At 64.9% G+C, this 227817-nt stretch carries 203 protein-coding genes, 7 pseudogenes and 1 riboswitch (1 of these 211 only partly in view); of the genes and pseudogenes, 88 read left to right on the forward strand and 122 right to left on the reverse strand.

The annotated features are described in order from the left end of the window. Positions 1–13: 13 nt before the first annotated feature. The 20 genes from AC1DIN_RS10700 to AC1DIN_RS10795 all read right to left on the reverse strand — a co-directional run bounded on the left by AC1DIN_RS10700 (position 14) and on the right by AC1DIN_RS10795 (position 23430). Positions 14–559 carry a hypothetical protein gene (locus tag AC1DIN_RS10700; RefSeq protein ID WP_476809756.1) on the reverse strand — a complete coding sequence of 182 codons (546 nt, stop codon included), beginning with the start codon at positions 557–559 and terminating at the stop codon, positions 14–16. A gap of 680 nt (positions 560–1239) precedes the next feature. Then, positions 1240–2013, reverse strand: a complete 774-nt coding sequence (locus tag AC1DIN_RS10705; RefSeq protein ID WP_476809757.1) for an SDR family oxidoreductase — start codon at positions 2011–2013, stop codon at positions 1240–1242. A 169-nt stretch (positions 2014–2182) separates the two neighbouring features. Then, on the reverse strand, positions 2183–3832 hold the full coding sequence (locus AC1DIN_RS10710) for a tetratricopeptide repeat protein (RefSeq protein ID WP_476809758.1): 1650 nt from the start codon (positions 3830–3832) through the stop codon (positions 2183–2185). A gap of 319 nt (positions 3833–4151) precedes the next feature. Further along, on the reverse strand, positions 4152–4484 hold the full coding sequence (locus tag AC1DIN_RS10715; protein ID WP_265055132.1) for a cupin domain-containing protein: 333 nt from the start codon (positions 4482–4484) through the stop codon (positions 4152–4154). Positions 4485–4529: 45 nt separating this feature from the next. Further along, positions 4530–5408, reverse strand: a complete 879-nt coding sequence (locus tag AC1DIN_RS10720; protein WP_441473292.1) for a branched-chain amino acid ABC transporter permease — start codon at positions 5406–5408, stop codon at positions 4530–4532. Beyond that, positions 5401–6204: an ABC transporter ATP-binding protein gene (locus tag AC1DIN_RS10725; protein WP_441473291.1), complete on the reverse strand. Its 804-nt coding sequence runs from the start codon at positions 6202–6204 to the stop codon at positions 5401–5403. Before AC1DIN_RS10725 ends, AC1DIN_RS10720 begins: the two co-directional genes overlap by 8 nt. Then, a complete protein-coding gene (locus AC1DIN_RS10730) occupies positions 6201–7166 on the reverse strand; it encodes a branched-chain amino acid ABC transporter permease (RefSeq protein ID WP_476809759.1) in 966 nt (321 codons plus the stop codon). The genes AC1DIN_RS10725 and AC1DIN_RS10730 overlap by 4 nt, the downstream gene beginning before the upstream one ends. After that, positions 7135–7896 (reverse strand): ABC transporter ATP-binding protein, encoded by a 762-nt coding sequence (locus AC1DIN_RS10735; RefSeq protein WP_476809760.1) that lies wholly within the window; start codon positions 7894–7896, stop codon positions 7135–7137. Before AC1DIN_RS10735 ends, AC1DIN_RS10730 begins: the two co-directional genes overlap by 32 nt. Next, positions 7893–9032, reverse strand: coding sequence for an ABC transporter substrate-binding protein (locus AC1DIN_RS10740; protein ID WP_476809761.1), 1140 nt, complete (start codon positions 9030–9032; stop codon positions 7893–7895). Before AC1DIN_RS10740 ends, AC1DIN_RS10735 begins: the two co-directional genes overlap by 4 nt. A 92-nt stretch (positions 9033–9124) precedes the next feature. Continuing rightward, positions 9125–10675, reverse strand: coding sequence for a hydantoinase B/oxoprolinase family protein (locus AC1DIN_RS10745; protein WP_476809762.1), 1551 nt, complete (start codon positions 10673–10675; stop codon positions 9125–9127). A 23-nt stretch (positions 10676–10698) separates the two neighbouring features. Next, positions 10699–12762, reverse strand: coding sequence for a hydantoinase/oxoprolinase family protein (locus AC1DIN_RS10750; RefSeq protein WP_476809763.1), 2064 nt, complete (start codon positions 12760–12762; stop codon positions 10699–10701). A gap of 4 nt (positions 12763–12766) precedes the next feature. After that, entirely contained in the window at positions 12767–13561 is a 795-nt protein-coding gene (locus AC1DIN_RS10755) for an IclR family transcriptional regulator (RefSeq protein ID WP_441473285.1), read from the reverse strand. A 361-nt stretch (positions 13562–13922) separates the two neighbouring features. Beyond that, complete coding sequence (locus AC1DIN_RS10760; protein ID WP_476809764.1) at positions 13923–15764, reverse strand: putative bifunctional diguanylate cyclase/phosphodiesterase; 1842 nt, start codon at positions 15762–15764, stop codon at positions 13923–13925. A 66-nt stretch (positions 15765–15830) separates the two neighbouring features. After that, positions 15831–16817: a GlxA family transcriptional regulator gene (locus tag AC1DIN_RS10765; protein ID WP_476766670.1), complete on the reverse strand. Its 987-nt coding sequence runs from the start codon at positions 16815–16817 to the stop codon at positions 15831–15833. A gap of 351 nt (positions 16818–17168) precedes the next feature. Then, entirely contained in the window at positions 17169–17636 is a 468-nt protein-coding gene (locus tag AC1DIN_RS10770) for a YHS domain-containing (seleno)protein (RefSeq protein ID WP_476809765.1), read from the reverse strand. A 5-nt stretch (positions 17637–17641) separates the two neighbouring features. Beyond that, positions 17642–18127, reverse strand: coding sequence for a hypothetical protein (locus AC1DIN_RS10775; protein WP_441473281.1), 486 nt, complete (start codon positions 18125–18127; stop codon positions 17642–17644). A gap of 21 nt (positions 18128–18148) precedes the next feature. Beyond that, positions 18149–19546 carry a tetratricopeptide repeat protein gene (locus tag AC1DIN_RS10780; RefSeq protein ID WP_476809766.1) on the reverse strand — a complete coding sequence of 466 codons (1398 nt, stop codon included), beginning with the start codon at positions 19544–19546 and terminating at the stop codon, positions 18149–18151. A gap of 69 nt (positions 19547–19615) precedes the next feature. Next, entirely contained in the window at positions 19616–20812 is a 1197-nt protein-coding gene (locus tag AC1DIN_RS10785; protein ID WP_476809767.1) for an OpgC family protein, read from the reverse strand. Continuing rightward, entirely contained in the window at positions 20812–22464 is a 1653-nt protein-coding gene (locus tag AC1DIN_RS10790; protein ID WP_476809768.1) for a thiamine pyrophosphate-binding protein, read from the reverse strand. The genes AC1DIN_RS10785 and AC1DIN_RS10790 overlap by 1 nt, the downstream gene beginning before the upstream one ends. A 72-nt stretch (positions 22465–22536) precedes the next feature. Then, a complete protein-coding gene (locus AC1DIN_RS10795) occupies positions 22537–23430 on the reverse strand; it encodes a CE1 family esterase (protein ID WP_476809769.1) in 894 nt (297 codons plus the stop codon). A 153-nt stretch (positions 23431–23583) separates the two neighbouring features. On the opposite strand from AC1DIN_RS10795, the gene AC1DIN_RS10800 reads away from it, so the two are divergent. The 3 genes from AC1DIN_RS10800 (at position 23584) to AC1DIN_RS10810 (ending at position 25845) form a co-directional block, all read left to right on the forward strand. Beyond that, a complete protein-coding gene (locus AC1DIN_RS10800; protein ID WP_476809770.1) occupies positions 23584–24156 on the forward strand; it encodes a sigma-70 family RNA polymerase sigma factor in 573 nt (190 codons plus the stop codon). An 84-nt stretch (positions 24157–24240) separates the two neighbouring features. After that, complete coding sequence (locus AC1DIN_RS10805) at positions 24241–24882, forward strand: NrsF family protein (protein ID WP_476809771.1); 642 nt, start codon at positions 24241–24243, stop codon at positions 24880–24882. Positions 24883–25461: 579 nt separating this feature from the next. Continuing rightward, positions 25462–25845 carry a helix-turn-helix domain-containing protein gene (locus AC1DIN_RS10810; protein ID WP_476809772.1) on the forward strand — a complete coding sequence of 128 codons (384 nt, stop codon included), beginning with the start codon at positions 25462–25464 and terminating at the stop codon, positions 25843–25845. A gap of 415 nt (positions 25846–26260) precedes the next feature. On the opposite strand, the gene AC1DIN_RS10815 is transcribed toward AC1DIN_RS10810, so the two are convergent. After that, a complete protein-coding gene (locus tag AC1DIN_RS10815; RefSeq protein WP_476809773.1) occupies positions 26261–27781 on the reverse strand; it encodes a S10 family peptidase in 1521 nt (506 codons plus the stop codon). 363 nt (positions 27782–28144) lie between these two features. Here AC1DIN_RS10815 and AC1DIN_RS10820 point away from each other — a divergent pair, with 363 nt between their 5' ends. Then, positions 28145–28384 carry a hypothetical protein gene (locus AC1DIN_RS10820; protein ID WP_476809774.1) on the forward strand — a complete coding sequence of 80 codons (240 nt, stop codon included), beginning with the start codon at positions 28145–28147 and terminating at the stop codon, positions 28382–28384. A gap of 167 nt (positions 28385–28551) precedes the next feature. Here AC1DIN_RS10820 and AC1DIN_RS10825 read toward each other — a convergent pair whose 3' ends face one another. Next, positions 28552–29184, reverse strand: coding sequence for a TetR/AcrR family transcriptional regulator (locus AC1DIN_RS10825; protein ID WP_476809775.1), 633 nt, complete (start codon positions 29182–29184; stop codon positions 28552–28554). A 127-nt stretch (positions 29185–29311) separates the two neighbouring features. Here AC1DIN_RS10825 and AC1DIN_RS10830 point away from each other — a divergent pair, with 127 nt between their 5' ends. Beyond that, entirely contained in the window at positions 29312–31363 is a 2052-nt protein-coding gene (locus AC1DIN_RS10830) for an oxidoreductase (protein WP_476809776.1), read from the forward strand. Continuing rightward, positions 31323–31778, forward strand: a complete 456-nt coding sequence (locus tag AC1DIN_RS10835) for a hypothetical protein (RefSeq protein WP_476809777.1) — start codon at positions 31323–31325, stop codon at positions 31776–31778. The genes AC1DIN_RS10830 and AC1DIN_RS10835 overlap by 41 nt, the downstream gene beginning before the upstream one ends. 417 nt (positions 31779–32195) lie before the next feature. On the opposite strand, the gene proX is transcribed toward AC1DIN_RS10835, so the two are convergent. The 9 genes from proX to AC1DIN_RS10880 form a co-directional block, all read right to left on the reverse strand. Next, positions 32196–33230, reverse strand: a complete 1035-nt coding sequence (gene proX, locus AC1DIN_RS10840) for a glycine betaine/L-proline ABC transporter substrate-binding protein ProX (protein ID WP_476809778.1) — start codon at positions 33228–33230, stop codon at positions 32196–32198. A gap of 150 nt (positions 33231–33380) precedes the next feature. Beyond that, on the reverse strand, positions 33381–34334 hold the full coding sequence (locus AC1DIN_RS10845) for an ABC transporter permease (RefSeq protein ID WP_476809779.1): 954 nt from the start codon (positions 34332–34334) through the stop codon (positions 33381–33383). Continuing rightward, on the reverse strand, positions 34327–35514 hold the full coding sequence (locus AC1DIN_RS10850) for a quaternary amine ABC transporter ATP-binding protein (protein ID WP_476809780.1): 1188 nt from the start codon (positions 35512–35514) through the stop codon (positions 34327–34329). Before AC1DIN_RS10850 ends, AC1DIN_RS10845 begins: the two co-directional genes overlap by 8 nt. A gap of 157 nt (positions 35515–35671) precedes the next feature. Then, positions 35672–35986: an NIPSNAP family protein gene (locus tag AC1DIN_RS10855; RefSeq protein ID WP_476809781.1), complete on the reverse strand. Its 315-nt coding sequence runs from the start codon at positions 35984–35986 to the stop codon at positions 35672–35674. After that, entirely contained in the window at positions 35983–36834 is an 852-nt protein-coding gene (locus AC1DIN_RS10860; RefSeq protein WP_476809782.1) for an alpha/beta fold hydrolase, read from the reverse strand. Before AC1DIN_RS10860 ends, AC1DIN_RS10855 begins: the two co-directional genes overlap by 4 nt. Positions 36835–36837: 3 nt before the next feature. Continuing rightward, positions 36838–37938: an LLM class flavin-dependent oxidoreductase gene (locus tag AC1DIN_RS10865; RefSeq protein ID WP_476809783.1), complete on the reverse strand. Its 1101-nt coding sequence runs from the start codon at positions 37936–37938 to the stop codon at positions 36838–36840. A gap of 35 nt (positions 37939–37973) precedes the next feature. Further along, the gene (locus AC1DIN_RS10870) at positions 37974–39485 is read right to left on the reverse strand and encodes an aldehyde dehydrogenase (RefSeq protein ID WP_476809784.1); all 1512 of its coding nucleotides are present in this window, start codon (positions 39483–39485) and stop codon (positions 37974–37976) included. A 15-nt stretch (positions 39486–39500) separates the two neighbouring features. Further along, positions 39501–40481 (reverse strand): flavin reductase, encoded by a 981-nt coding sequence (locus AC1DIN_RS10875; protein WP_476766676.1) that lies wholly within the window; start codon positions 40479–40481, stop codon positions 39501–39503. Positions 40482–40608: 127 nt separating this feature from the next. Then, positions 40609–42420, reverse strand: a complete 1812-nt coding sequence (locus tag AC1DIN_RS10880) for a helix-turn-helix domain-containing protein (RefSeq protein WP_476809785.1) — start codon at positions 42418–42420, stop codon at positions 40609–40611. A 146-nt stretch (positions 42421–42566) separates the two neighbouring features. On the opposite strand from AC1DIN_RS10880, the gene AC1DIN_RS10885 reads away from it, so the two are divergent. Beyond that, the gene (locus tag AC1DIN_RS10885; protein ID WP_441473260.1) at positions 42567–43157 is read left to right on the forward strand and encodes an amino acid synthesis family protein; all 591 of its coding nucleotides are present in this window, start codon (positions 42567–42569) and stop codon (positions 43155–43157) included. Positions 43158–43248: 91 nt separating this feature from the next. Here the strand turns inward: AC1DIN_RS10885 and AC1DIN_RS10890 are convergent, their stop codons facing one another. Then, positions 43249–44655: an aminotransferase gene (locus tag AC1DIN_RS10890; RefSeq protein WP_476809786.1), complete on the reverse strand. Its 1407-nt coding sequence runs from the start codon at positions 44653–44655 to the stop codon at positions 43249–43251. Positions 44656–44670: 15 nt separating this feature from the next. Next, positions 44671–46149, reverse strand: a complete 1479-nt coding sequence (locus tag AC1DIN_RS10895) for an NAD-dependent succinate-semialdehyde dehydrogenase (protein WP_476809787.1) — start codon at positions 46147–46149, stop codon at positions 44671–44673. A gap of 126 nt (positions 46150–46275) precedes the next feature. Between AC1DIN_RS10895 and AC1DIN_RS10900 the strand changes: the two genes are divergently transcribed. The 3 genes from AC1DIN_RS10900 (at position 46276) to AC1DIN_RS10910 (ending at position 51626) form a co-directional block, all read left to right on the forward strand. Beyond that, positions 46276–46743: an Lrp/AsnC family transcriptional regulator gene (locus AC1DIN_RS10900; protein WP_476809788.1), complete on the forward strand. Its 468-nt coding sequence runs from the start codon at positions 46276–46278 to the stop codon at positions 46741–46743. Between the two features lie 506 nt (positions 46744–47249). After that, a complete protein-coding gene (locus AC1DIN_RS10905) occupies positions 47250–48485 on the forward strand; it encodes an efflux RND transporter periplasmic adaptor subunit (RefSeq protein ID WP_476809789.1) in 1236 nt (411 codons plus the stop codon). A gap of 3 nt (positions 48486–48488) precedes the next feature. Beyond that, a complete protein-coding gene (locus AC1DIN_RS10910) occupies positions 48489–51626 on the forward strand; it encodes an efflux RND transporter permease subunit (RefSeq protein WP_476809790.1) in 3138 nt (1045 codons plus the stop codon). A gap of 77 nt (positions 51627–51703) precedes the next feature. On the opposite strand, the gene AC1DIN_RS10915 is transcribed toward AC1DIN_RS10910, so the two are convergent. Further along, positions 51704–53065 (reverse strand): hemolysin family protein, encoded by a 1362-nt coding sequence (locus AC1DIN_RS10915; protein ID WP_476810043.1) that lies wholly within the window; start codon positions 53063–53065, stop codon positions 51704–51706. Between the two features lie 218 nt (positions 53066–53283). On the opposite strand from AC1DIN_RS10915, the gene AC1DIN_RS10920 reads away from it, so the two are divergent. The 3 genes from AC1DIN_RS10920 (at position 53284) to AC1DIN_RS10930 (ending at position 55048) form a co-directional block, all read left to right on the forward strand. Next, a complete protein-coding gene (locus tag AC1DIN_RS10920; RefSeq protein WP_476809791.1) occupies positions 53284–53565 on the forward strand; it encodes a hypothetical protein in 282 nt (93 codons plus the stop codon). A gap of 408 nt (positions 53566–53973) precedes the next feature. Further along, positions 53974–54348 carry a VanZ family protein gene (locus tag AC1DIN_RS10925; protein ID WP_476809792.1) on the forward strand — a complete coding sequence of 125 codons (375 nt, stop codon included), beginning with the start codon at positions 53974–53976 and terminating at the stop codon, positions 54346–54348. Between the two features lie 112 nt (positions 54349–54460). After that, positions 54461–55048 (forward strand): histidine phosphatase family protein, encoded by a 588-nt coding sequence (locus AC1DIN_RS10930; RefSeq protein ID WP_476809793.1) that lies wholly within the window; start codon positions 54461–54463, stop codon positions 55046–55048. A gap of 168 nt (positions 55049–55216) precedes the next feature. Here the strand turns inward: AC1DIN_RS10930 and AC1DIN_RS10935 are convergent, their stop codons facing one another. Then, a complete protein-coding gene (locus AC1DIN_RS10935; RefSeq protein ID WP_476810044.1) occupies positions 55217–56152 on the reverse strand; it encodes a carbon-nitrogen hydrolase family protein in 936 nt (311 codons plus the stop codon). A 109-nt stretch (positions 56153–56261) separates the two neighbouring features. Between AC1DIN_RS10935 and AC1DIN_RS10940 the strand changes: the two genes are divergently transcribed. Beyond that, positions 56262–57152: a LysR family transcriptional regulator gene (locus tag AC1DIN_RS10940; protein ID WP_476809794.1), complete on the forward strand. Its 891-nt coding sequence runs from the start codon at positions 56262–56264 to the stop codon at positions 57150–57152. A gap of 86 nt (positions 57153–57238) precedes the next feature. Here AC1DIN_RS10940 and AC1DIN_RS10945 read toward each other — a convergent pair whose 3' ends face one another. The 4 genes from AC1DIN_RS10945 to AC1DIN_RS10960 all read right to left on the reverse strand — a co-directional run bounded on the left by AC1DIN_RS10945 (position 57239) and on the right by AC1DIN_RS10960 (position 62932). Beyond that, on the reverse strand, positions 57239–58969 hold the full coding sequence (locus AC1DIN_RS10945) for an ABC transporter ATP-binding protein/permease (protein ID WP_476809795.1): 1731 nt from the start codon (positions 58967–58969) through the stop codon (positions 57239–57241). After that, positions 58966–59862, reverse strand: coding sequence for a ChaN family lipoprotein (locus AC1DIN_RS10950; RefSeq protein ID WP_476809796.1), 897 nt, complete (start codon positions 59860–59862; stop codon positions 58966–58968). Before AC1DIN_RS10950 ends, AC1DIN_RS10945 begins: the two co-directional genes overlap by 4 nt. Next, on the reverse strand, positions 59846–60598 hold the full coding sequence (locus AC1DIN_RS10955; protein ID WP_476809797.1) for a ChuX/HutX family heme-like substrate-binding protein: 753 nt from the start codon (positions 60596–60598) through the stop codon (positions 59846–59848). Before AC1DIN_RS10955 ends, AC1DIN_RS10950 begins: the two co-directional genes overlap by 17 nt. Before the next feature lie 87 nt (positions 60599–60685). Then, positions 60686–62932, reverse strand: a complete 2247-nt coding sequence (locus AC1DIN_RS10960) for a TonB-dependent hemoglobin/transferrin/lactoferrin family receptor (protein ID WP_476809798.1) — start codon at positions 62930–62932, stop codon at positions 60686–60688. A gap of 444 nt (positions 62933–63376) precedes the next feature. Beyond that, positions 63377–63575, forward strand: a riboswitch (cobalamin riboswitch). Between the two features lie 89 nt (positions 63576–63664). On the opposite strand from AC1DIN_RS10960, the gene AC1DIN_RS10965 reads away from it, so the two are divergent. The 6 genes from AC1DIN_RS10965 to AC1DIN_RS10990 are packed head-to-tail and all read left to right on the forward strand — an operon-like array spanning position 63665 to position 69578. After that, a complete protein-coding gene (locus AC1DIN_RS10965; protein WP_476809799.1) occupies positions 63665–65641 on the forward strand; it encodes a TonB-dependent receptor plug domain-containing protein in 1977 nt (658 codons plus the stop codon). Then, positions 65638–66486 (forward strand): ABC transporter substrate-binding protein, encoded by an 849-nt coding sequence (locus tag AC1DIN_RS10970; protein WP_476809800.1) that lies wholly within the window; start codon positions 65638–65640, stop codon positions 66484–66486. Before AC1DIN_RS10965 ends, AC1DIN_RS10970 begins: the two co-directional genes overlap by 4 nt. Continuing rightward, positions 66483–67487 carry a FecCD family ABC transporter permease gene (locus tag AC1DIN_RS10975; protein WP_476809801.1) on the forward strand — a complete coding sequence of 335 codons (1005 nt, stop codon included), beginning with the start codon at positions 66483–66485 and terminating at the stop codon, positions 67485–67487. Before AC1DIN_RS10970 ends, AC1DIN_RS10975 begins: the two co-directional genes overlap by 4 nt. Continuing rightward, positions 67487–68281, forward strand: a complete 795-nt coding sequence (locus tag AC1DIN_RS10980) for an ABC transporter ATP-binding protein (protein WP_476809802.1) — start codon at positions 67487–67489, stop codon at positions 68279–68281. Before AC1DIN_RS10975 ends, AC1DIN_RS10980 begins: the two co-directional genes overlap by 1 nt. Then, positions 68274–69293, forward strand: coding sequence for a DUF6925 family protein (locus AC1DIN_RS10985; protein ID WP_476809803.1), 1020 nt, complete (start codon positions 68274–68276; stop codon positions 69291–69293). The genes AC1DIN_RS10980 and AC1DIN_RS10985 overlap by 8 nt, the downstream gene beginning before the upstream one ends. A 60-nt stretch (positions 69294–69353) precedes the next feature. Beyond that, a complete protein-coding gene (locus AC1DIN_RS10990; protein ID WP_476809804.1) occupies positions 69354–69578 on the forward strand; it encodes a hypothetical protein in 225 nt (74 codons plus the stop codon). Between the two features lie 10 nt (positions 69579–69588). Here the strand turns inward: AC1DIN_RS10990 and AC1DIN_RS10995 are convergent, their stop codons facing one another. Then, positions 69589–69984, reverse strand: a complete 396-nt coding sequence (locus AC1DIN_RS10995) for a hypothetical protein (protein WP_441473239.1) — start codon at positions 69982–69984, stop codon at positions 69589–69591. A gap of 359 nt (positions 69985–70343) precedes the next feature. Next, the gene (locus AC1DIN_RS11000; RefSeq protein ID WP_476809805.1) at positions 70344–72815 is read right to left on the reverse strand and encodes an arylsulfatase; all 2472 of its coding nucleotides are present in this window, start codon (positions 72813–72815) and stop codon (positions 70344–70346) included. 401 nt (positions 72816–73216) lie between these two features. Here AC1DIN_RS11000 and AC1DIN_RS11005 point away from each other — a divergent pair, with 401 nt between their 5' ends. Further along, on the forward strand, positions 73217–73366 hold the full coding sequence (locus AC1DIN_RS11005) for a hypothetical protein (protein WP_476809806.1): 150 nt from the start codon (positions 73217–73219) through the stop codon (positions 73364–73366). A 99-nt stretch (positions 73367–73465) separates the two neighbouring features. Here the strand turns inward: AC1DIN_RS11005 and AC1DIN_RS11010 are convergent, their stop codons facing one another. The 13 genes from AC1DIN_RS11010 to AC1DIN_RS11070 all read right to left on the reverse strand — a co-directional run bounded on the left by AC1DIN_RS11010 (position 73466) and on the right by AC1DIN_RS11070 (position 86934). Next, positions 73466–73813: an HdeA/HdeB family chaperone gene (locus AC1DIN_RS11010; RefSeq protein ID WP_476809807.1), complete on the reverse strand. Its 348-nt coding sequence runs from the start codon at positions 73811–73813 to the stop codon at positions 73466–73468. 416 nt (positions 73814–74229) lie between these two features. After that, positions 74230–75426 (reverse strand): M14 family metallopeptidase, encoded by a 1197-nt coding sequence (locus tag AC1DIN_RS11015; RefSeq protein WP_476809808.1) that lies wholly within the window; start codon positions 75424–75426, stop codon positions 74230–74232. Between the two features lie 65 nt (positions 75427–75491). Continuing rightward, positions 75492–75758, reverse strand: coding sequence for a hypothetical protein (locus AC1DIN_RS11020; RefSeq protein ID WP_476809809.1), 267 nt, complete (start codon positions 75756–75758; stop codon positions 75492–75494). A 169-nt stretch (positions 75759–75927) separates the two neighbouring features. Beyond that, on the reverse strand, positions 75928–77115 hold the full coding sequence (locus AC1DIN_RS11025; protein ID WP_476809810.1) for a carboxylate-amine ligase: 1188 nt from the start codon (positions 77113–77115) through the stop codon (positions 75928–75930). Beyond that, on the reverse strand, positions 77112–78146 hold the full coding sequence (locus AC1DIN_RS11030; RefSeq protein WP_476809811.1) for an ATP-grasp domain-containing protein: 1035 nt from the start codon (positions 78144–78146) through the stop codon (positions 77112–77114). Before AC1DIN_RS11030 ends, AC1DIN_RS11025 begins: the two co-directional genes overlap by 4 nt. A 36-nt stretch (positions 78147–78182) precedes the next feature. After that, a complete protein-coding gene (locus AC1DIN_RS11035) occupies positions 78183–78998 on the reverse strand; it encodes a thioesterase domain-containing protein (protein WP_476809812.1) in 816 nt (271 codons plus the stop codon). Then, positions 78995–80197, reverse strand: coding sequence for an NAD(P)-binding domain-containing protein (locus AC1DIN_RS11040; protein ID WP_476810045.1), 1203 nt, complete (start codon positions 80195–80197; stop codon positions 78995–78997). The genes AC1DIN_RS11035 and AC1DIN_RS11040 overlap by 4 nt, the downstream gene beginning before the upstream one ends. 2 nt (positions 80198–80199) lie before the next feature. Next, positions 80200–81507, reverse strand: a complete 1308-nt coding sequence (locus tag AC1DIN_RS11045) for an ATP-grasp domain-containing protein (protein WP_476809813.1) — start codon at positions 81505–81507, stop codon at positions 80200–80202. A 793-nt stretch (positions 81508–82300) separates the two neighbouring features. After that, positions 82301–82804: a DsrE family protein gene (locus tag AC1DIN_RS11050; RefSeq protein ID WP_441470048.1), complete on the reverse strand. Its 504-nt coding sequence runs from the start codon at positions 82802–82804 to the stop codon at positions 82301–82303. Positions 82805–82832: 28 nt separating this feature from the next. Next, a complete protein-coding gene (locus AC1DIN_RS11055; RefSeq protein ID WP_476809814.1) occupies positions 82833–83462 on the reverse strand; it encodes a hypothetical protein in 630 nt (209 codons plus the stop codon). Beyond that, positions 83459–84499 carry a TAXI family TRAP transporter solute-binding subunit gene (locus AC1DIN_RS11060; RefSeq protein ID WP_476809815.1) on the reverse strand — a complete coding sequence of 347 codons (1041 nt, stop codon included), beginning with the start codon at positions 84497–84499 and terminating at the stop codon, positions 83459–83461. Before AC1DIN_RS11060 ends, AC1DIN_RS11055 begins: the two co-directional genes overlap by 4 nt. Positions 84500–84566: 67 nt before the next feature. Beyond that, the gene (locus AC1DIN_RS11065; RefSeq protein ID WP_476809816.1) at positions 84567–85811 is read right to left on the reverse strand and encodes a hypothetical protein; all 1245 of its coding nucleotides are present in this window, start codon (positions 85809–85811) and stop codon (positions 84567–84569) included. 217 nt (positions 85812–86028) lie between these two features. After that, the gene (locus AC1DIN_RS11070) at positions 86029–86934 is read right to left on the reverse strand and encodes an alpha/beta hydrolase (protein ID WP_476809817.1); all 906 of its coding nucleotides are present in this window, start codon (positions 86932–86934) and stop codon (positions 86029–86031) included. A gap of 144 nt (positions 86935–87078) precedes the next feature. Here AC1DIN_RS11070 and AC1DIN_RS11075 point away from each other — a divergent pair, with 144 nt between their 5' ends. Next, positions 87079–87492, forward strand: a complete 414-nt coding sequence (locus AC1DIN_RS11075; RefSeq protein WP_476809818.1) for a DUF2177 family protein — start codon at positions 87079–87081, stop codon at positions 87490–87492. 21 nt (positions 87493–87513) lie between these two features. Here AC1DIN_RS11075 and AC1DIN_RS11080 read toward each other — a convergent pair whose 3' ends face one another. The 6 genes from AC1DIN_RS11080 to AC1DIN_RS11105 form a co-directional block, all read right to left on the reverse strand. Continuing rightward, positions 87514–88536, reverse strand: a complete 1023-nt coding sequence (locus AC1DIN_RS11080) for an SAM-dependent methyltransferase (RefSeq protein ID WP_476809819.1) — start codon at positions 88534–88536, stop codon at positions 87514–87516. After that, on the reverse strand, positions 88533–89276 hold the full coding sequence (locus AC1DIN_RS11085; RefSeq protein WP_476809820.1) for a DUF1295 domain-containing protein: 744 nt from the start codon (positions 89274–89276) through the stop codon (positions 88533–88535). Before AC1DIN_RS11085 ends, AC1DIN_RS11080 begins: the two co-directional genes overlap by 4 nt. Before the next feature lie 56 nt (positions 89277–89332). Continuing rightward, positions 89333–89959, reverse strand: coding sequence for a ChrR family anti-sigma-E factor (locus tag AC1DIN_RS11090; RefSeq protein ID WP_476809821.1), 627 nt, complete (start codon positions 89957–89959; stop codon positions 89333–89335). Continuing rightward, complete coding sequence (locus AC1DIN_RS11095) at positions 89956–90498, reverse strand: sigma-70 family RNA polymerase sigma factor (protein WP_476809822.1); 543 nt, start codon at positions 90496–90498, stop codon at positions 89956–89958. The genes AC1DIN_RS11090 and AC1DIN_RS11095 overlap by 4 nt, the downstream gene beginning before the upstream one ends. Before the next feature lie 145 nt (positions 90499–90643). Next, positions 90644–91012 carry a DUF2147 domain-containing protein gene (locus tag AC1DIN_RS11100; RefSeq protein WP_441470057.1) on the reverse strand — a complete coding sequence of 123 codons (369 nt, stop codon included), beginning with the start codon at positions 91010–91012 and terminating at the stop codon, positions 90644–90646. A gap of 30 nt (positions 91013–91042) precedes the next feature. Further along, entirely contained in the window at positions 91043–91636 is a 594-nt protein-coding gene (locus AC1DIN_RS11105; protein WP_476809823.1) for a hypothetical protein, read from the reverse strand. A gap of 159 nt (positions 91637–91795) precedes the next feature. Between AC1DIN_RS11105 and AC1DIN_RS11110 the strand changes: the two genes are divergently transcribed. From AC1DIN_RS11110 to AC1DIN_RS11135, 6 genes and pseudogenes are all read left to right on the forward strand, one after another. Then, positions 91796–93133, forward strand: a complete 1338-nt coding sequence (locus tag AC1DIN_RS11110; RefSeq protein ID WP_476809824.1) for an NAD(P)/FAD-dependent oxidoreductase — start codon at positions 91796–91798, stop codon at positions 93131–93133. Further along, positions 93130–93927: a DUF1365 domain-containing protein gene (locus tag AC1DIN_RS11115; RefSeq protein ID WP_476809825.1), complete on the forward strand. Its 798-nt coding sequence runs from the start codon at positions 93130–93132 to the stop codon at positions 93925–93927. Before AC1DIN_RS11110 ends, AC1DIN_RS11115 begins: the two co-directional genes overlap by 4 nt. A gap of 35 nt (positions 93928–93962) precedes the next feature. Beyond that, positions 93963–95165 (forward strand): class I SAM-dependent methyltransferase, encoded by a 1203-nt coding sequence (locus AC1DIN_RS11120; RefSeq protein WP_476809826.1) that lies wholly within the window; start codon positions 93963–93965, stop codon positions 95163–95165. A 124-nt stretch (positions 95166–95289) separates the two neighbouring features. Next, positions 95290–95406 (forward strand): annotated as a pseudogene (locus AC1DIN_RS11125) (alpha/beta hydrolase); the annotation flags it as partial. Beyond that, positions 95392–95544 (forward strand): annotated as a pseudogene (locus AC1DIN_RS11130) (aldo/keto reductase); the annotation flags it as partial. The pseudogenes AC1DIN_RS11125 and AC1DIN_RS11130, both read left to right, overlap by 15 nt. A 214-nt stretch (positions 95545–95758) precedes the next feature. Beyond that, positions 95759–95909: pseudogene (locus tag AC1DIN_RS11135) on the forward strand (IS5/IS1182 family transposase); the annotation flags it as partial. A gap of 295 nt (positions 95910–96204) precedes the next feature. On the opposite strand, the gene AC1DIN_RS11140 reads toward AC1DIN_RS11135, so the two are convergent. Further along, the gene (locus AC1DIN_RS11140; protein ID WP_476809827.1) at positions 96205–96930 is read right to left on the reverse strand and encodes an outer membrane protein; all 726 of its coding nucleotides are present in this window, start codon (positions 96928–96930) and stop codon (positions 96205–96207) included. Positions 96931–97078: 148 nt separating this feature from the next. Next, entirely contained in the window at positions 97079–97417 is a 339-nt protein-coding gene (locus AC1DIN_RS11145) for an aspartate-alanine antiporter-like transporter (protein WP_476809828.1), read from the reverse strand. Positions 97418–97711: 294 nt separating this feature from the next. Between AC1DIN_RS11145 and AC1DIN_RS11150 the strand changes: the two genes are divergently transcribed. Next, positions 97712–99097: a TAXI family TRAP transporter solute-binding subunit gene (locus tag AC1DIN_RS11150; protein WP_476809829.1), complete on the forward strand. Its 1386-nt coding sequence runs from the start codon at positions 97712–97714 to the stop codon at positions 99095–99097. A gap of 133 nt (positions 99098–99230) precedes the next feature. Here AC1DIN_RS11150 and AC1DIN_RS11155 read toward each other — a convergent pair. Further along, positions 99231–99674: pseudogene (locus tag AC1DIN_RS11155) on the reverse strand (IS3 family transposase); the annotation flags it as partial. Between the two features lie 213 nt (positions 99675–99887). On the opposite strand from AC1DIN_RS11155, the gene AC1DIN_RS11160 reads away from it, so the two are divergent. Then, positions 99888–100334 carry a tripartite tricarboxylate transporter TctB family protein gene (locus tag AC1DIN_RS11160; RefSeq protein ID WP_441470066.1) on the forward strand — a complete coding sequence of 149 codons (447 nt, stop codon included), beginning with the start codon at positions 99888–99890 and terminating at the stop codon, positions 100332–100334. Positions 100335–100350: 16 nt separating this feature from the next. Beyond that, the gene (locus AC1DIN_RS11165; protein ID WP_476809830.1) at positions 100351–101850 is read left to right on the forward strand and encodes a tripartite tricarboxylate transporter permease; all 1500 of its coding nucleotides are present in this window, start codon (positions 100351–100353) and stop codon (positions 101848–101850) included. A 538-nt stretch (positions 101851–102388) separates the two neighbouring features. Here the strand turns inward: AC1DIN_RS11165 and AC1DIN_RS11170 are convergent. Both AC1DIN_RS11170 and AC1DIN_RS11175 read right to left on the reverse strand, forming a co-directional pair. After that, on the reverse strand, positions 102389–102751 hold the full coding sequence (locus AC1DIN_RS11170; protein ID WP_476809831.1) for a hypothetical protein: 363 nt from the start codon (positions 102749–102751) through the stop codon (positions 102389–102391). A gap of 187 nt (positions 102752–102938) precedes the next feature. Then, entirely contained in the window at positions 102939–103868 is a 930-nt protein-coding gene (locus AC1DIN_RS11175; protein WP_476809832.1) for a Bug family tripartite tricarboxylate transporter substrate binding protein, read from the reverse strand. A 175-nt stretch (positions 103869–104043) separates the two neighbouring features. On the opposite strand from AC1DIN_RS11175, the gene AC1DIN_RS11180 reads away from it, so the two are divergent. Beyond that, positions 104044–105012: a D-2-hydroxyacid dehydrogenase gene (locus AC1DIN_RS11180; RefSeq protein ID WP_476809833.1), complete on the forward strand. Its 969-nt coding sequence runs from the start codon at positions 104044–104046 to the stop codon at positions 105010–105012. On the opposite strand, the gene AC1DIN_RS11185 is transcribed toward AC1DIN_RS11180, so the two are convergent. After that, positions 105000–105512, reverse strand: coding sequence for a MarR family winged helix-turn-helix transcriptional regulator (locus tag AC1DIN_RS11185; protein WP_476809834.1), 513 nt, complete (start codon positions 105510–105512; stop codon positions 105000–105002). The genes AC1DIN_RS11180 and AC1DIN_RS11185 overlap by 13 nt on opposite strands. Positions 105513–105690: 178 nt before the next feature. On the opposite strand from AC1DIN_RS11185, the gene AC1DIN_RS11190 reads away from it, so the two are divergent. From AC1DIN_RS11190 to AC1DIN_RS11235, 10 genes are all read left to right on the forward strand, one after another. Beyond that, entirely contained in the window at positions 105691–106191 is a 501-nt protein-coding gene (locus AC1DIN_RS11190; protein WP_476809835.1) for a flavin reductase family protein, read from the forward strand. Then, complete coding sequence (locus AC1DIN_RS11195) at positions 106097–107557, forward strand: LLM class flavin-dependent oxidoreductase (RefSeq protein ID WP_476809836.1); 1461 nt, start codon at positions 106097–106099, stop codon at positions 107555–107557. Before AC1DIN_RS11190 ends, AC1DIN_RS11195 begins: the two co-directional genes overlap by 95 nt. 90 nt (positions 107558–107647) lie before the next feature. Beyond that, positions 107648–108802 carry a M24 family metallopeptidase gene (locus tag AC1DIN_RS11200; protein ID WP_476809837.1) on the forward strand — a complete coding sequence of 385 codons (1155 nt, stop codon included), beginning with the start codon at positions 107648–107650 and terminating at the stop codon, positions 108800–108802. A gap of 29 nt (positions 108803–108831) precedes the next feature. Beyond that, positions 108832–109866, forward strand: coding sequence for an amidohydrolase family protein (locus AC1DIN_RS11205; RefSeq protein WP_476809838.1), 1035 nt, complete (start codon positions 108832–108834; stop codon positions 109864–109866). Positions 109867–109934: 68 nt separating this feature from the next. Beyond that, positions 109935–110183 carry a hypothetical protein gene (locus AC1DIN_RS11210; RefSeq protein ID WP_441470073.1) on the forward strand — a complete coding sequence of 83 codons (249 nt, stop codon included), beginning with the start codon at positions 109935–109937 and terminating at the stop codon, positions 110181–110183. Between the two features lie 37 nt (positions 110184–110220). Beyond that, on the forward strand, positions 110221–110934 hold the full coding sequence (gene trhA, locus AC1DIN_RS11215) for a PAQR family membrane homeostasis protein TrhA (RefSeq protein WP_476809839.1): 714 nt from the start codon (positions 110221–110223) through the stop codon (positions 110932–110934). 367 nt (positions 110935–111301) lie between these two features. Then, positions 111302–111445, forward strand: a complete 144-nt coding sequence (locus AC1DIN_RS11220) for a hypothetical protein (protein WP_476809840.1) — start codon at positions 111302–111304, stop codon at positions 111443–111445. Between the two features lie 164 nt (positions 111446–111609). Next, on the forward strand, positions 111610–112122 hold the full coding sequence (locus AC1DIN_RS11225; protein ID WP_476809841.1) for a YciE/YciF ferroxidase family protein: 513 nt from the start codon (positions 111610–111612) through the stop codon (positions 112120–112122). A 103-nt stretch (positions 112123–112225) separates the two neighbouring features. Further along, positions 112226–112408, forward strand: a complete 183-nt coding sequence (locus tag AC1DIN_RS11230; RefSeq protein ID WP_476809842.1) for a hypothetical protein — start codon at positions 112226–112228, stop codon at positions 112406–112408. Positions 112409–112710: 302 nt separating this feature from the next. Continuing rightward, positions 112711–113745 carry a DUF1254 domain-containing protein gene (locus tag AC1DIN_RS11235; protein ID WP_476809843.1) on the forward strand — a complete coding sequence of 345 codons (1035 nt, stop codon included), beginning with the start codon at positions 112711–112713 and terminating at the stop codon, positions 113743–113745. A gap of 22 nt (positions 113746–113767) precedes the next feature. Here AC1DIN_RS11235 and AC1DIN_RS11240 read toward each other — a convergent pair. From AC1DIN_RS11240 to AC1DIN_RS11250, 3 genes and pseudogenes are all read right to left on the reverse strand, one after another. Then, positions 113768–113953 (reverse strand): annotated as a pseudogene (locus AC1DIN_RS11240) (IS481 family transposase); the annotation flags it as partial. Positions 113954–114024: 71 nt separating this feature from the next. Continuing rightward, the gene (locus AC1DIN_RS11245; RefSeq protein ID WP_476809844.1) at positions 114025–114285 is read right to left on the reverse strand and encodes a hypothetical protein; all 261 of its coding nucleotides are present in this window, start codon (positions 114283–114285) and stop codon (positions 114025–114027) included. Positions 114286–114353: 68 nt separating this feature from the next. Then, the gene (locus AC1DIN_RS11250; protein WP_441470080.1) at positions 114354–114575 is read right to left on the reverse strand and encodes a hypothetical protein; all 222 of its coding nucleotides are present in this window, start codon (positions 114573–114575) and stop codon (positions 114354–114356) included. 596 nt (positions 114576–115171) lie between these two features. Between AC1DIN_RS11250 and AC1DIN_RS11255 the strand changes: the two genes are divergently transcribed. Further along, positions 115172–115555 (forward strand): hypothetical protein, encoded by a 384-nt coding sequence (locus tag AC1DIN_RS11255; protein ID WP_476809845.1) that lies wholly within the window; start codon positions 115172–115174, stop codon positions 115553–115555. 46 nt (positions 115556–115601) lie between these two features. Further along, positions 115602–115913, forward strand: coding sequence for a hypothetical protein (locus AC1DIN_RS11260; RefSeq protein WP_476809846.1), 312 nt, complete (start codon positions 115602–115604; stop codon positions 115911–115913). 40 nt (positions 115914–115953) lie between these two features. Here the strand turns inward: AC1DIN_RS11260 and AC1DIN_RS11265 are convergent, their stop codons facing one another. The 5 genes from AC1DIN_RS11265 to AC1DIN_RS11285 form a co-directional block, all read right to left on the reverse strand. Further along, positions 115954–124503: a GH36-type glycosyl hydrolase domain-containing protein gene (locus AC1DIN_RS11265; protein ID WP_476809847.1), complete on the reverse strand. Its 8550-nt coding sequence runs from the start codon at positions 124501–124503 to the stop codon at positions 115954–115956. Positions 124504–124665: 162 nt separating this feature from the next. Continuing rightward, the gene (locus AC1DIN_RS11270) at positions 124666–124821 is read right to left on the reverse strand and encodes a hypothetical protein (RefSeq protein ID WP_441470084.1); all 156 of its coding nucleotides are present in this window, start codon (positions 124819–124821) and stop codon (positions 124666–124668) included. 334 nt (positions 124822–125155) lie between these two features. Continuing rightward, on the reverse strand, positions 125156–125509 hold the full coding sequence (locus AC1DIN_RS11275; RefSeq protein ID WP_476765707.1) for a hypothetical protein: 354 nt from the start codon (positions 125507–125509) through the stop codon (positions 125156–125158). A gap of 188 nt (positions 125510–125697) precedes the next feature. Beyond that, the gene (locus AC1DIN_RS11280) at positions 125698–125997 is read right to left on the reverse strand and encodes a hypothetical protein (protein ID WP_476765706.1); all 300 of its coding nucleotides are present in this window, start codon (positions 125995–125997) and stop codon (positions 125698–125700) included. Between the two features lie 130 nt (positions 125998–126127). After that, positions 126128–126994, reverse strand: a complete 867-nt coding sequence (locus AC1DIN_RS11285) for a hypothetical protein (protein ID WP_476809848.1) — start codon at positions 126992–126994, stop codon at positions 126128–126130. Positions 126995–127271: 277 nt separating this feature from the next. Between AC1DIN_RS11285 and AC1DIN_RS11290 the strand changes: the two genes are divergently transcribed. Beyond that, a complete protein-coding gene (locus AC1DIN_RS11290) occupies positions 127272–127397 on the forward strand; it encodes a hypothetical protein (RefSeq protein ID WP_441470088.1) in 126 nt (41 codons plus the stop codon). Positions 127398–127638: 241 nt separating this feature from the next. Here the strand turns inward: AC1DIN_RS11290 and AC1DIN_RS11295 are convergent, their stop codons facing one another. The 4 genes from AC1DIN_RS11295 to AC1DIN_RS11310 form a co-directional block, all read right to left on the reverse strand. Beyond that, the gene (locus AC1DIN_RS11295; protein WP_476809849.1) at positions 127639–128421 is read right to left on the reverse strand and encodes an amino acid ABC transporter ATP-binding protein; all 783 of its coding nucleotides are present in this window, start codon (positions 128419–128421) and stop codon (positions 127639–127641) included. Beyond that, complete coding sequence (locus AC1DIN_RS11300) at positions 128406–129074, reverse strand: amino acid ABC transporter permease (RefSeq protein ID WP_476765698.1); 669 nt, start codon at positions 129072–129074, stop codon at positions 128406–128408. The genes AC1DIN_RS11295 and AC1DIN_RS11300 overlap by 16 nt, the downstream gene beginning before the upstream one ends. 70 nt (positions 129075–129144) lie before the next feature. Further along, entirely contained in the window at positions 129145–129957 is an 813-nt protein-coding gene (locus tag AC1DIN_RS11305; RefSeq protein WP_476809850.1) for a transporter substrate-binding domain-containing protein, read from the reverse strand. Between the two features lie 63 nt (positions 129958–130020). Next, positions 130021–131721: a thiamine pyrophosphate-binding protein gene (locus tag AC1DIN_RS11310; protein WP_476809851.1), complete on the reverse strand. Its 1701-nt coding sequence runs from the start codon at positions 131719–131721 to the stop codon at positions 130021–130023. A gap of 104 nt (positions 131722–131825) precedes the next feature. Between AC1DIN_RS11310 and AC1DIN_RS11315 the strand changes: the two genes are divergently transcribed. Further along, a complete protein-coding gene (locus AC1DIN_RS11315) occupies positions 131826–132581 on the forward strand; it encodes an IclR family transcriptional regulator (protein WP_441470102.1) in 756 nt (251 codons plus the stop codon). A 258-nt stretch (positions 132582–132839) separates the two neighbouring features. Here the strand turns inward: AC1DIN_RS11315 and AC1DIN_RS11320 are convergent, their stop codons facing one another. Both AC1DIN_RS11320 and AC1DIN_RS11325 read right to left on the reverse strand, forming a co-directional pair. Then, the gene (locus tag AC1DIN_RS11320) at positions 132840–133229 is read right to left on the reverse strand and encodes a hypothetical protein (protein WP_476765732.1); all 390 of its coding nucleotides are present in this window, start codon (positions 133227–133229) and stop codon (positions 132840–132842) included. 42 nt (positions 133230–133271) lie between these two features. Continuing rightward, a pseudogene (locus AC1DIN_RS11325) lies at positions 133272–133472 on the reverse strand (TetR family transcriptional regulator); the annotation flags it as partial. Between the two features lie 63 nt (positions 133473–133535). On the opposite strand from AC1DIN_RS11325, the gene AC1DIN_RS11330 reads away from it, so the two are divergent. Then, positions 133536–133919, forward strand: coding sequence for a hypothetical protein (locus AC1DIN_RS11330; protein WP_476765694.1), 384 nt, complete (start codon positions 133536–133538; stop codon positions 133917–133919). A gap of 10 nt (positions 133920–133929) precedes the next feature. Continuing rightward, a complete protein-coding gene (locus tag AC1DIN_RS11335) occupies positions 133930–134703 on the forward strand; it encodes an SDR family NAD(P)-dependent oxidoreductase (protein ID WP_476809852.1) in 774 nt (257 codons plus the stop codon). Positions 134704–134888: 185 nt separating this feature from the next. Here the strand turns inward: AC1DIN_RS11335 and AC1DIN_RS11340 are convergent, their stop codons facing one another. The 18 genes and pseudogenes from AC1DIN_RS11340 to AC1DIN_RS11425 all read right to left on the reverse strand — a co-directional run bounded on the left by AC1DIN_RS11340 (position 134889) and on the right by AC1DIN_RS11425 (position 157339). Beyond that, entirely contained in the window at positions 134889–135440 is a 552-nt protein-coding gene (locus AC1DIN_RS11340; protein WP_476809853.1) for a cysteine hydrolase family protein, read from the reverse strand. Between the two features lie 66 nt (positions 135441–135506). Further along, the gene (locus tag AC1DIN_RS11345) at positions 135507–136439 is read right to left on the reverse strand and encodes a pyridoxal-phosphate dependent enzyme (protein ID WP_476809854.1); all 933 of its coding nucleotides are present in this window, start codon (positions 136437–136439) and stop codon (positions 135507–135509) included. 24 nt (positions 136440–136463) lie between these two features. After that, complete coding sequence (locus tag AC1DIN_RS11350; protein WP_476809855.1) at positions 136464–137579, reverse strand: LacI family DNA-binding transcriptional regulator; 1116 nt, start codon at positions 137577–137579, stop codon at positions 136464–136466. Further along, on the reverse strand, positions 137542–138750 hold the full coding sequence (gene alr, locus AC1DIN_RS11355; protein WP_476809856.1) for an alanine racemase: 1209 nt from the start codon (positions 138748–138750) through the stop codon (positions 137542–137544). The genes AC1DIN_RS11350 and alr overlap by 38 nt, the downstream gene beginning before the upstream one ends. Then, entirely contained in the window at positions 138747–140594 is a 1848-nt protein-coding gene (locus tag AC1DIN_RS11360; RefSeq protein ID WP_441470108.1) for a hydantoinase B/oxoprolinase family protein, read from the reverse strand. The genes alr and AC1DIN_RS11360 overlap by 4 nt, the downstream gene beginning before the upstream one ends. Positions 140595–140598: 4 nt before the next feature. Beyond that, positions 140599–142707, reverse strand: a complete 2109-nt coding sequence (locus AC1DIN_RS11365) for a hydantoinase/oxoprolinase family protein (RefSeq protein WP_476809857.1) — start codon at positions 142705–142707, stop codon at positions 140599–140601. Then, positions 142704–143696 carry an ABC transporter ATP-binding protein gene (locus AC1DIN_RS11370; protein WP_476809858.1) on the reverse strand — a complete coding sequence of 331 codons (993 nt, stop codon included), beginning with the start codon at positions 143694–143696 and terminating at the stop codon, positions 142704–142706. The genes AC1DIN_RS11365 and AC1DIN_RS11370 overlap by 4 nt, the downstream gene beginning before the upstream one ends. After that, entirely contained in the window at positions 143693–144553 is an 861-nt protein-coding gene (locus tag AC1DIN_RS11375) for an ABC transporter ATP-binding protein (protein ID WP_476809859.1), read from the reverse strand. The genes AC1DIN_RS11370 and AC1DIN_RS11375 overlap by 4 nt, the downstream gene beginning before the upstream one ends. After that, positions 144550–145479 carry an ABC transporter permease gene (locus AC1DIN_RS11380; protein WP_441470112.1) on the reverse strand — a complete coding sequence of 310 codons (930 nt, stop codon included), beginning with the start codon at positions 145477–145479 and terminating at the stop codon, positions 144550–144552. Before AC1DIN_RS11380 ends, AC1DIN_RS11375 begins: the two co-directional genes overlap by 4 nt. Positions 145480–145507: 28 nt before the next feature. After that, a complete protein-coding gene (locus AC1DIN_RS11385; protein WP_441470113.1) occupies positions 145508–146443 on the reverse strand; it encodes an ABC transporter permease in 936 nt (311 codons plus the stop codon). An 11-nt stretch (positions 146444–146454) separates the two neighbouring features. Then, the gene (locus AC1DIN_RS11390; RefSeq protein ID WP_476809860.1) at positions 146455–147912 is read right to left on the reverse strand and encodes an ABC transporter substrate-binding protein; all 1458 of its coding nucleotides are present in this window, start codon (positions 147910–147912) and stop codon (positions 146455–146457) included. A gap of 155 nt (positions 147913–148067) precedes the next feature. Continuing rightward, a complete protein-coding gene (locus AC1DIN_RS11395) occupies positions 148068–148313 on the reverse strand; it encodes an integrase core domain-containing protein (protein WP_476810046.1) in 246 nt (81 codons plus the stop codon). Between the two features lie 23 nt (positions 148314–148336). Then, positions 148337–148462, reverse strand: a pseudogene (locus tag AC1DIN_RS11400) (IS3 family transposase); the annotation flags it as partial. Between the two features lie 285 nt (positions 148463–148747). After that, positions 148748–150484: a hydantoinase B/oxoprolinase family protein gene (locus tag AC1DIN_RS11405; protein ID WP_476809861.1), complete on the reverse strand. Its 1737-nt coding sequence runs from the start codon at positions 150482–150484 to the stop codon at positions 148748–148750. A gap of 10 nt (positions 150485–150494) precedes the next feature. Beyond that, a complete protein-coding gene (locus AC1DIN_RS11410) occupies positions 150495–152576 on the reverse strand; it encodes a hydantoinase/oxoprolinase family protein (protein ID WP_476809862.1) in 2082 nt (693 codons plus the stop codon). A 36-nt stretch (positions 152577–152612) separates the two neighbouring features. After that, on the reverse strand, positions 152613–154295 hold the full coding sequence (locus AC1DIN_RS11415) for an ATP-binding cassette domain-containing protein (RefSeq protein ID WP_476809863.1): 1683 nt from the start codon (positions 154293–154295) through the stop codon (positions 152613–152615). After that, entirely contained in the window at positions 154295–156169 is a 1875-nt protein-coding gene (locus AC1DIN_RS11420; RefSeq protein WP_476809864.1) for an ABC transporter permease, read from the reverse strand. Before AC1DIN_RS11420 ends, AC1DIN_RS11415 begins: the two co-directional genes overlap by 1 nt. A 39-nt stretch (positions 156170–156208) precedes the next feature. Continuing rightward, positions 156209–157339 carry an ABC transporter substrate-binding protein gene (locus AC1DIN_RS11425; protein WP_476809865.1) on the reverse strand — a complete coding sequence of 377 codons (1131 nt, stop codon included), beginning with the start codon at positions 157337–157339 and terminating at the stop codon, positions 156209–156211. Positions 157340–157658: 319 nt separating this feature from the next. On the opposite strand from AC1DIN_RS11425, the gene AC1DIN_RS11430 reads away from it, so the two are divergent. From AC1DIN_RS11430 to AC1DIN_RS11445, 4 genes are all read left to right on the forward strand, one after another. Further along, positions 157659–158135: a hypothetical protein gene (locus tag AC1DIN_RS11430; protein ID WP_476809866.1), complete on the forward strand. Its 477-nt coding sequence runs from the start codon at positions 157659–157661 to the stop codon at positions 158133–158135. Then, complete coding sequence (locus tag AC1DIN_RS11435; protein WP_441470122.1) at positions 158132–158833, forward strand: DUF1028 domain-containing protein; 702 nt, start codon at positions 158132–158134, stop codon at positions 158831–158833. The genes AC1DIN_RS11430 and AC1DIN_RS11435 overlap by 4 nt, the downstream gene beginning before the upstream one ends. A gap of 20 nt (positions 158834–158853) precedes the next feature. Continuing rightward, a complete protein-coding gene (locus AC1DIN_RS11440) occupies positions 158854–159582 on the forward strand; it encodes a DUF1028 domain-containing protein (protein ID WP_441470123.1) in 729 nt (242 codons plus the stop codon). Positions 159583–159711: 129 nt separating this feature from the next. Continuing rightward, the gene (locus tag AC1DIN_RS11445; RefSeq protein WP_476809867.1) at positions 159712–161445 is read left to right on the forward strand and encodes a dihydroxyacetone kinase family protein; all 1734 of its coding nucleotides are present in this window, start codon (positions 159712–159714) and stop codon (positions 161443–161445) included. Positions 161446–161624: 179 nt separating this feature from the next. On the opposite strand, the gene AC1DIN_RS11450 is transcribed toward AC1DIN_RS11445, so the two are convergent. Beyond that, positions 161625–162518, reverse strand: a complete 894-nt coding sequence (locus AC1DIN_RS11450) for a LysR substrate-binding domain-containing protein (RefSeq protein ID WP_476809868.1) — start codon at positions 162516–162518, stop codon at positions 161625–161627. Between the two features lie 105 nt (positions 162519–162623). Between AC1DIN_RS11450 and AC1DIN_RS11455 the strand changes: the two genes are divergently transcribed. From AC1DIN_RS11455 to AC1DIN_RS11490, 8 genes are all read left to right on the forward strand, one after another. Beyond that, positions 162624–163769, forward strand: a complete 1146-nt coding sequence (locus AC1DIN_RS11455) for a 2-aminoethylphosphonate--pyruvate transaminase (RefSeq protein ID WP_441470126.1) — start codon at positions 162624–162626, stop codon at positions 163767–163769. A gap of 16 nt (positions 163770–163785) precedes the next feature. After that, complete coding sequence (gene phnA, locus AC1DIN_RS11460) at positions 163786–165033, forward strand: phosphonoacetate hydrolase (protein WP_476810047.1); 1248 nt, start codon at positions 163786–163788, stop codon at positions 165031–165033. 1 nt (position 165034) lies between these two features. Beyond that, on the forward strand, positions 165035–166486 hold the full coding sequence (gene phnY / locus AC1DIN_RS11465) for a phosphonoacetaldehyde dehydrogenase (protein WP_476809869.1): 1452 nt from the start codon (positions 165035–165037) through the stop codon (positions 166484–166486). Positions 166487–166595: 109 nt separating this feature from the next. Further along, the gene (locus AC1DIN_RS11470) at positions 166596–167615 is read left to right on the forward strand and encodes a putative 2-aminoethylphosphonate ABC transporter substrate-binding protein (protein WP_441470128.1); all 1020 of its coding nucleotides are present in this window, start codon (positions 166596–166598) and stop codon (positions 167613–167615) included. A gap of 121 nt (positions 167616–167736) precedes the next feature. Beyond that, entirely contained in the window at positions 167737–168828 is a 1092-nt protein-coding gene (locus AC1DIN_RS11475; RefSeq protein ID WP_476809870.1) for a putative 2-aminoethylphosphonate ABC transporter ATP-binding protein, read from the forward strand. Then, complete coding sequence (locus AC1DIN_RS11480) at positions 168825–170540, forward strand: putative 2-aminoethylphosphonate ABC transporter permease subunit (protein ID WP_476809871.1); 1716 nt, start codon at positions 168825–168827, stop codon at positions 170538–170540. The genes AC1DIN_RS11475 and AC1DIN_RS11480 overlap by 4 nt, the downstream gene beginning before the upstream one ends. A gap of 20 nt (positions 170541–170560) precedes the next feature. Continuing rightward, positions 170561–172225: a Na/Pi cotransporter family protein gene (locus AC1DIN_RS11485; RefSeq protein WP_476809872.1), complete on the forward strand. Its 1665-nt coding sequence runs from the start codon at positions 170561–170563 to the stop codon at positions 172223–172225. Positions 172226–172323: 98 nt separating this feature from the next. Then, positions 172324–173061 (forward strand): metallophosphoesterase family protein, encoded by a 738-nt coding sequence (locus AC1DIN_RS11490; protein WP_476809873.1) that lies wholly within the window; start codon positions 172324–172326, stop codon positions 173059–173061. A 10-nt stretch (positions 173062–173071) separates the two neighbouring features. Here the strand turns inward: AC1DIN_RS11490 and purU are convergent, their stop codons facing one another. The 5 genes from purU to pbfA all read right to left on the reverse strand — a co-directional run bounded on the left by purU (position 173072) and on the right by pbfA (position 179936). Beyond that, entirely contained in the window at positions 173072–173944 is an 873-nt protein-coding gene (gene purU, locus AC1DIN_RS11495) for a formyltetrahydrofolate deformylase (protein ID WP_476810048.1), read from the reverse strand. Positions 173945–173970: 26 nt separating this feature from the next. Beyond that, positions 173971–176406, reverse strand: coding sequence for a GcvT family protein (locus tag AC1DIN_RS11500; RefSeq protein WP_476809874.1), 2436 nt, complete (start codon positions 176404–176406; stop codon positions 173971–173973). A gap of 72 nt (positions 176407–176478) precedes the next feature. Then, positions 176479–177249 (reverse strand): DeoR/GlpR family DNA-binding transcription regulator, encoded by a 771-nt coding sequence (locus tag AC1DIN_RS11505; RefSeq protein WP_476809875.1) that lies wholly within the window; start codon positions 177247–177249, stop codon positions 176479–176481. A 278-nt stretch (positions 177250–177527) separates the two neighbouring features. Continuing rightward, positions 177528–178538: a 2-hydroxyacid dehydrogenase gene (locus AC1DIN_RS11510; RefSeq protein ID WP_441470136.1), complete on the reverse strand. Its 1011-nt coding sequence runs from the start codon at positions 178536–178538 to the stop codon at positions 177528–177530. Between the two features lie 36 nt (positions 178539–178574). Next, positions 178575–179936, reverse strand: a complete 1362-nt coding sequence (gene pbfA / locus AC1DIN_RS11515) for a (R)-1-hydroxy-2-aminoethylphosphonate ammonia-lyase (protein ID WP_476809876.1) — start codon at positions 179934–179936, stop codon at positions 178575–178577. A gap of 194 nt (positions 179937–180130) precedes the next feature. Between pbfA and AC1DIN_RS11520 the strand changes: the two genes are divergently transcribed. Continuing rightward, entirely contained in the window at positions 180131–180991 is an 861-nt protein-coding gene (locus tag AC1DIN_RS11520) for a LysR substrate-binding domain-containing protein (protein WP_476809877.1), read from the forward strand. Positions 180992–181191: 200 nt separating this feature from the next. Here AC1DIN_RS11520 and AC1DIN_RS11525 read toward each other — a convergent pair whose 3' ends face one another. Further along, the gene (locus AC1DIN_RS11525) at positions 181192–181902 is read right to left on the reverse strand and encodes a L,D-transpeptidase (RefSeq protein ID WP_441470139.1); all 711 of its coding nucleotides are present in this window, start codon (positions 181900–181902) and stop codon (positions 181192–181194) included. A gap of 418 nt (positions 181903–182320) precedes the next feature. Here AC1DIN_RS11525 and AC1DIN_RS11530 point away from each other — a divergent pair, with 418 nt between their 5' ends. After that, on the forward strand, positions 182321–182866 hold the full coding sequence (locus AC1DIN_RS11530) for an ureidoglycolate lyase (protein WP_476809878.1): 546 nt from the start codon (positions 182321–182323) through the stop codon (positions 182864–182866). 154 nt (positions 182867–183020) lie between these two features. On the opposite strand, the gene AC1DIN_RS11535 is transcribed toward AC1DIN_RS11530, so the two are convergent. The 6 genes from AC1DIN_RS11535 to AC1DIN_RS11560 all read right to left on the reverse strand — a co-directional run bounded on the left by AC1DIN_RS11535 (position 183021) and on the right by AC1DIN_RS11560 (position 186801). Continuing rightward, positions 183021–184037 carry a zinc-dependent alcohol dehydrogenase family protein gene (locus AC1DIN_RS11535; RefSeq protein ID WP_476809879.1) on the reverse strand — a complete coding sequence of 339 codons (1017 nt, stop codon included), beginning with the start codon at positions 184035–184037 and terminating at the stop codon, positions 183021–183023. A gap of 150 nt (positions 184038–184187) precedes the next feature. After that, entirely contained in the window at positions 184188–184448 is a 261-nt protein-coding gene (locus AC1DIN_RS11540; protein WP_476809880.1) for a hypothetical protein, read from the reverse strand. Then, positions 184445–185425 (reverse strand): aldo/keto reductase, encoded by a 981-nt coding sequence (locus AC1DIN_RS11545; protein WP_476809881.1) that lies wholly within the window; start codon positions 185423–185425, stop codon positions 184445–184447. The genes AC1DIN_RS11540 and AC1DIN_RS11545 overlap by 4 nt, the downstream gene beginning before the upstream one ends. After that, positions 185422–185613, reverse strand: coding sequence for an SDR family oxidoreductase (locus AC1DIN_RS11550; RefSeq protein ID WP_476809882.1), 192 nt, complete (start codon positions 185611–185613; stop codon positions 185422–185424). The genes AC1DIN_RS11545 and AC1DIN_RS11550 overlap by 4 nt, the downstream gene beginning before the upstream one ends. After that, positions 185610–186275 carry an SDR family oxidoreductase gene (locus tag AC1DIN_RS11555; RefSeq protein ID WP_476809883.1) on the reverse strand — a complete coding sequence of 222 codons (666 nt, stop codon included), beginning with the start codon at positions 186273–186275 and terminating at the stop codon, positions 185610–185612. The genes AC1DIN_RS11550 and AC1DIN_RS11555 overlap by 4 nt, the downstream gene beginning before the upstream one ends. Next, positions 186268–186801, reverse strand: coding sequence for a cupin domain-containing protein (locus tag AC1DIN_RS11560; protein WP_476809884.1), 534 nt, complete (start codon positions 186799–186801; stop codon positions 186268–186270). Before AC1DIN_RS11560 ends, AC1DIN_RS11555 begins: the two co-directional genes overlap by 8 nt. A gap of 2 nt (positions 186802–186803) precedes the next feature. On the opposite strand from AC1DIN_RS11560, the gene AC1DIN_RS11565 reads away from it, so the two are divergent. Beyond that, complete coding sequence (locus AC1DIN_RS11565) at positions 186804–187697, forward strand: LysR substrate-binding domain-containing protein (protein ID WP_476809885.1); 894 nt, start codon at positions 186804–186806, stop codon at positions 187695–187697. A 300-nt stretch (positions 187698–187997) separates the two neighbouring features. Here AC1DIN_RS11565 and AC1DIN_RS11570 read toward each other — a convergent pair whose 3' ends face one another. Continuing rightward, positions 187998–188927 carry a LysR substrate-binding domain-containing protein gene (locus AC1DIN_RS11570; protein ID WP_441470141.1) on the reverse strand — a complete coding sequence of 310 codons (930 nt, stop codon included), beginning with the start codon at positions 188925–188927 and terminating at the stop codon, positions 187998–188000. 175 nt (positions 188928–189102) lie between these two features. On the opposite strand from AC1DIN_RS11570, the gene AC1DIN_RS11575 reads away from it, so the two are divergent. The 10 genes from AC1DIN_RS11575 to AC1DIN_RS11620 all read left to right on the forward strand — a co-directional run bounded on the left by AC1DIN_RS11575 (position 189103) and on the right by AC1DIN_RS11620 (position 200335). Further along, positions 189103–189936 carry a transporter substrate-binding domain-containing protein gene (locus tag AC1DIN_RS11575; RefSeq protein WP_476809886.1) on the forward strand — a complete coding sequence of 278 codons (834 nt, stop codon included), beginning with the start codon at positions 189103–189105 and terminating at the stop codon, positions 189934–189936. Between the two features lie 63 nt (positions 189937–189999). Continuing rightward, the gene (locus AC1DIN_RS11580; protein ID WP_441470143.1) at positions 190000–190662 is read left to right on the forward strand and encodes an amino acid ABC transporter permease; all 663 of its coding nucleotides are present in this window, start codon (positions 190000–190002) and stop codon (positions 190660–190662) included. Beyond that, entirely contained in the window at positions 190659–191438 is a 780-nt protein-coding gene (locus tag AC1DIN_RS11585) for an amino acid ABC transporter ATP-binding protein (RefSeq protein ID WP_476809887.1), read from the forward strand. The genes AC1DIN_RS11580 and AC1DIN_RS11585 overlap by 4 nt, the downstream gene beginning before the upstream one ends. 24 nt (positions 191439–191462) lie before the next feature. Next, on the forward strand, positions 191463–192584 hold the full coding sequence (locus tag AC1DIN_RS11590) for an enolase C-terminal domain-like protein (protein WP_476809888.1): 1122 nt from the start codon (positions 191463–191465) through the stop codon (positions 192582–192584). Positions 192585–192678: 94 nt separating this feature from the next. After that, positions 192679–193968 (forward strand): NAD(P)/FAD-dependent oxidoreductase, encoded by a 1290-nt coding sequence (locus AC1DIN_RS11595; RefSeq protein ID WP_476809889.1) that lies wholly within the window; start codon positions 192679–192681, stop codon positions 193966–193968. A 146-nt stretch (positions 193969–194114) separates the two neighbouring features. Next, positions 194115–195869 carry a thiamine pyrophosphate-binding protein gene (locus AC1DIN_RS11600; protein WP_476809890.1) on the forward strand — a complete coding sequence of 585 codons (1755 nt, stop codon included), beginning with the start codon at positions 194115–194117 and terminating at the stop codon, positions 195867–195869. Between the two features lie 245 nt (positions 195870–196114). Beyond that, a complete protein-coding gene (locus AC1DIN_RS11605) occupies positions 196115–197056 on the forward strand; it encodes an ABC transporter permease (protein WP_476809891.1) in 942 nt (313 codons plus the stop codon). Continuing rightward, positions 197056–197937 (forward strand): ABC transporter permease, encoded by an 882-nt coding sequence (locus AC1DIN_RS11610; RefSeq protein ID WP_476809892.1) that lies wholly within the window; start codon positions 197056–197058, stop codon positions 197935–197937. Before AC1DIN_RS11605 ends, AC1DIN_RS11610 begins: the two co-directional genes overlap by 1 nt. 2 nt (positions 197938–197939) lie before the next feature. Beyond that, positions 197940–198704 (forward strand): glycerophosphodiester phosphodiesterase, encoded by a 765-nt coding sequence (locus tag AC1DIN_RS11615; RefSeq protein WP_476809893.1) that lies wholly within the window; start codon positions 197940–197942, stop codon positions 198702–198704. A gap of 68 nt (positions 198705–198772) precedes the next feature. After that, positions 198773–200335 carry an ABC transporter substrate-binding protein gene (locus AC1DIN_RS11620; protein ID WP_476809894.1) on the forward strand — a complete coding sequence of 521 codons (1563 nt, stop codon included), beginning with the start codon at positions 198773–198775 and terminating at the stop codon, positions 200333–200335. 152 nt (positions 200336–200487) lie between these two features. Here AC1DIN_RS11620 and AC1DIN_RS11625 read toward each other — a convergent pair whose 3' ends face one another. From AC1DIN_RS11625 to AC1DIN_RS11640, 4 genes are all read right to left on the reverse strand, one after another. Further along, positions 200488–201999, reverse strand: a complete 1512-nt coding sequence (locus tag AC1DIN_RS11625) for an alkaline phosphatase family protein (protein ID WP_476809895.1) — start codon at positions 201997–201999, stop codon at positions 200488–200490. A gap of 31 nt (positions 202000–202030) precedes the next feature. Further along, on the reverse strand, positions 202031–203014 hold the full coding sequence (locus AC1DIN_RS11630; protein WP_476809896.1) for an ABC transporter ATP-binding protein: 984 nt from the start codon (positions 203012–203014) through the stop codon (positions 202031–202033). Continuing rightward, positions 203011–203979: an ABC transporter ATP-binding protein gene (locus AC1DIN_RS11635; protein ID WP_476809897.1), complete on the reverse strand. Its 969-nt coding sequence runs from the start codon at positions 203977–203979 to the stop codon at positions 203011–203013. The genes AC1DIN_RS11630 and AC1DIN_RS11635 overlap by 4 nt, the downstream gene beginning before the upstream one ends. Positions 203980–204283: 304 nt before the next feature. Beyond that, on the reverse strand, positions 204284–205204 hold the full coding sequence (locus tag AC1DIN_RS11640) for a LysR substrate-binding domain-containing protein (RefSeq protein WP_476809898.1): 921 nt from the start codon (positions 205202–205204) through the stop codon (positions 204284–204286). A 93-nt stretch (positions 205205–205297) separates the two neighbouring features. Here AC1DIN_RS11640 and AC1DIN_RS11645 point away from each other — a divergent pair, with 93 nt between their 5' ends. From AC1DIN_RS11645 to AC1DIN_RS11660, 4 genes are read left to right on the forward strand one after another with little or no spacing between them, the layout of a single operon-like run. Next, positions 205298–206263, forward strand: a complete 966-nt coding sequence (locus tag AC1DIN_RS11645; RefSeq protein ID WP_476809899.1) for an extracellular solute-binding protein — start codon at positions 205298–205300, stop codon at positions 206261–206263. 13 nt (positions 206264–206276) lie between these two features. Continuing rightward, the gene (locus tag AC1DIN_RS11650) at positions 206277–207392 is read left to right on the forward strand and encodes an ABC transporter ATP-binding protein (RefSeq protein WP_476809900.1); all 1116 of its coding nucleotides are present in this window, start codon (positions 206277–206279) and stop codon (positions 207390–207392) included. Beyond that, on the forward strand, positions 207389–209506 hold the full coding sequence (locus AC1DIN_RS11655; RefSeq protein WP_476809901.1) for an ABC transporter permease: 2118 nt from the start codon (positions 207389–207391) through the stop codon (positions 209504–209506). Before AC1DIN_RS11650 ends, AC1DIN_RS11655 begins: the two co-directional genes overlap by 4 nt. Then, the gene (locus tag AC1DIN_RS11660; RefSeq protein ID WP_476809902.1) at positions 209507–210754 is read left to right on the forward strand and encodes an aminotransferase class III-fold pyridoxal phosphate-dependent enzyme; all 1248 of its coding nucleotides are present in this window, start codon (positions 209507–209509) and stop codon (positions 210752–210754) included. Positions 210755–210946: 192 nt separating this feature from the next. Here AC1DIN_RS11660 and AC1DIN_RS11665 read toward each other — a convergent pair whose 3' ends face one another. After that, the gene (locus AC1DIN_RS11665) at positions 210947–211855 is read right to left on the reverse strand and encodes a LysR family transcriptional regulator (RefSeq protein WP_476809903.1); all 909 of its coding nucleotides are present in this window, start codon (positions 211853–211855) and stop codon (positions 210947–210949) included. Between the two features lie 135 nt (positions 211856–211990). Here AC1DIN_RS11665 and AC1DIN_RS11670 point away from each other — a divergent pair, with 135 nt between their 5' ends. The 6 genes from AC1DIN_RS11670 to AC1DIN_RS11695 are packed head-to-tail and all read left to right on the forward strand — an operon-like array spanning position 211991 to position 216869. Continuing rightward, positions 211991–212650, forward strand: coding sequence for an RraA family protein (locus AC1DIN_RS11670; RefSeq protein WP_476809904.1), 660 nt, complete (start codon positions 211991–211993; stop codon positions 212648–212650). Beyond that, positions 212647–213867: an aspartate transaminase gene (locus AC1DIN_RS11675; RefSeq protein WP_476809905.1), complete on the forward strand. Its 1221-nt coding sequence runs from the start codon at positions 212647–212649 to the stop codon at positions 213865–213867. The genes AC1DIN_RS11670 and AC1DIN_RS11675 overlap by 4 nt, the downstream gene beginning before the upstream one ends. Positions 213868–213880: 13 nt before the next feature. Beyond that, positions 213881–214693, forward strand: coding sequence for an ABC transporter substrate-binding protein (locus tag AC1DIN_RS11680; RefSeq protein ID WP_441470160.1), 813 nt, complete (start codon positions 213881–213883; stop codon positions 214691–214693). 28 nt (positions 214694–214721) lie between these two features. Next, positions 214722–215420: an amino acid ABC transporter permease gene (locus AC1DIN_RS11685; RefSeq protein ID WP_476809906.1), complete on the forward strand. Its 699-nt coding sequence runs from the start codon at positions 214722–214724 to the stop codon at positions 215418–215420. After that, positions 215420–216130: an amino acid ABC transporter permease gene (locus AC1DIN_RS11690; protein ID WP_476809907.1), complete on the forward strand. Its 711-nt coding sequence runs from the start codon at positions 215420–215422 to the stop codon at positions 216128–216130. The genes AC1DIN_RS11685 and AC1DIN_RS11690 overlap by 1 nt, the downstream gene beginning before the upstream one ends. Positions 216131–216137: 7 nt before the next feature. Continuing rightward, entirely contained in the window at positions 216138–216869 is a 732-nt protein-coding gene (locus AC1DIN_RS11695; protein ID WP_476809908.1) for an amino acid ABC transporter ATP-binding protein, read from the forward strand. A 195-nt stretch (positions 216870–217064) separates the two neighbouring features. Here AC1DIN_RS11695 and phhA read toward each other — a convergent pair whose 3' ends face one another. Together phhA and AC1DIN_RS11705 are read right to left on the reverse strand one after the other, a co-directional pair. Then, complete coding sequence (gene phhA, locus AC1DIN_RS11700; RefSeq protein ID WP_476809909.1) at positions 217065–217940, reverse strand: phenylalanine 4-monooxygenase; 876 nt, start codon at positions 217938–217940, stop codon at positions 217065–217067. A gap of 393 nt (positions 217941–218333) precedes the next feature. Continuing rightward, positions 218334–218540 carry a hypothetical protein gene (locus AC1DIN_RS11705; RefSeq protein WP_441470165.1) on the reverse strand — a complete coding sequence of 69 codons (207 nt, stop codon included), beginning with the start codon at positions 218538–218540 and terminating at the stop codon, positions 218334–218336. Between the two features lie 355 nt (positions 218541–218895). On the opposite strand from AC1DIN_RS11705, the gene AC1DIN_RS11710 reads away from it, so the two are divergent. Beyond that, positions 218896–219552, forward strand: a complete 657-nt coding sequence (locus AC1DIN_RS11710) for an Hsp20/alpha crystallin family protein (RefSeq protein WP_476809910.1) — start codon at positions 218896–218898, stop codon at positions 219550–219552. 422 nt (positions 219553–219974) lie between these two features. On the opposite strand, the gene AC1DIN_RS11715 is transcribed toward AC1DIN_RS11710, so the two are convergent. Further along, the gene (locus AC1DIN_RS11715; RefSeq protein WP_476810049.1) at positions 219975–220448 is read right to left on the reverse strand and encodes an NUDIX hydrolase; all 474 of its coding nucleotides are present in this window, start codon (positions 220446–220448) and stop codon (positions 219975–219977) included. A 113-nt stretch (positions 220449–220561) separates the two neighbouring features. Between AC1DIN_RS11715 and AC1DIN_RS11720 the strand changes: the two genes are divergently transcribed. The 3 genes from AC1DIN_RS11720 to AC1DIN_RS11730 all read left to right on the forward strand — a co-directional run bounded on the left by AC1DIN_RS11720 (position 220562) and on the right by AC1DIN_RS11730 (position 223224). Beyond that, entirely contained in the window at positions 220562–220963 is a 402-nt protein-coding gene (locus AC1DIN_RS11720) for a phasin family protein (protein WP_441470169.1), read from the forward strand. A 249-nt stretch (positions 220964–221212) separates the two neighbouring features. After that, positions 221213–222196, forward strand: a complete 984-nt coding sequence (locus AC1DIN_RS11725; RefSeq protein WP_476809911.1) for a zinc-dependent alcohol dehydrogenase family protein — start codon at positions 221213–221215, stop codon at positions 222194–222196. Further along, positions 222193–223224 carry an ABC transporter ATP-binding protein gene (locus AC1DIN_RS11730; RefSeq protein WP_476809912.1) on the forward strand — a complete coding sequence of 344 codons (1032 nt, stop codon included), beginning with the start codon at positions 222193–222195 and terminating at the stop codon, positions 223222–223224. The genes AC1DIN_RS11725 and AC1DIN_RS11730 overlap by 4 nt, the downstream gene beginning before the upstream one ends. On the opposite strand, the gene mgtA is transcribed toward AC1DIN_RS11730, so the two are convergent. Beyond that, positions 223210–225813 (reverse strand): magnesium-translocating P-type ATPase, encoded by a 2604-nt coding sequence (gene mgtA, locus AC1DIN_RS11735; protein ID WP_476809913.1) that lies wholly within the window; start codon positions 225811–225813, stop codon positions 223210–223212. The two genes, AC1DIN_RS11730 and mgtA, sit on opposite strands and share 15 nt — an antisense overlap. A gap of 94 nt (positions 225814–225907) precedes the next feature. Next, positions 225908–227032 (reverse strand): NAD(P)-dependent alcohol dehydrogenase, encoded by a 1125-nt coding sequence (locus AC1DIN_RS11740; RefSeq protein ID WP_476810050.1) that lies wholly within the window; start codon positions 227030–227032, stop codon positions 225908–225910. A gap of 192 nt (positions 227033–227224) precedes the next feature. Here AC1DIN_RS11740 and AC1DIN_RS11745 point away from each other — a divergent pair, with 192 nt between their 5' ends. Beyond that, a protein-coding gene (locus AC1DIN_RS11745; RefSeq protein ID WP_476809914.1) for a universal stress protein crosses the window boundary here: on the forward strand, positions 227225–227817 show its 5' portion. The gene runs 298 nt beyond the window's last position; 593 of the gene's 891 nt are visible here — the first part of the coding sequence; it begins with the start codon at positions 227225–227227; its stop codon lies off the right edge, out of view.

Consider the following 227817-nt stretch of genomic DNA (forward strand, 5'->3'; position numbering starts at 1 on the left):
GGTTTCAGCAGACCTATCCGAGGAAACGCTTCACGATCTCCCGCAGCAACCGGGGCAATTCATCGAAAGCGTAAGGAGTGTGCACTCGCTCGAGCCTTTGATGAAATTCCCGTCCCCACGGGCCAATGTTCACAACCGGGAAGGACAGGGCATCTTCGCCGACCGCGTCGACAAGCTCGCTGGCCGGGGTATTGGCGGCAATGGAGTCGCTATCGGCGTCGGATGGGCGATGTCCCAAAAAGCTCATGTCCGAAATGCCGGTAAAATACTCACGATACTTGAGCGCTCCTCCACCGGCGCTTTCATGCGCGAGCCGCGCGCTTTCGATCGCGTCGGCAAAGCCGGAGGGATTTGCCGCCCTGGAGAGGTGGGTCGAGGGATATACGAGACTGCTGAAGCCATAGAAGATGGCAGGACCGGTCACGCTGGCTTCCGTAACCATCGCGCTGACGATCGCACGCGTCTGAGCGAGAGGATCGTCGGAGGCGCGCCACTCGAGCTCTACATCGTTCACCCGGGCAACGGCATCGGCTCCGCCGACCTGCTCGACCCGCTTCATCAGTTCTCCGACCGCGATAAGCGACGCGGCTGCCACCGGGCCGCCTGTGGTATTCCCACCATCGCGGAATAGCTGTGCGCACGCTGATTGAACTGCTCGATGGCCGCAGCCGCGGCCGTTCGGACGGCTTGTTCGAAAAGACGCAGAAGCTCAGGGGGCGTCCAGTTGCGCGAGAGCCAGTTGAAGGCGATCCAGACCCGCTCGGGCGTGGTGACCTCACAGCCTCCTCGTAGGTCCTTCGCCTCCAGGCAGATCGGCGGCGGCGAGACCTCACCCCCTGCCCTGTCGGATAGCGCAGGGTTAGGCTCCACGGCTTTCGTGATCTCTGACGCGATCAGTTGGGCACTGACCCCCTCGAACGGATAGCTTGCATGGGAGGAATGGCCGCATCCCGGCGGCACAGAGCAGGGCGGCGATAGCCGTCGAGAGAAGCTGCGGCTGGCGGGAGAAGCCGGAGCCGACATGGCTCCTGATGGTCCGTCTCAGCACGTCTCAGCCCCCGGCGCGATGTCGCTTCGTGTTCGTTCCGTTCCCCGCATAGGCGCATATCCACGCGGAGAATCTTGCTGCAAGCGAATCGACGCTGCCGATTGCATAGGCTGACGTTCAATAGTTAATCGTAATGGCAAGGTGCGGCCTCTCCGGAACGATTTTCGGTTCCAGAGAGCAGCCGGACGATCTCACTTGGTGGTATAGCCACCGTTGACGAGAATGGTCTGTCCGGTCATCCACCAGCCATCCGAGACCAGAAAGCGGATGAAGGGCACGATGTCCTCGATGTCGGTCAGGCCCGTCTTTGTAAACTTAGACAAAGCTGCCGCATTCTTGTGATAAGCTTGAGCGTCGGCGTTTTCGGCAGGGTAGAAGAAGGATGTGTCCATCGGGCCCGGGCCGATCGCGGTCACCGAGATGCCCCGCTCGCCGAACTCTTTCGAAGCTGCGCGAGTGAAGTGCTCGACCGGCGCCTTCGTGCCGGCATAGGCGGCGTAGAAGGGTGTGTAGGCGCCAAGCAGCGAGGTCACGAGCGTGCAGATCTTGCCGTTGTCGTTGACGTGCTTGCCAGCCTCCTTGAGGAAGAAGAAGGCGGATTTCGAGTTTACCGCAGTCATTTCGTCGTACTCGGCCTCGGTGATCTCGACGAAGGATTTCTTCAGAACCTTGCCGACCGTATTGATGGCGATGTCCGGTTTACCGATGGCGGCGACGGTGTCCGCGAAGAGCTTCTCAACCGCGCCGGCCGTGGTCAGGTCCGACTGAAGGGCGATGGCCTTTGCACCGGCGGCCTTGATGGCTGCGACCGTCTCATCCGCCGCGGGTTTGGTCGCGCTCGTGTTGTAGTGGATGGCCACGGCCTTCGCGCCGTGCTCGGCCAGATCACGGGCAAGCAGCCCGCCGAGGTTCTTCGCCCCGCCAGCAATGAGAACCGTCTTACCCTTGATGCCGTGATCGAGCATGTTTCGCCTCCACTGGTCGCGGAAGCCAAAACGCGACCCTCGGCGAAACTGATAACGTTTTGGACGCCTGACCAGAGCAGCGACAGTATCTGCTCCTGACTCCCCTTGACGAGGCGGGCGTTTTGGAGTTTGGCGCCAGTTGCGGAAGATTCGTGGCTTTCCGGCTCTTTCAAGGATCGATGCGAGTATCGGTCAGCGCGAACCCGGCCTTGTCCAGGCCCTCCACGATATGGGCGATGTAATCTTCCTGGAACTTGCGCCCGCGCCAATCGGCATAGAATTCAGCGGTGTAGTTAGGCCTTAAACGGCGCAGGATTTGCAGATGCATCTCTGCTTTGGCTGTGGCGCCGAGCTGCCCGCAGACGGCCGCCAGCATGACATGCATGAAATAATACTTCTCATCGATGCTCAGGTTCGAGGCCAGCTGCAAGGCGCCCTCGTAGTCGCGCTGGCGATATAGCTCCAGGATCGGGACACCGTATGACATCGCCGGATGGTAATGCTCGCGCGCGTTCGCACGCCGCACGAGTTCGACCCCTTCCTCATAGCGACCCATGACATAGAGCCGATTGCCCAGCGTCAATTGATGCTCGCCGGATCCCGGGTTCTGGGTTATGGCCCGCCGCCCGGCCCTTTCGAATTCCTCGAACTTCCCCATGGCGAACAGCACCGTCGAGCGCATGCTGTGAGCCAGAGCCGAGTGCGGCGCGACGCGAATGGCCTCGTCGGCCATGTCCAGAGCTTCCTGCAGGATCCTGCCACCCTCAGCCGGCCGGGCGTAGAGACCTCGAATCTCGTTCATTTGGATATAGGACAGCATGGCCCAAGCGTCCGAATAAAACGGCTCCTCTCTGACCGCGGCCTCAAGGCATTTCCGGATATCCTTCTGCTCTGTGTCGTCGAGGTTCGCCAGGTAAGTGACGGCGTGCACGACACAGCTATAGGCATCCTGGTGCTTGTCCGGGTGGAGTTTGCGCTCATTCACGTTGATGATGCCCCAGCGCTGCCCGATCTGCCTTGCGACGGTTTCGCCGATGGCCTTCTCCGCCGCCATCATCGAGGACGCTCCGGCTGACTCGATTTCCTCGCGCGAAGCCAGAATGAGCCCCGACCGGTGCTCGCTCAGCATCCATTGGCATCGCAGCGTTCGTTCCTCAACGTCGGCGGCGACGTCGAGGACATAGAGGCTGCCGGCCCCGCTGGGACGCAGCGACGCGACGAGCTCCTCAAATGATTTGTGAGGCTCAAGACCGGCGATGCGCAGGCCGTGATAAGGAACGAGAGCAGCAACGACCGAGCGGATCGTGCGAGACGATGCCTCGCTGGAGCCCCCGCCGGCCGCTGCCCTGACCACAATGATCGGGATCTTGTGCTCGGGCCCCCGCTGGCCTTCTTCCGGGCGCGCTTGCGCCGACATAGGCCGAAGCCCCGCCCGAACCAGTGTCTCGTTGCTGTCCGAAATCCCGGCCGCTTTTGCCTGACGATGGTCGAAGCGCGGGACGTATCCTCCAACGGGCAGATGAATCACCACGTTCTCCGCGGCGCCATCAACAGCGTAATAAAGGGCCAGTGCCGAACGCAGGCGGGTTGCCTCGTTGCGAACGACGGCATCCTTGGCGGGGTCGAAGTCGACGCCTCTGCCAAAGACGTCCACAGCGATGGTGTAGGCCTTCAGCTGGGCGCTTTTTCCCGCGAGTGCCTTTTCGACGACATATCGGAGGAAGCGCGCGCCTCGTGCTGAAATCCGCGTGCTCGGCGCATTCAACAGGTTATCGAGCGCCGATGCGATTTCTCTCTCTTCAACGCCACCGATAGGCATAACGCTGCTGGATCCACCCTGCCATGCATCCCACGTGCGGGGAGCCGATTGCCACGGGGCGCAGTAATCTTTGCCTGACTGCGCTTTGCTTCACTGCAGCATAGCGCTCCGCGTTCAACAATTGTCCGCCCCCAAAATTTCTGGATATTTTGCTCACGGTCCCGATGCACTCCAAATGGCGCGAGACAATTTCCGCTTTAAGGCATCCAGCCAACGCCAGCTGACATCGGCTGAGTAGGCACCCAACGCCTGCTTCCGGGCAGCGCTCCGATATCCGCTTTTGGCGCGCTACCGACGGAAAATTATATGAGTATCCAGCTTAAGCGTATTCGGGCCGGCGCGGCGTGAACACATCAAGATTGATCACCGGCTCATCGCCGACGACCTCGCCCCAATGCTCGACATTCGACGGGATCACGACCAGCCCCCCGGGACCGATCAGATGCTCCTCGCCGCCGATGAAGAAGCGGATGGTGCCGCTGACGATATACGCGATCTGCTCATGGGGATGGCTGTGCGGTTTGGGCTCGTGTCCAGGCATCAGCCGGTGCAGCGCCACCGTCGCTGCATTACCGGAGAAGGCCTTGCGGTCTACACCCGGGCGCACCGGTGTCCACGGAATTTGGCTCCAGTCGATCTTGTGAATGTCCATGGCAGCGGCTCCGATCGTCGCTCAGTCAGATAGTCACTTGGGTGGTCATTTGGCGGCGCCGAGGATCCCCGACGGGCGGATGAACAGGAACAGCAGCAACACCGACAGCGCTGCGACATTCTTCAATCCGGCGCCGAAGCCAACGATGGCGAGCGCCTGCAGCAGGCCGAGCAGCAAGCCGCCGAGAAAGGCGCCGAAAGGCCGCCCGAAGCCGCCGGCGATCGCGGCGATGAAACCGCTGATCGCGAAGGGCACTCCGACATTGAAGGCGGTGTATTGCGTCGGCGTGATCAGGATGCCGGCGATTGCGCCCAGCGCGGCGCTCAGCGCGAAGGCCAGCGCCAGCATGCGCGAGATCGGGATGCCCTGCAGCGCCGCGGCCTCGCGATTGATCGAGCAGGCGCGCATCGCCTTGCCGGTCCGGGTCAGCCCGAAGAATGCGGCGAGCGCTGCGACGATCGCGAGCGAGCCGCCGACGATCCAGATCAATTGGTAGCCGATCGCGACCGGGCCGATCATTAGCGGCGGCCGGTCGGTGAAGACGGGCAGGGTCTTGGGCTGGTCGCCGACGGCGATCAGGGTCAGCCGCTCGACCACGATCTGTGCGGCGAGCGTAGCAAGGATCATGACGAACATCGTCGCCTTGCGGTTCCAGAGCGGCCTGACGACGACGCGCTCGATCGCGACGCCGAGGATCGCCACCGCCGCGATCGCGATCAGCGCCGCCAGCGGCAGCGGCACGCCGTTCCGCGCGAACAGCACATGGGTGATCATGCCGCCCAGCATCACGAACGCCCCCTGGGCAAAGTTCACAATGCCGCTGGCGTTGTAGATCACGCAGAAGCCGATGCCGATCAACCCGTAGACGCAGCCGATGCCCAGCCCGCTGACCAAGACCTGGGGGATATAGGACCAGTCAGCCATGGGGCGTCTCCTGCATGGTCGGCTCGCCTGCGGACGATTTTCCGGTGCCCAGATAGGCCGCGATCACGGCCGGGTCGGCGCGGACTTCGGCCGGGGTGCCTTGCGCGATCTTGCGGCCGAAATCGACCACGATGACGCGATCGGCGGTGTTCATCACCAGCGTCATGTCGTGCTCGATCAGGAGCACGCTGGTGCCGTCCTCGGCGATGCGACGGATGATCCGCGACAGCGCCGCGGATTCCTCGGTGTTGAGGCCGGCGGCCGGCTCGTCGAGCAGGATGAGCCGCGGACCTGCGGCCAGGGCGCGTGCGAGCTCCAGCATGCGCTGGCGGCCATAGGGCAGCGCCGAGGCGGGCTCGTCGGCCATCGCCGCCAGCCCGGCGAAGGCCAGGAGTTCGCGCGCGCGCGCCTCGACCGCCGCTTCCTCGCGGCGCGCCGAATCCGGCCGCAGCAGTGCGGCGAACAGGCCGGCCTTGCCCTGCAGATGGCAGCCGACCTTGACGTTGTCGAGCACGCTGAGATCCTCGAACAGCTTGACGAGCTGGAAGGTCCGGACCAGTCCCGCCCTGGCGATGTCGGCCGGCGGGCGGGCGGTGATGTCGTTGCCTTCGAAGATGATGCGGCCGACGCTCGGCGGCAGGAAGCCGGAGATCAGGTTGAACAACGTGGTCTTGCCGGCGCCGTTGGGGCCGATCACCGCGGTGACGCCGTCGGCGGGCACCTCGAACGAGACGTCGTCGACCGCGACCAACCCGCCGAAGCGCCGGGTCACGCCTTCCAGGCGGAGCCGGGTCATGACCGGCCTCGCGGCGCGAACAGGCTGGAAAGGCCGCGCGGCGCATAGATCAGCAGAAGGATCAGCGCCGCGCCATAGGCGAGGTCCTGATACTCCTTGAAGGCGCGGAAGGTCTCGGGCAGCAGGCTGACGATCAGTGCCCCGACAAGGGGGCCAGCGACCGTGCCGATGCCGCCGACATAGAGCATGGTGAAGGTGACGATGACCATGTGCAGGCCGAAGACCTCCGGGCTGACGAAGCCGACGACATGGACGAAGAGCGATCCGGCCAGTGCCGCGAAGCCGGCCGATAGCAGGAAGGCCGCGAGCTTGTAGCGGGAGACGTCGATGCCGAGCGCGGTCGCCGCCTCCTCGCTGCCGGCGACCGCCGAGAGCGCGCGGCCGAAACGGGAGCGGCGGATGCGCGCGGCGGCAAAGGCGCAGGCTGACACGACGAGCGAGAGCAGGATGAGCTGGCCCCTGTCGGAGGTGACCTCCCAGGGGCCGATGCCGAAAGGCGGGATGCCAGAAATGCCCATATAGCCCTGCGTCACCGACTGCCATTCTACCGTGATCTCATAGGTGATCAGGCCGATCGCCAGCGTGCCCATGGCGAGGTAATGGCCCTTCAGCCTGAGCGTGGGATAGCCGATGATGGCGGCGGCGAGCACGGCCGCGACCATGCCGAGCACGGTGGCGGGCAAGGACCCCCAGCCATGGCTCGTCGTCAGCACGGCGGAGAGATAGCCGCCGATCGCGGCGAAGGCGTTCTGGCCGAAGGAGACCTGCGCGGCGAAGCCCATGAACAGGTTCAGCCCGGTGACGAAGACCGCATAGATCAGGGCGAAGGAGACGACGGTTGCCGCGTAGCCGCCGACGACCATGGCATAACCGACCACCACCGCGGCGAAGAGCCAGGGCAGCAGGCCGACCAGCCTGATCGGGCGCCGTTCAGGCGAAGTAATGCTGGGCGAGATCGTCATGGGAGGTGATGTCACGCGGATCGAGTTCGGCGACGATGCGCCCGAGCGAAAGCAGGTAGACGCGGTTGGCGAGTTCGAGCGCCAGCGGCGCCTTCTGCTCGACCAGCACGATCGCCAGACCTTCGCGGTTCAGGAGGCCGAGCGTCTCCAGGATTTCCCCGGTGACGCGCGGCGCGAGGCCGAGCGAGGGCTCGTCCAGCAGCAGGAGCTTGGGCCCCGCCATTAGCGCCCGGCCGAGCGCGAGCATCTGCTGCTCGCCGCCCGACATCGAGCCCGCGGCCTGGCCGAGCCGTTCTTTCAGGCGCGGGAACAGGGCCAGCACGCGCTCGCGCCGGCGGTTGAACTCGGCCTTGTCGCGCAGGCGATAGGCGCCGAGTTCGAGATTGTCGGAAACGCTCATGGGCGAAAACAGCCCGCGTCCTTCCGGAACCAGCACGATGCCGCGCGAAGCGACCGCGACCGCATCGTGCCGGGGTAGCGCCTCGCCCCGGAAGCGGACCTCGCCGCTATTGGCCGACAGTCCCATGATGGCGCGCAGCAGGGTCGACTTGCCGGCGCCATTCGGGCCGAGCACGGCGACGAGCTCGCCTTCGCCGATGCGCAGATCGACCCCGTGCAGCGCGTGGATATGGCCGTAGCGTGCGGCGAGGCCGGTCGCGGCCAGGATCGGCGGAGCCGAGTTCGGCGGAGCTGCGCTCCCCTGTGTGCCGGCCGCGACCGCCGGGATCATTGCACCACCTTGACCTTGCCGCCTTCGATGGTGGCGAGCACGAAGGGGTTCTCGGTGATGCCCTGGTGGAGGTCCGGCCGGAAATTGTAGATGCCGGTCGTGCCCTGGAAGCCGGTCAGCTCCTCATAGGCAGCGCGGACCTTCTCGCCCTCGAAGGACTTCGCCTTCTCGATCGCGGCGACTGTCAGCATGACGCCGTCCCAGCCGCGCGAGGCCCAGTTCGGATCACGATCCCTGAACTTCTCGCGCCAGGGATCGAGGAAGGCCTTGATCCCGGTCTTGAGCGGGCCTTCGGGCAGCGCTTCATAGACCTGCGAGGGCGAGGCGACGAAGAGGAACTTGTCGCCGAGCACCTCGGCAACGGGGCCGAACACGGCGAGATCCTCGAGGCTCGTCAGCAGCAGCATCTCGGCGCCGAGCTGCTTGATGTTCTTGGCGGCGGTGAGCGTCGTGCCACCGAGCCCGATCTTCAGGATCGCGCCCGCGCCGGCCGCACGGGCCTTGCTGATCTGCACGCTAAGATCGGCATCGTCCTGCTTGTACTGATCGACCGAGACGACCTCGAGGCCGTATTTCGCGGCGTTGCGCTCGGCCACGCTCTTCTGGAGATTGGCGTAAGGAGTCGGGTCGTGCAGCACCGCGATCTTGCGGATCTGCGTTTTCTCCTTGAGGTATTCCAGGCGCTTGTCGACCTCGAAGCCAGCGGGCGGCAAGGTGGTGAAGGCCCAGGGCAGATGCTCGGCCTGCGTCGGCAGGATCGAGCACAGCATCATCGGCACCTTGGCGCGCAGCAGCAGGCCAGCGGCCGCGAAATTGCCGGCCGAGACGCAGCCGCTGACGAAGACGTCGACCTTGTCCGAGCTCAGCATCTTCCGGTAGACGGTCACCGCCTCCTGAGGCTCGGAGCGGTTGTCCTCGACGACGACCTGGATCTTGCGGCCCATCACGCCGCCCTTGGCGTTGACCGCGGCGGCCGCGAGTTCGACACCGTCGCGCCAGGCGCGGTCGACGGTCGCGGCATAGCCGGTCAAACCGGCTGAAACGCCGATCTTGTAGGGTTCCTGCGCATAGGCCGGCATCGCGCCGGCCAGCGCGAGGCTTGCGGCAAGGCAGGCCGCCAAAAGGGTCTGCTTCATCATTTCTCCTCCCGTTTTCCCTCGGTTCGGGCTGGTGGCCCCGTTCCGAGGCCCCGCCTTTTTCTTGGCTTTTCAGGCTGGTGGTGTTGCCGTCAGGCCGTCGGCTTGCCGTAGCCGCCGCCGCCGGGCGTCTCCAGCAACACGACGTCGCCGGCTTGCATGGTCAGCTTCTTGGCTTCGCTGACGGATTTGCCGTTGACGAGGAAGCGGCCAGGCGCACCGGACAGGCCGCCATCGATGCCGTCGGGACCGCGTTCGAGCCGGCTCGGCACGGCATTCAGCAGCCAGGGGTGGTCGGTGCGCATATGAAACTGGATGATCTGGCCGTCGCCCCCCTGCATCCGGCCCCTGCCGCCGGAGCCCGGCCGCAATTCCTTGCGATCGAAGACGATCGGCATCGCCGCTTCGAGGATCTCGATCGGCACCGCCGCGACGCCGGTCGGGTAGCAGGTCGCGCTCGGTCCGGGCTTGCCGGCGCGGGCGCCCATGCCGCCGGAATAGTTGAACATCGACGAGGTGAAGGCCTCGCCGCTGGGCTTGCGGCCCTGGATCTGGATCGTCCAGACCGCGCCCGAGCCTTCCGCCAGCACGCGCTCCGGCATGACCTGATGCAGTGCTTTCAGGATCGGCATCGGCACATACATGCCGACGACATGGCGCGCATTCACCGGTGCCGGATAGGCGCAGTTGACGATCGAGCCAACCGGCGCACGCACCTCGATCGGCGCCAGCGAACCCGTGTTGTTCGGCAGGTCCGGATTGAGGCAGGAGCGGATCGCGAAGGTCGAATAGGCGTGGGTGTAGTTCAGGACGACGTTGATGCCGGTCGTCGTCTGCGGCGAGGACCCCTCGAAATCGACGATGATCGAGCCGCTCTCGGCATCGACCGTGACGGCCGTCCTGAGCGTGATGATCTCGCCGCCGGGAACGTCGAAGATCGCCTCGCCGTGATAGGTGCCGGCCTTCAGCTTGCGGATGGCGTTGCGCGTCGCCTCCTCGGAGCGGTCGATGATCTCGTCGGACAGCGCCTCGATGTCCTCGATCCCGTAGCGCTCGCACAAAGTGATCAGATGGTCGGCCGCCGCCTCGCCGGACGAAACCTGCGCCGAGAGATCGCCGAAGACGGCATCGGGCGTGCGGACATTGCGGCGGATAATATCGTGCAGCATTTCGCTGGGCTTGCCGCGCTCATAGAGCTTGAGCGGCGGGATCCAGAGGCCTTCCTCATGCACGTCGCGGGCGCCGGCACCGATGCCGTAGCCGCCGATATCGGTGTGGTGGATGGTCGAGCCGATATAGGCGAGCAGCTTCTCCCCGTCGAAGATCGGCGTCAAAATGGTGATGTCGAAGAAATGCCCGGCCGAGAGCCAGGGATCATTGGTGATCAGCACGTCGCCGGGCTCGCAGCGGTCCTTGAACAGGCGCACCAGATGCGCCCCCGCGAAGGCGAGCGAGTTGATATGGCCGGGTGTGCCGGTATTGGCCTGCACCACCATGCGGCCGCGCTGATCGAACAGCGCGCAGGCGAGGTCGCCGGCCTCGCGCACGATCGGGCTGAAGGCGATGCGCTGCAGCGCCTTGGCCCGCTCGGTGACGATGCCGATCAGGTTCGACCAGAGGATTTCGAGCTCGACTCCGTCCATTGGATGTGACCTTGCCATCGGACTTACCCTTTCGTGGCCACGATGCAGCCGAGCGCGTCGATCGTCGCGCTCCAGCCGGGCGGCAGCGCGGTCGTGGTCTCGCGCTCCTCGATGATGGCGGGGCCGGCGACGGTCTGGCCGATGGCGAGCGCCGAGCGCTCGTAGACGGGGACGGACTGGCCGTCCTCCCAGGCATGGACCGGCCTGTGGCGCTTAGGCGCCCCGGCGGCGATCTGCGACCGGGCCTGGCCGTCGAAATGCGGCAGGGGCCCACGCGCGACGACACGCCAGGTCACGAGTTCGATCGGGACATGCGAGGGGTTGACGCCGTAGAGCGTGCGATAGGCCGCCTCGAATTGCGCGGTGAGCACCTTGCTGTCGCGGCTCTGGCGCGGATCGGCCTCGAAGATGATCGTGACCTCGTGCTGCTGGCCGACATAGCGCATATCGGCGCCGACCAGGATCGTGACATCGGCGGCTGCGCAGCCGGATTCACCCAGTGCCGTCAGCCCTTCCTTCTCGAGGTCGCCGATGACGCGATCGACGCGCTCCCAGTCGAGATGGTCGATCCGCGTCAGGTCGCTGCGCACGAGATCGAGCCGGACGGGAGTGACGAGCGTGCCGAAGGCCGAGAGCACGCTCGACTGCGGCGGTACGATCACGCTGGTGCTCTGCAGCAACTCGGCGACGCCGCAGGCATGCAAGGGGCCGGCGCCGCCGAAGGCGAAGAGCGGTAGGCCGCGATAATCGACGCCGCGATCTGTCGCATGGGTTCGCGCCGCCGAGGCCATGGCTTCCGTAACGATGCGGTAGATGCCACGTGCCGCCTGCGCGGCGTTGAGGCCGAGCGCCTCGCCGAGCCGCGCCATGGCCGCGTCGCAAGCGGCCTTGTCGAGCGACATGTCGCCGCCGAGGAAGTTCTCGGCATCGATCAGGCCGAGCACGAGGTCGGCATCGGTGACGGTCGCGTTCTTGCCGCCGCGGCCATAGCAGGCCGGTCCCGGATTGGAGCCGGCGCTTTCCGGCCCGACCTTGAGCAGGCCGAGATCGTCGACATGGGCGATGCTGCCGCCGCCGGCGCCGATCTCGATCAGGTCGATCGAGGGCACGGTGACGGGCAGGCCGCTGCCCTCGCGGAAGCGGTAGCGCCGGTCAACCTCGAACAGCCCGGTGATCAGCGGCGTGCGGTTTTCGATGAGGCAGGCCTTGGCGGTGGTGCCACCCATGTCGAAGGACATCAGCCGGTCGATGTCGAGCAATTCGGCATAATGGCAGGCCGCGAGCGCGCCGGCAGCCGGGCCGCTCTCGATCATCCGCACGGGGTTGCGACCCGCGGTCTCGGCCCCGACGACTCCGCCGGAGGACAGCATGATCAGCGGGGTGTTGGCGAAGCCCTCGACGCGCAGCCGGTCGCTCAGCCGCTTGAGATAGGGCTGCGAGATCGGCATCGCATAGGCATTCACCGTCGCCGTCGAGGCTCGCTGGTATTCGCGGATCTGTGGCGCGACCTCCGACGAGGTGCAGATGAAGACGTCGTTGAGTTCGCGCGACAGGGCGACTGCGACCAGCGCCTCGTTGTCCGGGTTGGCGAAGCTGTTGAGGAAGCAGATCGCAACGGCACGCACGCCGCTGGCCCGGATATCGGCCGCGAGCTCTGCGATATCCTGCGGACTCGGTGCGAGCGCCACCGTGCCATCAGCCAGGACGCGCTCCTTCAGGCCGAAGGTCAGCTCGCGCGAGACCAGCGGCTCGGGGAACTCGATCTGCGGATCGTACATGTCGTAGCGATGCTCATTGCGGATCGAGAGCACGTCGCTGAAGCCGTCGGTGACGACGAGAGCCGTCGGCAGACCCTTGCGCTCGATCAACGCGTTGGTCACGACGGTCGTGGCATGGACCACAACGCCGTCGACCGCGCCGGCGGCGATGCCGGCCTTGCCGAGCACGGAGTCGACGCCCCGGAAGAAGCCTTCCAGCAGATCGTGATGCGTGGTCAGCGTCTTGTCGACGCTAAGCCCGCCCTGCGGGTCGCGCAGGACTATATCGGTGAAGGTGCCACCGATATCGACGGCCAGCGAGTAGGTCATGCTCTCAGTCTTTCCAGGTCAAGCCACGCGAGATGCGTGCGGCGCTGCCGACGACCTCACGGATCTGTTCGGGATCGGGAACGGGCGGAATGAACTGCGTCGCGCCGACGATGGCGATCGAGCCGACGAGAACCTTGCGGTGGTCGAAGACGGGGGCGGCCACCGTGTTGACGCCGGTGATCACCTCGTCGGGTGCGGTGGCCCATCCGCGTTCGCGAACGGCGTCGACCTCGGCAAGCAGCGCTTGCGTTGAAATGATGGTCGCTGGCGTCCAGGCTTCGAGCGGGCCGTTGGCGATCGCGGCAGTACGCTCCTGCGAGCCGAAAGCGAGCCAGATCTTGCCGTGGGCGCTGGCATGGAAGGCGAGCCGCGTGCCGGGCCGAGTGGAGAATTCGATGAGCGTCCGGCCCTGGATCAGTTCGAGGACGATCAGCTCGTCGTCGATCGCGGCGCAGACGGTGACCGCCTGGCCGGTGTGGTCGCGCAGGGTCATCAGTTCCTCGCGCGCGGCGCTGACGATGTCGAAGCGTTGCCGCAGCGCCTCGCCCAGCACCATCAGCTTGATCCCAGCCTCGTAGCGGCCGGTCTCGACCTCCTGCCGGACGAAGCCGTGGCGCTGCAGCGTTACCAGGTGCCGATAGATCGTCGCCTTCGACGCGGAGAGCGCCTCGGCGATCTGGGCCAGCGAAGCCGGGCGGCTCTGCTGCACCAGATACTCGACCGCGTGAAGTGCGAGATCGAGCGTGCTGGTGCCGGCAGGCGCAGGCTTCCCCGCAGCTTTTGGCAAATCCGTCGACAAGAGCGTTCCTCGTGTTTCATTTCATATAATGAAACGTCATTTTATTATATGATACGCTATGGGTTAACTGAGGCGCCTGTCAAGTGTCGGCCAAGGCTGCGATGTCCGGAGCGGCGAAACATTTGGGTTAGCGCATCGATCGGTCGGCGATGCTGATGAAGCGCGCAGCCTCTGCGAATATCAGCAGCCAAACGAAGCAGCGCTTCCGGCCCGCCCGCTCGAACTATGACGCCAGGCTCAAACGAAGTGGCCCAACCATCACTTAGGTCCGCAAAGGATCGCCAACGGACCGTGCTAATGGACAGACCCCCGAATGTCCGCTGCCGGGCACCCACCCGATGTCCGCAATTGGCGCGTTCCGTCAGGATTTGTCGCCGCATGCGGAATGAAGGGTGCCCAGAGAGCCGAATGACGTCTTGGCTCGAAAGGAGCCATATCTCATTGCGCGCTGTGCGGAGTCGTCGGGAGATGCCTGACGGAGGTTCGCGGCGAAACCTTCGCCGCCCTCAGGGCGACCGAATAAAAAACCTTGGCCTATTGGACATCCCATGCCAGCCAATAGCGCTCGCTGGGCCTCCGTCTCCACCCCCTCCGCAACGACGGTGAGTCCAAGGGCGCGCCCAAGGTCGATGATGGCGCGGACGATGACGGTCTTCGAAGGACTGGCAGTCAATCCCCCGACGAAGCTCCGGTCGATCTTGATTTCCGTAACGGGAAACGCCTCAAGCGAACGGAGGTTTGAATAGCCAGTTCCGAAATCATCTACGGAGAGGCCGACACCGAGATTCCGCAGCCGGCGGAACGCCTCCAGCACGCCGGGCGTGTCAGTGAGAAACATGCCTTCTGTGATTTCGAGTGTCAGCAAGGCTGGTCGAAGACCGGACTGTCGTAAGATGCGGTCCACGATCTCCGCCATGTCCCTGTGCAAAAACTCGGTGGCGGAAACGTTCACGGAAAAGCGCAGCGGTTGTTCCCGGTGTTCGTTGATCGTGCGTGCAACGGCGGCGACAGCGGCTAGACCGCGCTCGCCGAGGTCGAGCAGCACGCCGCTCCGCTCTGCCGCTTCGATGAATCGGCCCGGGGGTACGATACCAAACAGGGGATGATTCCACCGTATCAGTGCTTCCGCACCCACGCACTGGCCTGTCGCAAGGTCGATCTGGGGTTGGAAGTGATGGATGAACTCATCGTTGGCGAGAGAGGCCCTCAACTCGCGGGTCATTTGGACCCGATTGCGCGCCTCCTCTTCATCTGCACGCTGAAACCGGCGAGGCCCACTCAGCGGAGCTGCCTTCGCCGCGTGCAGTGCCGCGCCAGCATTGCGGATCAAGGAGATCAGGTTGCCGTCAGGGGGGCCGAGCGCATAGCCGAAGGCGAAACGCAGGGAAACATTCGCCCCCGGGACTACGAAGTCTGGGGCGAGAGCGGCACAAACCTCGGCCACGATCGGTGGCCCGCTTGCCTCATCCGTCAGTTCGAAGGCCAGGGCGAATTCGTTGGCTCCAATCCGGGCGACCAGAGCGGCCCCGGTCCCGCGCAGCCGGCGGCCGATTTCCATGAGCAGCGCGTCCCCTACATCAAAGCCGTACCCTGCGTTGATGTCGTGGAAGCCGATCGCGTCGAGCTTCACGAACATCACCGGGCCGGCAGTTGTCGCGAAGTGCCGTTCTGCGCCGACGATGAACGATTGACGGTTGAGGCAGCCGGTTGGAACGTCGAGGTTCGCGGCGCGATCGAGTGCAATCTCTGTCTGGCGCGTCGCCGAAACGTCACGAAGAATACCAAGGTACAGCAGTTCGCCACCGACCGTGAAAGGTCTAAGGCTGAGGTTGTTCCAGAAGACTGACCCGTCTTTACGATGATTGCGAAGCGTGACGTCCACCGGTTCGGCGGCCCTGATGGCGTCTCCGATGCGGCCGATTTCCGGTTGCTGGCGTTCATTGCCCTGGAGGTAGCGGCAGTCCTTCCCGAGCACCTCGCGCCGCGTATATCCGGTCAAACGCTCGAAGGCCCTGTTCACGTAGAGAAGTGGCCCATCACCCCCGGAAATCCGGGCGATCGCCACACCGTCGGAGAATTCCTCGACGAGTGGCGGCAGAACCGAGCGGAGCAATGCGTCCGAGCTGAGGTCACCGTTGCCAGCGCAGAGCGCCGGTGCGAACCTCATGAACTCCAACGGCTTCAGTCCCTTGAAATCCTTCATACCCAAGCAATGGCGCTGTTGCCGGTTGCTGGGCAATCGGCGGGTACGGCCGTTTCGAGACAACCGTCAGCCGATTTCGGACATAGTGGGTCTCGACCCGTCTCCAGATGTCCGGAATCGATCGCGGTAGTCCGAGGGCGTCGCTCCGAGATGCTCAAGAAAGGCGCGACGCATCGCCCGGGCAGAACCGAAGCCGCATTTCGCGGCGATCGAATCCATCGATAGCCGGCTGCCTTCGAGCAGAAAGCGCGCGACATCAATCCGCGTGAGATCGACATATTCGGCCGGCGAGATTCCCACCTCCTGCGTGAAGACCCGCGTGAAGTTGCGCGGGCTCATCGCCGCGATGTTCGCCAAGGTGTTGACGGACAGATCAGCATCCGGGTGGCTCAGGATGTACTGCTGGACCTTGTAGAGGCGGCTGTGGTCGACGCCTTGCGCTGCCAGATGCATGCTGAATTGAGACTGGTCCCCCGGCCTTTTCAGAAACACGACCAGACGGCGGGCGACATAAAGCGCCACGTCTCGGCCGAGATCCTCTTCGACCAGCGAAAGGCCGAGATCGATCGCCGCGCTCGATCCGGCAGACGTGACCATGGGGCCATCCCGCACGAAGACCCGGTCGCCGTCCACCTTAGCTTCTGGGAAGCGTTGGGCGAGGAGAGCCGCATACTGCCAGTGCGTCGCCACGTGGCGGCCGCCCAGAAGTCCGGCGTCACCGAGCAGGAAAGCCCCAGTGCAGACCGAGCCGTAACGCCGCGTCTGAGGGGCCGTCCGGGCGAGCCAGTCGATCAAGCCTCGACCCGGTGCATTGGGTATGCCGACGCTACCGGCCACAAGAAGCGTGTCGAGACCCTTCGGACTCAAGAGGTAATCTGAGTCCGGCAAAACTCTCAATCCCGACCCACAGCGGATCGGTCGGTCCTCCTCCGCGACGATGCCGACCTCGTAGAAGGCTTCGGCAACACGCGCGTTCGCTTCGGCAAACACGTCCATCAGGCCGGCGAGTTCCAGCGAGTGAACGTCGGAAGGCGCGAAGATGATGACCCGCACTGGACGGTCCTCGAGAAGCGCTGAGCCGAATATGCCGGTAGGCCAGCCCGCAGCAGTCACTCGGTCTACGTGGTGGCTTCCGGCGCATGCTATGATGGCGCCGGCCATTTCCGGCTAAGCGCGGCTGCTCAAGAAAATCAGAGGGACGCCCCGCGATTGCCCCTCGCGTGCGAAGTTGATCCTCCTCTTGCCGTCATGCTGCCATCCTCTCAGGAATTGGCGCTTTCGGCAAACTTGGAGTGGTTCAAGCCGAACATCCAATGTTCGGTTGTAGGCGCAGTCTCAAGGTCAGTAGTTGGAGCGCAGCCGCAGGGCGTTCTGTCGGATATTTGCGAACCACTTCTGTGCGTTCTACCGAACGCCCTTCGTCGCCAGGCGCGGCCAGTTTCCGTCGGCGCGGGCGATGTAGATCCTCGCCCGCCCGAGCCAGGTCTTCCGCACGTCGAGATCGTAGTTGAGATAGAGATGGCCGTCGACGATCGACCAGGCTTCCGGCTCGATCTTGACGAGATAGCCGCGCGAGGTGCCGTAGGCGCAGAAGCCGCCATAGGCCGGCAGGTAGCGCTCCGGATCGGCCTCGAACAGCGTCTTGTGCTCGGCGCTGGCGAAATGCCAGGTCGCGCCGCCGTGCCGGACCGAGAATTCCGACTTGCCGAGCCGCGGACCTCCGTCGCGAAAATAGGCGACGGGATCGTAGCCGCGGATCGCGAGGCCGTCCGACGAGCCCAGCGTGTTGACCGGGTGCAGCGTCTCCGCTTTGGCCCCGCCCCCCGCCAGCGCTGCGGCGGCAAGGCCGATGAAGATGCGCCGATCGAGCATGGGCCTTACCTCCCGCGCGCTTCCAGCGCCTCGAAGACATAGGCCGCGAGATAGCCGTAGATCGCATGGCCGATGAGGCTCATGAAGGAAAGGCGCGGCACGTCGTTCAGCAGGAAATGTTGCCCGGCCAGCGGCGCGAAGAAGGCGAGCGCGATGAAATAGGTGATCACGCCCCAGATCCAGCCATCGGCCGGCATGCCGAAGCTCTTCACCCAGCGCGTCAGCCCCCAGTAGCCGAGCGGGTAGAACAAGAAGCCGGTGGTGAAGTGCAGGAGCTTGGCGGTCGGCGTCGAGATCGTCAGGCCGAGCTGATGGTAGAAGAGCGATTTCACCAGCTCCGGCGGTTCCAGCGGATATTCGGCAAACCAGGCGGTCGGCACGGCCGAGAACAACTCCCAGAAGCCGAGGCCGGCGAAGCCGCCGAGCGCGAGGTTGATGACGGTGCGGGTCGAGGGCAGCGCGAAGCTGCGGGTCATGGTCGCGGTGGTCATGGCAGCGGTCCTTTCCTGATGTCAGTGAGCGATGGCGAGCGGGGTGGAAGCGATGGCGAGGCCGGCGAGCCGCCCGGCGCCCCGGCCGCGCAACTGCGCCAGCCGGCGGGCGGCGAAGAGATTGGAGCCGCCGCGCCGCCGCACCCGTTCGGCGAGGATCTCGGCGGCGCGTTCATGCTCGCCGGCACGGATCAGGCTCTCGGCATAGGCCTGCTCGAACAGGTCGCGCTGGGCATGGCTGCCGCCGATCGCGATCAAGCCGTTGCGGGCCGAGCCGAGCAGGCGCGCGGCTTCGTCATAGTCTCCCTCGTGGAAGGCGATCAGCCCGAAGGCGGCGAAAGCGCCGGCGCGGGCGGCAGCGCGCCGCTCGATGCTGGGGTGGGCCTTGGCATCCTCGATCAGGCCGCGGGCGATGGCCTCGGCCCCATCGGCATGACCGGCGCCGAGCAGGGACAGGGCATAGTGCAGATCGGCGAAGACGAGACGGCCGTCATGGACGCGCCCCTCGGCCCTGGCGGCGAGCTCTTCCCAGCGATCGCCGACATCGACGCCGGCATAGTCGAGCCGCGCCAGCAGCGAGGCGCCATTGGCGATGTCGCGGTAATCTTCGGTCGGTTCGGCCCTGATCTCCTCGTCATAGAGCCGCAGCACCTCGCCGGTCTCGCCGCGCTCCAGCCGGAACAGCGCGAGGTGCCAGAAGATGTGGAAGCGCAGGTTGTTGGCATGGGCGATGTCGCGCCCGTCACCGAGCCAGGCGATGCCTTCGTCGGCGCGGCCGGTCATCTCCAGTACATGGGCGATGGCATGGCGGCCCCAGGCGTCGCGCGGGCTCAGGTCCACGGCCCGGCGGCCGACACGCTCGGCCTGCGCATAGAAACCGCGCTCCTCCAGCGCGAAGGCATGGCAGCCATGGACGAAGCCGGCGAGCGGATGGCTCTCGCCGAAACCCGGCGCGAAGCGATTGAGCGTCGCGAGCATCTCCGGCTGATCGCCGAGCATGAAGCGCAGGCCGTGCGAGAGCTTGAGCGCCAGAACGTCGAAGGGATGGGCGAGGAGGATCGCCTCCAATCGCTCGGCGGCCCGGCGCGGCTGATCGTCGAGCCAGAGCGCCAAGGCTTCGACGATCATCGCCTCGCGCCGCGTCACCGGCCGCAGCAGCGCGGCCGTGCGCGCTTTGTCGAGGCAATCGCGAGCCGGCGCGACGAGCTCGGCGCGGGCCAGCGAGAGCAGCATCAGGCCCTTGGCGGCATGCGCCAGCGCGAAGTCGGGATCGGCGCCAAGCGCCCGGGCGAGATGCTCGGGCGTCACGGCGGCATGGGCCAGCAGCGCCTCGAGCATCTCATTCCAGGCAAGGCGCGCGGCATCGCTGGAGACGGTGATCGGATCGCCGGAGAGATCGTGATGAACGGCGTAAGACATGGGCTGCTCCATTGCCGCGCCGTGAAGGGCGCTCGTCAGGGAGTTCGCAACGGCTCGATCAAGCGGCGTTCAACTCGCTTCACGGACCCGTGTTGTCAGCGGAGCGCTCGCGGGCGGCGCGCCCTGCCCCGCGCTCGCGGGCTTGCGCCCCGCGCCGGCCCAGGGCGCGCTCTTGAACCAGCCGACCACGCATGCGGTGGCGAGGATCAGCGCGAAGCCGGCGAGATTGAGCAGAGCCACCACGCCCTCGCCGCGCCCGGTCATGTCGGCGATCGTGCCCAGGAGCCGCGCCAGCACGACGCTTGCCAGGAAGCAGGCGAGCGACTGCCGCCCGATCAGGATGAGCAGATGGCCTGCGCCACGATCGAGCCGGTCCCGCCAGGGCTCGATCAGGCTCAGCGCCAGATAGGCGAGCGCCAGGAAGTGCAGAACGCGCAGGATATGCAGGTCGGTCTTCTCGCTGGCGGGGATGACGAGATCGCGGGCCGCCTGCGCCGGAGGCCAGTGCTCCAGGATGCCCCAGAAGGAGAGCGGCACCGAGAGCAGGAGGAAGAGAGCGGCCCCGATCATCAATCGCCGGTCGCCAAGCGCGGGCACCGGCAGCCATTTCATGGCCATGAAGAAGCCGATGAAGAAGATGAACTGCCAGGCGAAGGGATTGAGGAACCAGCCGGCGCCGGTCCACGGATTGCCTGACAGGTTGAGGCCGCTCGCCCAGACCGCCGCATAGAGCGTTGCTGCGATCAGGAAGGGCAAGACGGGATGGAGCCGGCGCGCCAGCATCATCACCGGCACGAGCGCCAGGATGACGAGATACATCGGCAGGATGTCGAGATAGTCGGGCTGCCAGCTCAGCGTGGCCAAGCCGAGCAGCGCGTTCTCGGGATCGGCCAGCAGCGGCTGGAACTGCTGCGCCAGCACGGCGAGGCCGAAGACCCGGTCGAGCGCGGCGGCGAGCGCGATCAGCGCCAGGACGAGGCCGATCTGCGCCCAATAGACCTGCCAGATCCGGTAGGCGATGCGCGCGGTCCCGAGCCACAGCCCGCGACGCGAGAAGACGCTGCCAAAGGCGAGCGCGCTGGCGATGCCGGAGCAGAAGACGAAAAGCTCGGCGCCGGATGAAAAACCGAAGCGCGCGGGAATCCAGGCGTTCCAGCTATTCTCCGGCAGATGCGCCACGAAGATGATCAGCATTGTCAGGCCGCGAAAAAGGTCGAGCCGCTCGTCGCGGGGGCGCTTCGCAGGGGTGGTGGAAGCCGCGTCCATCAGAACGCTCCCTCGTAGCTGTAAGCATCGATGCGGCAGGCGAGCACAGTGAAACCACTCCGCCGAAAGGCCGCTTCCGCCTCGCGCGCCAGCATGTCGCGGTCGGCGATCGTGGCGCCATGCCCGCCCATCGCACGGGCGACCGCGGCAAAATCGGACTCGCCGATATCGACACCGGCGCGGGCCAGACCGAGCTGGCGCTGCTTCAGCGCGATCAGCCCGAGCGCCTGATCCACGAGGACCACGACGATCACCGGCAGGCCGAGATCGCGCAGCGTCGCCAGCTCGCCCAGCACCATTTCGAGGCCGGCATCACCGACGAAACACAAGGTCGGCCGGCTGGAACCAAGTGCCGCGCCCGTCGCAAGCGGCAGGGCGCAGCCCATGGTGCAGAGCCCGCTCGACTGCAGCAGGCGGCGCGGCCCGTCGCAATTCCACATCTGGCTGAGCAGGATGCGATGCGCGCCGGAATCGGCGGTCGCGACCGTGCCGGCCGGCGCAATGCGGCGCAGCGTCTCGAAGACGGCATGCGGCCCCCATGCGCCGGGAGCGGCAAAGGCGGCGTGGAGCGCTTCGCGGACCGCCGCAGGCTCCCCGCCCGGCCAGCCTGTCTTCGTCGCCTGCACTTCCGAGAGCTTCATCAGCGTCATGGCGACATCGCCCTCCAGCACCAGGCTGGAAGAGTGCATGCCGTGCTGGATCGGCTCCGCGACGATGTCGATGACGGGTTTGCCGGCGGGCCAGGGGTTCCGCCAACCCTGGCGCATCTCGATCGGATCGTAACCGGCGAGCACGATCAGGTCGGCCGCCTCGATCAGCGGGCGGACGAGCGCATCGGCCTTGGGCGAGAGGCCGACGACCCCGATCACGCGCGGGTCGCCCTCCGGCACCAACCCCTTGGCCTTGTAGGTGGTGAGCAGCGGCGCACCGGTCCGGATCAGGAACACGTCCAGCGCAGCCGCTCCGCCCTCTTGACCGACGAGGTCGAGCCCCGCGATCACCAGAGGGCGCTGCGCAGAGGCGATCAGCGCTTGCGCGGGCTGGAGATCCGCCGGGATGGAAGGAGCTGCTGGTGGCATGGCGGGCGCAGTACGACGGCCAATGCGGGCTTCGGCGACCGAAATCGGCAGGTCGATATGGACCGGGCCGGGGCGCCCTCGCTGGGCGAGCGCGACGGCCTTGGCGACGACGAGATCCTCGGTGCCAACAGCGGCTCGGAAGCTTGCCTTGACCAGAGGTCGCAGCACGGCCTGATGATCGAAGACCTGATGCGTGTAGCTCTCGGCCAGGGCCTGGTCGACGCAGCCGGTCACGAAGATCAGCGGGACCCGGTCCTGCTGCGCATTGGCGACGACATTGACCGCATTGGCAACGCCGGGGCCGAGCGTCGCGACCAGCACGGGCAGCGCGCCGGTCGCGTGCCACAGGCCTTCCGCCATGAAGCCGGCGGCGTTCTCGTGCCGCGCGAGGTGGAAGCGGATGCCGGCGCGTTCCAGCGCATCGACCAGCGCCAGCACCTCGCCACCGGGGATGCCAAAGGCATGCGTCGCGCCGGCCTCCGCCAACCCAAGCGCCAGGAGATCGGCACCAGTCACGAATCCGGCCGGGCCGGCTCCAGCCGGCTCTGCGTCCGCTATCCGTTCGTTACGCATCGTCTCTCTCCGCTTCGCCGCGGCAGCGGCCTTGCCGGAGAGATCGCGCGGCACCCTGGTTTGGTTACACGATCACGGAGACGTGAGGCCGCCTTGCCCGGCCGCGACGGGTGAACCTACCGGCATGGTCAACCGCCAGGCTCGTTCGACCCAGACCGGATCGGCCTCGTGACCGCCGGCATGCAGGCAGAGCTCCAGCCTGGCAGGACCGTCGCAGCCGGCCGCCATGCGGCAGATCAGTCCGTCCGCGATCGTTTCGGTGCGGGCTGCTCCGGCCCAGCCGGCCGTGCAGCCGCCCGGCGCGAAGATCGCGAGGCTCTTGAAGACATCGCCCTGTCTGGAACCTTGCCGCAGCGTGCGGCCGGCGAGCGGCACCGTCGTATCGCTCGTGCCATGGACATGGATCAAGGGTGGGCGCGGGCCTTCGCAGCTTTCGGGCAGCGGCTCCCAGAAGGCGCCGGCGATCGGGGCGAAGGCGGCAAAACGCTGCGGCATCCCGCAGGCTAGATACCAGACCATCGAGCCGCCCTGCGAGAAGCCGCTCGCTAGGAGGCGGCGGGGATCGATAGGAAAGCGCGCGACGACGTCGTCCAGAACCTGACCGATGAAGGCGAATTCGTCGCGTTGCTTCGCCGGAGAACCGGGAAAGGACCATGAGCGTCCGGCGCCATCAGGTGCGATCAGCGCGACGCCGAGGCGACGCGCGACGGCGGCGAGGCCCGGATCGGCGATCACGTCCTCGGCCGAACCTTGATAGCCATGGAAATACACGATCGCGCCGACCGTCCGCCCTGCTCCGGCCTCCGGCGGTAGCACGATGCGATAGCTGCCGCTCGCCACGCTGCAGCCCGCAGCCTCGGCACAGGCGTCGCCGGGCTTGGAAGGACCGGGAGGCTCCCGAGCAACCGCCGAGCCGGCAACCAGGATGCCGACGAACGCAGCTACGAGCGGCAGCCTTGTCGCCATTTGCTATCTCTCCGCTGCGCCCGTTAAGCCTTGCGCTCCGGCGCGAGCGTAACCGGGCGGCGCACGCGCTTCACCTCGGCATCGCGGGCTTGTGAGCGGGCGTCCGCCATGCAACGGACTGGGTGCAAATCCGCCTTCCGAAAAGCGCAATACGTGTCGCTACAAGAGCTCGAAAACCAGCTCCGACCGGTCTTCCTCGCCGCCCTCGCCGGCGATGCCGCGGCCTATCGCCTGTTCCTCGATACGATCAGCATGCGGCTGCGCGGCTATCTCAGCCAGATGCTGGCGCGTGCGGGCCGGACCGAGGCGAGCGAGGCGGAGGACGTGCTACAGGAAACCTTGCTGGCGCTGCACCTGTCGCGCCATACCTACGATGCCGCGAGCCCGGTGACGGCCTGGGCGCATGCGATCGCCCGCTACAAGCTGGTCGACCATCTGCGCCGCTCCGGCCGCCATGCCGGCGCCCTGCCGCTCGAAGACGAGGCGGACGGGCTCGCCGGCCCGCCGGAGGGCGTCGCGGCCGAGGCGAGGCTCGACCTGGCCCGTGCCATGGCCGCGCTGCCCGAGCGCACGCGCCGTTTGATCGAACAGGTCAAGCTACAGGGCGCCAGCGTCGTCGAAGCGGCCAATGCCGCCGGAATGACGGAGACGGCGGCGAAGGTCGCGATCCATCGCGGCCTGCAAGCCATGGCGAAATTCCTCACGAAACGCGGGGCGAAACACTGATGAAGCCCATGGTCATCGACGCCTCGTAACCTTTCGCCAGCTTCTCGCGAACTCCAATAGACCGCAGAACCACGAAGATCGGACATGCAGACCAACGATTTGATCTCCCTGATGAGTGCGAGCGCCCGGCCGGTCGATACCGGCTGGCTGCGCCGCGCGACGTGGCTCTGTGCCCTCGCTGCACTCTCGATCACGGTTGGGCTCGTGCTGCTCACGCTCGGCACCAGGCCAGATTTCACCAGCGCCTGGACGACGCTGCCGGTCATCGCCAAGGCCGCGTTCGGCGCGAGCGTCGCGGCGATCGCGCTCGTGCTGTTCCAGAACAGCCTGCGGCCGGGCCTGAAGCCGTCGCGGCGCCTGCCACTCATCGCGGCCCCGCTCCTTGTGGCGGCTGGCTGGGCGCTGCTCGCGCTGATGCAGGCGCCGGCCGAGCAATGGAGTGCCTTGATCTTCGGCCGCTACTGGCGAGCCTGCCTGATAGCGGTGCCGCTGTACGCGCTGCTTCCGCTCATCCTGCTGCTGCTGCTGGCGCGCCGCGGCGCACCTGTAGATCGAGTCCTGACAGGGGCCTTTGCCGGCCTCGCCTCGGCTGGCCTTGCTACTGTCGCCTACAGCCTGCATTGCCCGGATGATACGGCGGCCTTTCTAGCAACCTGGTACACTTTAGCGACCGTGATCGTTGCAGCGCTCGGCGCGCTTATCTTTCCACGCCTTCTGCACTGGTGAGATGACGCCGGCGGCCTGGCTTTAAGTAGCGCCGGACTCTGCTGGCCGCTCTGAGAAATCAGCCGCCAACCGATGCGCCGCTCGCAGCGCCTCTATCTTCACGGATCGATCAATCCGCTCCTCTCGCCGGTCCGAGACGATCAGGAGGCGCATGCGCAAGCTTTCTCCGGGGTGCTCAGCACTTGCTTAGACCGCTATATTTTTGAGAACGCAGCCAATCGAGCGCTGTGAACTGGTCGATTGGGCGAAACCACCCTTCTGCCTGCCGACGGCTGAGCCGCATGCATCCTTAGGACGGCGGCAAGTTTGGACGCGTGATCACTAACGGCCCTTAGCTCGGCGTTATGCTCTCCGCCCGAGATCGGATCCTCCTGTGCGTGCCTGTGCCATTCCCTCCCAATCCATTGGAAAATGAATTGGTCCAGCGATGTCGGCCCAGACACGACAGTCCTCGTGGCTGTCCGATTTGTCCGCGCATTTCCGCGGATTATCTCAACGCTCTGACCGTGAAGATTGCACCATCTTTGAAAGGCACGCTGCCAGCGATCTCGATCCGCTTGAGGTCCTCTGGCACTCACCATGAGCTCAAAATTTGATCCGATCGGGTCTTGCCATTCGAAGGCGACATCGAACGTGAGAGGCGCGAAATTCTTCAGAACAGATTTTTTAGTGTGCACGGCGGCGGTAGTCGTAAGAAGTCCTCGCATCGATTTAGATACTATAATGCATGGCGGCGAAATGAACACTCCGCTATGTTCGGCGGCTCCTTGCGAAAATCTGCGAGAATTGCGCGCTGCTGCCGGACTTTCGCAGGAAGAAGTCGCTGTTCGCATGGAAGTCGAGCAGACCTATGTCAGCGGCCTAGAGCGCGGCGTGCGCAACCCAACGCTGACCACCCTTGATCGCACCGCCCGTGCGTTGAACGTCAAAATCGGCGAGTTACTCAGGGAAAGGTCGGACTAAAGGAGGCTAATTCGCGGTGCACGAACCTGAGCGGCTGTTCCCCTAGCCAAGCGACCCCTCCAGACATTGGTGTCAGGCTTTTGCCGCCCCTCGCCCGCAGCGGGGGCAAGCCGCCAATCGACCGGTCATTGGGCCGCCATTATCAGCTTTTGCATTCACGGCTCGGTTAGCCGCCGCCATGCCGCCTCACCTGTCCCACTGAACCAAACTGCTAGGCCGGAACATCTCGGCATACGTGGCACCCATATGCCGACACGCATCGCTCTGATAAATATGGAGAATTATAGAAAGCCATTATTATTACTGGGGTTCTACAACCGGGTGCAGTTGATTATTCCGACTGCGTGGGCCGTTTTGAAAACTCGGGCGACCGATGCTTATAACAACGACCACGGATAGGTGAGCGCAATGGCTACTATTGGGCCGCCTGATAGAGCTCCGCAGTGAGCTCCCGCAAAGCCCGGCGGCCATCCGGCCTCAGATACATCATGTGGCCGCCATCGAGCACGGCGGACCGAACGGGCTTCGCACCGGCGATCGCGCTGATCTGGCTCAATAGGTAGCGGGAGATCATGTAGGGCGTCACGAGATCGGTGTAGCCGTTGACGATCAGGACGCCCATCGCCGGATTCAAGCTTCGCGCTCGCTGGAGATCGCCCATCACCCCGGCGTAGCCCTGACGAGAGGAACTGGTTCCGTAGTCCCAGTTGCGGCCGACCTCCCCGTTCAACAGGCGGTAGGACATGTCCGTCCGAAAGCCCAGTTCGTCGCGGACATAGGCCGTGAAGGCAGAGGTCAGGGCGGAGACGCTGCGATCGAGGATCGGATCCGGGCCTCGATCTCTCGGACTTTGCGGCGCGATGTCGCCGGTCTCGATCAGACCGTCATACGGGCTCAGGACGTTCCCTCGCGCCCGGGCGAACTCCTTGGTGAAGAGACTGGTAGAAATGCGCGCGAAACTGCGCTGCACCAACTCGAGAGGCAGGCCGGTGATCTCGGCGATGCGCTGGCTGGCAGCGCGCCCACCCGAGTCCAGCCCGCTTGCGAGCGCGACGAGATAATCGCCGAGCGCGAAACGTTCGATCTCGGCGAGTTTATCCCGGAAGGCATGCCCGACGAGGCCGTCTCGCTGGAGGCGAACGGCTGCAAGCGAGGGAAGCTCCAGCGCAAAATGAAGGATGTCGAAGTCATCGGGCCGCAAGAGGGCGAATTCCAGGGCGGGAGAGACGAGGACGATGCCGCTCGGGCTGATGCCGATATCCTGCTGAAGCGTTCGGGAGAGCAGCGCAGCCCGGAACCCACCGTAACTCTCGCCCGCCAGAAAAACCGGTGAGCGGGTCCTGCCCGCTTGCGCCAGATACAGACGGACGAACGCTCCCATCGAGGCAGCATCCTGGTTCACGCCCCAGAAGTTCCGCGTCTGCTGGCCGGAGGCCTCACGACTGTAGCCCGTCCCGACCGGATCGACGAACACGAGATCGGTCATGTCGAGCCAGGTGTCCGGGTTGTCGATGAGCTTCTGAGGCGACGGAAGCAGGCTTCCGTCGGTTCCGGTCATCAGTACCCGCGGCCCCATGGCACCGAGATGGAGATAGGCCGCGGCGGCCCCCGGGCCACCGTTGAAGACGAACGTCACCGGCCTTTGCGAGCTCTCGTCCTGGCCCTGCTCAGGCTGAACTGTATAGGCGACGTAGAAGACCTCGGCCGTCGCTTCGGCATTGCTTCCGAGCAGCGATAGCGTGCCTGCCCGAGCCCGATATCGCAGCGTGCGGCCGCGCGCGTCAATCGCATGTTCTGTCGTCTGAGGCTCAGGCAGGAGCGATAAGATCCCCGTCCTAGTCGTGCTGCGCTCCGGGCTTTGCCCGCGGCTGGAATCAGGCGCGGATAGGAACAGCGCCAGAGCGATTGCAATGGCCAGAGGCAGCCTGGGCATCATTCGGACTCCTGATTCTGCGGCTCTTCCCAGGACAACGATGCGACGGTCCGGATATGTCCTCAGATCGTCTCCCGCATCGAACCATGGTCACTCAAAGATAGAACAACGGAAGCAAATTATCCTGAGTTCCCGAGCGGCGTAGCGGTCCGGCCGCGGTTCCATGCTGGCCTTGTCAGAATCCGTGCGCAGTCAGGCATGGCCTGAACACTCTCCATTTCATACTGTGCGGTCACTGGTCGTTGCTACCCGCGCTTGGCGCGATCGGTGGGGAAGTTGTCAAACGCGAACGGCTGAGCGGTCCTCATGGACAGAGGAACTTCGGACCGAGTCTCCCGGTTGTTGTGAAAACCGGAGGACTTTGCCGTGGCAAAACAACCAGAATCTCTCGCCACATTCGCTGCGACCGCGAGAAACGCCGGACAGAAACCCAACAACATTGGATTGACGGCTACGCCCGAAACAAAACCGATTCCGACCGATCCAAAGAAAAAGGCCGATGCGGCCACCAAAGTGCTGCGTGAGGGCGTACTTCACAAGGATCAGGGCGCGGAAAAAGCTGTCGATTCACTGCCAGATCGAACGCGAGACACTCGCAAGTCATGAGGTTGGTCGGACACATCAGGCCGTGAACCCATAAACCGAATGCGGCCGAGATGGACGGCCTTCAGACGTTCGGCCTGGCGACGTGGCTGGGTCGGTTCACCCCGATCGGCAACATCGGTCGTTTCTCCATCATCGGAGATTGCCGTCAGGCGCGAACCGGTACCGACCTAGTCTGAGACAGACCTGCTGATCTTGATGCCCAGGAGGCGTTCCACCGAGCTGAGAGCGATGTCGATCTGAAGAGACTCGTCGATTTCTTCGGCGCTCAAGCACCCTTCCAGCCAAAGCCCATCGATGATCGCGTTCAGGGCGATGCTCAGATGGTGCAGCTTTTCTGCGGAAGCGCGGACACCGTCCGCCTCGAGCACGCCTTGTATGAGGCTCCGACATGCTGCGCGATAGGCCACATATCGCGTTCGATGAATCTCCCTGAAGCGCTCGTTGATGTGCACCTGGCTGATGAACGTCGCCCATAGCGAGAGAATGCGGGGCTCTGCGACGGGACCGCTGATGCTGGCGATAAGGAAGCGCCGCAGCTTGTCGATGGGAGACCCCTCCTCCGCCGCAACCGCCAGCGGTGGCCCGGTGATGATCGCGATGGTCCTGCCATAGGCTTCCGCAATCAGGTTCTCTTTCGACGCGAAGTGATGCCGGATGAGGCCGTTACTGACCCCGGCCTTTGCGGCGACCGCGCGCACGCTCGTGCCCTGGATGCCCAGCTCAACAATGCAATCCATCGTGGCTTCGATCAGGTCCGTGCGCCTGTCGAAGTCGGGGGCTCGCCTGAAGGAAGTCGTCACATTGCCTCGTCCGAATTGCAGCAAAGCCAAACTATGCACTTGCATAGTTGCTATACGATCGCATAGTGACTGACCAACGGCCAGCCCGCTATCGCCTCCGACATTCCCATCACATCAGCGAAACTGCATGCGCGACCCCCGCTACGACATCCTCTTCGAACCGGTCACGATCGGCCCCGTCACCACACGCAATCGCTTCTATCAGGTCCCGCACTGCTCCGGCATGGGGCATCGTTACGCCCGCTCGGATGCTCATATGAGAGCGATGAAGGCCGAAGGCGGCTGGGGAGTGGTTTCGACGCAGGAAACCGAGATCCATCCATCCTCCGACCTGACGCCCTCCAACCAGGGCCGGATCTGGGACAGCGCCGACGTGCGCGTCTTCAGGGAGACGACGGACCTCATCCACGAGCGCGGGAGCCTGGCGGCGGTCCAGCTCGTTCACAATGGCCTGCACACCGCCAATCGGCTCTCGCGCATCGCCCCCTACGCCCCGTCCGATGCCGTCGTCGACACCGATGATCCGGTCCAGGCTCGCGGCATGGACAAGGCGGATATCCGCGAGTTCAGGCGCTGGCACCGCGATGCAGCAATTCGGGCACGCGAGGCGGGTTTCGACATTGTCTACGTCTATGCCGGCCACGACATGACGCTGCTGATGCACTTCCTCCTCGCGCGTCACAACCATCGAACCGATGAGTACGGCGGATCGCTGGAGAATCGTCTGCGGCTCTTTCGCGAAGTGTTGGCCGATACCCGCGATGCCATCGGCGATCGGTGCGCCCTGGCGGTCCGCTTTGCCGTGGATGAACTGATGGGCTCGGCAGGCATCGAGCGCGACGGCGAAGGGCGCGACATCGTGGCGGCGCTCGCCGAGGAACCGGACCTGTGGGATGTGAACCTGTCCGATTGGTCCAATGACAGCCAGTCCGCCCGATTTTCGCAGGAAGGCTATCAGGAGGAATATACCCGCTTCGTGAAACAGGTCACGACCAAGCCGGTCGTCGGCGTGGGCCGGTACACTTCGCCTGACACTATGGCCCGTGTTGTTCGACAGGGCCATCTCGACCTGATCGGCGCCGCCAGGCCGTCCATTGCAGACCCGTTCCTGCCCCTCAAGATCCAGGAGGGCCGCATCGACGACATTCGGGAGTGCATCGGCTGCAACATCTGCGTGGCGGGCGACAACATCGCGGCGCCGATGCGATGCACCCAGAACCCGACGATCGGCGAGGAGTGGCGGAAGGGCTGGCATCCGGAGCGGATTCCGGCGTTGGCTGGCCCTGCGACGACCCTGATCGTCGGCGGTGGGCCTGCCGGGCTTGAGGCCGCCCGCGCATTGTCGCAGCGGGGTGCATCGGTTATCATCGCGGACGCGGGAACCGAATGGGGCGGGCGCGTATCCCGCGAGAGCCGGCTTCCAGGGCTTTCCACCTGGGCCAGAGTGCGAGATTGGCGCCTCGGGCAGCTTCAGGTTGCATCCAATGTCGAAATGTTCCTCTCAAGCCCGCTCACGGCCGATGACATCCTCTCCCATGGGAGCGAGCACGTCGCGATTGCCGTGGGCGCCAGATGGCGGGAGGACGGTGTCGGCCGGGCTCACCGCTTGCCGCTGCCGTTTCTCAGGAATGGCAAGGTCGCCGGGGTAGATTTGCTCTTGGACGAGGGAAGCTCTGCCGCCGGGCAAGGGCCTGTGGTGATTTTTGATGACGATCGATACTACATGGGCAGCGCTTTGGCTGACAAACTGGCTTCGGCAGGTATCGATACGACCTATGTCACCCCGGCGCCACTGGTGGCGGCCTGGACGGTGAACACTCTCGAACAGGCCCGTATTCATCGCCGATTGCTGGAACTGGGCGTGAAAATCAGGGTTCTTTCGGCTCTCGCAGATCGAGCAGCCGACACCTTGTCGATCAGGTGCGTTTACTCGGGTGCAGTCGAGGTCATTCCCTGCGACTTGCTCGTGCCTGTCACCGCGCGTGTCCCCTCAAGCGATCTGTGGACGGCGTTGCAGGCCCGGCAGGAGGAATGGCTGGATAGCGGGCTGACCCGCGTCGACAGGATTGGGGATTGCCTGGCGCCGGGCACGATCGCCGCAGCCAACTACAGCGGTCACCTGTTCGCCAGGAGCATCGGTGCGCTGGAGGAAACCGAGGGCGCTGACGCTTTCCGGTAGCTCCTGGGCCGCCGCGGTTTCTCGGCCAGTTGCCTGCCGTCACGCTGCCGAGCAGGGGGAAATCCTCAATTGGGTTCGCGAGGTCGTTATCAGCGGTAGCACGGAGTATCGCCGTTATCAGTTTGCGGCGGCGAAGCGGAGATACGCCCTGCGCTTCAAGGGCCTGGGGCTGGAACCGACGACGGGCAGGCACGCGCGCAACAGCGCCCTTGTCGACGCACCGCCGCAATTATTGCGCGAGATGAGCGAGATCGTTCGCTTCAACACCTCCCATCTGACGGCAGTCGGCTTACGACGGAACGGCGTCTGGAACGCCGAGACCGCGTCCCAGAAGGTCGAGCACTTCGCGCTGATGTTCGGCGCCCTCGGTTCCGATCCTCAAGGCGACGTCGCCGGTCACGGTGTTTCGCTCTAAGCGATGACACTCGCCATGCTGGTCTTTTCAGCCGTGTGGGATTGGTATCTCGGCTGGCGTGATCGAGGGTCTGCTTTCACACGGGCCCCATAACGTTCGGGACGTCCTTGCAACTCACATACTGAAACAGACCGGCTCGCACGAGCAGCCCAGTTATGCGATCCAGGACACGCCAGCGATGATTGCAAATCACTACGGTCGCTCCCTCCCACAGGACAAGTCTGTCACCGCAGCCAAAATCCTGAATCGTGTCTGGCCGGACGCATAGGCGTCGGTGCCGGAACCCGCAGAAAGAGGCAGGCAGGCCGGATAGTCCAGCTCAGGCTCGATTACGGCGCCGGATGATCGGAACGGCAAAGAAGAAGGCGGGGCCGGTTCCGGCCCCGCCCTTCCAGAGCGATGGGATGTCGTCTCTGCTTACTTCGCTGCGCGCCCGGCCGCGACCCAGCTGTCGAACTGAGTCTTGTGGGCACCGACCCATTCATCGGCCATCTTGGTGATCAAGGCGTTGCTGCCGCCGTTCTTGTTGATGTTGAACTCCCAGTGCGACCAGTCCTCAAGCGGGAACTTGATGTTCTCGATCAGCGCCTTCACGGCCGGGTTGGCGGCGACGAACTTCTTGTTCCCGACGGCGCCCCAGTTCCAGGAGGCCATGGCCATGCGGCAGGGATCGGCGCCGCCGGCGCATCCCTTCACGCCCTTGACCAGCGCCGAGCCCTTGTTCGGGACAGAGGGCGGCAGCGCGTCTTCCGGCGTCGGCAGCCAGACGACATCCTTGCCGGGAACGAGCGCGTTGTTCACCCAGGACGGGCTCCAGGCGTAGAAGAAGGCCGGCTCGCCGCGCTTCACGCGGGCCACGGCTTCAACCATCAGCGCCTCGTACTTGCCGCGAATAGACTTGACGTTGTCCTTCAGGCCGAACTTGTCGAGCTGAAAGTCGACGACGTCGCCACAGCTCCAGCCGGGATCGCAGTTGATCAGGTCGGCCTTGCCGTCTTTGCCGAACAGCGCCGCGATCTTTGGATCCTTCATCTGGATCAGCGAGGTGATGTTGTGGGCATCTGCCGTCTTCTTGTCGATCAGGTAGCCGTTGATGCCGCCACCGACGATCAGGCCGCCGCCGACGATCTCCGCATCCTTCTCTACCGCGCGGAAGCCAGGCTCGCGCTGCGGGAAGTTGACGTCGGTCGCGAGGTCGAGATCGCCCTGCGCCGCCGCCTGGAAGAACAGCGTCGTGTTTACGGTGCTGAGCTTGACGTCGTAGCCGAGCTCCTTCAGCGCCTTCATCACGATCTGCGCGGTGACGTAGTTGGCGCCGAGGCTGTCACTTTGGGCGTAGCGCACGGTCTTGCCTTTGCCGGGCATCTCCTGCGCTTGCGCGGGCGCTGCCGCGAAGGCGAGCGCGCCAGCGGCCATTGCCGCCGTCAACATCTTCAATCTGGTCATGGTCATCGGCTGTTCTCCTCGTCGTCGACCCGTGCCGGTCGTTTTGTTGCTTTCCCCTCCCGCCTTGCGGTGGGGCTTTAAAAGCCGGGACGCTGTGCTGTCCCGGCCATTCCTTGAATGCGAGAGCCTCGTGTGACCTGGAGCTCCGCGAGACGCTCAGAGCGCCGGCTTCGCCGGCATCACGGCCTGGACGGTCTCGTCCGGGCGGCCGCCTTTGAACAGCCGCGCGACGATGCCGAGCAGCGAGGCTCGTGCAGCGGTCCGGCCGCCTGCCTTGGGAGCTGCAAGCTTCTGGGTGATCCGGTCGAGCACCATGGCCAGGAGCACGATGGCGATGCCGCCCACGGCCGCACGGCCGACATCGAGGCGACCAAGGCCCTGCAGAACGACGAGACCGAGGCCCTCCGCGCCGATCATGGCGACGACAACCGACAGCACCATAGCCGTCAGGACGGTCTGGTTCAGGCCGCCGAGAATGGTCGGGATCGCCAGCGGCAGCTGGATCTCGAAGAGGAGCTGGCGCTTGTCGGCACCGAAGGCGAGGCCGGCCTCGACGATCTCGTGCTCGACCATGCGAATGCCGAGATTGGTGAAGCGGATCAGCGGGGGCACCGCGGCCGTCACGACTGCGACCTCGCCCGGTACCGTGCCGACGCCGAACAGCATCACTACCGGCACGAGATAAACGAAGCTCGGCGTAGTCTGCATGATGTCGAGGATCGGGCGCACGACGTTCCAGACCCGATCGCTGCGCGCGCACCAGATGCCGATCGGGACGCCGATGACGGCGCAGAAGACGATCGCGGTCGAGATCAGCGACAGCGTCGTCATCGCCTCGTTCCAGACGCCGAGCACGGCGATGACGATCAGCGAGACGGCGCTGAAGATCGCGATGCCAAGCGTCGAGAGCCGCCAAGCCAGCAGGAAGAAGCCGACGACGAAGACCGGGAACGGAATCGCGTGGAGAATCCAGTCGTTCAGGCTCAGCAGGTTCTCGACCGGCCATTTGATGGCGAGGAAGATCGGACGCAGGTTGAGCGCGACCCAGCTGACGCCCTGCTGGATCCAGGCGTCGATCGGGAAGACGGCAAGATCGTCTGCCTTAAACATGGCGCTCTCCGGCGGATGCGGTCTTGCAGGAGTTGGAGGAGATGCGGGCCAGGATGTCGTCGGCGCCGAGCGAGCCCATGAACTTGCCCTCATCGTCGACGACAGCGATCGGGCGGCCGTCACGATAGCTGCGGGCAACGTCGAGGAGCTTCGCGCCGGGCGGGACGCTGACATAGTCGCCGCTGGGTGCTGCGACCCCGCCGCCCGCGCGGGCCTGCCCGCAAGCCTCGGCGTCGAGCGTGCCGAGTACCTTGCCGTCGCGGTCGAGCATGAAGCCCGGCCCGCCGGCCTCGCCGACCAGCGTGCCCCGCTCCGATTGCAGAATCGGCTCGCCCGCCCGCATCACCGAGCGCGCGTCGAACAGCCGGGCGCGGTCGACCTCGCGGGTGAAGGCGGCGACATAATCACTGCCCGGTTCCAGCACGATCGACTGCGGCGTGCCTTCGCGGACCAGCTCGCCCTCGGACATGATGGCGATGCGGGTGCCGAGCTTCAGCGCCTCCTGGAAATCATGGGTGATGAACAGGATCGTCTTGTTCAGCGTGCGCTGCAGACGCAGCAGCTCATCCTGCATCTCCGAGCGGATCAGCGGGTCGAGCGCACTAAAGGCCTCGTCCATGATCAGGATGTCGGCGTCGGTGGCGAGCGCGCGAGCAAGGCCGACGCGCTGGCGCATGCCGCCGGACAGCTCATGCGGGTAGTGGTAGCCCCAGCGGCCGAGGCCGACGACGGTGAGCACTTCCTCTGCCCGGCGGCGGCGCTCCGCCGGCGCGATGCCGCGCAGTTTCAGGCCGAACTCGACATTTTCGATGACACGCTTGTTGGGCAATAGCGCGAAATGCTGGAAGACCATCGAGATGCGAGTGCGGCGCACCTCGCGCAGCTCCTCCTCACCGAGCGGAACGATGTCGCGCCCGTCGAGCAGGATCTTGCCGGCACTCGGCTCGTTCAGGCGGTTGATGCAGCGCGCCAGCGTCGACTTGCCGGAGCCGGACAGACCCATGACCATGTACATGGCGCCCTGCGGCACGCTCAGCGAGACGTTGTTGAGCCCGACCACCGCGCCGAGCTTCTCGAAGACCTCGTTCTTGTTGCCACCCCGCGCCAGCATCTCCAGCGCCGGGCGGGGCGTGTTGGAAAATATCTTGTACAGATTCTGGATCTGCAGTCGCTCGGTCATATCCGGACCCCTCTTCTCGGCGCCCGATTGATCGGGCTTGTTCGACCTGCCTGCCGACAACCATTAAGTGCCGGCCGGGATGGCGCGTCTTCCTGCGATCCGATGGAGGAACGAGCTCCTCCCTCGTTCCTGCGGAGGAAGATGCGCGTAGCAACCGCTAACGCAGCGGCGAAAAATCCGTCGGCAGCAGGATCCGGTTCTCGGCCTGCTCGATGTTCTCCGAGAGCTTGGGCAGGAAGGCCTGCCAGCGCGGATCGTCCGCGAGCTGCTGACGCCGGCGGGTCCGGTCCTCGAAATCAGCATAGGCCCAGAGATGGGTCACATGACTGAGCGCGCCGATCTCGGTGGTGAAGTAGCCGATGAGATGGCCGAGGATCGGCTGCTGGATCGCCAGCCCCTCCTCGCGCACGAGCTGGAGATAGCGGCCCATGCGGCCGTTGCGGATGCGGTAGATGCGTTCTTCGACGATCATGGCCGTGCGTCCTCCCTGCCATCGCCGAGGAAGMCGCCCATCAGCCCGGCGATCTGCTCGGGTGCCTCGGTCAGGATCGAGTGGCGCAGGCCCGGCAGGATGTGCAGCTTTGACCCGGAAATGCGCTCCTGCATGTAGAGCGCCATGCGCGGGTTGGAACCGGCGTCCTCCTCCCCGGTCGCGATCAGGACGGGGACGCGGATCTGGTCAAGCAGCCCGCCGAAATCTGTCTGCGCCAGAACGCGATAGGCCGCGGCATAGCACTCCGGGTCGTTTTCCGCATTGCGCTGGCGCAGCTTGGCGATGAGTTCCGGATTCCTCGCCTGGAAGTCTTCGGTCAACCAGCGCGACAGCGACGCGTCGTAATGCGCGCCGCGATCACCGGCCTGGAGTGCAGCCAGCCGGGCGGCGACACGCTCACGCTCCTCCTCGGTGCGCCCGGCGACAGTCGAAAGCAGCACGAGGCGACGGATGCGGTCCTGATGGGTCAACGCCAGGCGCTGCGCGATCAACCCGCCGAGCGAGAAGCCGGCGAGGTTGAAGCTCCCGAAGCCGGCACGGTCGGCAAGCGCCAGCACGTCGCCGACGAAATCGTCGATCTCGTAGCGGCCGCGCACCTTGCTCGAGCGGCCATGGCCGCGCAGGTCGAAGGTCAGGATGCGGAAGCGATCGGAGAGACGCGCGACTACGCCCTCCCAGGCCTCCAGGTAGGAGCCGACGCCGTGGATGCAGATCAGCGGCTCGCCCTGCCCATCTATCCGGTATCTCAGCGTCACGCCGCTGATGGTCAGGCTCTGCGGACCCTCCGCCGGCTTGGCGCTCCGGGCAGCCGTTGTCGCAGCGGCCATCGCCTAGTACCCTACCGCGGCCAGGCGCGGGGCCTGCTCCGCCACCTTGGCCTTCTCGCGCTCGCGAGCGGCGAAATGCGGCATCACCTCATCGATGAAGAGACGCAACGTCTTCACCTGCAATTCGAAGGGCAGGTTGAAGGAGAGGCCCAGCGCGAACTGGTCAACGCCGGCATCCTCGTAGACCTGCAGCTTGCGGATGATCTCCTCGGGCGTGCCGAACATCAGATTGTCGCGCACAGCCTGCGGATTGTAGTTGCCGCGGTTGGCGATGGTTTCGAAGGGAATGGCCTCGGGGAAGCCGTTCGTCACCGTGCCGCTGTTCTGCATCAGGTTTTCAAAATAGCCGCCGTAGTCGACCGAGTGCCGCACCGCGAGCTCCCAATCCGCCTGCCCGTCGTAGACGCAGGTGCGCCGCTGCATCATCAGCTTCGGACGCGACCGCTCCGGATGGTCGGCCACCGCCTTGCGGAACTTCTCACCGAGCACGCCGACCTCGGCCGGGGGCGCCGACAACGGCGTCGACAGGATGTTGGCACCGATGCCGACCGCCCAGTCGAAGGTGCCGGGATCGCGCGCCGCGACCCAGATCGCCGGGTGCGGCTGCTGCAAGGGCTTGGGCACCGATGTGGCAAGCGGAAACTTCCAGTAATGACCGTCATGCTCGTAGTCGCCGGCCCAGAGCTTCTGCACGGCCGGGACCAGCTCCTTCATGAAGGCGACGCCTTCCTGCTGCGGGATGCCGCCGGCCATGCGGTCGAACTCGTATTGATAGGCGCCGCGCGCGATGCCGAATTCGAGGCGCCCGCCGGTCAGGTGGTCGCAGAGCGCCGCCTCTCCGGCCAGCCGGATCGGCGACCAGTAGGGCGCCACCAGCGTCGCCGTGCCGAGCCGGATGCGGTCTGTGTGCTGGGCGAGCCAGGTCAGCGTCTGGAAGGGGTTTGGCGAGATCGTGCACTCGATGGTGTGGTGCTCGGCGGTCCAGAGCGTCTCGAAGCCGCCCTCGTCGGCGATCTTCGCCAGCGCGCGGAAGTTGCGGACGGCGTCCTGCATGGATTCCTGCGGCGAGAACCGCTCCATGGAGAGCGAAACGGCGAATTTCATGGCTTTCCTCCGTTCTGGTTTCTGTCGCGGACAGCTCAGCGCAGGCGAATGACGAACGGGTCCTGCATGGCGCCCGAATAGTCGATGAGAACGTTCTTCAGGCGCGAGAACTCGCGCATGACCTCGAAGCCGCCGCGGCGGCCATAGCCGCTGTTCTTCATGCCGCCGTTGGCGGACATGTAAGCGGCGGAGCGGTAGGTGTTGATCCAGACGGTGCCGGCATCGATGTTGCGGGCGAAGCGCATCGCCCGGTCGATGTCCTTGGTCCAGATGCCGGAGGCGAGGCCGTATTCGGTGTCGTTGGCGAGCTCGATCATCTCCTCCTCGGTCTTGAACGGCACGATGCCGACGACCGGTCCGAAGATTTCCTCGCGCATGAAGCGCATGTCGTTGCGCGCCTCGACCAACACGGTCGGCTCGAAATACCAGCCGCGCGCCAACTCGCCGTCCTGTGGCTTGCGGCCGCCGACCGCGACCTTGGCGCCCTCGCGCACGCCAGAGCCGACATAGTCCTCGACCTTGGCGAGCTGAGAGGCCAGCGCGACCGGGCCGATATCGGTGTCCTCGACCTGCGGATGGCCGACCTTGATGCGGCGCGTGCGCTCGACCAGCGCATCGACGAAGCGATCGTAGATCGGCTGCTCGACGAAGCAGCGCGAGCCGGCGACACAGGTCTGGCCGGCGGCGGCGAAGACGCCGGAGACGACGCCGTTCACCGCCCGGTCGATGTCGACATCCGAGAAGATGACATGGGGTGACTTGCCGCCCAGCTCCATCTGGCAGGGCACCAGGTTCTGCGCGGCGTTGCCGGCGATCTTTCGCCCGGTGAAGGTCGAGCCGGTGAAGACGTATTTCGCGATGCCGGGATGGCGCGTCAGCGCCTCGCCCGTGGTGGCGCCATCGCCGGTGACGACGTTGATCACGCCCGGGGGAATGCCGGCCTCGATCGCCAGCTCCGCCAAGGCGAGGCTCGACGCTGTGGCGTGTTCGGAGGGCTTGACGACGATGGTGTTGCCGATCGCGAGGCAGGGCGCGAGCGTGCCGGTCAACATCATCAGCGGCGAGTTCCACGGAATGATCATGCCGATCACGCCGAGCGGCTCGCGCAGGTTGAAGTTCAGCGAGTCGAGCTTGTTGACCGGAATGGTCTCGCCGAGCAGCTTGTCGGCCATGCCGGCGAAATAGAGATAGGAATCGGGAATGGCCCGCATCTGCGCGCGCATTTCCTTGAGCAGCTTGCCGTTGTCGCGGCACTCGATCATCGCCAGCGCGTCGGCATTCGCGAGCACGAGCTCGCCGAGGCGGCGCACCAGCTTGCCGCGCTCGGTCTGCGTCATGCGGCGCCAGGACGGGTTGACGAAGGCGGCCTTCGCCGAGAGCACGGCGGCGTCGACATCGGCCGCGTCGCCCTGGGCGAATTCGTACCAGGGCTCGGCCGTGGTGGGATCGTAGGACGGAACGTAGACGCCGCTTTTCGGAGCGACGAAGGCGCCGTCGATGAACAGGCCCTGGCGCGAACCTTCGAGGGATGTGACGGTCGTCTTCATGATCGCTCTGCCGGCTCAGGATTGCGGAAGGTTGGCCCAGGGCTGCGCGTCGCCGACCATGGCGAGGCGGCCGCCATCATCGGAATCCATGTAGATTCCGAAGCGCTTGCTGGCGCTCTCGCGGGCGTAGCGCCGCAGCATCGAAGAGATCTCCCGGGTCGGAATCTCGTCATAGGGAAGCTGATCGATCGGAAAGAAGCGCAGGCCTGAGGAAAGCTGCTGCGAAGCGGCTTGCTGCGCGAGGCGGGCGCGGTAGATCAGGTAACCCGGGTCGCCGTCGGTCACATCGAAGACGGAGTAGAGGAAGGTATCATCGGGCACGAGCGTCAGTGCGTCGCCGCCGTCGAGCTTGAGCTCGTTGTCAGCGATGCGGCGCTTCGCGCTCGGCAGCACCCAGCCTCCCTTACCATCCGACCGCAGCAGAAGATTCCCTTCCGCTTCAATCAGATAGCCGACAATCATGCCATGCGACTCGAGCCAGCCTGGCGGCAGCGGATCCTTCACATTGGCATAGCGGCCGCGGCAGAAGCCGAGCGGCGCGGTGGGGCTCGTGCCGAAGGCCTGCACCTCGCCGATCAGCACCAGATGATCGCCGGCATCGACGCGGCTATGCACGGTGCAGTCGAACCAGGTCAGGCAATCCGTGAGCACTGGTGCGCCGGTATGGACGCGATCGTGATTGATCGTGTCGAACTTGTTCGCAGCCTTGGAGGCGAAGAGGTTGGAGACGTCGGTCTGCGCCTCGTGCAGAAGATTGACCGCGAAGGCGTCGGAACTGTTGAAGGCCCCGTAGCTATGGGCGCTCTTGCCGACGCAGACCAAAAGCAGCGGCGGGTCGAGCGAGACCGAGGTGAAGGAGTTCGCGGTCATGCCGCGGGGTGCGCCCTCGGCATCGCGCGTGGTGATGACCGTGACTCCAGTCACGAAGGTGCCGAAGGCGCGTCGCAGCGCGACCGGATCGATCGCTGTTGCTGTTTTTTCCGCGGGAGCGAGCATCCGCCTCACCTCGATCAATGCGGGATCGTGATGAGAGGCTAGGCGCCAGCAATGCGCTTCGCTTCCTAGGAATAGCCGGACAAATGCGGGAAATGTTTCATCGAATCGGCGGAGCCGATGGCGCTTCTCACGCCACCGTCACTTCGCTGCTTTCGATGACACCGTGCAGCCGGATGGCAAGCTCGATGGCGAAGCGCTTGTCGGCGGTTTCGGGGTCGATGCCGAACAGATCCTGAATGCGCGAGAGCCGGTAGCGCAGCGTCGTGACATGGAGCCCCATCGCATCGGCACAAGCCTGGGCACGGCAGCCCTCGCGCAGATAGGCGGCGAGCGTCTCCAGATAGGGCGTGTCGTGCTTGCGGTCATGCGCGATCACCGCGCCGATCGCACCATCGACGAAGCTACGCACATCCGCCGATTCGGCGGCGCCGATCAGCATCGGCATCGGTCCGAAATCGAAGGCCGACAGGGTGCCGCTGCGCCCAAAGGAACGCGCGATACGGATCATGCGCCAGCAGCGCTCCCATTCCTTGGGATAGCTTTCAAGGCCATCGCAGATGCCGCCGAGCACGACGATCGGCTCGCGGTTGAAGCTGTGGCGGAGCACCTCGACCATGCGGCGCGGCAAACGTCCGGCGCGCTCCGCCTCCCCGCTCTTCTCCTCCGGAACGAGGCAGACGAGCCCGCCACCGACCGCGATGACGCTGATCGGCAAGTTCATCTGGCGCGCAAGCCGGGTCACGGCATGATGGCAGTCGATGCTGATATCGGCCGGCAGGGACGGGCCGTCGGGAAAATCCACCACGATCATCCGGGCAGGCGCGCCGAGCGCGAGCCCGAGCCGACGACCGCGCTGGACGATGTCGTCGGCGTCGCGCCAGCGACGCTCGACGATTTCGAAGAAAAGCTCGGTCAAGGTGCGCGTCTCGAAGCGGAAGCGGATGACGCTGCGCATCATCTGCACGCTCAGGGCGAATTTCACGCTGTCGAGCAGCAGCCGCTGGAGATCGCCGCCACTCTCCCCGGCCTCCGGAAAGACCACCAGCGCGCCGACCGCCTGCCCGTCGACATCGAGCGCCTCGATCCGCGCCGTGATCTGCAGACGCTCGTTTCCGTCGTCGAGACGCAGACCCAGAGGCTCGGTGCGGCCCGCTGCAACCGCGTCGCKCGCGGCGGCTGTGATCTGCGCCCCGATCGCGCCGTCGAGCCCCCGCTGCCAGGCGGCGTCGTCGAAGCGCAGCGGCGCCGGCGAGCGGCTGGCCGCCAGCGCGTTGCCGGCGAAATCCACCACCAGGATCGCGTCTGGCAAGAGTTCGGCGAGCATCGTCGAGAGCGCCACAGTCGAGCCACCTGACAGGACCGCCTGCAGCAGCATGGTCTGGGTCTGCAGCGCGTTCTGCAATTGCTCGGCCGCCTGGCGCTGCGCGCGCAGGCGGTGCTCGCGCTCGACGGCGATGCCGCCGAGATGGACGATCATGCTCATGAAGGCGAGATCGTCGGCCGAGACGTCTTGGATGTCGCGGGAGACGACGTTCAGCACCATGGCCCGCCCCTGCGCATCGGAGCAACTCATCGGCAGCACCAGCACGGTGCGGTAGTCGCGTTCGAAAGCCTCCCGGCGATAGCCGGGGAATTCCTCGGAGGCGCGTGCGTCCCGTATATAGATGGGCTCATTGCGCTGGAGCGCGATCAAGGCTGGGCTGGTGGCCAATTCCCAGCGATCCTCCAAGCGTCGGCGCAGCAAGGTCGGATCATGGCGGACAACGACATGGGCGTCGCCATGGGGCGCATCGATCGCCATGATCGAACCCAGCGCCCAGCCGCCGTGCTCGCAGGCCGCGCGGATGAGATCGCGGAGCACCGTGTCGAGATCGCCGCCGGAATTGATCCGGCTTGCAACATCACGCAACGAACGCATCTGCGAGGCCTGATCCGCCATGGGTCTCTCCCTACCGACCGCATGCGATCTTACGCCGCATCGCAGGTCGATCCATGAGTTTCTTCCCGCGTTCCGATGGAAGACGATGCGGGAACGGTCTCGCTAGGCTGCTTCACCCATTCACGATCGCAACAGGTGGACACGCCATGGACTACGGCCTTCGCAAGATCTCGACCTTCGTCGAGGAAACCTTCATCGAAGGCGGCAAGGGCGCCGACAAGCCGGTGCGCTTCGTCGTGGTGGCGGCCGTGCTGCACAATCCCTGGGCGGGCCAGGGCTTCGTCGAGAATTTGCGCCCGGAGATCCTGCGCATCGCGCCTGAACTCGGCAAAGAACTGACGAAGCGTCTTGTCGCCGTGATGCCGGCCGAGCAGGTCGAGGCCTATGGCAAGGCTGCCGCCGTCGGCACGAACGGCGAGATCGAGCATGCCTCGGCGCTGATCCACACGCTGCGCTTCGGCAACATGTTCCGTGATGCGGTGAAGGGCACGGCCTTTCTGAGCTTCACCAACACCCGCAATGCGCCGGGCGCGCTCATCTCCCTGCCGATGATCCACAAGAGTGAGACTGGCAAGCGCTCGCATTTCCTCACCGCCCAGTTTCAGATTCCGGACGCTCCGGCCGCCGACGAGGTGCTGGTCGCCATCGGCGCCGCCGACAACAGCCGCGCCCATCCCCGCCTCGCCGATCGCTTTCAGGACATGGAAGAGATGAAGCGAGAGCTGGTGGACGCCTGACGCCACCGGACCGAACAGCTCCCCCAGTCTTGCAGGGCCCGCCCATCCGGCGGGCCCTTTTTTCGTGGCCAGAGAGCGCCGGGCCGCCATCTCAGGCGAGCGCGACCTTGTCACGGGCGAGCTCGTCCATCACCTCCCGCACCGCCTTCTCAGCGATGGCGACGATCTCATCGACCTCGTCGCGAGTCGTGACCAGCGGCGGCGCGAAGCCGAGGATCTCGCCATGCGGCATGGCCCGGGCGATCAACCCGCGATCGCGTGCTGCCTTGGAGATACGGGCGCCGACCTTCAGGCCGGGATCGAAACGCGTCTTGCGCTCGCGGTTGGCGACGAATTCGAGCGCGCCCAGCATGCCGACACCGCGAACCTCGCCGACGATCGGCAGTTGCGCGAAGACCGCCTTCAGTCGCTCCTGGAAATAGCCGCCGACCTCGCGCGCCTTGCCCGCCAGATCCTCCCTCTCGACGATGTCGAGCACGGCGTTCGCTGCGGCGGCGCCGATCGGATGACCGGAATAGGTGTAGCCGTGCGAGAAGGCGCCGACGCGGTCCGCGCCCTCCTCCATCACCTTGTAGACCTTGTCGCCGACGATCGCTGCCGAGAGCGGGAAATAGGCCGAGGTCAGCCCCTTGGCGACGGTGATGAGATCGGGCTCGATGCCATAGAGATGCGAGCCGAAAGGCGTGCCGATGCGGCCGAAACCGGTGACCACCTCGTCGGCGATGAGCAGCACGTCGTATTTGCGCAAGATGGCCTGGATCGCCGTCCAGTAGCCCTCCGGCGGCGGGGTGATGCCGCCCGTGCCGAGCACCGGCTCGCCTATGAACGCGCCGACCGACTCCGGTCCTTCGCGCAGGATCAGCTCTTCCAGCTCGGAGGCGAGGCGCTTCGAGAACTCGGCTTCCGTCTCGCCGGGCTGGGCGCCCCAATAGTGATGTGGCGCGCCGGTGTGGAGGATGCCGGAAAGCGGCAGGTCCATATGGTCGTGGTAGAAGCTCATCCCGGTCATCGAGCCGGAAACGACGCTGCAGCCATGGTAGCCGCGCAGCCGCGAGATGATCTTCTTCTTTCGCGGCTGACCACGCAGGTTGTTGTAGTACCAGACGAGTTTGGCCTGGGTTTCGTTCGCGTCCGAGCCGGACATCCCGTAGAAGACCTTGCTCATCTTGCCTGGCGCCATCCTGACGAGACGATCCGACAGGATGGCGAGCTCATCCGTCGTGTGGGCGGCGTAGGAGTGGTAATAGGCCAGCCGGTAGGCCTGCCGGGAGATCGCCTCGGCGACTTCCGTACGGCCATAGCCGATATTGACGCAGTAGAGCCCGGCGAAGCCGTCGATATAACTGCGGCCTGTCGCGTCCTGGATGCGGATGCCCTTGCCGGTCTCGACGATGGTGGGATCGCCGAGCTTGCCGGCGGCGAAGTCTTTAAGCTGGGTGAAGGGATGCAGGGTACTGGCGCGATCCAGCGCGCCGATCGTCGCGATGTCGATCGTCATAGTCTTGCTCCTTGATTACGCTGCCAGATTGCCGAAGCAGACATATTTCGCTTCGAGATACTCGCTGAGGCCGTGGCGCGAGCCCTCGCGGCCGAGTCCGGACTGCTTCCAGCCGCCGAAGGGAACGGGCGCGCCGGTGAATTTCGGCGTGTTGACCGCGACCATGCCGTATTCGAGCGCATCAGTGAGGCGCATCGCCCGGCGCAGATCTTCGGTATAGAGATAGGCAGCGAGGCCCATCTCGGTCGCATTGGCGCGGGCTGCGACCTCCTCCTCCGTGTCGAAGGGCAGGATCGCGGCTACCGGGCCGAAGGTCTCCTCGCGGGCGATGGTCATGTCATCGGTCACATCGGCCAGCACGGCGGGCTGGACGAAATTGCCGCCGAACGGGCTGTCCTGGCCGCCTGCGACCAGCCGGGCGCCGGCCGCCACCGCCTGCGCGATCTGCAGGCGGCACTTTTCAGCGACCGAGGGCCGCGTCATCGGGCCGATATCGACGCCCTCCTCCAGCCCGTGCCCGACCTTGAGGCGGGCCGTCGCTTCCGCATAAGCCGCGACGAAGCGCCGATAGACGCCGCGCTGGACATAGATGCGGTTGGCGGCGAGGCAATCCTGTCCCGAAGTCGCGAATTTGGCGGCGATGCCGCCGATGACCGCCTGATCCAGCGGAGCGTCGTCGAAGACGATGAAGGGCGCGTGGCCGCCGAGCTCCAGCGAAGTGCGCTTCACCGTCTGTGCCGCCTGGCCGAGCAGGAGACGGCCCACCTCCGTCGAACCGGTGAAGGAGAAGGCGCGGATTTCCGTATGCGCCAACAGACGATGCGCCATCGGCGCGGCCTCGCCGGTCAGCACCTGGAAGACGCCCTTCGGGAAGCCGACCTCCTCTGCCAGCTTCGCCAGCGCCAGCGCCGAGAGCGGGGTTTCGGGAGCGGGCTTCACCACCATCGCGCAGCCGGCGGCCAGCGCCGCGCCGGCCTTGCGGGTGATCATCGCGCTCGGGAAGTTCCAGGGCGTCACGGCAGCGGCGACGCCGATCGGCTGCATCTGCACCGCGAGCCGGCTGCCGGGCATATGGCTCGGGATGGTCTCGCCATAGCTGCGCTCGCCTTCGGCGGCGAACCAATCGAGGAAGGCGGCGGCATAGGCGATCTCGCCATGGGACTCGGCGAGCGGTTTGCCCTGCTCGGCGGTCATGATGACGGCGAGATCGTCGACATTGCGCCGCATCGCCACCGCCCAGTCGCGCAGCAGGCGGCCGCGCGCGATAGGCAGGATATCGCGCCAGAGCTTCTGGGCCGCGACCGCGGCGGCAACCACCTCATCCACGGCTTCCAGCGGCAGCGAAGCGACGCTGGCGATGGTCTCCTGCGTCGCGGGATCGACGACCGCGATATGCTCGGCCGCGTCGCGCCAGCTTCCATCCACGAAAGCCCGGCTCTCCAGCAAGTCGGCACGCTTCAGCTCTTTCAGCGCTTTCGCGGATAAACCCCGCATCGCATCCTCCGCTTCGATGATTGAACGGCGGGGAGGCTAACGTGGAGAATGCCGCCTATGCCGCCGAAACAGGCGATTTCGCGAGGAATTTCGGCTTAGATCGACGGAGCGGCGCAGGGATTCGGCATGCTTGAACTCGACAGCCTGGATCGCAGACTTCTCGATGCGGTACAGCAGAACAATCGATTGACGACGGCCGAGCTCGGCGAGCGCGTCGGCCTCTCGGCAACGGCTTGCCAGCGTCGCCTCAAGCACCTGCGCGATGCCGGCGTGATCGAGGCGGACGTCGCAATCGTTTCGCCGCGCGCCGTCGGGAGGCCGCTCTCGATGCTGGTGCTGGTGACGCTGGAGCGCGAGCGGGCCGACATCGTCGACCGCTTCAAGGCCTCGATCCGGGCGACGAAGGAAGTGATGATCGGCTTCTACGTCACCGGTGACGCCGATTTCGTGCTCCATGTCACAGCGAGGGACATGGAGGATTACGAGCGCTTCACCCGCCGGTTCTTCTACGAAAACCCCGACATCAAGGGCTTCAAGACCATGGTGGTGATGGACCGGGTCAAGGCGAGCTTCGCCCTCCCGATCGATCCGTGACCGGAAGGGCAGCGGCGTGGGCGGACATTTGAGACTCGACCGGATCGACCCCAACATCCTCGCGCAATTGCAGCTGGATGGGGCGCAGACCAATCGGGGCGCAACTTTGCGAGCCGTTTGACATGGATGCCCCCGCCAGAGGATCTGCATTGCTGGTGCTGCAGGGGTTTTGCACTGGCGATCCGATGCTTGCCCGACGCGCACCGCGGCCGCCGCCCGCGTCACAAGATCGAGAGCGAATTCGGCCGGACCAAAGGCCGGCGGCGAATTGCGCGGCGTTGCAGGCGCTGCATTCGCGCCGCTTTTACAGCATTTTCTGACGCTCCGGGTGCTGCTTTCCGGCTCCGCCGGCCAAATCTCTGTCGCGAGCCGCGGTGGATCGGCTCGCAGATTGACGATGTCGTCTCGGAAACCCACCGGCGGCCGCCGCGTTGTTCCCGCACAGTCGTGAGGGGCATCGCTGCGGCGCCACGGGGTGACGCCTTCGTCTTTCGGCGGATGCGAGCATGGTCGAGAATGGGAAGAATGGACGCAAGCACCGCGGCCGCGGTTGGCTGCTTGTCGCCATGCTGGCTGTTGCGATCCTTGGCTATCAGGGCTGGCGCGAATGGGGAGGCCATGCCTCCACCGGCAGCACCGCGACCGGGCCGGCCGCGCCACCGCGAATTCCCGTCGCCTATTCCAATGTCCGCGAAGCTGACTATCCCGTCTATATCCATGGCATTGGCACGGTTTCAGCCTTCAAGACCGTGACGGTCAAAAGCCGCGTCGACGGGGCGATCACCAAGGTACTGTTCAGGCAAGGCCAGATCGTTCGCCAGGGTGACCCGCTGGTCGAAATCGACCGGCGCCCCTATCAGGCTTCTTTCGATCAGGTCGTCGCCAAGAAGGCCCAGGATCAAGCCAATCTGAAGAACAACCAGCTCATTCTCGAGCGCTACCAGTCACTCGCCGCAAAAGACTTCCAGTCGCGCGAGAATCTCGACACGCAGCAAGCGCTGGTCGAACAGCTCAAGGCACAAATCCAAGGCGATCAGGCTGCCATCGATAGCGCCAAGGTCAATCTGGACTATGCGACCATCAGCTCCCCGATCACCGGTCGGGTCGGGTTTCGGCTGATCGATCCCGGCAACATCGTCCATGCGGCCGACTCGACGGGAATCGTCACCATCGCCCAGCTGCAGCCGATCGCGGTCGAATTCACCGCCCCGCAGGATCGTCTCCAGGCGATCGCCAAGGCTTTCGACGGCGGCCAAGTCCCGGTCGACGCGATTTCCTCGGACGGCAGGCGGACGCTGGCGCACGGCCAGCTCGTCGCCATCAACAACACCGTCGATCTCGCCAGCGGCACGATCGGCCTGAAGGCACGCTTCGACAACAACGACAATGCGCTTTGGCCGGGGCTTTCGGTGAGCACGCGAATGCGGATCGATACGCTCAAGCAGGTCATCCTCATTCCCGCGAATGGGGTGATGCACGGCCCCGATGGCCTGTTCACCTATGTTATCGGCGATGACAGCAAGGTGAGCGCCCGGCCGATCCAAGTCGGTGCCAGCGACGATGACCGGGCGGTGGTCCTGTCCGGGCTTGGCGTCGGGCAGAAGGTCGTGGTCGCCGGCCAGTCCCGCCTGCAGGACGGCACTCTGGTCGATGCCAGGCCGATGCTCCCCGATTCCGAAGCGCCAATGGCCTCGAATGCCTCCGCAGAAATAGCCCCGGCCTCGGCGAAGAGGGCGGACTGAGCTATGGCCAGCAAAATCTCCACTCCCTTCATCCGTTTCCCGGTCGCCACTTCGCTGCTGATGGCCGGTCTCCTCCTCGTCGGTGTCGTCGCCTATCCGCAACTGCCGGTCGCGCCATTGCCGGAGGTGGATTTCCCGACGATCCAGGTCTCGGCCAACCTGCCAGGCGCCGATCCCGCCACCATGGCAGCAACCGTCGCGCAACCGCTGGAATCCCAATTCTCACTGATCCCGGGCGTCGCGGAAATGACCTCGTCGAGCCAAGCCAACTCGACCCAGATCACTCTCCAGTTCGATCTCTCGCGCAATATCGACGGCGCTGGCGCGGATGTGCTCGCCGCCATCAATGCGGCCGCCGGCCAACTGCCTAAAAACCTGCCGAGCCCGCCGACCTATCGCAAGGTCAATCCGGCCGACTCGCCGATCCTGCTGCTCAGCGCCACATCCGACAACTTGCCGCTCACTCAGGTCTCCGACGAGGCTCTCACCAAGCTCGCCCAAGCCATCAGCCAGATCGGCGGCGTCGGCCAGGTCAATGTCGGCGGCCAGCAGACGCCTTCGATCCGCGTCCAGGTCGAACCGGCGAAGCTGGCCGCGCGCGGACTATCCCTGGAAGATATACGCACGCCGCTTTCCGTCACCACCGTCAACAGCCCGAAAGGCACCATCAACGGCAGCGCACGTGCCTACACGATCTACGCCAATGACCAGCTCACCGACGCCAGGAGCTGGAACGACGTGATCATCGCCTATCGCGACGGAAACCCCGTGCGCGTGCGCGACATCGGCCAGGCCGTCAGTGCGCCGCTCGACGATACGCAAGCCGGCTGGGCCGACGGCAAGCCCGGCGTGTTCCTGGTGATCTTCAAGCAGCCCGGGGCCAATGTCATCGCCACCGTCGACAAGGTCATGGAGGCTCTGCCGCACCTGACCGCGGGCATCTCGCCCGGCATCAAGATCGGCGTGCTGTCCGACCGGACGCAGACGATCCGCGCGGCGGTCAAGGACGTCCAATTTACGCTGCTGGTGACGATCGCACTGGTCGTTCTGGTGATCTTCGTCTTCCTGCGCAGCCTCTGGGCCACCATCATCCCGTCGTTGACCGTGCCGCTCGCGCTGCTCGGCGCCTGCGCCCTGATGTGGTTCGCCGGCTACAGCCTCGACAATCTCTCGCTGATGGCGCTGACCATCGCTGTCGGCTTCGTCGTCGACGACGCCATCGTCATGCTGGAGAACATCACGCGTCATATCGAGGACGGCGAGGAGCCGATGGCCGCCGCCATCAAGGGCGCGAGCGAGATCGGGTTCACCATCCTGTCGATCTCGATCTCTCTGGTGGCCGTGCTGATCCCGCTGCTGCTGATGGGCGGGATCATCGGCCGGCTGTTCCGCGAATTCTCGGTCACGCTGGCAATGGCCATCCTCGCTTCCGCGGTGATCTCGCTGACCCTGACACCGATGATGGCTTCGCGCTTCATGAAGCCGCTCCGCGAAGTGCATCACGGCCGGATCTATCAGGCCAGCGATAGGCTGTTCCGGGCGCTCGCTGGCGCCTACGAGCGCAGCCTCGATGTGGCGTTGCGCTTCCGCTTCGTCACGCTGATGGTGTTCTTCGCGACGCTCGCGCTGACCGTCTACCTGTTCGTCATCATCCCGAAGGGCTTCTTTCCGCAGCAGGATACAGGCCTGATCACCGGTGTGATCGAGACCGCACAGGACACCTCCATCGGGGCCATGGCCCGGCATATGGAGGATGTCGGCGCGATCGTCCTCAAGGACCCGGCTGTCGATCATATGGCGATGCGCATGGGCGGGACCGGCGGCACCCTCAATGACGGCCTCATGTACATCACGCTGAAGCCGCGGGAGGAACGCACGGCCTCGGCCGACGAGGTGATCCGCCGGCTGCGCGCGCAGACCGGCCGGCTGGAAGGCGCCAGCCTCTACCTTCAGGCGGCGCAGGATGTGCGCGTCGGCGGCCGGCCCTCGCGCACGCAGTTCCAGTTCACCCTTCAGGGCACCGACGTCGCCCAGCTCGACGAATGGGCTCCCAAGCTGCTCGCCAGGATGAAGGCGATGCCGGAGCTGCGCGATGTCGCCTCCGACCAGCAGGCAGCCGGCTCCACTCTGACCCTGACGTTCGATCGCGACCAGGCCGCTCGCTATGGGCTCACGCCGGACGTCATCGACGCCACGCTCTACGACGCCTTCGGGCAGCGCCAGATCGCCAGCTACGCGACACAGCTTTCGACCTACTACGTGGTTCTTGAGGTGCTGCCCTCGCTGCAGCAGAAGATCGCGACGCTCGATCAGATCTATCTGCGTTCCGCGACGACGGGCGGCAACGTACCGCTCGCGGCCATCGCCACATGGAGCACGGTCCCGGCACAGCCGCTGGCGATCAACCATCAGGGCCAGTTCCCGGCGGTGACCATCTCCTTCAACCTGGCGCCGGGCATCGCGCTTGGGCAGGCGACTGCCGCCATCGGCGGCCTGCAAAATGCGATGGATTTGCCCGCGACGATCACGACGTCGTTCCAGGGCACGGCGCAGGCCTTCCAGGACTCGCTCGCCTCGGTGCCGATGCTGATCGCTGCGGCGCTGGTCGTGGTCTATCTGATCCTCGGCATCCTCTACGAGAGCTACATTCACCCGCTCACCATCCTCTCCACCTTGCCTTCGGCCGGTGTCGGCGCGCTTGCGACCTTGCTGCTCTTCGGCTTCGATTTCAGCCTGATCGCACTGATCGGCCTCATCCTGCTGATCGGCATCGTGAAGAAGAACGGCATCATGATGGTCGACTTCGCGATCGCCGCCGAGCGCGAGCAGGGCTTGTCCTCGCTGGAGGCGATCCGCCGCGCCTGCCTGCTGCGCTTCCGCCCGATCCTCATGACCACCATGGCCGCCCTCCTCGGTGGCGTGCCACTGATGCTCGGTCACGGCACGGGCTCGGAGATCCGCCAGCCTCTCGGCTACGCCATGGTCGGTGGCCTCTTCGTCAGCCAGTTGCTGACCCTGTTCACGACGCCGGTGATCTATCTCTATCTGGACGCTTTCTCGAACTGGCTCGTCCCGACGCGCAGCGCGAAAGCTGCCGGGATCGAAGAAGGGCATCGGGCAGTCGCCAATACCGATGCCTGACGGCGGCCGAGCGCAGCCAGCCTGGACGCGTTCGACCAATCGCAGCGGCAAATTTGCTTCGCGACGACGAGCGGAGGCTATTTTGCTGTACCTCCCGGCCCCGCATCAGGTCCGGCCGCTGTCATGGCGTGGCTTGCGAGCAGCTTGTCGATCCGGCGCCCGTCCATATCGACGATCTCGAAACGCCAGCCTTCATAGGTGAAGGAATCTCCGACCTCCGGGAGGCGTTCGAGCTGGGTCAGCGCAAACCCGGCTATGGTGTGAAAATCGCCGTCGACGGCGTCCAGGCGAAGGCCGAGTCGTTCGAAGGCTTGATGGGCAGGCATCATCCCGTCGATTAGCAGCGAGCCATCCTCCCGTTCGATGAGATCGGGCTCCTCGGTATCGGAATGGGGGAGATTCCCTGCCAAGGCCTCCAGAAGGTCGGTCTGCGTAACGATGCCTTCAAGGCCGCCGAACTCGTCGATGACGAGCGCAAGGCGAACGGGTGCCCGCTTGAATTCCTCCAATGCCCGGAAGATGCGTATTCCCTCGTGCAGAACGAGCGGAGAGCGGATGACGGCCGTCGGGTCGATGGACGAGCCGTCGAGCACCTGGTCGAGAAGATCCTTTTTGAGGACCATCCCCAACGGCTCATCGATCCCGCCGCGACCAACCAGCAACTGTTCGTGACGGCACTCACGAAGGATCCTCAGGGTCTCCTCGGGATCGTCATCGAGGTCGATCCAGTCGACATCGCGCCGGGGCGTCATGATGTCAGAGATACGGCGGTCGCCGATGCTCAGGACACGGGCGACGACCTCCTGCTGCTCCAATTCGAGGATGCCCGCTTCCTGGCTGGCTCGAATCAGCAGCTTGAGCTCTTCGGGAGAATGCAGCGCACCCTCCCCGCCTCCCGGTCGAAGGCCGCATAACCGCAGCACCAGATTGCCGAGACCGTTCAGGACCATGATCGCGGGCTTGAGCAGGAACAGGAAGAGGCCGAGCGGCCTCACCACCCAGAGGGCCGTGCCTTCGCTGCGCTGGAGCGCAAGGCTTTTCGGCGCCAGCTCTCCCAGGACGATGTGAAGCGCCGTGATGATGGTGAAGGAGATCACGATGGCGATCGCATGCGAACTCGTCGTCGCAAGAGCGCCCGGCAGCCCCTGAAGCACGGGCTCGATCAGATGAGCCAGGGCCGGCTCGCCGACCCAACCAAGTGCCAGCGAGGAGATGGTGATCCCCAGCTGCGTCGCAGCCAGATTGGCATCGAGGCCGTCTACCGCCCTCTTTAGCGCGATCGCATTCACGCGTCCGGCCGCCACGAGCTCCGTGACACGGCTGCGCCGAACCGAAACGAGGGAAAATTCAGCCGCGACGAAAAAGCCGTTCGCGGCGACGAGAAACAGAACAGCCAATATGCCGAGGATATCGAACATACTGCCACCGGGGCTGGACATGAACTCCCTTCTTGCGGACGGAGCCGCACCATTGCTGATTGGATTCTGCACCCTATAGCACGAGCGGACCGCATCCGCCCTGCGGAGGGTCGCCGGCGAGCCAATCGGGATAGCGTTCGGAGAACTGACCGAAAGCAGCGCCGGCCGCATGGCAAGCCAGACAATTCGTCTCCCTGCCGCTATTCTAGGTTTCGGAACAGGATCGGCCGAGGTGACCTATGTTCGAAGCCGTCAAAGAGAAAATTGAAGCGGAAATCGTCTCGCTGGTGAGCCAGAACGAGCATCTCCTGAAAGACTTCGCGGGACAGAAGGCGTCCGATCTCGTCAACGACGATGCCGCCATGCGCGATCTCGCACTCAGGCTCTACGGCCTGCTGCCGCCCATGCTGAAGTCTATCGTCGGGCAGGATATCTTCATCGCCTTCGTGCTCGATAATCGCCAGCGGCTCATCGAGGCCATCACAGCGGCAACGCAGGAGCCCGGCGGCAAAGGCGCCTGATCTCCTCGATGGAGCGACCTGGACTCGGGCCGATGAGGTCGTGGTGCCGGTTGCCCAAGCCTCTGTGAGCCGGCGTTCCGCCCCGCACCGCGCAGCCAGCATTTCGCATGCCGACCACCTGCCGAATCTCTTGAACAGCAAATTTGCGCCTTGGTCCAACAATGGACCCATTTTCCTTCAGAATTTCATTTGTCAGAACTTGGCCTGGCGGCCGCAGGGGTAGGTCGATCGTGCGGGAAACGACGAAGTTGATGCTCCCAACTGGTAAAGCTGAGCGAGGAGCGCAAAGCCCCCTGCCCCCTGCCAGTGCGAGGAAGTACATTTTCCGTCCGAGGACAGTGGAATTGAGCCTCGGCGAAGCGTTTGCGTTCCCTATCCCGCATTCTGGCTGACTTTCGGGCTTCCGCCTTGCCGCCCTTCCTCGAAAGATTCCGTCAGGCAGCGCTCATCCTGGGCTGGATTGCTCTCGCAGCGATCGTCTTCGCCACGCTGTCCCCGATCGAGCTGCGCCCGCACATCCCCGGACTTCAGCCCGATAGCGAACGCCTTCTGGCGTATTTCGCGGCAAGCACATTATTGATTTTTGCTTATCCGCGAAAGCGCTTGGTCGTTTTGAGCGCCATCGTTCTCATCGCGTTCGGGCTCGAATGGCTTCAAACACTCGAGGCAACCCGCCATGGCCGACCGCATGATGCCATCGTCAAGGCGATTGGCGCGGTGACCGGAGCCTGCTTGGCGATGCTGTGTGAGCGCGCATTGCGCTACTTTGGGTTGCCGTGGTGAACTCCTCGTCGAATGGATACAATCTCGATCGGCCCGATGGGCATCACAGGAGACTTTTATCGCGATGCAACGCAGTAGAGGACATGGCCCGAGATCGGCAACCATCCTGACCGTGCTCGCGTTTGGCGGAGCAGGCGGCGACTACGCTTCTGCGGCGCCTGTGACGCAAACGATCGTGTTGATCCGGCACGGCGAAAAGCCGAAGGGCGGATTGGGCCGGCTTGACTGCCACGGATTGAGCCGCGCGAACGCCCTGCCGCCGGTTCTCGCAAAGCAATTCGGCCGCTTCGACGCGATCTTCGCTCCCGATCCCGAGCGGCAGAAGAAGGACGACGGAGTCAAATATCGATATCTGCGCCCATTGGAGACTGTCGCCCCTCTCTCCAAGACGACCGGGGTGCCGGTCGAGACGCAGTTCGGCTACAAGGAGATCGACAAGCTCGAAAAGGCGCTGCAATCCCCTGACTATGGAAGCGCGACTTTGCTGATCGCGTGGGAACACAAGCAGTTGGTCAAGCTGGCTCGCAACCTCCTTGACCACCACGGCGGCGATCCTCGCCAGGTCGAAAAATGGCCGGGCAACGATTTCGACAGCATCTATGTCGTCCGGATCGTCCGGGATGGCTCCTCGACGCAGGCGCTTTTCAAGCACGGCATTCAGGGCCTGGACGGCGCGAGCGAAGCCTGCACTGGGGGCTAGAGACCGCCTGACCAGCGACATTGGCTGCCAAGAGCATGCGCGTGAAATCGAGCATTTCCATCTGGCAACCCTCGGCTCTTTCGTCCTTCAAAGCCCTCAGTTCTCGTGCGCCCGAATTTCGCCGGTCCGACAGTTTTAGGGTCGCGGCGATGGATTGCGGGGGAAATGTCAGGCGTCCTCGAACGAAACGAGGCTCTGGCGCCGCCGATCGACGACTAGGCGCGTCACATCCGGTCGAGCATAATGCCCCGCCTGATCGAAGTTCTGGCGTTCCCGGCGCACCAGGCGGTTATCGAGCTGCGCCACCAGCAGTTCCTCGCGCCCCGTCACGGGCTCCACCACCCAATCGCCGTCGGGGCCGGCAATGCAGGATCCACCGTCGGCCAGCCAGTCGGGGCAGCCCCGCTCCAGCATCGCGGCCGCCGGACTGTCCGGCGCCACATCCGCTCGCCGCATCAGTCCCGATACGGCCAGCACATAGCTGCGCCCCTCCCGGGCCAGGAAGCGAGTCGTATCCTGTGTGTTGCGGCGACTGCCGGGCCAAAGCGCCACATGCAGGTCCTCGCCCTGCGCATAGAGCGCCGCCCGGGACAGCGGCATCCAGTTCTCGTAGCAGTTCAGCCCTCCGACCGTGAAAGGGCCCACGGGGTGAACGCATAGACCGTGCCCATCGCCGGGCGCCCAGCTCAGCCGCTCCTCATAGGTCGGCATCAGCTTGCGATGGACCGAGGCGACCTTGCCGTCGGCGCCGATGTGAACACGCGAGCAATAGACGCTGTGCCCACCTCTGTCGGCCGGACGCTCGATCGCGCCCAGCATGACGGCGATGCCGAGCCGGGCCGCCGCCGCCCGCACCCCGTCGAGATGTCCCGCTTCGAGCTGCACCGCCTGATCGAGATAGTGCGCGTGGATTTCCTTCTGCAGGGAGGATTCGAAGCGCGCGCCGTCCGTATGCTCGATCCAGAAGGGATAGCCCGGCACCAGGGCCTCGCCGAAGACAACGAAGCCGCAGCCCGCCAGGGCCGCCCGCTCGACCCATTGCTCGATCTTTGCCAAAGTCGCATCGCGATCCAGCCAGATCGGGGCGATCTGCGCCAACCCCACCGTCAACCCGTCTCTGTTCGTCATGATGCCCGTCCGCAGCGTTTCGGTTGCGTCAACTACCGAACCGGATCAACATCAGTCCAATTAATCGTTCTAAAATCCATCTATCATGTTAGCTAATATCACTCTGACGCAGCTCCGCTGCTTTCGCGCCGTTGCCGAGCGGGGCGGCTTCACGGCCGCAGCAAGCCAGCTCTGCCTGTCCCAGTCAGCCGTCAGCCAGGCCGTCGCGGCGCTGGAAAAGAGCCTGGGCGTCCCGCTCCTCGTACGGGGAGGCCGCGATGGCGCAACGCCGACCGCCGCGGGGGTCGAGGCTTTGGCCGAAGCGAGAACCGCACTGGCCGCTCTTGAACGCCTCGCGACCGGCGCGGCGGCTGCCGCTGGTTCTCGAAGCCTGACCGGCATCCTGCGCGTCGGCGTCGTGCAGAGCGCCGCCGTACAACTGCTGCCGGACTGGATGCGGCGCCTGCGCAGCGAGCACCCGGGCATCACCGTGATACTCCATGAAGGCACGGATCCGGAGGTGACGAGCTGGGTCCTGTCCGACGTGGCCGAGATCGGCGTGACCAGCCGGACCCATGCGAGCCTCTCGTCCCGCGCGGTTGTCCAGGACGACTATGTCGTCGTCGTTCCGGACGGCCACGCCTTCGCCAATCGTCGCGAGGTTGCGCTGAAGGAGCTCGACGGGCAACGCATGCTGCTGTCGGGTGGTGGCTGCGAGACGCTGATCCAGGAGCTCCTGGCCTTGGCCGGAAGCAACCCCGAGATCGTCTGTCTCGTACGCGACAACGCGACCCTGGCGAGCATGGTGCGCGGAGGTCTGGGGCTGACGATCATGCCGGAGCTCGCCCTGCCGGCGGACCGCCATGGCATACAGGTTCTCGGCCTGCGGCCGAATGTCCGCCGCACGCTGCATCTGCTGACCAAGCCGCGCGATGCGCTCGGTCCCGTCGCGCTCGCTTTCGCCGATATGGTGGAGCGGACGGAGCGCGCCAGTTGATTACGCCCTGCTTCCGGACGGTCTCGCGCATTCGGTAGCTTTTTGACCGGGCCGATCGGACCAGCTCGCGCGTCCCAGCAGTAGCCTCAGGCCGGTAGCGGCGCGAGCCGGGACATCGGATTGCCGTCCGAAGCAAGGCCGGGCAGTGAGATTCGTTCGATATCGCCGAGGCCCGCCGGCTCACGATGTGCGATCGCGATCACGGTCACGCCCGGCAGCGCCGCGCGGACGGCCACCAGCACCTGCTTCTCGCCGGCCAGATCAAGCGCGCTCGTTGCCTCGTCCAGCACCAGCCAGTCTGGCCGTTGCAGCAAGGCGCGCGCCAGAGCGAAGCGCTGCCGTTCGCCGCCGGAGAACCCGCGCCTGGCATCGGCCCAACCCTGATCGTCAAAGGACCACAGCCCTTCGAGCCCGACGGATCCGAGCGCCTGCCGCAGTGCTTCGTCGCCGATCGCGCCAGGCTGCTGCGGATAGGACAGAGCTGTGCGCAGGTCGCCGAGCGGGAGATAGGGTTGCTGCGGCAGCACGAGGATTCGCCCTTCCGGCCGTTCGATCCGCCCCTCGCCGTGACGCCACAGCCCGGCCATCGCCTTCGCCAGGGTGCTCTTGCCGTGGCCGGAGGGAGCCGAGAGCCAGTAATTGCGCCCCGCTTCCAGCGTCAGCTCCGGCCACGGCGTCAACCGGCGCCCGGCTGGCGTCTCGAGCGCGATGTCCCGAAGCCTCAGCCTCGCATCCGCCGTGGTGTGCAGGCTCGGGCGCAGCGCCGGCGCGGCTTCCGCCTCCGCCACCCTGATGAAATGCGACAGGCGGCTGGCTGCCGCGGCGAGCTCGGTGAGGTCGCGATAGGAGAATACGAACCAGGAGAGCGTTGTCACGACGTTCTGGAAGGCCGAGCCGATCTGCATCAGCCCGCCGAAAGTGACACGCCCGGCCAGGTAAGCCGGCAGCGCCAGGAATAGAGGAATGCGCAGCACGGTCTGGAAATAGGGTCGGGTGAACAGGCCCAGGATCAGGTCGCGATTGGCGAGGCTGCGCCAGTTCTGGACGATCGCGGCGAAGCGCTCGCGCATCAGGCGTCGCTCTGCCGGCTCGCCATCGGCCAGCGCCACCGCCTCGACATGCTCGCGCAGCCTGACCAGCGCGAAGCGGAAATCCGCCTCGCGGCGCTGCTGCTCGACGGAAAGCGCCTTGAGCGGCCGGCCAAGGAGATGGGTGATCCCGCTGGCGATCGCGACATAGAGCGGCGCTGCCCAGACCATATAGCGGGGTATCTCGACGGAGAAGCCGAGAGCGCTGAAGGCAAGCGGGAAGGTCGAAAGCGACCACAGGATCCCGAGATAGGTGACGAGCGCGACGATGTTGGTGGTGAGTTCGAGCCCCTCGCTGGTCAGCTTGTCAACGAAGATGCGGCAATCTTCGGCGATGCGCTGGTCGGGATTGTCGAGCCCGTGGTCGGTGCGCTCGCGCAAATGCCAGAAGGCCTTGCCGGTAAGCCAGCGGTCAAGCGCAGCCTCGGTCAGGGTGCGCCGCCAGCGGATCTGCAGCATCTTGCGCAGATAGGTGCTGCTGAGATGCAGCGCGACGCTGATCGCGATGAGCCCGAAGAAGATTCCCACTTGCCGCAAGGCGCCATCGACATCGAGCTTCTGCAAGGCGTTGTAGAAATCCGCCGTCCACGAGATGAGCCGCACGCCGACCTGCACGCCGGCCAACCCCAGCCCGAAGATCAGCCCGAAATAGAGCGCGCCGACCCTGCCGCCGGGGCCGGCGATGCACAGACGCGTCAGCCAGGCGATCTGGGAAAGGACGGCCCTCATGATGCGGCTCGCGGCAGGGCGCGCCGCGGTTGCGGCGGCTCCGGCATGTCGAGGCGGAACACGGCGTCGGCGATGCCCCGCAGGGCCGCGGCATCGTGCTCGGCCTCGCTCGTCGGCAGCAGCACCGCGACATCCTCGAGGCCGAGATCGCGGAGCTGATGCGGCGTACCATGCCCGTGCTCGAGATGGCCCCGGCCGATGATGCCGATGACCAGCGGATCATCCGTCGCCTCGGCCAGATGATCGGCGATGCGGCAGGCGAAGGCGCGGTCCCAACATTGCTGCGCCCGGACGAAACGGTCGAAGCGTTCCGGCGCCATCGCTTCCGGCCGATCGGACCCGGCGAAGCGGCCGGTGATCGCAGAGAGGTAGTCGCGATAAGCCTCGGTCGCAGGCGCGGCCGGGCTGACGCCGTCGCGCTCCTCGACGGGGATGGCCTCCCAGCCCAGCTGACCGACGCGCGTCACCAGCGGCCGGTGGCAGTTCAGGGCCAGCATCTTCACGCGCTGCTGCCGGCAGAAATGGAAGAGTGGCAGGTAGAGCTCCGGATCGAAACCCCAGACCTGTGTCCATTCGCTGCGCTCGATAAAGGTCGCGGTGTCCATTGCGCCATCGACCCAGGCGTCGAGGATCGGCTGGATGCGCAGCGGAAACATCTCGAAGCCAACGGCGAGCGCCGGCCGCAGCATGTGCAGGAACGCTGTAACATGCAGCTGCCAGCGATGGATCTCGGCGACGTCATGCGTCTCCCCGAGCAGGACGACGCGCTTGCGCGCCATCGCCTGCATCAGTTCGCCCTGCGGCAGCAGCCCGCCCGTTTCCGGACAGAGCCAGCTCGCGCGCGGATGGGCATGACGCCCGCCCCTGCCCTCCCATTCAGCTGCGAGCGGCATGGCTTTCCGGGACCTTGGCGAAGGCGGCGGCGGGCCCCCTCAGGACGAGACCGAAAGGCTTGCCCTCGCTGTCGAGCGCGTGGAGCGTGACGGTTCCGCCGCTTTCGCTGCGCAGCCAGCTCGCGACGGCACCGGCCCTGAGATGCAGGTGAAAGTCGGGCTGCATGATGTTGACGAAGCCCATCGCCGGCTTCGGCTCGGGCAGCACGGCTTCCCAGCGCTGGAACAGGCCGGGCCGCTCGATGTCGATGGAGATGGTCTCGCCGCTGGCGAGGATGGACGCGAAGCTCCGGGCGCCGAGATCGTCCGCGGGTATGTCGGCCGCGCCGCCTGTGCCGGGCGCCTCGCGCATGGCCGGCTCCAGAGGCTCGCCGGCGCCGAAGGCTGCCAGCGCCTTGTCGAACGGCTCCAGCCCGTCGAGGCCGATCAGGCTGAACAGGGTCTCGCCACTGGCATCCTGGCATTCCAGGCGCGGCAGCACGCGCTCGCGCATCTTGCTGGTCCGGTCGGCGACGATGCGCACGACCGCCGTCAGGTCGATGCGGCTGTCGTGGAACGCGCCCGAAAGCCTGGCTTCGTTCCCTTCGATCGCGACCGCCTCGACCTCGCCCATACGCTCATGCGTGGCGCCGCCGGAGCGGGTGCTCAGCATGACCCGCCCCATGGCGGGCAAGCTCTTCAGGATTTCGGACGGCGCGCGCGTGAGCCGTTCGCGTGGATTGGTCTCTTGGGTCATCGTGGTCTCCAAATGAGGCGACGCCCGGGTCTCGCCGGGAGCGCCGCCGATCCGCCGCGCCTTCGGGCGCGGCATCTCAATCGAGGGTCAGAACTCTGCAGACGCGGAGAGCTTGAATATGCGCCCCGGCGCGGTCTGCAGTTCGAGCGGGTTGGCGGCCGCGACGCTCAAGCTTGCGACCTTGTCGTAGTTCAGGACGTCGGCGAAGTAGCGCTTGTCGAAGATGTTCTGGATACCGGCACGAAGCGTCAGGAAGCTGGTCGGCTTCCAGTTCAGATAGGCGTCAAACACCGAATAGCCGCCGGGCTTGAACGTGGTGGGTGCGTCGGCGCGCGTCGCGCCGGCCGCGAAGGTGCCGATCACCTCGGCTTCCAGCCCGTATTCCGGCATCAGGTACTTCAGGCCCGTCACCGCCTTCAGTGGGCTGACATTATAGGGGACTTCGAGCGCGCCCTGCTGCTTCCGCTGCTGGCCGTATTGATAGCTCAGCGCCAGATGGGTGACCCAGCGCTCCTGGAAGCGCCACTCGGCCGAGGCCTCGATGCCGGAGATTTTCACCCGCGCCAGGTTGCGCGAGGTGATGTCGGTCGTGCCGGGCACCTCGTAGAGCTCCTGGATGAAGTCCTTGTAGTCGGCATGGAAGACGCCGATCGAGAACCAGCCATCGGCGAAGCGTCCGCGCACGCCCGCCTCATAGGATGTGACCATCTCAGGCCGCAGATCCGGATTCGGGATCAGGTTCTGCGTGCCGAAGGGCAGCGAGGTGTAGAGCTGCTGCGCCGTCGGCATCTTGAAGCCCTGGGCGTAGCGGGCATAGAGCGAATAGGTCTCGTCGAGCTTGAAGATCGTGCCGACCTGCGGGATGAGCCGGTGCGAGTCGAGCTCGCGCGGCGCTTTTCCGGGCACGATGACATAGCCGGGGCCGACACGCGGATCGATGTTGTAGTTCGCGTAGCGGACGCCGGGCGTGATCGTCCAGCGGCCGTTCAGGAGTTCGATCTCGTCCTGGAGATAGATGTCGGCCCGCGTCGTCGTCGCATTGGCGAAGTTGAAGCCGCCGGCGATCGCGGTCGTCGTCACACCGGTGGTCAGGTTTCTAACATCGTCGCGCCGCTCATAGTCGGTGCGCGTGACGTCGCCCTGGAAGCCGTAGGTCAGGCGGTGGAAGCTCGACCCCAGCGCGAAGCTCGACTTCGCCTGGACGTCGAGCTGCGAGAATTGCTCGGTATAGTCAAGCAGGCCGCGCGTGAAGCGCTGCTGACCATTGGCGAGCGTCTGCAGGTTGTTGGTGATGAAGGTGCGGCTCTGGGGTGTGAAAGAGGCTTGCCAGCGCAGCGAGTCGAGGAAGCTTGCGCCGACATTCCACTCATGCTCGAGCGCCAGGCGCTTGCGCGACTTGATCTGATCGCGAATGTTCGGTCCGTTGCGGATACCCAGGCTCACGACGTTGTAGTTGTAGAGCTGGTTCACAGTGGATTCGCTGTCGAAGTATTCGCCGGTCAACTTGAAGGTGTGATCGGGCGTCGGCTTGAATACGATCTTGCCGAAAGCGTTCCAGACCTCGGTATCGAGCGGGTTGAGCAGATTGCAGCCGAGGAAGCGCAGGGTCGGCACCGGGCAGCCCCAGCGGCCGCCATCGGCGCGGGCATTGCCGAGCTTGGCTTCCTGCGCGTTGCGCTGGCTCACGCCGATGATCGCTTCGAGGGCGGGCGAGAAGCTGTAGGCGGCGATGCCCGTCTTGACGAAGGAGCGGTCCAGGCTGTCGTAGCTGGTGTCGAGCTTCACCGCCCAGGGCTTGTCGGTGCGGCCCTTCAGCAGGTCCTGCGGATCGAGCGTGCGATAGGCGACGATGCCGCCCAGCGCATCGGCGCCCCACAGCACCGTGCCCGGGCCGCGCACGATCTCGACGCTCTTGAGGAAAGGCAGGTCGACGAAGTCGCGGTTGCCGTCGGTGATGCGCTCGATCACGCGCGAACCGTCGACCTGCATCTGCACGCGGTTGCCGCCGACGCCGCGGATGGTGAAGCCGCCATAGTTGCCGAAGGGATCGGTCGCCGTGGTCTGGCGGTTGACGATGACTCCGGGCTCGTAGCGCACGAGATCCTGGGTATCGCGGGTGATCCGCTGCTCCATGTCCTGCCGCGTGATGACGTTGACGGTCCCGGGCACGTCGAGAGCCTGCTTTTCGCTGCGGGTCGCCGTCACGGTGATCTGGTCGAGGGAAATCGGTTCGGCACCGCCCGGAGCAACCGGCGCCGACTGGGCATACGCGCCCGTCAATGCGGTGGAGGACAGGAAATATACAGCAATATATAGCTTAGAATTGTTATTCATAATTTCGTCCCAATTTGAATTGGGGACGATTTATTTCTTAAAGAAAAGATTCGCAACTAACATTTGAACACAAATTTTCGATTATAAATACAATACATTCAGATCTAAATTGATATCTGAGTAATATAATGGGTAAATTGGAATTATAACAATGATTCAGAACCATCTTGATCTCAATTTAATTCGTTATTCGCGCGCAATCGATTGAACCTGACCCATCTCTCCGCCGCAGGCCAATGCGTCCCGCTGAAACGCCCCAAAGCGGGCCATCTGAGCGCCAGAAGCTGGCCAGAAAGCTCAGCGTTCGCCCGGCTGCACGGGCGGGCGAAGCTTGGCTTGGGGTCTTGCGGCCGCCGCCCCTGGAGCACACTCCGAGACCAAGCGTATCCAGCGGTCGCATGAGGCTGCGCGATCGGCGCGGTTTGACGCCGCCACTTTTTCGCCCTAATCCTCGCCGCGACGGTTCCCTCACGGGATCAAAAGGGAACGCGGTGCGGGCGGAGTTTTGCCCCATGCCGCGGCTGCCCCCGCAACTGTAAGCGGCGAGCCTTTCGCCACACGCCACTGGGGCCTCGGACCTGGGAAGGCGGCGCAAAGGCACCGACCCGCGAGCCAGGAGACCTGCCGTCAGCCGTGGTCACACGCGAACACGTTCGGACGGGGTGCGCCGATCGCTGATTTGACTGTTTGCCGCCTCTCGCGCGGCCGATGGGAGATCGCGTTCGCGGTGACGTGCCACTGACGTCAACGCCCGAGGTCTCCATCGTGAACGTCTTCTTCCCGGCCGCAGGACGCGGCCGCCTGCTGCTGTCCGCCTCCCTACTCGCCCTCGCCTGCTCTGTCCCTGCCCTGGCGCAAAGTGACGCCGGCCCTCTCGCCCTCGACGAGATCGTCGTCAGCGCCACCGGCACGCCGACGCCGGCCCGCGAGATCGCAAGCTCGGTCACCGTCATCACGGCGAAGGACATCGAGCAGCAGCAGCGCCGCACCCTGCCGCAGGCGCTCGCCACCGTGCCCGGCCTCAACATCGTGCAGACCGGCGGGCCGGGCGGCCAGACCTCGGTCTTCATGCGCGGCACCAACTCGAACCACGTCAAGGTGCTGATTGACGGCATCGAGGCCAACGACCCCTCGACGCCCAACCGCTCCTTCGATTTCGGCTCGATGCTGACCGACGATATCGAGCGCATCGAGGTGCTGCGCGGCCCGCAGAGCGGCCTCTACGGCGCCAACGCCCTCGGCGGCGTGATCTCGATCACGACAAAGCGCGGCGAGGGTTCACCAAAGGCGACCGCGCGCATCGAAGCCGGCTCCCACGGCACCTTCAACCAGTCGGCCGGCTTCGGCGGCGGCAACGACCGCTTCAACTACGCCTTCAACGTGGCCCACTTCCGCTCGGACTCGACCCCTGTGACGCCGCCGAACCTCGTCCCGCCGGGCCGGCGCATCAACCCCAACGCCTTCGACAACTACAGCTATTCCGGCCGCGTCGGCGTCGCTCTCAGCGACACGCTGACGCTGAACTGGATCGGCCGCTATCAGGACGGGCAGTTGCGATTCACCAGCGACACCGGCTTCCCGAGCCGGCCTGCGCCCTATCGCTCGCTGCAGAACTACGCCCAGTCCTTCACCCGCGGCGAGGTTGTGTGGGATCCGTTCGGCGGGCGCTTCGTCAACACCTTCGGCGTCTCCTACACCAACCAGGACCGGGCGACGCGGACGGCCAACGGCACGACCGGCATTCCCGGCCTGCCCAGCGAGAATCTGGGCGAGCGCACCAAGCTGGACTGGCGCGGCAATCTCGAGATCGCCAAGGGCCACAATCTGCTCATGGGCCTGCAATACGAGCGCGAGCGGCTCGACACCACCAGCCTCGTCGCCTCCAACGGCAACAAGGCCGGCTTCCTCGAGTACCAGGGCAATATCGAGGACCGCTTCTTCCTCGTGGCCAACATCCGCCGCGACGACGACGACAGCTATGGCGGCCACACCACTTACCGCATCGCGCCGGCCGTCATCATTCCCGGCACGGAGACGAAGCTGAAGGCGAGCTACGGCACCGGTTTCAAGGCGCCGACGCTCAACGAGCTCTTCGTCGACTATCGCCCCGGCTTCAATTTCCACGGCAATCCGAACCTGCGGCCGGAAGAGAGCCGCGGCTGGGATGCCGGCTTCGAGCAGCCGCTTTTCGACCGGAAGCTGCAGTTCGGTGCGACGTGGTTCCAGAACGACATCGACAACCTGATCGTTACCAACGCCACCTTCGATTCCTACGCGAATGTCGGAAAGGCCAGGACGAAGGGCGTCGAGGCCTTCGCCGCGCTGGAAGTGTCGCCGCAGCTCCGCATCCGGGCCGACTACACCTTAACCCTCGCCAAGGACGAGATCGCGCGGCAGGAGCTGCTGCGCCGGCCGCGACACAAGGCAAGCGCGACCGCGACGTGGACGCCGACCGACAAGCTCACCCTCTCGGCGACGCTGCTCTATGTCGGCTCCTGGGTGGACGGCAATCGCGACTTCTCCGTCTCCCGGCTGAACGCGAAGGGCGCGACGCTGGTCAATCTCGCCGCCGAATACAAGGCGACCGACAAGGTCACCGTGTTCGGGCGGATCGACAACCTGTTCGACAAGCGCTGGGAAAATCCGGTCGGCTTCCTGGTTCCCGGCTTCGGCGCCTTCGGCGGCATCAAGGTGGCCATCGGCGGATGAAACCGCGCCGCGCCAATCATGCCTTCGCCATGGCGGCCTTCGTCGCCATGGCTGTCGGCGCCGAGCCGGCCGCCGCGGCGAAGCCGACGCGGATCGTCTCGCTCAACATGTGCACGGATGAACTCGTCCTGCGCCTCGCCGAGCCCGAACGCATCGCTTCCGTCACCTGGCTCTCGCGCGATCCACGCAGCGCCAATATGGCGGAGGCGGCGCGCGCGGTCGGCGTCAATCACGGCCTCGTCGAGCAGGTCCTCGCCAGCCAGCCCGACCTCGTCATCGCCAGCGCCTATACCACCCGCTCGACCGTGGTCCTGCTCAAGCGCGTCGGCATGGAGGTGCGCGAATTCGGCGTGCCGCGGAACATCGCCGAGATGCGCGACCAGATCGGGGAGATGGCGGCGCTGCTTGGGGAGGAGGAGCGTGGCACAGCGCTGATCGCCGACATCGATGCACGGCTCGCCGGGCTGGCCGCGAAACGCCCGCCCGAGCGCCGTCGCGCCATCGTGCTCAGGCCGAACGGCTTCACGGTCGGGCGCGGCTCGCTGGTCGACGAGATCCTGACACTGGCCGGCCTCGACAACATCGCCGCCGAGCTCGGCATCGACAGCTACGGCCAGATCGCGCTGGAGACGGTGGCGCTGGGCGGCGCCGAGATGCTGATCCTCAACGACACTCGGGACGGGCCGCCCTCTCTCGCCCATGAAGTGCTGCACCACCCCGTGATCGGAAAGCTCGGCGCGCGCCTCAGGCTCGTCGCCCTGCCCTCGCGACTCTGGGCCTGCGCCGGGCCGAGCGTGCTCGACGCCATCGAATTGCTGGCTAAGGCGGCCGGAGGGAAGCGATGAAAGTCCCAGGCAGCTTGCCTTCATTGCCGATCCTGATCGCGCTCGCCGCCGCGACGGTCGCCGTCTTCGCTCTCTCGACGGCCGTCGGCTATGCGCGGCTCGATCTGGGTGCGGCGATCCGCGATTGGCTGGCGGGGCGCCCAACCCTGCCGGCGCTCGTGCTGACCGAGTTGCGCCTGCCACGCGCCATCCTCGGCGCGCTCGTCGGCTTCAGCCTGGGCCTGTCGGGTGCCGCGATGCAGGGGCTGCTCCGCAACCCGCTGGCCGAGCCCGGCGTGGTCGGGATTTCCAGCGCGGCCGCCTTCGGCTCCGTCCTCGCCTTCTACAGCGGGCTTTCGGCCAGCCTGTCGCTCGCGCTGCCGCTCGGTGGCATCGCCGGCGCCATCTTCGCCACGCTGGTGCTGTTCGTCCTGCTCGGCCGCGGGGCCGGCACGACGACGCTGATCCTCGCTGGCGTCGCTCTTAACGCCTTCGCGGGGGCTGCAACCTCCCTCGCGCTCAACCTCGCGCCAAACCCCTATGCGGCGCTGGAGATCGTGTTCTGGCTGATGGGCTCGCTCGCCGACCGCAGCCTGAACCATATCCTGCTTGCTCTACCGCTGATGCTCATCGGCTGGGCGCTGCTGCTCTCGACGGCACCGGCTCTCGATGCGCTGACGCTGGGCGAGGATACTGCCGCGAGCCTGGGATTCGATCTGACCTGGCTGCGTGTTCGCCTGATCGGCGGCACGGCGCTTGCCGTCGGCAGTGCGGTCGCGGTAACCGGCGCAGTCGGCTTCGTCGGCCTCGTCGTGCCGCATCTGCTGCGCCCGCTCGTCGACAACCGCCCCGGCCGGCTGCTGCTGGTCAGCGGCTTCGGCGGCGCCATCCTCGTACTGCTGGCCGACATTGCGCTTCGGCTCGCGCCGATCCGGCCGGAGCTGAAGCTCGGCGTGGTCACGGCGCTGATCGGCGCGCCCTTCCTCTTCAGCCTCGTCAATCGCATGCGGCGGGAGGCGTGATGGCCATCGAAGCTCACGACATCGCGGTCGCGCTCGGCGGCAAGACGATCCTTCAGAACATCGACCTCGCCTTGCAACGAGGCGAGCTTCTGGGCCTCGTCGGCCCGAACGGCGCCGGCAAGACGACCCTGCTGCGTGTGATGGCGGGCCTGCTCGCCCCTGCAGCCGGCACGGTCCGCTATGACGGCGAGAAGGCGTGCACGCTGGGCCGGCAGGCGCTCGCACGGCAGGTCTCCTTCCTGGCGCAAGGCGGCGATACCTCCTGGCCACTCTCGGTGGAGGCCGTGGTCGGTCTCGGCCGCCTGCCGCATCGCCGTCCTTTCGGTAGCCTGACCGAAACGGACCGCAGGGCGATCGCCACCGCGCTGGCCCATTGCGACGTGGCCGGCTTCGGCGACCGCACGGTGGGCACGCTTTCGGGCGGCGAACGCCGGCGGGTCCTGCTGGCTCGCGCGCTGGTGGTAGAGGCGCCCCATCTCCTCGCCGACGAACCGCTCGCCGGCCTCGACCCGCTGCACCAGCTGGAAGTGATGGAGCTCCTGCGCCGGACCGCACGCCGTGGCGCGGGCGTCGTCGTGGTGCTGCACGATCTTACCCTCGCCACCCGTTTCTGCGACCGGCTCGCCTTGCTCGATCACGGCAGGCTTGTGGCCGAAGGCGCGCCAGAAACGGTCCTCGACGAAGCCAGCCTTGGCAGTGTGTTCGGCGTCGAGGGGCTGCGCGGCAACCATGACGGCGAGCCTTTCCTCCTGCCCTGGCGGGCACAGAACCAAGGACGATCCCACGATGTCTGACAGCGCCACCATCCGCGCCGTTCTGCGCGAGCATCTCGGTGACCCTTCGAGCCAATGGAACCTCGGCACCTTCGGCGCCATCGCCGAGTTCATGCGCGATGCTGGGGAGGCGGTCGCGATCACGGACGAACCGCACCGGCTTGCCGCGGTGACGGAGCGCGGCGGCATCGGCTTCGGGCGGCTCGACGACACCCGCCTGTTCGCCTCGGAGAGCGCCGTCGGCACGAGCTGGAGCCATCGCCTCGCGCTGTGCCTGCCGGAGGACGCCTGCTCGATGCACAGGCGCACCGTCCTGACCGAGCTTGGCCCGGACACGGACGCGCTACGCGCCGAGGATACCGCCGGTATCCTGTTCGATATGGGGCTCGGCACACTACAGGCCGATATCTGCATCCGCACGGACGATCCGGAACTGCTCACGCTGCTGCGCGCCCAGGCAGGTCGCTCGCTGTTCGGGCCCGGCAACCCCGCCATGCCGGCGATCGTCGCAGCCGGGCCGCATCGTGTTTTCGTAGCCCGGATCGGGCGCTGCGAGGTCTACCAGCCGATCCCGGCGGCCGGCGGCAAGAGTCCGGAAGGCCCGCATACCCATGTGCTACCGCAATTGCTGCGGGCGGGCCGAACCCATGCTGCGACTGAGCCCGTGCCCGACGGCTTCGTACCTTGTGCCCATCTGGTGCCGGCCCATCCGGTCAGGGACGCAATGGGGCGACCGCGTTCGTTCGACCGCCAGGCCTTCGAACGTTTCGAGAATCTCCTGAATCGGTACGGCGATCCCGAAACGGTGGCGACGCAGCGAACGGTGCGAGAGCTTTTGGCAAACAATGCGCCGCCGGCGGCTTTCTCAGCGCCGCCGAGCCGGTTTGGCCGCAATGCCGTGAAGGTCACGTTGCGCCAACAGAAGGAACTCCACGAGTCTGCTGGCCGATTGCAAGACTGGCTCCGTCGCTACGATAGGCGCGACGGCCGGGATCCAGCCGATGGCGACACGGATGATTACGGCCATCGTTGAGTCGGAACGGCATATCGCAACATCAACCCGATCCCACGCTCTTTCCCCCAAGGGATGTCCGTGCACTTCATCGCCAGCTGCCATGGAGCACCGCTGCGCATCCAGACCGCCTTCGCGACGGCCGAGATCGCTTGCTCCTGGATGAGCGAAGCGACAGATCTCTGGAAGGAGAAGAACCTGCTCGGGACCCGCATCGTCGAATGCCAGAATGGTGGCGCATTAAGCGGGGGCAGCGGCCAGGGCACATCCGTTACGCCAACGATGGGCCAATTTCGACTGCGCTAACATCGCCCGGCTATCGCAGGAGACCCTCGTCTTTTCCCAGCAGACTCAGGACACACCAGACGCCCATCGCCACATGAAACGCGACCGCTGGCCACAGCAGCATGCCGTACAGTCCGTGGCCAAAGCGGGCGAACAGGAGAACGCTGGCGACCGCAATGTTATAGAACAGCATTGCAATGACCACTCCGCGCGAGGCGAGGCTCTGCGCATCGGCGCGCGCCAGCCAGGAGACGATACTGAGCGCAAGTATCGCGACGCCGCCAACGCGCACCAGGCTCACGGCGACGGGCGCGTCGAGCGGCGCCCCAAGCAACAGCCACGCCGTGACCGATGGAACGCCCAACAGCGCAAGGGCGGCACCGGCCTCGACGATTGCGGTCGCTGTTTGCAGGCTTCTCATGGTCATCTGGAGTTTCACCCGGCACGAGAAGGAAGGCGGCGGCGCGCAGGCGCGAGAGTTACGGTTGATATTTCGGGCCGCGGTGGCGCTCTATCCTTGACCTGTGCAGCGCAGACCATCCGCGAAATTGCTTGCGAATTCGCGCAAAACGCAGTCGTGGCCGTTCCAGTTCAACGATCAGATGAACCCAGGATCGTGCCGCAGTCGTATATCTTGTTCAGAATGGCTACCGTTACCTTCTTGATGGATCGAATACCTGCGAGCAGCCCCATCGAGCCGGGCGTTTCGGCATAGTTTGAAGGTCGCGAGGCGGGTGGCGCCGGAGTGAACCGGCGCCACCCGCCAATTGCTTGAGCCAATCATTCCTAGTCTTTCGCCCGAGCGACCGCTTCCCGCAATTTCCTCTGGTCCGCCTTGGCCAGTTGCATCGGTCCGAGGTCGACGGTCAGTCTGTCGATCTTGCCATCGAAGGCAAACGGCACCTGGTAGTCTTTATCATTGACCCCCGTGCGCGTATCGACGCCGATGTCGAAGGTCTCGTCGGATACCTGCAGGAACGCGATCGAGTTGGGCTGCTTTCCGGTGGCGACGACTTTGCCGTCCACCTTCAGCTCACCGCTGCCGCCCTTGGCAATACCCGGGCCGTCATAGGTGTATTCGAACACGATCGTGTGCTTGCCCGGGGTGAGAGCATCCGCGCCTTCCCAGCGATATTGGGCGAGGATCAGCATGTTGTAGTTGAACACCGGCTTGCCGTTGAGCAGGTAGAGCCCCCATCCACCCCAACGGCCTCCAGTGGTGGCGAGCATGCCGTTGCCGCCACCCTGGGGAACGTCAACCTCGGCGGTGATCTTGTAGGATCGGCCGATGACATTCGGCGAGTTGGCCATGGGGATGCCGGAATTCACGCCGGTATAGGTGAACACCGTCTGGCCCGCGGTGGCGCTCGGCCGCGGCTCGACGGCTCGCGCGAAGGACCTGTTGTCCAGCGGCAGCACATTGTACTTGGCAGCCTCCTGGACAAACAGCTTCTGCATCTCCTTCAGCTTGCCAGGCATCTTTGCGGCGAGATCGTTGGACTGAGTGTAGTCCTCCTTCAGGTTGTACAGCTCCCATTTATAGTCGCTGATCGGCGGCAGGGGCGCGTTCAGGATCCAGGGGCCATGCGGCGGTGTCGTGTTGGCGTACCAGCCGTCATTGTAGATGCCGCGATTGGCGATCATTTCGAAATACTGGGTCTTTCGCTTCGAGGGCGCATTCGCATTGGCCTTGTCGAAGGTGTAGGCCATGCTCACGCCCTCGATCGGCTTTTGCTTGATCCCATTGACCGTCTGCGGCGCCTTGATGCGGGTCGCCTCCAGAATCGTCGGCACGATATCGATGATGTGGTGGAACTGGTTGCGGATGCCGCCGGGGTCATTGATATGGCCGGGCCAGCTGATCGCCAGGCCCTGGCGTGTGCCGCCGAAATGCGACGCGATCTGCTTGGTGTATTTGAACGGCGTGTCGAACGCCCATGACCACGCGACAGCCATATGTGGGTAACTGGCCGCCGACCCCCAAGTGTCGTAGAATTTCATCTGTTCCGCGATCGGGAAGTCGAGGATACCGTTATAGGCGGTCCACTGGTTCGGCGTGCCGGACAGGGTTCCTTCGGGGCTCGTGCCATTATCGCCGACGATGTAGATGATCAGCGTGTTGTCGAGCTTGCCCATGTCCTCGACCTGCTGGATCACCCGGCCGATTTCGTTGTCGGTGTAGGCAGCGTAGCCGGCAAAGACTTCGGCCTGGCGGGCGAACAGCTTCTTCTGGTCGGGCGACAGGCTGTCCCATTTCGGCAGGCTGTCGGGCCAATCGGTGAGCTTTGCAGTCGCGGGGATCACGCCCAGGCGCTTCTGGTTGGCGAAGATCTGGTCGCGCATGGCATTCCAGCCCATGTCGAACTTGCCCTTGAACTTGTCGATCCACTCCTGCGTCGGGTTGTGCGGCGAGTGGGTTCCGCCGGGGGCGTAGTAGATGAAGAACGGCGTGTCGTGCGCGGCAGCGTCAAGCTGCTTCAGCCGCGTAATGGCTTCATCAGCCATATCGGTGATGAGGTTGTAGCCGGGCTTGCCGACCCACGGGAAAATCTGGGTGTGGTCACGGAACAGATAGGGCGTCCATTGGTCGGTCTCGCCGCCCTGGAAGCCGTAGAAGTAATCGAAGCCCATTCCCGACGGCCATTGGTCGTAGGGGCCGGCAACGCTGTACTGGAAATCCGGCGTGTTGTGGTTCTTGCCGAACCATGAGGTCGGATAGCCGTTGCCCTTGAGAATGGCGCCGATCGTCGCGTTGTCCGTACCGATGATGGAGTCATAGCCGGGGAAGCCGGTCGACAACTCGGTGATCACACCGTTGCCCGTGGAATGGTGGTTGCGGCCGGTAAGCAGGGCCGCGCGGGTCGGCGAGCACAAGGCGGTCGAGTTGAACTGGGTGTAGCGCAAACCCGCCTTTGCGACGCGGTCAAGCGCCGGCGTCGGGACGACGCCGCCGAAGGTACCGCTGACGCCATAGCCCTGGTCGTCGGTCATGATCAGCAGCACGTTGGGGGCGCCCCTGGGCGGAGCCACGCGCGGCGGCCACCAGACCTTCGACCCTTCAAGAGTTTCCTTGATCACGCCGCCAAATTTGGGGGGCGGCGCCGGGAGCTGCTTGCCATCGAGGGTGATCGTTGCGCTCGGCTGCCCCAGGGTTCCGTTGATCTGCTGGGCCGTTGCCGGCAAGTAACTTGAGCCGATTAAAAGGCTAACCGCACCCGCCAGCCCAGTGCTTATACGCAAATTGTGACGCGATCTCATGATAAATCACCCCGCTATTTTCCGTTTTAGACACAGATATCAAAGTATAATTATATAATTATTATCGCTATCCGCGTTCCATTCGCAGATTGACGAGTGCAGACTCAAATGATTTTCTTATTCCTTGAATTCTATGGGGACTTCGTCCTTTCCGAGACCAAGGGCCACCCCTTCGCTCTGGCCAACGAGATGCATGATGACGCCAGCCTTATTCTCCAGCCAAAGTTCGCTGCGGGCGCCCACCTGGAGGCCCGCGGGGCCGGTTCCTTCCGCCCAAATGCCCGAGAATTGCGAGAGGTCGTCGAGTATAGACCTCGCCCATCACTTGCCGCTTGCAAAGGGCGAGGCCAACCTCAGATTCGCAGGCTGACCGCCTCCGCCTCGCATTCTGATCATTGCTCATGTCGATCTCCGCCATTCTAACTCGCTCGGCGCTGCGCCGGCGATTAGTCGGGCTGGCCGAGGAACTCCGTGGCCGGGATCATTGGAAGGATTCCGGCGCCTGCTTGGCCGGGTTTGCGCAGATCTTCGTGAATTTGAGCGAAATTTGAAAATAAGAGCCGCCTGAAGTGGCAGTTGACGTAAGACTCGGCCGTCTACTTTTCCATAGCAGCTTTTGTCGTTAATTTTCGAGAAATATCTCCGTCGTCCTAATCTTTATGCATCTTGATTTTTTCCTCCTTCAGCAGAATGTCCATCGCTTCGATCACTGTTTTACCGTGGTTTTCCTTGCAATACACGATAAGGGCGTGTTCGCCAGGTTTGACGCGGGTCAAATGGTAGAAGTGCTTCTTGGCGAGGCCGTTGTACCAGCCGGAATACCAGTTGGTGAGCGCGTCAGCGTCCTCCTGATACGTGTTTGCGAGTTGGGCGCATGTGATTTTCTGAACGTCAATGAAACCGTTCGCGTCTGCCAGAGTGTCGAGGCCAACTTGGGCTTGCGCCGAGGAGACAAGGGCCAGCAGAGAAACAGCGATAGTGCGAGCGGTTATCTTCATCGTCGTGCTCCGAAAATCGTTGTGTTCCGAAATTCGCGGCGGGGGATAGATACACCGCGGAGGGCGACAGACGTTAGCAGCGCCCGCAAAGGATGAGCACGTAGCTTACTGTAGGGTTACGTCGAGGAAGCGCCTGATTTCATCGTCCTGATGCGGGAATCGCAGATGTCTCCCCGCATTTTTCCAGTCCCTTCCTACATCCTCGCATCCGAGCCAGATTCCCCCACGTCGAACCCAGCGCCTGGGAGGACGTGTGCTCTTCAGAACGAACGCGAGGACGTCACTGCGGATGACGGCGATGGTCTGACCATTGCTGGGCGGCGCCCCTCGCGGGTTCGTCGCGCTCAACGCGCTGACGACCCTCTCGTAATGCGTCTGCCCAAGGTCACCGCCAGACGCAAATACCCCGTGTTCGATTATTCGGGATACGTCTCGCTCCGGTCCGGCGTCGCCTTGTGGAAAAGGATGAACACCAGAGGGTTGCCGGGTTCGGACATCGCGTCGCTGCGCTGTCCCGTCACCTCACCGGCCACGCCGCTTGTATATTCCGCGACGACTTCTCCGAAGCTGTTGCGCTGGATGGCAACCTTCTGGCCGGCTTCGACCTTTTCATTGAGCTCGACGAGATGCTCGACGATCCCGCCCTGGCTCGCCAGGATCGGGAACGCACTGTTGCCGACGAAGACATTCACGTCCTTGCCTGTGCGCCCCATCGGCCCGGCCAGGATGCCGTGATGCTTGAGGACGTTCAGGGTGCCTTCCACGAACAGCGCGATCATCTCGAGGTTTAGCACGCGCGCAGCGCCAATCTCCGGCGTAAAGGCGGGGATGCCCGCGTCCATGAACGCGTTATGCAGGACGCCTGGATAGACATGATTGTCGAAGATCTGACCCACCGGGTAAAGTTCCAGCATTGCTTTGACCTCCGGCACATCCATGCCGCCGATATTGAAGGCGGTGACCTCGAACCCCGTTGTCCCGGTATGGAAGTCGATCGCGGCGTCGGCGTTCGGGCGCAGCAGCCGGTTGAACAGCAGGCCAGCGTGTCGGCTGGCTGCGGTCGGGCCATTCTCGTTCCCCGGCCATTCCCGGTTCATGTCGATCAGATCGTTGCCCCTGCCGAAATTGGGCCATCTGCGCTGCATGCTTTCGACGGCCGGGCGGGCGACATCCGTGACCGCCATCACCGTGCCCGACATCTGCGCCGGATCGAGCTGATTCATCACCGTTTGAACGGTATGGATGGAACTCATCTCGTCGCCATGCACGCCGCTGGTGAGGACGACGCGCTTGCCCGGCCTTGCCCCCTTGGCGACCGTCACGGACGCGTAGCAGTGTAGCCCGGTGGGCATTTGCACGCCCCGAAAATACAGATGGTGCTTCCTGCCGGGCTCCAAGTCACTGACGTTCAGCGTGCTGACGACCTTCTTTCCTTCGATCGTATCGCCCGTATAGACCGTGGCGGACGCCGCCCCCGAGGCAGGCCGACCAACGGGCGTAGCAGCGTTTTGGGCCATCGCAGAGCCCGTGCTCGCTACGAGAGCGGCCGATGCGCCGATCGTTGCAATCATAAAGTCGCGGCGATCGGGGCGTTCTTCTGGCTTGCCTGGCATGATCTGTGTCCTAACCGTGTGAACCGCGGTGCAAGGTCAAATTGACCGTCTCTTCCCTCGCCTAATCACCGTCGAATCCGCTCTTCCTGGGAACGCGAGGATGGCCACGACGGGCCGCCCCCCTCGACGACCAGCGCGTCGTGAAAGCTCGGTGGCTTTGCGACGTCTACGAGGCGTTCTGCAAGCTTCTGCCTCTCGAGCACAAGATGGCGGTCTTGGGACGTCTCTGGAGAAGAGGGAGGAAATTCGGCGAGCAGATCGCGAATGCGCTCGGCAGGAGCGTCGTCCGCATGCGCCGCGACGCTGATCCGCCGAATAAGATGCTCATCCATATGTCAGATCCGCCTGCTGGATCGGATGGTAGTCCGCAGCCGTGCCGGATGCGAGGCGAACCTCGCGGCGCCGCGGTGCGCCAGGAGCTGACGTTGGCACACTGCCCGATAGTGGACGATCGCGGCCCTGGCCCTGAGCGGGGGCTGTCGCCGCACCGGAAGCGGTGATTCAGTCTCGGAACGCCGCCCCCTTGGCGAGACATTCGCACAGCTCTGCATAGACCGACGCAATCCGCTCTCGGGAAGGGAAAGCGCCGAGCGCGCGCTCAATTCTGCTCGCAAGCGTGCCGGCCCGAGAGATGCGCTCCAAATGCGGGATGCAGCTTCCGTCAGCAGAGCGCCCGAGCAGATGGCGCCAGAGTTCGCCGGCTGTGCACGCGTTTCCCGGTCGGCCGAGGGCGGAGAGATAGTCCGCATCGTCGATCAGCGCGTCCTCGGCCCGCTCGATGCAGCGGCCGAGGATGCTGACGAGGCGGCTGGTACCCAAGGGAGCGGCGAGAGGGGCCTCGTCCAGGTACAGCAGCCGAACAGCAGCGATTATCGCTTTGGCAACGGCGAGGTCCGCTTCAATGCATTCCTGCGTGTCGGTAACGCGGATCTCGATGGAATGGCGGTCAAATCGTGGTATGGCGCCACGGGAATTCAGCCAAGGAAAGCGCAGCGTACCCTCGGGATCGGCCTGTGCAAGACTGGCGAACATCGGCGCCAGGATCTCTGCCTCATAGGCGCCTGCGCCGCCAATGCTGTCCGGGATGATGTTGCCGGCGACGAGCGGGTAACGCGCAGCATTCGTCCGATAAGCCTGCATCCGGAAATTGCGGAAGCCGGTCAGCCGAGCGTCCGCTACGGGTGAGCTCGCCGCGATGGCGGGGATGATCGGAAGTACGCGCCTGATGGCCTCGTGGAGCCGCGCGAACTCACCGTCGTCCGCGAAAGGCAGGTTGATATGGATGCTCTGGAGATTGGCCCAGCCATGCGTCCTCGTCTCGAAGATGCGTTGGTAAGCACCGTAGATGCCGTGCGGATCCACCGGCCAGGGTCGAGCGTCTCGCGGATCGAGCCACGGATGCATCGCGGTCGGCATCAGCCTTGCCCCGTGCTGCGCCAGGCGCCGGTTCATGGCGTCGATCTCGGCCTGCATCGGCTGTCGCAGCGCGTCCAGCCGTTCTATCGGAGTGGGGTTCTTCAGCTCGAGTACGTGGAGCATGAATTCGTTCGACCAGCCGAGCGCACCGGCTGGTGTGTCGAGATCGTCGAGCACGACGTCGGCGATCGGCATGCAGCGCAGGTCTTCGCGGCCGACGATCGCGTACTCGATCTCGATGCCGAGGCGCTCGAACGCGCCATAGCGGGTCACTGCCGAACCATCCGCAACGCGCGGCGCACAATGGTGGCGATCACTGCCTCGTAGAGCTCCATGCCGGCGACGCCATCCTCCTGCCCGGCATCGACATTCGGATTGTCATTGACCTCGATGACGACGCTGCGGTCCGTCAAGTCCTTGACGTCGATGCCGTAAAACCCGTCTCCGATGGCACCGGCCGCCATTGCCGCTACCGCAAGCACGCGTTCAGGAACATTGACGAGGGACACGGCCTCGGTCCTGCCTTCCTGATAGCTGCGCGTTCCAGCGTTGCGCACGACCTGCCAATGGCCCGGCACCATGTGATAGCGGCAGGCGAAGATCGGCTGTCGGTCGACAAACCCTATGCGCCAGTCGAAGTCAGTCCGGAGGTATTCCTGTGCCACCACGGCGGTTTGGCTCTGGAACAGCGTCGAAGCGTGCTCGTACAGTTGGGCTGCACTGTCGACGCGGTACACGCCTCTGGAGAACGAGCTCCCCGGCTCCTTGAGCACGCAGGGCAGTCCGAGCATTGCTACGGCCCGGTCGATGGTTTGGCTGGTGAGGATCAGCGTTTTTGGCGTCGGCACACCGTGCATGGAGAACAGCCTCGCCTGAACAATCTTGGACGCACAGCTCAGGATGGAGGCGTGATCGTCGACGGTTGCGAGGCCGAGCTCAGCCGCCTTTCTCGCGAAAGCATAGGTGTAGTCATCGGTTCGAGTGTGGTCGCGAATGAACAGCCCGTCGAACTCGCCGAGACGCTCGATGTCGCCGGCCGTGACGATCTCGGTCTCGACCCCAACCGTATCCGCGGCCCGGACGAACAGTGCGATCGCCGCAGCATTCGAGGGAGCGAGGGCGCACCCTTCAGTTCTGAGGATGGCGACCCGAAGCCGCGGACGAACCGCAGCTTTGAGGCGAGTTGCCATAACGCGAGCCGGGTCAGCCATCTCGCGCAGCATGCCGCCGATACATAACCAGTCACTTAAACTTGATGCCCGCTGCCGGCTCGCGGTCGCGCTGTGGAGCGCGGTAATGCTCACGATCTCACCGTGCGATCGATCCTTGGCCCTCCTGCGTCAGTGAAGGGCCTGGTCTGCGTCGCTCCACTCCTCCGCCGCCGCGAGAAAGGCGGCACGCAACGCGGTGGCATTCTCGGCCTCGAACAGCGTTTCGTGGTTGCCGGGAATATCGATGATGCGGAGGTCGGGACAGCGTCTGCGCCAAAGATCATCGTTCGACACCGTGACACGCGTGCGCAGCAGAACTGCGGGCGCGCGCAGATGAGTGACGCGATCGTCCAGGTTTGGCATCCATGTGGCGGTGATGCGGATCAGGAGCCGCATGTTCAGCTCTTCTTCAAAAGCTGGATCAATCTTGCCGATTCCATGAAGCGGCGCAGGATAGTCTCGCGCAAGCACGGGCAGCCCATCTCCGGCAAGGCGAAACAGGCCGCGCCAGACGAGCTGCCGGGCGTGAAGCGCAAGCGCGCCAGGACGGCCGCGCCGGAGCAGATCGGCCGCATGAGAGACGAGGCGTGCTTTCCAGTGCATCGATCGTGCCGCGGCGATGGCTCCGGAATCGATGATGCACAAGCCCGCAACGGTGCGGCCGAGGCTCTCGAGACGCAGCGCAACTGCATAGGCGAAATGGCCGCCGATCGAAACGCCGAGCAGCACGACCGGCATCTGCGGGACACGATCCATGATCTCCGCCGCTAGATCTTCGACCAGGGCTTCTGCGGTGAGACCGGCATCGACATAGGTCTGCCAGGTTGGATAGCGCAGCGCGACGATGCGCTCCCGGTCCGACGCTTCGGCGCAGAACGGCGCACAGTCCGGCGCGTGGCCGCTCGCGCCCGGCAGGACGATGAGAGGCAGGCGCGCGGCGTTCATGCGCGGGCCACGGCGGTTCGGGACAATGCCGTCGCGATCGTGCGCGCGGTGTACTCGGCCCCGGCGACGAAGCGGAACACCGGGCCGAAGCTCATCGACGATGCCGGACCGACGAAGCGCAGGCCCGGGACGGAGGACTGGAAGGACGCATCGAGCCGCGGCGCGGAACCGTGCCGGGCAATGGCGCTGCGCAACTCGGGCGCCAGAAACGGGATGCGCTCCACGTTCACCTCGTAGCCCGTGCCGGCGATCACCCGGTCGACGAGCAATTCGTGATCCTTCTGGTCCGCGCCGCGTCGCAAGCGGAGCGACACACGATTGCCAACCTCCCGCCCCTCGACGATCATGGTGTCGTGTTCGACCGGCACGAGTGCCTCGACCCGCTCGCGGAGCCACCACGCGCCCTCGGGTGGAAGGAAATTTTTCAGGACGAGCGGGCGCGCGCAGGCCGGGAGCCGGTGGAACGCGCCGGGCAGTTGCATCAGCGCCCATGCCTTCGGACTGCCACCCAGCGCGGAGATCGGCCAGCGGATTCGCTGCCAGGGCGTCGGCGTGCGGCTCCCTCGGTTCATCCACAGGGTCGACGGCTTGCGGATCAGTAATCGTGGCGACGCGCCGGCTTCGTGAAGCAGTGCGGCCGCCTCCAGGGCGGACTGGCCGGAGCCGATGACCGCGACCTCGAGGCCCTGGAAGGCGGCGAAGCTGTCGACTTTGGCGCTATGCGTGGCGACCGTTCCGGGCAGCGCCCGCAAGGCGTGCGGCATCTTGGCGAAGTTCGCGAGTCCCGTGGCGACGATGACGTCCGATGCCTCGACCTCGTCGCCATTGCTGAGCGTCAGGATGAAGCCTTGCTTCCGCCGGGAGACATTGGCGACGTCCACGGGCTCGATCCAGTCGACGTGCTTCTCCTGAAACCAGCGGCCGTATGCGGCGAAATTCTCGATGGAGCACGGCTCGAAGGTCTCCAGGCCGCGCGGCTCGTTGTAGTCGGCGAAGGTTGAGCCCGGGCGCGGCGACGAGATGTTCGTCCCGAAGCAGTAGGATTTGAGATAGCGCCGCGGCCCGGCGCGGGCGATCTGGCTCCAGAAGGCCATGGGCTGGCCGAAAATCCGGTGCGCGACATTGCGGGCCGCGAGATGGCTCGCGAGCGAGAGCCCGTAAGGTCCGCCGCCGATGATCGCCACGAGTTGCTTGCTCATCGTCACAGCCCGCGCGCGACCAGGGGAGAGGACGGGAGCATGGTCCGCACGAACCGCGGCGCTGCCCGAAATCCGAGATAGATTTCGGACAGGATATGGATGATGCCCGGCATCGGATCGTTGCGATCTGAAGCGAAGTGGACCATCTGCGCGCGATTCTGCCTCGCCCAGCCCCGCCAATACGCAAGATCCTTGAGGCTTGCCCGCATGCAGAGCGTCTGCGCCAGCAAGATCGCATGGAGGGTGAAATTGTCACAGAACACGACCTTCTCGGCCGGGCTCTCATGCTGCGCCTCGGCAGCGAGCGCCCGCACGGCGTCGGTCTCGCCAAGCGCGTCCAGATAGGCCAGCATCGGCATAGGCAACCCGCGTCGCAGGTCGAGGCCGATCTGGTTGAACAGGCGCGGGTTGAAATCGATGACCGCCCAGGCGCCGTCGTGCTGGATGAACTCGATCTCGAACAGCCCGAAGTAGTCGAGCTCGCGGCAGAGTCTATGCACCGCCCGCGACAATGCGGGATCGGCGGGGCACGACTCGTAGCACACGCCGACTCCCACCGGCCGAGAGCGCTGGAGAATCTTGGTCGAGCGCCGGGTCACGAACACATCCGCGCTGCGTCCGATGAAGCCCGAGATGGACACCACGCCTTCGCGCCCGATCTCGACGAATTTCTGGATCACCGGGCGCACCGCGTCGGGCGGGCGCGGTGTATCGTCGAAGCGATACCGCTCGCGGGCAAGGAAGCGTGGATATTCCGCCGCGAGCTCGTCCGGCGAATGCACGACCACGCCCTTGTCGTTTCGCAGGCGATGGACATGGGTCCGCGGCTTGATCAGGACCGGATAAGGCAGGCGCGGCGCCAGTTCGGCGAGCTCGTCCAGGTTCTGAGGATCCCAGCTCGGCAGGACCCCAACCCCGGCGATGGTTGCGGCCTGTTCGAGCAAAGCCTTGTCGAGGATGCGTTTGATCGTTTCGATCGACGGCTGATACAGGCGGAAATAGCGCGCGAGGAGCGAGGCGTTGGAGGTGTAAAGCCAGACCAACTCGTCGGAGGTCGGCAGCAACACCTGGCCGGGATCAGCCTTTCCGATCGCGAGCAGCCAATCGAGGTAGCGCATGCTGTCGCTTTCGACCGGCCCCGCATAGCGGCGCCCGACACAGCGCGACCATCCGGCCGGGCAAAAGGGGTGATCGGCGACGACATTCACGCCGACGCCGTAGGCGACGAAGTGGCGCAAGGCTGCGATCGTTCCCCCCGAGGAAGCCGATCCCAACAGAACGGAAGGCCGTTTGAGAATGGGTTCGTCCATGCCAAGCCCCGATCTTATGGAAGCCATCTGGCCGGCGCAGACGACTCGCGCGAGTGAGCGACTACTTCTAAAACGCGTCAGAATGCCGCAGTGACGCAATGTTCTCGGAATAATTTTGATTGGCTTGCGAGAGCTGAGGAGCCACACCTCCGTGGCGTGAAGCGTTGCGATGCTTGCGCTAGCCCATTGCTATCGGGCGGCGCCCAGAGCGGGAAAAGATCACGCGGCTTATTTGATAACGCCCTGACGACGAGAGCCGAGACTTCGCGCCGATCAAACGCGCAACCAGTTGCGCTTTGCGTACCAACACCAAGTCGCAGCCGTGTGCGAGACCTGACGCGCGCAGCAGCATCATCGAACCGGCGCTCTCCATTTTCGTTCAGGGGTAGAGCTGCCATCTTCACAGTCTGGCCACTTCTTGATTTCGCCGAAGATGAGTACGGATGCCAACTTTCGTTCACCTCCAACCAGGGCGCCATCCAGCGCCGGATATGTTGCGAACAATCTCGGCGGATACTCGCTGGGGACGCTTATCGTCCAGTTCTTGCGTACGGCGCCCGCGCGGCGGATCGCGACGCGAACGATCCTGTGGAGCATCATCGATCAGGGCCACTCCATGCGGGACGAGTTCCCGAACGGCGATATTCTCCACAGTCTCGCGGAAGCGAAGACCGTATTTATGACAGAGAAATCGGAAACTACTCGAATATATCAACATAACCTACCAATACCTCCCGCTTAATAGCAAAGCAAAACAATCCAAATTTTGCGACCACCATTTAAACAATAGGCGTCACGGCCTGACATAGGTCCAGCCTCTCTCTTGCAACTCCATAACGCGCACCACGCCGGATTTTACGACCGACGCCTCGGGGATGATAGGAACTTCCTTGTTCTCGGCCTTGCTCATATTCTCTTGAGTATTGCCGCAGGCTTTGAAGGAAATCGCTGGAGTGCTCGCTGCGATCGCCTTGATCCGCGCCTTAACCGGAGAGGTATCATCCCGAAGCATATGCAAGCCCGGACCGAAAGTGACAATCTCTATTTCTACCGGCTCTCCAATATCCTTGTAGTATTGCGCGACGTTCGTCGCATTGTTGAGCGCCAGGTTCATTGTTGCGGGCTCGTTGGAATTTACCTGTAGAATAAGGTGGTGGACTTTTGTCTCGGACGCGGGTCGCTTTGATGCCTGCGCAGTGGTCTGCTTCTTTTCCTGCGCCGCTGACGGCGGCACGGCGATGAGGAGCGCAGCGATGCCAACCAGTGCAGCCCGGGCGGTGTTCTTATAACCAATCATCACTGCTTCTCCCGTAGTGGTTCGAGGATTATCGGTTGTTTGGCTTGGCAACGACGTTCGGCCACTTGCACGCTGCGGCGATCTTGGCTCGGACGACCGCCAGTCCGGCTAGCGCAAACTGCCCTTCATAGGCAGTGCCGGTGCGGGGCACGAGGCGGACATAGAGGCCGGCTTCGTCAGGCAAGGAACGCAACAGCTGCACGACATCGGCCCTGAACGCGGCGCCAGAACCGAATGATGGCGCCCCTGCTGCGACTTGCAGCGGCTGAGCGTCATTGATGCGGTAGATGATGGTAGAGTCAGTGCTGCCACCGACCAGCGCCGGCCCTGAAACCGCCAATTCGGTTCGGCCGCTACGGCAATAGATCGACAGCCGCGTCAAGGTGCTGTCCGATCCACTGCTCGCAAACGTCGTCGCGGTGAGGATGGGAGTATAGTCGATCGGCGAGGTCGTCTCGCTGACGATCCAGTTGTCTTCGCCAAGCGCCGGGCGATCAATCGGCACTATGCTACGCGACAGCTTGTCCAGGCAGTCTAGCCGCGCAGCAGGCTCCATCACGGCGCAAGCGCGAAGATGCACCATCGGATCTACCCCATCCTGCGCCAGCGCGACTCCGCAGGCGATCTCGAACGCGATGGATAGCGGGATCGCTTTCATCGCAGAGCCCGCGGTGCTCGCGGCTGACGATCCAACCATTCCTGCGCCGCCGGAAAGCGGTCGAGGCCGGGGACGGTGGCGGCCAGGTTGATCGACTTCCATTTCGCGTCGAAGCCGGGGGCCTGAAGCCTGTCGATGCGGGAGAACAGCACATCCACAAAACGGGCGACGCGTTGATAGCGGTTGGTTTGCGCCGCCCAATTGAACGCGACGAGCGCGGTCGGCACCGCAATCGTCTGCACGCGCTCGCCTTGCTTGATCAGCCCCGGATACTCGTTCGCCTCCAGCACGGCCGGAAGATAGTAATCCTCGAACTTGCTGTCGTATTTGACCGGAAGGAACTTGAAGCCGGGTTCGAAGCGCCCTCGCACGAACGCATCGACCGGCTTCGAGGTGATGAAAACGACCCCGGCGATCTCACCTTTGCGCATCTGCTCGAGCGCAAGCTGATGAGGGATGAATGTCTTTTCCGCGTTGATGCCGAGCCGGCTGAAGATCAACGGCCCCGAATATGCGGCAGCGGTTCCCTGCGTGTTGAAGTTCACCTTCTTCCCGGCGAGATCCTCCAGGCTCTGGATCTCGGGCCGAACGAAGATATGCAGCTCCGACGGGAAGAGGTTGAGGATGTAGGTGATCCGACGCCGGATCTGGGGCAGTTGCGCCTTGTATTCTTCCAGTGCGTCGGAATTGATGATCGCCGTATCAACGCCACGCAGGTAGAGCAGCGAGTTCAGATTCTCGGTGGCGCCCCGCGTAACGATCGGCAGGACAAGCAAATTCGGTCCATCATCGACGACGCGAGCCATCTCCGCCGCGAGACGAAGGGGCGCTCCTTCTATCAAGCCGGCGGCAAGGCCGACGGTCCAGGCGTTCATCTTCTCCTGTTCCGTCGCCTGCGCTGAGGTGCGACGCGACGAGGTCGTAGTCTGGGCCTCAACTTTGGCTGTCTGCGCGGACAGATCAGCCGGCTGGAGCCCCGGGGCAAGCGCTATCAAAGCAGTCAGCAGGAGCAGGCTTTTTCTGGGGAACCGTGTCATCCTCGAACTCCCTCGCAAGGCACCACAATCTAACGATGAGCCGGAGCAGCACGGCCTGACAGGCGCTTCACCGACCCAAGGTGTCGAGCCTCTCCTTCGCCTCCCGAATGCCGCCCGCATGCGCCTTCGCGTAAAGCTCGCGCGCCTTTGCCACCTCGCCCCGCGTTCCAAACGTTCTCCAGGCAGAGAGAATGTTGGGGTCGTATGTCTCCGCCAGCATGAAGACCGCGCGAGCACTGCCCAACTCCGCGGCACGTTCGAGCACGATCCGCGCAGCACCGATGTCGCCTTGGCCGAGCAGCGAGGCAGCGCGCGCAATCATTCTCACCGCCTCGGGGCCGCCTTGCACGTCCGAGGCAGCCGGCGACGCCATGGCTGTGCCGGCCGTAGATGCGATCTCCCGCGAAAGGGGCATGTTTGTCGCCGTTTCCGGCTGAATGCGCGCAGCAGCCGCGCGTCGCGCCGCATCGAGCTCGGCAGCCCCAGCTGCGGCTTGCTCGCGCTCTTGCCTGAGCGCCTGTTGAAGCCCCGCCACTTCCGCCTCATAGGCTCGCCTGCGGAGTTCCGTCTGTTCGCCGATCAGGCGAAACTGCACCGCCAGCCTTTCGTTCACCTGCCGCGCCGTCGCCAGTTCGCTCTCCAATGCGGCGCTGCGGGCTCGTTCCTCGTCGAGTGCCTGGGTGTGCCGCGCCGTGGTTGCCAGCAATTCCTGTCGCGCAGCTGCGGCGTGCTCTGCGAGGACTGCGGCCCGCTCGCGCTCCTGTTTGAGCACCTGCCCGGCCGTCGGCCCCGCTTGCAGCTGCGCTTCCAAATGCTCGATGGTACGCCGGGCTTCGGCCAGTTCCTGCTCCAGGGCTGCCTCTTGCGCCAAGACTTCGGGCGGCTTCCGGCCCGGGGATTGCTGCGCATCTGGTGCGTGCGTCGCCGCGGCCGGCTGCTCCCGCACAGCCTGCGTCTCTTCCGCGGGTGGGCTGGCCTGGCTGTCGACGGCTCGCCGGACCTCAGGGAGGGCGGTCTTCGAGTCCCGGCTCGCCAAGCCGGTATCTTGAGCGACGATGCCATCGCTGACAGGTGTTTCGGCAGCCACTTGCTTTACATGGTAAATCAGTATCGTCGCCGCAGCGATTACAGTGACGACGGGCGTAAAGAAGCGCCGCCAATGCGTCGGCGCGATCTTGATGGGGCCGTGATCCTTCCCACCCCAATCGCCCGCCTCCGGCGACCAGCGACCGACGTCGTAGATCGCATTCGCATCGTCCTCGACGATGACGCAATGCCCGTCTTTCGGTGCGGTCTCGATCGCGTGGCGCATGTAAAAGACGCCTGCTTTGACGGCGTTATCGAACCATAACTTCTCCGCTTTGCCTACGAAGGAGCCCTAATCTCCGCATGGCAAGTATGGGGCACAGTATCCCGAATTGCGGCGCTACGCCACACGGACTTCGGGGCGTGCTGACGTCTTGCGACGGCCTGACGCCATGAACCGGCTCCGGTACCGGTCGCCGCAACGCGACCCGCACTCAATTGTCTCATTTCTCGCTTGTTAGCCGGGGCATTCGATGCGAGGCCGGCCTGCCCGCCGGGTCACCTCGCGTCGCTTTCAAGAATGCGACGACATCGTCGAGAACCGGCGCCTGCCACTGCAACAACCTGGAGATCGCAGTTGCCGTTCGAGCGTGGTCGAGCCCCGGATAAATCTTAAGCGAGACCGACTTGGCGCCAGCACTTTTGAGCGCCTGGGCCAGCCGCTCGCTGTTGCGTGGCAGGACCGTGGTGTCCTCCGAGCCCGTCGCCAGAAAGATCGGCGGAGCGTCGCGGCGAGCAAAGTTGACCGGCTGCGTCTGGATGAGGTCGCGGGCGTTTCCGAACGCCTCCTTGGTGACGTCGATGTCGAGCGGCAGAAAGTCATAGGGGCCGGAGAGCCCGACGGTGGAACGGATGTGGTTGGCGCGTAGCCCAACGGCGGCAAGATAGCGATTGTCCAAGGTCAGCATCATCGCGTTATAGGCGCCGGCCGAGTGCCCCATGAGGTGCAGCTCTCGCGGCGTACCGCCGAAGCGGGCGATGTTATCGCACACAAAACGCAGCGCCAGCGCGCCGTCCTCGATGAAGACCGGAAAGCGGACCTCGGGCACCAGGCGATAATCCGCGATCACCGTGACGAAGCCGCGCGAGGAAAGCGCGTCTCCGACGAACGCATAGGTCTCTCTGGCACCATCGGCCCACGAACCACCATAGATGAAAAAGACAACCGGCTTCGGAGCATCTCCGCCGCCCCGCGGAACATAGATGTCCATTCGCTGCCGGGGATGCGGGCCATAGGCGACGTCACGCGCGCCCTCGGTCAGACCGCCGGGGCGCAGCGCGGCGCAACCCGGAAGCGCCGCCGCAGCAAGCATGGGAACGATCGCGCGGCGGGAGATTTCGGTCGTCATGGTCGCCATCGGCCTGAGGATTATCCCACTCAATACGCCCCGCTCACCGGGATGGATCTGCTTCCCGGCTGCGCGAAAGCCCGATGTGATGCTGAACCGCTAAGGCTTGCGCGACGTATCTCCTGCACAACCCTGGAGGTCGTGATGCGCTTCGTCGCCGGCTACGTCGCTTTTCTTGTCGCCTTTGGGATCTGCGATGCCATCTGGCTCGGCACGATGACCGCGAGGCTCTATCGGCCTGCGCTCGGCGACCTGATCATAGAACAAGTGCGATACTGGCCGGCTGCGCTGTTCTATTTCGGCTTCCCTCTTGGCGTGGTCCATTTCGCGCTGATGCCGGCGCTGCGCGACGGCGGCGGAAGCGCCGCGCTGATCAACGGCGCGCTGATCGGCCTGCTCGCCTATGCGACCTATGACCTGACGAACTACGCCACGCTGCGTCCCTGGACGCTGACGATCACGCTCGCGGACCTCGCCTACGGCACGGTCGTCGTCGGTTTCTGCAGTTGGATCGCCTATGGCGCGGTTCGCCGCGCCATAGAATGGGGATGGGTGTAGGCCTCGCCATCGGCTCTTCGATCAGGCGGGTCGCAACCTGTAGTGGTGGACGCCCCAGGCGTCGCCGTTGGCATGGCCGAACAACCCGCTCGTCGCCAGAAAGAACAGGCGCCAGCGCCGGCGCCAGAGCGGCGCTTCCGTGCCATAGACCTCCCGCAGGATCGGATCGATCATCGGCAGGTTGCGATCGAAATTGGCCAGCCAATCCTCTGCGGTGGCCCGGTAATGTTCGCCGTTCCAGCGCCACTCGGCCTCGACGGCGAATAGATCGGGGAACTGATGCGCGAGCGTCGCGCTCGGCATCAGGCCGCCGGTGAAGAAATGCTGCGCGATCCAGTCGCCCGCATCAGTGGCGTCGAAGCGGTAGCAGCCTTGCGTGTGGGCGAAGACGTGGATGAAGAGCCGGCCGTCCCGCTTCAGCCAGTCGCGAATACGACCGAGAAGCGCGCGCCAGTTCGCCATGTGCTCGAACATCTCCACGGACACGACGCGATCGAAGTGCTCCTCCGTCGCGAAATCGTTCATATCCGCGGTAACGACGCGAAGATTTCCGAGGTGGCGGCGCCGCGCCTGCTCCTCGATGAAGGCGCGTTGCGAACTCGAGTTGGAGACCGAGACGATCCGCGCCTTCGGATAGCGCTCCGCCATCCATAGTGACAACGAGCCCCAGCCGCAGCCGAGCTCGAGGATATCCTGCCCGTCGGCGAGGCCGGCATGCTCTGCCGTCAACGCCAGCGCCTTCTCTTCCGCCGCTGCGAGCGTGTCGCCGGGGTCGGCGTAGTAGCAACAGGAGTATTTGCGCCTGGAGCCAAGCACATGCTCGAAGAAAGCGGCCGGCACTTCGTAGTGCTGGGCGTTGGCGGCGTCGGTATGAACGGCGATCGGAAATCCCGCCATATCGCCGGCGAAGGCGGCCGCCTCGATCGATCGCGCGGCGATCGAGCGATTGGTGCGCCCGACCAGCGAGGCGATCACCATGCGGCTGACCGCGTCGGGAACGGGGAGCCCTTCGCCCCAGTTCGAGAGCCTCTGCATGATTGTCATGGCGTCGCTCCTTTCGGCGGCAGCGGAATCAGGGCGCTGGTTCGGCGCTGGTAGTCGCGATAGGCCGCTCCGTGCTTGGCGAGCATGTGATCTTCCAGAGGCGGGATGCCGGAAATGCGCGTCAGCAGCAGCGTGATGCAGGCAGGTGCCAGCAAGGCGAGCCAGCCCCAGGGGTAACCGGCCGCCGGCGCGATGACCGCGTAGCAGCACCAGAGCAGGCATTCGAAGAAGTAGTTGGGATGGCGCGACCAACGCCAAAGACCACGGTCACAGACGCCGCCCTTGCGCGAGCGGGCGAAGGCGCGCAGTTGCCCGTCCGCGACGGCGCCGCCTGTCAGGCCCACGACAAAAATGACAATGCCTGCGAGGTCCCTCCAGGCCAGCGAAGGTGCGGGATTATGGGCTGCCAGGACGATCCCAAGCACCAAGGGGATGCTGACCAGCGCCTGTATCTGGAGCAGCCGAACCATTTGCCGGGGCGCGTCGCTGCCCCAGCCGCGCTTGAGCTTGGCATAGCGCGGATCCTCGGCGATGCCGCTCGTGCGCCGCGCGATGTGCAGGCCGAGCCGAAGCGCCCAGGCCAGTGCCAGCGCGGCCACGAGCAGACGTCGAGACATCGGCCCCGCCCCGAAAGGCAGCAGCGCGGCAACGACGCCCGTGGCACCCACCCCGAAGGTCCAGACAACATCGATCCAGCCGGAGTTGCCGGTCCGGCGCTCGATTGCGGTGGCCAATGCCATGAACGCCGACATCGCCACTGCCGCGAAAGCAACAGCCGCGGCGAAGGAGGCGATCGTCAAAACCGCACCAGCGGCTGCAGCAGCCGGCCGAGCCAGCCTTGGAGCAGCACGTTTCCGGTCATGGCGACGATACAGGTGCAACCCTCGACAGGATCGACGCGCGGCGTGTGATCGTGCTCGGAATCGGCCTCGTCGAAGTCCCCGGCCGCATAGCGACCGTATTCGTGCTCATAGGCGCCCGCGAGGATCGTGGTCCATTCGAAGCCGCTATGCTTGTGATGCGGCAGTGCGATCCCCGGCCCGGCACGCAACATGAAGACGCGTGCATCCGCGCCGGGAACGTCGACGCGCCGCATGGCGATGCGGATGCCGATCGGGCGCCAGGGACCGAGGCCATAGGGGCGCAGGACTTGTGGCATCCCGGCTTCGAGCGTCGGAGCGGCCGCAACGGATACTGTCGCGGCTTGTGCTGCGGTGCTCGTATCGCGTGGGCCGGAGGCCATCGCGACGGGCTCCTCGGCTTCCAGCAGCGCGCCCTGCACGGCCTCGAGTTCCCGCAGCCGCTGCCGGCTCTGCCGATCCGCCTCGATATGACAGGCGACAACCACCGCCAGGCCTTCGTCGAGCTGTCCTGCGGCGAAGGCGGCGAGCGTCTCGTCGGATGGGCGATGCACGATGCTCATCGCAGATCCTCCAGCCGGCTGCGCAGATGCGACAGCGCCAGGCGCAGGCGGGACTTCACCGTGCCAAGCGGAATGGCGAGGCGATTGGCGACATCCTGGTGGCTGAAGCCTTCCAGGAAGGCGAGTTCGACCACACGGTACTGATCGGGAGAGAGCTGGGTCATCGCAGCGCGCACGCGTGCGTCGCGTTCGGCGCCAGATAGTGTCGCATCGGGTTGTTCGGGGGCTTCTTCATCCAAAATCTCGTAAGCTTGCGACAGCCGCGAGCGCGTTTCGCGACGGGCAATATCGATGCGCAGATTGCGCGCGATCGTGGCGATCCAGGTCGAAGCGCTCGCTTTCGCGGGGTCGAACAGCGCCGCCTTGCGCCAGACGGCCAGCAGCGTCTCCTGTGCGACTTCTTCGGCCAGCTCGGCCGAGGCGCCGCCGCGCATCAGCAATCCCTTCACCCGCGGCGCGAAATGGTCGAACAGCGCAGCAAAAGCCTCCCGGTCGCCCGAACGCGCGATGGCGGCAATCAATACATTGGGGTCGAACAAGACGACGAACCCACCTCCTTGCGCGATAGCTCCCGCCTTGCGCATGCCATCGACAGTCAGGGCGAGTGCGGGAACCATATGACAGTTACGCGGATGTCGGCACGTTGGATCACTAGCCCTCGCTTCATAGTGACTTCGGCCGGCATCACTCGACGGCCTTCCAGTTCACGTCACGGCAGATCAGGCGCCCGACGATGCAGCCGCGTGTGGTGAGCGCGCCCGCCGTTGCCGTGATCGTCATGGAGTAGCTCCAGTCGCGCTTGGGATCATAGGCATTTCCGGAGAAGGTGCCGTCGGGCTGGCGGGCCAGTGTCATGATGAGCCTGTCGCCGGCGGCCTCGCCCTTGCTGGTGTCGCCGATCCAGAGATTGGTTGCGCAGATCTTGTCGCCGCACGGTGCGATCCGCACGCGGGCATTGCCGTCGTCGCGCAGCCAGGTCCCGTCGAGATCACCCGCGGCCGCGCCTCCAGCCGAAAGAGCAGCAAAGGCGAGAGCGAGTAGAAAGCGCCTCATGACGATGTCCTTTCAGCGAATGCGTCTCGTCTACGCTCCGCTCGCCTCCGTGGTTTCATCCGAGCGCGAAATTGTGTCGAGGCGCGCGGCGACAAGCCAGCCGATCAGCGCGGTCAAGGATGCGGCGCTCAGAAAGTTCAGGCGCTGCAAGGCCGCGTATTCTCCGGCCTCGTAGAGGTGCAGCGGCGTCCCCAGCGGCGCTAGCGGCACGAGATAGGCGATAAAAGCGAGCGCCGCGAAACTGAGTGCGAAGAGGCGCTCGGAGCGGCGAAACAGCATCAGCGCGAGCATCAGGCAGGGAAACAGGAAGGCCTCGACCCCTGAGCCGGTACCGAAGGCGACGCGGCAGAGCAATGTGTTGCCGATGCCGGCCAGGAGAAGCAGCGATCGCCCGAACAAGGGGCTGCACCGCATGGCCGCCGGCACGGCCGCGAAGAACGGCGTCGACAGGAAGGTGACATAGGACGGCGCGATGGCGGGCGAGACCGCCCAATAAAGATAAAGTGGATAGAAGGGCTGGTTCGAGACAATCACGAGCGCGACGGTATTGGCGATCGCGGCCCGCGGGTCGGGATGCGCTGCATAGGCACCGATCGCAGCGGACACCCGCTTCAGCTGCCTCATGAGCATCATCCAACCCTCTCGCGGAATGCTTCATCCATTCTGCGCTTACGCAGGAAGCTCGGCGGTGGGTCACACGGCCTGCGCGTTTTTAGTGAGGCCGGGGCAAATCCAGTCCGGCCCAGGCCGCGTATACCCGTCATGAAAAGCGGAGACGCGAGGATGGAGCGGGCACAGGGAGAGGCGACGAGGGTCGCCGTGATCGGTGCCGGCATCTCCGGCCTCTCGGCGGCGTGGCTGCTGGGGCAAGCACATGACGTGGTGCTGTTCGAGGCGGCGCCCCGCCTCGGCGGCCATGCGAACACGGTTCGCGTCGCCGGCGATGGCGGCGAGACGGCGGTCGATACCGGCTTCATCGTCTACAATGAGGCGACCTATCCGAACTTCATCGCCCTGATGGAGCATCTTGGCGTCGCCACGCAGCCGACCGAGATGTCCTTCGCGGTGTCTCTCGATGGCGGCCGGCTTGAATATAGCGGCACCAGTGTCTCCGGCCTGTTCGCCCAGCGCAGCAATCTGATGCGGCCGCGCTTCTGGGCAATGCTGCAGGACATCACCCGCTTCTACCGGAACGCATCCAGGGATGCGCTGGCGGGCGGTGCGGCCGACGTCTCGCTCGGCGACTACCTCGCCGCCGGCGGCTATGGCGCCGCGTTCCGGGACGACCATCTGCTGCCGATGGCGGCTGCGATCTGGTCCGCACCCTGCTCGGAGATCCTGTCCTATCCGGCCACCGCCTTCCTGCGCTTCCATCACAATCACGGATTGCTCCAACTCACCGACCGACCGATCTGGCGCACCGTGACCGGCGGCAGCGGCGTCTATGTGCAGAAGCTGCGCACCGCCTTTTCCGGCGAGGTGAGGGTCGGCTCGCCCGTGAGGCAGGTTCGGCGCGGAGCCAACGATGTCGTTCTGATGGGCGACGGCTGGAACGAGACGTTCAGCCATGTCGTCTTCGCCACCCATGCCGACCAGGCGCTTGCCATGCTCGCCGATCCCGGCACGGCGGAAGCCGAGGCGCTCGGGGCGTTCCGCTACAGCCGCAACCGTGCGGTGCTGCATGGTGATACGGCGTTGATGCCGAAGCGGCGCCGCGCCTGGGCGAGCTGGAACCATATCGGCGACCGCGCCCAGCCGGATTCCGCCTGCGCCGTCACCTACTGGATGAACCGGCTTCAAGGCCTGCCGGAAGGGCGGCCTCTCTTCGTCACCCTCAACCCGCCCGACACGCTGCGTGCGGACACCATCCTCCACGAGGAAACCTACGAGCACCCGCTCTTCGATGCGGCGGCGCTCGAGGCACAGGCGCGGCTCTGGTCGCTGCAAGGGACGCGGCGAAGCTGGTTCTGCGGCGCCTATTTCGGATCGGGCTTCCATGAGGATGGCTTGCAGGCCGGGCTCGCGGTCGCGGAGGCGCTTGGCGGCGTCCGTCGGCCTTGGCGGGTTCGCAACGAGTCCGGGCGCATTCCAGTCGCCCCCCGGCTGGAGCAGGCCGCATGAGCTGGCAATCCGCCCTCTATGTCGGTCGTGTCCGGCATCGCCGGTTCCGGCCCCGGCCACATGCGCTGGCCTATCGCGTCTTTTGGATGCTGCTCGATCTCGACGAGATCGATCGGCTGGCTGCGAAGCTCACGCTGTTCTCGCGCAACAGCTTCAATCTCTACGCCTTTCGTGACGCGGACTACGGGGATCGCAGCGGACGGCCATTGCGCCCGCAGATCGAGGCCGCCCTGGGCAATGCCGGGATCGCGCATGATGGCGGCCCGATCCGGCTGCTGACCATGCCGCGTATCCTCGGCTACGCCTTCAATCCGCTCAGCACCTATTTCTGCTACCGCCGCGACGGCAGTCTCTCCGCCACCGTCTACGAAGTGCACAACACCTTCGGCGAGGTTCACAGCTATGTCGCGCCCGCCGATACCGCTGGAGGCGCGCTGCGACAGGAGGCGGACAAGCTCTTTCACGTCTCGCCCTTCATGGGCCTCGACATGCGCTATGCCTTCACGGTCGTGCCGCCCGCGGAGCGTGTCTCCGTCGCCATCGACGGCCATGACTCCGAGGGACGCCTGATCACGGCCGTGCTGAGCGGCAAGCGAACGGTGCTGAACGATGCAGTCCTGCTGCGACTGCTCGCAACGCATCCGCTCCTCACGCTGAAGGTCACTGCCGCCATCCACTGGCACGCGCTGCGGTTGTTGGCAAAGCGCATTCCCTGGTGGCCGCACCCGACTGCGCCGGAGCGCCCCTTCAGCCTCGGCAGCGCCGTGGCGCCGCATGCGAAAGGACCGATGTAGCCATGAGCCGGCCCGATGCCGAACAGCATTTTCGCATGCCCGAACAAGCGCTCGCGCTGCCGCGCGGCATCGGGCTGTCGCGCTGGTTCCTGCGCCGATTGCTCTCAAGCATCGCCATCGGCCACCTCACCGTCTTTACGCCTGACGGCGAACGGCTTTGCAGCGCGCAAGGCGCGCCCGGGCCGCAAGCGACGATGATCCTGACCAACTGGCGGTCGATACGCCGCCTCCTGCTCGACGGGGATATCGGCCTGGCCGAAGCCTATCGCGACGGCGACCTCCATACGCCGGATCTCACCGCGCTGATCGAGCTCGGCGCGCGCAACAGTGTGACATTGCGAAAGCTTGTGTCAGGCGTCTGGCCGGCGCGTCTGTTGAACCGATTGCGTCACCGACTCAACGCTAACACCCGCCGCGGCAGCCGCCGCAACATCACCGCGCATTACGATCTCGGCAATGAGTTCTACGGCCACTGGCTCGACACCAGCATGATGTACTCCTCCGCGCTCTATGAAGCGCCGACGGAAGCGCTCGAGGCCGCACAGCAGCGCCGGCTCGACCGGATCGTCGCCATGCTCGGCCTTTCGGGCGGCGAGCATATCCTCGAGATCGGCTGCGGCTGGGGCGCGCTGGCAGAGCGGCTGGCCCGCGAAGGCTGTCGCGTGACCGCCATTACCTTGTCGCCGGCGCAGCTCGAGGCCGCGCAACGGCGCATCGCTGAAGCCGGCCTTGCCGAGCGCGTCAGCCTGCGGCTCCAGGACTACCGCGACATCTCCGGCCAGTTCGACCGCATCGTTTCGATCGAGATGATCGAGGCGGTGGGGCGCGCCTATTGGCCGTCCTACTTCGCGACGCTCCGACGCTCGCTGCGGCCCGGCGGACGTGTCGTCCTGCAAGCGATCACGATCGACGACGCCCTGTTCGAGGACTATCAGCGGGGCACCGACTTCATCCAGCGCTACATCTTCCCCGGCGGCTGCCTGCCATCGGTGCCGGCGGTGAGGAGCAGCGCGAAGGCGGTCGGTCTCGGAGTGGTCGAACAGCTCGACTTCGGCGACAGTTACGCCCTGACTCTGAAGGATTGGCGCCGGCGCTTCCTGGAGCGCTGGACCGAGATCGCGCCGCTTGGCTTCGACGAGCCATTTCGCCGGCTGTGGGAATTCTATCTCTGCTATTGCGAAGCCGGCTTTCGCACCCGGACGATCGACGTCAACCTGATCGCCCTGCGCGGCCGCTAAGGAGCGGGGCGTTCCACATCGGCGTTCTGCGCGCCCGCCGGTAGACTTCGAGATCGCAGCCGCCATTCACGGCGTGACCGTCCGGTGAAGGAGGGACGCGGCCGCGATGCTGCGACTGTAAATCGAGTCGGCTCGAAGCTGGGAGACGACTTCGGACGGGCGCGAGGGCTTCCAGACACTCTTCCTCCGCCGCGGGCGGGCCGGAAACAGCACCGTCGCGACGACGATCGAACCCATCCCACGGCTGGAAGAAAACCTCGGAGCGGTCGATCTGAGCATGACAACCAGCGATCTCGCCGAGATCGACGCAGAGGCCTCCGCAATCAAGGTGCAGGGAAAGCGCCTGCCCCAAGCCGTTTTGAAGATGACCGGGCACTGACAGCAACGAGGACGATCGCCGTACTTTCCAGGCAGGACGGCTGGACAGGCCATGTTCAAATTCGTGTTCGACGCCATCGGGACATGTTGGGAGATCGATGCGCGGCAGCCTCTCTGCCTCGCTGCGGCAGGTGAGACGCCGCCCTGAGGAGCCGTGGACTCTTGGGCTTCCGTATTTTTGATGCGTGATTCAAGGCTGTCATCTGGAGGCAGCCGTGGGCGTCCTAGACCGCCTGCTTCCTCGGGACGACAAGTGGGAGCGGATTCGCCCACATCATCGGTGACGAACGGACGCGCGGCTCGTGGGGCCGGGACCACCGCATGTTCGCCGAGGCTGTGTTGTGGATCGCGCGGACCGGTTCGCCCGGACTTGGCGACAACATTCTCACGCCATTGATGCTCAGCGGAGGTTTGGACGTGCCCATGCCGATCATTCTGATCGGGGTGATCGTCGGCATGATTTCTGATGGGCTCTTAGGCCTTTTCGTCGGCCCGGTCCTTCCAGCCATCAGCTATATGCTGCTGATGGAGTGGATACAGCAGCAATCAGGGTGATGACCGATAGATAGTTCACGGTCTTGCCGCGGATTAAACCGGGGTAAAAGCGGATGACCGCCCATGAAAACAGCCCAGCCACCGGCTGGGCTGTTTTCGTCTCAATTCACCATTTGTAGTTCACGCCAACCCGAAGAATGCCACCGCCTCCGCTTCGATCGGTGGTGGCAGTATAGGTGCCGGCCGGCAGCACCCCGCCGATTGGGTTGTTGAAGAATCGAGTCTTCCGGCCTTCGCTCGTCTCGACGTAGAGGCCTTCGACCTTAACCGACCAGTTGTTGGTAAAGGCGTATTCAACACCGCCGCCCAGCGTCCAGCCGACATTGCTCGTGTTGTTGCCCGTCAGCGGGTTACTATTCAGGCCGCCATAGGCCAGACCGCCTGTGACATAGATCAGTGTGCGATCAAAGGCATAACCAACACGGGCACGAACGGTGCCCAAATAGCCCCCGTTATTTCCGCCCCCGTTGCCCCACCACGTGTAGGGTCCCCACGCGACGCGGCCGCCGACATCGACATACTGAATATCGGTCTCAAGGCCGTACACAATCGCGCCGGATTGCCAGTTGTAACCGATCTGGCCGCCGCCGACGAAGGAGCCGTCGCCGCCGCCGCCAGACAAGATGCCGGAAGAGGCKGCCGTCGGACCGGTGACGATGACATCGCGGGAGTTGGTCCAACCCACGCCGGCGTTGAGACCTATGTAGAACCCTGTCCAGGTGAAAACGGGAACGTAGACGGGGGCCTGTTGTCGCACAGGAAGGTCGGCCGAATAGGCGGAAGTCGCTAATCCGGCAGCTAGCAAGGCAGCGGCTGTGAGCGTTATGCGCATATTATCCTCCAGCGTGTTTGTTTCGCCGAATCAACCATCGCAAATTAAGGGTAAGAAGTCATTTTGAATAAACCCCTAAGACGCGATGAGGAGCCGATATTCACTTTTCGACGTACGTATGAAACTCAATTTCGATACTCATACTTTGTCAGACGACACTATAATTCTGCGCCCACAGAATCATGTTGCAATTAAATCGTCGCACGATTGACCATAACAGATCCTCCATGCATTGAGCGGAATGTTTCCGATAGCATAGAAAGGCGTAGCCGAATGCTGATATGCGGTTTTGAGCTTCGTCTTGAATTACTTGGAAGGCGGCAGTCATCGTGACGGCGCCTGCGCATGCGCCCAAAACAATCGAAGGGTTCATTCTCAGAGCGTCGCGGCCGAAGAGAATTCCGACCGTATGCGGGACGGCACCTAGACTAGCCCGACGACCATCACATGGGCGCGGTGCGCTGGCAACTGGGTTGGCATTCCTCATGCCCTACCGAGGCTCATGCGAAGCGAGCCAACGCTGACGTTGGGCGGGTCAGCGTCTGTGACCAGGTTGCGCGCGAGAACCGCCCGCATTGGCCTGCTCAATACGTCACGGCGCATTGGGGCATTGAAGAATTTATTAGCAAAGTATGGATGACGTCGCCGTGTAGTACGCTAAGCTAGCCCGGTTGAGGTCTTTGGACTGGTCGCCACTGAAGTCGCCCAGGTCCGTGACCGTTGCGGTTCGCGGGCGCTGAGCCGACGTCGTCGAAGCGATGCGTAGCTCGGGGCAAATGCCATGAACATCGCGATCTCGCGTCTGCTCCTTTTAGCCGCTGCGACGCTTGCGCTGATCACGGCTACCAGCGTGGCATATCTGGCATGGTCGCGGCCCMTGCACTTGCGCGTCGCCGCAGGGCCAAAGGACGGAATCGACGCCAAGCTGTTGATTGCGTTGAATCGTCTACTCGAGATCAACCGTGCCGGGGTGCGCGTGGATTTGGTCGCTACGGCCGACGTGCATGCGAACAATCAATTGCTGGAAAAACGGGAAGTCGATCTGGCTGTCATAAGACTCGACGATCCATTGCCTACAAGCGCGGGGCTGGTGGTGTTGCTGCGCACCAACGTCGTGATCGCTGTCGCACCGGCGCGACACAAGCTGGAGAACCTTTCCGACGTGAAAGGTAAGCGCCTCGGTCTTGTCTCCCGCACGCCGCTCGACGAACCTTCCTTCGTCAGGCTGCTCGATATGTTGGGCCTCACGCCGGCGGACGTTCATTTGACAATCGTCAAGCCCGAAGACGCCGCCGGGTTCATCGCCAGCGGACGGATCGACTGCCTTGCCGTGATCGGCGTGCCAGCAGATCCCGTGGTCAGGGCAGTGGTTGCCGCGGCGGGCGACAGGAAAAAGAATCCTCCAACCATCCTCAGTATCGAATTTGGCGAATCTCTTAAGCAGAACACTGCGGCCGCAAGCTCCGAGGCGATCGAGAAGTTCGCATTTCCGCGCCTATCTATTCCAGACGAGGACGTCGACACGGTCGGCGTTCCGACCGTACTTGCTGCCAATCGAGCCTCGACGGGCCCACTGCGCGTGCGGCTCTACAACAATGCGATCACGGAGGTGACCCGCAGCCTGCTCGAACGGCGCAGCGAGCTGGCGCGTGAGGTTCCACTGGCCAACCTGATAGCGCCGCCGGAAAGCGAGAAGGAGGACGCGCGCTTTCCAATTCACCCCGGCACCGCAGCGTATCTTGAGGATACGGATACGAGCTGGTCTACCCTCTTCAGCGATCAGATATGGAACGTCGTGCTAGTCGGCGGGGTCGCAAGCTCGGTTCTTGCCGCGGCCAGTAGCTACCTCAAGAAAGGCGGTCCCGATCGCATATCCGAGATCCTGGGCAGTTTGAAGAGCATCACTGAACGCGCCGGGGCCTCCACCGACCCAGCCGACGCGCTCGGCCTTTCGAAGGAGCTTGGTGTTCTTACGATCGACATGGCAACCCTCGGCTATCAACGTCGTTGCAGCTATGAGGAGTTCGCGCCGCTGCAACTCGCATACGAAAGCGCCCGCGACGCTGTGGCCATGCTGCATGCGAGACCCGCGACCGCGGCTCACACGAATGCGACAACGGAAGCAGCAGAGCGACCCGCGCCCCTGGAAAGAGAGCGCACGTCTTGAAACTTGGCCACAAGCGTCAGCGCGCAGCCGAGGCGGAGGCCCGCTGTGATGGTCGGGTTGAACCGACCCGGTTTGGCCGGAGGCCGTTTCGTTTGAGTCACGCCGCCATCGCTGGCTCATCCAGCCTGGCGTATTAGCGCTCGTCGGGTTCTGCTGGCGCGATATTGCCCATCGCCTCCAGCAGCCGGCGGTTGTTGAACCAGTCGATCCATTCAAGCGTCGCGAACTCGACAGCCTCGAACGGGCGCCATGGTCCGCGCCGATGGATGACCTCGGCTTTGTAGAGACCGTTGATCGTCTCGGTGGGCGCCGTTGTCGTCGCCATCGCCGACACTGCCAACCGGCGCTCGTCCCTCCCCCGCCCCGGCCAGGCGCTCTGTGTATTTGATCGAGCCGTATTGGCTGCCCCGGCCGCTATGATGCACGGGTCCGCCGCGATGCGTCGGAACTCGCTGATCGAGGGCCTGCTCCGGCGCGTCCAGCACGAAGCCGGCTGCGCCGTCCGGGAAGCCCGCCAGCTGACGGTGCGACGGGCGTAGGCATCGATCACGAAGGCGACGGAGACGAAGCCCGAGCCGATCAGGACCGGTGTCTGCGGATGAAAGGGCGGTCGCGGATGCGCTGCATGCCTTTCCCGTGGAAACACGTCGCCTGCGACCAAACCTTTCGGCTTGCCAACACGTCGGTAAAGTAAGTACACCAATTATCGGTAGGCCGTTCATATTAGACCGCCGCCCAAACAAACCGGACCGATAACGGCCGGGAAAGAAAGACACTGGGGGAGGCAAGTATGACGACGCGGTCGGCGGACCTGTGGTCCGGCCTTTTGTTGATGGCGATCGGCCTGTTCGGCTCGATCTGGGCCTATGCGTATTATCCCATAGGAAGCGCGGTCCGGATGGGGCCGGCCTATTTTCCGATTATCCTCGGCGCCTTGCTGGCATCGCTCGGCCTGATCATCACGCTCAACGCGCTGGCAGCCGGTGGGCCGCAGGTCGGCCGCTTCCACTGGCGGCCGCTGGCCCTCATTCTCGCCGCCATCGCAGGCTTCGGCTACCTCATCGGCCCGTCCGGGCTGCTTGTCGCGATCGTCGTCCTTGTCGTGATCGGCGCCGCGGCAGGCCACGAATTCCGTTGGAAGGAAGTTGCGTCCCTCGCTGCGGGGATGGCGATCTTCTCGGCGCTCATCTTCGTGAAAGTGTTGAGCCTGCCCTTCCCTCTTTGGCCATCATTCTGAGCGGATCGAAGACGCCATGGATATCGTCGGCAATCTTTGGTTGGGTTTCTCTGTCGCGGCATCGCCGCTCAACTTGCTGTTTGCGCTGGTCGGCGCGTTGCTCGGCACATTGATTGGCGTCCTTCCCGGCGTCGGTCCGCTCGCCACCATCGCGATGCTGTTGCCGATCACCTTCAATCTCGATCCGACCGGCGCGCTGATCATGCTCGCCGGCATCTATTACGGCGCGCAGTATGGCGGCTCGACCACGGCGATCCTCGTCAATCTGCCCGGCGAAGCGACATCGGTCGTCACCTGCCTCGACGGTTATCAAATGGCCCGCCGGGGCCGCGCCGGTCCCGCGCTCGCGATGGCCGCGCTCGGCTCGTTCTTCGCCGGCTGCGTCGCCACGCTCGTCATCGCCTTCGCAGCGCGCCCGCTCGCCGAGCTGGCGCTGGCTTTTGGGCCTGCAGAATATTTCTCGCTGGTCGTGCTCGGACTGGTGACTTCGGTGGTGCTCGCCAATGGCTCTTTGATCAAGGCCGTGGCGATGACGGTGCTCGGCCTCATGCTCGGCCTCGTCGGCACGGACGTCACGACCGGCACGCTACGCTTCACGTTCGGCGTACCGGAATTGTCCGACGGCATCGGCTTCGTCATCGTGGCGATGGGCATATTCGGCGTCGCCGAGATCATTCTGAATCTCGAGCAAAAGGAAAAGCGCGAGATCTTCGTCGACAAGGTCAGCAATCTCTATCCGACCAAGGACGATCTGAGACGCTCCTGGAAACCGGTTCTCCGCGGAACGGCGCTCGGCTCCGCGCTMGGAATCCTGCCTGGCGGCGGCGCGCTGCTTGCGTCCTTCGCCGCCTACACGCTGGAAAAGAAGATCTCGAAACATCCTGAGCAATTCGGCAAGGGCGCTATCGAGGGCGTTGCGGCACCGGAATCGGCCAACAACGCCGGCGCGCAAACCTCGTTCATTCCGATGCTCACGCTCGGCATTCCCGGCAATGCGGTGATGGCGATGATGATAGGTGCGATGATGATCCAGGGCATCGCACCGGGCCCGCAGGTGATGACGCAGAAGCCGGAGCTCTTCTGGGGCCTCATCGCTTCGATGTGGATCGGAAACCTGATGCTGGTGGTGCTCAACCTGCCGCTCATCGGCATGTGGATCAAACTTCTGACCATTCCCTACCGCCTGCTGTTCCCGGCGATCCTGGTGTTCATCGGCATCGGCGTTTTCAGCTTGTCGAACAGCGCATTCGATTGCCTGTTGCTGTCGCTCTTCGGTCTGCTGGGCTACGCCTGCGTCAAGCTGGCGTTCGAACCAGCGCCGCTCATCCTTGGTTTCATCCTCGGACCTATCATGGAGGAATATCTGCGCCGCGCGATGCTGCTCTCTCGCGGCGACCCGATGACGTTCCTCCGCAGCCCGCTGAGCGCGCTCTTCCTGGCGTTGTCGATTTTGCTCATGATACTGGTGGTCTTGCCGACGATCAAAAACAAGCGCGAGGAAACCTTCGCTGAATGACCGTCCTGACAGTGCGCGCCGCTGGAGCAAGCCGAGCATGGCCGCGGCGCGCAGCCTTCAGACATTTCCGTCCAGCAGTTGCTTCAGCGCCGCCAGGCCGGCCAGCTGCGACCGGGTGCCCCGGTCGCAGCGCATTTCGCGGCTAGCCGATTCAGGCGTCGATCGGCCGCTTCGCGCCACCTTCTACGCGCGACGTCTTCCGTCTCTCCTGCCCGGTCGGCATACTCCCCCAGCTTGGGAGCAAACCGGGCGTAGGGATCGCGGCAAGGGTCGATGCCGAACATCTTCGGCTATCGAAGTCCACGCCGCACCTGCCGCCTGACACATCAGCAGGGTTATCTCGACCGGCCGCCGCGCGTCATCGAGGCGCGCGTTTTTCTCCATGATTCCGGAAAAGGTCCGGCGGGCCGGCACTCGCAGCACCTGGGCCGCCGCAAACAAGGGCGGTCAGCCCGTCGATTGCTTCTCGAAGGCCTGCATTCGACGCCGACAGCGACCTCTCTGTCGTCGCCAGCCCTTCGGCCGCATGTTCAGAGTATCACCTGGCGACGATTGGCCGCTCGTCGTCCGATGCGATGGCCGGCTGAATGAACCGAAGATTCGTTCGGACGGACGGCTTCCGGTTGCAGACACGGAATGGCCACTGCAGATCGATGTGGAGGCCGGCCTTGTTCGGACGCGCGCTGCGCGGCGGAATTCGCGACCCTTCCGCAAATGCAATGATCTGCACATCGAGTCGAATGGCCATATTCATTTCACCGATCAGGGCCAGACCGGCTGCACGATCCCCCGGGCCGGGGGGCTTTGATTGACGAGCGGCGGCCGGCTCGAATGCCTGATCGCGAACCGCGTCAGCCCGAACCGGCCCGTCCTCGATCGTTGCGGCGCGCCGCAACAACACGCGGCCAATCACTTATCAGCGGAGCCGCGGCGCCTCATCAGGTCCCATGTGGAACGCTGTTCCGCCAGCCACATCGGATCCGGTGGCCAGGAAGAAAGAGGCGATTGCGATGAATGGACCGCCGCACCGAAGGTCCTGCTGACCTCCGATGCGGACCGTCGTCGGCTTTCTCAAACAGAATGCACTTTCACTGTGCCTTGATGTTGGCCGCCTTGATCAACGATTGCCACTGCGCGAAGTCGGCGCGCATGATCCTGCTCATCTCATCCGCGCTCGTCGGCGCCGGATCGAGTCCGGCGGCGGTAAACCGCCCACGGATATCGGAAGCCTGCAGCGCTTTGGTGATTTCGCCGTTGAGTTTTGCGACCAGATCCGGCGGTGTGGCCGCCGCCGCCAGGACGGCGATCCAGGAATTGACGGCGAACCCGGGCACGCCCGCTTCCGACACAGTCGGCAGATCAGGCATGGAGGGGGAGCGTTTCGGGTCGGTCATTGCGAGCGCGCGCACCATCCCAGATCGCACGAGCGGCAACACCGCGCCGGTATCGACGATGCCGACCATCACCTCGCCCGACGCTATCGCAACCGACGCTGGCGAGCCGCCCTTGTAGGGGATCGCAAGCATATCGAGGCCGGCCTCGCGCTTGAGCAATTCTCCCGCGAGATGCGGCAGGCTTCCCGGTCCCGGAATACTGTAGGTGACATGGCCAGGCCGCTCCTTCGCGTATGCGATGAGATCCTTGACCGAATTGATCGGCAACTTCGCATTCACGGCCAGCACCAGCGGGCTGATCGCGGCCATGGAGATCGGCGTAAGATCCTTCAACGGATCGTAACGCAGTTGCTCGAAATGCGGATTGACGGTCAGCGCGCCGGTCGAAATCACGGCAAAGGTATAGCCGTCCGCCGGCATGCGGATCATCGCTTCAATGCCGATCGCGCCGTTGGCGCCCGGACGATTGTCGACAATCACCGGCTGGCCGAGATTTTCCTGCAATTTCTGGCCGATGGTGCGGGCGATCAGATCCGAGCTACCGCCAGGTGCATAAGGCACGATGATGTGCAACGGCTTGCTGGGGAACGACTGACCAAACGCCGTCGTGGTCGCCCCCGCCATGAGCCCGGCGCCAAGCCATCGAGAAACCGCCCGTCGCGTAAACATTCCATCCCTCCCGTTTATTGGCCAGACATGCTGGTCCGTTCATTGGCCCAGACGTGTCTGGACTTTTTGATTGTATACCAATCATTGTTGTACCATCAATATGGAAAGTTCGCATCGCAGCCGGGGAACCATGAAAATCATCGTTTGGACGTCACAGGCCACGTCCGATCTTGCGCAAGGTCTGCAAGCGCTCGGCGCCGATGTTGCGCGCGTGAATGACCAGGCCGGCTTCGCCGGCGCGCTGCCAGGCGCCGACGCGCTCGTCATGATGAGCCAGTTGCGCAACGCCGAGACGGCTCATGCGCTGCGCGATCTGGGCGCGGACGTTCGCTGGATTCAGCTTCTGCTCTCCGGCTATGACGCAGCGCGCGCGCATGGAATTCCGGCCGCAGCCCGGCTGACCACGGTCGGCGACGCCTATGCCAAGGCCGTTGCAGAGCATGCGATGGCGCTCATGCTTGGCCTGTCTCGCCGGCTCGATCTGTCGTTCGCTCGCCAAGCTGTTTGCGCCTGGGCGCCGGATTACGCCGACCGCATGCAGGCGCTCGAAGGCGCGGTCCTCACTGTCGTCGGGCTCGGAGCAATTGGACGGGAGGTCGCGCGCCGGGCGCGGGCCTTCGGCATGCACGTCATCGGCGTGAAACGCCAGGCGACGCCCGATCCGGTTGCCGACGAGGTCTGTGGCACCAACGAGCTCGACAGCGCCCTCGCCCGCGCCGACGTCATCCTGCTCGCTGCGCCCCTCACCTCCGAAACGCGGCACATGATCAGTGCAAGACAACTGGCGATCTGCAAGCCGACGGCGCTGCTGGTGAATGTCGGGCGCGGCGCGCTAGTCGACTCTGCGGCGCTGCGGCACGCCTTGCACAACAACACGCTCGGCGGTGCCGCGCTCGATGTCACCGACCCCGAGCCGCCAGCGGAAAACGACCCGCTCTGGGGCTGCCCGAATTTGATCCTGACGCCGCATATGGGCGGGCGTGGACACGCCCCGTCGCTGGCGCGGGCAGTTGAGCTGGTGATCGAGAACGCCGGCCATTTCATCGCCGGGCGGCCGCTGCTGAACCAGATCGATGATCCGACGATCTATGGTCCGTGACCCCGCCCGCCCGCCGGCCGCTCGGGCGTTTCCGCTGCACGCACGGCGATGGACGCAGGCGGCTCGAAGCCGACAAGCCGGCGCATGATGTGGAAGAACTGGCGCCGCTCTTCATCCGACAACGGCGCGAGGATATCCGTCTGGGATCGCCGCACAGCGTCCTGAAGCGCCAGAACAAGCCGCTTTCCAGACGCCGACAGGCTCAGCACGCGCGCTCGCCCATCGACCAGCGAGTGATCGCGGCGCACCAGCTCGCGCCGCTCCAACCCCACGAGAATGCGCCCGACCGTGACGCGGTCGAGCGCGATCAGATCCGCCAGCGTCGCCTGGTCGATTTTCGGATGCAGGTAGAGCACCGTGAGAACCAGATGCTGCGGCGACGTCACCTTGTAGGCGGCCAACTTGGCTTCGATGTCGGCGACAGTAATCTGATGCGCGCGCCGGATGAGAAAGCCAGGCTTGTCCCTCAGGTCGGCGATATCCGCAATCTCATCAAGCATGGCCGGCGCTTTGCGAAATCGGTAAACACCGCATCAATAAACGTTTCAACTCCGGTCGACAACGACGCTCGGCGCGGCCAGCCCGAACCGCCGAGAAATGGCTTGACAGTTAGGTAGCATGCTCACCATATTAGTGAGCATACTCATCAATTGCCTCATGCCGCGGAGACTTAGGACAATGGACGCCGCCGCCTTCAAATGCGCGATGCGCAATGTCGCTGGCACGGTCGCGGTCATCGCCGTCGGCAAGCAGAAGGGGCAACGGACGGGATTGACCGCGACATCGATCTGTTCGCTATCCGACGATCCGCCCGCCCTGCTCGTCTGCGTCAATCGAAACGCCAGCGCTCACTCCCGCATTCGCGCCGATTGTTGCTTCAGTGTGAACGTGCTGGCGGAAGATCAGCAGATGCTGGCGAACCGCTTCGCCGGCCGCGAACAGGTCTCGGGCGAAGCGCGTTTTGCGGTCGACCGATGGACCACGCTCGAAACGGGAGCGCCCGTTCTGCTCGATGCGATTGCGGTGTTTGATTGCGAACTTTCAAGCGAATATCAGACGCCGACTCACTCAATTTTCGTCGGACTTGTCCGCGACGCCCGCGAGCAGATCGCCGAGGCGCCGCTGGTTTATCTGCGCGGCGCCTATGCCGCGGTCCGGCCATCCCCGACACGCTTTTGAAATGAGCAGCATGATGCGATCTCGCGAAACGATGACGCTCGGCCTGTTTTTCAACCACACAGGCCATCACGTCGCCTCCTGGCGCCATCCGGACGCGCAAGCCGATGCGGGCGTCAACATTCGCCACTATCTCGACATGGCGAGAACAGCCGAGCAGTCGAAATTCGACTTCCTGTTCTTCGCAGATCAGGTCGCCGTTCGCGAGGCGCATCCGGACGCGCTCAGCCGCTCCGCGCAGTATACCGCGCATTTCGAGCCTCTGACGCTCTTGTCGGCGCTGTCGGTGGTGACCGACCGGATCGGGCTCGTGGCGACAGCCTCGACGAGCTACAACGAGCCCTATCATCTGGCGCGCAAATTCGCGTCGCTCGACCATCTCAGCGGCGGCCGCGCCGGCTGGAACGTCGTAACGTCAACCGCGCATGCGGAGGCGCAAAATTTCGGGCGTGACCAGCATTATGACCACGCCGAGCGTTATGACCGGGCGCATGAATTCCTCGATGTCGTCCGCGGCCTCTGGGATAGCTGGGATGATGACGCCTTCATACGCGACAAGCAAAGCGGCGCTTATTTCGATCCGACAAAGCTGCATGCGCTCGAACACAAGGGCAAGCACTTCAAGATTCGCGGGCCGCTGAATGTTCCGCGACCGATTCAGGGCCATCCGGTAGTCGTCCAGGCCGGATCGTCCGAAGATGGCCGTGAATTCGCCGCCGCGACAGCCGAGATCGTCTTTACGGCCGAAATGGACCTCGCCAGCGCCCAGCAATATTATCGCGACGTGAAGGGGCGCATGGCGCGCTACGGCCGCCGCCCCGAACATCTGCATGTGCTCACGGGGATCAACCCGATCGTCGGCCGAACCGAGGCCGAAGCGAACGAAAAGCATGAGCACATGCAGTCGCTCATCCATCCGATCGTCGGGCGCGAAATCCTGTCGACCATGCTCGGCGGCGCGGATCTTTCGTCCTACTCGCTCGACGGCCCCCTGCCCGACCTGCCGCAGACGGACGCCAGCAAGAGCGGCCTCTATCAGAATATCGTCAAGCTTGCGCAGCGCGAAAAGCTGACGATCCGCCAGCTCTATCTCAGACTTGCAGGAGCGCGCGGAAAGCTGACGATCAAGGGATCGGTGGAGCAAGTCGTCGACAAAATGGAAGAGTGGTTCCGGCAAGGCGGCAGCGACGGATTCATCGTTCAGCCGTCCTATTTGCCCGGCAGCCTGGATGAATTCGCCACGCTGGCGATTCCGGAGTTGCAGCGACGCGGGATCTTCCACCGCGACTATGACGGCGAAACCTTGCGCGACGGGCTGGGCCTGCCGCGCCCCGAAAGCCGTTACAGGCTCACGCGTCCGACCCCTTGATCATCGTTTTTATCCACCTGCCGCCACCACCGGGATCGCGCGCCAATGTCAATGATTGAGAGATTTTCCGATCCAACTCCGCGCGCCGAAATGGAGCGCCGATGGAAGGCCGTTCGCGAACGCATGAGTGAGCGAGGGCTCGACGCCCTGATCGTGCAAGGCGCCAACAACCTCGCCGCTGGCGGCGGCTATTTTCGCTGGTTCACCGGCCTTGGCGCGTTGCCGAACCCGGCGCAGACATTGGTCGTACCGGCCGACGGCCTCATGACTCTCGTGTCCCATGGAGCCGCCGGGCGCGTCGTCGATCTCGATGATCGCGATGAGACATTACCCGGCGTCGGCCGCCGACTGTTCACCGCCAATTTTCCCATGGTGCGGTATACCGGTCAGCAGGACGCGGAAGCAGTCGCGGCCGAGATTACACGCGCCGGGTTTCAAGCGGTCGGGCTTGTCGGCGCAAACGCCATGTATCACGGCTTCGCGTCCGGGCTGCAGAGGCGCGCCGGCAATGTCCGGTGGTCCGACGCCAGCGATCTCGTCGATGATGCGCGCGCTATCAAGAGCGAGGCCGAGATCGATTTCATTCGTCGCGCGGCTGCGATGCAGGACGACATTTTCGCGCGCATCGGCGCCTTCATCCAGCCCGGCATGCGCGATTTCGAAGTGATGGCCTACGCCTATTATCTCGGTCAGACGATGGGCAGTCAGACCGGCTATTTTCTGGGCTCCTCGGCCGCTGCGGGCGAACCGACTCCAATGCTTATCCGCCCGTTCCATGGCCGCACGCTGCGCGAGGGCGATACGTTGCTGCTGCAGGCGGAGAATAGCGGGCCGGGCGGATATTTCGTCCATATCGCGCGGCATTTCACGCTCGGCAAGGCGCCGGCCGAATTGACCGACGGCTTCGCTGAGATGGTCGAGGCGCAGGATTTCACCGTATCGCTTCTATCCGCTGGCGCACGGTGCGACGAAATCCTCGCGGTCTACAACGACTATATGGGCCGTCGCGGCTTTCCTCCGGAGCGTCGCGTCCATTGCCATGGCCAGGGTTGCGACGCCGTAGAACGGCCGCTGGCGCATGCCGAGGAAACGATGACGATCGCGCCCGACATGAATATCGGCATCCATCCGAGCCTGTCGACAGAGCGCCTGTTCGTGACCGTCTGCGATAATTTCCTGACCCGATCCGATGGCATCGCCGAGCGGCTGCACAAGACGCCCCGCGCGATCGTCGAATTGAACTGAGGCTCCGGCCGGCCATCGAGGATCGAAGCATGTCGCCCAGCATTGTCGCCGTTGAAGAGCATTTTTGGACGCCGCAGCTTCGCGATCTGCGGCGCGGCCATGACGTGATGAGCAGTGCCACGCTCGACGCGGCGCTCAGCGATCTTGGCGCCGGGCGCATCGCCGCGATGGACGCCGCTGGCATCGGCATGCAGATTTTATCCGAAGTGGAGCCGGGGGCGCAGAACTTCGAGCCTGCCGACTCCGTCCGGCTTGCGCAGCTGTCGAACGATTTTCTGGCCGCAGCGGTGGAGCGCTATCCCGACCGCTTCCGCGGCCTTGCGATGCTGCCGACCCCGGACCCGCAGGAAGCGGCCAGGGAGCTTGAACGACGCGTTTCCGTTGATGGCTTCCGCGGCGCCATGATCCATGGGTTGACCCGAGGCGAATTCATCGACGCGCGGAAATACTGGGGCATCTTCGAGCGCGCCGAAGGATTGGGCGTTCCGATCTATATCCATCCGGCGACGCCCGCCGCGCCGGTGATAGACGCCTATTACAAGGATTATCCGGTCCTGATCCGCGGCGCGCTCGGATTCACGGTCGAGGCGGCGACAATAGCCACGCGGTTGGTGCTCAGCGGCGCGCTGGACGAATTCCCGAAACTGCAGATCGTGCTCGGCCATCTCGGCGAGGGGCTGCCCTTCATGATGGAACGCTGCGACGCGATCATCGCCCGGCATGTCACGATGAAGCGGCGGTTCCGCGACTATTTTCGCCGCCATTTCCATCTGTCGACGAGCGGCAACTTCTCCCACCCTGCCCTCGCCTGCGCTCTCGCGGAAATCGGCGCAGAGCGCGTGCTGTTCGCCGTCGATTACCCTTTCTGGTCGAACATCGACGCGCGCGCTTTCATTGATGCTGCACCGATCAGCGAGCTGGACCGCGACAGGATTATGTCGACGAATGCACGGGCCCTGTTCGCGCTCCCCGCCGACGCAGGCGGCGTCGGCGTCGATGCCGCGCTCCGTCCTAAGCTGCACGCGTCGGAGGCCGCGCCCGACATCCCCCCGGATTTGCGTTGAATGCCGCGATAGCGACGGAACATTCCGCCTGCGGCTGGCTTGAGTTTGTTTGCGAGGAGACGGCTCCGATGTTCAAGATGTTCTACGAACTGTCCATGCTCGCCGCTGAAGCACAGCACGCAATTTGGCTGCGTACGATCAAGCTGTCGGCCGGCGGATCTGCCGCCGATCGCGAGGCGGAGTTGATGGTCGCGGAGAAATTCGCCGCTGCTCACCAGGCTTTCGCAAGCCTCGCAACAGGAACATCTCCGGTCGGAATTGTGCGTGCATATCGATCCAAAGTGCGCTCGAATGTGAGGAGGCTGTCACGATCGTAGGTACGACCGTCGGCGATTTTCTCCCTCGATTGCGTGAATGCGAGTATGTCGATTACCGATCTCCCGAAAAAACATCGAGAAACCTGACGTGCGGCAACCAGCGCAAGGACGCTTCGATTTCAGCCGGGCCGAGCGTTGGGCCGATGGAGTGGTCCATGTCCTCGGGGTCGCCCTGGGTCTTGGTGCGGTCACTGCCTTGATAGGTAGAGTGCTGGCAACAGCTTCACTGCCTGCTCTCGTTCCTGTCGCGATATACAGCTTCGCATTGATCGCCGTTCTGACCGTTTCTGCGGTCTACAACATGTTGCCGGTGTCGCCGATGAAGTGGCTGATACGGCGCTTCGACCATTCGGCCATCTACGTTTTGATAGCCGGTACCTACACCCCGTTTCTGATGAAGCTCAGCGAAACCGTTGTGGCGCAAGCGCTTTTGGCCTTGGTCTGGATCGCGTCGATTGCGGGCGTCTTGCTCAAGATCGCCCTGCCGGGTCGGTTCGATCGCCTTTCGATCGCGCTCTATCTCTTCATCGGTTGGAGCGGCGTGGTCATGTGGGAGCACATTGCGCAGTTGCCGGCGGAAACCCTGTGGCTGATGTTGGCGGGCGGCATTCTCTACACGGTGGGGGTCTTCTTCCACGTCTGGCAGAGCCTTCCGTTTCAGAACGCTATCTGGCACGCATTCGTGCTCGTGGCGTCCGGCTGTTTCTACTCGGCCGTGTTTCTGACTTACGGCCCAGCTTCATCGGCCTGAGTTTCCGGCAACGATCGCCACACGAAGTTTGCCGCGGATTTTTGCGCGGTGATGGACCTGCTGCGGGTGTTCCTGCGGTCACGGGTCGCGACGCACTCGCTGCAGTTGAATATCAGTTCCTGGGCGAACATCCAGTATGGGCCGTAGCATCAAAGCGCAGCGCCGCCGTTCGATCCGATTGAAGAACCATTCCCGGTTGGGCGGAACATATCGCCTCTTCCATCGTTTCCTAGAGATCGAGCGGGCCGTAACGTCCGCAATGCGCTGGTTGTTTCGCACCGAGCGGCCGGCTCCTTCCTCGACCGAAACCGCTCCGGCTCGCGCCTAGGTCGCCCGTGTCATCGCCATGAGTAGCCGCAGCGGCGACATGGCTCCTGCCAACAAGACCTACGTCGCCAACGTGAGCACCGCCCAGACCGGTATCAGCCGGCCTGAGGCTGAAAAGCGCATCACCGGCTTGATCGCGGAAGCCAAGCAAACCGCGGCCAAGGGCGAGCAGACTGCCCGCTAAACGGCTGACAGGGCTCGCAAGGCCGACGCTTCCTTCGCCTTGGCGACCTTCATCGCGCCATCGGCGCGCTGGCCTCGATCCACGGCGCGACCGGAGGTGTCCGCGCCCGCGACAAGTTCGACGCCTGATCCATGCCTGCAACCCCGACAACCGGAGAATTCCCAATGGCTATGAATGCACCAAAGGCCCTCGACGACATGTTCCATGACATGCTCAAGGACGTCTATTACGCCGAGAAGCAGATCCTGAAGGCGCTGCCCAAGATGGCGAAGGCGGCCAAGTCGCCCGATCTCAAGAAGGCCTTCGAGACGCATCGCGAGGAGACCGAGGGTCATGTCGAGCGCCTCGGGGACGTCTTCGAAGTGATCGGCAAGGCGCCTCGCGGCAAGACCTGCGACGCCATCCTCGGCATTCTGGAGGAAGGCAAGGCGGTCATGGAAGACTACGCCGACAGCCCGGCGCTCGATGCTGGCCTCGTCGCCTCGGCCCAGGCGGTCGAGCATTACGAGATGACGCGCTATGGCACCCTGAAGTCGTGGGCGAAGCAACTCGGCCACAACCAAGCGGTGACGCTGCTCGATGCGACGCTCACCGAGGAAACCAAGACCGACAAGTTGCTGACACAGCTCGGCGGGCCGGCGAATTCGGCCGCTGTCACGAGCGCCAAGGCGGCGTAATCCGCCGGGTTCATGTGAAGCCCTCTCTCCTCGCTGGAGAGAGGGCTTCACGCCATTCGTATCCATGTTTCAGGGTTGTTCGATGGATCCCGCAGAACCGATCATGAGCGGCCGGGACTTGGCGCTGCGCATGAAAGCTGCTTTTCCGGACCGTGACTGGGTCGCCCTCATCGCGCAGCGCTCGGGCCAGACCCGCGACTTCGTCGAGTGGCATCTGCAGGAGGATATGATCCCGCCGGATCCGATCATTGCCGCGGCACGCTCTCTTCTTGCGCAGGTGCCATGAGGAATGCGCCACGGCGATTGCTCGGACGCATTAAGGCCCCCGGCCGAATAAAAAGGCGCGCGCCTGCATCTTGATGCCCGCATGGAACTCGATCGCGCTGTCCTGAGTGAGATGCGCGGTGAAGATCGCCCTTTCATTGGCGCAAAATGGCAAGACTGCGGCCTGCCCATGCGCGAAATGATCCGACGAGAATCTGTCGGCCGATCACGCAATGATCGGTTCGATGGCATTTGAGTTGTGCCGTGCCGAGCCTTGTGTGATGGCCCCGCATCGTTAGTCAGATTGAATGAAGAGGTACGTCCATGCTCCGCTCAGTTGGGATCGGTCTCGCATTTGCTTCGGTTGCACTGACCGGTGGAGCATTCGCCGAGGCGCCAGGCGGCAAAATCCCGGTCACCGTTGACAATTTCGTCCGCGCTGAGACCGATAATTACCTCGCGGCGAATGCAAAGACCATCGGTGGGCTGGGCAGGTTTCAGCACTCCCGGGAACCCGCGGCGATCGATGGGCAAACGGTCATCCGCATGAACCGAGATACGCTCTATTCGTTTGCCGTGTTTGATCTTGCCGCCGGACCGGTAACGCTCTCGCTGCCTGACACGGGCAAGCGCTATATGTCGATGATGGTCGTCGATCAGGATCACTACCTGCCAGTCGTCGCCTACGGCACGAAGCCGGTTACGCTGACGCAGAAATCGGTTGGCACTCGATATGCGTTCGTCGCAGTCCGGACGCTGGTTGACCCCAACAACCCGAAGGATCTGGACGAGGTCCACAGGCTTCAGGACGCCATCAAGGTCAGCCAGAAGGAGACAGGGAAGCTCGACCTTCCAAACTGGGACCGGGAGAGCCTCACGGACATCCGCAATGCTCTGCTTGCGCTATCAAAACATCAGCCGTCGTTTCGCGGCTCCTTTGGAGCCCGGGGCCAAGTCGATCCGATCCAGCACTTGCTTGGCACAGCCTCCGGATGGGGCGGCATTCCGGAAAAGCACGCCATCTACGAGAGCTTCACTCCTGCGAAAAACGACGGCAAAACGGTCTATGCCATCAATGTGCCAAAGACCGTGCCGGTGAAGGAGTTCTGGTCGGTCAGCGTCTACAACTCCAAGGGCTTCTTCGAGAAGAACGCCAATAATGCCTATTCGGTCAACGACATCACAGCGAAGAAGAATGCGGACGGCTCTGTGACCGTCCAGCTCGGCGGCTGTGACGGCAAAATCCCAAACTGCCTGCCGATCGTCGAGGGTTGGAACTACACCGTACGGCTTTATCGTCCGGAGGAATCCCTCATCAGCGGCAAGTGGAAGCTCCCGGAGGCCAAGTCCTTGAACTGAGCGTCATCGGCAAATGCGGGGCGCGGGCTGCGTCATAGATGCAGGCATGGGCGAACTCCCAGCCAGCTCCGATGCTGCGGCCGCCGCCGCCATCCCCGGTGACGCGATGACCCGGCTCACGGAAACGATTGAGCTTCCTGATGTCGATATCGGTCAGTTCGCCTGGGAGGGCGCGCTCGTAGCGACGCCCCGGCCCGGCCGGGCCGAGGGCGCGCTGAAGCTTCGCAACCTCAGCTTCCTCGCTCGGGACCGGAGGGACAAGCTATTGAGAGCTCACGTCTAGAGCTGCTTATCCTTCTCCAGAGCGGCTGCCAGCTCTACGGGATCGACCAGGATAATCTGAGAGGAGCCATGTGAAAGTTCGATGGCCGGGATCTGCAGCATCGTGGCGATACGGCGGAAGGCCTGGAACGACGGACCCAGGATCTCCTCCTCGTCGGTGACGACCCGGTAGGTCCCGGGCGGCTGAGGGTTCGATAGAACGCTCAGCCTGAAGGAATGGCTGAACGTGACCTCAGATTCTGTGCTTCGGTCAGCCATGATCCGAACCCGCAATTCTCTGCCACGGTATCATGGCAGCACGTTCAATTGTCCGTTGGATGCTACGGCTATCTCAGATTGCCGAAAGGATTCCTCTGCGTGAGGTTGGCCCGGATCTGATGCTCTTCGATGGCGCGCTCGAGGCCATCGTCTCCGCGAACCCGGTATTGCCTCTGTCCTCGTTCGTTCACCGGCAGCACCCGTATGATCTCGAAGTTTCCGACCGCCGGCCTTTCCGGGAAACCGAAGGACAGGCTGATGACGTCACCTTGGTGGTAGTCGCTCGGCATGACTCGGCTCCTCAATCTTGCAGCGTTCGTCGAGCAGCCTTCCAACGAAGGTCGCCCCATCGCTGCTGTGGTCGGTGATCGCGAGGTTAACGACCTGTCCGTCGTCGCAAATCAGCCTGGCCTCATGGAAGAGAAACGGGCGATGAGGCTGGCGAAGATCAAGGTCGAAATGCCCGCGGCACCTGCCGCTTGCGTTCCCGGACGTTTCGAATCCGTACCGCACCGACTGGCGCGTGCCATCGCGCCAGACGATCTGGCCCAATCCTTCAAGCCAAATGGCTTGCCGCTGATTTTGCACGATATTTGCCCCGAATTCCGGCGTCAGCTTGACACCGCGGCTCGCTCTCGGTTCGGGCTTAAAAGGAGGCGACAATTCAGTAGGCGCTTGTTCAATAGAATACGCAAGCGCGATTCTGCGTCACCTTTGCAGAAGCGGCAAAGGGACGCTGATAGGCTAAGGACTAACGAAGTTGTGACCCGGTGAGATTCGCTTCCCTCCGGCAAAAGCGCAATATTCGCTAGCCGACAGCTTCCAAAACATGTGGTGCCGGCGGAGGCGGGCCAGGGTGCCTAGCCCCGGCGGAGAGGTGGACATCATGTCCTCTGCGCTGCTGGCTCCCGAGAACTTGGGGATGATCGAGCGATCGCTCGTCGAGCTAGGGTATCCGCCTCGGCGCGGGGCCGGCCAGGAAGCGTCCCGAGCCCGCCTGCTCCGTGATGCCGTCAAGGGCAGCGTGTCTCTCGAAACTGATCTGCGACGACTTTTGGCCGAGCGCGTCAAGCCAGCGAGGCGGTGGCGGCGCACGTACTCGCCCGGCAAGATCGGCTTTCCGTATGGCAGACAGGAGCACATGCTTCCTTCGCCAGAGGAGGAGTTTAACGTTGCTGAGCTGAGTTTCCCAATCGGCAGCACCGACCACAGCGACACCGTGGTGGTAGCGAAAAATGCGGCTGGAAAAACGGCGACCGCGTCGCCATGAATGACGGGTATGCTCTGGCGGCTGCCATCCGAACGCAGGCAGGGTGATGGAAGAGCGGGAACAGACGATCCGAGAGCTCCTTTCCGAGGCGCTGGACCTTTGTGTCCGTGCGCGAAAGATGGACGCAATGGACAGACGGGCTGCCGCGCTGGCAGCCTCCAGCGATCCAGCGGGGTGGCAGGCGAGCGGCAGTTTCGGCCGTTATGTCGAGCGGCACAATGTCCGGTACCCGCTGAGACCGATATCGACCCGCAGCGGGACCGTCTCGCGCTGGTTTCAGGATCAGTACGACAAGGACCTCGTGGATTGGGAGGCGCGCACTCGCAGGGCTTTGATGAAGAAGCCCCGCGACGACTGAGTTGAAGGCAGAGCTTTCAGGGGCAAACTGGCAGTCAGTATCAGGTGAACATCAGCAGATCATGGCTTCTGCCGTCGATAGGGACACGGACGGGTCGGTCGGCGTCTGCGCCACGCACTCCGTCGAGAACCCAATATGGCTCGTTCTCCTTGCCCGCGCCGAGTGCGCGAAGCTCGATCCGGCAGATCGCCTCACCGAGCCTCACCGTCGCCTGGAACCCCGGCCAAGCCGAAGGGATGCAGGGGTCGACAAGGAGGACATCGCCCTCCCGGCGAATGCCCAGGATGCCTTCGACGCCGGCTCGATGCATCCAGCCGGCCGAGCCCGTATACCAGGTCCAGCCGCCACGCCCGGTATGGGGCGCGACTGAATAGACGTCGGCCGCGACGACATAGGGTTCGACCTTGTAGCACTCGGCCTCTTCCGGCGTGCGGGCATGGTTGATCGGGTTCAGAAGGGCGAAGAGATCATGCGCCTTCTCTCCTGCACGCAGCTTGGCGAAGGCGAGGATCGCCCACATGGCGGCATGGCTGTATTGCCCGCCATTCTCGCGCAGGCCCGGCGGATAGCCCTTGATGTAGCCCGGATCGAGCGGCGTCTTGTCGAAGGGCGGTGCAAACAGCAAGGCAAGGCCATCGTCTGTGCGGATCAGGTGACGCGCGAATGAAGCCATCGCCGTCGCCGCCCGCCCGGAATCGGCGAGGCCTGAGAGCACCGCCCAAGACTGGGCGATGGCGTCGATTCTGCACTCGCCACTGTCCTTCGAGCCGAGCCAGGTGCCGTCGTCGAAGGTCGCCCGGCGATACCATTCGCCGTCCCAGGCCGAGCGCTCCAGCGCCTGCCGCACCGCCGCCGCATGGGCGCGCCAGCGCCCGGCGCGGCCGTGAGCTCGCTCTTCCGCCAACGGTGCGAAGAGTTCGATGGTGCGGATGAGCAACCAGCCGAGCCAGACGCTTTCCCCTCTTCCGCCCGCGCCGACATGATTCATGCCGTCGTTCCAGTCGCCGGTTCCCATCAGCGGCAGGCCACGTGCGCCGATGAGCGAAAGAGCGTGATCGAGGCCGCGGGCGCAGTGCTCGAACAGCGAGGTCGATTCATCGCTCTGCATCGGGTGGAAGAGCTGATCGGTTTCCTCCGGCCGCAATTGCGGCCCATCCAGATACGGAACGACCTCATCGAGAATCGAGATGTCGCCCGAGCTCGTGACATAGGTAGCGGTCGCGAAGGCGAGCCAAACATGGTCGTCGGATATGCGGGTACGTATCCCCTGGCCCGTTTGCGGGAGCCACCAGTGCTGGACGTCGCCCTCGACGAATTGCCGCCCGGCCGCCCGCAAAATATGGCCGCGCGTCTCCCCCGGCAGGGCGATCGTCAGCGCCATGCCGTCCTGCAGCTGGTCGCGGAAGCCATAGGCGCCGCTCGCCTGGTAGAAGGCCGAGCGGGCGCGGATGCGGCAGGCGAGCGTCTGGTAGAGCAGCCAGCCGTTCAGCATGATGTCCATCGCCCGGTCCGGCGTCTTCACCTGGACGACGCCGAGCACCGCTTGCCAGTGATCGGTCACCGCGGCGAGGACGGCGTCGAGATCGGCTTCCCGATACCGCGCGATCAGCACCCGCGTCTCTTCCATGGAGGCGCATTGCCCGAGCAACGATACGACTTCGACGGTCTCGCCGATGCCGAGTTCCACGGTCGCCTGCAAGGCTGCGCATGGATCCAGGCCCGCGCCTGTCCTTCCAGAGAGGGGGAATTTTCCGGTCAGGCCGAGCGGCGATGCGGGGCCGTCTTCGCGCCCGAGAAACTCGGTACGGTCCGCCGTCCAGGCAGTCTGCCGTCCGCAGAGATCGGCGAAGGCAATTTGCGAGGCGAAGGCGATGCTCCATGGGTTGCGCGCCAGCATCGCCCCGTTCCGCATGTCGATCTCGGTGGTGATGAACGGTGCCGATGCGCCGCGCGAGGTGCCGAGCACCCACTCCGCATAAGCGGTAACGGAAAGCCGGCGCGGTCTGCCGGACAGGTTGGTGAGCTTCAGGCGGGAAATCCTGACGGGATCGTCCAGCGGCACGAAGTGCAGCAGATCGAGCGCAATGCCGTTGGCTTCATGCTCGAAGCGGCTATAGCCGAACCCGTGCCGTGCCACGTAGATTCCGGCGTCGCGGATCGGCTGAGCGGTGGGACACCACAGATCCCCCGTCTCCTCGTCCCTGACATAGATCGCCTCGCCGGGCGGGTCGGCGACCGCGTCGTTCGACCACGGGGTGATCTGGTTCTCGCGGCTGTTCGCAGCCCAGCTATAGCCGCTGCCCTCGGCGGATATCTGGAAGCCGAAACCAGCATTGGCGATGACGTTGATCCAGGGCGCCGGTGTCGTCTGCCCCGCACCGAGGACGGTCACATATTCCCGGCCGTCCTTGTCGAAGCCCCCGAGGCCGTTGAAGAATTCGAGGGCGGGCGCGCTCCGCGACGGCGCCGGGCGGGGCATCGCAGCCGGCCGATGGGCACGGCGCGTGTCGGCCGGCGAGGCCAAGGGCTGCTGCGACTGCGCCAGGTGATTGGCGATCGGGCCGCGCCGTGCCACCAGGACCACGCGCGCGACCGACTGCAGAAGCAGGCGCGACTCCAGGCTCATCAGGTCCGCGCGCAGCACATGGACCGAGCCGCGCGCCGGCGTCTCGCCAAAGGGCGGCCGCGACTGGTTGGCCCGGACCGCCGCCTCGATGGCGGTCTGGAGATCCTGGACATAGGAGGAAACGCGCTCGTTGATGATGACGAGGTCCACCGCGAGACGCTTCATGCGCCAATATTCGTGGGCGCGGAGCAACTGGCGCACCTGCGCGATGTCCTCGGCATCGTCGATCCGCAGCAGAACGATGGGCAGGTCGCCGGAGATGGCGTGCTGCCATAGACCCGATTGCGAGCCGGCGCCCCGAAGGATCACTTCCGATGGCGACCTGAAGCGGCGATCAGCATAGAGCAGCGGTGCCGCAAGGCGCTGGAAATCGGCGGCCTCTCCCGCATCAATGTCGAGATGGCGGAGCTGAACCTGTGCCTGTGTCCAGGCCAGGGTCTTCGCACGATCGAACGCACTGCGATCACGGTGGGTGTCGATCAGGTCGAGAAGCTCTTCCCGCGAAGAGGCGACGACGGTCCAGAAGGCGACGCGCGCAACCTTTCCGGGTTCGATGCGCACGCTCTGGCGCAACGAAAAGATAGGGTCCAGCACTGTCCCGACGGTGTTCGACAAAGGCTGCCCGCCCGACAAGGCTTTCGCCGTGCCGATGCTGCTGCCACGGCCGATGAAGCGGGCGCGGTCGGTCTCGTATTGCGGGCCGGCGGTGACATCGCCTTCCACGACGGCAAAATGCGCCGCCCATATCTGCGGCTCGTCCGGCGTCCGAAGCCGACGGGTGGCGATCAGGGCTCCGAAATTGGCCAGATACTCGGTCTGCACGAACATCTTTGCGAAGGCTGGATGCGCATCGTCGGCGGCCGGCGTGGTCAGGACGAGCTCGGCATAGGATGTCAGCTCGATCTCGCGTGTCCGTCTGCCGCTGTTGGCGAGGGAAATGTGACGGACTTCGCCGTTGTGCTCGCCGGAAACGATGACATCCACCGTCGTCGACAGATCCAGATCGTGGTGCGTGAACCGGGCGTGGTCCTCGCTGAACAAGACCTCTCCTTCACCGGCACCGCCCGCCATCGGCCGGGCGGTGCCGGACCAGACGGCGCCGCTGCGAAGGTCTCGGGCGAAGATGAAGGAGCCCCAATCGTCGCGCGTCGCATCTTCCCGCCAGCGCGTCACGGCAATGTCGCGCCAGCGGCTGTAGCCGCCCCCGGTTGCGGTCAGCATGACGGCATAGGTTCCATTGGACAGCAGATGCGTGATCGGTGCACCGGCGGCCGAGGCCGTCAGGCGCCGCACCGTCTCGCCGCCGCCGGGTGCCTCCGCCGCGGAGGCGCGGACCCCCTCGGCGCGCGGAGACGACAGCACGACGTCGCGGGGAGCGCGTTCCTGCAGCAAGAGCTCGCTCGCCCGGATCATCGGTTCACGATGAAACCTGTCGCGCATGCGCCCGTCATGGAGGGTATTGGCGATGGCCACGATGGTCATGGCCTGATGATGGGCCATGAAGCTGCCCACGATCGCGACAGTCTTTCCCTCGGGAAGCCGCGAGCGGGTGAAGTCGAGCGCTTCACGGAAGCCGTAGCGACCCTGGGCGCCCAACCGGGCAAGGTGGGCATAGTTCTTTCGCGCGCCCTGCGGATCCACCATGCTGGCGAGGCCGGTCGCATAGGGAGCGATCACGGTATTCTCGGCGAGGCCGCGCTTCAGGCCGAGGCCGGGTACGCCGAAATTCGAATACTGGTAGGTGAACTCGATATCCCGAACATTGTACGCGGATTCGGACATGCCCCACGGGACGCCCAGCGATCGGCCGTAGGATTGCTGCCGCGCGACCACGAGACGGCTGGTCTGTTCGAGCACACTTCCGGCCGGCGCGCGCATCACCAGCGAGGGCATCAGGTATTCGAACATCGATCCTGACCAAGAGATCAGCGCCGACCCGTTCCCGAGCGGTGTCGAGAGCCGGCCGAGCCGGAACCAGTGCCGTGTCGGCGCATCGCCCTTGGCGATCGCGATCAGGCTGGCGAGCCGCGCCTCGGACGCCAGGAGGTCGTAGCAGCTCGGATCGAGGCCGTTGTCGTCCAGGGCATAGCCGATGGAGAGCAGCTTCCGTTCGGGATCGAGCAGGAAGGCAAAATCCATTTCCATCGCCATGGCGCGTGCGGTGTCGGCGAGCGCCGTCAGGCGAGTCCTTATCGCTGCGGACGCCTCGGCGAACTGGCGGCGATCGCGGTCATGTTCGCGCAAGCCCTGTCCGAGCGCATCGACCCAATAGGCAATGTCGGCGAGGCCGTCGCCGCCCTCCTCCAGGACAGGGGCCGGCGTCATTGCGGAGGCCTTCTGCGCGAGGCGGATCAGCGCGGGGGTGAGCGCATCTATCGTCTGGACGCCGCGGAGTTGGGCGTCGATCTCCTGCAGGACGGCGGCCAATGCCCGTGCCTGTTCGCTGTTCGGGATGTCCGGGGCCAGCAACGCCTCGCGCGCCAGAGCGAGATGGTCGGCCGCGCCCTGTCGCGCTGTCGCGGCGATAGAGGCATCCGCCCATTCTTCGCATGCGTTGGCCAGCGCAATGAGATGGCCCGCGAGATTGCCGCTGTCGACGGACGAGACATAGCTGGGAGGCAGCGTGGCGAGGTCCGTCGTCCCGTACCAGTTGAAAAAGTGCCCTCGAAAGCGCGGCAACTGCTTCAAGGTTTCGAATGTCGCCTCCAGCCGTTCGATGGTCTGGATCGTGCCCGCCCAGCCGAAGTCTCGCGCAACTGCGGCCGAAAGCAGATAAAGACCGATGTTGGTCGGCGAGGTCCGGTGCGCGAGGGCCGGCTTGGGATCCTCCTGGAAATTGTCCGGCGGCAGCATGTTGTCGGCCGGCGTGACGAAGGTCTCGAAATAGCGCCAGGTGCGCCGCGCGATGAGGCGCAGATCGCGCGCATCCGAATCCGGAATGGCGGGGCGCTGTGGCACACTGGGCGAGCGGCTTGCCCATTGCGCCACGACGGGCGCGCCGAGCCAGAGCAGCGCGAATGGAAGGACGAGCGGCCATGACKACGGCGCGAAGGCGAGCGCGCTCGCCGTCGTCAGGAGGGCCAGCATCGTGCCGCCCGCCATCTGGCGATAGAAGCCCGGAACATCCAGCCTCGGGCTCGCCGTTGACCTGGCGGCCGTCGTCCATTCCAGCAGGTGACGGCGCGTGACGAGCAGCCGCACCAGGGTTCGGGCGATGGCATCGCCCATTCGCCAGGCCTGATCGGGAAGGAAGACAAGCGACAGGAACGTCTGGGCCGCAGCGAGCCGCAGCTCCGATGCCAGCCTGACGAGGTGACTGCGCAGGCGGATGTCGCGCCGACCAGGAAGCACCGAAAAAACGATCGGCAGGAAGGCGGGAACCACAATCGTCGCCACCGTCAGGAACGTGCCCATGATCGCTGCGGGCATGGGAAACAGCCAACTCAGGCCGAGCGCGAGCAAGGTGATCGGCGACAGGACCGAGCGCCGGAGATTGTCGAGCATCTTCCAGCGGCCGACGGCCGTGAGCGCTCCCGCTCCCGCGGTCAATCCCAGGACCCAGGGGAGAAGCTGCCAATCGCCGCGTGCCCAGCGGTGATGGCGCTTCATGGCGACATCGTAGCGCGAGGGAAATTCTTCGACGACCTCGACATCCGAGGCGAGTCCGGCGCGCGCGAACGCACCTTCGAACAGATCGTGGCTGAGCAGCGCGTTTTCCGGGATCCGGCCTGCAAGGGAGGCCTCGAACGCGTCTATCTCGTAGATGCCCTTGCCCGTGTAGGACCCCTCGCCGAAGAGGTCCTGATAAACGTCGGATACCGCCGCTGCGTAGGGGTCCATGCCGCCCGGGCCGGAGATGACCCGCTGATAATAGGAGCCTTCATTGCCGGTCGGCAGCGAGGGCGTGACCCGCGGCTGGAGAATGGCGTAACCGCTGACGACCCGATGTTCGGCAAGGCTGAATCTCGGACGGTTCAACGGATGCGCCATCTTGCCGATCAGCCGGAGCGCGGCGTCCCGGGGCAGGCGCGTATCGGCGTCGAGCGTGATGACGTAGCGCACATCGGCCGGAACATGCGGCAGGCGACCGGCCACGGACATGAAGGAGGTATCGTTCGCTCCGCGCAGAAGGCGGTTGAGTTCGTGCAGCTTGCCGCGTTTTCGCTCCCATCCCATCCATCGTTTCTCGCCTGGATTGAAGCGGCGGCGGCGGTGCAGCAGGAGGAAGCGGTCGCCTCCGGGACCGGGGCCGTAACGCCGGTTCAGTTCCTCGATGGCCTTCACGGCCACTTCGAGCAGCGGCGCGTCTTCGGCGAGGACCTCCCGGTCGGCGTCGACGCCGTCCGACAGCAAGGCAAAAGTGAGATCGCCGCCTGCGCCGGAAAGATGATGGACCTCCAGCCGCTCGATCTGTTCCAGGAGATCGGCTTCGCCGGTGAGCAGGGTCGGCACGGCGACGAGGGTGCGCAGGGAGGTGGGCACGCCGCCCGCGAGTTCGAGGCCGGGCAGCGCGGCGGCGCCGAACATGAAAGCCACCGCCCGGTTGACGAGGGCGGTCGCGACTTCGCTCGCCGGTATGAAGCCGACCAGCGCAAAGGCGGTGAGCCCGCCGGCGGAAAGACCCGCTGCGGAAAGCGCCCAGAGTGCGAGCGCGGTCAGGCCGAGTGTGACTGCGAGGATCGTGCCGACATAGCCGCCGAGGCCGAGGCGGATGCTGAGACGGATGAGGCGGAGCCGTGGTGGCGGACGAAATCGAATCGTCCGCTCGAACGCGGTTCGGCCGCCGGCTATCAGATGATAGCCGGGATCGCGGGCTGCTGCGGTTTCACCGTCCTCCGGCGCCGCGGATTCCGCCGTCGCTGCGGCCTTCAGCGCACGCCCGGCGATGTCGAGCTCGGACAGCCGGGAACCGCGAGCGAGCTGCTCGATCGCGCTCCGATAGAGGTTGCGGGTTGGAAAATCCATGGCGCCGAAGGCGCTGCCTGCCCGTAGCCGGTCGTCGACCAGACTCACGCTCTCGAAGAGCTCGGCCCAGTCGATGTCGGAGATCAGCCGCATGCTGGTGATGATATTGCGCACGCTGACATTCGAGGCACCCAGCCGCCGCTGGGTTTGCTCGACCGCGCCATCGATCGACGCGCCCTGGGCTCGCAGCCGTTCCTCCAGCCATCCCAGGGCCGGTGTCGTCCAGGGGTCCTGGTCCCTGAGCCGCTTGGCGAGCTGCGCGGCGAAGACTTCACTAAGTGGCCCGGGAGAGCGACGAACAATGTCCGCCTCGAGCGCCGAGCGAGCTTCCCCCGAAGCCAGAAGCCGGTCGGCCAAAAGATCGGCCTCCCGACGGGAGCGGCGCCCATCCGTGATCTGATCGGCAAGTCGACGAAGATTCTCGATGAGCACGATGCGCAGCGTGATCGCGACAGCCCATAACTCGCCAATGGTCAGCGGCTGGACCTGCTGATAGGCGACGATGAAGCGGCGCAGCATCTCCGGATCGAAATGACTGTCCGTGTGCGCGACATAAGCCCAGGCCAGGCCCAATACGCGCGGATAGCCGGCGAAGGGGCCCTCGGCGAGCTTCGGCAATTGCCGGTAGTAGCCGGGTGGCAGGTCACCCTGGATTTCGCGGATCTGCTCCTCCACGAGATGGTAATTGTCCAGCAGCCATTCAGCGGCGGGGACGACCGTGTGCCCGCTCTCTACGACGACTGCCGTCGCCCGGTAGGCGGCAAGCAGGACCGCCGCATTGCTCTTCAGGCGTCCGTGCAAGGAGGGAACGGATGGCGGCCGAGTCGTGACCGGCTGAGCCGCGGCCAAGCTGCCGGCGTGCTCCTCCAGCCGTTCGACCCCGAACAGTTCCTCCCGGATTGGCGCCGTGTCGCTCCAGATGGAACCTAGCCAAGCGGCGGTTCCCCGCTGCAGCAGTTCTGTGCGGCGGCGACGCAGGGTGTCAGCAATTGCGTTCATGGCCGCCTTTCAGTCCACACCGGCACGATATGGACGACGCCCAGGGACGAGCTTCGCCGATAGGCGAGACAGAAGATGTCCGGCATCTCCTCCGCGTCGACCACCGCGCGACAGGTCCCGGCAGGCTGCTCGCGGCGAAGAGCGCTCGGCTTCAACATGACCCTATTTTTTCTGGCTCGGGCGCTCATGCTTGCTCGTGTTCGTCGGGGGGGCGATTGGCATCGACGTCCCGCGGACCGGGGTCGGCACCGCAGCGATTTCCTTTTTCTTCTTCGGTTTCTTGGCTTCTCGATTGCCGCGTAGCTGTCCTTTGGCCATGGCCACCTCCTGTGGGTTGCGGCGGTGAGCGTCTCTGGCGACAGCCGCGTGAAAGCGCCCTTCCCTCCTGCCGCCGGCGGGCGGGCGGAAGACGTCCTCGCCGCTCGGGTCTCATCCGTTGCGAGGCTGAAGCCCCGCGCGCGGGGGCAGCCGTGCTGACCCAGGCACTGGCCTTGGCGTTGGCCTGAAACCGGAGGCACCTGCGGGTCTCGCCGGCATGAACGGGCGGGCTCGAACGAACCGCTCTTCGTGTCGGCGAGCCCGGGCGCCAATGTCAGGCTTTTGCGTCTTCGCCGGCTCGCGCAGGAATCTCTCCGCGCAGCCCGTCAACATCTCAGCTCTTCTGCATGCTGAGCGTTTCGGCGCATGCCTTTGCCACGGCCGAGTCCGGCGAGGTGCTGCCCACCATCGTGGCCCAGCCGCCTTTCGCGATGTAATCGCCCTGTTGCCAGGAGCTGATCTTCTTCAATTCGCCGAGAGCAGCATCGGGATTCGGCTGCTGCTGAAATCTGTTCACGCAGATCGGAGACAGGGCGGCCACGACAGCATTTTCGGCCCTCAGCGCGGCCAGGCGTTCGCTTGATGCGGCCGTGGACCAACCTCCCCAGGTGAATCCGATCACTGCGAGAGCAATCGCGCCACCGACCGCGCCCCAGATTGCAGGCTTGGTTTCTGCAGGGATTTTCATGGGATTATCTTTCGTTCCACGGAAGAGAAAGCTCCCGTAGAGTACGGTATCATATTTCATTCTCAGAGATTCGAAATAATTTTGATATTATCGAAGTGTTCGCCTGATTTTTCGGCTCTTTATCGACGTCACTGCTTCGCAGGAAGAGCAGCGCGGCGCGATTTCGACGGCAGGGAAATCGCCTTCGTCTAGGCGGCATCTTGGTTTCGGGTGGCGAAATGTTCCGCGTAGCGACGTTGATTTTCGGTCGTGTTGGCCAATCCACGAATGTCGAGCCAAGCGATCAGGCCAGCAGGACGGATCGTCACGATTTGCAGGGCCCGCCCCGTGGCGAGCCACGCGCTGACAACGGCAACGGCGCTTCGATGCCAGGTGTCGTAATCGGGCGGCGCATCGCCCCCGTCGCTGGTCATTGCCCAGAGTTGATCGAAATCCTCCGGTTCGTACCACGGGATGGCGACGGTATAAGCCTCGACTGTCGGTTTCACGATAGAGCCGATCGTCCGCGCGCGGCGCGGGAAACGAGATGAATGCGGCCAGCGAAGCCTCTGAGGATCAAATGCAAGCGGAGTTGCCGCCGACCAAATTCTCGATAGAGATGACGGTCGGCTCAAAGACTCAGGGCTGGGTTTCGACCATCGCATGGTCATGACCCGCGCCGGAATTCAGAGAACGATGGTCCGGGCCGGAGCTGGCTCGATGACGCTTCTCCCCGGCTACCGCACCACCTTCATTCTCCCAGCTCTCCAGAGAGAATGGGATGGGCGGTTTCAATCCCTCTCCGATCGGGAAGCCCTGGCGAAGCGCTTCTTCTGCGATTGCGGTGGCAAGGTCGATCCCCGCCGCCCTCCAATTGGGAAAGATGCGTCGAATGGCGTCCGCAGCAGTCGCCGCAGATACCGCACCAGCCTCGACCTGGCAGACCGTTAGAAACGCCGCAATGGCCGACTGAAGATCGAGGTGGGACAGGAATTCCGGCTTGGCGTCTACGTACGCTCCTCGGCCGGAATGCTTCCGCTCTTCATCCGTCGTCCAGGTTGATGGAATCCAGTGCGTCGCAGCGAATGGTTCGTCGTTGTCGCACCGCGCCCAAAATCCATTTGGCCGAGGCGAAGGACCGTCCGAGAGCCATCGGATCAAAGCCGCTTCGCCACTGAAATTCCGTCCGATGATCAGGACATCGGTATGACCTGCTGTTGAAATTGGCAGAACTTCCGGCGCCGCATTCAGCTCCTCATCCGGCGAAGGGAGCATGTGCTCTTGTCGAAGAAAGGGGGTATCCCCCCTGCCCGCTCCTCCGGTATGTTTCGCCAAGTGTCGGCCGAAGTTGGTGTCGATGCGGGCACCGATGCCATAGGCACGAGCGAAGAGCTCGGCACGGGCTTTCTCGATATCGATGCCGCGCTGCGCCCAGGATTCATAGACCTCATCGAGCAGGTGCTCGATCAATTTTGTGTCGCCTGCTGTCAGAAAGGTTGAGGACATCGAGTCCTCCCCGGTCAGGGCCAGAGCGTGAACGCCCTCAGCCGACAGCGCCCTGATAAGAGACTGCCGATAAGGGCATCATAGGCCGCCCTTAAAAGAAAACAAAATAGTAAAATCAAAAGACCATCGATATCTCTAAATAAAATGATGAAAATGGACTTTTCAATGCCCAGGTGTTATTGTTCAAAAACGCCTCATATGACCGTTCTTATTATTTGAAGGTCATTTTGATGACTCGGCAGGCTTTCTGCCCTGGGCCCAGGATTTGGAGCCCGATATGACAGCGATCTCAATACGTTGGTATTTCTATCGCGTCTGGATAGCTGCGCGATATCTCGGCTGGATGGCCCATCTGGGCTTGATCGCGGCCTTCGCTCTCGCCTTCGCTATCGTGCTGCTTTGACGAGGTTTCGAGCGGCGGAAAAATCACGCGCCGAATGCTGCATCCATGCTGCCCGGTCGTCGCGCCGCCGCTTCGGTCGTCATCGGTGTCTGGCTGCCGAGAAAGCGGAAAAGCTGTCAAATTCGGGCCTGCCGAGCGGAATTGGATCGACAACCCGCAGTTCATGCCGGCCCAAGGAAAGAAGCGAAATGAGCGAGACGCCTTTCACTCTGAGGTTGCCCCTCGCGTCAGGCGCGGTCGGCTAGTCGTTGACGATCGCCCGGAGGAAGCGCCGGGTGCGTTCCTGCGTCGGATTGGCGAAGAAGCTGCGGACCGGCGCCTCCTCGACGATCTCACCGGCATCGAGCAGCATCGCGCGACTGGCGACGCTCCTGGCAAAACCGATCTCGTGTGTCACAACGACCATGGTCATGCCGTGGTCGTGATGAACCTGGCGGATCACCTGCAGCACCTCCTCGCGCATCTCGGGATCGAGCGCCGAGGTCGGCTCATCGAACAGCATCAGCGTCGGCTTCATTGCGAGCGCACGGGCGATGGCGACGCGCTGGCGCTGGCCGCCGGAAAGCTGAAACGGGTAGGAATTGGCCTTGTCGGCCATCCCGACGCGTTCGAGGAGCCGGCGGCCTTCGTCGCTGGCCTCTCGTGCCGATTGGCCCAGGATCTTCATCGGCGCAATCGTGATGTTCTGCAGCGCGGTCATATGCGGGAACAGGTTGAAGTTCTGGAAGACGAAGCCGGTCGAGAGCCGGATCGCCTGAAGTTCCTCCGGCGTTGCAGTCGCGACATTGCGGCCGCCGACCGTGATGGCGCCGGCGTTGATCGTCTCCAATCCGTTGATGCAGCGCAGCAGCGTGCTCTTGCCGCAACCGCTTGGCCCGCACAACACCAGAACCTCTCCCTCGGCGACATCGAGCGAGATCCCGTTGAGGACTTTCACATCGCCATAGGATTTATGGACGTCGTGGATCCGAATGAAGTCCTGCGCGGCAGGCATGGCCGCCGCCGCCCTCAGATCGCTTGCCATTTCTGCAGCCTTTCGATCATCCGCATCAGGATGGTGTAGCCCCAGATCAGCGCGACATATAGCAGCGCCGCGCCGGTGTAGAATTCGAGCGGGCGGAAGAACTGGACCGTCAGTTCCTGCGCACGGAACATCACTTCGGGGACCGCGATCAGTACGGTCACGGTCACGTTCTTGATCACGGTGATGTGGACGTTGGTCAGCGAGGGCAAGGTGGCGAAGAAGGCCTGCGGCAGGGTGATGTAGCGCATCACCTTCCAGCGCGAGAAGCCGAGCGACTGCGCGGCTTGCACCTGCGTCTGCGGGATCGCCTCGAGCCCGCCGCGGAAGGCTTCGCAGGCCAGCGCCGCGCCGTTGAGCGAGAGTGCAATGACGGAGCTCGCCGTCGGCGACAGCGAAGCGCCCGTCAGGATCGGCAGCACGTAATGGATCCAGATCAGCAGGACCACCACGGGCAGCGTGCGGAACAGATCGACGAAGACGACGGAGGCACTGCGTACCAGCCTGCGTTGCGACATGCTCATCGCAGCCAAGACGACGCCGAGCAGGGTCGAAAACAGGATGGCCGGGAAACTCGTCCACCAGGCATGCCAGAGGCCGCCGGCGAGATACGGCCCGTAATCGCTGAGAACGCCGAACTGGAAAGTGTAATTCATGTCCCGACCCCGGCCGGAAATCCAGGCGAAAAGGGACGCGCCGACGAACGCAGCGCGTCCCTGGGTGAGATCAGCGCGGCCCGGTCGCGAGTTCGGGCGGCAACTTCCACTTCTCTGCGAGAGTGCGGTACCAGCCACGAAGCTGCATCGCCCGGACATAGGTGTTGAGGAACACCACGAGATCGAGATCCGAGTAGCGGACGGCGTGGTTCATGGTCGTCCACTCGGTCTTGTCGGCTGCAAACTTGACATTGCGCAGCTCGGTCGGGCGCTCCTCGGCGCGCATCGCGTTCGAGACGGAATCGCCGATATAGGCGGTCGACCGCCCCTGCATCACCTCCAGCACCGCGGCGGCGGTGTCGGAGAGCGGGTTCACCTTGGCGTTCTTGAAGGTTCGCTGGGCGAATTGCTGGGCGGCCGTGCCGCTGACGACCGAGACGACATTGCCGGGCTTGTCGAGATCCTCGAAGCTCTGCACGGAGCTGTCGGCGCGCACCATCGCGGTCGACGACAGGTATCCGATCGGGTCGGTGAAGGCGACGGCGATGGCGCGCTCGGGCGTGGCGCCGAGGCCGCTCATCACCACATCCCATTGCCCGGCCTGGAGCCCGGCGACGAGCCCGCTCCAGGTGGTATTGACGAGCTGGACCTTGATCCCGGTCATCTGCTCGAAATTATGGATGTCATCGGCGATGAAGCCCTCGTATTCCCCGCTCTTCGGATTGAGCAGGACGAAGCGGTTCCAGGGCGCGACGCCCACGACCATCTTCTTCTCCTTGATGATCCGGTCCAGCGTCGGGCCGGCCTTGGCGGCGGAGGCCGTCAGTGCTGCTATGGCCGTGACGGCAACGGCCATCGTCATGGCTGCGATATGTTTCAACATGCTGTTCCCTCCCTGTTTGAGGCTGTCTCTCCGGCAGCCCTTTGATCTTGTGCGAGCGTGGCGTCAGTGAACGGCGTCGGCGGCGAGGATGGTCTCGAAGCCGACGATCGGCGCCGTGGCGTCCGGATCGATCACGACGTCGAGGACGTAAGGCGCTCCCGCCGCCTGCCCGCGCGCGAGGCCATCTGCGATCCCCGTCGGATCGGTGATGCGCTCGCCCTTGCATTTCAGCGCGCGGCCGACTTCGCCGAAGTCGATGTCGAGGAAGTCGCATTCGAGATAGCGGCCCATCGCCTTCTGCTCCCAGTGCCGCTGAAAGCCGAGCGTGCCGTTGTTGAAGACGACGACCAGGACCTCGACGCCGTAGCGGGCGGCAGTTTCCAGCTCGTTGAAGACATAGCCGAAGGCGCCGTCGCCGGTGACGCAGACGACCTTGAGCGAGGGGTCGGCCATCTTGGCGCCGATCGCGGCCGGCAGGCTCCAGCCAATGCCGCCGGTGCCGCGCGGCGAGAGGATGAAGCGGCCGGCGCCGGGCACGTCGATATGGCTCATCGCCCAGCCGGTGACGTAGCTGGCATCGGTGACGATCAGGGTTTTCTCGTCCGTCCGCGCCGAGATCTCGGCGAGCAGCCGCTCCGGCCGGATCGGCGTCTGGCCGGAGGTGGCGACGGGCCGGAATTCCTCGCGCCAGGCCTGGGTCAGGGCGTTGAGGCGCTCGCGGGTCGCCGCGTCGGTGCGCGCCAGCCCGTGCTCGGCGCAATGGGCGAGGAGGTCGCGCAGCGTGTCGCGGATATCGCCGACCATGGCCACGTCGGTCGCGAAATTGCGACCGATCTCGGCCGGGTCGATGTCGAGATGGATCAGCTTGGTGCCGGGCTTGGGCAGCGACCAGTCGCTGTAGCAGATCTGCCCGGTGCGCGAGCCGAGCACGAAGACGACGTCCGCCTCGGCGAACAGCGTGTTCGAGATGCGGCCGCGGCCATAGCGCCCGCCCGTGGTCGAGCCGAGCGGGCCCGCGGCGAGAGGATGGGTGTCGGGGATGGCGCCGCGCCCGGTCATCGTCGTCGCGACCGGCATGTCGAAGAGCTCCGCCAGGATCCGGATCTCCTCCTCGGCGCCCGAGATGATCGAGCCGCCACCGGCGATCAGCAGCGGTCGGCGCGCGCCCGCCAGCAGTTGGGCGGCACCGGCGATCGACTCCCGGCTCGCCCGGACGCGGTTGGCCGGAAAATGGGCATAGGCCGGGTCCGCCCAGGTCTCGGCCTCGGCCTCCGCCGCCATCACATCGCCCGGGCACAGCAGCACGACCGGGCCGGGGCGCCCCGTCGTCGCGATCCGGAACGCCTTGCGCACCGCATCGCCCGCCTGCTCTGGCATGTCGATGCGAATGACTTCCTTGACGTAGGGACCGAGCGCCACGGCGTGATCGAGCGCGCTGCTGGCATGCTTGTTCTTCAGCCGTAGCGCATGGTCCTGCACCAGCGCGATCACCGGCACGGACGAGCGCTGCGCCTCGAGGAGCCCCGTGATCAGGTTGGTCGCGCCGGGGCCGAAGGTCGCGGCACAGACGCCGGGACGGCCGGTCACCTGGGCATAGCCATGCGCCATGATCGCCGCATGCTTCTCGTCGCGGACGGTAACAATCCGGGTGAAGGACCGATCGACCGCATGGAAGACATGGATCGGATCCTCCATCCCGAACAGGCACCTCACCCCATGGCTCTTCAGGGTCGCATAGAGCAGCGCGCCGCCGGTTCCTCGCATCGTCTTCTCCCTTGACGTTTTGATTGTGTTGCGTATTGTGCAACATGTTGTTTATTAATCGTGGCGGCGCTTTGTCGCCACGTCAAGCCGCAATGCGAGGCTGGATGAAATCGATCGAGAAGGCCGTCAGCGCGTTGCAGCTCATGGTTGAATCAGGCGGAGAGCTGCGGGTCGGCGACGTCAGTCGCCATCTCAAGGTGAATCGCAGCACGGCTTCGCGTCTGCTGGCTTCACTGGCAGGTGGCGGCCTGATCGAGCAGGACCCGCTAACCCAGCGCTACGGCGCAGGAATTCTCGCCGTCCAGCTCGCCGCCGGCTTCCACCGCAAATTCGACATCGTCGAGCAGGCGCAAAAGGAAATGGAAGCGCTCGCACGCGAGACGCAGCACACGGTATGGTTGGGGGTCCTCTCCGGAGCGGAGGTCGTCGTGCTCAAGACGGTACGCGGCTCGCAGCCGATCCAGTTCGCCGTCGAGCCCGGACACCGCCTGCCGGCGCATGCAGCGGCGATGGGCAAGGCGCTTCTCTCGCTCAAGCCCGACGCGGAGATTCGCGGCCTGTTTGAAGGCTCCTTGGCTGCGACCACCAGGCAGACGCTGCACTCGGTCGACGAATTGCTGCGCGAGCTGGCCCTAACGCGACTGCGTGGTTACGCCATCTCAAATCAGGAGCTCTTCGACGGCGTAAAGGCGGTCTCGATCGCCCTCACGGAGAAGCACAAGGGCACCTCGATCGCCGTCAGCGTCTCGTATCCGCTCTTCGCCCTGGCTGACGGTAACGATCAGCCGATCATCGATGCGCTGCTTGCCTTTGGCCGTCATTTCGGCGCCCGTATCGGTGACGCCCGATGGACGCGTTAGGCTGTCGAACCGAGAGAAACCTCGCAGTTCGAAACGCGGAGATCCATGTATCGAGGTTCTGCCAGTTGGGGAGCCGTGAAGCGACAAGAGCGGAGGTTTGCATGTCGCCCGGAACCGGACGCTCACAAATCCGTAGCTAACTCCGCTGGCAACCCTGATGGGACCTCCAGAGCACCTTGCCCGGCGTCCTGGCATGCCGCCCCGCGTGCTCGCGCTGCCGGAGGCGAACGCTCTGTCAGCCCGGCGGGGCCGGCCCAACTACAATGCTGCTCCGGGCCCCTCCCCGGACTCTCCTTCCAGCACCCGGGAGCAGAGCGGTTGGAGCAGCGCGCATATGGCGTCGGCGCCGCGTTCGCCGGTGCGCAGCATCTGGAACATGGGGAAGCTCGTCAAAGCGAAGAGCAGGTCGACAACGTCTTTCTGCTTCGCTTCGTCACCGCCCCTGCGGCGAACAATCACGCCCAGCGCCATGCGGCGGCGCTCGTTGCGCAGCGCCAGGCTTTCGGCCAACTCCGTGTCGATGGCGGCTGTCGCGAACAGCCCGGCCAATGCATCATCTGAACTCCAGAAATCGCAGAAGACCCGGACCAGCCCGGCAAGGGCCTCGTGCGGATCCGCGAGCGCCATCGCTTCCGTCAGCGTCGCCATCGCGCCCGCTGCCGCCAGATTGTCGAACGTCTCCTCGAGGAGGCCGCGCCGCGAGCCGAACTGATTGTAGACCGTGAGCCGGGTTACCCCCGCGGCTACAGCGACGGATTCCAGCGAGAGCGCCCCGCCGCTCGGCTGGCGGAGCAGCGCCGTAGCAGCTGCGAGCAGCCGACTGCGCGTTTCCGCCGCCTTTGCCTCCCGCTTGGTGCCTGAATAGGGCCTTGACGTACCGTTGCGAGTCATGACTATACAGTGTGTATATCCAAATTTGACGCATGTTCAATCTGCGCCACCGGAGCTTAGCCGATGCAGCCCCTGCCGATCATCATCGCCGTGCATCTTCTCTCCTCTGTTTTTTGGGCTGGGACGACCTTCGTTCTGGCGCGGGCCGGCGGAGCGGATGCCGCCGGGCTGGCCAAACCCCAGATGGGAGCCGCGCTTGTCGCGATGGGCTCGGGCATGCTGCTTTGGCAGCTCGCTCACGCAGGTGGTTTCGGCAATATGGAGGCGACGCTCGCCGTGGGAGCGGCAACAGCGCTGACGGCATTCGCAATCCAGGCGATCGGCGCCCTATGGGCTTTGCGATCTGGTGCCGCCGGTCCTGCGGCCACGCCCGGTCGCATCCAACGCGTTGCCGCCGCCCTGCTGATGGTCACGGTGGTCTGCATGGCTATCGCACGTTACGCCTGAGGAGCGGTGAATGTTTTCGATCCCGATCTATCCCGATCTCGCCGCCAAGACGGCCGTCGTCACCGGAGGCTCCGGCGGCATTGGCGCTGAAACGGCGCGCTGGCTTGCCTGCAACGGCGTGCGCGTCACAGTGGCGGGGCGTGATCGGAGCCGGCTCGACGCAACGCTCCGCTCGCTGGAAGCAATCTCAGCCGGGCATGCCAGTGTCTGCCTCGACTGCACCAGTCGCGAGGAACTGGAAGCTGCGCGCGCCGTGTTCGCGGAACGAGGGGACAAGCTCGATATTCTGGTCGCGTTTGCTGGCGGCGGGAGTGGTCGCCCCGCGCCGCTGGAGGACGTAACCGAAGCGGACTGGCGCTCCAGTCTCGACCACAATCTGACCGCGACCTTCCTGACGCTGTCCGTCTTCTTGCCCAGCCTCAGGCAAGGGCGTGGAGGGGCCGTCATCACCATGGCCTCCTCCGCCGGCCGTGCGCCCTCACAGGCGCCGCTTGGCTATGGCGTCGCCAAGGCAGGCATCATCATGCTGACGCAGCAGGCGGCACATGACCTCGGCCCGAGCGGGGTGCGCGTGAACTGCGTTGCGCCCTCCGCCGTTCTGACGGATCGCACGGCAGCGCATATGCCACCCGACATCCAGGCGCAGGTTGCCCTTGCCCATCCGATCCGGCGGCTCGGCTCCCCGGCGGACGTAGCGGCAGCAACTCTCTTCCTCGCCTCCGAAAGCGCGAGCTGGCTGACGGGCGCGACACTCGATATCGCGGGCGGGCGGCTTATGCATTGAAAGCAGCCGCTGCGGCCCCGCGCCGGCATCGCCGAGCCGTCCCGTCACGGGTGGATCGAGCATCAACCGCAAGAACGGGTCGGATGCGGCATGCGCCATCGCGGCCGCCGCCATATGCAACTCGCGCGACAGGCTGTTCACCGCAGCCGGGATTGATGCCGCGGCAGGTCAATCCGAACTCCGCTTCACACGACCTTTACGCGTCCGCCAAACCCGGACCCAAACAGGGCCTCGTGCGCATTCTGATCAGGGTCGTAGCAGCAGTCCCGGACCAGTCTCAGATCGTAGTCCGCATCACTGGCCCAGGCGACACTCGAAAGAACAACGCCGGTCGTGCTTATCCCGGCCATGACGAGCGTGCTGACACCGCGCGTCCGAAGGTCGGCGTCGAGCGATGTGCCATAAAAGACGCTGGCTCGCGGGCATGCATAGACAAGATCGCCCGGTTCGATTGCGAGCCCTTCTACGGGCAGGCCGGTGCGAAATCGTCCGCTCGGGAGATAGGGCGTGATCTGACGGTTTTCAGCCGGCGGCGCATGTTCATAGCCTTCGCCCAGCGAGAAGTTGGGGAACAGCACCGGTCGGCCGGTGGCGCGCCATTGGCGGATCAGTGCGTTGCACCGATCCAGCAAGGGCGATGGCTGCTGCCCGAACAGGATGTCGAACACATCGACCTGATAATGCATGACGACGAGGGCCGCCCTGTCGATGTAGCTGCCGTGGAAATCGACCGACATCACGATCACCCAAGGTTGAATTTGAAACAGGCATCTATTCTCATTGGCAGAGATATCGGCCTGGGCCTAGGGATCTCTCGCCATCGAAAGATTCCGGCGCCACGTATTCAATTGCTCGACTGTCGATGTCGCCCCGCCGCAGACGATGACCAAGATTTTTTGATGATCGGCGAGGTCCGCGACATTCTGGTAGAGCGTGGCGAGACTTGCCCCGCATGCCGGCTCGACCAGGATGCGATGGTCGTCCAGGAACCGCAGGCAGGCATCAACCGCCTGAAGATCCGAGACGACGGCGCAGTCGATGCGATGCTCTGCAAGGAGAGCGAAGGCATGCTCCGACACCTGGCGCGCACCGAGCGAGGTGGCGATGCTTTCGATCGCCGGTAGAACGATGCGCTCGCCCCGGGCAACCGACTGGGCAAAGGAGGACGCGCCCGTCGTCTCCACCGCAAGAACGGGAATATCCAGCTTGTGGCGACGCAAGCCTTCGATGACGCCGCTCAGCAATCCGCCGCCACCGACGGAGAGCACGACGAGGTCCGGCCGCACTCCATCTTCGACCACCTCATCGATGATCGTCGAGTGCCCTCGCCACACCACCGGGTCGTCGAAGGGGTGGATGAACGCGTCGCTGTCGCCCAGCATCGAAAGCGCGCGCTCGTTTGCCTCCTGCCAGGACGCACCCTGTACCAGGACATCGGCATTCATGTCCGAGATCAGGCGACATGCCCTTGGCGATGTCGTCTCGGGAACGACAACCGTCACCGGGACGTCGAGTTCACGCCCGGCATAGGCGACGGCGATCCCGGCGTTGCCGCCAGACGAGCTGACGAAGCGCTTGACCCCGCGCTTTGCATGTTCCTGACACGCAAGCCCGATGCCGCGGAGCTTGAAGGATCCGGAGGGTTGAATGGATTCAAGCTTCAGCCACACCTTGCGCCCGCTCGCCCGGGAGAGAAAAGGCGAGCAGTAGGTCGGCGTTCTGACATGGAGGGACATCATGACCTTCCCCAGCATGCTCGATCAGCGATCAGCAGCACTATGCGCATGCTGGACAGGCCGGCCGCCACGATCGCCCAAAGGCGCGGTGGAGTGCCGGATCTTGAGTTGCATCCCCACGGACAAGCGCTCCGACGCCGCTTGCGGTTGCTTGTCGGACATTTTCTTCAGCAGAAGAGTGGCTGCGAGTTGGGCCACTTTCGTACCATTGCCGCGCACGGCCGTGATCGACGGCGTCATGACCTCCAGGATACTGGCGTCACCGATCGACACGATCGAAAGGTCGCGCGGCAGCACGAGGCCGCGCTTCGCGCAGAAATGCAGGATGCCGGGGATCTCGTCGATATTGGCGATGATCGCTGTGATGGGCCGCTCTCCACGGCACAGGGCCTCCAATTTGCGAGCCCCGAACGCCCCCACCTCGAAGATGCGACCTGCCGGCGGCTCCAGCCCCTGGCCAGCGAACGCTGCATCGAAACCTGCCCGTTGCTCCCGGCCGACCCAGGTATCGAGGTGGCCGGCAACGAGCGCGATCTCGCGATGCCCCAGCTCCAGGAGATGCTCGGTTGCCCTGCGGGCACCGGTGCGATGCTCCGTCAGGACGGTATCGAATCCGCCATCGGGGCTGCGCTCCCAGAGCACCATGGGAATCGTGATGGCGGCGAGCCGTCGCGCCGTCTCCGGATCGTTGTCCCGATTGACCGCCAGGAGCATGCCGTCGACGACGCGATTCTGCAGCAATGACAGGATCTCGGCCTCGCGGCTGTCGTCGAAATGCGTACTGGCGACAATCAGCGTGTATCCCTCGCGACGCAGGGTGTTTTCCGCAGCCGCGATCATTTCGGCCGCTATGGGCTGGCGGATGTCCGTGACGAGGCAGCCGACGGCGTAGCTCTTTCCGAGCCGCATGGAGCGCGCCACGGAATTGGGGTGATAACCCAGATCCTGTACGGCCTTGAAAACCTGCTCGCGCAAATGAGGCGCGACATTCTCGTTGCCGTTGAGAACCCGCGAAGCGGTGCCGAGCCCGACACCGGCCCGGCTCGCGACATCCTTGATCGTGATCGGCCTGGGCTCGTCCGCCGACTGCCTCGTCCCCATTTTAGCCACGCCCGTCCCTCTCCTGCCCCAGGCCGACATACACGTGCGGCAATGAGCGCGCGAGCCGCGGGACCAATTCGATGACCGTGATGCCGATGGCCCTGGCGAGGTCATGGATCGAAATCTCTTCGGCTCCCTGCCGCCCGAGGACCACGACCTCGTCGCCGGGCGCGGCGTCGGCGATCCCGGTGACGTCGATGACCGAATGCTGGAAGGTCCGGCGCCCGAGCACCGGGCAGCGCCGTCCTCGGATCAGCACCTCGCCAAGAGGCGGAATATGGTTCAGCCCATCCCAGAAACCGATCGGCGCGACCGCCGTGCGCATGCTGCGTTCGATGGCGATCGGCGCACCATAGCCGATCCCCAGCACTGTACCCGGAGGATGCTCCTGGACCTGGATGATCCGGGACTTCACGGCCGCGAGCAGAGGCGAGAGGCCACCAATCTCCATCCAGTTTTCATCGAGCCCCCCGCCATAGATCAATCGCCCGGGGTCGACCGCATTGAAGAGCATCTCCGGATAGGCCAGCACCACGCGGCTCGACGCCAGCATGAGAATGAGATCGTCATGGCCGGCGGCCGCAGCATCGGCTGCCGCCTGCCGGAAGAGTTCGGCCTGGGCCCGGCTGATCTCGGGATCATCCGGAGTGCTGAGATGCGAGTACAGGCCCCGCACCCTGACATGAGCGGCGGCGCGAAGGCGCTGCAGGACGCCGGGCCACTGCTCGGGGCGCAGGCCGTAGCGGCCAAGCCCGCAATCGACCTCGACAAAGACCTCCATCCTATCGCTCGCCGCAAGCACGGCTTCCATATCGGCCATGCTCTGGACCGTCACCGTGGCACCGAGCCTGGCAGCGGCCGGCAGATCGTCCGGCGTGGTCGAAGCGAACAGCAGGACGGGAAGCGTCGTGCCGGTGCTGCGGATCGAGACGACCTCGTCCGGGCTGCCGGCGCAGAAGCCGTCGACGCCGGCGCGTTCCGCGGCCTTCGCGACCGCAGCGGCGCCAAAGCCGAAGCCGTCGCCCTTGCAGACGAAGTAGATGCGAACATCCGGGCCGACCAGGCTGCGCGTTGCCGCGACATTCCGGCTCAATGCGCCGAAATCGAGTTCCGCCCAGCTTGGCCGCAGGAGCCGGGCGCGATCGTGCCGGCGGCAATCGGTCCGGCGCTCTCCCGGGCCCGTCGCCGGAAATGCGGCTAGCGCTGTCATGCCAGTTCCCCCTCATGTTCCCGGCTCAGCGCCGCCCGGCTTCGATCGCCCTGCATGAAGAGGCGCAGCTGCGCCTCCGCCAGCTTCGGCAAATCGGCTGCCAGGCCTTCGCGACAGGCCTCCGTCGCGATCGGATCGGGGCGCCCGTTCGCGCCTGTGACGACGCCATAGACGTCGCGAGCGAATTGCGCGGTGAAGCGGCCTTCGCGGACATCGGCGGCGACATGATCCGGGTCACGCTCGAGCGGGTCACCATTGCCTGCCCCACCGGGGGCGACATGGGTGAACAGATCCCCCTTGCTCAGGGCAAGCGTCCGCATCGGCATCACCGGCAGGAGTTCGGTCTTGCCGTTCCGATCGATGATGTTGAGAGACGGAGAGCCCGGACATCCGCCGAAGAGACCCGGCGGCAAATGCGCGCGCCGATCCGAACGGATCGTCAGTTGCGCGTCATCCCCAAGGACGCGGTACGAGCGCGTGATCGCCATGCCGCCACGGCGACGGCCGGCACCGCCCGAATTGGCGACGAGGCCATAGGTCTCGATCCTCAGCGGATAGCGCGCCTCGATCAGTTCGATCGGCATGTTCGAAAGGTTGGCGCCGGGGTTGGCGATGCCGTCGACCCCGTCCTTCGTGGCTCGGCCACCCCAGCTTCCGAGAATTCCGTCGGTGATCAGCCAGGTCTTCCCCTCGTGAGTGCCGCTGAGCGACACCGCGGAGGGGCCACCTTCGCCAGCGGCCGGCATCCGGTCCGGCACGATCTGGGCGAAGGCGTTGAACAGCACATCGAGCATGCGATAGGCCATGACGCCGCGGGCGGCGCAGGCCGCGGGCGGACGCGGGTTGACGATGGTGCCGAGCGGAGCCACGACCCGGACCGGTCGCGTATAGCCCTCGCAGTTTGGCACGGCCGCCTGGACGGCGCAGCGCAATGCGGCATAGGCGACCGAATAGGTGATCGCCACGGGTCCGTTGATGGCGCCCGGCACCTCCCCGCTGGTCCCCGTCCAGTCGATTTCGAGCTCGTCGCCTGCGACGGTGATCGTGACCTTGAAGCGGATCGGCCCGCCGCCCTCGCCAAGGCCGTCGATGAAGTCCTCGGCCTCGTAGACGCCGTCGGGCATCGCGCTGATCTCGTCGCGGACGAGCTTTTCCGCATAGTCGTGCAGTTCCGCGAGCATGCCGCGCATGGCCGGCGCGCCATATTTTTCGAGCACCTTGCCGAAGCCCCGTTCGGCAGCGGCGCAAGCGGCGATCTGGGCACGAAGATCGCCCAGAACCTGCTCCGGCACGCGGGAATTGACCTCCAGGAAAGCCAGAAGGTTCTCGTCCATCCGGTCCTCGTGCATGACCTTGATGAGCGGGATCCGCAATCCTTCCTGGAAGATCTCCGTGGCATGCAGCGCCATGCTGCCCGGCGCCATTCCGCCGAGGTCGGTGTGGTGGACAAGGCTGGCAACGAAACCTTCCACATTGCCGGCGTGGAACACGGGCTTGACCAGATAGACGTCCGGCAGATGCATGCCGCCGGCACCGTAGGGGTCGTTGGTGATGTAGCCGTCGCCCGGCTGCATCGTCCCGCCGAACCGCTTGAGGATGTTGACCATCACGCTCGGGAACGAGCCGAGATGCACGGGATTGGTGAGGCCCTGAGCGATGATCAGACCGTCTCGATCGCAGAGCGCCGTCGAGTAGTCCATCGAGTCCCGGACGATCGGCGAATAGGCGCTGCGCAGGATGACCAGCGCCATCTCGTCCGCGATGGACGCGAGGGCATTCTTGACGATCTCCAGCGTCACCGGATCGGAGCGCGACAATGCGGGGGCAGAATGGGGAGCGAGCATGACGTCACCTTTCCGAAGCTGTGAGTACGAGGTTGCCCAATTCGTCCAGGCCCGCTGTCCAGCCAGGCGGAACCACGCATGTGGCGTCGTATTCCTCGACGATCAGCGGGCTTTCCCGGTCGCCGGCTGCGAGGTCGAGGCGCGTGACGATCGGCGTCTCCAGATGCCCCCACTCCGCTCCGAACCAGCATTTCCGCACCGGGGGAGAGCCAGACGTCACGGTTCGCGCGCCCGGGGCCGACGGCCGATAGGCGCCGGTCCTGTCGTTGCGGGGGCGGCCGGTCACGCGAATATTGACGATTTCCAGCGGATCGCTCGTCGATGCATGGCCGTAAGTCAGCTTGTGCTCGCTGCGGAAGGCCTCGCCCATGGCGGCGATGTCGATGGGGTCGCCGGGGCGGTCTGTGAGCCCGATCGTCAGCTCATAGGCCTGCCCGGCGTAGCGCAGGTCCGCAATCCGCTCGATTTCGATGTCCGCTCTGGCGAAGCCTTCGGCCTCGAGGCCGGCGAACATGCTGGTCTCGAGCTTGCGGTAGGCCGTATCGAGCTTGTCGCCATCGACAGCGTCGAGCGCGCAGAAATAGGTCTGCATCAGGTCGTGCTCAGTCGTCGAGTAGAGCAGGCCGAGCGCGCTGAAGACGCCGGGATGGGACGGAACGACGACGCGCTTCATGTCGAGGAGACGCGCGATCTCGGCCGCCACCGCAGGGCCGTTGCCGCCAAAGGCGAACAGGGTGAAGTCGCGCGGATCGCGTCCGCGATAGGTCGAGACGGCCTTGACGGCCCGCATCATCGTCGAGGCTGCGATGGCATAGACGCCATAGGCCGCCGTCTCGAGGGCGAGCCCCGTGGGGGCACAGACCTGCTCGCTGATCGCGCGCCGGGAGCGCGCCGCGTCGAGGCGCACGGCACCGCCGGCTATATGCTCGGGATTGATGTAGCCCAGCACGACGAGCGCGTCGGTCAGTGTCGGGCGGGTGCCGCCCGTGCCGTAGCAGGCGGGGCCCGGGACGGCACCGGCACTGTCGGGACCGACCTGGATGAGGCCTCCGGCATCGACCCGTATGATGCTGCCGCCGCCGGCGCCGATCTCCGACACGTCGATGAACGGCAGCTTTACCGCGTGCCCGCCGCCCTTGATCAGCTTGCTTGAGATGTTGATCCCGGCCCCGACTTCGTACTCCGTCGTGCGTGCGGGCTGGCCCTGCTCGATGATCGCGGCCTTGGCGGTCGTCCCGCCCATGTCGATGGTGATGACATCATGGGCGCTTCCCGCCGCGCCGATGCGGGCGGCGGCGATGACGCCGGCGGCGGGACCGGACTCGATGATGCAGGCCGGCTTCTCGCTCGCGGCGAGCGCACTCATCACGCCTCCGCTCGATTGCATGACCTGCAGCGGTGCGTGAATGCCGGCGTCGCGCAGCCGCGTCGACAAGGCACGCAGATAGGAGCGCACGACAGGCCCGAGATAGGCGTTGACCACCACCGTGCTGGTCCGCTCGTATTCGCGGATCTCCGGCAGCACGTCGCTGGAACAGCTGACGAAGATCTCGGGGCCGAGCATCCCGGCGAGAATCTCGCAGGCCCGCCGCTCGTGCTGCGGGTTGGCATAGGCGTGCAGGAAACTGACCGCGACGGCGCGCGTATCGCTGGCCGCTATGCTGCGCGCCGCCTCGACCACGCTGTCCTCGTCCAGAGGCAGGACGATGTCGCCGTGCGCTCCGATGCGCTCGGCGATCTCGTAGCGCCGATGCCGTGGCACGAGCGGCGTCGGCTTTTCGTAGTTGAGGTTGTAGAGCTCAGGCATGCGCAGCCGGCCGAGCTCCAGGACGTCGCGGAATCCGCGCGTCGTCAGCAGCGCGGTCGTGGCGCCCTTGCCCTCCAGAATGGCGTTGGTCGCCACAGTCGTCGCGTGCACGACCTCCTCGATCTCGGTGGGCTTGCCGCCGATGCGGTCGAGCAGCGCGAGGACACCTTCGACGATTCCGCGACTGTAATCGTCCGGCGTCGACGGGCGCTTGAACGAATGCACCGTCTGACCGTTTTCCAGGAAGGTGATATCCGTGAAGGTGCCGCCGATATCGGCCCCCACGCGAAACGAGCGCGCTGTCATGATTTGGTCTCCGCTAGGTTCTGGACCGAGCTCTGCGCGACGTGGCAACGGACGAGCCGGTCGCCGAGGTGAACCTCGGGGGGCTCGCTTTGCGCACAGATCGGAATTCGGTTGTTGCAACGGGGCTCGAAGGGGCAGCCGGCATGGCGGGCCGCTTCGGGCAGTGGCGGTTCGGCGGGGCGATTGCGCCCGGCGAGCCCGCGCGGAATGGCGGCCACCAGGCGCTGCGTATAGGGATGCGCCGGCGCCGCCAGGATCTTCGCGGCAGGCCCCATCTCGACGATCCGGCCGGCATACATCACCAGCACGCGGTCGCAGAACGCCCCGACGAGCCCGAGATCGTGACTGATGATCACCAGCGTCAGGTGTCTGTCGCGATGCAGCTGCTGAAGAAGCGCGATGATTTCGCTCTGCACGGAGACGTCGAGAGCCGATGTCGGCTCGTCGGCGATCAGTACCTCCGGCTGCCGCGCGAGCGCGCGGGCGATCCCTATCCGCTGCTTCTGGCCGCCGGAAAGCTGATGCGGCAGCCGATCGAGCAGTTCCGGCCCGAGACTGACCTGCGCCAGCAAGGCATCGAGCGCTCCGGGTGCGAGCGGGCCCGCGAAGGCTTCGCTCAGGCTGCGCGCGACGGTCTTGCGGGGATTCAAGGCGGTGTGTGCGCCCTGGAAGACGAACTGGACGCGGTTTCGGAAACGCTGCCAGTCCGCGGCCGCAAAGCTGGCAAGGTCGCGCCCTTCGAACGAGACCTGGCCGCTGCTCGGGCGATCGAGCCCGACCAGAAGCCGCGCGAGCGTCGACTTGCCGCTGCCACTTTCGCCAACGATGCCCATGACGTCGCCGGCCCGCACCTCGAAGCTCGCCCCGAGAAGAGCAGATGTCGTGCGCCGGTCGAGCAGGCGCGCCAGCGCCGAACGCGCGACCCGATAGCTCCGGCTTGCGCCTGCGGCGGCAAGGAGCGGCGGCGGGAATGCTTCGGCTTGGCTCATCTCAGGGCGCTCCGCCAGCAGGCACTCAGATGGGCCCCCTCGCCTCGCAGGCTGGGCCGCGAGGTGCAGTCCACATCCGCCTGAGGGCAGCGGGGCAGGAAATCGCAGGCGCCTTCCTTGGGGCTCCCGGTCGGGCGGCCAGGCGCTGGCGCGCGCAGCGGACGACCGGGTCGCGGGACGGCATCCAGCAGGAGGCGCGTGTAGGGGTGGCGCGGAGACGTGAAGATCGCCTCCGTGCTGCCGGTTTCAACGATCCGGCCGCGATACATCACCGCGATCCGGTCGCAGAACTCGGCGACCAGATCGAGATTATGCGAGATGAACAGCAGGGCGATGCCGAACGTCGCGCTGATATCCCTCAGCAGCGCAACGACCTGGGCCTGCACGGTCACGTCGAGCGCGGTCGTCGGCTCGTCGGCGATCAGCAGGTGCGGCCGGCAGGCGATGGCCATCGCGATCAGGACACGCTGACGCATGCCGCCGCCTGGATCGTCATGGCTGCGGATGGCATCGACGAGCTGCCGCCCGATCGTGAAGGCGGGGTTGAGGGCGGTCATCGGATCCTGGAAGATCATCGCCACCTTGCGACCACGCAGGTCGCGGCAGGCGCTCTCGGGAATGGACGTGATGTCCTCGCCCTCGAGGCACATCGAGCCACCCACGACCCGGCCCGAGCGTCCAAGCAGGCGCATGATCGCAAGCGCGGTGACGCTCTTGCCCGAGCCCGACTCCCCCACGATCGCCAATTTCTCGCCGGCCCGCACCTGCAGGGTCACGCCGTGAACGACCGTCCGGGCCGCGGCTCCCTGACCAAATGCGACGGACAGGTCATTCAGGGATAGCACAGGGGCGGTCATAGCGCCGGTCCCCCCTCACGCCGCCGGGGGTCGAGCACCGTGCGGAGTGCGTCTCCGATCAGGTTGAAGCCGATCACGGTCAGAAAGATCGCCAGACCCGGCCAGGTCGCGACCCACCATTCGTCCGAGAAGGCGAGCGAGCGCGCATCGGCCAGCATTCCGCCCCAGCTCGGGGTCGGCGGTTGCACACCGAGGCCGATGAAGCTCAGCGACGCCTCGATGATGATGCCGATGCCGATCAGCACGCTCGCCTGGACAAGGATCGGCGAGAGGATGTTCGGCAGGATGTCGCTGGCCATGATGGACCAGGAACCCGCGCCTTGCAGGCGCCGCGCCGCCACGTAATCGGCCCCGGCCTCGGCCAGCGCCAGGCCATGGGCGACACGCGCCAGCCCGGGGATGAAAAGCAGGCCGACGAGGAGAACGATCTTGGCTTCGTTGGGCAGCGCGAGCGGGCCGACCTGCACCGATCCGGTGCCGAAAATCCCCACGATCGCGATAGCCCAGACGAGCAGAGGAATCGCCGCGAAGATATCCATCACGCCGAGCAGGACGGTTTCGACGAGCGTTCCGCTGTAATATCCGGAGAGGATACCGACGAAGAGCCCGCCGCAGAGCCCGATCGCGACGGTCAGCACGCCGATCATCAGGGACCCGCGCGCACCCCAGACGAGCCGGGCGAGGATGTCGCGGCCGACCTCGTCCGTGCCCAGGAGGAACGCCGGCCCCGGAGGCTCCAGCCGATGCTCCATCATCAGATCGAGCGGATCATGCAGAGGCAGCCAGGGAGCCAGAAGCGCGGCCAGGGCGACGAAGCCGACGATGACCAACCCCACCAGCCCGATGTGCGTCTGCGCAAGGCGGCGCATGGTGCCGGTGAGCCCGGACAGCCGGCGCAGGGCTGGGATGCCGGCGACCGCGGCCACTGGCGCAGATCCAGGTGAGCGCACAGCGTCAAGCATGTCTCAGCCTCGGGTTGATCAGCCGCTGGATGAGATCCGCAGCGAGGTTCGACAGGATGAACATCGCCGTGACGACCAGGACGGTGGCCTGGATCATCGGATAGTCGCGTTGGGTGATGGCGGTCAGCAGGGCGCGCGAAAGACCCGGTATGTTGAAGACCAGTTCAATGATGATCGCCCAGCCGAACATGTAGCCGAATGACATGCCGGCGACGCTGACGAACGGTGGAAGAGCGTTCTTCACAACGTAGCGAGCCACCAGACTGCGCCTCAGGCCCAGCGCATGCGCGGTGCGGACGTAGTCCTGGCCCAGGATCTCGATGACGGAGGCGCGCATCAGGCGGCTGAGCGCGCCGATATAGTAGAGCGCGATCGACAGCGCCGGCAGCGCCAGGGAGGCGAGATGGGCGTGCCAGCCTTCCGAGAGCGGCGTTATTCCGATCGGCGGCACCCAGCCGAGCCTCACGGCAAACACACGGATCAGGACAAGGGCGAGCCAGAATCCCGGGACCGATACGGCCATCAGGGAAAGCACCCGGATCAGGTGGTCCGGCCAGCGGTCTTCCGTCAGTGCAGCGACGAGGCCGAGCGGAATCGCGCCGGCCAGCGTCAGCAGAAAAGTGACCACCACCAGCTCGGCGGTGACAGGAAGGCTCTCGCGCAGCTCGACATCGATCGAGCGGCCGGTGATGTAGGACGTACCGAACCCCGCCCGGGGAAGCTGCGCAACCCACGCCGCATATTGGGCGGGCAGAGCGCGGTCGAGGCCGCGATCGTGCTCGAACTCATGGATCTGCTCGACGGTGGCATCGGCGCCGAGCACGATCCGCGCGGGCGAGAGCGGCGTCAGCCGCGTCAGCGCGAAGAGCACCGCGCTGACCACGACGAGCACTGCAAGACTGCTGAGTATGCGACTGGCAAACCACATGGTTTTTCGCCTCAGCGGAGGTCGGATAAGGCCGCGTCGGTCAGGCGGAGCGTGATGCCGGTATTCGGCTCGAAGCCCTGCACGTTGCTGCGCCAAAGATTGAAGCTGTGGACCGCGCCGATCCAGGTCGAGGGTGAGTCTGCGGCCAGAATCGCCTGCATGTCGGCCAAGATGGGCCCCAGCGATTTCTCGTCATCGACACGGAAGCTGTCGGCCAGGAGCGTATTGAGCCGCTCATTGTTGTAGCCGGAGCCGCGCGTCATCACCTGGTTCGGCGTATAGATGCCCTGGATGATGAAGGTTGGATCGGAGGGGCCGATCACGGCCATGAGCGCGGATGTCTGATTTCCGCCGAAGACCTGCTCGATGAGCTGGCCCGTCTCGAGCGGCTGGAGTTTTACCTTGATTCCGAGCCGGGCCAGGGATGCCTGGATGAACAGGGCCGCATCGCCGACGTCCAGCAGATAGCCCTGCGAGGAATAGAGCAGCTCGAATTCTGCCCCGGAAGCGTAGCGGGATTTGGCGAGGTGAGCCTTCGCTTTTTCCAAATTGAAGGCCAAGCCTTCCGCTGCCTTGTCATTGTACCACCACGCCGAGGCTGGAGCCGGCACCGCCGAGGGCTCGACCAGACCGTTGAAGATCTTCTCGGCGATGGTCTTGCGATCGGTCGCCAGCGACACCGCCTTGCGGAAATCAGGATCGTCGAACGGCGGCTTTCGGGTGTTGTGGATCATCAGCATCATGCTGCCGAGCGCAGGACGGCTCGCCCCGACGATGCCCTGCGCCTTGGCCTGCCGCAGACGCAGATAGTCGCGGACGGGCGGCGCGCCGATGATGTGCACCGATTTCGACATGAGCGATGCGATGCGAGCGGCCTCCTCTGAGACGATCCGCACACGCAGCCGGTCCCAGCCGGGGAGATCCTTGCGCCAGTAATTGGGGTTGCGGCGAAATTCGACGACATCGTTGGAACGCGCCGAGACGAAGATGCCGGGCCCGGTTCCGAGGCCTTCCGGCCTCTGCTGGAAGATCTCGTTGCCGTATTTCTCACGACTTCCGGCGGGAAATATCCCCATGTACTTGGTCATGTAGTCGAGGAAGGGCCGGAACGGCGCTTTCATCTTGAAGCGTACCTTATGGCGCGCCAAGACGTCGACGGATTGGATATTCGTCCAGGCCGAGCGCCGCAGCGCCTTGTTGGCCGGGTCGAGAATATAGTCGTAGCTGTATTTCACGTCCTCGGCGGTGAAGGGCTGCCCGTTCTGGAACGCGACGTCGTCCCGAAGCTCGAATGTATACTCGGTCCGGTCTTCGGAGATCGCAGGCAGCGACTTGGCAAGCAGAGGCCGGCGCCGGCCCTCCCCGTCGATCTCGATCAGGTTCTCGAAAATGAGCTGATTGACCACCATGGCATCGTGGTTGCCCTGGTTGATGGGATCGAAGGTCGATGGGTTCGATGGGATCGCCACGACCAGGGATCGCTCATCCGCCGCTCGCGCCGTGAGTGGAAGACCAAGCCCCCCGACGGCCGCCGCACCGCCCTGAAGGAAAGCACGTCGATTGAGAGAGTCATAAGCCATGGCGATCCCCTCGTGGAAACGTTTCCATCGTTAATGGAAACGTTTCACCATGAAACTTCTTTGTCAAGTGGCCCTGTCCGACTTCGATTGAGTGGCGCGGCTGCAATCTCCTGCAGAGACGGCTTTTCAGCCATGTTCGACGGCGGCACGATAGCGGCCGACGCCGGCGGCTTGCAGCCGAGCGAAGAGTGCGGGCGCCTGGTGTGGCCGCGCTGACGCCAGCCCTCGATGACGGCCTTGCCCCCGGCGAGACTGGAAAAGATCTCGCCGTTCAGGAGCTCTTCGTAGATATTCGCGCTGAAGCTCTCGCGTCATAGGCGAATGCCGTCACCCCGATCGGGCGGATCACCTCGGCCACAGGACAACTTCGGGACAACAACACGTCGACCTGCCGCAGCTTCGCGACGATCTCTTCGGGCGTGTGCTTCTTCTGCGCCATAGCCGCATCCGCCAAAGGCTCAACGCCTACTTCACGGAGGGCCACTCTTCAGGGGCATGCCATAGGGGCTACCTGTGAAGCTCTCATTTCCCGTGGCGAATGCCCGCACAGACCGCGGCAAGCACCACTCACCAAAGGTTCAATGCGATCTCGATCTTCGACAAAATCGGATCCCGGCGAGTCGAACACCGAGCCTTCGGCGATCCGCGCCGGGCGCGCCGAAGGTCTGTATAACAAAAGCAGGGATCCGCCATTCAGTCGTAGGCGCCTATGTGGCTCGTCACGTCAGATCGGCAGCAGCGAAGAAGCTGCGCGGGCGTTCAGCGTTTCGCTCTCATCTATACCCAGGCCGTCCTCACTCAGCGCGACCTTGTAGAGACTGGCCGCAGCATGGGCCGAAACCAATCCCTGCCTCACATCTCTCAGAACTGCCTTGGGATCGCGCCTGGCCGGATCGCCGAAACCACCTGCGCCAGCCGTCCGCATGCTGAGCACATCTCCCTTCCGCAGAGGGTACGTCCCCTTGGAGTGCAGGTTGCGCTCGTCAGGTCGGCCCGGGTTCAAGATCGTGGCCGCGAGCGCGCCTGACGCACCGCCTTCCAGCCCATACGGCGCATTGACATAGCGATCGCCGAGATTGGTGACGAGCCCGGCATCGGCTAACAGCCGCACATCCTTCCGCACCGCCATGCCGCCTCGAAACCGCCCTGCCCCACCGGTATCGGGGATCAGTTCCATCCGCTCGATGAAGACCGGCGCGTTCATCTCCTGAACCTCGACCGGTGTGTTGGTGCCGTTTGTCGGTGAGGTCGTGGCCTCCTGGCCATCACGATGGCGATGCGCGCCGACACCCCCGATCGCCGTCATCCAGGCCAAGAAGGGCTTGCCCGTATAGGGGCTGACGAAACCGCTGACCTTGGGGTTGCAGAAGCCGGAGCTGGCAGCGATCACGCGGTCGGGCACGATTTGCGCGAGTGCACCCATCACCACTTCGTAGATGCGATTGGCGTTGACGGCGCGAGCGCCGCTGGCCGCTCCAGGATTGGGATTGACGTAGCTACCCTTGGGTGCGCGGATTTCGATGCAGCCGATGATGCCGAAATTCTGAGGCGAACGCGGCAACGTAACCGCCTTGATGGCCGCGATGCAGTAGGATCGCGTGTACTGCATGTAGGCGTTAATGCCGGCTGGCCGCTGGGGACCGGTGCCGCGCCAGTCGCAGATGATGCGACCGTCCTCGATCGTGAGGGCGAGCTGGAACGGCACAGGTTCGGTATCCGGCCCAACATCGTCCAACACATCGTTGAAATGGTAGGTGCCTTTCGGTAGCTCCGCGATCGCCTCGACCATGGCGTCTCGGCTGCGAGCGACAATCTCGCGCATGCATTCGGCGAGCTGGGCGGCTCCGTACTGCCGCGCGAGCGCCTGCATCCGGGCGACGCCAGTCATGTTTGCCGCGTACTGAGCATGCAGATCGCCGAGAACGTCCTTGATGCGGACGTTTCCCTCGATGATGCGCAGGATTTCCCGGATCGGCTCGCCGGCCTTGTAAAGCAGAACAGGCATCAGCTTGATGCCCTCCTGGCAGGTTTCGCTAACGCCGACCACCTCCTCGCTGCCGGGGGCGCTGCCACCGACGTCGATATGGTGAGCGATGTTGACGGCATAACCGATCAGTTCGCCGTCATGAAACACAGGCGTCACCATGAAGATGTCCGGAAGGTGCCCGGAACCGATCGTCGGATCGTTGCAGATCACCGCGTCGCCCGGGCCGAGAGAGCCCTTGGGGTAGTAGTCGAGCATCTGACGGACAGTGAAGGCCATCGAACCGAGATGGCCAGGGCTGTAATCGCCCTGTGCGATCATGTTGCCATCGGCATCGAAAACACCCGTCGAGAAGTCGGAGCCTTCGCGCACCGTCATCGAATAGGCGGTGCGCAGCAGCGTGCTGCCCATCTCGGCGGCGGCTGACAGAAGCCCGCCCCACACCACGGAGAACGTGACTGGATCGATCGTGCTCATCGCAGTTTCCTCAATTCAGCGTGGTAATCAGGTTGCCGTGCGAGTCGACGGTCGTTTGGCTGCCGGGAGGCAGCACGATGGTGGACTCTCGCTCCTCGACGATTGCCGGCCCGGCGAAGGCGTCGTTTGCGCTCAAACCATAGCGATCATAGACGTCGCAGAGCGCGAAACCGTTGGTCTCGGGGAACCAGACCTGACGCTGTCCGCGCTTGGCGCGTTCAACGCCGCCCGGGAGCTTCGGCAGTTCGTCCATGACCAGCGTCTTGCCGACGGCGATCGCCCGCAGGCGCCAGTGGACCGCCACGATCGTCCAATCCGGATCGAAAGTTCGGGCACCATAGGATTTGGCGTAGGCCGCGTGGAAGGCCTTCCGCAGGGTTTCGAGATCGGCCTTCGCGTAAGGATAGGCAGGCAGATCCACGGCAATCTCGAAACCTTGGCCCGCAAAGCGCATGTCGCAGCTCGCCGAGAAGCTCTGCCTGTCGCGCGGGACGCCCGCCTCATCGAGCTGCCCGCGAGCCTGTTCCTCAAGGTCACGGTAGAGGGCGTTGATCTCCTCGATGGCGTTGCCATCGAGGTTCAACACGTGGGTGCGCGCCAGATCCAGCGAGGTCTCCGCCATCAGCAAACCGACGGCGGACTCAACGCCCGCTGCGCGGGGGAAGACGACCTTCGGACAACCCAGCATGCGTGCGAGACGGGTGCCGTGGACCGGGCCTGCGCCGCCGAAGGGCACGAGAGCGAACAGGCGCGGGTCTTTTCCGCAATTGATCGTCACGGCGCGCGCAGCCTGCGCCATCTGCGCGGTGACGATCTCGTGGATGCCCCAGGCGGCCTGCATGACGTCGATGCCCAGTGGGACGGCGACGTCCCTCTCGATCGCCGTCAGGGCCGCCTCGGCGTCCAGGCTCATCTCGCCACCGAGGAAGTAGTCGGGATTGAGATATCCGAGCACGAGGTCCGCGTCCGTCACGGTCGGTTTCGTGCCGCCGCGGCCATAGCAAGCCGGACCAGGCACCGAGCCGGCACTTTCCGGCCCGACGGCGATGGCGCCAAGCTCGACCTTGGCGATGCTGCCGCCGCCCGAACCGATCTCGATCAGATCGACGGCGGGGATGCTGACCGGCAGCCCGCTGCCCTTCTTGAGGTGGGTCATGTCCACCTCGAACTGGCTCGTCAGCAGAGGCTTTCCATCCTCGACCAGGCAAAGCTTGGCGGTGGTGCCGCCCATGTCGAATGAAATCAGATTGTCAGTGCCTGCAGCGGGTGCGAAACGCGCCGCAGTCAGGACGCCGGCGGCGGGACCGCTTTCGATGATGCGGATCGGGAAGCGTTTCACCGTCTCGGCGGTCGCTACCCCCCCGTTGGACTGCATGATCAGCATCGGCACTTGCGCGCCCAATGCCCGGAGCTGCCGGTCCAGCCGCTCCACATAGCTGGCAACGCCCGGCATGACGTAGGCATTCATGACCGTCGTGCTGGTCCGCTCGAACTCCCGATAAAGTGGCGAGACCTCGCAAGAAATCGACACCATCAAATCGGGGGCTTCTTCCCGCAGGATCTCCGCAACCCGCTTCTCATGTGAAGGATTCGCGTAAGAATGCAGGAAGCAGACGGCCGCGGCGATCACTCCTCTCGCGACCAACTCGTGTGCGATCGAGCGGACTCCGTTCTCGTCGAGCGCAGTCTCGATCTCTCCGGTCCAGAGCATTCGCTCCTCGACCTCGAAGACGAAGTCCCGGGGAACCAGCGGTGCCGGCCGCCCTGCCATGTTGTCGTAGAGCTCGTACCGCTTCTGGCGGCCGATCAAGATCACATCGCGAAACCCTTTGGTGGTGATCAGTGCGGTCGGCGGTCCCTTGCGCTGGATCACCGTATTCGTCGCGATCGTCGTTGCATGAACGACCTCGGCGATCTCGCTCATCGGCCGGCCGCTCTGGGCCATCCGTGCTTTGAGGCCTTCAATCACCGCCTCGGCCGGATCAGCCGGCGTACTCAACACCTTGCCGATTTCGAAATGCCCGGTCTCCGGGTCGAGCACCGCAAAATCGGTGAATGTGCCGCCGATATCGACGCCAACGCGCAAGCCCATCTTAAGGACCTCCAAGTGGAACGGCTTTGAGCCGGATCAGTGAGTGAGACTGGGCGCGAGGCCCGACGACCTGGGGGCGGAGGTCGAGACATGCTCTCCGCCTAGATATGCTTCCCGCACAGCCGGATTCTCGCGCAGTTCGTCCGCGCGGCCCTCCATGATCACGATGCCGTTGCGCAGGACGTAAGCGCGATCGACCAGCTCAAGCGCTTTGTTGGCGCTCTGCTCGACCATGAGGATGGTCAAACCTTGCGACTTCCAGCGTGCGAGGATTTCGTAGACCCGATCGACCATCAGCGGCGACAGGCCCATGGAGGGCTCGTCAATGCAGAGAATCTGGGGCTTGCGCAGCCAGGCCCGCGCCATCGCGACCATCTGCTGTTCACCGCCCGACAACGTCCCGGCGAGCTGGTCCAGTCGGTTGCCCAGCCAGGGAAACTCGGCGACCGCCGCATCGATGTCGCGATCGAGTTGCTGGCGCGGCAAGCGACGCCGCGCGTAACCACCCATCAGGATGTTGTCGCGAACCGTTAGCTCGGCAAACATGCGCCGGCCTTCCGGGATCGAGGCGATGCCCTGATCGATCACTTCAGCCGTGGATCGAGCCTCCAGAGGTCGCCCATACAGGAACACCTCGCCGCTGCGCGGTGTCGTCAGGCGGAGCACCGTCTTGACGGCGGTGGACTTGCCCGAGGCGTTGCCACCGAGAACAGCGACCGCTTCGCCACGGCCAACCTGCAGGGAGACGCCGAAGAGAGCCTGGATCGAGCCATAGAAGACATCGACGCCCCTTAGTTCGACGGCCGGGCTATCCGGCTCTCCCGGCATCGCAACTTCGGGCTGGTGGTCGATATGCCCTTTCACGATCACCGAGCTGCGGGCATTGCCGCCTTGGCCGAGATAGGCAGCAGCCACCTCCGGATTGGCGAAAGCACGGTCGGGCTCGTCATCGACGATGACCTTCCCTTGCGCCATGACGATCGTTCGCTGCGTCAGCTTTCGCACGATATCGAGCTTATGCTCGACCATGACGATCGCCATCTGGGGGAAGCGTTGGCGCATATCCAGCAGCAGGTCAGCGAGTTCGTGGCTTTCCGTGGGGTTCATCCCGGCCGTCGGCTCATCGAGCAGCAGGAGATCGGGCGACGTCGCCAGCGCTCTGGCGATATCCAGGCGCCGTCGGTTCGCATAGGAAAGGCTGTGCGTCGGCCGGTCCCGACGCGGCCAGAGCCGATCTCCGAACATCTTCAGGATCGCCTCGACCTTTTCGTCGGCCTCTCGGGTTGCCGCTCGATATCGCGGGAGGCCGAAAATCGCCCCGAGCGGCTCGGTGACATGCCCGAAGCGAGTGCGTTGACGACCACCGCCGATAAGGCCGCGCTGCGTACCCACGCGAACGCTTTCGGCGATCGTCAGGGCGGGAAAGACGCGGCTGGTCTGGAAGGTGCGAGCTACGCCCAATGCCGCGATGTCCTCCGGCGCGAGCCCGTCCAAGCGGTGCCCCTTGAACATCACGGATCCGCCGCTCGGTTTGACGAAACCCGTGACCGCCTGGATCAGCGTCGACTTTCCGGCGCCATTGGGCCCGACGATTCCGACAAATTCGCCCGGCGCTACAGACAGATCGACGCCGCCGATTGCCTTGAGCCCACCGAAGCTGACCTTAAGGTCCGTCAGCTCGAGGCTGTGGTTTGAGTTCATGGTTCGCGTCCCGTGCATCAGCGGACTCCTGCAATCCCCTGCGGACGGAACCGCAGCGTGAGGTAGAGGACCGCCCCGAAGAGGATCATGCGGAATTCGGCCGCATCCCGGAGCATCTCGGGCAGGACGATGAGAGCGGCCGCGCCGAGCATGGCCCCCGTCAGATTGCCGAGGCCGCCGAGCACGATGATCGCGATCATCAGGAACGAGGTGTCGAGCCGAAAGCTGTCCGGGCTGATGAAGCGCTGAAGGAAGGCAAAGAGGCCTCCGGCCAATCCGGCACAGATGCCGGCCATGACGAAGGCGGTGACGAGATAGCGACGAACTGGCAGCCCGGCCGCGTGGGCCGCCACGCGGTCCTCCCTGATCGCCCGCCAGCTTAGCCCGATGGGCGAAGCGAGAAGTCGCCCCACGACGACCACCGCTACGATCAGCAGGGCTACGGCGAGCCAATATTGCGCCGAGACCGAAGACATCGGCACGTCGGGGAGAAAGGACAGCGATGGGCGCGGAATACCGAAGATGCCGTTGGGGCCGCCGGTGACATCCGTCCAGTTCAGAAGGACGAGCCAGATCAGGACGCCGATGGCGAGAGTGGCGAGCCCGACGACATGCCCGGTCAGCCCGGCACAAACGAGGCTGACAATCCCGGCCAGCGCGGCGCAGACGGCAGCGGCCAGAAGAAGCGCGAGATCGGCCGTTGCTCCCTGCTTTGCGCTCAGTGCCGAGACATAGGCCCCGACCCCGAAGAAGCCCGAGAAGCCCAGGAACATGATGCCCGCAGCGCCCGACAACATCGTCAGCCCGGCAGCCAGCAGCCCGAAAATCGCGATGATCACGCCGACCTGGATGACGTAGGCCGAGACTGGAAGGACGGGCAGGATCAAGCAGACGGCAAGGCCGAGGGCCAGTAAGGCGTAGGGCAGATTCAACGCCCGCACATGCGGCAACGGCTGGCCGCCCTGCCCGATCAGGATACTGGTCGAAGGCATGACACCGGAGGCGCCTCGCGAGCCACCGAGGGCATCGAGCCGCTTGTCGCCAAACAGGCCTTGGGGCCGGAATGTCAGGATGACCAGCAGGATGCCGAAGGCGACCATGTCGCGGAAGCCTTCGCCGACGTAACCAACCGCGAGCGCTTCCAAGATGCCCAGCAGCAGGCCGCCGGCGACAGCCCCGGGAATGCTGGCGAGGCCGCCGAGCAAGGCCGCAGTAAAGCCCTTGAGACCGAACGGCACGCCCATCTGCGGGTAGACGGTTTGATAGTACATCGCGACCATCACACCGGCGACGGCAGCAAGCGCAGCTCCCAGACCGAAGGCGAGGAGCCGCAGCCGATCGGTCCTGACGCCCATCTGCCGGACCGCGTCCATATCCTGCGACATGGCACGCAGCGCCCTGCCCGCCCAACTCCGGGTCAGGAACAGGTACAGCGCAACCATCGAGGTGAGCGATATCACGAGGATCGCGGCATCCATGCCGGTGACATAGGCCGCTCCGACAACGACGCTGTAGGCTGACAACGGGTTTGGAAATGGATGCGCTTCCGGCGTCCAGATGATCTCGGCCGCCTGATCGAGCATGAAGGTGATTGCCAGCGTCGAAAGCAACGGCGCAATCCAGGGCGCATTCTCAAGGGGGCGCAGCGCCACCCGCTCGATCAGCATTCCGACTGCTGTGGTAAGCGCCAGGGAGCACAGAGCCGCCACGGCCAGCGGCAATCCAAGCCGCACGCCGGTATAGGCGAAAAAGGCGCCGAGCATCAGGAGGGACCCCTGAGCGAAGTTGATCAGGTTCGTGACGCCGAAGATCAGCGAAAAGCCGATTGCGACGAGCGCATAGACATTCCCGATCACCAGTCCGTTCAAGATCTGACTGAGGAACTCGATCATGGTTGCGGCATCCCTTCTGAAGCCGGCGCCGATGGACGTTCAGTTGAAGGGCTCGTAGCCCTTGCCCTTCACGACGATGTAGTTGATCTCGCGCTCGCCAAGGTCGCCCGAGCCCTCGTATTTCAAGCTGCCGCTGACCCCCTGAATTGGTGCGGCGCTCGCAATCTGGTCGCGAATTGCCTGGCGGCTCAGCGGCTTGCCCGATGCGGCCAGTTGCTTCATCGCACCGGTGACGATCAGCATCGCATCCCAGGTAAAGGCCGAGTAGTAGTTCGGCTCCTTCCCGAACTTCGCCTCATAGGCCTTCGAGAACCTCGCAGCCTCCGGCGCGGAAGCCAGGAAAAGTGTCGGCATCACGACCCCCTCGGCTGCGCCGCCCGCCAACTCGATGAATTTGGGATCGTTCAGGGTATCGGTGCCGGCGACCTTGAGTTTCGGATCGGCTTGCCGAAGCTGCTGCATGAACAGCGCGGATTCCGCGTAGTGGCTGACCAGGAAGACGCCATCGGGAGCCGCAGCCTTGATCTTGGTGATCAGAGGGCGGAAATCCCGGGTCTCCGGGATCATCGCCTCCGACAGCACGACCTCGGCGCCAAGCTCCTTCAAGCGCTTGCTCATCATGGTGTTGGTCACCATGCCCCAATCGTCCTTGAAGTAGACGATCGCGATCTTCTTCATGCCGAGCTTCTTAAGCAGCATGTCGGCATGGGGCTGCACCATCGAAGCGTGTGTCGGCGTGGTGCGGAACTGATAGGGGCTGATCTTCACATAGTCCGGATGACCGGCGGTGGGGGCAACTTGCGCAAGTTTTGCCTCGGCGAGAATTGGGCCTGCCGCCATCGATTCCGTCGAGGTCTGCCCGCCGACCACCGCGAGCACGGCAGCATCCTGCGCAAACTTCTGCGCCAATGTCGCAGCCTCTCTGGGGTTGCCTCGGCTGTCCTCGATGCGGATCTCTACCGGTCGCCCACCTACCCCGCCGGCACCGTTCAGTTCATCGGCGAACATCGTCGCCGCCTCCTTGAAGCGCATTCCTAGCGCCGAGCGCTCGCCGGACATCGGCCCAAACAGCCCGATGACGATTGGCTCGGCAGCTTTCGCGGTGAATTGCGCCGAGGTGGCCAGCGCGACGGCAACGGCCGCGCCCATCAAAAACGCAGAACCCTTCATGTGACCCCTCCCAGGGCGATGAGAACCATCGATGAAAGTTTATTGACTAAACTTCTCGGACGGCAAGCGAAAATATTAGCCGCAAGAGCACTCACCCTGAAATACCTGCGATATACACCATCTAACATATTGTAATAATACGATTATTTTGCAGAAATGGCGGAGACTCCAAGAACGAGAACGCCGCTACTTTGATGCGAAACTCAGCACTACAGCTTAAATTTCGAGCGCGACGCGCACTCCTATCTGGCGCCATCTCGCGTGCCGTCTACTAAACATTTTTCTTGATCGAGGGGCGATAATGGCGTTTGGTTGCGCCATGACGAGAGCCAAGAAAACGGCCCCATCGACGGCCCGAGAATTCGAATTGTTTGACGAGCGCATGCCCGTTCGACGCTACAAGCTGCTGCTGCAGGCATTCCTGAAGCGCCGCGGCACAGGCGCGCGCCAGGCGATTGCCGAGTCGTTGGGTCACACACGCAGCTTCGTGACGCAGATAACCAGCCCCGCCTACGATCTCGCGATCCCGAGCAGCCAGGTCAGGGCGATTGTTAAGCTCGCGGAATTGACCTCTGAAGAAGAGCGCATCTTCCTTGAAGCCTATGTCGAAGCGCACCCCGACCGAGCCTCCGAGGTTTACGCACCGACGCATCGCTCCTTGAGCATCGCACTTCCGGATCTCGGCGATGCTGGCGCGCAGGCGCGGCTCGAAACCCTCATCCGCCGCCTTGCCGAAAGCGCGATTGCGAGCTTCCTGGACGAGCCGCGCGCTCAACAGGTCGATGACGCGGCATGAACATCGATCTGACTCACAAAGGCACGATGCTCAGCGTGCTGGCACGCGATCCGCGCGACCGTACGCTCGGCATCGCCCTCGCATCGAGCTCGATCGCGATCGGTGCGCGCTGTCCTCATTTGGAAACGGAGCGAGCTGCGATCGCCAGCCAAGGCTTCACAAATTTAAAAGTCGGGCCTTTGGCGCTGGACCTGGTGCGTTGCGGGTTGACCGCCGCAGAGGTTCTTGAGGCGCTGCGTCAGCACGACCGCTGGCTCGAGTATCGCCAAATCGGCATTCTGACCGCCGACGGACAGATCGGTGCGCATACAGGCAAAGAGGCAACCGGATGGGCCGGCCACCGGATCGACGATGACCTTGTCTGCCTAGGCAACGGGCTTTCAGCTGGCGCAGCGGCACTCGACGCCGTCGCGGAGGGCTTCAAGGGCTCCTCACCCGGACTGCCGCTCGCAGACCGCCTGTTGACCGGCCTGGAGAACTCGAAGCGACTGCTGGGCGAGAGCTTTCCGATCACCTCTGCTTCGCTTCTCGTGCGCTCGCCTGGTGCAGAAAGTCAGATCGACCTGCGCATCGATGTGCCCAATCGGCCGGTCGAAGACGGCGGCAATGCTCTTGCCGACCTGCGTCGTCTCTATGCCGAATATCTACCACTGGTCGACATTTACGCAGCCCGCTCGGTGGCCCCCCGCGCCTTCTGACCCAAGCTGGGAGATCGCTCATGACCTTCACGATTGTCGCCCGCTGCCCTGAAACCGAACTGCTTGGCGTCTGCCTCGCCACCAGCCCGCTTGCGGTGGCTTCCCGATGTCCGCATGTGCGTGGCGGCGTGGCTGCGATTTCCTCGCAATGCCATTCCGACTGGCGGCATGGACTGACCGGCCTTGAACTCGCCAGCAAGGGCTGGAGCCCCGATGAGATTCTCGTTGCCTTGAGGCACAAGGATCCGTTCTTCGACTACCGCCAGATCGGTATCGTCACCGCCGACGGCCGTGCTGCGGCTCACAGTCCGATAAACGGGGCGGCCTATACGGGGCACCGGGTCGGTGACGGATTTGTCGCCATGGGCAACGGCCTCGCCGGTCAGCAGGTCGTCGACGCAATTCACGATTCCTTCGCCGCGAATGCAGCACTTCCATTCTTTGAGAGATTGGTGCGAGCGATCGAAGCCGGCGCTGCTGCCGGCGGTGAACCGATTGGGCATAAGTCCGCCGGACTTATTGCCTGCGCTCCAGGCGTGGAGAGGCCATTGGTCGACCTGCGCATCGATATGGCGAACCCCTTGCCGGCCGAGGGAGGAGACGCGGTAAGGGACCTGCGCCGCGTCTTCGACGCATACGAGCCGCTCGTGCCTTACTATGCAGACTATTGGTTGGAGCATCCGGACGTCTCCTATGCCCAATACCTCGATCTCGGCGCACAGGACCGGGAGCGCCCGACTGTCATGTGATGGGTCTGCTGCACGTTCCGCCGTTTTCCGATCAGCGCGGGCGCGCCCAGGTTTCTCGGCAGGAGGGAATTCTGATGTCCCTGCGGGAGCGGTTTCCGCTATCGACGAGGACGGCGTTGGGCGAGTCGGATGAAGCAAGGTGCAGGTGAGCTGCAAGGGGGAAATAGCGTGAAGAAGCTCATCAATGATCCCCGCCGGGTCGTCAGGGAAATGCTCGAGGGCATCGTCTCGCTCAACCCCAACTTGGCGTTGCTCGCGGAGCATGATGTTGTAATTCGTAACAACCTGCCCGAACCCGCTCTTCGCGGCGTCGCCGTCATTTCCGGCGGTGGCGCTGGTCACGAACCGGCGCACGCAGGGTATGTCGGCGCCGGCATGCTGCACGCCGCCGTTGCGGGAGACGTGTTCACGTCGCCTTCCGTTGATGCGGTGCTTGCCGCCATTCACGCAGTCGCCGGCCCAGCGGGTGCCGTTCTCATCGTCAAGAATTACACCGGCGATCGCCTCAATTTCGGTCTGGCTGCCGAAATCGCCCGATCGGGCGGAATCCCAACCGAGATCATCGTCGTTGCCGACGATATCGCCCTGCGCGAAATCGTACCGAAGGACCGAAGTCGCGGACTTGCGGGCACCGTCCTGATTCACAAAATTGCAGGAGCGCTGGCGGAACAAGGGCAGTCACTGCAGACGATTGCAGCAGCAGCTCGGGCTGCCGCGGCTTCGATAAGAACGATGGGTGTAGCGCTCGGTGCCTGCACGATTCCGGCGATCGGCGTCCCAAGCTTCGAACTGGGAGCCGACGAGATTGAGTTCGGCCTGGGCATACATGGCGAGCCTGGCATGACGCGGCAGAAGATCGACTCGGCCGACGCCATCACCGACCGGTTGTTGAGTTTGATCCTTGACGATGGCGGCTATCCGGCGGGCGGGCGCGTTGCGGTGCTCATCAATAACCTGGGTGGCACGACGCAGATGGAGCTGTCCGTCATCGCCCGCCGCGCACTCGCCTATTTGCGCGAGCAGGGGCTGAAGGTCGAACGCGCCTGGGCTGGCACCTTGTTAAGTGCGCTCGAAATGCCCGGATTCTCGCTTTCCGTCATCGCTGTCGATGAGGAGCGACTGAATCTGTTTGATTCTGCGACACAGGCACTGTCATGGCCAGGGCCGGGAGCACTTTCGCAGACGATAGCAATAGCAACGTCGAGCGATGTGGGCTCTGCTGAAGAAGGAATGGCCTCGTCGGACAGCCTGGGAGCTTTGGTGCGAACGGCAGCGCTCGCTTGCGCGACGGCGTTGGAAGGGGCTGAGCCGCAACTGACGGAGCTGGACAGGAAGGCGGGAGATGGAGATCTCGGCGTGAGCATGTGCCGGGCCGCAGACGCTATCCGTGCTTCTTGCAACGCAGACAAATCCGACAGCGCCGCAGCCGTGCTCTCCCTTCTCGCAAAAGAACTGCGTCGCGCGATCGGCGGCAGTTCGGGACCGTTCTATGCGATAGGTCTTTTGAGGGCAGCGCGCCGCCTTGCCGCAGGGCCGAGCACCAGCCTGGGCGATTGGTCTGACGCCTTTACGCAAGGCGCCGAAGCTGTGTCGGAGCTGGGCGGCGCACGACCGGGCGACAGGACGATGCTCGATGCTCTTGTGCCCGCCGCGGAGGCCCTGGCCGACGCGGTTCGCCGGAATTTACCTCCGGCCCAAGCCTGGAGGCTGGCAGCCGAAGCTGCCACGGCCGGCGCGAAAGCTACGGCTGCAATGCGGCCGCGCCTTGGGCGGGCGAGTTATCTTGGAGATCGTGCCCTCGGTTCCCCGGATGGTGGAGCAGTCGCGGTTTCAACATGGCTGGAGGCGATCGGCGGTCGCTGAATGCCAGGCGTGTGCCATACAGCCCGGCACTCGGCGGCGGCAAAACCGCCGGAAGCGAATTCGGAGCCGGATAAAGCCTGGGGGCAACGTCTCTGGCTGAAAGAGCCGTTGCAGACGTCGCGATTGGTCGCCTGCGGTTTCATCGTCGCCGCGCTTGCGCCGATGCGGCTTGCCTGACCTCAGCGCGCCATCATGGCTTCGGCCTCGACGAGGTCTTGGACCGTCTCGAAGAAGCCGCGGACCAGCGGAATACGCCGGCGCTCGGCACGGCAAGCCGCATATTCGCCGACCGAGAAATCGGCGCCGGTGATGATCAGCCGCTTCAGCAGGGGATCGGACCGGAACTCCGCCTCGAAGATCACGCCAATGCCGAATCCGGCGGCGACGGCCTCGCGCACCGCCTCGCGCGACTGGACCTCGAGCAGGTTCGCCGGCTTGATTCCGGCCTCGGACAGGCGGGCCTCGAACGTCTCGCGCGTGATCGAGCCGCGTTCCCGCAACACGATGTCCTGGCCCGCGAAGGCCTCGATCGGGATGCTGTCGTGCTGCGACAGGCGGTGGTCGCTCGATGCGAAAGCGATCAGCCGGTCCGAGCGCAGCTTCACCGTATGGAGGCGCGGATCCGAGCTCTGCCGCGCGGTGATCGCCACATCGGCGGCAAAATCCATGATCTGGTCGACGACTTCGGACGAATTTCCGATCGTCAGCGAGAACGTCAGCCCGGGGTAGCTTTCGCGCATCCTTGCGAGCGCGGCCATGACATGGGTGGCGCTGTCGGCGGCAATGCGTAGGTGCCCCCGCTGCAGCGTTCGGCTGCCGGCAAGAAGCGATTGCGCCTCGTCCTGAGCGGAGAACAGACGGGCCGTGATGACAAAGAGGCTCTGGCCGAGCGGGGTGAGCCTGGTCTTTCGGCCGACACGATCGAACAAGCGCACGCCATAGGCGTCCTCTAGCGTGCGAACCTGCGCCGAGAGTGTCGGCTGGCTGACATGGCGCGCCTTGGCGGCGCCGGTAAAGCTCTCGGCTTCCGCCACCGCGTGGAACGCCGACAAGCCGGAATAGCTGATCGCCATGACATAGACACCCTCTATGGATCGCATGGATAGGATGTATTGGAGCTATGTCAAATCTAGCCCTACCGTTTCGCCATCCGCTGCAACGCAAAAAGCGAGATCGACATGGTCCACGCCCGCCGCCCCGCCGTTTCAGAGACCGGTGATCCCCTCCTCCTTACGCCCGGACCGCTGACGACCAGCAAGGCGATCAAGGAGGCCATGGTGCATGACTGGGGCTCACGGGACGCCACCTTTGTCGGCATCAACAAGGCCGTGATGGAGGAGCTTCCGAAGGTCATCCATGGCGAGGGCAGCTTTGTCACCGTGCCGATGCAGGGCTCGGGCACCTTCGCGGTCGAGGCCATGCTGACGAGCTTCGTGCCACGCGGCGGCAAGGTGCTGATCCTGATCAACGGCGCCTATGGCCAGCGCGCCAAGCGCATCCTCGAGATCGCGGGTCGCGATGTCGCCGTCCACGAGACTGCCGAGGACATGCCGCCCGACCTCGCCGAGGTCGACCGGATGCTCGTCGCCGATGCTGCGATCAGCCATGTCTTCGTGGTGCATTGCGAAACGACGAGCGGCATCCGCAACCCGATCGAGGCCGTTGCGGCGCTGGTCAAGCGCCATGGCAGGCGCCTGCTGATCGATTCGATGAGCGCCTTCGGGGCGCTGCCGCTCGACAGCCGGGAGGTCTATTTCGATGCGGTGGCCGCCTCTTCGAACAAGTGCATCCAGGGGGTGCCCGGTCTCGGCTTCGTCATTGCCCGCCGGAGCGCCCTGGCCGAGACGAAAGGCAACGCCACCACGCTCGTGCTCGACCTCCACGATCAGCACGCAACCTTCGAACGCACCGGGCAGTACCGCTTCACCCCGCCGATCCATGTCATCGTCGCGTTCCATGCGGCGCTGCAGGAATTCTGGGCGGAAGGCGGCGTCGCCGGGCGCGGCGAGCGCTATGCCGACAATGCGCGCATCCTGATCGAGGGCATGCAGGAGCTCGGCTTCCGGACGCTGCTGCCGGCGGCCCGGCAGGCGCCGATCATCGTCACCTTCCACATGCCTGAGGACAAGAACTTCGTCTTCCAGCGCTTCTACGACACGCTGAAGGATGCCGGCTACGTGATCTATCCCGGCAAGCTGACAGTCGCCGACAGCTTCCGCATCGGCTGCATCGGCGCCCTCGGTGCGCAGGATATGAAGGCCTTCGTCGCCACGGTCTCGGACGTCCTGGCCGAGATGGGCGTCGGCCTGAAGTCGGCTGCGTGAGGATCCAGCCATGACAATGCACACGAAGATCGGATCGGATGTCGTTGTAAATGATCGCGAATATGCGCGGCCGCAGCGCCCGACGGTGGTGATCTGCATGGACGGCTCGGAGCCGGCCTATATCGAGGCCGCCAGTGCCAAGGGGCTGACGCCGAACCTCGACCGGATCATGAAGACCGGCGCCAGCACCCACGCCTATTCGGTGATCCCGAGCTTCACCAACCCGAACAACCTCTCGATCATCACCGGCCGCCCGCCGGCCGTGCACGGCATCGCCGGCAACTTCTTCTACGACCGCGAGGCCAAGGAAGAGGTGATGATGAACGATGCCCGCTTCCTGCGGGCGCCGACCATCCTGGCCGCGTTCCAGAAGGCCGGCTTCAAGGTCGCGATGGTCACCGCCAAGGACAAGCTGCGCACCCTGCTGGGCAAGGGTCTCGATTTTACCAGCGGCACGGCGATCGCCTTCTCCTCGGAGAAAGCCGACAAGGCCAACAAGGCGGAGAACGGCATCGCGGACGTGCTCGATTTCGTCGGCATGCCCGTGCCATCCGTCTATTCGGCCGATCTCTCCGAGTTCGTCTTCGCCGCCGGCGTCAAGCTGCTGGACAGCTTCAAGCCGGACCTGATGTACCTCTCGACCACCGATTATGTGCAGCACAAGGCGGCGCCCGGCTCGGAGATGGCGGACTCCTTCTATGCCATGTTCGATACTTACGTCGGCCAGCTCGATGCGCTCGGCTGCACACTGGTCATCACCGCTGACCACGGCATGAACGACAAGCACCTGCCGAACGGCGAGCCGGATGTGGTCTATCTCCAAACGCTGATGGACGAATGGTACGGCAAGGGCACGATGCGCGTGATCCTGCCGATCACCGACCCCTATGTCGTCCATCACGGCGCGCTCGGCTCCTTCGCCACGGTCTATCTGCCTGATGGTGCCGACCAGTCTGAGGTCGCGGCCCGCATCTCCGGCATCGACGGCATCGCGCTCGCGGTCACCGCGGCGGAAGCCTGCGAGCGCTTCGAGCTGCCGGCCGACCGGATCGGCGATGTCGTCGTGGTCTCGACGCGCCAGAAGGTCATCGGCACCTCGCCCGACAGGCACGATCTCTCCGGCCTGACCGAGCCGCTACGCTCGCATGGCGGCATCACCGAGCAGCGCGTGCCAATGATCGCCAACCGGCCGATCTCGGTGCCGGAGGGCCGAACCTTGCGCAATTTCGACGTCTTCGACGTCGCCCTGAACCTGGTGAGCTGAGATGAACGCGACGGTGAAGCCGCCGGTGCGGCGCGAGACGATGCGGATCGCCGGCAAGCTGGTCTCGACAGACGACATGGTCGAGGTCCGCAACCCCTATGACGACAGCGTCGTCGGCCTGATCCCGGCCGCTCGGCCCGAACATGTCCGGGAGGCCTTCGCGCAGGCCAGGGCCTTCAAGCCGAAGCTAACGCGCTACGAGCGCCAGCAGATCCTGCAGAAGACAGCCGAACTGCTGCGCGACCGCAAGGAGCTCTTCGCCAAGCTGATCACGGCGGAAGCCGGCCTGTGCTGGAAGGACTCGCTCTACGAGGCCAGCCGCGCCTATGACGTCTGGTCCTTCGCGGCGCAGCTCACCATCAAGGACGATGGCGAGATGTTCTCCTGCGACATCTCGCCGAACGGCAAGGCGCGCAAGATCTTCACGACGCGCCAGCCGCTGCTCGGCGTGATCTCGGCGATCACCCCGTTCAACCACCCGCTCAACATGGTCAGCCACAAGCTGGCCCCGGCGATCGCGACCAATAATCGCCTCGTGCTGAAGCCGACGGAACTGACGCCGCTGACGGCGCTGGCGCTGGCCGATGTGCTCTACGAAGCCGGGCTGCCGCCGGAGATGCTCTCGGTCGTCACCGGCAACCCCTCGACCATGGGCGATGCGATGATTACCGATCCCGACGCGGATCTGGTGACCTTCACCGGCTCGGTCAGGGTCGGCAAGCACATCGCCAATACCGCCGGCTACAAGCGCATCGTGCTGGAACTCGGCGGCAACGACCCGCTGATCGTCATGGAGGATGCCGATCTCGACAAGGCGGCCGAGCTCGCCGTCACCGGCGCGACCAAGAACTCCGGCCAGCGCTGCACGGCGGTGAAGCGCATCCTGGTGGTCGAGAGCGTCGCCGACGCCTTCTCCAAGCTGGTGGTCGAGAAGGCCAGGAAGCTGAAATGCGGCGACCCGATGGACCCGCAGACCGATGTCGGCACCGTTATCAACGCCCGCTCGGCCGCGCTCTTCCAGGCCCGCGTCGACGATGCCGTGACGAAGGGGGCCGAGGTGCTCTACGGCAAGAGGGCCGAGGGCGCGCTGTTCCACCCGACGGTGGTCGACCGCATCCCCTATGATTGCGAGCTGGTGCACGAGGAGACCTTCGGCCCGGTGATCCCGATCGTCCGCGTGCCCGACGACATCGCCGAGGTCATCCGGATCTCGAACTCGACCGCCTATGGTCTCTCTTCCGGCATCTGCACCAACCGCTACGATTACATCCAGCGCTTCGTCGCGGAACTCGATGTCGGCACCGTCAATCTCTGGGAGGTCCCGGGCTACCGCATCGAGATGTCCCCCTTCGGCGGCATCAAGGATTCCGGCCTCGGCTACAAGGAGGGCGTCGTCGAAGCCATGAAATCCTTCACAAACGTCAAGACCTGGTCGATGCCCTGGACCGCTTGAAGACGAAGAAAGACCAAAGCCGGCGGCTCGACCCGCCGGCTTTTCCAAATCCAGGGGAATGAAGCGCCGAAAGAGTGCCCAAACTGAACATAACGAGGGGATGAGAACAATGAAGAGCTGGCTTGCTTCCTGTGTTATCGGCGCTTTCGCACTCGCGCTTCCCGGCGCCGCGCAGGCCCAAAAGACGAAGGTGACGATCTACACCGCGCTGGAGAACGACCAACTCGGGCCGTTCAAGGCCTCGATCGAGAAGGCGGTGCCCGAAGCGGAGGTCGTCTGGGTCCGCGACTCCACCGGCGTCATCACCGCCCGCTTCCTGGCCGAAAAGGACAATCCGCGGGCGGACATGGTGATGGGCCTGGCGGCATCGAGCCTGCTCATGTTCGAGAAGGCCGGGTTGCTGGAAACCTACAAGCCGGCCGGCGCCGATGCGCTGAAGCCGGTGTTCCGCGATGCCAACAGCCCCTATACCTGGACCGGCATGGACGCCTATCTCGGCGTCGTCTGCTACAATACCGCCGAGGCCAAGGGCGTGCCCGTGCCGAGCTCGTGGAAGGACCTGCTCAACCCGGCTTTCAAGGGCAAGATCGTGATGCCCCATCCGGCCTCCTCCGGCACCGGCTATCTGATGGTCGCCGGCTGGCTGCAGAGCATGGGCGAGGCCGAGGGCTGGAAGTTCATGGACGGGCTGCACGAGAACATCGCAGCATATCTGCATTCGGGCTCCGCGCCCTGCGTGCAGGCGGCGCGCGGCGAGCGCACCATCGGTCTGGCGCTCGACATGCGCGGCGCTTCCGAGAAGAGCAAAGGCGCGCCGATCGAGGTCGTGATTCCGAAGGAAGGCGTGGGCTGGGAAATGGAAGCCAGCGCCATCGTCAAGGGTAGCAAGAACCTCTCCGTCTCCAAGAAGATCGCCGACTGGTCGACGACCAAGGAGGCGAACGAACTCTACTCGAAGACCTACGCCATCGTGGCTGCGCCGGGTGTCGAGAACAAGCCGGCGAACTATCCTGCCAATGCCGAGGCGGGGATGATCAAAAACGACCTGACCTGGATGGCCGACAATCGCGAGCGCGTGCTCGCCGAATGGTCGAAGCGCTACGAATCCAAGGCGGCGCCGAAGAACTGAGCCTTGCCATGCCGCCGGCCCGCGCAAGCTGCCGGCGGCATGGTCTGTGCAAGACGCAAGAGAGCGGCTTCGCCGTTGCACGCGAGCCTGATCACTGCCCGTTCAGATGAAGGTCGGCACGATGTCCACGACTACGGCCCCATTCCTCTCGATCCGAGCCCTCGCCAAGAATTACGGCGCGTTTCGGGCGTTGCACGATATCGATCTCGACATCCGCCGCGGCGAGTTCGTCTGCTTTCTCGGGCCGTCCGGCTGCGGCAAGACGACATTGCTGCGGGCCATCGCCGGCCTCGACCAGCAGGATGGCGGCACCATCCATATGGGCGGGCGCGACGTGTCGCGGGCAAGTCCGTCGGAGCGCGACTTCGGGATCGTCTTCCAATCCTACGCGCTCTTCCCCAATCTCACCGTCACCGACAATATCGGCTACGGTCTCGTCAACCGGCGTCGCTCCTCCGGCGACATCGCCCGCCGCGTCGACGAGTTGCTGACGCTCGTCGGCCTGCCCGACCAGGGCAAGAAATACCCGATTCAGCTTTCAGGTGGGCAGCAGCAGCGGGTGGCGCTGGCGCGCGCGCTTGCCACCTCGCCCGAACTGCTGCTGCTCGACGAGCCGCTCTCCGCCCTCGACGCCAAGGTCCGGCTGCGCCTGCGCGACGAAATGCGATCGCTGCAGCAGCGGCTCGGCGTGACCACGATCATGGTGACGCACGATCAGGAGGAAGCGCTTGCGATGGCCGACCGCATCGTCGTGATGCGGGACGGTGCCGTCGAGCAGGTTGGCACGCCGGAGGAGATCTACCGGCGCCCCGCCACCCCCTTCGTCGCCGATTTCGTCGGGCACATGACCTTCATGGATGCGATCGTGACGGGGCCCGGCCGGGTCCGTGTGGACGAACTCGACCTGCTCGTCGCCAATGCGGCCCCCTTCGCCGTGGGAACGCCGGTGCGGCTGGCGATGCGGCCGGAGGAGGTTCGCACCCGCAGTATCGGTGACGATACGCCAAACCGCTTCGAAGCGCGGATCGGGGACCTGTCTTTCCTCGGCTCCTACTGCCGGGCGCATCTGGAGCCGACCGGCTCCCGTTCGACCCGCATCGCGGCCGATTTCTCGGCCAATGCGATGCGCGATCTCGGCATCACCGCGGGGCAGGTGCGCGCCGTCGCCTTTCCGCCTGAGGCCCTGCACGTCTTTGCGGGGGGCGGACGATGAGCGACCTCGCCCCGCCGCTGACGATGATCGATGCGTCCGTGAAGGTATCGCCGGTGCGGATCAGCGAGCGCCATGTCGCCGCGGTTCTGATCGTCGCGCTTTGCGCGGTGCTGGTCCTCATCATCGCCCTGCCGCTCTGGGCGCTCCTCTCCAAGAGTCTCGAGGATACGCAGGGGCGCTTCGTCGGGCTGGCGAATTTCGTCAGCTATGCGACGACGCCGACGCTGTTCTTCTCTCTGCTCAACAGCCTCGCGGTCGCCAGTGCGACCACGGTGATCGTAGTGCCGCTCGCCTTTCTCTATGCCTATGCGCTGCGCCGCAGCTGCATTCCGGCGAAGGGCGTCTTCTATGCGGCGGCGATGATCCCGGTCTTCGCGCCGTCTCTGCTTTCGGGCCTCGCGCTGATCTATGTCTTCGGCAACCAGGGGCTGCTCAAGTCCTGGATGATGGGCGCCTCGCTCTACGGCCCGGTCGGCATCATCGCGGCGGAGGCGCTCTACAGCTTTCCGCACGCCATGCTGATCCTCGTCACGGCGCTCGCACTTTCGGACGGCCGGCTGCGCGAAGCGGCGGAGGCGATGGGCACGTCGCGTTGGCGCATTTTCCGGACGATCACCCTCCCGGGCGCGCGCTACGGCGTGATCAGCGCCGTCTTCGTCGTCTTCACGCTGGTCGTCACCGATTTCGGCATTCCCAAGGTGATCGGCGGGCAGTTCAACGTGCTGGCGACCGACGCCTACAAGCAGGTCGTCGGCCAGCAGAATTTCCCGATGGGCGCCGTGGTCGGCATCATCCTGCTGGTCCCGGCAGTGCTCGCCTTCTTCGTCGACCGTCTGGTGCAGCGGCGCCAGGGCGCCATGCTCTCCGCCCGCGCCGTTCCCTATGTGCCGCACCCAGACCGCCGCCGCGATCTCGCCTTGCTCGGCTTCGTCGGCGTGATCGCTTTCGCGATCGTCAGCCCCTACGCGATCGCCTTCTGGGGCTCCTTCGTCAAATATTGGCCCTACAACCTGTCCCTGACGCTGAGCAATTACGACTTCGCCGCGGTCGAGCCGGACGGCTGGAAGACCTATGGAAACTCGTTGCTGCTCGCGTCTCTGACGGCGGTGATCGGCACGGCGCTGATTTTCACCGGCGCCTATCTGATCGAGAAGGTGAAGCTGTTTCCGCGGCTGCGCGCCTTCGCCCAGTTTCTGGCGATGCTGCCGATGGCCGTGCCCGGCCTGGTGCTCGGCCTGGGCTACGTCTTCTTCTTCAATGCGGGCTGGAATCCGCTCGGCTTCCTGTACGGGACGCTGACGATCCTCGTGATCAACACCATCGCCCATTTCTACACTGTCGGGCACATCACAGCACTGACGAGCCTGAAGCAGCTCGACAGCGAGTTCGAGTCGGTTTCCGCCTCGCTCAAGGTGCCGTTCTGGTCGACGTTCCGCCGGGTGACCGCGCCGATCTGCATGCCGGCGATCCTGGACATAGCGGTCTATGTCTTCGTCAACGCACTGACCACGGTCTCCGCCGTGATCTTCCTCTATGGCGCCGACACCAAGCTCGCCTCCATCGCGATCGTTCACATGGACGAGGCAGGCGCCATGGCGTCGGCGGCCGGCATGGCGAGCATCATCATGATCACGGCCATTGCCGTGAAGCTCGCCCATGCCGGCCTCGACCGCTTGGTCTTCGGCCGACTGCAGCACTGGCGGCAACGCTAGCGGCGCGGGAGAACGCGATCATGGCAGGGCAGACGCCGACCCAGATCCTGCTTGCGCTCGCCGGCGAGGTCGCCCTGCTGCTCTGGAGCGTGCAACTGGTGACGGCGGGGGTATCGGCCGCATTCGGCAGCCGCTTGCGAGCGCTGCTGGCCACCGGTCTCGACAGTCGTTGGAAGGCCTTCTGCGCAGGGCTGCTGGTGACGGCCGGACTTCAATCCAGCACAGCGACCGCGATGATGATCGCCTCGTTCTCCGGCGCCGGATTGATCGCGCTGGCGCCGGCATTGGCGATGATGCTCGGCGCCAATGTGGGAACGACGCTGATCGTCCAGCTCGTCGGTTTCGACACGAGCATCATGGTGCCGCTCCTGCTCCTGTTCGGCTATGCCGGCATGCGCCGCTTCGGCCGGTTGGCAGCCAACGAAATGGCGAAGGCGCTCTTCGGACTGGGCCTGATGTTGCTGTCCTTGCGCCTGATGCAGGGCACCATGGCGCCGGTCGAGCACTCGCAGGTGCTGCGCACGGTTCTCGGCTCGCTCTCTGGCGATCCGCTGATTGCCTTGCTCCTGGCCGCGGTGCTCAGCTTTGCCGCCCATTCCTCCCTCGCGGCAATTTTGATCGTGATGAGCCTCGCTGCGACCGGGATCGTCGGAACCCAGACTATGCTGGCGATGGTGCTGGGCTGCAATCTCGGCACGGCACTCAATCCCCTTGTTCAGGCCATGAACGGGAATGCCGCGGCCAGGCGCGTGCCGGTGGGCAACCTCGTCAACCGCATTCTGGGCTGCGCGGCTGGCCTGCTGCTTCTGCCCGTGCTCACACCGCTTGCGGAGCGGTTCGCGAGCCATCCGGCGCAATCGGCAGCGCTGTTCCACCTTGCCTTCAACATCGCGATGGCCGCGCTCTTCCTTGTCCCGCTGCCGGCTTTCGCGGGCATTCTGACGCGCCTGCTGCCCGATCCCGCTCCGGAAGCGGACCCATCGCGCCCGCGCTATCTTGATATCGCAGCGCTCACGACACCGACGATCGCGCTCGCCAACGCGACCCGCGAAGTGCTGCGCATGGCGGATGTCGTCGACGAGATGCTGAAGACGTCTCTGATGGCGTTCGATGGCGACGATCCGGCTCGGGTGGCCGAAGTGAGCCGGGCCGACGACGTGCTCGACAACCTCTATAACCAGATCCAGCTCTATGTGGGCGCGATTGCGCATGAGACGCTGTCGGAATCCGACGAGCACCGGCTATCGGAGGTGCTGACATTGGCGATCAATCTCGAGCATATCGGCGACATCATCGAGAAGAATCTGATGCAGATGGCCGGCAAGCGCATCCGCGATCAGCGCCGATTGCCCGAGGAAGCACTCGGCCGCATCGCCGATACCCACGACAGGTTGCGGGATCATCTGCGCCTGGCGCTCACGGTCTTCATCTCGCAGGACGAAGCGACGGCGCGCCGGATCGTGCGCGAGAAGGAAACCTTTCGCGAACTGGAGCGAGGCGCGATCGAGGCCCATCTCGCCGAGATGCGCACCGGCAGCCGCGAAGCCGTGATCGTCAGCGCTCTGCAGCTCGATATCGCGCGGGACCTCAAGCGGATCGACGCTCATATCGCAGCAACCGTGCACGGACTTCTCGAGCAGAAGGGGGTTCTCATGGGAAGCCGCCTTTTGCGGGCAGCGGAGTGAGGGCACTCGCAGCCTGCCGGATCGGACGCCGATTTCGTCGGCCTGCCTCGCATGCAGTACCCCGTCGGCACTCACACGCCCAACCATAGGAAGCCAACGTGCGCCTTGGCGTCATTGCCGATATTCACGGAAACCTGCCCGCCCTCCAGGCGGTGCTGTCGAGGCTCGACGCGCTGGCCGTGGACCACATCGTCAATCTCGGTGACTGCGCCTCGGGGCCACTCTGGCCGGTCGATACCGTTGCCCTGCTTCGCTCGCGTGCGCTGAGCCATGTCCGCGGCAACCACGACCGCGCCATGGCGGCCCGATCCCCTGACGGCCTCGGCTCGTCGGACAGCTTTGCATGGCGCGCGCTAGACGCCGAGGCACGAAGCTGGCTGGCGGGACTGCCGGAAGAGGTCCGATTGGAAGAGGCGCTCTGCTTCCACGCCAGTCCCGGCTGCGACGAAAGCTATCTAATGGAAGAAGTCCGTGACGGCCGTCTCATGCCGGCTCCGCTTACGGCGATCGAGCAGCGCCTTGCCGGCAGAACCGCGCCGCTGATGCTGTGCGGGCACAGCCATCTGCCTCGGGTGGCGCGGCTGCGCTCCGGCACGGTCGTCCTGAACCCGGGTAGCGTAGGAAATCCGGCCTATCGTTCGGATGGGCCGCCTCATGTCGCCGAAACCGATACGCCTCATGCCCGCTGCGCGGTCGTCACGAATGAGAGCGGCATCGCTGCGGAACTTCACCTCGTCAGCTATGATTGGGAGCGCTCGGCGCGTCGCGCCGAGGAGAACGGGCGCAGCGACTGGGCTCATGCCTTGCGGACCGGAACCGCCCTGTCGCACCGATGACACAAGGTTCCTAGCGGAAGATCACCGTGCGTCGGCCGGCCAGCATCACCCGCCGTTCGATGTGCAGGCGCAGGGCGCGCGCCAGGACGACGGCCTCGATGTCGCGGCCCACGCTGACGAGATCGTCGGGCGCGAGCGAATGATCGGCCCGGGCGACGTCCTGGTCGATGATCGGGCCCTCGTCGAGATCGGGGGTCACGTAATGCGCGGTCGCTCCGATCAGCTTCACGCCGCGCTCATGGGCCTGATGATAAGGCTTGGCGCCCTTGAAGCTCGGCAGGAAGGAATGATGGATGTTGATCGCCCGCCCGTCGAGAGCGCGGCAGAGGTCGTTGGAGAGCACCTGCATATAGCGGGCGAGCACGATCAGCGACGCTTCGCTCTGTGCGACGATCTCCAGCAGCTTTGCCTCCTGCTCCGCCTTGGTCGCCGCCGTGACGGGCAGATAGTGAAAGGGAATGCCGTAGTTCTTCGCGAGCGGCTCGAAATCACGGTGGTTCGAGACGATGGCGGGAATCGCGATGTTGAGATTCCCCGTTGCCTGGCGGAAGAGCAGATCGTTCAGGCAATGGCCGAAGCGCGAGACCATCAGGACGACGCGTTGCGGGCGCGTTGCGTCGATGGCGTCCCAGCTCATGCGGAAGGTTCCGGCGACACCGTCGAATTCGCGTCGGAAGGCGGCATCGTCGAAGCGCTCGCCCGCAGCAAAGGCGACGCGCATGAAGAAGCGGCCGTCGCGCGGATCGCTGAACTGCGCGCTCTCCAGGATGTTGCAACCGTGCCGGTAGAGCGCCCCGCTGACGGCGTGCACGATGCCGGGCCGGTCCTCGCAGGAAAGGGTGAGGATGCGGGCAGGCTCCTGCACGACGATGTCCCGGGGCATGGCTGGCGAGAAGGGCGTGAGATCGCTCATGCCCGCACTCCGCGCGCCTGCTTGCGGTCGAGCGGCGCAGCGAGGCTGGCGGTGACGGGTATTGCCGTGCCCGCGAGGTCGATCGTCCAGTTCCGCCCATCGAGCCACGCCTGGTCGATAGGCTCATGGCTTTCGGCCCAGCCGAGCGCGACGATGCCGTCGACGGTCGCGCCGAACGCCGCCGAGGTGATCTCGCCGACCGGCTTGCCGTCGGCCAGGATCGCCTCGCCGCCCCAGGCCATCTGACCGTCCGGACGGGGGCCGACGAGCGCGATCAGCCGCTTGGTGCGCGGAGCTGCGCGGGCCGCGACGAGTGCGCTGCGGCCGAGGAAATCGCCCTTTTCCAGCTTCACGGCGAAGCCGAGGCCGGCCTCATAGGGATTGACGTCCGGCGTCAGCTCGCGGCCCCAGGCGCGGAAGCCCTTCTCAATGCGCAGCGAGTCGACCGCATAGTATCCGACGTCGACGAGGCCGAGATCGGCACCGGCCTCGTGCAGCGCATCGTAGATGGCGGGCGCGAATTCGACGGGAACATAGAGCTCGAAGCCATCCCCCAGATAGGAGCGGCGGCAGGCCCAGCTCGTGGCATAGCCGATCGTGACCTGCCGGATCGCGTTGGCCGGGAAATCGGCTAGGTCGAAGGTGGCCGGCGAGACGCGGCCGAGGATCTCCACCGCCTTCGGGCCGGCCAGGGAGAGCACGGCATAGGCCGAGGTCACATCCGTCAGCGTCACCCCCTCCGGGAGCTGACGCCTGATCCAGTGCGCGTCGCGGGTCGCCTGAGCCGTGCCGGTGAGAAGGAGATAGGTGTCGGGCCCGATGCGGGCGGCGGTGAGATCGCTCTCGAAAGTGCCGCGCGCGTTGAGCAAGGCGGTATAGACGGAGGTGCCGACCGGCACGGCGACATCGTTGGCCGCCAGGCGCTGCAGCGCCGCTTCGGCCTGCGGCCCCTGCAGCAGGAACTTGGCGAAGCTGCTCATGTCGACGAGCCCCGCCGCCTCGCGGCAGGCGCGGTGCTCGGCCGCGACCGTCTCGAACCAGTTCTGCTGTCCGAATGAATAGCGGATCGTGCGCTCATCCTCGTTGCGGGCAAAATAGTTTGCGCGCTCCCACCCCATCTTGGAACCGAAGACAGCCCGCTTGGCTGCAAGACGTTCATAGAGCGGCGAGCGCCGGAAGGGCCGTGCGGTATCGAGCTCGCGGTTCGGCCAGGGCATGGCGTAGTGGAGGCCCAGCGTCTCCTTGATGCGATCCTTCAACCAGGCCGGATTGTTGTTGAAGTCCGCGAAGCGGCGGATGTCGACGGGCCAGAGATCGCTCGTCGCCTCTCCCGCGACGATCCACTCGGCGAGCGCCCTTCCGGCACCGCCGCCGGAGGCGATGCCCATCGAGTTGAAGCCGGCGCCGACATAGATGCCCGCCACTTCCGGAGCCTCGCCCAGAAGGAAGTTGTTGTCTGGCGTGAAGCTCTCGGGGCCATTGAGGAAAGTCTTGATCTCGGCCGTCTCCAGCGCCGGCACGCGCTGCAGCGCGTTCTCCATCAGGATCGAGAACTGATCCCAGTCGTCGGGCAGGAGCTGGAACTCGAACGGATGGGGGATGCCGTCCATGCCCCATGGTTTCGCATCGGGCTCGAAGCCGCCCATGACCAGGCCGCCGACCTCCTCCTTGTAGTAGGTATAGCCATCGGGATCACGCATCACCGGCAGGTCCGGCGTCACGCCCTCGATCTTGCCGGTGACGATATACATGTGCTCGGCCGAATGCAGCGGCACCGACACGCCGCACATCTGTCCGACGGCGCGCGACCACTGCCCCGCGCAGATGGCGAGGACCTCGCACTCGACCCGGCCGTGGTCGGTGAGCACCGCCCTCACCCGTCCCTTCTCGGTCTCGATGCCGGTGACGCGGATACCTTCGCGCACGATTGCGCCGCCGTTACGGGCACCGCGCGCCAGCGCCTGGGTAATGTCGGCCGGGTTGGCCTTGCCGTCGCCGGGGAGCCAGACGCCGCCGACGAGATCGTCGGTGCGCATCACCGGCCATTTGTCGCCGGCCTCCTTCGGGCTCAGTTCCTCGATTTCCACGCCCTGAGCGCGCGCCGCCGAAATGGTCCGGCGCAGTTGCGTCATGCGCTCCGGCGTGCGTGCGACCGAAACCGAGCCGCAGCGCTTCCAGCCCGTGGCGAGCTCGGTCTCCTGCTCGAGCGAGGCGTAGAGCTCCGTCGAATAGCGGATCAGGCGCGTCATGCTCGACTGGCTGCGCAGCTGCCCGACCAGACCGGCCGCGTGCCAGGTGGTGCCCGAGGACAGGCGCCCCTGTTCGAGCAGGAGCACGTCGCGCCAGCCGAGCTTGGTCAGATGATAGGCGACAGAGCAGCCGACGATACCGCCGCCGATGATGACGACGCGAGCTTGGGTGGGAATGGACATGAGCGCCTCCGCGATGGAGGCAGCTTAGCGGGCAAAATTCATAAAACAACAAAAAACCACAAAACGGGCAAATTAGGAAACGAACAGGCGAACTCCGTTCTTCGTCAGATTGGAGGCGATCGGATCCGGCGGAAGCCGGTCGAGCAGCAGTCCCGCGAAGGTCGCGTCACTGCCTATCCGGCTCGGCAGGACAAGGCCGAACTTGCTGCTGTCGGCCATCAGGAAGCCTTGCTCTGCAGCGCTCAGGAGCGCGCTTCGGATGGCCGCTCCGGCTCGCGTGTAGTCAGTCAGCCGTCCCTCCGCGTCGACGCCGCCGACGCTGACAAAGGAGAAATCCGCCGACAAGCGCCCGATCGCCCGCAGGGCTTCGGCGCCCGAGGTCGCATCCTCGTTGCGATCGAATTCGCCACCGATCAGGAAAACGCGGGCGCCCGGTAGCCGGCTGGCCAGCCGCGCATTCTCGAGCGAAGTCGTATGCACGACCAGTCGCTTTCGGTCCGATCGCACCAGAGCGCGCACCACCGCTTCGGTCGTGGTGCCGGAATCGAGCAAGATGGTCACGCCATCGCCAAGCATGGAGGCGGCGAGATTGGCGATCAGTTCCTTGCCTGCACGGTTCACGGCCCGGCGGCTGGCAAAGGATGCTTCCGAGCGCTCGGCTCGGATCGCTCCGCCGTGAACGACCGATAGCAGTCCCTCGGCCGACAACGCCTTGAGGTCTCGCCGGATCGTCTCGCGGGAGACGTCGAGCGATCGGGCAAGTTCCTCGACGCTGATCGTTTCCAGTCTTTCGAGACTTTCGAGGATGATGTGATGCCGTCGCGCAGCGATGTCGCGGGTCATGGAAACGAGGCCAAAAATCCTGGTCGGCAGATGAATCCACCACAATCTGCCACATATCGTTGATTCGTGCTTGGCAATCGAGCGGACACGGCCGGGTTCAACCGCAGCGCGGCCAAACAAGGCGCGCAGCCAACGCAAGCAGCCTGAACCATCGCTCGAACGCCCCGAACGGCGGCATCCGGTTTTGATAGCCGGCCAGTTGCACGGGCCGGCCCCCCGACCCGGCGGAACTCAAGCCCGCCGGCCCCAGGAATGCCGGCTCAGCGATCCCTCGCGCTTCAGGCGAAGGCGACGTTCTCGCGCTGCGCGCGCAGGCGGGGATCACGCGAGCGCACCTGGACCGGCCGCCCGTCGAGAACCTCGAAGCAGCGGGCGAGCGTATCGTCCGAGAGGCGCCGCATCGCCTCGACGGTGAAGAAGGTCAGGTGCGGAAAGAGAATGACGTCGTCGCGGCCAAAGAGCGGGCTGAGCACGTGCCCTGCCTTCGCCAGCGGTTCCTGGGAGTAGACATCGAGCCCGACGCCCCCGAGGCGGCCCGCAAGCACTGCCTCGACCAGCGCCGCCTCGTCGATGAGCGCCCCGCGCGAGACGTTGACGAGGACCGCGGAGGGCTTCAGGCAGGCGAGCTCGGCGGGTCCGATCAATCCACGCGTGGCTTCGCTCAGCACGCAATGGAGCGAGACGAAGTCGCATTCGCGCAGCATCGCATGGAGATCGTCCATCTTCTCGATCCCGGCCGCGGCGAGCGTCGCCCGGTCGACATTGGGGTCATAGCCCAGCACGCGGGCGCGAAACCCCTGCCCCGCCATCCGCGCCATGCTGCGGCCGATCTTGCCGGCACCCACAAGTCCGACCGTGGCACCGGCGATGTCGCGGCCGAGCCAGCGTTGTTCGGGCCAGATCCAGCCATCGGCCGCCATGGCGCGGCCGATTTCGGGCAGGCGTTTGGCCAGAGCGATCATCAGAGCGAACGCGCCCTCCGCGACGGTCTCCTCGGCGTATTCGGGGACGTTGACGACCGGGATGCCGCGCGCGCTAGCGGCGGGGATATCGATCGCATCGATGCCGACACCGTATTTGACGATGCCCCTGAGTTTCGGCGCAGCCTCGATGACGCGGGCCGTGATGGGCGTGTAGCACATCAGGATGAGCTCGGCGTCCGCGACGGCCTCGATCAGTTCGGCCTCCGGGATGCCATCGGGCAAGGTGACGAGCTCGACGCCGCGTGCCCTGAGGCCGGCATCGATGTCGGGGCATTCCAGCTCACGATCCGTGCGAACGGCTTTCATATCGGACCCCTTCGGTCGCAGGGAAGAGAGAAGGCCTCAGCCTGCCGCGATCGCGGCCTCGACGATGTCGAGCGCACGGTCCAGGTCGGTTTTCGCGATCACCAGCGGCGGCGAGAGCGTCAGAACGTTGCCCTGGCTGATCTTGAAGCTCAGCCCTGCTTCGAGGCAGCGATAGTAGACACGTTCGGCGAGCGCGTTGTCGGGAGCCATATCCGCCTTGTCGGTCACGATCTCGACGCCGAACATCAGCCCGCGCCCGCGCACATCGCCGACATGAGGCGACCCTTCGCCGAAGGCGCGCAGACGGTCCATCGCCTGGCCACCGAGCTCGGCTGCCCGCTCCGGCAGCCCCTCCTCGCGGAGGATCGCGATCGTGGTGAGCGCCGCGCGCGTCGTCACCGGGTTCTTCTCATGGGTGTAGTGGCCGATCGCGAAGTCGCCGGCGACATCGAGGTCGCGCCGCGCGATCGCCGCCGCGATGGGCAGGATGCCGCCGCCCAGCGCCTTGCCGACGACGAGGATGTCCGGCGTCACCTCGTCATGTTCGCTGGTGAAGAAGCGGCCGGTCTTGCCCAGCCCTGTCGGGATCTCGTCGAAGATCAGCAGCGTGCCGTGGCGGTCACAGGCTTCGCGCACCTGCTTCCAGAAGCCGGGCGCCGGCGGGTTCGGCGTCGCCCGCATCGGCTCGGCGACGAGAGCCGCGAAATCACCCTCCCGGCCGAGCACATAGGAAATCATGCTGGCGCAGGCGCGGGCCGAATCCTCCAGGCTGTTATGGCCATAGGCGCAGTGATGGTTCGCCCAGGGCGCGACATGCTCCGCGCCCGGCAGGAGCGGCCCGGCAATGCCGGAGCGGAAGGTCGCCTCGCCACCGACGCTCGAGGCGCCGAAGCCCGCGCCATGAAAGGCATCCCAGAACGACAGCGTCTTGAAGCGCCCGGTGGCGGCGCGCGCGAGCTTCAGCGCCACCTCGACCGCATCCGAACCGCCCGTCGTGAACAGCACCTTCCCGAGATCGCCCGGGGCAAGGCGGCCGAGCGTCTCGGCCAGCTCGACTGCCGGCTCGCAGGTGAAGCGGCGCGGCGCGAAGCAGAGATCGTCGATCTGCTGCTTGATCGCAGCCTTCAGCCGGGGATGGCCGTAGCCGATATGGTGGACGCTGTTGCCATGGAAATCCATGTAGCGGCGCCCGGCCGTATCCTCGATCCAAATGCCCTCGGCCTTGGCGATCGCCGTGACGCAGGGGCTCGACAGGCTCTGGTGCAGAAAGGCCTCGGCGTCCCGCTTCAGCAGGCTACGCGTCGCCGGGTCATCGAGCCGCGCCGACCAGGCGCCGCGCGCCGCCGAGGTGTTCGACTCACCTTCAGTATGCACGAGTTTGGCGGAAAGACCTGACATCCTGAGGCTCCGTGCCGAGGCGATAAACCGGCGTTGCGGCAGGTCAATCCCGTCGCGACTGCTTTCGACGCCGGCATCATCGTCGGCGATGGGCCATCTTAAAAATCGTTATTTTCGATCGACTGATAAATTAAATCGTTGCATTAGGAATCGCCGTATCGCCTCCTTCGGTCCCAACCCGCCCGGATCCCCCCATGCGCTACGTCCAGCTCCGTGCTTTCCATCAGGTCGCGATCGCCGGCGGCTTTTCGCGCGCCGCGAGCGAGCTGAACCTGACGCAGCCGGCGATCTCCGATCAGGTCCGGAAGCTCGAGGAGGAATATGACGTGCTGCTGTTCAGCCGGCAGCACAGGCAGATCGCCCTGACGGCGATGGGCGAGAGGCTGCTCGCGATCACGCACCGCCTGTTCGATGCGGAGGACCAGGCGCGCGGGCTGCTCTCCGAGTCGCGCGCCTTGCGGCTCGGGACCCTTCGGCTCGCAGCCGATTCCGTCCACCATGTCCTGCAGGTGCTGACGGCGTTCCGCGAGATCTATCCGGGCGTGCGGATAACGGTGAGCGCCGGCAACACCGAGACCATCGTGGCGCAACTGCAGAGCTATGAGGCCGATATCGGCGTCCTCGGCGACATGGCTCCCCACCGCGATTTCGAGTTCATTCCGCTGAATGCGGCGCCGATCATCGCCGTCGCCGCACCAGATCACCCGATTGCCTCGCGCCGGTCGCTGGCGCTGGCGGAGCTCGCCGGTCTCCCCCTGGTGATACGGGAAAGCGGCTCGCGGACGCGCCGGCTTCTAGAACAGCGCGCGGCCGAGACCGGCGTCAGGCTGGACTACGCCATCGAGGTCGAAGGGCGGGAGGCTGCGCTCGACATCGTTGCGTCGGGTGCCGGCATCGGCTTTGTCTCGGAGGCCGAGCTGCGCGGAGATCGCGGCCTGGCCCGCATCGCTCTCGATGGACCGCCAATCCTTATGGAGGAATCTCTGATTTGCCTGAGCGAGCGCAAGGAAAACAAGGCGATCAAAGCCTTCCTGGACGTCGCTCGAGGTCGCTGACGGTCAGGCCGGACTTGCCCGCACTCTTCGCTCATATCGCGCCAGCACGCGCGCAGATGCGGACAGCAACGAGGCTCGGTGGGCGCCCATGGACTGAGGCGTCGACCTCCAAGGGGATCGCCCGCCACAATCGCTATGGCTGTAATGAACTTCGCGCTGCCTGCATCGGCAGCGCGAAGGACAGGGGCTGACGCCGCCGCCTAGGCCGGCAGGACGACGACCTTCGTCTTGACCGGCGTCTGGTTGTAGAGATGGATCATGTCCTGGCTGAGCAGGCCAACGCAGCCGCTGGTGATGCCGTTGCCGATCGTCTCCGGGTCGCTCGACGCATAGATCGTGTAGAGCGTGTAGGCGCCGTTCTGATAGAGATGGAGCGTGCGGGCGCCGAGCGGATTGTCGAGGCCGCCCGGCATGCCGCGGGCGTATTTCGCCGCCTCGGGCTGGCGCTTGATCATTTCCTTCGGCGGGGTCCAGGTCGCCCATTCGGACTTGCGCCCGACATAGGCGTCGCCGTTCCAGCGGAAGCCGTCGCGGCCGACATTGGCGCCATAGCGGGTGGCGGTGCCGTCGCCCTCGACGCGATAGACATAGTAATTGCCGGGATCGACGATGATCGTGCCGGGCGCTTCCTTGGTCTCGTAGCGCACGGTCTTGCGGAAATATTTCGGATCGACCTTGCTGACATCGACCGCCGGGATCGGGAACTTCTCTTCGGGCACCGGCCCGTAGACCTTCTGCGCCTCGGCGAAGCTCATGCCGTCGGATGTTGCGCAGCCGCCCAGCCCGAGCGCGCCGACACCGACGGCCGAGCCGACCAGAAACGACCGGCGGCTCAGAAGCCCCGCCCGATGCCCGAGCAGAGCGATCTCCTCCACGTTGCCGGCATCGGCATTCCTACCGTCCATAATCATGATTTGGCAGTTTCCCATGTCCTGTTGCCCGACGAGAGAATACTCCGACAGACACCCGCTGAACCTCTTGCTGAGCTGAGATTGCCGTCACAAGGCGCGATTGGCAAGCTCGGGTCTAAGCTGCGCGGGGCTTGGGATGCGCCGAATTCGGTAACGTCCCCGCTGTCTCGCGGTCTGACTGCGCATGGCGCTCGGCGGGACGAAAATTCACGGACACGCACATTTGAGGACGGAATCCGATCGGCCGGGGCGGTTACGAACACCGAGGACCCAGGCTCAAAGAAGAGGTGAACGCTTCCGGAAGGATAGCCGCGGGCCATCTATTCGAGCTACACCGGCTCCACCGCCGCGCATCGGGGCGCTCATGGATGGCGTAGGGTCCTTCCGACCCCGAATGTCTCGGAGAGAGATCGGCATCATGCGAGACAATCAGCCCACCGCCGGGCTTCTTTCCCCTCTCCCTCTCCGAGTTCAGCCGGTCACGAAGGCCGCCTTCGAGCCCTTCGGATGGGTGGTGGAAACAGGCGATTCCGGCCGCGCTGCGAACAACGGCACGGCGCGCCGGCACGACATTCACGCGCTCGCGGCCGCGGACGTCAAAGCCGGATCCCGGCTGGTCACCTCGATTTTCGAAGCGAAGCGGCAGCCGCCGAACCCGGTGATCACGATGCTCGAGCGGCATGTGAATTCGGTCCAGCTGATCGTTCCGCTGGATGGCGCCGGCCATATCGTCATCGTCAGTCAAACCAGCGAGGACGGCACGCCCGAGATTTCGACGCTCGCCGCATTCTCGTTCACCGCGTCGCAGGGAATGATCTACCGACGGGGGCTTTGGCACCACCCAATCATAGCGATCGGGGTGGACGCTCGCTTCCTCGTCCAGTCCTGGCAAAACGGCACCGAGGCGGACTGCGAGATAGTCGCCATCGACCCCTGGACGGTATGCCCGGGCAGAGCAATCTAGAGCGTTTGCGCTGGTAGACGCGCTGCGCCGATCCACTGCGCCATCGTCGTGTCCACGTCACCGGGCCATACACACTCCCGACCAACCGAGATGAAGAATAGCCAAGGATATCCGCACCTCTCATGACCGGCGCCGCCCGCGCCGACTGGCTATTCTAGACAAGAAGAAGCGTCTTGATGGCGCGGCGCTCATCCATTGCGCGGTAACCTGCAGCCACGTCGGCCAAAGGAATAGTGAGATCAAACACCTTACCGGGATTGATCTTGCGGCTAAGCACGAGGTCGATGAGATCGGGAAGGAACCGGCGCACAGGCGCGGGGCCGCCTAGCATGCCGACCTGCGAAAAGAACAATGATTGGCCATCAAACTGAACACCATGCGGCACACCGACATAGCCGATCATCGAGCCCGGGCGAGCGACCTGGAGCGCCTGGTTCATCGACTGCTGCGTGCCGACGCACTCCAGGACGGAATCGGCGCCGACACGATTGGTCAGTTCCTTGATGCGAGCTATTCCCTCTTCACCGCGCTCCGCCACAATGTCGGTTGCGCCGTACTCAAGGGCGAGATCCTGGCGCGCCTTATGGCGGCTCATGATGATAATCCGGCCAGCCCCCATCTGCTTCGCGGCGAGCACACCCATAAGCCCGACGGCTCCGTCGCCGACCACGACAGCCGTCGATCCAGGCTGAACGCGCGCTGCATCCGCGGCGTACCAACCGGTCCCCAGAACGTCTGAAGCCGCGAGAAGGCTCGGAATGAGGTCATCATCAGGCTGCGCGTCAGTTGGCACCAATGTGCCGTCCGCAAGGGGAACCCGCGCATAAGGCGCCTGGGCGCCCGTCATGAACTCGCGCTGTTCGCATGAAGACTGGAAGCCCAAACGACAATGAGGGCAGGTATTGTCCGAGAGACAGAAGGATCCGACGACGAACTGGCCGGGCCTGACGCTTTTGACCGCACTGCCGATCTCGACGACCACGCCGCAATATTCATGGCCCATGGCCTGCGGCTCGGTGACGGCATTTGCGCCTCGGAAGGGCCAAAGGTCGGAGCCGCAGACGCAGGTGGCCGAGAGCTTGATGATGGCATCGGTCGGCTTCTCGATACGGGGGGCGGGGCGGTCCTCGAAACGAACGTCGCCTGGGCCGTAGAGCATTGTTCCAAGCATGTTTGAGTCCTCTTGTTTTGTTTCGCGTCCAACGATTGGCCGGTGCGCAAGCGCAGTGCCGGCGGTCAGGGTGAGAGCGAGCGAGACGAACAGCGCGAGGTGGTCTGTACTGTACCTCGGGCGAGGCCTCCCAGCCAGGCGGCCACTCTTTCAAGGGTGCGGCGCTCCCGGTCGCCTCGCATCGACGACATCCCCGCCCTTCATCGGCAAACGCAAGGCTGCCTTGTCAGGCACGTCGCTTCGACGATCCGCAACCGCGAGGGGGCGGTCGTTGCGGCGGTTCGCACGCCGAAGGTGGAGGGTGAGCGGTACGCCGCTTTGCTCCAGGAGGACGCGCTTGGTGTTGAGGGCAAGCTGCCCGTTCGCCCCCAGCACCAGCAGCTTCGCCGCTTCCCGGGAGGCACCGATCATCGGTCGATCCGCGCCTGATGACTGGGCGAATAGCGCTCGCCATGGACGGCGATGCCCGACAGTGCATCATCGATGGCAGCGAGATCGCCGGCGGAAAGCTCGACGGCCGCCGCGCCGATATTCTCTTCCGCACGATGGAGCTTGGTCGTGCCCGGAATGGGGACGATCCATGGTTTCCGAGAGAGCACCCAGGCGAGCGCGAGCTGCGCAGGCGTGACCTTCTTTTCCTGTGCGAGGAGGCCGACAGCGTCGACCAACGCTTGATTGGCCGACAGGTTTTCCTGCGTGAAGCGTGGCACCGTGCTGCGGTAGTCGTCCTTCCCGAAGGTCGCGTTCGCGCTCACCGTCCCTGTGAGAAAGCCCTTCCCAAGCGGACTGAACGGCACGAAGCCGATCCCGAGTTCTTCCAGGACCGGAAGAATCTGCTCCTCGGGCTCGCGCCACCACAGCGAATACTCGCTTTGAAGCGCCGTGACGGGCTGGACCGCATGAGCGCGGCGGATGTTTTTCACGCCCGCTTCCGAAAGTCCGAAATGCAGAACCTTGCCTTGCGCGATCAGCTCCCTGACCGTGCCGGCAACATCTTCCATGGGCACGTTGGGATCGACCCGGTGCTGATACAGCAAGTCGATCCGATCGGTCCGCAGGCGCTTCAGCGAGCCTTCCACGGCGGCGCGGATGCGCTGTGGGCTGCTGTCCATTGCACCGCCGCCTTCGATATCAAAGCCGAACTTGGTCGCGACAACGACCCGGTCGCGGATGGGTTGAAGGGCTTCGCCAACAACCTCTTCGTTCTTGTAGGGCCCGTAGACTTCAGCGGTATCAAAGAATGTGATGCCGCGCTCGAAGGCACCACGGATCAATTTCACCGCATCGGCCGAGAGCAACGGCGCACCGTATGACTGGCTGATGCCCATGCATCCCAGGCCGATCGCCGAGACTTCAAGTCCACTCTTTCCCAGAACGCGCTTTCTCATGACTCTATTCCTTGCTGTTCTATCGATTTCGGTGCGAGTTCGCCGTACCAGTAGGCAGCGGTCACACCTCCATCCATGAGGAAGTCGCTGCCGGTGATGAAGGCGCCGTCCGGCCCCATAAGCAGCGCTCCGAGGTGCGCGACCTCATCCGGTGTTGCGGCGCGCCCGACCGGGCATAGTTCGATCATCCGCCGATAGCCCTCGCCGCGCGGGCCGGTGAGTTCGTCCCTTGCGAGAGGCGTGAGACGATGCCCGGGCTGATCGTGTTGACGCGCGCTCCACGGCGCCCCCAGCGCACGGCCTCGGACATGACGCGCAGTGAATTGCCGCGCTTGGACAACTGATAGGCGTGAAGCGAATCCCTCACCCGGTCCGGCTGAAGCATCGGCAGCGAAAGCAGCTCGTCCGCTGGCGTCGTGGCCAGCGCAGCGTTCTCCTCCGCCGTCAGCGCACCCAACCGGTGGCCGGACTGGGATGCGATCACGACACCGGCGCCGCCCTTTGCGATGACGTTGCCAAACTCCTCGAGGACGACAGCCGTGCCGTAGAGATCGACCGCAAGGATCGTCGCCTGCGAGGCCTGCGATGGCGAAACGCCCGCCGCGTGGATGACGCCGGCGATGTTGCCGCGAGCCGCGGCGAACGCGACAAGCCCCTGGACGGAAAGCCGCGAAGATACATCGACCGTCACGGTACTGACCTCGAATCCGGCATCCCGCAGAACTGCGGCCGCGGCATCGGCATTTCCCTGGCGAAGATCCGCCAACACCACATGCTTGCCTGCGCTCACTCGCCGCGCGATGGCGATGCCGATCGAACCGGCGCCAATAACGACATTCACATCACTCATCATCGCTCTCCCTGGCGGGTTCGGGCGGGCAGTACTCGTCGTCGCGGACATGCTCCATCCAGACGATCTGCGCTTCCGGATCGGGACGTGCGAGCGCGATCAGCCTGAGCGGCTGATCCGGCGCAGCGCCGTGCCATTGCTTCCGGCCGGGCTCGAGCCAGATGAGGTCGCCGGGCCGCATCGGCTCGATCTGCCCGCCGGCGCGCTGCAAACGGCCGAGGCCCTTCGCCACAAGCAGCGTCCGCCCCATCGAATGGGTATGCCGGGCCGTCCGTGTTCTTGGATGGAATGCGAATGTCGCCCCCCGAGGGCTGCCGTCCGGCCCAAATGGCGCGGCGATGCGGACCTCTCCGGTGTATCGATCCGAGACATCGCCTCTTGCGGCCCGGGCGACGTTGCGGCCGGTGTTCATGCGCGAAATCCTGGCGTTCGAGGCGCCCCCCGCACCCGTTGGATCACACGCTATCTTGAGATCATTGTGATGATTATCCGCTATAAGCTGCATGCGGTTATATCCGGGGATCATGAATGCGACGCGAAGAGCTGGTCGACCTGAACGCCTTCCTGGTCGTCGCAGAGGAACAGAGTTTCACCCGGGCTGCCGCCCGCCTCAGCACCTCGCAATCCTCCCTCAGCCACACGATCCGGCGGCTCGAAACGCGCCTCGGCGTCCGGCTTCTGACCCGAACGACACGCAGCGTCGCGGCGACCCATGCCGGGGAACGGCTCCTCGGCACGTTGCGGCCCGCTTTCGACAGCATCGGCTCCGAGCTCGCCTCGATCCGGGACCTGCGCGACAGGCCCGCGGGCACGATCCGGATCACCGCCGCTGAACATGCTGCCGTGACGATCCTGTGGCCGGCGCTCGAGAGGCTTCTGCCGGACTATCCCGACATCCATATCGAGATCAGCATCGATTCAGGACTGCGCGATATCGTCAGCGAGCGGTTCGATGCGGGCGTGCGGCTGGGCGAAGCCGTCGCCAAGGACATGATCGCGGTCGCGATCAGTCCCGACGTACGAATGATCGTCGTCGGGGCTCCCTCCTATTTCGCTACGAGGCCGATCCCGCAGACGCCGCATGATCTCGCCAATCACCAGTGCATCAATTTGCGTCTTCAGAGCTCCGGGGCGCTCTATCCCTGGGAGCTGGAGAAAGGCGGCCGGGAACTGCGCGTCCGCGTCGAGGGGCAACTCGCCTTCAACGATGTCAACATGATCGTTCGCGCCGCCACGAGCGGTTTCGGCCTGGGCTTCGTCATGGAAGACAGGGTGCAGGAGGAACTGGCCGACGGCAGGCTGATCCGCGTGCTGGACGACTGGTGTCCACCCTTCTCGGGATACCATCTCTATTATCCGAGCCGCCGCCAGCCATCGGCCGCCTTCTCCCTGCTGGTCGATGCCTTGCGCTATCGAGGCTGAGACCAGCGGCCCGCAGCGGAGGCGGGCGGGTTCACGCCCAAGCCAACCGGGTCGCGTTTCCCGAAATCGACAAGCTGGAGCACGACACCGCGGTGCGGCGAGGCAATGTCACTAGGCCCATCATGACGACGGCTGAGGCGATCCAGACAGCCAAGGGTGCAAGCCCGTTTGCGTCTGGCGCTCGGCCGACGGAATTGAAGGGCTTTCCGGCGGGCATGTGCGCCGGGCGAACGCTCGTTCACCGAGGCCGCAAGCCTCAACAGACCTTCGCGGCGATCTGCATGCCGGATATGACGCGCGCTACTGGGCCTTCAGCTTTCGATAGGTTCGCGTCTCCCGTGTGACCCACCCGCGGAATGCCACAACGCTTGGCAGCTGCGCCTTTCGTTCAGGGTAGACTGCATAATAGGAGTCGCCGGACAGAATTGGCGGCCCAAAGGGCATGTGGAGTTCGTTCCGCGCGAGTTCCGCTTCGATGTAGCAAACGGGCACGATGGCGATACCTATGCCCTGAACCGCGGCGTTGATGAGCATCTCGGTGTGCGCGAAACGAGTTCCCTGAATTCGACCCTGATAGTTGAGCCCTGACAGGCGCAACCAATGCAGCCACATACTGGGGCGGCTCGCGTTCTGCAGCATTGGGAATTTCGCGAAATCGCCGTTTTCGAGCTTCGTTCCGAGATTCACCAATTTAGGTGAGGTCACCACGGCGATCTCTTCAGCAAACAATTCAACCGATCTTGCGTTCAACCAAGTTCCCACCCCTCGCAGGATGGCAACGTCGAGACGCGTGGTTTCAAAGTCCAGATCGGCAGACGCGAGGGTTACTTCCACCGGAATGTCTGAATGCGCACGGATGAATGTTTCAATCCGTCTCGGCAGCCAACGCGCGCCCAATGTAGGATGGGTCCCGATCATGAGGGAGCTATCGACGGAACGCCCCCGCACGGCGTCGATCGTGATTTCCTGGAGCTTGTCCAGCGTCAGCGCGAGGTCCCGGTAATAATTCGCGCCGACTTCCGTGAGGACCAGACGCGGCCCTGTTCGGTGAAACAACGGTACGCCGAGGAACTTCTCGAGATTGTGGATCTGCCTGCTGATGCCACTCTGCGTGAGGCCCAGGTCCTCCGCCGCCTTGGTGAAATTCATGAATCGCGCTGCCGCCTCAAACGCATGCAATGCTGACAACGATGGCAGATATCGTCTCATGAGAACCCCGGCGGCGACCATGATTAAAACTCATCCTAGACGAAATTTTCAACGTTTTTGTTTCGCCCGGGGCTCGGTCACACTCGATCCGTCCGGCTCAAAAACAAAAGCGCGAGCGTCTGATCCGAGGGGGAACAGAGACCGGCTCCGTTGCGCACAATCAGAGCCACCAAACGAAGATTGAGAGGGGAAGAGTATGGACAGGCGCGAATTCAACAAGCTCATGGGCTTGGGCGCGGTTTCCGCTGCAGCAGGTCTTTACACCGGCAAAGGCGCTCTCGCGGCTGGCTCTCTCGAGCGGGTCAAGTCCTCGGGGACCCTGCGCATCGGAGCCGTGGCCGACGGTGCTCCCTATTATCAGAAGATGGTGACCGACGGCAGTTGGCGCGGGTTCTACATCGACATCTGCAAGAAGCTCGCAGACGATCTCGGGGTGAAGATGACGATCCTCGAGACGACCTGGGGCAACTCGGTGCTMGATCTCCAGGCCGACAAAGTCGACGTCTTCTTCGGCCTCAACCCCACACCGGAACGGCAGAAGGTCATCGATTTCTCCGGTCCCGTCTTCAAGAACGCCTTCACCATGGTCACCAAGAAGGGGCTGGGAGCGAAGACCTGGGACGACTTCAACAAGCCGGAGATGCGGATCGCGGTCGACGCGGGTTCTTCGCACGACGCTGCCGTCACCCGCCTCGCGCCCCAGTCCCAGATTTCACGGTTGAAGACGGCTAGCGACGCCACCGCCGCGCTGCAGGCTGGCCGCGTCGATGCACAGTGCCTGGTTCTGATCCTCTCGCTCTCGCTACGGGCCAAGAACGCTGCGCTCGGCGAGATCGTCATGCCGACGCCTGCCGACTTCACCACTTCGAATGCGGGCTTCCGGCGAGAGGCGGATCAGTCCTGGCGTGAATTCGTCGACGGCTGGATCAGCAAGGAGCGCGCCAGCGGCTTCATCAAGAACGCCGTCGTGAAGAACATGGAGCTCGTCGGCGTCAAAGAGAGCGACTTCCCCCCCGGCTTCGAAATCTGATGATCTCATATGGCGGGGCCTCGGCCCCTCCATATCCGGTTTCGAGCACGGGAACTCACCACCATGTATGAATGGGATTTCTCCATCCTGTGGGGCTACCGCTGGTTGCTCCTGCAGGGTCTGGGCGTGACTGTGGCTTTCACAGCCGCGACGATCGCCGGTGGCTTGGTCATCGGCATGACCGCGGCCATCTGCCTCCTGTCCCGCTTCAAGATTCTGCGCGGGATCGCCCTCGGCTTCATCGAGATCTTTCGCTGCACCCCGGTCCTGGTGCAGCTGATCTGGTGCTATTATGCGCTGCCGATGATCGCGGGCATCGAGATGACCCCGATTACCGCCTCGCTTCTCGCTCTATCCTGCTATGGCGGGTCGTTCTACGCCGAGATCATCCGCGGCGGCATCGTGTCGATCGATTCCGGCCAGTCCGAAGCGGCTTCGGCGTTGGGAATGACACCGGCGCTGGCGATGCGCCGCATTATCCTGCCGCAGGCGCTGCGCCGGATGCTCCCGGCGCTGATGAACCAGTCGATTCTTCAGTTCAAGAACACGTCCCTGGTGTCCGTTCTCGCTGTTCCGGACCTGGTCTACCAGGGCCAGATCGCGGCCCATGACAGCTTCCGCCCGCTGGAAACATACACAGCCGTGGCGGTCGCCTATTTCATGATCCTCTTCCCCCTGACGCTGTATGTGCGCCACCGCGAACGCCGGTTGGGAGCAGCCCGATGACAGCGACATCGCCAATGATCGAGATCTCGAAACTGCGGAAGCGTTTCGGCCAGCTCGAGGTCCTGAAGGACATCAATCTTCAGGTCCAGCAAGGCGGCGTCGTCGCCTTGCTGGGACCATCCGGGTCGGGCAAGTCAACACTTCTGAGGTGCATCAACCTGCTGGTGGTGCCTGATGACGGAACCATTCGCGTCGGGCAAACCAGCTTCCAGTTCGGCAAATCGGTTCAGGAACCGAAAGCAAAACCGCTTGCCGCGTTCCGCTCCCGCACCGGGATGGTGTTCCAGAGCTTCAATCTGTTCCCGCACATGTCGGTCCTGGGGAACGTCATCGAGGCTCCCATCCATGTGAAGGGATTGGACAGGAAGACGGCAACCGATCAGGCAATGGCTCAGCTCGAAAAGGTCGGGCTTGCGGACCGCGCTTCGCAGATGCCCGACACGCTGTCGGGCGGCCAGAAGCAGCGCGTCGCGATCGCGCGGGCGCTGGCCATGGAGCCGGAAGTCATGCTGTTCGACGAGGCGACCTCGGCGCTCGATCCGGAACTGGTCGGCGAAGTCCTGCAGGCGATGCAGAAGCTTGCCGCCGACGGGATGACGATGGTGATCGTCACCCACGAAATCACCTTTGCGCGCGACGTCGCGGACCGCGTGGTCTTCATGCGCGACGGCTATGTCGTGGAAGAGGGGCCGGCCCGCGACGTGATCGACACACCCAAGATGGACGCGACGAAGACGTTCCTGAGCCATTTCCATAAGGGCGCAGCGCCCCGGTAAGTGCCTAGAGAAGAGTTCGATACCATGGAAACAATCAGCAATCTCCGCGTCTTTCTGATCGAGAGCCCGATCAAGATGGCGAGGCAACAGGGCGTCGGCGACGTCAAGGGCACGGTGAAGCGTGTCCTGGTCGAGTTGACCTCGTCATCCGGCATCGTCGGATGGGGCGAGGCTGCACCGTGGGAAGTCTTCACTGGAACGGCCGAGGCCGCCGTTGCGGCCATCGACATCTATCTGCGTCCGCTTGTCATCGGCGCCCGGGTCGACCGGATCCGCGCACTGACACTGCAGATGAAGAAGGCTCTCGTCGGCCATGGCGAGGCCAAGCTCGCGATCGAAACCGCAATGTTCGACATTCTCGGGCAATCGTCGGGGCTCTCGATCGCCGATCTGCTCGGCGGCCGCGTTCGTGACACAATCCCCCTCTCCTTCTCCATCGCCGATCCAGACTTCGACGCGGACATGCGGCGAATGGAAGAGATGGTTCCGCAGGGCAATCGGATCTTCAAGGTGAAGACCGGGGTTAAAACCCATGGGGAGGACGTGGCACACCTCGAAGCGATGCGGAACGCCTTCGGCGACCGGATCGATCTGCGCATCGATTACAATCAGGCCCTGCAGCCGTTCGGCGCGATCAAGAAGCTCCGCGACGTCGATCAGTTCAAGCCGACCTTCATCGAGCAGCCGGTCCCACGAGATTGCCTGGCGGCCATGGCGTCTTTTACTGCGGACCTGGACACCCCGATCCTGGCCGACGAGAGCTGCTTCGACGCGCGCGACTTGCAGGAGATCATCAGGCTGCAGGCAGCCGACGCGATCTCGGTGAAATTGATGAAAACCGGCGGCATGCTCAACGCACAGGCGCTGATGGCGCTGGCGGATCTCGCCAGCATCCCCGGCTACGGTGGAACGCTGTACGAGGGCGGGGTCGCGCTCGCGGCCGGAACACAGTTCATCGCGGCGACACCAGGCATTTCGCTCGGCTGCGAATTCTACATGCCTCACCACGTCCTGACCGAAGACGTGCTCGAGGAGAAGATCGAGAACCGCAACGGCGAAGTCGTCGTGCCCGATGGACCGGGTCTGGGAATTCGCGTGTCCGAGCGCTCGCTGAGATCGAACGCGCGCGTTCTCGCAGAGCGCTGACGCCCGACTGAAAACACCGCCGCTTTTCCTTGCCGCTCACGGCCCTGCCGTGACGGAGACGAGAACTATTGCCCAAATGCCGGGGGAAATGGCCATGCCCAGCGCCGCCAGAACGCATACATTGGTCATCGGCAGCGGCATCATTGGCGCCTGCAGTGCACTGGAACTCGTGCGCGCAGGCCATGCCGTAACTCTGATCGACACCGGCGAGCCGGCGGGCAGGCAGTCCGCAAGCTATGGCCATGGCTGCTGGATCAGCCCGGCATCGGTCGTCCCGATGTCGATGCCCGGCCTCTGGAAAAAGGTCCCGGGATATCTGCTGAACCCGAAGGGCCCCCTGGTCATTCGATGGCGCCATTTTCCGCGTCTCGTGCCGTGGCTGCTTCGTTTCCTGTGGGCGGGCTCCTCCGTGCCGCGCGTCGAGGCAACCGCCCGCGCGCTGAGCCATTTGCTTCATGACAGCCCCGCACGTCACCGAGCGTTGAGCCAGGAGATCGGCGTGCCGGATCTGATCCGCCGCGAAGGGCTGCTCTACGCCTACCCCGACCGGAGCGCGTTCGAAGCCGAGGCCCTGTCCTGGCATCTGCGGCGGATGACCGGCCTGCGATGGCGAGAACTTGACGCCAGCGCGCTAGCCAACCGGGAGCCTGGCCTCGATCAGCACTACACGTTCGGGATCCTCGCCGAGGATGGCGCTCATTGCCTGGATCCTGCAGCTTACGTCTCCAAGATCGTCGAAACCGCTTGCGCGCAGGGCGCAAAGGCGATCCGCGCCAAGGCGAACGGATTTGTATTCGACGGGGAACGGCTTGTCGGCGTCCAAACCGATGTCGGCTTGATCAAATGCGACCAGGCGGTCATCGCGGCCGGGGCATGGTCGAAAAGGCTGGCAAGCGGTGCCGGCGATAACATTCCGCTCGAAAGCGAGCGGGGCTATCATGGCGTCATTCCCCTGAACGCGGGAGGACCGCGCCACCCGGTCATGCCGAGCGACGGCAAGATGGCGAACACGCCGACGTTGGCGGGCCTGCGCCTTTCCGGCCAGGTCGAGCTGGCATCGGTCGATACGCCCCCGAACTGGAGCCGCGTCGATATCCTGATCGGCCATGCCCGCAGGACCTACCCTGCGCTGACCCGGATGCAGGAGCTGAGCGTCGACAAATGGATGGGGCATCGCCCATCGACGCCGGACGGCCTTCCGGTCCTCGGGAGATCCACGCGATCCCCGAACGTCTTCTACGCCTTCGGGCATGGTCATGTCGGCTTTGCCTCGGGCCCGGTGACCGGACGCATCGTGGCCGAGCATCTGGCGGGGCTCCCCGGCGCCTTCGACATCGACCCGTATTCGCCCCGGCGCTTCGGGCTCGGACGGATCGAGCCATGAGGGCCGGCATCGTCGGCTGCGGCATCTCGGGCAAAGCCGCCGTTCCGGGCACGCGGCTCCCGAATACGAAACAGGTCGTCCGCTTCCGGGCTCAACGGCCCCGTCGATAGCCAAGACATTGCAAGACATTGAAGGAGAAATCGGAAATGCGTGGCGCAGATATCCTCGTGGAGATGCTGATCGGCTATGGCGTCGAGGTGGTCTTCGGCGTGCCGGGCGACACGAACGTGCCGTTCTACGAAGCGCTGCAACAGCACGAGGGCCGCATTCGTCATGTCATGGCGCGCGACGAGCGCTCGGCAGGCTACATGGCCGATGCCTATGGCCGCTTCACGAAAAAGCCGGGTGTCTTCGAGTGCCCGTCGGGCGCCGGCGCCATGTATTCGCTGCCCCCGGTCGCCGAATCCAACGCCTCCTCGGTCCCGGTCATTCTTCTGACGATCGACATTCCCCTGCCGGGCGAAGGTCGCGGCGTCCTGACCGAGCTCGATTGCGCTCGCCTTTTCGAGCCGATCACCAAGATGTCCGTGCAGGTGAAGTCGGCGGAGAAGCTGCCTGAGATCATCCGCCGCGCATTCCGCGTCGCCTGCTCCGGCAAGCCCGGCGCCGTTCACCTGCAGATCCCGGAGGATATGCTTCTGGCGGAGGTCGATCCGGCTCGCATCTCCATGCATGTCGAGGCGGAATGCATGGAGTTTCCAGCTTATCCGACGCTCCCTGCCCCGGAAAAGCTCGACACGCTGCTTGCTCAGCTGACCACCAGCAAGCGGCCGCTGATCGTCTCGGGCGGCGGGGTCAATCGCTCCTGCGCCGGCGCGGAAGTCACCGCGTTGGCGGAACGCCTGAACATTCCGGTCTGCACAACGATGACCGGACAGGGAACCATGCCTGACGACCATCGACTCGCGGTCGGTGTCATCGGCGACAACGGCTTCCACCCGCATGCCAATTGGGCCCTGGAACATGCCGACTTCGTGCTCTTCGTAGGCTCCCGAATGGGCTCGGTCGTCACCATCGGCTGGACCTTCCCGAAGATCACCCTGAACAAGCGCGTCGCCCAGATCGACATCGATCCCGAGATCATGGCGAACAACTATGAGAATGTGGTGTCCGTCCAGGGCGATGCGAGCCTCGTCCTGCGAAGCCTGATCGACATGGCTCCCCCCAACAATGATGCCGGCAGGACGCAGGAGTGGGTGGACGAGCTCAACGAGCTGCGCGCGAATTTCTGGGCGAACGCCGAAGCACTGCTAAGCTCGGAGGCAACGCCTCTGCGGCCGGAACGGGCGGTGCGCTGCTTCAATGAGGCTCTGGAGCTCTACGGCAAGCCCGCTCACATCTACTCGGACGCGGGCACGCCAACGCCTCACATGACGCGCTTTCTCAAGCTCAAGGATCGCAGGACGCGCTTCGCCATCCCGCGGGCCTTCGGCGGCCTCGGTTCGGCGCTGCCCGCAACGGTCGGTGCCTGGTTCGCGGACAAGGGGCGCCGGCCCATCGGCATGTTCGGCGATGGCTCATTCGGAATGTCGGTCGGCGAGCTCGAAACGCTGGTCCGGCTGCAGGTTCCAGCCATCCTCTTGCTGTTCAACAACGGCACTTTCGGATGGATCAAAGGCCTGCATCGGCTGAAAGGCCATAACCAGTGCTTCGGCGTCGATTTTACGCCTCCGCGCGGACAAGCCATCGCCGAGGCCTTCGATGTGAAAGCCTGGACGGCGACGAACTCCGAGGAACTCGACGCGGCGCTGGCCAAGGCCTTCGCCTACACCGACGGGCCGTGCCTGATCGATATCCACATTGAATCGATCGCAGATCGTGTGCCGCCGGTTTATTCATGGCTGACGAAGCGTGGCAAAGATCCGCTGAGCGTCGAGGCCGAGGAAGTGCGCTACTTCTGACGAGCAGAGATGCATCGGGGCGGCGATACGACCGCCTCGCCGCCGTCTGCATTGCCGCAACCGTCAGCAACTGGCTATGAGCCGAAGCCTAAGCAGGGGGAGGGAAAGCGGAGATACGGAGACAGTGCGCGAGCCCAGTCTCGATCCGGTCATCGCGGCGGAAAGCGTGCGCGACAAAGGTTCGTCATCAATCTGTCGTGGGGCAGCTTGCAGAACCACGGCTCTGCAAGCTGCTGCCGAGTCTGATGTTCCGTTTTCTTTCTCTCCGCCTGTTGCGTGCCATCCTGACCGTGACGATCTGCGTGTCGGCCGTTTTCATCGCGCTGCGTCTGGCGGGTGATCCCGCCGACATCATGCTGTCGATCGACACGCCACCGGACGTCCGGGCCTACTATCGCGAGCTGTGGGGCCTCGACCGGCCGCTGGCCGAGCAGTATCTGCGCTATATCGCCAGTGCCGTCCGGGGCGATTTCGGCCTGTCCTTCGCCGACGATCGAGCCGCCTTCGCGGCCGTTATGGAAGCCCTGCCGAAGACCTTCCTGCTCGGCGCCTCGGCCCTGATGCTGGCGCTCGTCGTCGGCCTGCCGCTGGGCATCCTCGCAGCGCTCCGCCACAACCGCGCCGCGGACCGACTGGCCATGGCGGTCGCGGTATTCGGCTATGCGATCCCGGTGTTCTTCCTCGGCATCCTCCTGATCCTGCTCTTCGCGTTGAAGCTGCGTGTGCTGCCTTCGGCCGGCTCGGAGAGCCTCTGGCACCTCATATTGCCGGCCGTGACGCTCGGCCTGCCTCTCGCCGGCCGCTTGGCACGCTTCGCTCGCACCGCGACGCTCGAAGTACTCGGCAAGCCCTATATCCGGGCCGCGCGCGGACGGGGCGTGATGCCGCTCGCCGTGATCATCCGGCATGCCCTACCCAATGCGGCGGTGCCGCTTTTGATGTTCATCGGCATCGAGATCGGTCACATCCTCGCCGGGAGCGCGGTTGTGGAGACCATCTTCGCCTGGCCCGGCATCGGGCGGTTGCTGGTCGACTCGGTCTCGACGCGGGATCTCGCCGTCGTCCAGGCCGTGATCTTCACGGTGACGGTGATCATGGTCGGCGCCAATCTCCTCGTCGACATCGTGCACATCCTGATCGATCCGCGGCTCGGCGGCTTCTCTCGCGCCATGGGCAAGCCGGCCTGATGACAGCTCTCGACCTTCCGTCCGCTCCGGCTCCTGCCACCCGTGCCCGCAAGAATGCGATGTCGCCGGTGGTAAGGCTCTCGGCCGGTTTCCTGCTCTTCATCGTCGTCGTGGCGCTGCTGGCCGACTGGCTGGCCCCGCTGCCCTACACCGCGCAGAACCTCGCCGCGCGGCTGAAGCCGCCTCTGACGGAAGCCGGCGGCACGATATACTGGCTCGGCACCGATCAACTCGGCCGCGACATTCTCAGCCGCATGATCTTCGCCGTCCGCAGCTCGATTTTGATCGCAGTGATGGGCACGCTGATCGGCGCGGTCGTCGGCACCTTCCTCGGCTTCGTGGCGGCGCGCCTGCGGGGCTTCGCCGACCAGGCCATCATGATGCTGGTCGATGCGCAGGCCGCGATCCCCGCTCTGTTTCTCGCGCTGACGATGCTCGCCTTCTTCGGCAACAACATCGTCCTGTTCATCATCCTGGTCAGCATCGACGGCTGGGACCGCTACACCCGGCTCGCGCGCGGGCTCGTGGTCTCCGAGCAGGAAAGCGACTACATCAACGCCATCGAAGCCTTGGGCGCGGAACCCTCCCGGGTCATCCTGCGCCATCTCCTGCCCAACATCGCCGCGGCGCTGGTGGTCCAGGCGACGCTGAACTTCCCCGGCACGATCCTGCTCGAAACCTCCCTCTCCTTCCTTGGGCTCGGCGTGCAGCCGCCTGGCACCTCTCTCGGGCTGATGCTCGGCGAAGGGCGCCGCTATCTGCTCAACGCCTGGTGGATCGCGGTCTTTCCCGGGCTGGTGATCTTCTTCACGACGCTCTCCATGAGCCTGTTCGGCGACTGGCTGCGCGACCGCTTCGACCCGACGAGCGACAGGCATTGAGCATGGCGATCGCAAATCTCGGCGCGTCTCATCCGCTGGCTATCGCGCATCGCGGCGGCGCCCTGCTCGGACCGGAGAACACGGCTGAAGCCTTCCGCGCTGCTGCGGCGGCGGGCGCGGCGATGGTCGAGACCGATCTGCGCCTGACGGCCGACGGGGAGCTGGCCTGCCTGCACGACGCCGATCTGACGCGGCTCGCGGGCGACAGCCGCCCGGTCGCGGACACCGACCTTGCTACCCTGCGCGCGATGTTGCCGGACTTGCTGACACTCGATGAGGCGATCACCGCATCGGCGCCGCTCGGCCTGCTGCTCGACGTCAAGCTGCTGGACGCGGCGATCCTGCCGCCCATCCTGGCCGTGCTCACCGCGAAGGAGGCGCTGCAGCGCTGCGTATTCGGCCTCCGCGACAGCGCTCTCCTGTCGGCAGCGCGCCGGCTTTCGCCGAATGTCGCACTGCTCGCCTTTGCGACCGACCCCGATGCGACGGCGGAAGCGAAGAAGGCCGGAGCGGGCTGGTTCCGGCTCTGGCAGGCCGATGCGACCGAGGAGCGGATGGCGTCCATCCGCACTGCCGGCATGCGGTCGGTGATCATGGTCGGTCAACCACGCTCGGTCGCCCTGCCGGGCTACCCGCCCTTCCCGGTCGGGCGCATCGATGCCGACGGCATCCGCCGGGTCACCGCGTTGCGCCCGGACGCGGTCATGCTCGACGATCCACGCCAACTCATTGCCTCGCGCGCTGTCACGGCCCTGTCGCCAAGCTGAGTCAAGGCAGCGGGACCGGCGCGCCGCTTCGATCCGCGCGCCGCAACAGCTCGACACGAGAAGGCTCAATGATGACGATCTCCCGCCGCCGTTTCCTGGAAGGTGCGGCCGCCACCCCGGTCCTGCTCGCCGCGCCGCTGGCGTTCGCTGCCGACGATACCCGGCCGAACTTCACCGTCGCCGTCGCCGACCTGCCTGCCACGCTAGAGCCGGCTCGCGAGCTCTCCAATGTCGGTACCCGCGTCACCTATTCGATCTTCGACACGCTGATCCGCCGCGACTTCCTGGGCGCAGCCGATGGCGGCGGCTCGGAGCTGAAGCCGCATCTCGCGACGAAGTGGGAACGCGTTTCTCCGCAGGAGCTGGTCGTCACGCTGCGCCAGGGCGTCAAGTTCCACAATGGCGACGAGCTGACCTCGGAAGACGTGGCCTACACCTTCCGCGAAGGCCGCCTCTGGGGCGACAAGGCGCAGATCCCCGGCGGCAAGCCGTATTTCGGAATTCTCGCCAGCGTCGAGCCGATCGACCGCTACAGCGTCCGCTTCAGGACGAAGGTTGCCGATGTGCTGCTGGAGCAGCGCCTGGCATCCTGGTGCGCCTGGATCGTCAACAAGCGCGCCTATGAAGCCATGGGCTTCGAGGCCTATTCGCGCAAGCCTGTCGCGACCGGGCCCTATCGCGTCGTCTCGCACTCGGCGGCGGATGCGACGGTTCTCGAAGCCTTCGACGACTATTTCATGGGCAAGCCCACGGCGAAGCGCGTCACCTTCAAGCGCGTGCCTGAACTCGCTGCCCGCGTCGCCGGCCTGGTCGCGGGCGATTACGATCTCATCACCAATATCCCGCCCGATCAGATGGGCGTCGTCGGCGGCTACAAGGACATCGACGTGCGCTCGGTCGTGCTGGCCAATGTCCACGTGCTCGCCTTCAACGAGCAGGACAAGGTCCTCGCGGACAAGCGCGTCCGGCAGGCGCTCTGCTACGCGATCGACCGCCAGAAGCTGGTCGACACGCTCTGGCAAGGCACGGCCCAGGTTCCGGCCAGCCACAACTTCCCGGAATACGGCCAGATGTTCGTCGAGGGCCGCAAGCTGCCTTACGACCCGGCGAAGGCGAAGGCTCTGCTGAAGGAAGCCGGTTACAAGGGCGAGCCGGTCGTCTACCGCACCCAGGCCAACTACTACACCAACGCGCTGGAGGCGGCGCAGATCCTGGTCGAGCAGTGGAAGGCCGTCGGCGTCAATGCCTCCCTGCAGGTCGTCGAGAATTCCGCGCAGCTGCGCGGCCCCGGCGTGCAGATCTTCAACTGGTCGAACTCGACCCGCCTGCCCGATCCGTTGGGCTCGATCTGGGTCGCCTGGGGTCCGGCCGGCGAAGCCCAGGTCTCGAAGTTCTGGACCTCGGCGCAGGCCTTCAACAAGGCCGGCACGGCGCTGGAGGCGGAGGTCGATCCGGCCAAGCGCAAGGCGCTCTTCACCGAGATGCTCGACAGCTGGGAGGACGAGGCTCCGGCGACGATCCTGTATCAGCCGAGCGAGGCCTACGCGATCAAGAAGTCGATCGGCTGGCGGCCGACGACCTTCTATTTCATGGATCTGCGCCCGGACAATCTCAGCTTCGCCAAGGCCTGAGGCTTCGGTCTGTAGCCCGAGATTGGAAAAGGCGGCCGTGGGCCGCCTTTTTTTGCTTTTCCGGGAAGGCGCGGGTCATCCCGGCGGGAGCGAAGCGCAGAGCCGGGATGACCCGCGCCTCGATCGGAAGCACTACGGCATGGATCCTCGGCTCAAGCCCGGGATGCCGGCGGGGCTCTCTGAAAAACCGCCAGAGGCTCCTGCCCGCCGCCGAGGATGAAGCGGCGGCCGTCCTGCTCGACGACATCGACATGCTGGGCGAAGGCGCCCGCTCCCGCCGAATGCCGCACGACGCGGGCCTCCTGCCGCGCCGGCTGCGCGAGGTTGCGGCCGAGCATGCTGTCTGCCGGTGCCAGCCCGAGCAGGCCGAGCACGGTCGGGCCGATATCGATGATCCCTGCCGGCTCCTGCGAAACCGAGGCGGCTTCGTTGCCGCCAAGGATCAGCACGGTGTTCAACTCGTGCGGATTGATGCCGCCATGCATGCCGCCGCCGAGCGGCACATCCCCGGGCGTCATCGCCCCAAGCCCGGGCAGCCCATACTGGTCCGGGTCGAGGCTCGATTTCAGGATGAACATCAGTTCGGGCCGGCGCGCGGCATGGCCAGCGCCCATCAGGGCGAGCGAGAGCGTGCCTGCGACCTCGCCCTCGACGCCGTTGCGGTCCGGCGAAAAGACGTGGCCGACTGCGGGATGCTGCATCAGCCACGCGGCAATACGGTCGATCTCGCCGCGATCGCCATCGCGCAGACGGATCTCGCCGCTGATGCCGCCGGTCGCGACCAGCGTCGCGCTGTCGATCACCTTCGCCGCACTGAGATCGAATCCGGCCTGCAGCGCCGTCTCGAACAGCGGTTCCACCGAGCCTGTCGAGATCTGGCCATGGTCGGAGGCGGCGATCACCGCGATGCGCTCAGAATCCGGCTGGGCCTCGACCCAGTCGAGAATGGTTCCGAAGGCCTTGTCCGCCTCGCGCAGTCCGGCCATCGCCTCCGGCGATCCCAGGCCCCGATAATGGAAGGTGGTATCCGGCTCGTTGAACCAGATCAGCGCGACATCCGGCTGGAGCTCCGGCAACACGAGATCCGTCATCACGCGGCCGCCATAGGCGACCTCCTGCAGCCGCGGCAACTCGCGCTCCGGCAGAGGGCCGAGCCGTTCGATCGCCTGCTCCACCGCCTCCGGCGTCTGCGTCGCGCCGACGCCGTGCATGGAGAAGGTCCAGTGCCCGTTGGCGCGGGCGCGCGGGTTGATGAAATGCGCGGAACCGGCCGAGCCGGTATGCACGACAGCCAGCCGCTTGCCCGCACGGGCCAGCACGTCGCCGAAGGTGTCGGCGGCGAGCAGGCGGCCGTCATGATGGGCCTCCGCACGGCGGATCATCGCGACATCGCTCGTGTCGAACATGCGGTCGGCGATGGCGGCGCGATGATAGAAGGCGTTGCCGACGATGCCATGCACGATCGGCGGCGCACCGGCTGCGATCGAGCTCGTCGCCACGCGGGTGACCGACGGGAAGACGCTGCGCGCCCGGCGGAACCATGTCCCGCGCGCAACCAGCCGCATGATGTTGGGGGTCAGCTCGGGCGTGACGAGGTCCGGCCGCAGCCCGTCAAAGACGGCGATGACGACGCGGTCGGTGGTCGGCTGGTCAGGGCGGCTCATCTCGTCTCCGGTGCAGGCAAAGGCTATCAGGTCAGGCAGCGGCCGCCGCCGGGAAGGCGGCGACCAGATGGCAGGCGGCGAGGCGGCCATCGGCCACGGCCTTGAGCGTCGGCGCCTCCTCCCGGCAACGGGCCACCGCGCGTGGGCAGCGCGGATGGAAGGCGCACCCCCGGGGCCGATCGACGGGATTCGGCGGATCGCCCTTCAGAATGATGCGCCCCTGCGTGCCGCGCAACGGTGTCGGCACGGCCGAGACCAGAGCCTCCGTATAGGGATGAGCCGGCGCATGGAACAGCGCGTCAGGCGGACCTTGCTCGACGATGCGGCCCAGATACATCACCGCGACCTCGTCGGCGGTCTGCCGGACCACCTTGAGATCATGGCTGATGAAGAGATAGGCCATGCCGAAGCGGACCTGCAGGTCCTGCATGAGGTTGATGACCTGGGCCGCGACGGAGACATCGAGTGCCGAGATCGGCTCGTCGCAGACGAGCAGCACCGGGTCGAGCACCAGCGCACGGGCCAGCACGACGCGCTGACGCTGGCCGCCGGAGAGTTCGTGCGGATAGCGTTCGAAGAGATCCGGCCTGAGGCCGACCGCGTCGAACAGCGCGAGCGCCTTCTGCCGCCGCGCGTTCTCGTTGTCCTCGAGCCGGTGGATGGCCAGAGGCTCGACGACCTGCTGCCCCACCGGCAGACGGCGATCGAGCGCGGCGAGCGGGTCCTGATGCACCATCTGCATCCGCCGACGCATGGCGCGCCAATCCCGGTCTCGCAGCGCCGTGACCGGGGCGCCCTCGAAGGTGATCTGTCCGCGCGTCGCCGCCAGCAGGCCGAGCGTCAGCTTCGCGGTGGTGGACTTGCCGCAGCCGGACTCCCCGACGATGCCGAGCGTCCTGCCGCGCTCGAGCGAAAAGCTCACGCCATCGACGGCATGCAGGATCCGGCGCTCGCCTCCAGCCGTCGAGACGGGATATTCACGCGATAGGTCGCAAACGTCGAGAAGCGGCGTCATGCTGGCACCTCAGTCTGGCGAGGCAACGTCGCGGCGGGAAGCAAGCCATCTCCGGACACCGGCAGCTCATCGAGCCGCAGGCACGCCGCCCGCTGGTCTTGCCCGGCAAAGACGAGCTCCGGCATGGCGCGGCCGCAGCGCTCGGCAGCAGCCGGGCATCGCGGGGCGAAGGCGCATCCTGCCGGAATGGCGGTCGGCGCGGGAACGGTTCCGGGGATCGGCGTCAGCCGCTGGCGTGGGCCGTCGAGTGTCGGCAAGGCCGCGAGCAGGCCCCGCGTATAGGGGTGACGCGGACGCGTGAGCAGGTCGCGCGTTGCCGCCGTCTCGACGATCCGCCCGGCATACATCACCGCGATGCGATCGCAGAGATCGCCGACCACGCCGAGATCGTGCGAGATCAGGATGAGTGCCATCCCCGTCTCGCGGCGGATGTCGCGGATCAGGTCGAGCACCTGCGCCTGGATGGTGGCGTCGAGCGCCGTCGTCGGTTCGTCGGCGACAAGCACGTCGGGCTCGCCCGCCAGGGCAAGCGCGATCATGACGCGCTGGTTCATGCCGCCGGAGAACTCATGCGGGTATTGCCTCAGCCGCCGCGGGCCATCGGCGATGCCGACGCGATCGAGAAGGCGCAGGGCTTCCCTGCGTGCAGGCTCCCCCGTCAGGCCGCGGTGCAGGCGCAGCACCTCGGCCAGCTGCGTGTCGATGCGCTGCACGGGGTTCAGCGCACTCGAAGGATCCTGGAAGATCAGCGCGATACGGCCGCCGCGAATGCGCGCGAGTTCGCGTTCGGACAGCCCTGCCAGGTCGCGCCCATCGAGCAGGGCTTCCCCGCCTGTCGTCACGCCCTGCCCCAGCAGGCGCAGCGCCGCGAGCCAGGTGATGCTCTTGCCGCACCCCGATTCCCCGACGATGCCGAGCGCTTCGCCTTTGGCGACGGATAGCTCGATACCGCGGACGATCGGCACGTCGCCCCGAATCGAGACGGTGAAATCGTGTAGGCGGAGCAAAGGCGCGCCGGCGCTCGCCGCGGCGAGTGCCGAGACGGACGCCGCAGGCCGATCCGGCGTTGGAACTGATGTTGGCTGCATGGCGGCTGGCATACCGCCGGCCTCATGACCGTCTTGTGACGAGGCCCTCAGAGGTTCAGCGCGACCCACAGTTTGCGCCTGGCTGGCCAGCTACGCAGACGCGCCGTTCCCCGGGTGGCGCTGGCTATGGCGCGCCGGGAGAGCGGGACCGGCGCCCTGTCGAGCGCGATCAGGCCCTCGGTTACATCAGGGGGCGACAGGTCCCGGATAGGCCAAGGGGGGCGTTCCGGGACCTTTCCTTGGCAACCACAGAGGCTACGGCGGAGAAGGCAGCCACGCTGCCCAGGCTGCGGGTCTCGCGCCGTGTAACGAGATACTCCCCGGCCACGATCTCGAAGTCAGAGACGGTGATTGCCCTGAGCCGAGGGTCGAAACCTCGCTCCTGATCGAGCACGATGCCGATGCCGATCCCGGCCGCAACCGCCTCCTTCACCGCTTCACGGCTGCCGAGGATGCGGTGCGGCGGAAGCTCAAGGTTGCATTCCGCCAAGGCCGCTTCGAAGAGTTGACGCGTCATCGAGCCGGCCTCGCGCGTCACGAGGCGTTGACCCGGCAATTCCCGCGCCTCGATGCTCTGTCGATCCCACCAGGGGTGGCCGGCGTGCACGAGAATCTCGACGCGCTGATCGACCAGGAAATCGCAGGCGAAATCCGGGTGGGGCTCCCTCAGGGTTGCGATGGCAATGTCGACACGGTGTTGCGCGACGAGTTTGAGAAGGCGGCTCGAGTTCTCCAGACGCACCTCGAGTTGAACACCCGCATGCTCAGCGGTGAACCGCTCCAGGATCGGCATCGCCACATAGGGCGCACATAGGCCGATCGCCAGATGACCAATGGCGAGGTTGCGGCCGTCGCTCATCCGGGCCGAGATGTCGTCGAGCATAAGGATGGCCTGGCGCACCTTCGGGAGCAGGTCGAGCGCGTCGGCGGTCAGCTCGACGCCGCTCGCCGTGCGCAGAAAGAGGCGCGCCCCGACGGCTTCTTCCAGGGATTTCACGTTCTGAGTGATAGCCGACTGGCTGACGCCGAGCGCCTGTGCGGCGGCGGAAAAGGTGCGGTGGTTCGCAACGGCGTGGAAGGCTCGGAGCTGGGCAAGATTCATCAGGCACCCGGAATAAGCATGGCTTCATTCCAATGTCACAAAATTTAGCAACACTTATATCACGACGGATAGCCAGACGGTACGGAGACTTTCATGCTCAACCTCTCCAGCAAGATGATCGCGCGTCTCGCCGCGACGGCGACATTCGCGCTCGCGAGCGGCGCGGCCCTGGCCAAGGAGGTCGTGATCTACAACGCCTCCGACAGCGTCAACAGCGCGCTCGTCGGCGCCTTCAAGAAGAAGCACCCGGACATCGAGGTGAAGTTCGTCTCCGGCTCCACCGGCCCGATCGCCGAGCGCGCAATCGCCGAAAAGGGCAAGCCGCAGGCGGATGTCGTTTATCTCGTCAATAACGTCGCCCTCGATCAGCTCAAGCAGGCGGGCGTGTTCGAACCCTACGAGCCGAAGGGCTCGAAGATACTGCCTGCTTTCCGCGATGAAGACGGCTTCTACAGCAAGTACTTCGCCACCACGATGTGCATGGTGGTGAACAAGGAGCGACTTGCCCAGAAGGGGCTGCCCATGCCGGCGACGTGGGAGGATCTGATCAAGCCGGTGTACCGCAAGGAGATCTCGCTGCCCTCGCCGCTGAAGTCCGGGACTGGTGGCGCGATCCTGACGACCTTCGTCGACGCCTTCGGCTGGCCCTTCGTCGAAAACCTGAACGAGAACGTCTATCAGTATTCGGACGGCGGCTCCGGCGGCGCGCAGCTGGCCGGCGCAGGCGAGGTCGCGGTCGGCCTGACCTTCGACACCACCTGCTTCGAGACCAAGGCATCGGGCAAGCCGGTGGAGATCGTCTACGGCCGGATCACCCCCAACGTCACCGAAGGCGGCGGCCTCGTCGCCGGCGGTCCGAACCCGGTCGAAGCCAAGATCTTCCTCGACTTCATGGCGGGCGACGACGCCGCCGCAGTGCTCGGCAAGGTGGTCGGCGCCACAGCGGTGCCCGGGTACGGCCTGATCGACCTCAAGCAGATCGCGCTCTGGCAGATGCGCCGCCCGGTCGACATGACCGCCTTCCGGCGTGAATTCGCCAGCCGCATCCTCAAGCAGTGACGGGCACGCGGCGGTGACCATACTTGCGGCCCCGCCCGCAGATGTCAGGCGGCCGGTCCTCGCGACCGGCCACTCGCATCTGGCAGTGCGCGATATCGTCAAATCCTATGGTGGATCCACACGCGCCGTCGATGGCGTCTCGCTGGATCTCGGCAAGGGCGAGTTCGTCACGCTGCTCGGCGATTCCGGCTGCGGCAAGACGACCCTGCTCAGGATCATCGCCGGCTTCGTGCGGCCGGATGGCGGGCAGGTGACGCGCTCCGGGCAGGATGTCACCGAGATGCCTCCGGCGCGGCGCCGGATGGGCTTCGTCTTCCAATCCTACGCATTGTTTCCAACGAAGACGGTCGCCCAGAATATCGGCTTCGCGCTCGCCATCGCCTCGAGCGGCCGCGCCGAGCGGGAGCGCCGCGTCGCCGAACTCGCTCGTCTGGTCGAGCTGGAGAGACTGCTCGAACACTATCCGCACCAGTTGTCCGGAGGCCAGCAGCAACGCGTCGCGCTGGCGCGCGCGCTCGCCTCCGATCCCGAGGTGCTGCTGCTCGACGAACCGATGTCGGCACTGGATGCGCGCATCCGGGTCAAGCTGCGCAACGAGCTCCGCGCGATCATCGACAGGCTCGGCATCACCACCCTCTACGTGACGCATGATCAGGAGGAGGCGCTCTCCCTGTCCGACAGGGTCGCCGTCATGCGCAACGGCCGCATCGAGCAGATCGGCGCACCGACCGAGATCTACCACCGGCCGTGCTCAGCCTTCGTCGCGCAATTCGTCGGCATCTCCAATCTCGTCGAGGGCCATGCGGTCAGCGGGGGCCTGGATGCGTATGGTGAGTTCTGGCCGATCGCGCTCCCGGCCGGAATCGGGCCGGGAGAACGCGTGACCGCCGTCTACCGGCCGGAACACATCGCGATCGCCCGTGAGGGCGAGGGCCTTGCCGGGCGGGTCGCAAGCTCGGCCTTTCTCGGAGCGGTTGTCCGCCTCACCGTGACGCTCGAGTCGGGACGCACGGTGATCGCGGACTGCCCATCGCACCGGGCCGAGCATTTCGACACGCGCGGCGCGCCCGTCACACTCACGCCGGATCCACAGCGAGCGGCGCTGATTCCGGCCCGGACCTCCTCGTGAGGCGGCTGCTGCGCCAATTGCCGCGCGGGCTCGTCAGCGGCATCGTCGCGCTGCTGCTGATCGTCTTCATCGGCGTGCCGATCGGCGCCGTCCTGATCGAGAGCTTCGTGATCTCCGGCCCTATGCCGCCGGCGCGCCTCAAGACCGTCACGGCCGAAGCACTTGGCCGGCTGCCGGAGCCGGAGAGTGCGGCCCTGATCCGGCGTTGGAGCGAGACGGCGACCGAGGCCGAGCGCGTCGAGGCGACCGCCGCCGCATTCCAGCTCGCCGGGCTCGCGCCGTCATGGGACCGCAAGGCGCCCTACTCGGATCAGGCGCGGGCTATGGAGGCCGCGTTCGCGGCCCTGCCTCCGCCAGACCGCGAGCGCGTGACGGAGAACCGGGCACTCGCCCATGTGATGCTGCACAAGCGGACCGCGCTCGCCTTCAGGGTCAAGAGCCTGATCGATCAGCAAAGCTTCGACACACTGCGCAACGGCAGTGAGACGCTTTGGGGATTCGACCACTATCTCAAGCTCTTCCAGGATTCGTATCTGCGCAACGCCGCGCTCAACAGCCTGTCGCTCGCCGCTTTGTCGGTCCTGTTCACGGTGCCGCTCGCCTTCGCGCTCGCCTATGGCATCAATTGCGGCGGCGTGCCCTGGCCCGCAGCGACGAGAGGCATCTTCCTGATGCCGCTGGTCGCGCCGCCCGTGCTGATCGCGACGGCCACGGTGATGCTCTTCGGCCGGCGCGGGCTGGTGACGCATACGCTGTTCGACCGGGGCCTCGGCCTGATCGACGCCGACGAGACCAACCTCTACGGCCTGCTCGGCGTCGTGCTGGCGCAGATGCTGTCCTTCATGCCGGCGACGCTGATCATCTTCGACAACATCCTGCGACGGCAGGACGGCCGGGTCGACGAGGCCGCCGCCAGCCTGGGCGCCGGCCCCTTCACCACCTTCCGGCACGTCACGCTGCCGCTGGCCTTGCCCGCGACCAAGCGCGCGATCGTGCTGGTCTTCATCATGAGCCTCACCGATTTCGGCAACCCGCTGATCCTCGGCCGTGACACGCCCGTGCTCGCCGGCATTATCTACGACGAGATCACCGCCTACCGGAACACGCCGCTGGCGGCGGCGCTCTGCGTCTGGCTGATCATTCCCTCGCTGCTTCTCTATCTTGGCCTCGAGCTGCTCGGGCGCCGCAAGGGCTATGCGAGCGCGAGCGTCACGGCGCGCTCCGAGCTGTCCGTACCACGCTCCTGGCGCATCGGCCTGACGGCCATCGCCGGGGTGGTCGCGGCCCTGATCTTCGCGGTCTACGGCACCATGGCGCTCGGCGCGGTGACAAGGGTCTGGGGCACCGATTGGAGCCTGACCCTCGGCTATTTCAGCGAGGAAGGCGTCAGGATCGGCCTTGCGGGAACGGGCTATGGCAGCTCGGAGCGCGGCCTTGCCCTCGTCTGGGAGAGCCTGCGCATCGGCATCATCGCGGGCCCGATCGGAGGGCTGTTCGCCGTGGTGATCGCCTATGTCGTCGAGCGCCTGCGGCCGCCCGGCGCCAATCTCATCGTCTTTCTGGTGCTGGTTCCGGCGATCCTGCCCGGAATCATCTTCGGCATCGGCTATATCGTCGCCTTCAACGTCCCATTCGGCATTCCCGACCTGTCGCTGACCGGCACCTCGGCGATCCTCGTCGTCAACATCCTGTTTTCGAACATCTTCGTCGGGGTACTCGCCGCGCGCGCCGCGCTCCAGCGCGTCGACCGCTCCATCGACGAGGCGGCCGAGAGCCTCGGCGCCGGGCTGGTCTCGCGCTTCGTCAGCGTCACCCTGCCGATCCTGCTGCCGGCCCTGCTGCTGGGGACGCTCTATGTCTTCATCGACGCGCTGACGACCCTCTCCTCGGTGATCTTCCTGGTTTCCGGCAACCACAAGCTCGCCTCGGTCGCGATCTTCAACCACGCCAACTCCGGCGAGTACGGCTATGCCGCCGCCAAGAGCCTCGTCCTCCTCGCCTTCGCGCTCGCGGCTATCGCTCTGGCGCGGCTGATCGAGCGCCACCGGGAGGCGACAGGCCGCCGCCGCCCGCCGGCGGCCCTGCCCGGCCTCCCTTCCACGATCTCCCGGTAAATGCCGATGCCCCTGGACCTCGTCTCGCGCGACGCCGCCGCCTTCTTCCATCAGGATGGATCGAGCCCCTGCCTCTCGGCTCTACGCGCCGTCGAGGGCATCTGGCTCGAAGATATCGACGGACGGCGCTTCGTCGACCTGCACGGCAATACCGCCCATCATGTCGGGCATCGCCATCCCGAGATCATCGCGGCGTTGAAGCGGCAGCTCGACACCCTGCCCTTCTCGCCGCGACGCTACACCAACGAGCCCGCCGTCGCGCTGGCAGAGAAGCTGCTCGCGCGCTGGCCCGGGCCGCCCGCCAAGCTCCTCTTCACCACCGGCGGCTCGGATGCGATCGAGATCGCCCTGAAACTGGCCCGGGTCGCGACCGGCCGCCATGAGACGATCTCGCTCGAAGGCTCCTATCACGGCCACGGCTTCGGCAGCTTCGGCCTGTCGAAGGCGGAGCCCGACCCGCGTCTCGGCCCGTTTCTGCCGGGGCGCCGGCATGTGACGCCCTATTGGGCGCCCGACGGTGCGCGGCGCATGCTCAAGGAGATGCGGGAGGCCTTCGCGCGGTCCGAGACCGGCATCGCCGCCGTCGTGGCCGAGCCGATCCGTTCGAACTGCCACATGCCCCCGGATGGGCTCTGGGCCGAGGTCCGCGAGCTCTGCGACCGGCACGGCGCCCTTCTGATCTTCGACGAGATCCCATCCGGGCTCGGCAAGACCGGCCGCTTCTTCGCCTTCGAGCATGTCGGCGCCGCGCCCGACGCGGTCGTGCTGGGCAAGGCGCTTGGCGGCGGCGTTCTCCCGATCGCCGCCGTGATCGCCGATGCAAGGCTCGATATCGCTCCCGAGCTCGACCTCGGCCACTACACCCATGAGAAGAACCCGCTGACGACGCTCGCCGCCCTAACGGCGATCGAGATCATCGAGCGCGATCACCTGGTGGAGCGGGCCGCCCTGCTGGAGCAGCAGATCAGATCGCGGATCGGCGAGATCGCCCGGGCGGCGCCGGTCATCCGTGGGGTTCGCGGCGCCGGCCTGCTGCTCGCGCTGGAATTCGACCCTGCGATGTGCGGCGCCGATCCTGGCCCCGGCTTTGCGGCCGATCTCGTCCGGGCCTGCATGGAGGGCGGTCTCTCGACGACCTCCAAGGGCGACGCCAGCATCGGGTTTTCCTTGCCGATGACCGTCAGCGATTCAGAGCTCGATCTGATATTCGCAGCCGTCCGGAAAGTGGCCGAGGCGATCCAACGCTGAACGTCGGATCGTCCGCGCGCGCCGTCGGATATCGACGAAGGCTTCGGCAGCAGCCCCACCTGCGGCGAGTTCGGCGCGCGGTCGCCGCGGTTCGACAACGCCGTTTGCGGACGCTGGATGACCGCTGCAAAGTCCAGCCCGGGCTGACGTCTCCAAGCTGCGGGCACGCCGCGCTGGCGTGCAACCCAACGCCTAATCGCTCGGCAGGCTGCGAGCGGTGAAATCGCAGCATCGCTGCGCGATGGCGGCGACGCGCTCGGCCAATGGCGAGATATCGCCCTTGCGATGCACGGCGTAGTAGCGCAGCGGCGGGATCGGCGGCTCGGTCTTGATGACGCGCAGGCGGCCGCGGGCGATCTCCGAGCCAAAATGGCTGGCGGTCAGGAAGGTGACGCCGAGCCCGGCCGCGGCGAGCGCCGCCAGGACGTTCAGGCTGTTGCACTGGACCACGCGATTGGATTGCAGCCCGTTGGCAGCCGCCCAATCCAGCACCAGCTTCTGCAGTCCCGAGCCAAAAGTCTGGCTCAGGATCGGGTACTTCGCCATCTCACCCAGCGGGATCACGTCCTCTTGTGGGCCGAACCCAGGCGCCGACACCCATTCGAGCTGGACGGAATCGAGCGGCAGCATGGCGAAGTCGGTGCGCTGCGGCGGGTCGAGGCCGATGGCGAGATCGAGCTCGTTGGCGCCGAGCTTGCCGAACAGGTCTACGCTGGCGGCAACTTCGGGCACCGGCACGACATTGGGATAATCCTGTTTCATCGCGACGATCAGCTTGGGCAGCCAGGTCAGGGCGACGAGTTCGGTCGTGCCGAAGCGGAAGGGGCCCGAGAGTGTCGCGGCGCCCCCAGCCGCCTCGCGGAAGCGCGGCTCCAGCGCCAGCAGCTCGGCGGCGATCGGCAGGCTCGCCTCGCCGGACCGCGTCAGACGCAGGACGTGGCTGGCACGGTCGAAGAGCGGCCCACCGACCACGGCCTCGAGCTCGATGATCCGCTTCGATACGGTCGATTGCGCCAGATGGAGATGCCGCGCCGCTTCGGTGAAACCGCCGAGCCGGGCAGTCCAGTAGAAGGCCTCGATCTGCCTCAGGCTCGCTGGCATCGCTCTCCTCGCCTTCTCTGCCGCCGCGTTTCCCAATGAAGAAAAGCGATCGATACCGAGAAATATATTCGCTTTCTGTCATCGGCACCATGTCACATAATTTCTGTAATGACTCCCTACGGGACAGAATCTTCCATGCCGCTGATCGGTCATCGCAATAATCCAAGCGGCCTCGCCGTCCCCCGCGCGATCCTCGACGGTTTCCGGGACGCTCCGGTCTCGATCATCTCGGACGTGATGAACCGCCTGCACGGGACCAAGTCGCTGCGGCCCTATCATCGCTCCGGCCGGCTCCTCGGTACGGCAGTGACGGTCAAGACCAGGCCCGGCGACAACCAGACCCTGCATCGCGCCTACGAAGTGCTGCGGCCGGGCGATGTCCTCGTCGTCGATGGCGGGGGCGACCTGATCCAGGCCCTGGTCGGCGAGATCATGATGAGCCGCGCACGCAAGATGGGCGTTGCCGGCTTCGTCATCGACGGCGCGATCCGCGACGTCGACGCGTTCCAGCAATCGGATTTCCCCTGCTACGCCCGCGGCGTGACGCATCGCGGCCCCTATAAGAGCGGGCCGGGCGAGATCAACGTGCCGATCGCGATCGACGGCATGGTGGTGATGCCGGGCGATGTCGTGGTCGGCGATACGGACGGCGTCGTCGCCTTCGACCGCGCCGATGCGACCGAACTCCTCGCCTTGGTCCGCCAGCAGGAAGAGCGCGAGGCAAACGCTCTCGCCGCGATCGCGGAGGGACGCGTCGACACCTTCTATATGGATGCCGAGAAGGCCGCGCCGTGACCGCGCCTGCGATCTCACTCTCCGCGCGCGTCAGCCGGATCAAGCCCTCGCCCAGCATGATGGCGCGCCGGCGCGCCCAGGAGCTGCAGGCGCAGGGGCACGACATCATCGACCTGACCACCGGCGAGCCCGATTTCGACACCCCTGCCCATATCCAGCAGGCGGCGAACGCGGCCATGGCCGCCGGCGAGACGCGCTATGCACCAGTCAACGGCACGGTGCGCCTGCGCAAGGCGATCGTCGCCAAGTTCGCGCGCGAGAACGGGGTCAGCTACGCACCCGACGAGATCGTCGTCAGCAGCGGCGCCAAGCAGGTGATCTTCAACGCGCTGGCGGCGACCATCGGCAAAGGCGACGAGGTCATCATCCCCGCGCCCTATTGGGTGTCCTATCCAGACATGGTGCTGGCCTGCGACGGCACGCCGGTGACAGTAGCCTGCGGCGAGAATGCCGGCTTCAAGCTCACCGCCGCGGCGCTGGAGGGCGCAATCACGCCGCGCACGCACTGGCTGATCCTCAACACGCCCTCGAACCCGACCGGGGCCTTCTACGCCGCTGCCGAGATGACGGCGCTGACCGAGGTGCTGAAGCGCCATCCGCAGGTGGCGCTAATGACCGACGACATCTACGAGCATATCCGCTTCGACGACGGCGAGCCGGTCTGCCCGATCGCGATTGCGCCGGAGCTGCGCGAGCGCACCCTCCTCGTCAACGGCGTCTCCAAGACCTATGCGATGACCGGCTTCCGGATCGGCTATGGCGCCGGCCCGAAGGCGCTGGTTGAGGCGATGAACGTCATCCAGTCGCAGACGACCTCCGGCGCCGCCTCGATGTGCATGGCAGCGGCCGCGGCAGCGCTCGAAGGCGATCAGAGCTTCGTCGAGGAGGCGCGCGCCGCCTATCGGCAGCGACGCGACCGGGCGGTCGAGCTGCTCGACGCAATCGACGGTATGAGCTGCTTGAAGCCCGACGGCGCCTTCTACGTCTATCCGAGTTGCGCCGGCCTTATCGGACGGCGCCGGGCGGACGGGCGAGTGCTCCAGAGCGATCTCGACGTCGCGCTCTACTTCCTCGAAGCGGCGGGCGTCGCCGTCCTCGACGGCTCGGCCTATGGGCTCTCGCCCTATCTGCGCCTGTCGATCGCGACCTCGCTCGCCACGATCGAGGACGCCTGCGCGCGCCTGAAGCGGGCAAGCGAAGCTCTGCAACGACCATAACAAGGGGATAAGGATGAAGGTCTTTTCGGTTCTCGGCCTCGCGGCCGTCCTCACCGCCGGCCTCGCGGCCACCGCCCAGGCCGACCAGCTCGCCGATATCAAGGCGCGCGGCAAGCTGATCTGCGGCACGCTCGGCACCTCCGAGCCGTTCTCCTTCCAGCATCCGCAGACACGTGAGATCGTCGGCTATGATGTCGACATCTGCAAGAAGGTTGCGGAGGCGGTCGGCGTCCCGCTCGAGCTGAAGACGATCGCGGTCGAGGCCCGCATCCCGGAACTGCTGCAGGGGCGGGTCGACATCCTTGCCGCCAATCTCGGCTATACGCCCGAGCGCGCCCAGCAGATCGACTTCTCCTATTCCTATTTCGTCAGCCAGCAGAAGCTGCTGACCACGAAGGAGTCGGGCATTACGACGATCGAAGGGTTCGGCGGCAAGAAGATCACCGCGCTCAAGGGCTCCACCTCCGAGCAGGGCGTGCGCCGGCTGATCCCGACCGCCGAGACCGTGACCTTCCAAGACACCTCCGCCGCCTTCCTGGCCCTGACGCAGGACAAGGTCGACGCCTTCTGCGCCTCCGAACTGATCCTGGTGAAGCTCGCCAAGCAGTCCAAGGTGCCGATGATCGTGGTCGAGAAGTCGCTCTTCGTCGAGCCCTGGGGGCTCGGCCTGCGCAAGGGCGAGGCGGCCTTCAAGGCTCTGGTCAACGAGACCCTCGCGAAGGCCACCGGCTCGGGCGAGATCGACAAGACCTTCTCGAAGTGGTTCGGGCCGGACACCGCCTTCAACATCCAGCGCGACTACAAGATCGAAGAGATCAAGGGCTGATCTGCAGCGGCGCCTCGGGAACCAGTCGATGACCTATGTCTTCGATCTCGGCAGCGTGCTGAGCGGGAAATATCTCGACTGGTTCCTGACCGGGCTTGCCACCACCCTGGCTCTGACGGCGGTGGCCTGGTGCCTCGCCATGACGATGGGGATCGTCCTGACCCTGATCAGGATGATCCCGTTCCCGCCGCTCGGCTGGTTCGTGGCGCTCTATGTCGAGTACCACCGCAACGTGCCGCTGCTGGTCCAGCTTTTCGTCTGGTATTTCGGCGTGCCTTCGCTGCTGCCGCGCCCGGCCCGGCAATGGATCAACGCCCATCACGGCGAATTCCTGTTGGCGGCGGTCGCGCTCGGCCTCGCCGCGGCGGCTTATGTCGCCGAGGATATCCGCAGCGGCATCCGCTCGATCCCGAAGGTGCAGTACGAGGCCGCCCGTTCGATCGGCTTCGGCTATCTCGGCGCAATGGGCTATGTCGTTCTGCCGCAGGCGCTGCGCATCGCCGTGCCGCCGCTGATCAACCAGACGCTGCTCCTGTTCAAGAACACCAGCCTCGCCATGGCGATCGGCGTCGGCGAGCTGACCTATCGGACCCGTGAGGTCGACAGCTACACCTTCAAGACCTTCGAGGCCTTCGCGGTCGCAACCGCGATCTATCTCGCCATCTCCTTCGGCATCATGGCGCTGGGCAGCTGGTCCGGCCACCGCCTCAAGCTCGAGACGCGCTGATGCTCGAGATCCTGCAGAACAACTGGCTGCTCTTCCTGGTCGGGCAGTATCCGCACGGGCCGATCGGCGGCCTCACCATGACGCTGTTCATGGCCTCGATCTCGCTGGCGCTGTGCTTTCCCTTCGCCATCGCGCTGGCACTCGCCCGCTTGAGCCCCCGTCGCTGGCTGCGGCTGCCGGCAACCGTGATCGTGCATACGGTGCGCGGCCTGCCGCTGGTAATGTTCATCTTCTGGGCCTATTTCGTATCGCCGCTGATCATCGGCCGGGCGGTCGGCGGGGTCGAAACGCTGGTGATCGCGCTCGTCGTCTACGAGGCGGCCTATCTTTCCGAGATCATCCGGGCGGGCATCGAGAGCCTGCCGAAGGGCCAGATCGAGGCGGCGACCTCGCTCGGCCTGCGCTACTGGCCGACGACGATCAAAGTCGTGCTGCCGCAGGCGCTGCACAACATGCTGCCGAGCATGGTCAGCCAGTTCGTCTCGACCATCAAGGAGACCTCGCTCGGCTATGTCATCAGCGCCCATGAGCTCACCTTCGCGGCCGCCCAGGTCAACAATGTCCTGCTGACGCAGCCCTTCGAGGTCTATGGCATCCTGGCGCTGACCTATTTCGCCCTCTGCTTTGCGCTGACATCGCTGGCGCGCCTCATCGAGCGGCGCATCTCGGCCGGCCGTGGCGGCACGCCCGGCATCGCGATCGCGGCCTGAGGCAAGCATGATCCGCTTCGAAAACGTCGACAAATGGTTCGGGGCGCTGCAGGTGCTGGCCGACGTCTCCGGCGAGGTCCACCGCGGCGAGGTGAAGGTCCTGGTCGGCCCCTCCGGCTCGGGCAAATCGACCTTGATCCGCACCGTCACGCGGCTCGAGACGGTCCAGGGCGGGCGCGTGCTGATCGACGGCGCCGACGTCGCGGCCCGCAGCCTCGACATCAACGCGCTGCGCCGGCGAGTCGGCTTCGTCTTCCAGGCCTACAACTTGTTCCCGCATCTCACCGCGATCGGCAACATCACGCTCGGCCTGACCAAGCTGCGCGGCATGTCGAAGGCGGCAGCGCATGAGCGCGCCATGGAGGAACTCGCCTGCGTCGGCCTGACCGAAAAGGCGAACGAGATGCCCGGCATGCTCTCGGGCGGACAGAAGCAGCGCGTCGCCATCGCCCGCTCGCTGGCGATGGACCCGGCGGTGATGCTGTTCGACGAGCCGACTTCGGCGCTCGATCCGGAGATGGTAGGCGAGGTGCTGGCCGCGATGAAGCGGCTCGCGGCGGCCGGCATGACCATGATCTGCGTCACGCATGAGATCGGCTTCGCTCGCGAGGTCGCCGACGAAATCTGGTTCATGGAAGCCGGCAGGGTGATCGAGCGCGGCAGGCCAGCAGAGCTGACGCATGCCGCCGCTTGTCCGAGGCTCGCAGCCTTCCTGCGCATGGTCGGTCATCACCGATAGGCTTCAGGCTGCCTTTCCCGAGCAAGCCGCGCCTCGAACGCGGACTGGCTCGGGCCGCCCCGAGCTGTTGGCGCTCGTTCCGCGCTTCGTTCAGCCTTGGTATGCCTGTGAGAACGGTTCTTGTTTCGCCCCCAAAAAAGCCCTTCGAGGCCGGCACTGCCACGCTCGAAGAGCTGGCCGGCGTCCGACTAGACCTCACTTCAGCTTCGTCTTCGCTGCCGGGAAATCGCGCCAGAAATGGCCGGTGCCTTTCCGGATGACCACGTCCTGCGGCAGGATGTCGAAGGGCGTGTGGGCCGGCAAGGCGCGCAACTCGTCGAAGCGGTTGGTGAAATCGGTGCCCCTGAGCAGGTCGAACAGATCCTCGAAGCGGTCGATGACGAAATAGGTCGCCTGGAAATCGTCGATGTAATAGCCGGTGCGCAGCACGCGCTCGAGATCGAAGGCCAGGTGGTGGGCGGAGGGATCGTCCACCACGTATTTCGCCTCGCCGAAGGACGAGACGATGCCGGCGCCGTAGATGCGGATGCCCTCGGGCTTGCGGATCAGCCCGAATTCGATGGTGTACCAGTTGAGGCGGGCGAGGAACTTCACCCCCTTGGTCTCGACGGCGACCAGTCCGATGCGGCCATATTCGTTCATGTAGTCGGCATAGGCGGGATTGGTCAGCAGCGGCACGTGGCCGAAGACATCGTGGAAGATGTCGGGCTCCTCCAGATAGTCGAGCTGCTCGCGGCTGCGGATGAAGGTGCCGGCCGGAAACTGGCGGTTGGCAAGCATCTGGAAGAAGGGGCGCGACGGGATCAGCCCCGGCACCGCCACCACCTCCCAGCCGGTCAGCCGCCGCAACCGTTCGTTCATGCGCGCGAAATTCGGCACGCCTTCGGGGCCGATGCCCAGCGCGGCGAGGCCGTCGAGATATTCCTGGCACACATGGCCCCTCAGGGTCCGCAGCTGACGCTCGAACAGCACGCCCCAGATGGCGCGGTCCTCGGCGGTGTAGCGCTCCCAGCCCTGGTCGATGATGCAGTCCTCGACGGTCTGCGCAGTCAAAAGAGCATGTCCGGACATCGGTTCACTCCTGAGAGCCGGCCCCCAACTCCGGCAGCKAGGCTCCGCATAGCCATAACGAGCGACATGGCCTCGCAGATCCGGCAGCGCCGGGAATGAATCCAGAATACCCCCTTGGCGGCCAGGCGCGAAGGACGTGAAAGCTTCAGAGCTGCGCTCCCTGCCTGCAGGAGAAAGTGGCCGTGCAGCTACCGGTGGGGCTGCGGCTCTCCAGTTTGCGTGGTTCCGCATGCGGCTTCGCAGGCCGTTTGACAGCTGGCGTGCGATGCAAAGAAAGCCGGTGCCAGCCCACGCGGCCACCTCCGTGGAGCGGCTCGCGATTGCCAGTAGGGTCGGGAAGGACAGAATCTACCGCCGCTTCCGGTCAAGGCGCGCCTTGTTCGCAGTCTATCATCAATCCTGTCTCTTGTTGGGATGCTGCATTTCCCAGTCGCGGACCGCCTCCTTGAGCGCTTCCAACTCGCGGAAACTGCTCCCATCCTGCACCGAGAGCGCCTTGATGCGGTGTTTGACGAGCGCGTAGTCTTCAACTGTCTCGATCGTGAAGCTAGGCGGGTCTGACCTGCAGGATTCCCGCCCGTGTTTGATTGCCGTTTTCATGGGCGACCTCCGCGGACGATGGAGCGTTGGATAATTGATACTCCAGATTTAAGCGCCGGCATTTGCGCCATATCAAACCGATCGCCGCTGCAGGATGGCCGCTGCGCGCGGCACTCCGCCTCCGCAGCCTTATCGCCGTGGCCTCCCACGGCCGACGCGGGGCCCGTCGTCTGCTCCCGGCCAGGCAGACCTCCGAACGCGAGCCAATAGTCGGGTTCCGGCCCAGGTGGTCAGATGGTGCCCACGTCGAGGAAATAGACGGAGCCGGATCGCCGTCATCTCGCAACCCGCCAGCCCGTATCCCTGAGCTTCCGAGCCGGCGTTTTTTTGATTTCTCTCAAAGTGGCGGACATCGATGCGTGTTTGGATCACTCATCGTCCCCGGCTGGCAGGGTGCCACGCGCCGGGCTTCGATCGAGCGGCGCGAGCGCGCAATCCGCGGAGTGACGCCGCCCGCCAAGTCTCACAGGAGGCGATCATGGCAGAAGCACCAACCAAACTCCCGATCAAAAGCGAAACGCGCGAGCCTGGCCTCCCTCAATCCGAATTGGTCGGATTCGATCGCTTCTGGAGCGAGATGGATCGATTGTTCGACAATTTCGGCTTCCGTCCGGGCCGGCGGCCCTTTGCGGCTCCGCTATCCCTTGATTTGTCTCTGCCCCGCTTCGAACGCTGGGGGAGCGTCCCTGCCGTCGACGTTTCCAAGACGGACACGCTCTACGAGATCACGGCGGAGCTCCCGGGCATGGCGCCGGCTGACGTGCAGGTCAAACTCTCGGACGGGCTCCTGACCATCAGTGGAGAAAAGAAGAGCGAAAAGGAGCGCAAGGACGAAGATGCTTATGTCTCCGAGCGGCGCTACGGCTCGTTCCTTCGCTCGTTCCGGCTGCCGGACGATATCGTCGCGGACAAGATCGAGGCTCGGTATGCGAATGGCGTTCTGAGCATCACCGTGCCGCGGCGGGCCAAGGCTCAGCCAAAGGAAGACGTCATCCCGGTCAAAGCGGCCTAACTCGACCGGAAGCCCCCGCCGGCCGGCGCAGTTGAAATTCTCATGAACCAGCTTGCTCGCCGCGCCGGCCTCTCGAGCTGAAGACGGCCCCGCATGCCAGAGCGCCCGTCCGCGATCACGAGATCATCGCAAGCATCCGGGTGATTGGCTGGATGATGTCGAGGAGCGGCCATGCTTGCGACACAACTCACGAAGCATGAAGAGCGAAGCATTCGAAGAACCCACTCCGCGTTGATCCCTGCCTACATCTTGCGCGATGACGGTAGCGTCATGAAGTTCTGGCCAAGCGGACATGTCGAGCAGATCGTTCCCCCGCGCGGCGACGACGCTTGTCAGGGCGTAAAAAGAAGCGAGAAAGCGACCAGCTAGCGAGAAGAGGCCACCGGCGGTGCAGCCATCGGGCGGCCTCAAAGCAAGGCCGCTCACGCGCGTTCGTCGACCAGCTTTCTCTCAAGACGGTCAAGAAGTCCGCGTTGCGCCTCCAGGATGCGCAGCCGGGCCTCGGGGAGCGAAAACCACGCCGCCCGGTCGATCTCGGGAAAGCGGCGGATATGACCGCTGCCGCGCGGCCATTCCATCTCGACCTCACTACTGCAACGAGCCTGCTCCGCCGCCAGATCGCCCCTCAGCGCAAAAGCTTCAACGACCTTCCCCGCCCGTTGCTGAATGCATCCGAGCGCAACCAGGGGGCCGGTCGGCACCGTCCCCAATTCTTCTGCGAACTCCCGTCGCGCCGTTTCCTGCGCCGTCTCGCCCGGCTGCGGCTCGCCCTTGGGGATAGACCAGGCGCCGAGATCCTTGCGCTGCCAGAAGGGACCGCCCGGATGGACGAGAAGGACCTCGGCTCCTTCTTCCGCAAGGCGGTACATCAAGATGCCGGCACTGAATGAAGCCATCAAAAAACCTCGGCCCGCGCCCGAATTTGCGATGTGTCAAGGACCGGGCGACGCGGCCCGAGGAAACTCCGCACTGCCGCAGCTCAGGCGGCCGAGACAATCAGGAGGTTCACATGCCTACGATGAAGCCTGTCTCCGACTCCCTCGCCGCCGACCAGATCGGTGCCACAGCGATGATCAATGAAGGAATGCAGATCGTCAAAACCCAGCTCGGCTCGGCAACCGTGCTGCCGCAGAAAATCTGGGAAGCCCAGTTCGCCATGGTCTCCGAAGTCCTGGCCTTCATGGGGCGCCGAATGCAGGCCCAGGCGGAATTCTGCGCCAAGCTCGGTCGCTGCAAGGAGATCGCCCAGGCGGTCGACGCCCAGCAGGATTTCGCCAAAGGCGTCGGAGGCGCTTACGCCGACGAGGCCGAGAGACTGTCCACGCTCGCCCGCCAGAACATGGACGCCTGGACCGGGATCAGCACGCAGTACGCGTCGAACTGGACGAGCGCCCAGAAGGCCGCGGCCTGAGAGGCGCCCTCGAGCCCGTCCGAGCTGCGCCTCGCCGGTCAGCTCGGACGGCTCATCCGGCAGCCTTTGCCGTTCGATGTCATGATGCCGAAGCGGCAGTCGGTAGCAAAGGTCGCCCCGGACTGCCGTCAAACCGGCAGAAGCGGTTCGCAAACATGCACCCTGAGAGCCATATACTCCTTGAGCTTGATCAAGGCCGGCTCGGTATAGCGCCGGTACCGTTCCGTTGCGCGCTGGCCGGAGAAGCCGATGAGAGCGATGGTTCTGAAGGTTCCGGGTCAACCGCTTGTCGAGGAGCGACGCCCCGATCCAGTGCCCGCGCCCGGGGAGCTGCGCATCCGGATCGAGGTATGCGCAGTCTGCCGCACCGACCTGCATGTCGTCGACGGTGAATTGCCCGGCTTGAAATGCCCGCGCGTGCCGGGGCACGAGGTCGTCGGCCGGGTCGATCTGATCGGCAACGGCATCGCGCGCGAGCTGCTCGGCCGGCGGGTCGGCCTCGGCTGGCTGGGGCACACATGCGGACATTGTCGCTATTGCCGCAGCCTTCGGGAGAACCTGTGCGACGAGCCGGAATTCACCGGCTACACGCGCGATGGCGGCTTCGCCACTCATGTCATCGCCGACGCGGCCTATGTCTTTCCGCTGGACGGCTTCGACGATCCGGTCGCGGCCGCGCCGCTGATGTGCGCGGGGCTTATTGGATGGAGGAGCCTGCGCAGCGCCGGCGCGGCCCGGCGGGTCGGCCTCTACGGGTTCGGGGCTGCCGCTCACATCCTCGCGCAGATTTGCCATTGGCAGGGCCGCGAAGTCTACGCCTTCACGCGCCCGGGCGACGAAGCGGCCCAGGCCCATGCGCGCGCGCTTGGAGCGTGCTGGGCCGGCAGTTCGGAAGACAAGCCGCCCGAACCTCTCGACGCGGCGATCATCTTCGCTCCCGTCGGGGCGCTCGTTCCATTGGCCTTGAGCGCGGTAGCCAAGGGCGGGCGCGTCGTCTGCGGCGGCATCCACATGAGCGACATTCCGAGCTTCGGCTACGACCTGCTCTGGCAGGAGCGAGAGCTCGTCTCGGTCGCCAACCTCACTCGGGCGGATGCAACCGAGTTCCTGGGAATCGCCCGGCAGGCCGGGATCGTCACCAAAACCACCGCCTATCCTCTCGACATGGCGAACGAGGCCCTGTCCGATCTGCGTGCCGGCCGATTGCAGGGCGCGGCGGTCCTGGTGCCGTGAGGCTGCGCGCCATCATCGCCGCGGCTTTCGCCCGGCCGTCCAAGTACCCGCGGGAAGGAGCCGCTGCGCCGGAGCCGCCACCGTCCTTGCTGCGTTTCGTCCTGATATCCGGCGGATGGCATCAGGCGGCGGTCTGTGCGCTGTCCGTCGCGGTCTCCCTGCTCAACGCAGCTCCGATCGAGACGCAGCGACGCATCATCGACACGGCGGTACACCGGGGCCCGATCGCCGTCATCCTGTCGCTCGTGTTGGCGCAATGCACCATCCTGATCGTCTACGGGTTGGCGAAGCTGGCGATGAACATCTATCGCGCCTGGCTCGGCGAATGCGCGACACAGGACCTGCGCCTCGTCGTGACCCGGCGGCTCGCGCAAGCGGATGAGCAGAATCCCTCCTTGGCCAACGGAACCGGCCTCGCCATGATCCTGGCGGAGGCGGACGACATCGGCGGTTTCGTCGGTGCCAGCCTCAGCCTTCCAATCGTCGAGGCTGGCTTCCTGATCAGCGTCTTCATCTATCTCGCTGCGCTCGATCTGGAGATGATGGCGGCCAGCCTGTTGATCCTGGCGCCGCAATTCGTCTTCATTCCAATGATGCAGCGCGCGATCAACCGGCGCATCGCGCAGCGGACCCGGCTGCTGCGGCGCTTCGGCGACGAGATGCTGTCTCCCGGMACCTGGGAGAGGGGCGCGCAGCGCCTGGACGAGGTCTTCACCGTCGACATGGGCGTGTTCAAGGTGAAGTTCTCGCTCAACTTCCTGATGAATCTGACGACGTCCGTCGGCAGCCTCCTCGTCCTGGGCATCGGAAGCGTGCTGGTCGTGCACGGCCGGACCGAGATCGCCACCGTCGTCACCTTCCTGTCCGCGGTCGGCAAGATCGTCGATCCCTGGAATGACATCGTCGACTGGGGCCGCGGTTTCGCGATGACCATGGTGAAGTACGATCTCGTCGTCCAGGCGCTTGCCGGCCCCCCTCCCCCCGATGATGGAGCCCGATCCGGAGCCCCCCGCTCAGAACGGGCCTAGCCGGCTGCGATGACCGGCAGGATGCCGCGAAGCGGGGCCGCGAGCGCCCCGCGAAGCCTTCATGGCAAGGGGTTTCAACGCCTCCGCCAGCGCGAGATAGACGAGCGCGATCGCCAGGATCGACGCCAGGATCGGGGCCGGCAGCGGCACGAAGCCGAAGGGGCGGCCGAGCGGTGTCAGGGCGAGGGCCAGCGCGGCGGCGAGCGCGCCGAGAGAGGTCAGGACGAGAAAGCGGTGCGGCCGGCTGCGCCAGAAGCGCGCCGAGGTTCTGATGACGAAGATCACCAGGATCTGCGTGAGAATCGACTCGACGAACCAGGCGGTGCGGAACGCATCCACGCCCGTACCGAAGACGCCGAGAAGCAGTACGAAGGTCGCGGCGTCGAAGAGCGACGAAAGCGGCCCCATCACCAGCGTGAAACGCAGGACCGCACCCATGTCCCAATGCTGCGGCCGCGCGAGATCGCCAGGATCGGCCTCGTCGAACGGGATGCCGGTCTCCGAGAGATCATAGAGCATGTTGTTGACCAGGATCTGCAGCGGGTTGAGCGGCAGGAACGGCAGCACCATCGAAGCGAGCGCCATCGAGAGCATGTTGCCGAAATTCGAGCTCGTGCCCATGCGGACATATTTCATGATGTTCGCATAAGTGCGCCGGCCTTCGGCGATGCCCTGCGCGAGCACGCCGAGATCGGGAGCGAGCAGGACGATCGCCGCCGCCTCGCGCGCGACCTCGGTACCGCCCTCGACCGAGAGGCCGACATCGGCGGCGTGGATCGCCGGCGCATCGTTGATACCGTCGCCGATGAAGCCGACCGTGTGCCCTGCCCTGCGTAGCGCCAGCACGATGCGCGCCTTCTGCTCCGGCGCGATCCGGACGAACAGGTCGACATCGCGCACGCGGGCAGCAAGCGCGGCGTCACCCAATGCCGCGATCTCCTCCCCAGTCATCAGGCCACGCGACGGGAGCGCCAGAGTTTCGGCCAGATGCCGGACGACGGGAGCCGCATCTCCCGAGATCACTTTGACGCGCACGCCGGCCGCCGCAAGCTGGCGGACCGCCACACCTGCCGAGGCCTTGGGTGGATCGACAAAGGCAGCACACCCGGCAAAGACGAGCCCGGCCTCATCCTCGCGGACCAGCGTGTCGGTTCCCGGCGCCATGGATCGGCGGGCGACACCGAGCAGGCGCAGCCCCTGTGCACCCCTGGCATCGATGAGGGCGAGAATCCCGCCCCGTGCCGCATCGTCGAGCTTGACGGCCTTGCCATCCGCTCGCTCGAACCGGTCGCACAAGGCGAGCAAGGCTTCGGGAGCGCCTTTGACGATCATCTCCCGCTCGCCGCCTCTCTCCACGAGGACCGAGGAACGACGCCGCCCGAAATCGAACGGCAGATCGGCCAGCGAACGCCAGGAGCCGTCATCTTCTCTCGAGGTGGCAAGCAGGGCGGTGTCGAGGTTGTTGCGCAGTCCGCTGCAGAAGCGGCTGTTGACGCGGGCGAGCTCGGTCACGTCGGCGCTTTCGGTGCCGTCGCAGCCGAAGCTCCCGACATGGGCTATCCTCGCTTCCGTCAGCGTCCCAGTCTTGTCGGTACACAACACGTCCATCGCGCCGAGATCGTGGATCGCGGAAAGACGCTTCACCACGACCTTGCGCTGTGCCATCCGCATGGCCCCACGCGCCAGCGTCACCGTCATGACCACAGGCAGCAGCTCGGGCGTCAGTCCCACGGCCAGCGCGACGGCGAACAGGAAGCTCTCCATCGACAAGCCGTGCTGCACGAGCTGCGTCAGCAGGACGAACAGCACCAGGAAACCGGTGAGGCGCAGGATCAACATGCCGAGACCGTGGACGCCCCGCTCGAAGGCGGTGGGCGGCTCGCTCGCCTGCATCGAGCGAGCAATCGCGCCCAGCCGCGTTTCGGCGCCCGTCGCGGCGACGAGCATGCGGACATCACCCGAGACAAGGCTGGTTCCACCAAACAGTGCTGTATCGGTTCCGTCGTTGCCCCGGTCGGACGGCGCCGCCAGTTTCTCGACAGGGAAAGGCTCGCCGGTGAGCACCGCTTCGTCAGCCATCGCATCATGGCTTTCGAGGATCAGTCCGTCGGCCGGGATGAGATCGCCGGCATGAAGGGCGACAACGTCGCCCGGGACGACCTCCCGCACCGGAATCTCGACAGCTTTTCCACTCCGAAGTACCGTGACGTGCACCGCCACGGTGCGCCGCAGCGCGTCGACGGCGTTCTCAGCCTGTGTCTCCTGCACGACATCGAGGGCGATCGACACCAGAACAATCAAAACAATGATGAGCAGGCTCTGCCAGTCGCCGGTCGCGCCCGAGATCAGCGCAGCGATCAGCAGGATCGCGATCAGAGGTTCGACGAGCCGCTTCGCGATCTTGAACAGCAGCCCGCGCCGTAGGCTGGTCACCGCGAGATTGGGGCCACCGCTGCGCAGGCGCTCCGCCGCCTCGCCGTCGCTCAAGCCAACCGGAGTCGACCGAAGTCGTTGCAGCAGCGCGTTCCGGTCTTCTCGCCAGAACTCTCCCTCGCCTGTCGCTGCCGCTTTCGCGGGGGCCGTGGTCATTCCGTGTGCGACCCCCATGGGCATCATCGGGTTCTCGAGCGCCGTGAAGGCAGAGTTCAGCAGATGCGACCCGGAAACGAAACCGATCCGGCCCTCAGGGGGTTATCGCAACCTTGAGCACGCCCTCGCGCTGCTGCGCGAACAGCTCGTAAGCGTCCTTGATGCGCTCCAGCGGGAAGCGGTGCGTGACCAACCCGCCCAGATCGACCCGGCCGGACGCAACGACATCGATCAGGCGGCGCATCCGTTCCTTGCCGCCGGGGCAGAGCGTCGTGACGATGCGGTGGTCGCCGAGCCCTGCGGCGAAGGCGCCGAGCGGGATCGTCAGGTCGCTCGAATAGACGCCCAGCGAGGACAGTGTCCCGCCCGGCCGCAGCACTCGCAGCGCTGCAGAAAAGGTCTCCTGCCGCCCGAGCGCCTCGATCGCGACGTCGACGCCCCGCCCGTCGGTCAGGCGCATGATCTCGTCGACCGGATCGCCCTTCGAGAAGTCGACGATCTCGTCGGCGCCAAGCCTGCGCGCCATCGCCTGCCGCTCCGGAATGCTCTCCACCGCGATGATGCGCGTCGCCCCCATCAGGCGGGCGCCGGCTGTCGCGCACAGCCCGATCGGCCCCTGAGCAAAGACGGCGACGCAATCGCCGATCCTGACCCGGCCGCTTTCGGCGCCGGAAAAGCCGGTCGACATGATGTCGGGGCACATCAGCACCTGCTCGTCGGTCAGCCCCGACGGCACATGGGCGAGATTGACCATGGCATCGGGCACGAGCAGGTACTCGGCCTGCGCGCCGTCGATGGTGTTGCCGAAGCGCCAGCCACCCATCGCCTTGAAGCCGTGGCGCTCGCCGGGGCCGTCCTGCGAGGCGCAGCCGCAGAGGCAGGCGGCGCTGTGTCCCGAAGGCGTGATCGCACCCGCGATCACGCGCTGGCCCTCCCGGAAGCCCCTCACCTCCGAGCCCAGCTTCTCGATCAAGCCGACCGGTTCATGGCCGATGGTCAGGCCGCGCGCGACAGGATACTCGCCCTTGAGAATGTGGATGTCGGTGCCGCAGATCGTCGTCGTGGTAATGCGCAGCAGCGCGTCGAGCGGACCGACATCCGGAACCGGCTTGTCTTCAAGCTCGATGCGACCTGGCTCCTGGAACACGGCCGCGCACATCATCTTGGGTCGGCTCGTCCGCGTTGCCCTCGGAGCGGACGGTGCGTCGGACTGAAGCATTGGCGACATGTTCGCTCTCCGAAATCGTCGTTGAGATCGCGTGGCCTCAACCTGCCGGGAATCCGCGCCGTTGGATTTGATTCAGCGCAAACCGCATGAAACCCGCGCGCATTTGACGAAAATCAATGCGGACAACCTGCTTCCGCCGCTCAATAACCGGACAAGGGTAGCACTATCGATGCGGAGGTTGGCATGAACGATATCACCCTGTCTTCGGGCACCACCGCAACGGTGCAGCCCAATCCCGGGACCGCCTATCGTGACATCGCGGTCCATCTCGACGGTTCGCCGGAAGACGAAGTGCGTTTGGCTCATGCCGAAGCGCTGGCAGTGCACCACGGGGCGCGGATCACCGGGATCTTTACGAATCTTCTGCCCGATCCTGCCCTTTTCGTGGGTGAATTCGGCACCTCCGCGATCGGGCAATTGGTCGATGACGTCACCGCGGAAGGAGACGCCAGCGAAAAGCAACTGCAACAGCGCCTGAGCCGCCTTGGGGCCGCTCACGAATTGCGCCGCCTGGACGCCTTCCCCGGCCTTCTCGAGCAGTCCGTCACCAGTGAAGCGCGCTGGAACGACCTCTTTGTCGCGACCTGTCCGCGCGGCGACGGCCACGCGCGCTGGCGCCCCATGATCGAGAGCGTCTTGTTCGACGGGGGGAGAGGGCTCTACCTCCTCCCCCCGCAAGCCGTACCACGCTCCGCGATCCGAACCGTTCTGATCGCATGGGTCGACACGCGCCAGAGCGCCCGTGCGGTGGCAGAGGCATTGCCTTTGATCGCCCA

Source organism: Allobosea sp. 05T438 (genome assembly GCF_056396025.1).

Coding starts and splice junctions, on each gene's coding strand:
- AC1DIN_RS11740 (WP_476810050.1), bottom strand. CDS start 227,032: ATGCTTCAGTCCGACGCACCGTCCGCTCCGAGGGCAACGCGGACGAGC.
- AC1DIN_RS11595 (WP_476809889.1), top strand. CDS start 192,679: ATGCCCAGCGCCGCCAGAACGCATACATTGGTCATCGGCAGCGGCATC.
- AC1DIN_RS10715 (WP_265055132.1), bottom strand. CDS start 4,484: ATGGACATTCACAAGATCGACTGGAGCCAAATTCCGTGGACACCGGTG.
- AC1DIN_RS11720 (WP_441470169.1), top strand. CDS start 220,562: ATGCCTACGATGAAGCCTGTCTCCGACTCCCTCGCCGCCGACCAGATC.
- AC1DIN_RS11330 (WP_476765694.1), top strand. CDS start 133,536: ATGCAGCCCCTGCCGATCATCATCGCCGTGCATCTTCTCTCCTCTGTT.
- AC1DIN_RS11310 (WP_476809851.1), bottom strand. CDS start 131,721: ATGCGAGGAACCGGCGGCGCGCTGCTCTATGCGACCCTGAAGAGCCAT.
- AC1DIN_RS11320 (WP_476765732.1), bottom strand. CDS start 133,229: ATGGCGACGCTGACGGAAGCGATGGCGCTCGCGGATCCGCACGAGGCC.
- AC1DIN_RS11685 (WP_476809906.1), top strand. CDS start 214,722: ATGACCTATGTCTTCGATCTCGGCAGCGTGCTGAGCGGGAAATATCTC.
- AC1DIN_RS10750 (WP_476809763.1), bottom strand. CDS start 12,762: ATGACCTACTCGCTGGCCGTCGATATCGGTGGCACCTTCACCGATATA.
- AC1DIN_RS11690 (WP_476809907.1), top strand. CDS start 215,420: ATGCTCGAGATCCTGCAGAACAACTGGCTGCTCTTCCTGGTCGGGCAG.
- AC1DIN_RS10920 (WP_476809791.1), top strand. CDS start 53,284: ATGTTCGAAGCCGTCAAAGAGAAAATTGAAGCGGAAATCGTCTCGCTG.
- AC1DIN_RS10905 (WP_476809789.1), top strand. CDS start 47,250: ATGGTCGAGAATGGGAAGAATGGACGCAAGCACCGCGGCCGCGGTTGG.
- AC1DIN_RS11080 (WP_476809819.1), bottom strand. CDS start 88,536: ATGACAATCATGCAGAGGCTCTCGAACTGGGGCGAAGGGCTCCCCGTT.
- AC1DIN_RS11105 (WP_476809823.1), bottom strand. CDS start 91,636: ATGAGGCAGCTGAAGCGGGTGTCCGCTGCGATCGGTGCCTATGCAGCG.
- AC1DIN_RS11695 (WP_476809908.1), top strand. CDS start 216,138: ATGATCCGCTTCGAAAACGTCGACAAATGGTTCGGGGCGCTGCAGGTG.
- AC1DIN_RS10975 (WP_476809801.1), top strand. CDS start 66,483: ATGAAAGTCCCAGGCAGCTTGCCTTCATTGCCGATCCTGATCGCGCTC.
- AC1DIN_RS11205 (WP_476809838.1), top strand. CDS start 108,832: ATGTCGCCCAGCATTGTCGCCGTTGAAGAGCATTTTTGGACGCCGCAG.
- phnY (WP_476809869.1), top strand. CDS start 165,035: ATGAACGCGACGGTGAAGCCGCCGGTGCGGCGCGAGACGATGCGGATC.
- AC1DIN_RS10740 (WP_476809761.1), bottom strand. CDS start 9,032: ATGAAGCAGACCCTTTTGGCGGCCTGCCTTGCCGCAAGCCTCGCGCTG.
- AC1DIN_RS10950 (WP_476809796.1), bottom strand. CDS start 59,862: ATGCCGCTCGCAGCTGAATGGGAGGGCAGGGGCGGGCGTCATGCCCAT.
- AC1DIN_RS11665 (WP_476809903.1), bottom strand. CDS start 211,855: ATGCCAGCGAGCCTGAGGCAGATCGAGGCCTTCTACTGGACTGCCCGG.
- AC1DIN_RS11045 (WP_476809813.1), bottom strand. CDS start 81,507: ATGGACGAACCCATTCTCAAACGGCCTTCCGTTCTGTTGGGATCGGCT.
- AC1DIN_RS11540 (WP_476809880.1), bottom strand. CDS start 184,448: ATGATCGGTGCCTCCCGGGAAGCGGCGAAGCTGCTGGTGCTGGGGGCG.
- AC1DIN_RS10830 (WP_476809776.1), top strand. CDS start 29,312: ATGCGCGACCCCCGCTACGACATCCTCTTCGAACCGGTCACGATCGGC.
- AC1DIN_RS10780 (WP_476809766.1), bottom strand. CDS start 19,546: ATGTCTTACGCCGTTCATCACGATCTCTCCGGCGATCCGATCACCGTC.
- AC1DIN_RS11250 (WP_441470080.1), bottom strand. CDS start 114,575: ATGCCGAGCGACTACCACCAAGGTGACGTCATCAGCCTGTCCTTCGGT.
- AC1DIN_RS11060 (WP_476809815.1), bottom strand. CDS start 84,499: ATGACACGGTTCCCCAGAAAAAGCCTGCTCCTGCTGACTGCTTTGATA.
- AC1DIN_RS11375 (WP_476809859.1), bottom strand. CDS start 144,553: ATGACCGCCCCTGTGCTATCCCTGAATGACCTGTCCGTCGCATTTGGT.
- AC1DIN_RS11075 (WP_476809818.1), top strand. CDS start 87,079: ATGCGCTTCGTCGCCGGCTACGTCGCTTTTCTTGTCGCCTTTGGGATC.
- AC1DIN_RS11050 (WP_441470048.1), bottom strand. CDS start 82,804: ATGATTGGTTATAAGAACACCGCCCGGGCTGCACTGGTTGGCATCGCT.
- AC1DIN_RS10795 (WP_476809769.1), bottom strand. CDS start 23,430: ATGGCGACAAGGCTGCCGCTCGTAGCTGCGTTCGTCGGCATCCTGGTT.
- AC1DIN_RS10730 (WP_476809759.1), bottom strand. CDS start 7,166: ATGACGATCTCGCCCAGCATTACTTCGCCTGAACGGCGCCCGATCAGG.
- AC1DIN_RS11185 (WP_476809834.1), bottom strand. CDS start 105,512: ATGCTTGATGAGATTGCGGATATCGCCGACCTGAGGGACAAGCCTGGC.
- AC1DIN_RS11335 (WP_476809852.1), top strand. CDS start 133,930: ATGTTTTCGATCCCGATCTATCCCGATCTCGCCGCCAAGACGGCCGTC.
- AC1DIN_RS11085 (WP_476809820.1), bottom strand. CDS start 89,276: ATGGCATTGGCCACCGCAATCGAGCGCCGGACCGGCAACTCCGGCTGG.
- AC1DIN_RS11315 (WP_441470102.1), top strand. CDS start 131,826: ATGAAATCGATCGAGAAGGCCGTCAGCGCGTTGCAGCTCATGGTTGAA.
- AC1DIN_RS11410 (WP_476809862.1), bottom strand. CDS start 152,576: ATGGGCTTGCGCGTTGGCGTCGATATCGGCGGCACATTCACCGATTTT.
- AC1DIN_RS11405 (WP_476809861.1), bottom strand. CDS start 150,484: ATGAGCACGATCGATCCAGTCACGTTCTCCGTGGTGTGGGGCGGGCTT.
- phhA (WP_476809909.1), bottom strand. CDS start 217,940: ATGTCCGGACATGCTCTTTTGACTGCGCAGACCGTCGAGGACTGCATC.
- AC1DIN_RS11340 (WP_476809853.1), bottom strand. CDS start 135,440: ATGTCGGTCGATTTCCACGGCAGCTACATCGACAGGGCGGCCCTCGTC.
- AC1DIN_RS11525 (WP_441470139.1), bottom strand. CDS start 181,902: ATGATTATGGACGGTAGGAATGCCGATGCCGGCAACGTGGAGGAGATC.
- AC1DIN_RS11510 (WP_441470136.1), bottom strand. CDS start 178,538: ATGAAAGCCGTTCGCACGGATCGTGAGCTGGAATGCCCCGACATCGAT.
- AC1DIN_RS11580 (WP_441470143.1), top strand. CDS start 190,000: ATGTATGAATGGGATTTCTCCATCCTGTGGGGCTACCGCTGGTTGCTC.
- AC1DIN_RS11020 (WP_476809809.1), bottom strand. CDS start 75,758: ATGGATGAGCATCTTATTCGGCGGATCAGCGTCGCGGCGCATGCGGAC.
- AC1DIN_RS11625 (WP_476809895.1), bottom strand. CDS start 201,999: ATGAGCCGCCCTGACCAGCCGACCACCGACCGCGTCGTCATCGCCGTC.
- pbfA (WP_476809876.1), bottom strand. CDS start 179,936: ATGTCAGGTCTTTCCGCCAAACTCGTGCATACTGAAGGTGAGTCGAAC.
- AC1DIN_RS10745 (WP_476809762.1), bottom strand. CDS start 10,675: ATGGACGGAGTCGAGCTCGAAATCCTCTGGTCGAACCTGATCGGCATC.
- AC1DIN_RS11065 (WP_476809816.1), bottom strand. CDS start 85,811: ATGCGCCACGCGATCGAGACCGCACCGAAAGACGGGCATTGCGTCATC.
- AC1DIN_RS10885 (WP_441473260.1), top strand. CDS start 42,567: ATGGACTACGGCCTTCGCAAGATCTCGACCTTCGTCGAGGAAACCTTC.
- AC1DIN_RS11620 (WP_476809894.1), top strand. CDS start 198,773: ATGATGACGATCTCCCGCCGCCGTTTCCTGGAAGGTGCGGCCGCCACC.
- AC1DIN_RS11590 (WP_476809888.1), top strand. CDS start 191,463: ATGGAAACAATCAGCAATCTCCGCGTCTTTCTGATCGAGAGCCCGATC.
- AC1DIN_RS10705 (WP_476809757.1), bottom strand. CDS start 2,013: ATGCTCGATCACGGCATCAAGGGTAAGACGGTTCTCATTGCTGGCGGG.
- AC1DIN_RS11555 (WP_476809883.1), bottom strand. CDS start 186,275: ATGAGTGATGTGAATGTCGTTATTGGCGCCGGTTCGATCGGCATCGCC.
- mgtA (WP_476809913.1), bottom strand. CDS start 225,813: ATGACCACGGCCCCCGCGAAAGCGGCAGCGACAGGCGAGGGAGAGTTC.
- AC1DIN_RS11305 (WP_476809850.1), bottom strand. CDS start 129,957: ATGTTGAAACATATCGCAGCCATGACGATGGCCGTTGCCGTCACGGCC.
- AC1DIN_RS11725 (WP_476809911.1), top strand. CDS start 221,213: ATGAGAGCGATGGTTCTGAAGGTTCCGGGTCAACCGCTTGTCGAGGAG.
- AC1DIN_RS10725 (WP_441473291.1), bottom strand. CDS start 6,204: ATGACCCGGCTCCGCCTGGAAGGCGTGACCCGGCGCTTCGGCGGGTTG.
- AC1DIN_RS10810 (WP_476809772.1), top strand. CDS start 25,462: ATGAGCTCAAAATTTGATCCGATCGGGTCTTGCCATTCGAAGGCGACA.
- AC1DIN_RS11520 (WP_476809877.1), top strand. CDS start 180,131: ATGCGCTACGTCCAGCTCCGTGCTTTCCATCAGGTCGCGATCGCCGGC.
- AC1DIN_RS10915 (WP_476810043.1), bottom strand. CDS start 53,065: ATGTCCAGCCCCGGTGGCAGTATGTTCGATATCCTCGGCATATTGGCT.
- AC1DIN_RS11705 (WP_441470165.1), bottom strand. CDS start 218,540: ATGAAAACGGCAATCAAACACGGGCGGGAATCCTGCAGGTCAGACCCG.
- AC1DIN_RS11435 (WP_441470122.1), top strand. CDS start 158,132: ATGAACATCGATCTGACTCACAAAGGCACGATGCTCAGCGTGCTGGCA.
- AC1DIN_RS11175 (WP_476809832.1), bottom strand. CDS start 103,868: ATGGCGGGGGCGACCACGACGGCGTTTGGTCAGTCGTTCCCCAGCAAG.
- AC1DIN_RS11090 (WP_476809821.1), bottom strand. CDS start 89,959: ATGAGCATCGTGCATCGCCCATCCGACGAGACGCTCGCCGCCTTCGCC.
- AC1DIN_RS11055 (WP_476809814.1), bottom strand. CDS start 83,462: ATGAAAGCGATCCCGCTATCCATCGCGTTCGAGATCGCCTGCGGAGTC.
- AC1DIN_RS11630 (WP_476809896.1), bottom strand. CDS start 203,014: ATGACGCCGCTTCTCGACGTTTGCGACCTATCGCGTGAATATCCCGTC.
- AC1DIN_RS11040 (WP_476810045.1), bottom strand. CDS start 80,197: ATGAGCAAGCAACTCGTGGCGATCATCGGCGGCGGACCTTACGGGCTC.
- AC1DIN_RS10815 (WP_476809773.1), bottom strand. CDS start 27,781: ATGATGCCCAGGCTGCCTCTGGCCATTGCAATCGCTCTGGCGCTGTTC.
- AC1DIN_RS11475 (WP_476809870.1), top strand. CDS start 167,737: ATGTCCACGACTACGGCCCCATTCCTCTCGATCCGAGCCCTCGCCAAG.
- AC1DIN_RS11015 (WP_476809808.1), bottom strand. CDS start 75,426: ATGCCAGGCAAGCCAGAAGAACGCCCCGATCGCCGCGACTTTATGATT.
- AC1DIN_RS11545 (WP_476809881.1), bottom strand. CDS start 185,425: ATGAGAAAGCGCGTTCTGGGAAAGAGTGGACTTGAAGTCTCGGCGATC.
- AC1DIN_RS11420 (WP_476809864.1), bottom strand. CDS start 156,169: ATGATCGAGTTCCTCAGTCAGATCTTGAACGGACTGGTGATCGGGAAT.
- AC1DIN_RS11370 (WP_476809858.1), bottom strand. CDS start 143,696: ATGAGCCAAGCCGAAGCATTCCCGCCGCCGCTCCTTGCCGCCGCAGGC.
- AC1DIN_RS11605 (WP_476809891.1), top strand. CDS start 196,115: ATGTTCCGTTTTCTTTCTCTCCGCCTGTTGCGTGCCATCCTGACCGTG.
- AC1DIN_RS10790 (WP_476809768.1), bottom strand. CDS start 22,464: ATGCGTAACGAACGGATAGCGGACGCAGAGCCGGCTGGAGCCGGCCCG.
- alr (WP_476809856.1), bottom strand. CDS start 138,750: ATGACAGCGCTAGCCGCATTTCCGGCGACGGGCCCGGGAGAGCGCCGG.
- AC1DIN_RS10770 (WP_476809765.1), bottom strand. CDS start 17,636: ATGCTCGATCGGCGCATCTTCATCGGCCTTGCCGCCGCAGCGCTGGCG.
- AC1DIN_RS11670 (WP_476809904.1), top strand. CDS start 211,991: ATGCCGCTGATCGGTCATCGCAATAATCCAAGCGGCCTCGCCGTCCCC.
- AC1DIN_RS11345 (WP_476809854.1), bottom strand. CDS start 136,439: ATGTCCCTCCATGTCAGAACGCCGACCTACTGCTCGCCTTTTCTCTCC.
- AC1DIN_RS11455 (WP_441470126.1), top strand. CDS start 162,624: ATGGTCCACGCCCGCCGCCCCGCCGTTTCAGAGACCGGTGATCCCCTC.
- AC1DIN_RS11230 (WP_476809842.1), top strand. CDS start 112,226: ATGAGCGGCCGGGACTTGGCGCTGCGCATGAAAGCTGCTTTTCCGGAC.
- AC1DIN_RS11610 (WP_476809892.1), top strand. CDS start 197,056: ATGACAGCTCTCGACCTTCCGTCCGCTCCGGCTCCTGCCACCCGTGCC.
- AC1DIN_RS11480 (WP_476809871.1), top strand. CDS start 168,825: ATGAGCGACCTCGCCCCGCCGCTGACGATGATCGATGCGTCCGTGAAG.
- AC1DIN_RS11005 (WP_476809806.1), top strand. CDS start 73,217: ATGTCGATCTCCGCCATTCTAACTCGCTCGGCGCTGCGCCGGCGATTA.
- AC1DIN_RS11430 (WP_476809866.1), top strand. CDS start 157,659: ATGACGAGAGCCAAGAAAACGGCCCCATCGACGGCCCGAGAATTCGAA.
- AC1DIN_RS11225 (WP_476809841.1), top strand. CDS start 111,610: ATGGCTATGAATGCACCAAAGGCCCTCGACGACATGTTCCATGACATG.
- AC1DIN_RS11115 (WP_476809825.1), top strand. CDS start 93,130: ATGAGCTGGCAATCCGCCCTCTATGTCGGTCGTGTCCGGCATCGCCGG.
- AC1DIN_RS11100 (WP_441470057.1), bottom strand. CDS start 91,012: ATGAGGCGCTTTCTACTCGCTCTCGCCTTTGCTGCTCTTTCGGCTGGA.
- phnA (WP_476810047.1), top strand. CDS start 163,786: ATGCACACGAAGATCGGATCGGATGTCGTTGTAAATGATCGCGAATAT.
- AC1DIN_RS11640 (WP_476809898.1), bottom strand. CDS start 205,204: ATGAATCTTGCCCAGCTCCGAGCCTTCCACGCCGTTGCGAACCACCGC.
- AC1DIN_RS11235 (WP_476809843.1), top strand. CDS start 112,711: ATGCTCCGCTCAGTTGGGATCGGTCTCGCATTTGCTTCGGTTGCACTG.
- AC1DIN_RS10980 (WP_476809802.1), top strand. CDS start 67,487: ATGGCCATCGAAGCTCACGACATCGCGGTCGCGCTCGGCGGCAAGACG.
- AC1DIN_RS10710 (WP_476809758.1), bottom strand. CDS start 3,832: ATGCCTATCGGTGGCGTTGAAGAGAGAGAAATCGCATCGGCGCTCGAT.
- AC1DIN_RS11365 (WP_476809857.1), bottom strand. CDS start 142,707: ATGACAGCGCGCTCGTTTCGCGTGGGGGCCGATATCGGCGGCACCTTC.
- AC1DIN_RS10735 (WP_476809760.1), bottom strand. CDS start 7,896: ATGATCCCGGCGGTCGCGGCCGGCACACAGGGGAGCGCAGCTCCGCCG.
- AC1DIN_RS10865 (WP_476809783.1), bottom strand. CDS start 37,938: ATGAAATTCGCCGTTTCGCTCTCCATGGAGCGGTTCTCGCCGCAGGAA.
- AC1DIN_RS11180 (WP_476809833.1), top strand. CDS start 104,044: ATGAAAATCATCGTTTGGACGTCACAGGCCACGTCCGATCTTGCGCAA.
- AC1DIN_RS10720 (WP_441473292.1), bottom strand. CDS start 5,408: ATGGCTGACTGGTCCTATATCCCCCAGGTCTTGGTCAGCGGGCTGGGC.
- AC1DIN_RS11440 (WP_441470123.1), top strand. CDS start 158,854: ATGACCTTCACGATTGTCGCCCGCTGCCCTGAAACCGAACTGCTTGGC.
- AC1DIN_RS11565 (WP_476809885.1), top strand. CDS start 186,804: ATGCGACGCGAAGAGCTGGTCGACCTGAACGCCTTCCTGGTCGTCGCA.
- AC1DIN_RS11385 (WP_441470113.1), bottom strand. CDS start 146,443: ATGTGGTTTGCCAGTCGCATACTCAGCAGTCTTGCAGTGCTCGTCGTG.
- AC1DIN_RS11535 (WP_476809879.1), bottom strand. CDS start 184,037: ATGCTTGGAACAATGCTCTACGGCCCAGGCGACGTTCGTTTCGAGGAC.
- AC1DIN_RS11470 (WP_441470128.1), top strand. CDS start 166,596: ATGAAGAGCTGGCTTGCTTCCTGTGTTATCGGCGCTTTCGCACTCGCG.
- AC1DIN_RS11505 (WP_476809875.1), bottom strand. CDS start 177,249: ATGACCCGCGACATCGCTGCGCGACGGCATCACATCATCCTCGAAAGT.
- AC1DIN_RS11070 (WP_476809817.1), bottom strand. CDS start 86,934: ATGACGACCGAAATCTCCCGCCGCGCGATCGTTCCCATGCTTGCTGCG.
- AC1DIN_RS10900 (WP_476809788.1), top strand. CDS start 46,276: ATGCTTGAACTCGACAGCCTGGATCGCAGACTTCTCGATGCGGTACAG.
- AC1DIN_RS10760 (WP_476809764.1), bottom strand. CDS start 15,764: ATGAAGGATTTCAAGGGACTGAAGCCGTTGGAGTTCATGAGGTTCGCA.
- AC1DIN_RS10910 (WP_476809790.1), top strand. CDS start 48,489: ATGGCCAGCAAAATCTCCACTCCCTTCATCCGTTTCCCGGTCGCCACT.
- AC1DIN_RS11560 (WP_476809884.1), bottom strand. CDS start 186,801: ATGATCCCCGGATATAACCGCATGCAGCTTATAGCGGATAATCATCAC.
- AC1DIN_RS10940 (WP_476809794.1), top strand. CDS start 56,262: ATGTTAGCTAATATCACTCTGACGCAGCTCCGCTGCTTTCGCGCCGTT.
- trhA (WP_476809839.1), top strand. CDS start 110,221: ATGCGAGTATGTCGATTACCGATCTCCCGAAAAAACATCGAGAAACCT.
- AC1DIN_RS11260 (WP_476809846.1), top strand. CDS start 115,602: ATGGAAGAGCGGGAACAGACGATCCGAGAGCTCCTTTCCGAGGCGCTG.
- AC1DIN_RS10700 (WP_476809756.1), bottom strand. CDS start 559: ATGAAGCGGGTCGAGCAGGTCGGCGGAGCCGATGCCGTTGCCCGGGTG.
- AC1DIN_RS10785 (WP_476809767.1), bottom strand. CDS start 20,812: ATGGACGCGGCTTCCACCACCCCTGCGAAGCGCCCCCGCGACGAGCGG.
- AC1DIN_RS11660 (WP_476809902.1), top strand. CDS start 209,507: ATGCCGATGCCCCTGGACCTCGTCTCGCGCGACGCCGCCGCCTTCTTC.
- AC1DIN_RS11190 (WP_476809835.1), top strand. CDS start 105,691: ATGGACGCCGCCGCCTTCAAATGCGCGATGCGCAATGTCGCTGGCACG.
- AC1DIN_RS10805 (WP_476809771.1), top strand. CDS start 24,241: ATGCAGACCAACGATTTGATCTCCCTGATGAGTGCGAGCGCCCGGCCG.
- AC1DIN_RS10970 (WP_476809800.1), top strand. CDS start 65,638: ATGAAACCGCGCCGCGCCAATCATGCCTTCGCCATGGCGGCCTTCGTC.
- AC1DIN_RS11715 (WP_476810049.1), bottom strand. CDS start 220,448: ATGGCTTCATTCAGTGCCGGCATCTTGATGTACCGCCTTGCGGAAGAA.
- AC1DIN_RS11585 (WP_476809887.1), top strand. CDS start 190,659: ATGACAGCGACATCGCCAATGATCGAGATCTCGAAACTGCGGAAGCGT.
- AC1DIN_RS11550 (WP_476809882.1), bottom strand. CDS start 185,613: ATGATCGAACTATGCCCGGTCGGGCGCGCCGCAACACCGGATGAGGTC.
- AC1DIN_RS11255 (WP_476809845.1), top strand. CDS start 115,172: ATGTCCTCTGCGCTGCTGGCTCCCGAGAACTTGGGGATGATCGAGCGA.
- AC1DIN_RS11360 (WP_441470108.1), bottom strand. CDS start 140,594: ATGCTCGCTCCCCATTCTGCCCCCGCATTGTCGCGCTCCGATCCGGTG.
- AC1DIN_RS11615 (WP_476809893.1), top strand. CDS start 197,940: ATGGCGATCGCAAATCTCGGCGCGTCTCATCCGCTGGCTATCGCGCAT.
- AC1DIN_RS11600 (WP_476809890.1), top strand. CDS start 194,115: ATGCGTGGCGCAGATATCCTCGTGGAGATGCTGATCGGCTATGGCGTC.
- AC1DIN_RS11010 (WP_476809807.1), bottom strand. CDS start 73,813: ATGAAGATAACCGCTCGCACTATCGCTGTTTCTCTGCTGGCCCTTGTC.
- AC1DIN_RS11350 (WP_476809855.1), bottom strand. CDS start 137,579: ATGTCGGCCTGGGGCAGGAGAGGGACGGGCGTGGCTAAAATGGGGACG.
- AC1DIN_RS11300 (WP_476765698.1), bottom strand. CDS start 129,074: ATGAATTACACTTTCCAGTTCGGCGTTCTCAGCGATTACGGGCCGTAT.
- AC1DIN_RS11485 (WP_476809872.1), top strand. CDS start 170,561: ATGGCAGGGCAGACGCCGACCCAGATCCTGCTTGCGCTCGCCGGCGAG.
- AC1DIN_RS11425 (WP_476809865.1), bottom strand. CDS start 157,339: ATGAAGGGTTCTGCGTTTTTGATGGGCGCGGCCGTTGCCGTCGCGCTG.
- AC1DIN_RS10895 (WP_476809787.1), bottom strand. CDS start 46,149: ATGCGGGGTTTATCCGCGAAAGCGCTGAAAGAGCTGAAGCGTGCCGAC.
- AC1DIN_RS10855 (WP_476809781.1), bottom strand. CDS start 35,986: ATGATCGTCGAAGAACGCATCTACCGCATCCGCAACGGCCGCATGGGC.
- AC1DIN_RS11710 (WP_476809910.1), top strand. CDS start 218,896: ATGCGTGTTTGGATCACTCATCGTCCCCGGCTGGCAGGGTGCCACGCG.
- AC1DIN_RS11200 (WP_476809837.1), top strand. CDS start 107,648: ATGGAGCGCCGATGGAAGGCCGTTCGCGAACGCATGAGTGAGCGAGGG.
- AC1DIN_RS11245 (WP_476809844.1), bottom strand. CDS start 114,285: ATGGCTGACCGAAGCACAGAATCTGAGGTCACGTTCAGCCATTCCTTC.
- AC1DIN_RS11290 (WP_441470088.1), top strand. CDS start 127,272: ATGACAGCGATCTCAATACGTTGGTATTTCTATCGCGTCTGGATAGCT.
- AC1DIN_RS11445 (WP_476809867.1), top strand. CDS start 159,712: ATGAAGCAAGGTGCAGGTGAGCTGCAAGGGGGAAATAGCGTGAAGAAG.
- AC1DIN_RS11275 (WP_476765707.1), bottom strand. CDS start 125,509: ATGAAAATCCCTGCAGAAACCAAGCCTGCAATCTGGGGCGCGGTCGGT.
- AC1DIN_RS11645 (WP_476809899.1), top strand. CDS start 205,298: ATGCTCAACCTCTCCAGCAAGATGATCGCGCGTCTCGCCGCGACGGCG.
- AC1DIN_RS11000 (WP_476809805.1), bottom strand. CDS start 72,815: ATGAGATCGCGTCACAATTTGCGTATAAGCACTGGGCTGGCGGGTGCG.
- AC1DIN_RS11035 (WP_476809812.1), bottom strand. CDS start 78,998: ATGAACGCCGCGCGCCTGCCTCTCATCGTCCTGCCGGGCGCGAGCGGC.
- AC1DIN_RS10955 (WP_476809797.1), bottom strand. CDS start 60,598: ATGACCCAAGAGACCAATCCACGCGAACGGCTCACGCGCGCGCCGTCC.
- AC1DIN_RS11450 (WP_476809868.1), bottom strand. CDS start 162,518: ATGGCGATCAGCTATTCCGGCTTGTCGGCGTTCCACGCGGTGGCGGAA.
- AC1DIN_RS11285 (WP_476809848.1), bottom strand. CDS start 126,994: ATGTCCTCAACCTTTCTGACAGCAGGCGACACAAAATTGATCGAGCAC.
- AC1DIN_RS10945 (WP_476809795.1), bottom strand. CDS start 58,969: ATGAGGGCCGTCCTTTCCCAGATCGCCTGGCTGACGCGTCTGTGCATC.
- AC1DIN_RS11680 (WP_441470160.1), top strand. CDS start 213,881: ATGAAGGTCTTTTCGGTTCTCGGCCTCGCGGCCGTCCTCACCGCCGGC.
- AC1DIN_RS11270 (WP_441470084.1), bottom strand. CDS start 124,821: ATGGCCAAAGGACAGCTACGCGGCAATCGAGAAGCCAAGAAACCGAAG.
- AC1DIN_RS10850 (WP_476809780.1), bottom strand. CDS start 35,514: ATGACCGAGCGACTGCAGATCCAGAATCTGTACAAGATATTTTCCAAC.
- AC1DIN_RS11160 (WP_441470066.1), top strand. CDS start 99,888: ATGACGACGCGGTCGGCGGACCTGTGGTCCGGCCTTTTGTTGATGGCG.
- AC1DIN_RS10995 (WP_441473239.1), bottom strand. CDS start 69,984: ATGACCATGAGAAGCCTGCAAACAGCGACCGCAATCGTCGAGGCCGGT.
- AC1DIN_RS11570 (WP_441470141.1), bottom strand. CDS start 188,927: ATGGTCGCCGCCGGGGTTCTCATGAGACGATATCTGCCATCGTTGTCA.
- purU (WP_476810048.1), bottom strand. CDS start 173,944: ATGCCCCGGGACATCGTCGTGCAGGAGCCTGCCCGCATCCTCACCCTT.
- AC1DIN_RS11295 (WP_476809849.1), bottom strand. CDS start 128,421: ATGGCAAGCGATCTGAGGGCGGCGGCGGCCATGCCTGCCGCGCAGGAC.
- AC1DIN_RS11145 (WP_476809828.1), bottom strand. CDS start 97,417: ATGAGGAATGCCAACCCAGTTGCCAGCGCACCGCGCCCATGTGATGGT.
- AC1DIN_RS10875 (WP_476766676.1), bottom strand. CDS start 40,481: ATGCTCGCTCCCGCGGAAAAAACAGCAACAGCGATCGATCCGGTCGCG.
- AC1DIN_RS10890 (WP_476809786.1), bottom strand. CDS start 44,655: ATGACGATCGACATCGCGACGATCGGCGCGCTGGATCGCGCCAGTACC.
- AC1DIN_RS10775 (WP_441473281.1), bottom strand. CDS start 18,127: ATGACCACCGCGACCATGACCCGCAGCTTCGCGCTGCCCTCGACCCGC.
- AC1DIN_RS11530 (WP_476809878.1), top strand. CDS start 182,321: ATGCGAGACAATCAGCCCACCGCCGGGCTTCTTTCCCCTCTCCCTCTC.
- AC1DIN_RS11110 (WP_476809824.1), top strand. CDS start 91,796: ATGGAGCGGGCACAGGGAGAGGCGACGAGGGTCGCCGTGATCGGTGCC.
- AC1DIN_RS11500 (WP_476809874.1), bottom strand. CDS start 176,406: ATGTCCATTCCCACCCAAGCTCGCGTCGTCATCATCGGCGGCGGTATC.
- AC1DIN_RS10985 (WP_476809803.1), top strand. CDS start 68,274: ATGTCTGACAGCGCCACCATCCGCGCCGTTCTGCGCGAGCATCTCGGT.
- AC1DIN_RS11210 (WP_441470073.1), top strand. CDS start 109,935: ATGTTCAAGATGTTCTACGAACTGTCCATGCTCGCCGCTGAAGCACAG.
- AC1DIN_RS11120 (WP_476809826.1), top strand. CDS start 93,963: ATGCCCGAACAAGCGCTCGCGCTGCCGCGCGGCATCGGGCTGTCGCGC.
- AC1DIN_RS11415 (WP_476809863.1), bottom strand. CDS start 154,295: ATGCACGGGACGCGAACCATGAACTCAAACCACAGCCTCGAGCTGACG.
- AC1DIN_RS10870 (WP_476809784.1), bottom strand. CDS start 39,485: ATGAAGACGACCGTCACATCCCTCGAAGGTTCGCGCCAGGGCCTGTTC.
- AC1DIN_RS10960 (WP_476809798.1), bottom strand. CDS start 62,932: ATGAATAACAATTCTAAGCTATATATTGCTGTATATTTCCTGTCCTCC.
- proX (WP_476809778.1), bottom strand. CDS start 33,230: ATGACCATGACCAGATTGAAGATGTTGACGGCGGCAATGGCCGCTGGC.
- AC1DIN_RS10845 (WP_476809779.1), bottom strand. CDS start 34,334: ATGTTTAAGGCAGACGATCTTGCCGTCTTCCCGATCGACGCCTGGATC.
- AC1DIN_RS11220 (WP_476809840.1), top strand. CDS start 111,302: ATGGCTCCTGCCAACAAGACCTACGTCGCCAACGTGAGCACCGCCCAG.